General features: G+C 32.0%; 206 protein-coding genes and 1 pseudogene (2 of these 207 only partly in view). 79 read left to right on the forward strand and 128 right to left on the reverse strand.

Annotation, left to right across the window (positions count from 1 at the left end; genetic code table 11):
* The 4 genes from AW729_RS02120 to AW729_RS11130 form a co-directional block, all read left to right on the forward strand.
* Nucleotides 1-186, forward strand: partial view of a tocopherol cyclase family protein gene (locus AW729_RS02120; protein ID WP_112123538.1) — the 3' portion only. The gene continues 930 nt to the left of window position 1, outside the view; only the last 186 of its 1116 coding nucleotides appear in the window; the start codon falls outside the window, past its left edge; it ends in the stop codon at nt 184-186.
* A gap of 33 nt (nt 187-219) precedes the next feature.
* Nucleotides 220-1350, forward strand: a complete 1131-nt coding sequence (locus tag AW729_RS02125; protein WP_112123539.1) for an ABC transporter permease — start codon at nt 220-222, stop codon at nt 1348-1350.
* 11 nt (nt 1351-1361) lie between these two features.
* The gene (locus tag AW729_RS11705) at nt 1362-2396 is read left to right on the forward strand and encodes an ABC transporter ATP-binding protein (RefSeq protein ID WP_112123540.1); all 1035 of its coding nucleotides are present in this window, start codon (nt 1362-1364) and stop codon (nt 2394-2396) included.
* A gap of 107 nt (nt 2397-2503) precedes the next feature.
* The gene (locus tag AW729_RS11130) at nt 2504-2692 is read left to right on the forward strand and encodes a hypothetical protein (RefSeq protein WP_162685735.1); all 189 of its coding nucleotides are present in this window, start codon (nt 2504-2506) and stop codon (nt 2690-2692) included.
* A 114-nt stretch (nt 2693-2806) separates the two neighbouring features.
* Here the strand turns inward: AW729_RS11130 and AW729_RS02135 are convergent, their stop codons facing one another.
* Together AW729_RS02135 and AW729_RS02140 are read right to left on the reverse strand one after the other, a co-directional pair.
* A complete protein-coding gene (locus AW729_RS02135) occupies nt 2807-3436 on the reverse strand; it encodes a flavodoxin family protein (protein ID WP_112123541.1) in 630 nt (209 codons plus the stop codon).
* A 454-nt stretch (nt 3437-3890) separates the two neighbouring features.
* Complete coding sequence (locus AW729_RS02140; RefSeq protein ID WP_335645366.1) at nt 3891-4712, reverse strand: nitroreductase family protein; 822 nt, start codon at nt 4710-4712, stop codon at nt 3891-3893.
* A 178-nt stretch (nt 4713-4890) separates the two neighbouring features.
* Between AW729_RS02140 and AW729_RS02145 the strand changes: the two genes are divergently transcribed.
* The 3 genes from AW729_RS02145 to AW729_RS02155 all read left to right on the forward strand — a co-directional run bounded on the left by AW729_RS02145 (nt 4891) and on the right by AW729_RS02155 (nt 7310).
* On the forward strand, nt 4891-6072 hold the full coding sequence (locus AW729_RS02145) for an XRE family transcriptional regulator (protein WP_112123542.1): 1182 nt from the start codon (nt 4891-4893) through the stop codon (nt 6070-6072).
* Entirely contained in the window at nt 6069-6614 is a 546-nt protein-coding gene (locus tag AW729_RS02150) for a DUF4411 family protein (protein WP_112123543.1), read from the forward strand. The genes AW729_RS02145 and AW729_RS02150 overlap by 4 nt, the downstream gene beginning before the upstream one ends.
* Before the next feature lie 171 nt (nt 6615-6785).
* Nucleotides 6786-7310 (forward strand): GNAT family N-acetyltransferase, encoded by a 525-nt coding sequence (locus AW729_RS02155; RefSeq protein ID WP_112123544.1) that lies wholly within the window; start codon nt 6786-6788, stop codon nt 7308-7310.
* 135 nt (nt 7311-7445) lie between these two features.
* Here the strand turns inward: AW729_RS02155 and AW729_RS02160 are convergent, their stop codons facing one another.
* Genes AW729_RS02160 through AW729_RS02170 form a run of 3 tightly spaced genes read right to left on the reverse strand, consistent with a single transcriptional unit; the run spans nt 7446 to nt 9206 of the window.
* Nucleotides 7446-7895 carry a hypothetical protein gene (locus AW729_RS02160; protein ID WP_112123545.1) on the reverse strand — a complete coding sequence of 150 codons (450 nt, stop codon included), beginning with the start codon at nt 7893-7895 and terminating at the stop codon, nt 7446-7448.
* Between the two features lie 2 nt (nt 7896-7897).
* Nucleotides 7898-8842, reverse strand: coding sequence for an ARPP-1 family domain-containing protein (locus AW729_RS02165; protein WP_112123546.1), 945 nt, complete (start codon nt 8840-8842; stop codon nt 7898-7900).
* A gap of 10 nt (nt 8843-8852) precedes the next feature.
* Nucleotides 8853-9206, reverse strand: a complete 354-nt coding sequence (locus tag AW729_RS02170) for an HIRAN domain-containing protein (RefSeq protein WP_112123547.1) — start codon at nt 9204-9206, stop codon at nt 8853-8855.
* A gap of 892 nt (nt 9207-10098) precedes the next feature.
* On the opposite strand from AW729_RS02170, the gene AW729_RS02180 reads away from it, so the two are divergent.
* Nucleotides 10099-10944, forward strand: a complete 846-nt coding sequence (locus AW729_RS02180; RefSeq protein WP_112123549.1) for a pyridoxamine kinase — start codon at nt 10099-10101, stop codon at nt 10942-10944.
* A 270-nt stretch (nt 10945-11214) separates the two neighbouring features.
* Complete coding sequence (locus tag AW729_RS02185; RefSeq protein WP_162685736.1) at nt 11215-11484, forward strand: hypothetical protein; 270 nt, start codon at nt 11215-11217, stop codon at nt 11482-11484.
* Between the two features lie 36 nt (nt 11485-11520).
* Here the strand turns inward: AW729_RS02185 and AW729_RS02190 are convergent, their stop codons facing one another.
* A complete protein-coding gene (locus tag AW729_RS02190; protein ID WP_112123551.1) occupies nt 11521-12600 on the reverse strand; it encodes a helix-hairpin-helix domain-containing protein in 1080 nt (359 codons plus the stop codon).
* Nucleotides 12601-12657: 57 nt separating this feature from the next.
* Nucleotides 12658-14124: an Ig-like domain repeat protein gene (locus tag AW729_RS02195; RefSeq protein WP_112123552.1), complete on the reverse strand. Its 1467-nt coding sequence runs from the start codon at nt 14122-14124 to the stop codon at nt 12658-12660.
* A gap of 233 nt (nt 14125-14357) precedes the next feature.
* Between AW729_RS02195 and AW729_RS02200 the strand changes: the two genes are divergently transcribed.
* On the forward strand, nt 14358-14927 hold the full coding sequence (locus tag AW729_RS02200) for a DUF6434 domain-containing protein (protein ID WP_112123553.1): 570 nt from the start codon (nt 14358-14360) through the stop codon (nt 14925-14927).
* A 120-nt stretch (nt 14928-15047) separates the two neighbouring features.
* Here the strand turns inward: AW729_RS02200 and AW729_RS11630 are convergent, their stop codons facing one another.
* The gene (locus AW729_RS11630; protein WP_257791408.1) at nt 15048-15179 is read right to left on the reverse strand and encodes a hypothetical protein; all 132 of its coding nucleotides are present in this window, start codon (nt 15177-15179) and stop codon (nt 15048-15050) included.
* Nucleotides 15180-15330: 151 nt separating this feature from the next.
* On the opposite strand from AW729_RS11630, the gene AW729_RS02205 reads away from it, so the two are divergent.
* The 3 genes from AW729_RS02205 to AW729_RS02215 all read left to right on the forward strand — a co-directional run bounded on the left by AW729_RS02205 (nt 15331) and on the right by AW729_RS02215 (nt 17883).
* The gene (locus AW729_RS02205; RefSeq protein ID WP_112123554.1) at nt 15331-15558 is read left to right on the forward strand and encodes a tautomerase family protein; all 228 of its coding nucleotides are present in this window, start codon (nt 15331-15333) and stop codon (nt 15556-15558) included.
* 263 nt (nt 15559-15821) lie between these two features.
* Complete coding sequence (locus tag AW729_RS02210) at nt 15822-17150, forward strand: Mur ligase family protein (protein ID WP_112123555.1); 1329 nt, start codon at nt 15822-15824, stop codon at nt 17148-17150.
* 10 nt (nt 17151-17160) lie between these two features.
* A complete protein-coding gene (locus tag AW729_RS02215) occupies nt 17161-17883 on the forward strand; it encodes a type 1 glutamine amidotransferase (protein ID WP_112123556.1) in 723 nt (240 codons plus the stop codon).
* A gap of 25 nt (nt 17884-17908) precedes the next feature.
* Here the strand turns inward: AW729_RS02215 and AW729_RS02220 are convergent, their stop codons facing one another.
* Nucleotides 17909-18262, reverse strand: a complete 354-nt coding sequence (locus AW729_RS02220; RefSeq protein WP_112123557.1) for a hypothetical protein — start codon at nt 18260-18262, stop codon at nt 17909-17911.
* A gap of 357 nt (nt 18263-18619) precedes the next feature.
* Here AW729_RS02220 and AW729_RS02225 point away from each other — a divergent pair, with 357 nt between their 5' ends.
* On the forward strand, nt 18620-19444 hold the full coding sequence (locus AW729_RS02225) for a transporter substrate-binding domain-containing protein (protein ID WP_112123558.1): 825 nt from the start codon (nt 18620-18622) through the stop codon (nt 19442-19444).
* 143 nt (nt 19445-19587) lie between these two features.
* Nucleotides 19588-20313, forward strand: a complete 726-nt coding sequence (locus AW729_RS02230) for a nitroreductase family protein (RefSeq protein ID WP_112123559.1) — start codon at nt 19588-19590, stop codon at nt 20311-20313.
* A 62-nt stretch (nt 20314-20375) separates the two neighbouring features.
* Here the strand turns inward: AW729_RS02230 and AW729_RS02235 are convergent, their stop codons facing one another.
* Nucleotides 20376-20648 (reverse strand): hypothetical protein, encoded by a 273-nt coding sequence (locus tag AW729_RS02235; protein ID WP_162685737.1) that lies wholly within the window; start codon nt 20646-20648, stop codon nt 20376-20378.
* A gap of 195 nt (nt 20649-20843) precedes the next feature.
* Between AW729_RS02235 and AW729_RS02240 the strand changes: the two genes are divergently transcribed.
* From AW729_RS02240 to AW729_RS02270, 7 genes are all read left to right on the forward strand, one after another.
* Nucleotides 20844-21293, forward strand: coding sequence for a hypothetical protein (locus AW729_RS02240; RefSeq protein ID WP_112123561.1), 450 nt, complete (start codon nt 20844-20846; stop codon nt 21291-21293).
* A 98-nt stretch (nt 21294-21391) separates the two neighbouring features.
* Nucleotides 21392-22756, forward strand: coding sequence for an MATE family efflux transporter (locus AW729_RS02245; RefSeq protein WP_236951248.1), 1365 nt, complete (start codon nt 21392-21394; stop codon nt 22754-22756).
* A 336-nt stretch (nt 22757-23092) separates the two neighbouring features.
* Nucleotides 23093-23551, forward strand: coding sequence for a LytTR family DNA-binding domain-containing protein (locus tag AW729_RS02250; RefSeq protein ID WP_112123562.1), 459 nt, complete (start codon nt 23093-23095; stop codon nt 23549-23551).
* Between the two features lie 16 nt (nt 23552-23567).
* Entirely contained in the window at nt 23568-24005 is a 438-nt protein-coding gene (locus AW729_RS02255) for a DUF3021 domain-containing protein (RefSeq protein WP_112123563.1), read from the forward strand.
* A 653-nt stretch (nt 24006-24658) separates the two neighbouring features.
* Nucleotides 24659-24811, forward strand: coding sequence for a hypothetical protein (locus tag AW729_RS11135; RefSeq protein ID WP_162685738.1), 153 nt, complete (start codon nt 24659-24661; stop codon nt 24809-24811).
* A gap of 1397 nt (nt 24812-26208) precedes the next feature.
* Nucleotides 26209-26514, forward strand: a complete 306-nt coding sequence (locus AW729_RS02265) for a nucleotidyltransferase domain-containing protein (protein WP_162685739.1) — start codon at nt 26209-26211, stop codon at nt 26512-26514.
* Nucleotides 26507-26914, forward strand: coding sequence for a HEPN domain-containing protein (locus AW729_RS02270; protein ID WP_162685740.1), 408 nt, complete (start codon nt 26507-26509; stop codon nt 26912-26914). Before AW729_RS02265 ends, AW729_RS02270 begins: the two co-directional genes overlap by 8 nt.
* A gap of 399 nt (nt 26915-27313) precedes the next feature.
* On the opposite strand, the gene AW729_RS02275 is transcribed toward AW729_RS02270, so the two are convergent.
* Entirely contained in the window at nt 27314-28600 is a 1287-nt protein-coding gene (locus tag AW729_RS02275; protein WP_112123567.1) for an ATP-binding protein, read from the reverse strand.
* A 1020-nt stretch (nt 28601-29620) separates the two neighbouring features.
* Between AW729_RS02275 and AW729_RS02280 the strand changes: the two genes are divergently transcribed.
* The 5 genes from AW729_RS02280 to AW729_RS02300 all read left to right on the forward strand — a co-directional run bounded on the left by AW729_RS02280 (nt 29621) and on the right by AW729_RS02300 (nt 33086).
* A complete protein-coding gene (locus tag AW729_RS02280; RefSeq protein WP_112123568.1) occupies nt 29621-30862 on the forward strand; it encodes an ATP-binding protein in 1242 nt (413 codons plus the stop codon).
* A 407-nt stretch (nt 30863-31269) separates the two neighbouring features.
* Nucleotides 31270-31593, forward strand: coding sequence for a hypothetical protein (locus AW729_RS02285; protein ID WP_112123569.1), 324 nt, complete (start codon nt 31270-31272; stop codon nt 31591-31593).
* Nucleotides 31594-31809: 216 nt separating this feature from the next.
* Complete coding sequence (locus tag AW729_RS02290) at nt 31810-32091, forward strand: hypothetical protein (protein WP_112123570.1); 282 nt, start codon at nt 31810-31812, stop codon at nt 32089-32091.
* Between the two features lie 66 nt (nt 32092-32157).
* On the forward strand, nt 32158-32619 hold the full coding sequence (locus AW729_RS02295; protein WP_112123571.1) for a DUF3990 domain-containing protein: 462 nt from the start codon (nt 32158-32160) through the stop codon (nt 32617-32619).
* Nucleotides 32616-33086, forward strand: a complete 471-nt coding sequence (locus AW729_RS02300; protein WP_112123572.1) for a hypothetical protein — start codon at nt 32616-32618, stop codon at nt 33084-33086. The genes AW729_RS02295 and AW729_RS02300 overlap by 4 nt, the downstream gene beginning before the upstream one ends.
* 515 nt (nt 33087-33601) lie before the next feature.
* On the opposite strand, the gene AW729_RS02305 is transcribed toward AW729_RS02300, so the two are convergent.
* From AW729_RS02305 to AW729_RS02310, 3 genes are all read right to left on the reverse strand, one after another.
* Complete coding sequence (locus AW729_RS02305) at nt 33602-34765, reverse strand: ATP-binding protein (protein ID WP_112123573.1); 1164 nt, start codon at nt 34763-34765, stop codon at nt 33602-33604.
* Nucleotides 34766-35342: 577 nt separating this feature from the next.
* Complete coding sequence (locus tag AW729_RS11140; protein ID WP_162685741.1) at nt 35343-35483, reverse strand: hypothetical protein; 141 nt, start codon at nt 35481-35483, stop codon at nt 35343-35345.
* A gap of 177 nt (nt 35484-35660) precedes the next feature.
* Entirely contained in the window at nt 35661-35960 is a 300-nt protein-coding gene (locus tag AW729_RS02310) for a hypothetical protein (RefSeq protein WP_112123574.1), read from the reverse strand.
* A 336-nt stretch (nt 35961-36296) separates the two neighbouring features.
* Between AW729_RS02310 and AW729_RS02315 the strand changes: the two genes are divergently transcribed.
* Complete coding sequence (locus AW729_RS02315) at nt 36297-36548, forward strand: hypothetical protein (RefSeq protein WP_112123575.1); 252 nt, start codon at nt 36297-36299, stop codon at nt 36546-36548.
* A 450-nt stretch (nt 36549-36998) separates the two neighbouring features.
* Here AW729_RS02315 and AW729_RS02320 read toward each other — a convergent pair whose 3' ends face one another.
* From AW729_RS02320 to AW729_RS02355, 8 genes are all read right to left on the reverse strand, one after another.
* Nucleotides 36999-37415 (reverse strand): hypothetical protein, encoded by a 417-nt coding sequence (locus AW729_RS02320; protein ID WP_112123576.1) that lies wholly within the window; start codon nt 37413-37415, stop codon nt 36999-37001.
* 294 nt (nt 37416-37709) lie between these two features.
* Nucleotides 37710-41882 carry a hypothetical protein gene (locus tag AW729_RS02325; protein WP_112123577.1) on the reverse strand — a complete coding sequence of 1391 codons (4173 nt, stop codon included), beginning with the start codon at nt 41880-41882 and terminating at the stop codon, nt 37710-37712.
* Nucleotides 41883-42109: 227 nt separating this feature from the next.
* Nucleotides 42110-43798: an Ig-like domain-containing protein gene (locus tag AW729_RS02330; RefSeq protein WP_162685742.1), complete on the reverse strand. Its 1689-nt coding sequence runs from the start codon at nt 43796-43798 to the stop codon at nt 42110-42112.
* Nucleotides 43799-43856: 58 nt separating this feature from the next.
* Nucleotides 43857-45443: a hypothetical protein gene (locus tag AW729_RS02335; RefSeq protein WP_112123579.1), complete on the reverse strand. Its 1587-nt coding sequence runs from the start codon at nt 45441-45443 to the stop codon at nt 43857-43859.
* Between the two features lie 839 nt (nt 45444-46282).
* Nucleotides 46283-50944: a hypothetical protein gene (locus AW729_RS02340; RefSeq protein ID WP_162685743.1), complete on the reverse strand. Its 4662-nt coding sequence runs from the start codon at nt 50942-50944 to the stop codon at nt 46283-46285.
* 691 nt (nt 50945-51635) lie between these two features.
* Entirely contained in the window at nt 51636-54743 is a 3108-nt protein-coding gene (locus AW729_RS02345; protein ID WP_112123581.1) for a carboxypeptidase-like regulatory domain-containing protein, read from the reverse strand.
* A 330-nt stretch (nt 54744-55073) separates the two neighbouring features.
* Entirely contained in the window at nt 55074-55808 is a 735-nt protein-coding gene (locus AW729_RS02350) for a hypothetical protein (RefSeq protein ID WP_112123582.1), read from the reverse strand.
* Nucleotides 55809-56365: 557 nt separating this feature from the next.
* The gene (locus AW729_RS02355; protein WP_236951249.1) at nt 56366-57007 is read right to left on the reverse strand and encodes a hypothetical protein; all 642 of its coding nucleotides are present in this window, start codon (nt 57005-57007) and stop codon (nt 56366-56368) included.
* Between the two features lie 428 nt (nt 57008-57435).
* Here AW729_RS02355 and AW729_RS02360 point away from each other — a divergent pair, with 428 nt between their 5' ends.
* Genes AW729_RS02360 through AW729_RS02370 form a run of 3 tightly spaced genes read left to right on the forward strand, consistent with a single transcriptional unit; the run spans nt 57436 to nt 59049 of the window.
* Nucleotides 57436-57762 carry a helix-turn-helix domain-containing protein gene (locus AW729_RS02360; protein WP_112123583.1) on the forward strand — a complete coding sequence of 109 codons (327 nt, stop codon included), beginning with the start codon at nt 57436-57438 and terminating at the stop codon, nt 57760-57762.
* Nucleotides 57763-57764: 2 nt separating this feature from the next.
* Nucleotides 57765-58484, forward strand: a complete 720-nt coding sequence (locus AW729_RS02365) for an ImmA/IrrE family metallo-endopeptidase (RefSeq protein WP_112123584.1) — start codon at nt 57765-57767, stop codon at nt 58482-58484.
* Nucleotides 58471-59049 carry a hypothetical protein gene (locus AW729_RS02370; RefSeq protein WP_236951250.1) on the forward strand — a complete coding sequence of 193 codons (579 nt, stop codon included), beginning with the start codon at nt 58471-58473 and terminating at the stop codon, nt 59047-59049. The genes AW729_RS02365 and AW729_RS02370 overlap by 14 nt, the downstream gene beginning before the upstream one ends.
* An 87-nt stretch (nt 59050-59136) precedes the next feature.
* Here AW729_RS02370 and AW729_RS11145 read toward each other — a convergent pair whose 3' ends face one another.
* The 5 genes from AW729_RS11145 to AW729_RS11150 form a co-directional block, all read right to left on the reverse strand.
* The gene (locus AW729_RS11145) at nt 59137-59286 is read right to left on the reverse strand and encodes a hypothetical protein (protein ID WP_162685744.1); all 150 of its coding nucleotides are present in this window, start codon (nt 59284-59286) and stop codon (nt 59137-59139) included.
* 282 nt (nt 59287-59568) lie between these two features.
* On the reverse strand, nt 59569-66549 hold the full coding sequence (locus AW729_RS02375) for an Ig-like domain repeat protein (protein WP_112123585.1): 6981 nt from the start codon (nt 66547-66549) through the stop codon (nt 59569-59571).
* An 808-nt stretch (nt 66550-67357) separates the two neighbouring features.
* Nucleotides 67358-68860, reverse strand: a complete 1503-nt coding sequence (gene ltrA / locus AW729_RS02380; RefSeq protein ID WP_162685745.1) for a group II intron reverse transcriptase/maturase — start codon at nt 68858-68860, stop codon at nt 67358-67360.
* Between the two features lie 681 nt (nt 68861-69541).
* Complete coding sequence (locus tag AW729_RS02385; RefSeq protein ID WP_112123587.1) at nt 69542-72361, reverse strand: right-handed parallel beta-helix repeat-containing protein; 2820 nt, start codon at nt 72359-72361, stop codon at nt 69542-69544.
* A gap of 265 nt (nt 72362-72626) precedes the next feature.
* Nucleotides 72627-73235 carry a hypothetical protein gene (locus AW729_RS11150; RefSeq protein WP_162685746.1) on the reverse strand — a complete coding sequence of 203 codons (609 nt, stop codon included), beginning with the start codon at nt 73233-73235 and terminating at the stop codon, nt 72627-72629.
* A 156-nt stretch (nt 73236-73391) separates the two neighbouring features.
* Here AW729_RS11150 and AW729_RS02395 point away from each other — a divergent pair, with 156 nt between their 5' ends.
* On the forward strand, nt 73392-73715 hold the full coding sequence (locus AW729_RS02395) for a cupin domain-containing protein (RefSeq protein ID WP_112123589.1): 324 nt from the start codon (nt 73392-73394) through the stop codon (nt 73713-73715).
* Between the two features lie 66 nt (nt 73716-73781).
* Here AW729_RS02395 and AW729_RS02400 read toward each other — a convergent pair whose 3' ends face one another.
* From AW729_RS02400 to AW729_RS02410, 3 genes are all read right to left on the reverse strand, one after another.
* On the reverse strand, nt 73782-74051 hold the full coding sequence (locus AW729_RS02400; protein WP_162685747.1) for a hypothetical protein: 270 nt from the start codon (nt 74049-74051) through the stop codon (nt 73782-73784).
* The gene (locus AW729_RS02405; RefSeq protein WP_204355191.1) at nt 74029-74823 is read right to left on the reverse strand and encodes an ADP-ribosylglycohydrolase family protein; all 795 of its coding nucleotides are present in this window, start codon (nt 74821-74823) and stop codon (nt 74029-74031) included. Before AW729_RS02405 ends, AW729_RS02400 begins: the two co-directional genes overlap by 23 nt.
* A 224-nt stretch (nt 74824-75047) precedes the next feature.
* On the reverse strand, nt 75048-76583 hold the full coding sequence (locus AW729_RS02410) for a hypothetical protein (protein WP_112123591.1): 1536 nt from the start codon (nt 76581-76583) through the stop codon (nt 75048-75050).
* Between the two features lie 820 nt (nt 76584-77403).
* Between AW729_RS02410 and mtaA the strand changes: the two genes are divergently transcribed.
* Nucleotides 77404-78426, forward strand: coding sequence for a methylcobamide:CoM methyltransferase MtaA (mtaA, locus tag AW729_RS02415; protein WP_112125217.1), 1023 nt, complete (start codon nt 77404-77406; stop codon nt 78424-78426).
* Nucleotides 78427-78485: 59 nt separating this feature from the next.
* Here mtaA and AW729_RS02420 read toward each other — a convergent pair whose 3' ends face one another.
* Nucleotides 78486-79094, reverse strand: coding sequence for a hypothetical protein (locus tag AW729_RS02420; RefSeq protein ID WP_112123592.1), 609 nt, complete (start codon nt 79092-79094; stop codon nt 78486-78488).
* A 282-nt stretch (nt 79095-79376) separates the two neighbouring features.
* On the opposite strand from AW729_RS02420, the gene AW729_RS02425 reads away from it, so the two are divergent.
* Nucleotides 79377-80846: a sodium-dependent transporter gene (locus AW729_RS02425; protein ID WP_112123593.1), complete on the forward strand. Its 1470-nt coding sequence runs from the start codon at nt 79377-79379 to the stop codon at nt 80844-80846.
* Between the two features lie 133 nt (nt 80847-80979).
* On the opposite strand, the gene AW729_RS02430 is transcribed toward AW729_RS02425, so the two are convergent.
* The 3 genes from AW729_RS02430 to AW729_RS02440 form a co-directional block, all read right to left on the reverse strand.
* The gene (locus AW729_RS02430) at nt 80980-81381 is read right to left on the reverse strand and encodes a nuclear transport factor 2 family protein (protein ID WP_112123594.1); all 402 of its coding nucleotides are present in this window, start codon (nt 81379-81381) and stop codon (nt 80980-80982) included.
* Nucleotides 81382-81474: 93 nt separating this feature from the next.
* A complete protein-coding gene (locus AW729_RS02435; protein WP_112123595.1) occupies nt 81475-82413 on the reverse strand; it encodes a 3-hydroxyacyl-CoA dehydrogenase in 939 nt (312 codons plus the stop codon).
* Between the two features lie 303 nt (nt 82414-82716).
* Complete coding sequence (locus AW729_RS02440) at nt 82717-83223, reverse strand: GNAT family N-acetyltransferase (RefSeq protein WP_162685748.1); 507 nt, start codon at nt 83221-83223, stop codon at nt 82717-82719.
* Nucleotides 83224-83329: 106 nt separating this feature from the next.
* On the opposite strand from AW729_RS02440, the gene AW729_RS02445 reads away from it, so the two are divergent.
* Complete coding sequence (locus AW729_RS02445; RefSeq protein ID WP_112123597.1) at nt 83330-83854, forward strand: hypothetical protein; 525 nt, start codon at nt 83330-83332, stop codon at nt 83852-83854.
* Between the two features lie 21 nt (nt 83855-83875).
* On the opposite strand, the gene AW729_RS02450 is transcribed toward AW729_RS02445, so the two are convergent.
* From AW729_RS02450 to AW729_RS02460, 3 genes are all read right to left on the reverse strand, one after another.
* Nucleotides 83876-84103 carry a hypothetical protein gene (locus AW729_RS02450; RefSeq protein ID WP_112123598.1) on the reverse strand — a complete coding sequence of 76 codons (228 nt, stop codon included), beginning with the start codon at nt 84101-84103 and terminating at the stop codon, nt 83876-83878.
* Nucleotides 84104-84198: 95 nt separating this feature from the next.
* On the reverse strand, nt 84199-85047 hold the full coding sequence (locus AW729_RS02455; RefSeq protein ID WP_112123599.1) for a methanogenesis marker 8 protein: 849 nt from the start codon (nt 85045-85047) through the stop codon (nt 84199-84201).
* Between the two features lie 102 nt (nt 85048-85149).
* On the reverse strand, nt 85150-85755 hold the full coding sequence (locus AW729_RS02460; RefSeq protein WP_112123600.1) for a hypothetical protein: 606 nt from the start codon (nt 85753-85755) through the stop codon (nt 85150-85152).
* A gap of 259 nt (nt 85756-86014) precedes the next feature.
* On the opposite strand from AW729_RS02460, the gene AW729_RS02465 reads away from it, so the two are divergent.
* The 3 genes from AW729_RS02465 (at nt 86015) to AW729_RS02475 (ending at nt 88025) form a co-directional block, all read left to right on the forward strand.
* Nucleotides 86015-86755: a 3-oxoacyl-ACP reductase family protein gene (locus AW729_RS02465; protein WP_112123601.1), complete on the forward strand. Its 741-nt coding sequence runs from the start codon at nt 86015-86017 to the stop codon at nt 86753-86755.
* Between the two features lie 102 nt (nt 86756-86857).
* Nucleotides 86858-87469 (forward strand): HAD family hydrolase, encoded by a 612-nt coding sequence (locus tag AW729_RS02470; protein WP_112123602.1) that lies wholly within the window; start codon nt 86858-86860, stop codon nt 87467-87469.
* Between the two features lie 34 nt (nt 87470-87503).
* Nucleotides 87504-88025, forward strand: coding sequence for a nitroreductase family protein (locus AW729_RS02475; protein WP_112123603.1), 522 nt, complete (start codon nt 87504-87506; stop codon nt 88023-88025).
* 18 nt (nt 88026-88043) lie between these two features.
* Here the strand turns inward: AW729_RS02475 and AW729_RS02480 are convergent, their stop codons facing one another.
* The 6 genes from AW729_RS02480 to AW729_RS02505 form a co-directional block, all read right to left on the reverse strand.
* Entirely contained in the window at nt 88044-88595 is a 552-nt protein-coding gene (locus AW729_RS02480) for a DUF2284 domain-containing protein (protein ID WP_112123604.1), read from the reverse strand.
* 117 nt (nt 88596-88712) lie between these two features.
* Nucleotides 88713-89582, reverse strand: a complete 870-nt coding sequence (locus tag AW729_RS02485; RefSeq protein WP_112123605.1) for a radical SAM protein — start codon at nt 89580-89582, stop codon at nt 88713-88715.
* Between the two features lie 156 nt (nt 89583-89738).
* The gene (locus AW729_RS02490; RefSeq protein ID WP_335645367.1) at nt 89739-94577 is read right to left on the reverse strand and encodes an Ig-like domain repeat protein; all 4839 of its coding nucleotides are present in this window, start codon (nt 94575-94577) and stop codon (nt 89739-89741) included.
* Nucleotides 94578-94678: 101 nt separating this feature from the next.
* Nucleotides 94679-96241, reverse strand: a complete 1563-nt coding sequence (gene ltrA / locus AW729_RS02495) for a group II intron reverse transcriptase/maturase (protein ID WP_112123607.1) — start codon at nt 96239-96241, stop codon at nt 94679-94681.
* A 574-nt stretch (nt 96242-96815) separates the two neighbouring features.
* The gene (locus tag AW729_RS02500; RefSeq protein WP_112123608.1) at nt 96816-97016 is read right to left on the reverse strand and encodes a hypothetical protein; all 201 of its coding nucleotides are present in this window, start codon (nt 97014-97016) and stop codon (nt 96816-96818) included.
* 997 nt (nt 97017-98013) lie between these two features.
* Nucleotides 98014-98847 carry a potassium channel family protein gene (locus tag AW729_RS02505; RefSeq protein WP_112123609.1) on the reverse strand — a complete coding sequence of 278 codons (834 nt, stop codon included), beginning with the start codon at nt 98845-98847 and terminating at the stop codon, nt 98014-98016.
* Nucleotides 98848-99000: 153 nt separating this feature from the next.
* On the opposite strand from AW729_RS02505, the gene AW729_RS02510 reads away from it, so the two are divergent.
* Nucleotides 99001-99630 carry a DUF1847 domain-containing protein gene (locus tag AW729_RS02510; RefSeq protein WP_112123610.1) on the forward strand — a complete coding sequence of 210 codons (630 nt, stop codon included), beginning with the start codon at nt 99001-99003 and terminating at the stop codon, nt 99628-99630.
* Between the two features lie 215 nt (nt 99631-99845).
* Here AW729_RS02510 and AW729_RS02515 read toward each other — a convergent pair whose 3' ends face one another.
* Entirely contained in the window at nt 99846-101213 is a 1368-nt protein-coding gene (locus AW729_RS02515) for an MATE family efflux transporter (RefSeq protein WP_112123611.1), read from the reverse strand.
* A 331-nt stretch (nt 101214-101544) separates the two neighbouring features.
* On the opposite strand from AW729_RS02515, the gene AW729_RS02520 reads away from it, so the two are divergent.
* The 5 genes from AW729_RS02520 to AW729_RS02540 all read left to right on the forward strand — a co-directional run bounded on the left by AW729_RS02520 (nt 101545) and on the right by AW729_RS02540 (nt 105985).
* On the forward strand, nt 101545-102501 hold the full coding sequence (locus AW729_RS02520; RefSeq protein ID WP_112123612.1) for a tetratricopeptide repeat protein: 957 nt from the start codon (nt 101545-101547) through the stop codon (nt 102499-102501).
* Between the two features lie 16 nt (nt 102502-102517).
* Nucleotides 102518-103303 carry an FHA domain-containing protein gene (locus AW729_RS02525; RefSeq protein WP_112123613.1) on the forward strand — a complete coding sequence of 262 codons (786 nt, stop codon included), beginning with the start codon at nt 102518-102520 and terminating at the stop codon, nt 103301-103303.
* Nucleotides 103304-103490: 187 nt separating this feature from the next.
* The gene (locus AW729_RS02530; RefSeq protein WP_162685749.1) at nt 103491-103949 is read left to right on the forward strand and encodes a flavodoxin; all 459 of its coding nucleotides are present in this window, start codon (nt 103491-103493) and stop codon (nt 103947-103949) included.
* 31 nt (nt 103950-103980) lie between these two features.
* Nucleotides 103981-105201, forward strand: coding sequence for an aldo/keto reductase (locus AW729_RS02535; RefSeq protein ID WP_112123615.1), 1221 nt, complete (start codon nt 103981-103983; stop codon nt 105199-105201).
* Between the two features lie 22 nt (nt 105202-105223).
* Complete coding sequence (locus AW729_RS02540) at nt 105224-105985, forward strand: DNA polymerase beta superfamily protein (RefSeq protein WP_112123616.1); 762 nt, start codon at nt 105224-105226, stop codon at nt 105983-105985.
* Here AW729_RS02540 and AW729_RS11695 read toward each other — a convergent pair.
* The 6 genes from AW729_RS11695 to AW729_RS02570 form a co-directional block, all read right to left on the reverse strand.
* On the reverse strand, nt 105982-106554 hold the full coding sequence (locus AW729_RS11695; RefSeq protein WP_394339562.1) for a sugar O-acetyltransferase: 573 nt from the start codon (nt 106552-106554) through the stop codon (nt 105982-105984). The two genes, AW729_RS02540 and AW729_RS11695, sit on opposite strands and share 4 nt — an antisense overlap.
* 623 nt (nt 106555-107177) lie before the next feature.
* Nucleotides 107178-108149 carry a biotin synthase BioB gene (gene bioB, locus AW729_RS02550; protein WP_112123618.1) on the reverse strand — a complete coding sequence of 324 codons (972 nt, stop codon included), beginning with the start codon at nt 108147-108149 and terminating at the stop codon, nt 107178-107180.
* Between the two features lie 401 nt (nt 108150-108550).
* Entirely contained in the window at nt 108551-108937 is a 387-nt protein-coding gene (locus tag AW729_RS02555) for a VOC family protein (RefSeq protein WP_112125218.1), read from the reverse strand.
* Between the two features lie 109 nt (nt 108938-109046).
* Nucleotides 109047-110531 (reverse strand): TrkH family potassium uptake protein, encoded by a 1485-nt coding sequence (locus AW729_RS02560; RefSeq protein WP_112123619.1) that lies wholly within the window; start codon nt 110529-110531, stop codon nt 109047-109049.
* Between the two features lie 426 nt (nt 110532-110957).
* On the reverse strand, nt 110958-111746 hold the full coding sequence (locus tag AW729_RS02565) for an FHA domain-containing protein (RefSeq protein WP_112123620.1): 789 nt from the start codon (nt 111744-111746) through the stop codon (nt 110958-110960).
* 794 nt (nt 111747-112540) lie between these two features.
* Complete coding sequence (locus tag AW729_RS02570) at nt 112541-115957, reverse strand: C1 family peptidase (protein WP_112123621.1); 3417 nt, start codon at nt 115955-115957, stop codon at nt 112541-112543.
* A 553-nt stretch (nt 115958-116510) separates the two neighbouring features.
* Between AW729_RS02570 and AW729_RS02575 the strand changes: the two genes are divergently transcribed.
* Entirely contained in the window at nt 116511-117359 is an 849-nt protein-coding gene (locus AW729_RS02575; protein WP_112123622.1) for an alpha/beta hydrolase fold domain-containing protein, read from the forward strand.
* Nucleotides 117360-117596: 237 nt separating this feature from the next.
* On the opposite strand, the gene AW729_RS02580 is transcribed toward AW729_RS02575, so the two are convergent.
* The 4 genes from AW729_RS02580 to AW729_RS02595 form a co-directional block, all read right to left on the reverse strand.
* A complete protein-coding gene (locus AW729_RS02580) occupies nt 117597-118613 on the reverse strand; it encodes an SLC13 family permease (protein WP_112123623.1) in 1017 nt (338 codons plus the stop codon).
* Nucleotides 118614-118695: 82 nt separating this feature from the next.
* On the reverse strand, nt 118696-119952 hold the full coding sequence (locus AW729_RS02585) for an aldo/keto reductase (RefSeq protein WP_112123624.1): 1257 nt from the start codon (nt 119950-119952) through the stop codon (nt 118696-118698).
* 1711 nt (nt 119953-121663) lie between these two features.
* The gene (locus AW729_RS02590; protein ID WP_112123625.1) at nt 121664-121864 is read right to left on the reverse strand and encodes a histone family protein; all 201 of its coding nucleotides are present in this window, start codon (nt 121862-121864) and stop codon (nt 121664-121666) included.
* A 464-nt stretch (nt 121865-122328) separates the two neighbouring features.
* Nucleotides 122329-127173: an S-layer family protein gene (locus AW729_RS02595; RefSeq protein ID WP_112123626.1), complete on the reverse strand. Its 4845-nt coding sequence runs from the start codon at nt 127171-127173 to the stop codon at nt 122329-122331.
* A gap of 615 nt (nt 127174-127788) precedes the next feature.
* Here AW729_RS02595 and AW729_RS02600 point away from each other — a divergent pair.
* Nucleotides 127789-129273, forward strand: coding sequence for a transposase (locus AW729_RS02600; RefSeq protein ID WP_112123168.1), 1485 nt, complete (start codon nt 127789-127791; stop codon nt 129271-129273).
* 1852 nt (nt 129274-131125) lie between these two features.
* Here the strand turns inward: AW729_RS02600 and AW729_RS02605 are convergent.
* The 37 genes and pseudogenes from AW729_RS02605 to AW729_RS02785 all read right to left on the reverse strand — a co-directional run bounded on the left by AW729_RS02605 (nt 131126) and on the right by AW729_RS02785 (nt 154782).
* Nucleotides 131126-131461, reverse strand: coding sequence for a DUF2085 domain-containing protein (locus tag AW729_RS02605; RefSeq protein WP_112123627.1), 336 nt, complete (start codon nt 131459-131461; stop codon nt 131126-131128).
* Between the two features lie 62 nt (nt 131462-131523).
* On the reverse strand, nt 131524-132390 hold the full coding sequence (locus AW729_RS02610; RefSeq protein ID WP_112123628.1) for a zinc ribbon domain-containing protein: 867 nt from the start codon (nt 132388-132390) through the stop codon (nt 131524-131526).
* A gap of 503 nt (nt 132391-132893) precedes the next feature.
* Nucleotides 132894-133115, reverse strand: a complete 222-nt coding sequence (locus tag AW729_RS02615) for a 50S ribosomal protein L14e (protein ID WP_112123629.1) — start codon at nt 133113-133115, stop codon at nt 132894-132896.
* A gap of 9 nt (nt 133116-133124) precedes the next feature.
* Nucleotides 133125-133649, reverse strand: coding sequence for a (d)CMP kinase (gene cmk, locus AW729_RS02620; protein WP_112123630.1), 525 nt, complete (start codon nt 133647-133649; stop codon nt 133125-133127).
* Complete coding sequence (locus AW729_RS02625; RefSeq protein WP_112123631.1) at nt 133646-133915, reverse strand: 50S ribosomal protein L34e; 270 nt, start codon at nt 133913-133915, stop codon at nt 133646-133648. Before AW729_RS02625 ends, cmk begins: the two co-directional genes overlap by 4 nt.
* Before the next feature lie 111 nt (nt 133916-134026).
* The gene (locus AW729_RS02630) at nt 134027-134563 is read right to left on the reverse strand and encodes a DUF106 domain-containing protein (RefSeq protein ID WP_112123632.1); all 537 of its coding nucleotides are present in this window, start codon (nt 134561-134563) and stop codon (nt 134027-134029) included.
* A gap of 14 nt (nt 134564-134577) precedes the next feature.
* Nucleotides 134578-135135 (reverse strand): adenylate kinase, encoded by a 558-nt coding sequence (locus tag AW729_RS02635; protein WP_112123633.1) that lies wholly within the window; start codon nt 135133-135135, stop codon nt 134578-134580.
* A 56-nt stretch (nt 135136-135191) separates the two neighbouring features.
* Nucleotides 135192-136541 (reverse strand): preprotein translocase subunit SecY, encoded by a 1350-nt coding sequence (gene secY, locus AW729_RS02640; RefSeq protein ID WP_112123634.1) that lies wholly within the window; start codon nt 136539-136541, stop codon nt 135192-135194.
* Nucleotides 136542-136588: 47 nt separating this feature from the next.
* On the reverse strand, nt 136589-137026 hold the full coding sequence (locus AW729_RS02645; protein WP_112123635.1) for an uL15m family ribosomal protein: 438 nt from the start codon (nt 137024-137026) through the stop codon (nt 136589-136591).
* Between the two features lie 14 nt (nt 137027-137040).
* A complete protein-coding gene (gene rpmD / locus AW729_RS02650) occupies nt 137041-137499 on the reverse strand; it encodes a 50S ribosomal protein L30 (RefSeq protein ID WP_112123636.1) in 459 nt (152 codons plus the stop codon).
* 14 nt (nt 137500-137513) lie between these two features.
* The gene (locus AW729_RS02655) at nt 137514-138197 is read right to left on the reverse strand and encodes a 30S ribosomal protein S5 (RefSeq protein WP_112123637.1); all 684 of its coding nucleotides are present in this window, start codon (nt 138195-138197) and stop codon (nt 137514-137516) included.
* Nucleotides 138194-138775, reverse strand: coding sequence for a 50S ribosomal protein L18 (locus AW729_RS02660; protein ID WP_112123638.1), 582 nt, complete (start codon nt 138773-138775; stop codon nt 138194-138196). Before AW729_RS02660 ends, AW729_RS02655 begins: the two co-directional genes overlap by 4 nt.
* Nucleotides 138776-138778: 3 nt before the next feature.
* Nucleotides 138779-139237, reverse strand: coding sequence for a 50S ribosomal protein L19e (locus AW729_RS02665; protein ID WP_112123639.1), 459 nt, complete (start codon nt 139235-139237; stop codon nt 138779-138781).
* A gap of 96 nt (nt 139238-139333) precedes the next feature.
* Entirely contained in the window at nt 139334-139678 is a 345-nt protein-coding gene (locus tag AW729_RS02670; RefSeq protein ID WP_257791409.1) for a 50S ribosomal protein L32e, read from the reverse strand.
* Nucleotides 139679-139685: 7 nt separating this feature from the next.
* The gene (locus tag AW729_RS02675; RefSeq protein ID WP_112123641.1) at nt 139686-140237 is read right to left on the reverse strand and encodes a 50S ribosomal protein L6; all 552 of its coding nucleotides are present in this window, start codon (nt 140235-140237) and stop codon (nt 139686-139688) included.
* Between the two features lie 14 nt (nt 140238-140251).
* Nucleotides 140252-140644, reverse strand: coding sequence for a 30S ribosomal protein S8 (locus tag AW729_RS02680; RefSeq protein WP_112123642.1), 393 nt, complete (start codon nt 140642-140644; stop codon nt 140252-140254).
* 19 nt (nt 140645-140663) lie between these two features.
* Nucleotides 140664-140816 (reverse strand): 30S ribosomal protein S14, encoded by a 153-nt coding sequence (locus AW729_RS02685; RefSeq protein ID WP_204355192.1) that lies wholly within the window; start codon nt 140814-140816, stop codon nt 140664-140666.
* Nucleotides 140817-140819: 3 nt separating this feature from the next.
* Nucleotides 140820-141326 (reverse strand): 50S ribosomal protein L5, encoded by a 507-nt coding sequence (locus AW729_RS02690; protein WP_112123644.1) that lies wholly within the window; start codon nt 141324-141326, stop codon nt 140820-140822.
* A 1-nt stretch (nt 141327) separates the two neighbouring features.
* Entirely contained in the window at nt 141328-142053 is a 726-nt protein-coding gene (locus AW729_RS02695; protein ID WP_112123645.1) for a 30S ribosomal protein S4e, read from the reverse strand.
* A 2-nt stretch (nt 142054-142055) separates the two neighbouring features.
* Entirely contained in the window at nt 142056-142409 is a 354-nt protein-coding gene (gene rplX, locus AW729_RS02700; RefSeq protein ID WP_112123646.1) for a 50S ribosomal protein L24, read from the reverse strand.
* Between the two features lie 10 nt (nt 142410-142419).
* Entirely contained in the window at nt 142420-142818 is a 399-nt protein-coding gene (gene rpl14p / locus AW729_RS02705; RefSeq protein ID WP_112123647.1) for a 50S ribosomal protein L14, read from the reverse strand.
* Between the two features lie 5 nt (nt 142819-142823).
* On the reverse strand, nt 142824-143141 hold the full coding sequence (locus AW729_RS02710) for a 30S ribosomal protein S17 (protein ID WP_112123648.1): 318 nt from the start codon (nt 143139-143141) through the stop codon (nt 142824-142826).
* A gap of 4 nt (nt 143142-143145) precedes the next feature.
* Nucleotides 143146-143427: a ribonuclease P protein component 1 gene (gene rnp1 / locus AW729_RS02715; protein ID WP_112123649.1), complete on the reverse strand. Its 282-nt coding sequence runs from the start codon at nt 143425-143427 to the stop codon at nt 143146-143148.
* Nucleotides 143428-143505: 78 nt separating this feature from the next.
* A complete protein-coding gene (yciH, locus tag AW729_RS02720; protein ID WP_112123650.1) occupies nt 143506-143811 on the reverse strand; it encodes a stress response translation initiation inhibitor YciH in 306 nt (101 codons plus the stop codon).
* Between the two features lie 7 nt (nt 143812-143818).
* Nucleotides 143819-144025 carry a 50S ribosomal protein L29 gene (rpmC, locus tag AW729_RS02725; RefSeq protein WP_112123651.1) on the reverse strand — a complete coding sequence of 69 codons (207 nt, stop codon included), beginning with the start codon at nt 144023-144025 and terminating at the stop codon, nt 143819-143821.
* A gap of 257 nt (nt 144026-144282) precedes the next feature.
* A pseudogene (locus AW729_RS02730) lies at nt 144283-145017 on the reverse strand (30S ribosomal protein S3); the annotation flags it as partial.
* Between the two features lie 6 nt (nt 145018-145023).
* Nucleotides 145024-145488 carry a 50S ribosomal protein L22 gene (locus AW729_RS02735; protein ID WP_112123653.1) on the reverse strand — a complete coding sequence of 155 codons (465 nt, stop codon included), beginning with the start codon at nt 145486-145488 and terminating at the stop codon, nt 145024-145026.
* A gap of 17 nt (nt 145489-145505) precedes the next feature.
* Nucleotides 145506-145916 (reverse strand): 30S ribosomal protein S19, encoded by a 411-nt coding sequence (locus AW729_RS02740; protein WP_112123654.1) that lies wholly within the window; start codon nt 145914-145916, stop codon nt 145506-145508.
* Between the two features lie 12 nt (nt 145917-145928).
* Nucleotides 145929-146654, reverse strand: coding sequence for a 50S ribosomal protein L2 (locus AW729_RS02745; RefSeq protein WP_112123655.1), 726 nt, complete (start codon nt 146652-146654; stop codon nt 145929-145931).
* 24 nt (nt 146655-146678) lie between these two features.
* Complete coding sequence (locus AW729_RS02750; protein WP_112123656.1) at nt 146679-146939, reverse strand: 50S ribosomal protein L23; 261 nt, start codon at nt 146937-146939, stop codon at nt 146679-146681.
* A gap of 5 nt (nt 146940-146944) precedes the next feature.
* The gene (gene rpl4p / locus AW729_RS02755; protein ID WP_112123657.1) at nt 146945-147739 is read right to left on the reverse strand and encodes a 50S ribosomal protein L4; all 795 of its coding nucleotides are present in this window, start codon (nt 147737-147739) and stop codon (nt 146945-146947) included.
* Nucleotides 147740-147757: 18 nt separating this feature from the next.
* Entirely contained in the window at nt 147758-148771 is a 1014-nt protein-coding gene (rpl3p, locus tag AW729_RS02760) for a 50S ribosomal protein L3 (protein ID WP_112123658.1), read from the reverse strand.
* 64 nt (nt 148772-148835) lie between these two features.
* A complete protein-coding gene (locus AW729_RS02765) occupies nt 148836-149654 on the reverse strand; it encodes a putative RNA uridine N3 methyltransferase (RefSeq protein WP_112123659.1) in 819 nt (272 codons plus the stop codon).
* A 344-nt stretch (nt 149655-149998) separates the two neighbouring features.
* Entirely contained in the window at nt 149999-150397 is a 399-nt protein-coding gene (locus AW729_RS02770) for a hydrogenase iron-sulfur subunit (protein WP_112123660.1), read from the reverse strand.
* Between the two features lie 20 nt (nt 150398-150417).
* Nucleotides 150418-151572 (reverse strand): Coenzyme F420 hydrogenase/dehydrogenase, beta subunit C-terminal domain, encoded by a 1155-nt coding sequence (locus AW729_RS02775; protein ID WP_112123661.1) that lies wholly within the window; start codon nt 151570-151572, stop codon nt 150418-150420.
* A gap of 12 nt (nt 151573-151584) precedes the next feature.
* On the reverse strand, nt 151585-152613 hold the full coding sequence (locus tag AW729_RS02780; RefSeq protein ID WP_112123662.1) for a hypothetical protein: 1029 nt from the start codon (nt 152611-152613) through the stop codon (nt 151585-151587).
* Nucleotides 152614-153294: 681 nt separating this feature from the next.
* Complete coding sequence (locus tag AW729_RS02785) at nt 153295-154782, reverse strand: acetyl-CoA carboxylase biotin carboxylase subunit (protein WP_112123663.1); 1488 nt, start codon at nt 154780-154782, stop codon at nt 153295-153297.
* A 281-nt stretch (nt 154783-155063) separates the two neighbouring features.
* Here AW729_RS02785 and AW729_RS02790 point away from each other — a divergent pair, with 281 nt between their 5' ends.
* Nucleotides 155064-156029, forward strand: coding sequence for a biotin--[acetyl-CoA-carboxylase] ligase (locus AW729_RS02790; RefSeq protein ID WP_236951252.1), 966 nt, complete (start codon nt 155064-155066; stop codon nt 156027-156029).
* A gap of 109 nt (nt 156030-156138) precedes the next feature.
* Here the strand turns inward: AW729_RS02790 and AW729_RS02795 are convergent, their stop codons facing one another.
* Together AW729_RS02795 and AW729_RS02800 are read right to left on the reverse strand one after the other, a co-directional pair.
* Nucleotides 156139-157290 carry a TIGR03576 family pyridoxal phosphate-dependent enzyme gene (locus AW729_RS02795; RefSeq protein ID WP_112123664.1) on the reverse strand — a complete coding sequence of 384 codons (1152 nt, stop codon included), beginning with the start codon at nt 157288-157290 and terminating at the stop codon, nt 156139-156141.
* 93 nt (nt 157291-157383) lie between these two features.
* Complete coding sequence (locus AW729_RS02800) at nt 157384-157704, reverse strand: hypothetical protein (RefSeq protein WP_112123665.1); 321 nt, start codon at nt 157702-157704, stop codon at nt 157384-157386.
* Between the two features lie 616 nt (nt 157705-158320).
* Between AW729_RS02800 and AW729_RS02805 the strand changes: the two genes are divergently transcribed.
* Nucleotides 158321-159874: a flippase gene (locus AW729_RS02805; protein WP_112123666.1), complete on the forward strand. Its 1554-nt coding sequence runs from the start codon at nt 158321-158323 to the stop codon at nt 159872-159874.
* Between the two features lie 160 nt (nt 159875-160034).
* Here AW729_RS02805 and acs read toward each other — a convergent pair whose 3' ends face one another.
* The 3 genes from acs to AW729_RS02820 form a co-directional block, all read right to left on the reverse strand.
* On the reverse strand, nt 160035-162134 hold the full coding sequence (gene acs / locus AW729_RS02810; protein ID WP_112123667.1) for an acetate--CoA ligase alpha subunit: 2100 nt from the start codon (nt 162132-162134) through the stop codon (nt 160035-160037).
* A 233-nt stretch (nt 162135-162367) separates the two neighbouring features.
* Nucleotides 162368-164521 carry a Tex family protein gene (locus AW729_RS02815; protein ID WP_112123668.1) on the reverse strand — a complete coding sequence of 718 codons (2154 nt, stop codon included), beginning with the start codon at nt 164519-164521 and terminating at the stop codon, nt 162368-162370.
* A gap of 223 nt (nt 164522-164744) precedes the next feature.
* Nucleotides 164745-165890: a CapA family protein gene (locus tag AW729_RS02820; protein ID WP_112123669.1), complete on the reverse strand. Its 1146-nt coding sequence runs from the start codon at nt 165888-165890 to the stop codon at nt 164745-164747.
* 239 nt (nt 165891-166129) lie between these two features.
* Here AW729_RS02820 and AW729_RS02825 point away from each other — a divergent pair, with 239 nt between their 5' ends.
* The 6 genes from AW729_RS02825 (at nt 166130) to AW729_RS02850 (ending at nt 172562) form a co-directional block, all read left to right on the forward strand.
* Nucleotides 166130-167821, forward strand: a complete 1692-nt coding sequence (locus tag AW729_RS02825; RefSeq protein ID WP_112123670.1) for a glutamate--tRNA ligase — start codon at nt 166130-166132, stop codon at nt 167819-167821.
* Nucleotides 167822-167885: 64 nt separating this feature from the next.
* On the forward strand, nt 167886-169121 hold the full coding sequence (locus AW729_RS02830) for an LL-diaminopimelate aminotransferase (protein WP_112123671.1): 1236 nt from the start codon (nt 167886-167888) through the stop codon (nt 169119-169121).
* 576 nt (nt 169122-169697) lie between these two features.
* Nucleotides 169698-170417 carry a hypothetical protein gene (locus tag AW729_RS02835; protein WP_112123672.1) on the forward strand — a complete coding sequence of 240 codons (720 nt, stop codon included), beginning with the start codon at nt 169698-169700 and terminating at the stop codon, nt 170415-170417.
* Between the two features lie 3 nt (nt 170418-170420).
* A complete protein-coding gene (locus AW729_RS02840) occupies nt 170421-171053 on the forward strand; it encodes an IS200/IS605 family accessory protein TnpB-related protein (RefSeq protein ID WP_112123673.1) in 633 nt (210 codons plus the stop codon).
* 684 nt (nt 171054-171737) lie between these two features.
* On the forward strand, nt 171738-171944 hold the full coding sequence (locus AW729_RS02845; protein ID WP_112123674.1) for a histone family protein: 207 nt from the start codon (nt 171738-171740) through the stop codon (nt 171942-171944).
* A gap of 402 nt (nt 171945-172346) precedes the next feature.
* Nucleotides 172347-172562, forward strand: coding sequence for a hypothetical protein (locus tag AW729_RS02850; protein ID WP_112123675.1), 216 nt, complete (start codon nt 172347-172349; stop codon nt 172560-172562).
* Nucleotides 172563-172626: 64 nt separating this feature from the next.
* Here the strand turns inward: AW729_RS02850 and AW729_RS02855 are convergent, their stop codons facing one another.
* On the reverse strand, nt 172627-173274 hold the full coding sequence (locus tag AW729_RS02855; protein WP_112123676.1) for a queuosine precursor transporter: 648 nt from the start codon (nt 173272-173274) through the stop codon (nt 172627-172629).
* A gap of 193 nt (nt 173275-173467) precedes the next feature.
* On the opposite strand from AW729_RS02855, the gene AW729_RS02860 reads away from it, so the two are divergent.
* From AW729_RS02860 to AW729_RS02905, 10 genes are all read left to right on the forward strand, one after another.
* The gene (locus tag AW729_RS02860; RefSeq protein WP_162685750.1) at nt 173468-174208 is read left to right on the forward strand and encodes a S9 family peptidase; all 741 of its coding nucleotides are present in this window, start codon (nt 173468-173470) and stop codon (nt 174206-174208) included.
* Nucleotides 174209-174336: 128 nt separating this feature from the next.
* Nucleotides 174337-175140, forward strand: a complete 804-nt coding sequence (locus AW729_RS02865; protein WP_112123678.1) for a hypothetical protein — start codon at nt 174337-174339, stop codon at nt 175138-175140.
* Nucleotides 175141-175289: 149 nt separating this feature from the next.
* The gene (locus AW729_RS02870; RefSeq protein ID WP_112123679.1) at nt 175290-176099 is read left to right on the forward strand and encodes a protein-ADP-ribose hydrolase; all 810 of its coding nucleotides are present in this window, start codon (nt 175290-175292) and stop codon (nt 176097-176099) included.
* Entirely contained in the window at nt 176071-176979 is a 909-nt protein-coding gene (locus AW729_RS02875) for a Sir2 family NAD-dependent protein deacetylase (protein WP_112123680.1), read from the forward strand. Before AW729_RS02870 ends, AW729_RS02875 begins: the two co-directional genes overlap by 29 nt.
* Before the next feature lie 86 nt (nt 176980-177065).
* Entirely contained in the window at nt 177066-177605 is a 540-nt protein-coding gene (locus tag AW729_RS02880; protein WP_112123681.1) for a glutathione peroxidase, read from the forward strand.
* Between the two features lie 351 nt (nt 177606-177956).
* Nucleotides 177957-178502 (forward strand): glutathione peroxidase, encoded by a 546-nt coding sequence (locus tag AW729_RS02885; protein ID WP_112123682.1) that lies wholly within the window; start codon nt 177957-177959, stop codon nt 178500-178502.
* A complete protein-coding gene (locus AW729_RS02890) occupies nt 178471-178917 on the forward strand; it encodes a flavodoxin (RefSeq protein ID WP_204355193.1) in 447 nt (148 codons plus the stop codon). Before AW729_RS02885 ends, AW729_RS02890 begins: the two co-directional genes overlap by 32 nt.
* A gap of 4 nt (nt 178918-178921) precedes the next feature.
* On the forward strand, nt 178922-179761 hold the full coding sequence (locus AW729_RS02895; RefSeq protein WP_112123683.1) for a class II glutamine amidotransferase: 840 nt from the start codon (nt 178922-178924) through the stop codon (nt 179759-179761).
* A 72-nt stretch (nt 179762-179833) separates the two neighbouring features.
* On the forward strand, nt 179834-180652 hold the full coding sequence (locus AW729_RS02900) for a potassium channel family protein (RefSeq protein ID WP_112123684.1): 819 nt from the start codon (nt 179834-179836) through the stop codon (nt 180650-180652).
* A 2-nt stretch (nt 180653-180654) separates the two neighbouring features.
* Nucleotides 180655-181167 (forward strand): hypothetical protein, encoded by a 513-nt coding sequence (locus tag AW729_RS02905; protein ID WP_112123685.1) that lies wholly within the window; start codon nt 180655-180657, stop codon nt 181165-181167.
* Nucleotides 181168-181195: 28 nt separating this feature from the next.
* Here the strand turns inward: AW729_RS02905 and AW729_RS02910 are convergent, their stop codons facing one another.
* The 5 genes from AW729_RS02910 to AW729_RS02930 all read right to left on the reverse strand — a co-directional run bounded on the left by AW729_RS02910 (nt 181196) and on the right by AW729_RS02930 (nt 186681).
* Complete coding sequence (locus tag AW729_RS02910) at nt 181196-182698, reverse strand: TrkH family potassium uptake protein (RefSeq protein ID WP_162685751.1); 1503 nt, start codon at nt 182696-182698, stop codon at nt 181196-181198.
* A 232-nt stretch (nt 182699-182930) separates the two neighbouring features.
* A complete protein-coding gene (locus tag AW729_RS02915; protein ID WP_112123687.1) occupies nt 182931-183359 on the reverse strand; it encodes a DUF5518 domain-containing protein in 429 nt (142 codons plus the stop codon).
* Nucleotides 183360-183414: 55 nt separating this feature from the next.
* The gene (locus tag AW729_RS02920) at nt 183415-183858 is read right to left on the reverse strand and encodes a hypothetical protein (RefSeq protein WP_112123688.1); all 444 of its coding nucleotides are present in this window, start codon (nt 183856-183858) and stop codon (nt 183415-183417) included.
* 314 nt (nt 183859-184172) lie between these two features.
* Entirely contained in the window at nt 184173-186284 is a 2112-nt protein-coding gene (locus AW729_RS02925) for a heavy metal translocating P-type ATPase (protein ID WP_112123689.1), read from the reverse strand.
* A 55-nt stretch (nt 186285-186339) separates the two neighbouring features.
* Complete coding sequence (locus tag AW729_RS02930) at nt 186340-186681, reverse strand: hypothetical protein (protein WP_112123690.1); 342 nt, start codon at nt 186679-186681, stop codon at nt 186340-186342.
* Between the two features lie 350 nt (nt 186682-187031).
* Between AW729_RS02930 and AW729_RS02935 the strand changes: the two genes are divergently transcribed.
* Entirely contained in the window at nt 187032-187412 is a 381-nt protein-coding gene (locus AW729_RS02935; RefSeq protein WP_112123691.1) for a hypothetical protein, read from the forward strand.
* Here AW729_RS02935 and AW729_RS02940 read toward each other — a convergent pair.
* The 5 genes from AW729_RS02940 to AW729_RS02955 form a co-directional block, all read right to left on the reverse strand.
* Entirely contained in the window at nt 187405-187956 is a 552-nt protein-coding gene (locus AW729_RS02940; protein WP_112123692.1) for a hypothetical protein, read from the reverse strand. The two genes, AW729_RS02935 and AW729_RS02940, sit on opposite strands and share 8 nt — an antisense overlap.
* Nucleotides 187957-188155: 199 nt before the next feature.
* On the reverse strand, nt 188156-188287 hold the full coding sequence (locus AW729_RS11640; protein WP_257791410.1) for a hypothetical protein: 132 nt from the start codon (nt 188285-188287) through the stop codon (nt 188156-188158).
* 694 nt (nt 188288-188981) lie between these two features.
* On the reverse strand, nt 188982-190955 hold the full coding sequence (locus AW729_RS02945; protein ID WP_112123693.1) for a right-handed parallel beta-helix repeat-containing protein: 1974 nt from the start codon (nt 190953-190955) through the stop codon (nt 188982-188984).
* A complete protein-coding gene (locus tag AW729_RS02950; protein ID WP_112123694.1) occupies nt 190934-191662 on the reverse strand; it encodes a hypothetical protein in 729 nt (242 codons plus the stop codon). Before AW729_RS02950 ends, AW729_RS02945 begins: the two co-directional genes overlap by 22 nt.
* A gap of 108 nt (nt 191663-191770) precedes the next feature.
* A complete protein-coding gene (locus tag AW729_RS02955) occupies nt 191771-192511 on the reverse strand; it encodes a hypothetical protein (protein WP_112123695.1) in 741 nt (246 codons plus the stop codon).
* A gap of 116 nt (nt 192512-192627) precedes the next feature.
* Here AW729_RS02955 and AW729_RS02960 point away from each other — a divergent pair, with 116 nt between their 5' ends.
* Nucleotides 192628-192942 (forward strand): hypothetical protein, encoded by a 315-nt coding sequence (locus AW729_RS02960; RefSeq protein WP_112123696.1) that lies wholly within the window; start codon nt 192628-192630, stop codon nt 192940-192942.
* 3 nt (nt 192943-192945) lie between these two features.
* Here the strand turns inward: AW729_RS02960 and AW729_RS02965 are convergent, their stop codons facing one another.
* From AW729_RS02965 to AW729_RS02985, 5 genes are all read right to left on the reverse strand, one after another.
* A complete protein-coding gene (locus AW729_RS02965; RefSeq protein ID WP_112123697.1) occupies nt 192946-193554 on the reverse strand; it encodes a GNAT family N-acetyltransferase in 609 nt (202 codons plus the stop codon).
* A gap of 59 nt (nt 193555-193613) precedes the next feature.
* Nucleotides 193614-193865, reverse strand: coding sequence for a zinc ribbon domain-containing protein (locus AW729_RS02970; protein ID WP_204355204.1), 252 nt, complete (start codon nt 193863-193865; stop codon nt 193614-193616).
* 299 nt (nt 193866-194164) lie between these two features.
* Nucleotides 194165-194935: an EFR1 family ferrodoxin gene (locus AW729_RS02975; protein ID WP_112123698.1), complete on the reverse strand. Its 771-nt coding sequence runs from the start codon at nt 194933-194935 to the stop codon at nt 194165-194167.
* Nucleotides 194936-194980: 45 nt separating this feature from the next.
* Nucleotides 194981-195466 carry a hypothetical protein gene (locus tag AW729_RS02980; RefSeq protein ID WP_112123699.1) on the reverse strand — a complete coding sequence of 162 codons (486 nt, stop codon included), beginning with the start codon at nt 195464-195466 and terminating at the stop codon, nt 194981-194983.
* Between the two features lie 141 nt (nt 195467-195607).
* Nucleotides 195608-196150 (reverse strand): flavodoxin domain-containing protein, encoded by a 543-nt coding sequence (locus AW729_RS02985; RefSeq protein WP_112123700.1) that lies wholly within the window; start codon nt 196148-196150, stop codon nt 195608-195610.
* A 256-nt stretch (nt 196151-196406) separates the two neighbouring features.
* Between AW729_RS02985 and pyk the strand changes: the two genes are divergently transcribed.
* Nucleotides 196407-197810, forward strand: coding sequence for a pyruvate kinase (gene pyk / locus AW729_RS02990; protein WP_112123701.1), 1404 nt, complete (start codon nt 196407-196409; stop codon nt 197808-197810).
* A gap of 421 nt (nt 197811-198231) precedes the next feature.
* On the opposite strand, the gene AW729_RS02995 is transcribed toward pyk, so the two are convergent.
* Together AW729_RS02995 and AW729_RS03000 are read right to left on the reverse strand one after the other, a co-directional pair.
* Nucleotides 198232-203382 carry an S-layer family protein gene (locus AW729_RS02995; protein WP_112123702.1) on the reverse strand — a complete coding sequence of 1717 codons (5151 nt, stop codon included), beginning with the start codon at nt 203380-203382 and terminating at the stop codon, nt 198232-198234.
* A gap of 692 nt (nt 203383-204074) precedes the next feature.
* Complete coding sequence (locus tag AW729_RS03000; protein WP_112123703.1) at nt 204075-204893, reverse strand: hypothetical protein; 819 nt, start codon at nt 204891-204893, stop codon at nt 204075-204077.
* A 647-nt stretch (nt 204894-205540) separates the two neighbouring features.
* On the opposite strand from AW729_RS03000, the gene AW729_RS03005 reads away from it, so the two are divergent.
* Nucleotides 205541-206005, forward strand: coding sequence for a hypothetical protein (locus AW729_RS03005; protein WP_112123704.1), 465 nt, complete (start codon nt 205541-205543; stop codon nt 206003-206005).
* A gap of 106 nt (nt 206006-206111) precedes the next feature.
* On the opposite strand, the gene AW729_RS03010 is transcribed toward AW729_RS03005, so the two are convergent.
* The 9 genes from AW729_RS03010 to AW729_RS11175 all read right to left on the reverse strand — a co-directional run bounded on the left by AW729_RS03010 (nt 206112) and on the right by AW729_RS11175 (nt 210435).
* A complete protein-coding gene (locus AW729_RS03010) occupies nt 206112-207290 on the reverse strand; it encodes an ATP-binding protein (protein ID WP_112123705.1) in 1179 nt (392 codons plus the stop codon).
* A gap of 398 nt (nt 207291-207688) precedes the next feature.
* Complete coding sequence (locus tag AW729_RS11155) at nt 207689-207859, reverse strand: hypothetical protein (RefSeq protein WP_162685752.1); 171 nt, start codon at nt 207857-207859, stop codon at nt 207689-207691.
* Between the two features lie 43 nt (nt 207860-207902).
* On the reverse strand, nt 207903-208037 hold the full coding sequence (locus AW729_RS11645; protein ID WP_257791411.1) for a hypothetical protein: 135 nt from the start codon (nt 208035-208037) through the stop codon (nt 207903-207905).
* Nucleotides 208038-208334: 297 nt separating this feature from the next.
* Nucleotides 208335-208490: a hypothetical protein gene (locus AW729_RS11160; protein ID WP_162685753.1), complete on the reverse strand. Its 156-nt coding sequence runs from the start codon at nt 208488-208490 to the stop codon at nt 208335-208337.
* A 7-nt stretch (nt 208491-208497) separates the two neighbouring features.
* On the reverse strand, nt 208498-208668 hold the full coding sequence (locus AW729_RS11165) for a hypothetical protein (RefSeq protein ID WP_162685754.1): 171 nt from the start codon (nt 208666-208668) through the stop codon (nt 208498-208500).
* Nucleotides 208669-209062: 394 nt separating this feature from the next.
* Nucleotides 209063-209641: a CRISPR-associated endonuclease Cas1 gene (gene cas1 / locus AW729_RS11475; protein WP_112123707.1), complete on the reverse strand. Its 579-nt coding sequence runs from the start codon at nt 209639-209641 to the stop codon at nt 209063-209065.
* On the reverse strand, nt 209623-210066 hold the full coding sequence (locus AW729_RS11480; protein ID WP_112123708.1) for a CRISPR-associated endonuclease Cas1: 444 nt from the start codon (nt 210064-210066) through the stop codon (nt 209623-209625). The genes cas1 and AW729_RS11480 overlap by 19 nt, the downstream gene beginning before the upstream one ends.
* Before the next feature lie 4 nt (nt 210067-210070).
* A complete protein-coding gene (locus tag AW729_RS11650; protein ID WP_257791412.1) occupies nt 210071-210196 on the reverse strand; it encodes a hypothetical protein in 126 nt (41 codons plus the stop codon).
* An 8-nt stretch (nt 210197-210204) separates the two neighbouring features.
* Nucleotides 210205-210435 (reverse strand): hypothetical protein, encoded by a 231-nt coding sequence (locus AW729_RS11175; protein WP_162685755.1) that lies wholly within the window; start codon nt 210433-210435, stop codon nt 210205-210207.
* Between the two features lie 1088 nt (nt 210436-211523).
* On the opposite strand from AW729_RS11175, the gene AW729_RS03035 reads away from it, so the two are divergent.
* The 7 genes from AW729_RS03035 (at nt 211524) to AW729_RS03055 (ending at nt 223535) form a co-directional block, all read left to right on the forward strand.
* The gene (locus AW729_RS03035; RefSeq protein WP_112123710.1) at nt 211524-218633 is read left to right on the forward strand and encodes a C1 family peptidase; all 7110 of its coding nucleotides are present in this window, start codon (nt 211524-211526) and stop codon (nt 218631-218633) included.
* On the forward strand, nt 218630-219508 hold the full coding sequence (locus AW729_RS03040) for a hypothetical protein (RefSeq protein WP_112123711.1): 879 nt from the start codon (nt 218630-218632) through the stop codon (nt 219506-219508). Before AW729_RS03035 ends, AW729_RS03040 begins: the two co-directional genes overlap by 4 nt.
* 243 nt (nt 219509-219751) lie before the next feature.
* On the forward strand, nt 219752-220642 hold the full coding sequence (locus tag AW729_RS03045; RefSeq protein ID WP_112123712.1) for a hypothetical protein: 891 nt from the start codon (nt 219752-219754) through the stop codon (nt 220640-220642).
* Nucleotides 220643-220699: 57 nt separating this feature from the next.
* Nucleotides 220700-220825, forward strand: a complete 126-nt coding sequence (locus tag AW729_RS11655; RefSeq protein ID WP_257791413.1) for a hypothetical protein — start codon at nt 220700-220702, stop codon at nt 220823-220825.
* Between the two features lie 53 nt (nt 220826-220878).
* Nucleotides 220879-221052: a hypothetical protein gene (locus AW729_RS11180; RefSeq protein ID WP_162685756.1), complete on the forward strand. Its 174-nt coding sequence runs from the start codon at nt 220879-220881 to the stop codon at nt 221050-221052.
* Between the two features lie 1116 nt (nt 221053-222168).
* Complete coding sequence (locus tag AW729_RS03050; protein WP_112123713.1) at nt 222169-222792, forward strand: hypothetical protein; 624 nt, start codon at nt 222169-222171, stop codon at nt 222790-222792.
* 221 nt (nt 222793-223013) lie between these two features.
* A complete protein-coding gene (locus AW729_RS03055) occupies nt 223014-223535 on the forward strand; it encodes a hypothetical protein (RefSeq protein WP_112123714.1) in 522 nt (173 codons plus the stop codon).
* Nucleotides 223536-223585: 50 nt separating this feature from the next.
* Here the strand turns inward: AW729_RS03055 and cfbA are convergent, their stop codons facing one another.
* Nucleotides 223586-224479, reverse strand: a complete 894-nt coding sequence (gene cfbA, locus AW729_RS11485; RefSeq protein WP_236951254.1) for a sirohydrochlorin nickelochelatase — start codon at nt 224477-224479, stop codon at nt 223586-223588.
* A 561-nt stretch (nt 224480-225040) separates the two neighbouring features.
* Nucleotides 225041-227515, reverse strand: a complete 2475-nt coding sequence (locus AW729_RS03065; protein WP_162685757.1) for a DUF5814 domain-containing protein — start codon at nt 227513-227515, stop codon at nt 225041-225043.
* 226 nt (nt 227516-227741) lie between these two features.
* Between AW729_RS03065 and AW729_RS03070 the strand changes: the two genes are divergently transcribed.
* The gene (locus AW729_RS03070; protein WP_112123716.1) at nt 227742-228185 is read left to right on the forward strand and encodes a hypothetical protein; all 444 of its coding nucleotides are present in this window, start codon (nt 227742-227744) and stop codon (nt 228183-228185) included.
* 125 nt (nt 228186-228310) lie between these two features.
* Here AW729_RS03070 and AW729_RS03075 read toward each other — a convergent pair whose 3' ends face one another.
* Nucleotides 228311-228529: a hypothetical protein gene (locus AW729_RS03075; protein ID WP_112123717.1), complete on the reverse strand. Its 219-nt coding sequence runs from the start codon at nt 228527-228529 to the stop codon at nt 228311-228313.
* Between the two features lie 106 nt (nt 228530-228635).
* Nucleotides 228636-228971, reverse strand: coding sequence for a hypothetical protein (locus AW729_RS03080; protein WP_112123718.1), 336 nt, complete (start codon nt 228969-228971; stop codon nt 228636-228638).
* A 158-nt stretch (nt 228972-229129) separates the two neighbouring features.
* Between AW729_RS03080 and AW729_RS03085 the strand changes: the two genes are divergently transcribed.
* The 3 genes from AW729_RS03085 to AW729_RS03095 all read left to right on the forward strand — a co-directional run bounded on the left by AW729_RS03085 (nt 229130) and on the right by AW729_RS03095 (nt 230209).
* Nucleotides 229130-229444: a TIGR04076 family protein gene (locus AW729_RS03085; protein WP_112123719.1), complete on the forward strand. Its 315-nt coding sequence runs from the start codon at nt 229130-229132 to the stop codon at nt 229442-229444.
* Nucleotides 229445-229545: 101 nt separating this feature from the next.
* Nucleotides 229546-229743, forward strand: a complete 198-nt coding sequence (locus tag AW729_RS03090) for a hypothetical protein (protein WP_112123720.1) — start codon at nt 229546-229548, stop codon at nt 229741-229743.
* A 250-nt stretch (nt 229744-229993) separates the two neighbouring features.
* Nucleotides 229994-230209 (forward strand): ferredoxin, encoded by a 216-nt coding sequence (locus tag AW729_RS03095; protein WP_112123721.1) that lies wholly within the window; start codon nt 229994-229996, stop codon nt 230207-230209.
* 22 nt (nt 230210-230231) lie between these two features.
* Here the strand turns inward: AW729_RS03095 and AW729_RS03100 are convergent, their stop codons facing one another.
* Nucleotides 230232-230686 carry the 3' end of a GNAT family N-acetyltransferase gene (locus AW729_RS03100; RefSeq protein ID WP_112123722.1) on the reverse strand. The gene runs 646 nt beyond the window's last position, so only the last 455 of its 1101 coding nucleotides appear in the window; its start codon lies off the right edge, out of view; it ends in the stop codon at nt 230232-230234.

The raw sequence follows: 230686 nt of genomic DNA on the forward strand, positions 1-230686 counted from the left end.
CTACACTGTAAGCGTGAGGGGATGCTGCTTATTAACTATGAAGCACCGACTGGACTAAAATTACATAATCGCCTATGGAATGGTGGAACAGGATATGGTGAAATAAAATTATATAAAAAGAACGGAGATTTAATAGATCACGTTAAAATAGAAAATACCGGATGTGAATATGGAGAATATTGTTAAAAAAATAATAAACATGCTAAATAGAGGTGTAATATGAATTACTTTAAACTAATTCTTAAAAACCCATTTAGAAACAAGACCAGAAGTTTGCTAGCAATAATAGGCATAGCCATAGGGATTGCTACAATAGTAGCGTTAGGGCTTATAACAGCATCCCTTGAGGATTCAACAGAGACGACATTGAAGGATGGCTCAGCCGAAATTACAGCTACAAAGATTGGCAGTTCCCTGTCATCATCCTCAGGTAATCTTAATGAAAGCTATGTGGAAGAACTATCCAAAATTGACGGTGTTGAAAAAACAGCGGGAATGCTGGAAAGCAACGTTATCGACACATCAAAAAATAGTGATTCGAGCCGCTATGGTTTTAGTCTTTATGGGGCAAAAAAAGATGACTTATCCATTGTGGGCATAAGCAATGTAAACGGTAGCATATTTAATGAAGATGAAAACGAACTGATAGTTGGAAAAAACCTGGCCGATGAGGAAAACTATACAATCGGCGATAAGATAGATGTATACGGCAATGAATTTAAAATAACCGGTATCTATGAAACGGGTTCCATATTCTATGACTCAGCGATGTATACCAGCTTAAGTAAATTACAGAACTTAACAGATAATGAAGATAAAATATCAAGCATATCCATCAAAATTAAAAAGGACGCTAATCTAACCACAGTAAACGATAAAATAAAGAATGAATATAACGATACATTAAATACCATCACAACAGAGGAGATGGCTCAAACAATAGATGATACACTTGACATGATTAATTCGGCAACTACCGCGATAGAGGCACTTGCAATAATCATTGGAGGACTGGGTGTTATCAATACCATGATGATGACAGTATTTGAAAGAACACGTGAAATAGGTGTTCTAAAATCAGTGGGCTGGACTAAAAAAAGAATCCTTGCCATGATTATGGGCGAATCAATTGTACTAACCATAATATCTGGTATTATCGGGTCAATATTGGGTGTACTTGCTGTTTTCATATTATTTAAAGTCAATGGAGATAACATGACTTTGATATTTAACATTAACATATTCATCAAGGCATTTATTGTAGCTTTAAGCGTAGGTATTATAGGTGGTTTATATCCTGCAATCAAGGCTTCAAGGTTATCACCTACCGAGGCATTACGATATGAATAGGGGTGTTTTGAATGTCAAATATTGTAAGTATCAGAGACCTTAAGAAATTCTATGATAACGGTGAAACGAAGGCATTAAACGGAATCAACCTTGACATTAAGAAAGGTGAATTCGTATCCATAATCGGCCCGTCAGGTAGCGGTAAATCAACACTTCTTAATATGATCGGTGCACTTGACTATCCCGACAGCGGCAGCATAAAAGTTGATGGTATTGACTTGAACAGTTCAAAGGAGAATCTATCAAAGTTTAGAAGCCAAAAGATTGGATTCATATTCCAGTTGCATAATCTAATTCCAAATCTCAGTGTACTTGAAAACGTTGAAATACCATTAATCGGAAAACACTTAAGGGTTAATAAATCCAATGAAAATAAGGCCGTGGAATTACTTGAAAGTGTTGGTTTGGCGGATAAGATTCATCAAAATCCTACAAAAATGTCCGGTGGTCAAAGACAGCGTGTAGCAATAGCAAGGGCACTTGTAAATGAACCGTCAATTATCATAGCTGATGAACCAACCGGTGCATTGGATACTAAAACCAGCCAGAAAATAATGGATTTGCTTAAAAAATTACATAAAAAGCGTAACGTAACGCTGATAGTGGTTACTCATGATCCAGCTGTTGCCAATCAGGCCGATAGAATAATAACAGTACGTGACGGTCAAATAATTGAATCCGATGATGAACTTGTCAATACAACCATTAACAGTAATGATGAAATAGTCGATAATAATATGGATTTTGTTGACTATGTGACAAATGAAGATAATATAGGTTGCATGATTCCAAGAAAAATAGTTGTCAAAATGGATAATAAGAAAATGCAGCTATACATCAAGGCTTTAACCAGCAATCAGATTAAAAGGGCAAGGTTGGATGAGGAAGAAGGCAAGTCTACCTTCCAGGAATCCATTGTACATATGGGTTCATATAGCTTAAGTGGAAAACAGATACCAATAGCTGTGCTTCAGAGTAAAATACCTGCCGGCGTGATAGATCAGATTTCTGATAAAATAATCAAATATAGCTTATATGGACAATAATTTAATCTCCCTCATTTACTATTTTTTTAAAAAATCTCCCTTTCTATTGAAGGATTTTTTTAAATTAACATGGATAAATATTAAATCATTATACAAAAGGTATAGAAATGGCTGCGGAAATTCATATTGCAAATAATCTCTTTGCTTTTTATATTTCAGGTTTTGGCCTTGATAAGATAACAACCAATGTGGATATGCTCTCATATAGTATGGATATAATATGTGTAATAATAATTAGCATATTGCTGTTGTATCTGTCTAGTAAACAGGATTGTTTTAAAAATACGGATGGTTAAATATTCAAACAATTTTTTTCTCTTTTTTTAGGTAATGTAATTTATCGTAAAGGTCATAATTCATAGTCTAATCTTATAAAAAAAAATAAAATGTGGGGATTATAAAAAAAATTGCTATCTGCTTAGATTAGCACCCATTTTAAATACTTCTTCCATGTCAATTGGAAACTGGTTCTCATTAGATTTTATCTTATCTTCCTCATTGAACATTCCCATATTGTACTTGCTGTAATCATTAACCTGCAATGTATTGCATGAAGGATATATCTCAACTTCACCATTCAAGAAGTTAAACAATCCTTCAAAGCTGGCAAATTTATCCTTATAGTCACTTTCATAATATTCAAGTGGAGCGTTCATTGTATATATCAATCCGACATTAATTTTTCCTTCAAAGTAGTTTCCACCATCATAGGATAGTGCCACAAATATCAATCTTTCAATAAATGCCTTGTATTGACTTGCAGGTTCTCCCATATATATAGGAATACCTATAAGTAATGTATCGGCTTCATATACTTTATCTATAAGTGGTGAAAGATCATCCTTCCAGAAACATTTACAGCGTTCCATATTCTTCATCTTACATATAAGACAGCTTCTACAACCGGTGAAGTTCAAGTCATATAAGTCAACATATTCTGTTTCGGCTCCTACAGACTTGGCACCTTTTTGTGCTTCTTTCATTAGTTTTGCCGTGTTCCAGTCTTTACGTGGACTGGCATTTACCACTATCGTTTTCAAATCAATCACCTGTTATCCTATAAAAAAAGAAATATCAAATAAAATATTTTTTACTCCTTATGTTCAATTTAATTATTTATTGCTGAATATATTTAAGAGTTTCACTGTTTTGGTTTTAGTTTTCCATAGAAATATGATGCAGTTATCACCATCTATCAAGAAATCAAGGCCAAGAATGAATGAAACGTCCTCATTCAATAATAGCTGTGCCAGATTAGCAACTTCATCTGCCTTTTTAGGTCTTCATGATTGACACTTTTCATAAATATTCCTATAAAAATCTCCTCTTGGGCCTTTGAATTTTCTATGGTTAGTGGTGTTACAATTATTCCCGGTGATATCGAGTTTATCCATGAATTTCTTTCACATCACCTGCATGCTTCATATGTTATATACCTGCTCCTTTTTTAATGGTAATTTTATTGCATATTAATATATGATTTAAAAAAAATTCCTATTTAACTGTTAATTTTATATTTTTATGAGGTCTTGTACGTCTATACTTAACCCTTGGAATTCCTATGACAAAGGCGGCATACATATGTTTGTTTGAATCTATTTCAGGGAAGAATTCCATCAACTTATCATTATCAACCTCTTCAGCCATGCCTATAAACAAGGAATGAAATCCGCCCAAACCTAAAGTATATGCCATTAATTCAATACGTGTCATTGCTATAACGGCGTCGGTCTTATTTTCACTAAATGCCAATAATAACTGTTGACCTTCCCATAACAATGGATGTCTTTTGGGATTTCGATTTTCATCCCTTAAATAATCACCAACCTGTTTTATTCTAAAGAATTCATCTTCCTTGGCTCTTATGATATCATATACATGATCTATAAAATCGTCTAGATTCTCTTCAACCAATGCAAATTCCACATCCTGTATATTCTGTCTGTTGGGACTGTAATATGCAGCTTCCATCAATTTTTCAATTACATCAAGAGGTATTTTTTCATCCTTAAACCACCTGCATGTTCTTCTTTGCTTATAGAACTGAAGCAAGTCATCATAACTTACAGGAATGTCATCCGGATTATATTCCTCTACACGGTCTATTTGATTGGAGTAGGCCTTTATAGAAATGGCATTTGTAGGACATAACGTAGAGCATTGTCCACAGTCAAAACAATTGCTTTCAACATCAACCGCTTTTTTATCCATTATTTCAATATTGTCCCTGATACATACCTGCTTACATAATCCACATCCTATACACTTGTTTTCATCAATGATTAAATGTTTAATACGAAAACCCCCTATAATAATATATTATTATGTATATATCTATTTAAAAGTATATTAATAATTATTCTATTATGCATGAGGACATGTAGTTCTAAAGGACACATCCCAAAAAAAAATTAGAAATAAATTTTTTTAATGAAAACAGACATAAATATATATTAACATAAATTCAATCAATAATTCTATAAAGAGGTGTGTCATGACAGAAAGCATCAAGATAAATCCCGAATGGATCATATGGTCAAGAAAATCATTAAACTATACGCTTGAAAGTGCCAGCAAGAAGTTGAAAGTCCAGGAGTCAACACTATCCAAGTGGGAAGAAACGGGAATACTGACCTATAAAAACATGAACAAACTGGCAAAGGTATATGATGTTAGTCCACTATTGTTTTTAAACAATACACCTCCACCAAAAATAGAACAATACGTCAAGGACTATAGGACAATGAACGATAAAAGGATATTGTCAAGTCCTGAAATATTAAAGGAAATAAAACATGCAAAACGTAAAAGACTACTTCTATTGGAAATAGCAGACAAGCTGGACAAGGATTTGTCATTCAAATACTATCAAAACGAAAACAAAAGCAAAACAAAAATCGTTGAAATAATCAGAGAATCTTTGGATATCAATGCAGACAAATTAAACAATTACACAACCGACGATTGGATAAAGCAATTCGAAGCACTCAACATATTAATATTTAAATTCTACAATATAAAACCGGAGGACATAAATGGATATGCATTCAACAACCAATACCTACCGATAATAGGTATTAACAATAGAAACTCCGAGATTGAAAAGATATATTCATTATTTAATGAATATGCACACCTTCTTATCAGCAAGGATGGAATAAGCGGAGACTATAATACACAAAAGGATGAACGACTCTGTAATTCAATAGCATCCGAGATAATGCTACCCGAGAAGGAAATTAAAAAGATTAGAATAGCAAACATAAACAGTGTTATAAGAATAGTTTCAACACGTTATAATGTAAATATGGAAACCGTATTGTATAGGCTACGAAATCTCAATCTATTAACCGATGAGCAATTGGAAGAACAGTTAAATAAAAGAGTCTACAACAGCGATGAAGAAGCAATAGAACAAGAGGATACACAGTCAGAACTACTTGTGGATAATACAAAACTTGTCAAAAAATCAACCGATAAAAAGAAAAACAATCAAAAACGATTAAAAAACTTAGCATCCAGAAACATTAACCAAAATGGACGATTATATACACAGATATTACTGGAGGCATATGACAATAACCTTATAAATGACTTGGATTTATCCAATGAATTGGGAGTACCACATAGCGTAATACCATATCTAATAAATAAAATCAGTGGGGTGCGAAGATGAGCAAAGCCAAATATCTAATAGATACCAATATTTTCCTCAGATTCCAAAGCGGTGAGGAATATGATAGGGAATGTTTCCCCACTCATTATGATAACTTCCTTAAACTATTGGATGACGGTACTGCTATATCCATAGACAAGGTTAAAGATGAACTGGATGATGAATTCTTCTGCGTTGAATATGAGGACATATTCAAAGCCAGTATCACAAATGAAATAACTGAAACATACAATAACTTAAGATCCAGAATACCCGACTACTTTGATACGGTAAGCGTTGAAAATCCATTTGATGCGGACCAATACATCATAACCTATGCATATCACAACAATTTATGTATAGTTACACAGGATGAATACCTGTCCACATCAATCATCAATCCAGCGATAAAAAAGTACAATATACCAACAATATGTGATTATCTGGGTGCAATATGTGTAGATAACCGTGACAAAAAAGACAACATTGGCAAGTATAATGATGGTTTTGGATGCATCTGTTTAACGGAATTAATTAAAATAGAGCATTTAATGAAACAATAAACAATTACTCATATTTCATATTTTTAAGGCCGAAATTATAAAAAAATATTATGAAAAAGTTTATTATATACAAAATATAATATAAGAATAGAAATATACATAGTGTTCAACCATGACCAAACTATCAATATAACCATTAGAACAAGCATTCATCAATAAAGGAGGGTTACAATGTTAAAAATCAGAAAAGCAAACATAAACGATGCAGATACCGTGACAAAGCTCTACGAAGAATTAATTGATGCAATAAAAGATAATGAATACACACCGCAATGGGAATATGGTGTTTATCCCAAAGATGAAAACATTATAACTTCAATTGAAGATGAAGAATTATATGTGGGAGAAATCGACTCAGAAATTGTATCCTCCATAGTAATTAACCACAAGCCAAGCAAGGGCTATGATCAGGTCAGATGGAAAATAGATGATGAATATGATAATATTTATGTAGTTCATCTGGTAGCCGTAAAGCATGGCCATGGAAAGAAGGGAATAGCCAAGAAAATGATAAACTATGTCTTTGATCTGGCAAAGGAAAACTCAATAAAAAGCGTACGATTAAGCATAATGGAAAACAATCTTCCCGCCGAGAAGTTATATAAGAAATTGGAATTCGAGTATATCGATACAATAACCATAAAAGCAGACGAACGCGGATTAAAAACTTTCAACTTATATGAAAAACTCATATAAACACACAAACTTTTTTTTATTAAATTAATCAATCTTCACCACATAAATCAATAATATATTTTATTCTAAAAAAAGATAATGAATTGTAAATAATTATACAATTCACCAATAGATAATAATCTTCAACTGTCTATATTAATTGTTCAATAAGGAAACTTGCAGTAAACCCTGTTTACCGGTAACGTAGTCCTTCTGATCAAGATGTAATTCGTACAATAACTCCATGGAATTATCCATTTTACCCATGACATCCTTTGGGATACTGACAATCTTAGCCCATTGCTTATTCTCATTTTCTTTGCTGCTTTTTTGATTTGCATTCTTTCTGGTTTTTAACTTGACATACTTGTACGGATAATAATTGGGTGGTTGTTTAGTGGTGATATAATACTTATCCATACGTTCATAGAAATAAATACCATCAGGTTTGGAAAAAAATTCAACGAATGGGTAAGGAAAACTACAGGTAAAAGAATGATACTCCTTCAAGTTACCATTTTTGTCTTTTACCCTAGTTCTACTGATAATTAATTTATACCTATCCGTTAACTTCTTCTCATCAGCATTTAATTTAATGGAAATCATATTTAAATGTCAGCCTCTAGTGATTCATCACGTTTTTTAAAGAATGATGCGTTGATTAATGTTTCATCAAATACCACGGCACTGCCTGTGATATCCTCATCATCAACCCGGTAATCAACACCTAAACCTACAGAATCATAGGATTCCATTTTGGATTTTCTAATATCCTCAAGGAAGTCTTCACTGCTTTCATCAACAATTTTGACTTCTTCATCCTGCTTTCTCATGGCATCTATGATATAGCTTTCTACTAGCCTATCATGATATTCCTTGTATCTGTCACTGTTGTATATCATTTCCAAACCAACCAGTCTTCCATTGATATATACAATGAATCCATTCTGGTTTTCCTGTAACTTAAACGCATCCCTATATCTATCTATATCATATGTTTTTTCCCGATAAACATCATTCAATGAATTAGTTGGACTTTCATAAGAAAGGCTGTGTTCTGTAGCAGCAATGTTGTTCCAAACTTTTTGTTGATCTGATTTATAACCTCTACGGGATTTTAATGAATTGTAAACGCTGCTTGATTTGTCACGTCTTACAAGACTGGATGCCATGTGTCTGGAAGATGCAAAATGTTGTGAATTGTAATGCCATCTACCGGCTTCTGTACAGCTTACAGGTATAATCTTTTCGCTTTTTGCCTCTATGATTATAGTGGCATTTGCGATTCTATTTTGTTTTGCACCTATAATTTCTTCACCATCCAATATAAGCAATGGCGTTACGGCGTTGTTGATTACTCTTACTTCACCTACTGAACCGCCCTCGTCGACTTCGGATATTTCAACCAAACCTAGTTCCAATCCTTTTTTCAAACTCATCAAGTCAACATCCCTATTTTCGGGAATGTTCAATCCAATAACGGTCATGTTACCAAAATGCTGTGGAGCAAATGTGTTAATATCGTTTAATATTTCATCTAAAACCTCAGTCATCCAATACCTCCTAGATATAGTTAATATCACTATCGGGATTGCTTTTTTCCTGGTCTACTTCATCATTAGTAAGAACCTTGGCAATTATCGCATCCCCTATAATGAATTTAACTTTTGCATAGTCTACATCCAATATCTTATCATATAAACGTCCTGCACTATAAGATCCTTTGGCTACGGTTTTAACACTGTTAGCCACATAACCTGATGGGCCGGCATATCTTAGTTCAACACGTATTGCCTCATCATCATAGTTATTTTCAGGTTCTTTTACTAGCTTCATCAGAGAATTTATCTTAAATACTTTAATGCCATGAAAATGATTCACGCCATTGACTGTAAAATATATACCTTTTTCTTTCATAATTCCTTCCCCATCAATGATTTAATTATTTCATTGTGAATGACACACTTTTTTTCTATATTTTTTGTAATTATGTCTATGGAATTAATGGTATATAAATATTTCTATAAAGTATTCCGAATATATGAATATATATGAAATATTATGATAATTGCTTCATCATAAAATATGAAATTTTTATAATGAAATATCATAATACTATTTAATACTTAGTATAACCTATCTTATATATGCTTTAAAGTATTTTCTTTAATTGGATTTTTTTATAATTAATTTTTTAAATAATATGCCATTTTTTATTCTTTTTTCCAGAAACACTTAATCATTTAACATCATATCAATACTTTTAGGATTTGAATCCATGTTTTACTTATACCCATTAAAGTTTATTTTTTAAAATATGGAATTTTTTATATAACAATTATAACAAGCAGTATTACTAAACAATCTTAATAAGGTATAATCTTTTGAACAAAAATTATCTTCTTTTAATGAATTTAGATGGACATATGGATTTAACGTTAGTGGTATTGAAACACCGTCAATATTGAAATTCAATCAAGCAGGCCAAACTTTGATTAATGGTGGAGCATTTGGTCCTGAATCTAGCTTAATTGCAACCATTATAAGTATTATAGCAATTATCATAGCCCTTTATTTAAGAGCTGAGAATCTTATCATAATTGATACGATTATCCCATTTGTTTTTCCAGTTATACTTTTTTAATTTTTATTAACTTTTTTTACTCTTTGATGATATTTGTTCATCCAATCCTTATATTTTTTTAATACAAATATACAATTTAATAATATATCATTGTTATATTTGATAAATTATAAAAAATATAATTATTAATACTATAATTAACAAAATAATAATAAAGGTGAAAAGATGAGTGATACAATAAAAATTTTAACTATCCAGGATATTTCATGTTACGGTCAGTGTTCAATAACAGTTGCACTTCCAATCATATCTGCTTTTGGAATTGAAACGGCAGTTTTACCATCAGCAGTACTGTCAACACATACCTCCGGATTTACAGATTACACATTCAGGGATTTAACCGAGGATTTACCTGCAATTAAAGAACACTGGGAAAAAGAGGACATCTACTTCGATGCAATATATACAGGTTATATCGGTTCAATAAAACAGTTAGACTACATTAAGGATATTATAGATTCAAGACTAAAAGAGGATGGAGTGGTATTCGTTGATCCTGCCATGGCAGACTATGGAGAATTCTATTATGGATTTGACCAGGAATTTGCAGATAAAATGGGAGAATTATGTAAATTGGGAGACTACGTCCTTCCGAATACAACCGAGGCATGCTACCTGCTTCATAAAGAGTGGAAGCCAGATTTCACAAAGGAAGAAATGCTGGAAATGGCAGAAGAACTTTCACAGTTTACCAAAAAACATGTTATTCTTAAAGGAGACAATCATCGTGAAAACGAACTTGGAATGATTGTCTTTGACAATGAGGATAACAAATCAGAAATCGTTTACAACGATAAGATAGATCATTTATCACATGGAACAGGAGACGTATTCGCATCAGCATTCGTAGGTTCAACAATGAATGGTAAAACTCCAACACAATCAGCAAAAATAGCAGGTGAATTTACCAAAAAAGCCATTGAAAAAACCATTGGAGATTCAAATCATGCATATGGAGTCAAATTCGAACAGGTGATTCCTGAATTATATGATTTATTAAAATCAATATAACACCCAATGATACATCTACTATTGACTTTAATGCAGAAATATTAAAAAGCATTACCGACAATATATAAATAACATCCCTAGAAAAAAACGGCGATGGATGACTTTTTAAAAGTTAATCTATCCCATAATATTTTTATATTCATTACTGATTTTTAATCGTTTGACTGAGAGGGTGATAAAATCTTAACATTAAAAGACAAATACGTTTTTCATATACCATTATATACACATAACGATGAAGGATTAATAGAAATAGATATTGATGAGCTATTGGATGAATTAATCGATAATCTAAACGATAACGGATATCATAGCTTTTATATGATAAAGGCAAAGGGCTTTTATAAATCAAGATGCTTTGATGAACTGTTGATTACAATATTTGCATCAGAAGATGATAATAAACCAAAACCTCATATAATATTTAAGAAATGGTTTGCTGATAATAATAACATCCTAAATCAAGAATCCATGGCATATGAATATAACAACACATTGCATATAGAAAAATTAAAGATAAAAAAATTAAATGGGGATTAAGATACTTCTTCATCTACTTATTTTATGTTGATACATCTATAAATCAAGGCGTCTGCCGCTATTTGATGTATCAATTATATTTATTTTAACAAGAGGCCTTATTTGTTCCAATTCATAATCTTTCAGGTTCAGTTTTTCCTGCAAGTCATCAAATGATTTAATGTACACGCCGGCCTTTCTTAACTGAATAATCTTCTTTGCCTTTATAATATTGATTGAAGGCAATTCTTTCAGTTGTTGTTCAGTTGCTGTATTAATGTCAATTACGGTAAATTCTCTTGGAATATCTTTATTATTATCTTGCTGCGGATTTGTATCGTCATAGGGAACGTTTAATTTTTCCTCTATTCTTTTATCCAATTCATCCCTTTCCTTTTTCAACTCAGCACGTTCATTTCTTATTTCATCAAGTATCCGATTCAATGTCTCATCAGAATTATCACTGTTGTTTACAATTTCCGTATTATATATGACCCTTTCAGTTAAGTCATTTGCCTCCGTCTTAGCTAGGCTTGCTACAAATGCCAATTCATTTATTGATTCAATTTTCTTGTTACTTCTATACTCGATAATCCTCTTTGCACGATTATCACCTATATGAGGAAGATGACATAACTGATTATAATCTGCAGTGTTGATGTTGGTTTTCTTACCCTTATAAGGAAACTTTTTATGTAGATTAACATTATCCTTATAAGGATTGGTATGTGTCGGTTTAGGATTGCTTGGTAGCTTGATTTTCTCTTTGGGACTATATTCATCCACTATATGATCATAGTAATTGTTGTTGTATCGATTATTATTGTAATTGTTGTTATTATTAAATCTATATGTCCTGTTCGTATTATTGTTATAGTTTGTGTTTTGATTGTAATTGCTATTGTTATTAGTATTATCATCCTGATTTTCATCGTAGTTTTTTGCCAGATAAGCTGATATTAATGTAAATATTAGAAGCAATAGAAGTCTAACACCATTATTAAATATCAAATAAAGCAACATTGTAAAAATCAATATTGGAATTGCACAAATGTCATATTTATCCGGTAATCGACTCCCTATTATCATGATAGTTTCCAGAAAGATTATTATTGCACCTATTGCTTCTAAAATCATTATAATCACATCATATATCTATTACTGATAATTACATCAATATCTTTATTTTATTCATTATATTAGCTTATAGTATGCCAGGAAGGATTTCATCATCTTATATGATTTTTCAACACTGCCCTTTGCTATGGTACCATGAGCTGTCTTGACTTCACAGGTTACACTGGTTATGGAATTTAGATTACAGTAATCCTCCAATGATCCAGGATATTCAGTACCGGCCCTATTATAAATTATTGAACTGCTGCCGGTTTTACCTGCAATGTACTTTGACAGCGTGGCACTGCCGGCGGTTGGTTTATATGAACCAAATACCGCATCACGTCCGGGTTCACCACCGGGCATTGTACAATGGAAATCACCCAATGCAACAGCTTTCTTACTTTTTGCAAAGTTGTAGACGTTATTGCTAATTGTTCCCTTCTTATTTGCTACACTATTAAGATTTATACCATTTAATGTTCGTGTATTGTTTCCTGTATAGCTTGGAGCTACAAATGGTATGATATATACCGTTCCATGAATATTAACTGTGGACAAGTCATTTATCAGTTTAACACAAGCTGATTGTGATGAAAGTTCACTTCCATGTATACCGCTTACGATAAATACTGTATTTCCCTTGCCATTTCCTAAGCATACGTAAGGTGTTCCCTTTGATGCAGCATTTATCAGTTCGTTAGTAAGGGATGACTTGGTCAGGTTATTGTATAATATCTTATTTGCCTTAATGTTTCCTTTGCTATTCCAGTTAAGCACGTTAACCTTAAGTGAAACCAATAATTTACTATCCCTACTGCTATAAGTGTATCTTTTTGTACCGCTATATTTAGCTGTTATCGTATAGTTTTTAACAACATTCAATGGTGTGTACTTTAAGCTGGCTACACCATTAACTACCTTTACCTGAGATATGCTGACACCGTTTATCTTAAATACTACTGTACCTTCATTGACTTTTACACCATTTTTATCCTTAACCAGGGCACTTATTACACATGATGTGTTTGTTTTGGCATTGACATTACTTAATGTTACGACCGTTTGCATCTTGTTAACCTTAAGCGTTGCGTTAGAACGGTATCCATTGATTGATTTGGTACCGCCATATACAACACTGATGTTATAGTTTTTTGCAGTCAAGTTTTTAGTATTATAAAGTATGCTGGCTTTACCGTTTTTAATATCAGTGTATCCTATACTAACACCATTTATTTTAAAGAGTACCTTTCCTGTGGTGATATATTTATTTGAAGTTTTATCCACTATGGTTGCCTTAAGCAATGCCTTATTGGAATAGGTTACTGTTGTATCGGCAACTTTGATCTTTGAGCTATGCTTTGCAGTTGCCGTCTTTAAATCCTTAGAATCCTTAATAGAAGAATCCTGCAATGATTGTTGATTGTCATTTTCTTGGTTGATTGTATTATCAATTGTACTCTCAGCATTAACCATTGTTGTATCATTTGATGTGGCAGATACACTTGAAATGATGGTTAATGCAAATAGAATAAACAATACCATAATCGTTTTATTCTTTATGTTGAGACCTCCTTATTTAATAAATTTTTTTAACTTTCATATTATATATTATATTTAATAATTAACTGTTAAAAAGATTTAGGAATTTATTAACAAGACGCATATTATATCCTGATATTTAACATTAAATAATAAAATTGTCGTGGAAAAATAAATTAAATGATATAACCAAGTAATGATATAAATATCTATAATTAAGATAAGGGTATTTTAATATGAATTCCAAACTAAATAAGAACTTGTCCAGCGATGAATTTAGGGAGTATTATTTCTTAAAGGAGGACTTGGTTGATTTTTGCAGAAATGAAGGCCTTAAGGTCTCGGGCAATAAAAAGGATCTTGAAGAAAGAATCATATACTACTTGGATAATGATAAAAGCCTTGACAATACCGAAACTGCCTTAAAAAGAAATAAACACGTGGATATATCAATGGACACCGTTATAGGTGAAAACTTTGTTTGTTCACAGGAAGTAAGAACGTTTTTTCAAAACAAGATTGGTTCAAACTTCAAATTTAAGGTAGGATTTCAGAAGTGGTTAAAGTCTAACCCCGATAAGACATTTGCCGATGCCATCATGGCATATGAAGAAATAACCAATACTCTTAAAAATAGTGATACAACTATTGACAGTCAATTCCAATATAATACTTATATCCGGGATTTTTTTAATTCAAATAAAGATAAATCTTTTAAGGATGCAGTTAAATGTTGGAATTATAAGAAGAATCTTAAGGGATTGCATAAATATGAGGACAGTGATCTTATAGTCCTGGAAAAATAATGACTTTATTTAGATTATAAAAGTGAAAAGCTTTTATTAGCTTATTTTTCTTATACATTTTTTAAAACATTCTTTATATTGTTTTTTGTAAAAAAATTAATTATGAAAATGTATTATTTTTTATTCTATTTTATGGTTTAATGGTTTGTTTATGTCCTTTTTTGTAGTGTATATGATGTTTGGTTTGATGTATGTATATTTGCTGTTGCTTGAATCATTAATTTGTACTATTTTTTTGTGCATGTAAGTCACTTTTATTCACCTCAAAATATATTATACCTATACCCCTATGGGTATAATATTTATTATAAAACTAATAGTATATAAAGGTTATGATTAGAATACATTATATACGAATAAAACAATATATTAATATTATAAAATACCTCATTGGAGTGATAAAATGCCATATATTAGAATTAAAGCTTACCCAAAAGATGAAGACACTAAAAAGAAAGTTGTGGAAGAAATAAATGACATATTCCTTAAATACTGGGGATGTCCCCAGGAAGCACTATGCATATCCTTAGAAGAGGTTGAACCAGAAAAATGGAATGAATCGGTTAGAGAAGTTGAAATATTACCTAATAAAGAAAAAATGATGATATTTGACGGAAAAAAACAGTACTGATAAATAAATCAATACTCCAAACAATAATACTCATGCTAATAATCTTCTCCACTTTTTTATTTTACAATTAAACCCATTTTTTAATACTAAAAAAAATATTAAAACCTATGATAAACAAATGCTTAGAAAAATAGTTGATACGATTTTTTTTTATAAATAATAACAATATTTATTTTTATATGGATAATTTAGCCATAATTAATTAATTATAAATAATATTGACTACAAAACTTAATATAAATAGAATAATCTAGTGATTAATTATGAACGTAAAACATAACCTGGCATTAAGAATGGGTAAACTAACCTTAGCTATTCTCAAACTATTTAACAAAAATGGTACTGCACTACCGGGAAAGGTTGCTTTAACCATCGATAACTCATTTTTAGATGTCATAAACAAAAGTTGTGATAGAATCATATTAATCACTGGAACAAATGGTAAAACAACTACCAATAACATCATTAACCATATAATTAGTGATTATAATGTGTTGTCAAACCTTAGAGGTGCCAATATGCCTCAAGGTATAGCCAGTACATATGTAAGAAACACCCAGAAAAGCTATGATTATGGAGTTTTTGAGGTAGATGAAGGATCATTGGACTACATCAGCAGCTTTTTGAAGCCTGATTATATTATTCTAACCAACTTCTTTAGAGATCAGCTTGACCGTTACGGTGAAATTGAAGGGATAATCAATGAAGTACTTGAAGACATCAAGCTGCTACCGGAAGCCACGTTAATAATTAACTGTGATGATCCATATGTCAATCAGTTTAGAAATAAGTTGGATAATGAAGTAATCGGATTTGGAGTAGACATCAAATCAGAATCAGCAGAGAATTATCTGAATCTTAAGAAATGTCCATTATGTGGACGTAAACTGACCTATACCAATTATTATTATGGACATCTGGGCACATATGAATGTCAGGAATGCGGATTCAATAATAACAAAAAAGAATACAGTGTCATTTCTGCTGTTGAAAATGATTCTTCACAGACAATTACCATAAAACATGATAATAATGAATATGTCATCGAATATCCATATGTTGGATTGTACAATGCATATAACCTATGTGGTGCATTTGCATTATCGGATGAATTGAATTTTAATCTTGATAAAAGTATTGAAAAGATAGAATCATTCACCTTTAGCATAGGCAGGATGGAAGAGTTTAACTATAAAAATAAGATAGTGAAGGTTATCTTAACAAAAAATCCAGTTGGTTTAGGCCAGGTAACCGACATAATATCCAATGATGATAGAAAAAAGAGCATACTGCACATATTGAATGATAATCCTGCAGATGGTAGAGACATATCCTGGATATGGGATGCAACCACCAAAATTGATAATGATGACAGTGTAATAAATTATTATTGCAGCGGCATAAGGGCAGAGGATATAGCCCTTAAAAAGAAGTACGACGATGTAGATGTCGAAAAGATTCATATTGATGATAATATGTACAGTTGTATCGATACGGCCATAGAAGATGATGTGGAGATTGTATATGTACTTCCTACATATACGGCCGTATTTGATACAAGAGATTATATTAGTAAAATTGTAAACAGATGAGGTATAAAAAATGCAGCTAGATCTATTTCACCTATACCCGGACATGCTAAACCTTTATGGTGATACCGGCAATGTCCGATGTCTTACAAAAAGAGCTGAAACTCGCGGCATACATGTTAACATACATAACTTTAGTGATGATAATAAAGACGATTTGAATGATGGCGACTTGTTCTTTATAGGTGGAGGTTCAGATAAATCACAGCAATTAGTTTATAGGGATTTTCTCGACTATAAGGACACTTTCAAGGATTTGATTGATAATGATAAGGTAGTTCTTGCAGTATGTGGTGGTTATCAGTTACTTGGAGCCGAATATATTGACAAGGAAGGAAATTGTCTGCCTGGTCTTAATATCCTGGATTATAACACTGCTTCAAGTGATAAAAAAAGAATTATTGGCAACATCATTATTAAAAGTAGTTTGGATATTACTCCCAAGACCATCGTAGGTTTTGAAAATCATGGCGGTAGAACATACAGTAAATATGATGCACTGGGGGATGTTTTAGTTGGCTATGGCAATAATGAGGATGACAAAACAGAGGGTGTGGTTTATAAAAATTATATTGGAACATATCTTCATGGACCTATACTTCCAAAAAATCCACACTTGGCTGACTATCTTATACTAAAGGCCCTCCAAAACAAATATGATATCGATTCATTAGAACCGATTGATGACTCAATAGAAATGAAAGCTCATCAAAAAGTATTAAAATTATATGGCTAAAAATTAATTATATTAAATAGGCTAATTAATTATAGCCATAAGGACCGTTATATGTATATTGACTATGTTTTAATTTATAATCCATAGCACTTATTTCATTACCGCTTAAAAGTCCATCATGATTAAAGTCAGATTCATCAAAAAACTTCTTTATAGAATCCGGATTGGTATGTGGTGGACATATCTGCTCCAAAGTATAATTTTCACGAGGATACTCCTTCTTATTATAGGTCCAATTGTTATAGCTTAAGTTATCCATAGACCTATTTTCTACTATAGATTCACCATTATGACTTATGACAAATGAATATGTCATCATGACGAAAATAGCCAAAAAGGATAATGCTATAATTATATACATCAATCTTCTGTAATTCATAGATTCATCCCACGCATTAAATTTATGCTAGTGTCATTTAATAAATGGATTATAAATACCTCCAAAGAATCCCCAAATATATTCATCGAATTAAACATACTTTCAAAAATTCAATAGAATTCATATTCAAAAAAAAATCCATATTAATTTCTTATTCCATTTTAAAAGTATATCATTACAAGCTATTATACTTTCTTAATAATTATTAGTGAAATACCTGCAACACATACAATAAACTATTAGAAATAAAAAGCAATGAATCAGTACTGGTTAAATCACTTTCAATATACTATTAAATAATAAATATCATATTCAACATAAATATAAATAATTAAAAATTTTATAATGTGATTATATATGAATAGTAAATTATTACCAACAATTAGCATTTTTGTCCTAATATTATTATTGACAAGTAGTGTAAGTGCTGGTTTCTTTGGCGAAACAGATTCTAACACTAAAAATGATGATAAGACTTTCATCATAGGATTTGACCCTCAATTCCCGCCATTTGGATTTCAAGACAGTAATGGAGAATATACTGGATTTGACGTGGAATTAGCTAAAGAGGTGGCAAGAAGAAACAATTGGACATTTGTAGCCGAACCATTAATTGACTGGGAAACAAAGGATAATGAATTGGATTCCGGAATGATAGATTGTATCTGGAGTGAATTTACAATAGACACAAGAGAAGACAAATACACATGGTCTAAACCATACTTCAATAACAAACAAGTATTTGTAGTAAAAGATGATTCAAACATTTCCTCCATAAAAGACTTGAAGGGTAAAAGCATAGAACTTCAAAAAAGTACTTCCATTACAAACGCATTGGAAACTAATAATAAAACACTGGCAGATTCCTTTGCAAGAATGACCGACGTTGATAACTACAACACAGCATACATGGATCTTAAATCAGGTGCATGTGATGCATTGATAGTTGATATTGGTTCAGCTAACTATCATTTGAATAATAATGAAAATAACAAAACATTTAAAATCCTCGACGAGGAACTTGTATCCGAGAAATATGGAATAGCATTTAAAAAGGGTAATGATGCCCTAAGAAATCAGGTACAGGATACATTGGATGAAATGTATGCCGATGGAACGGTTGACAAGATTGCTCAAAAATACAGTGCCTACGGTATTCCTGAAGGAGTCATTAAACCCTAAACTCCCCTAATCTTTTTTTATTAATTATTTTTTATTGTAATATTTTACAATAATTAACTATATCTACTTTTAAATTCTAATAGAATTATAATACTCTAAACTATAGCCATAATAGATATAAGTTGAAAATAAGGAAATGTGATATGATGAATCTCACAAAAGTAATTTATAAAAGACAATCAATAAGAAAATACAACAATAAAATACTAAGCGAAGAATCACTTCATTCAATCAGAAACTTCATAGATAATTCCAAAGTTTTAAACAACAATATAAAATGGAGCTACGATATTGTCGATTCAAGTAAAATAAAGACAATCATGAACTGGAGGGCACAGTATTATATCCACATCTACAGCCAGAAAAAGGAAAACTATAATGAAAATATAGGATTCATATTCCAGCAATTGGATTTATATCTTCAAAGCAATGATATTGGCAGCTGCTGGATAGGTGTAGCCAAGCCCAAAAACAACTCCATTAATCATAATGACCATGAATATGTTATTTCATTGGCTTTTGGATATAGTGATGAGGACATACATAGGGACATTGACAAAATCAACCGGAAAAGTCTTGATGAAATCTCCGATAGAACTGATGATAAGTTGGATGTTGTACGGGTAGCACCATCGGCAATGAACAGCCAGCCATGGTACTTTACACATGAAGCCGACGATACATATAACATCTATAGAAAAAAGCAGAACATGATTAAAAGGAGATTGCTGGATAGATTAAATCAAATTGATATCGGCATAGCACTGGCACATATATACATATCAAACATTGATTCATTTAAATTTAATAAAAATGAGGCCCATGAAGAAATAAATGGATATTATTATGAAGGATCATTTAAAATATAAGTATATTATTCTACTAAAATTATTTTTTAAAAAAAAATTAATTAAAAAAAAATGGATGAATCTTATTGTAAATCTATTTGTGTTAAGAATAATGGTATAGCTTGATTGTTGTTTATAGCCCTGGTACATGCATATGTATCATATAATACATAAATAAACCAAAGTATTGCAATATAGAAGAATATACTTGAAACAAAGACATGTAATAAACTAATTACTACAGAAATTACTAGTTCAACAAGTCCACGAGTAATCAATCCATTATAAATATTTCCAAGACCGTTTATGAAAAAACTTAAGAGTAATGCAATAATATAATTTTTATGTCCCATCAAATTTTCCTCCTTTTTATTTACTATATACTCTATTTATATTAATATATAATGATTATCAATATCATTAGATGAATAACATAATAAAAATAATATGGAGGTTATCTAAAATTATTTACCATCATGTGTATAACATATATACAGAAGTTTATATATTAAATTTAAGAATAGATATGCAGAAGTTAAAGGATGATTTTAATGACTAAAAAAAACTATTTATTTATATTATTACTTATCTTAACAATGATTCCACTATCGGCAAGTACAATATACTCTGTAGAGGATAATGACATGAATATGAGTAAACTTAACGTATCGGCCGAACAATCATTTGATTTGGAAAGGATAACTGATGAAATTAAAACTCATAAATATTATGAAAATCACAGCAATGAAACATTGGCGTGGATGGAATCCCTACATGACAAGAAGGTATTTACCGGACGCCATTATATGGTGATTATGGACAGTGATGAGGCAGACAAACTGCCGACTGAACTGGCAACAGATATAATAGTTTATGATGAATTTGAAGCCAATATCCTTGAAAACAAATCATTAGGAAATGGATTAAAAGACGTGTTATATGTGAAAAATGTTGAATTTAAAAAACAGGGCATTATATCATTTGATGAATATAATCCATAGACTTATTAGCATACCCATTACAAAATGCACTAGTCAATTATATCAAATAGATTAATGAAATATATGTATAACATTAAATTAATGAAGGAGGGTCAGGTTTGGAAGAAAATGAAAATATTGAAATTCTAAGGGGAGATCCCAAGAAGGCTCTTATAAAAATCGCTATCCCTATGGTCTTTGCATTGCTGCTAATCAGTTTTAACAATATCATTGACAGGATATGGGTTGCGGGTCTGGGTACCGATGTGCTTGCGGCCATAGGATTTGTATCGCCATTATTCATGATAATCATAGGCATGGGCAATGGACTTGGAGCAGGTTCAAACTCTTCAATATCACGATTTATCGGTTCAAAACAAAAGGATGACGCGGGAAACAGTGCACTTCATTCATTGTTGATTGTTATGGTGGTATCAATATTGATTCCACTTTTTGTACTTCCATTTTTTGATGATATAGTGGTATATATGGGTGCCGGTAGCGTAATGAATTATGTCCGTGATTACGGCATACCTATTCTATTGGGTAGCTTTGCATTCCTATTCAATCTACTGTTTTCAAGTCAGTTAAGAGCAGAAGGTGATATGAAGAAGGCTACCTTTGTCATGGCGGCAGTTGAAGTACTTAACATGATTCTTGATCCTATATTTATCTATGTATTTGACCTTGGAATAAAGGGTGCTGCCCTTGCTACTGTAGTAGCATCGATAATACCTACACTTGTAGCTGTTTACTGGCTATTTATCAAGAAAAATACGTATATAAACTACAACGTTAGAAACTTCAAGTATCATTCAAGTTACATTAGGGACATATTGACCGTCGGTATACCGGCCAGTCTTGAAGAGTTCATAATATCAATGGTAAACATAATCCTTAATTCAATGCTAGTGATTGTGTCAGGTACCAGCATAATTGCGGCATTCAACATATCATTCATTATCCTGCAGCTGGGTATGATGCCATGTATTGCCATTGGTACATCAGCAATTACGGTTGCAGGTGTAGCTTATGGAGCAAAGGAATATGACAAGGTTAAGACTACATGTCATTACGGCATTAAGATTAGTCTGATGATAGCTACTATAATCACAGTGCTGATAGTATTATTTGCACCTCAACTAGCAATGCTATTTACATATAATCAGGCAAACAATGGACTATACAATTTGATAATTGATGTATTACGCATAGTATCAGTATTTCTGGTTGTAACACCTGTCGGTGGTATATGTGCAATGGTATTTCAAGGTATGGGAAAGGGTACAATATCCTTGCTTTTAACGGTTGTACGGGAGTTAGTATTTGTTGTACTATTATCCTACCTCTTTGGTATATTGTTAAACTTTGGCGTAAATGGTATATTAAATGGATTTGTAATGGGCCTTATTATAGGTTCTGCAATATCATTAATAGTATTTGAACTTTTCATCAAAAAAGTTAAAAATGCCAATACCACCTAAACTTCCCACATCTTTTTTTCAATTGCATTTCATCATTTGTTTTATGCAACTTAATCACATTAAAATGCATCTTAGAAAGACCCATAAACAGTCCTTTATATACTAAGGAATATAGTATTAGTAGCGATTAAAAAGCATTTGGTAATTTGGATTGTGGTTGCTGATATGAATATCGTTAGCCATTGATTCACATACTGCTATTTTAATTGCAGTCTCCATGATTGCATTTATCGTTTCATAAGGATAATATCTGGAGATATTAATATTTAAATTAAGATACATAAATAAATTATAGAATTAGAGTTAAACTTAGGAAAACTAAACTAACATAGAGGGATGAACGAATTGAAAGTTGAACTATTCCTATCAAAGGACATCGAAGAAGCCTACACTGAGATATATACCGATAAGCTCACCGATAATATTCAAAAGGCCATTGAAATACTGGAGGATGATGAATATAATGACAAGCCGTCATTACTGGCAGTCAATAATGGACAGGACATATCACTACTTGATTATAATGACATTTACATGATACGCATCGAAAACAAGCAGGTGGTAGTATATACCAAGAAGGATGAATATACATCAAAAAAGCCATTATATCAATTGGAGGATATTCTTGACTCATCCTTTGTACGAATATCCAAGACTACCATCATAAATATTCATAAGATTAATCGGGTAGCACCATCATTTAGAGGTATGATGTTTGTAGAGCTTAAAAATGACCTGAAGGATACCATTAGCAGAAAATATCTGCCAACATTTAAACAATCCTTAGACATATAATTGGAGCGTGAATTAGATGAAATTAATTGACATAGTTAAACAACTGGCATTAGGGGCATTCGTTGGATGCTTCATATTATGTATGGTAATAGTGCTTATTTCAACGTTAAGTTCACAGAGCGTTAGCTTTGATGGAATATACCTATCCAAGTCCATATTGGCATCAATAATTATAGGATGGGCATTTTCGCTTAGCGGATTCATATACAATAGGGAAGATTTGCCTTTGGCACTACAGGTATTGATTCAGATGATATGCGGATTGACGACACTGTTTTTAAGTGCCATGATACTCGGCTGGATTCCACTTGATAAGGGACTTGATCCATTCATATCATTTGCAGTAACGACAATAATCTTTACCGTTATATTCTGGATTGGCTTCTACCTGTATGATTATTATCAGGCAAAAGAGTTAAATCAGAAAATCAGAATTATCAATAAAGAGGAATAATCTTCTTCTTTTTAATTACTTTTTTTATTAAATCAATACAATATCATCATTACTTTTCAAAGGAAAAATAACGATAATGTGCAAATATTATTAGAATAATCACCTTTTACTGTTTCCATCTAATACTTTTTAAATCAATTAAATCATGGTTATGTCATATTTACTGTTCTAGAAATGTTCTTTACATAAATCTATAGTTCACACTTATAATATGCAATACTACTTAATTAGGAGTTTCAAAACCAGCCATGTAGATAAAAAGAGTATTCTCCTGATGGGTATCATTTACGACGACTATGAATAGAATTGATTATACCTAAAACTATAAGTCTAATCATTAAAGCATAGATGTTTGAGACTTGGCTAAATGTATTTTAAAAGAAAAAAAAGTATTATTCATATAAGTCAAGAAGGAAAAAAAACATTCCATAAACATATATAATATATAATACACATTTATTCATTTTAAAGTAAGTAAACAATAAACAGTACAACCTTTCTTTCTTATTAAAGATTTAAACCCAGAAATAATCATACTGCATGGAGTACTCTCTTTTGCATTTGTTCAAATTATATTAGTAATATAATAAGTATTAACAATACAATAATCAAAGATTTTGCACAATAAAATGTAGGTGAATTAAATAAAAAACATGAAAGCAAAAGAAGAAATTTCAGGATTAAAATTAAAAAATGACTTGAAAGATGAAGACGGCCAGGTACTTAAACAATTTGATAAACTAGACAACAGAACAAATACTTTCCTAAGTATAACATTAGCCATCTTCTCATACAAATTACAGTAATTGTAAACATTTTATTGAATACAATTGAATCATATACTATAGTAGAAAAATATTCTCTCATAACAATTGCATCAATATTATTCATAATAGATCTTTTATTTAATTTGAACAGTATCGTCAACTTCAGAAGATCAATAAAAATCTCAGAAAATGTATATTCTAATACTTATAAATTTAATAACTTTTTTAAGAACATAGAAACAAAATTTTCTACAAAACAAGATATAATTAAGTATCAGAGGAATATTTCAAAAAACAAAAAAAATATTGAATATAAAAAAAGATATATAAAAAAAGGTTTAAACAGTATAATAATAAGTATGCTTATAATTTCCTTACTGATAATATTGCTAATACGTGATAACATGGTGATAATATGACTCAAAAGCAGAAATCAACCTTAGACATGATTATTGACGGTGATTTGGAGGTATTCCATTAGATAGAGAAGATATTGAACACGGCTATACAGATTTTTCCGATGATCCGGGTTTTGATTTTTCACAAAAACTGGGAATAACCGACTATATTTATCTGGATATTGATTGGATCTTAGACGGCTCAAACGATTCAATCCCAAGAACCACGTCATTTTCTAAAAATTTAATCATCAATCTACCATAAATTTCAAAAGATATTTTATCTTTTTAACCTCTTTTTAACTATGTGTTACATCAATCATTCAAAAAGCACATCCCCCCAGAATATAACTATAACTTCCAGAATTTTATGTTGTTTTTTGTTGAATCTGTTTTATTTCCCTATTTCATGAGTTATCCTGTGGCATGTGTATCATAGTCATTTGACTCCTTGTATTCCTTATTTGCATCAAAATTGCGTATCAATTAGTACAATTTCATAGTCTGATAAAGATGAGTATAAGAAACACCGAAGTAACATTAATACTTAAATGGGGTAGAATCAAGAAAGGCTACTTGATGTGTTCACTTAATAAAGTAAAAAGAATTAGAACAGATTTTAAGCAGTAAAATTAAAAAATAAATTAGAGTACTTATTTATATGACTTTAACAAACTTGAAGTAAAATGGCTTGCAAAAACATTTATAGAGAAGTTCTGGTTTAATCAACTGTGAAAGATATGACAGAAAAAAATGAAGAATCTGGTGGTTCACAGTATGCAAAAACTCCTAAAAATTTAAATAATGCTTATTATAATATTTACTAAATAAGCATGATATAAAAATATTTTTAATTTCTTCTAATAAATAAATTTAGTTAAAATTAGAATATTATAATGAATATGATATTAATGTTGATGGAAAAATATATTTGCCCTAATAAAAAGTTGAAGAAAATAATATAACCACAAATCTTTAATTATAATTCAGGCAGAATTTGGTTAATAATAATAAATGTTTTATAACCTTGGAGATAATATGAATAATCGAAAAAAAATAGCTCAAAAATTTGCGGATGCAATTAAATCAGAGTATATTATTCAAATAATATTATATGGTTCTGTAGCACGTGGAGATGATACTCCTGAATCAGATATAGATATTCTTATCATTACTAATGATTATGAGAAAATTGAATCAAAAGTATATGATGAAACATATAATATCATCATTGAAGATGATGAAGTGATATCACCACAGTTTATCTCACAAGAACATTATGACGAAATAAGAAATTTTTCATATATATCAAACGTAATTAAGGATGGTGAAATCATTGGATGAAATTGATTATTATATTCAAAATGCTATGGAAAACTTGGAATCAAGCATTGCATTATATAAACTAAAGAAGTATAGAAATTCCTTATCATTATCCTATTATTCCATGTTCATGGTTGCAAAGGGATTACTGATTCTAAAGGGTTATACTACCAAATCACATGATGGTGTAAAAATAGGTTTTTCGAAAGAATATGTGAATACTGGTGACTTTGATAAAAAATATTATGATGAACTTTCTAAATCCGAAACATTAAGGATAAAAGCAGATTATGATGTTACAATAACTTTTGATGAAAAAACAGCAAAAGAACGTATTGATGTAGCAACTGATTTCTTAAATAAGACAAAAGATTATCTGGATAAACGAGAAATAATTACACACAAACAGCAAGACTCATAAGCAATGAATATGACCAACTAATATACGCCAAGACACCAACTGTTACTCTTTAAACTAGTCTCTTTTTTCATATTTTCTCCCTTTATGGGGGTATTTACTTACTTTTATTATTTCTTTATTATTATCTTATTATTTCCATTCATTATGCTAACAATAAGCAATGTGGACTGATGAATAAATGTTATATTAATGTAATTATAATTTTTTTACACTTAAGACAGTAACATGAATATAATTAATTAATTCTGTAATAATTATCATAATTTAATACACTACCCATTAAATAATTCATGCCATATCCTAAAATAACAGTAATGTTTACACATGATAATACTTCATGTAGAATAAGCAAAGCATGTGAAATATCTTCACATAAAATAAACATACAGCATCAATTATTTATCGTAAACATCCGATTGGAATAACTTTTACACCATCATCTCTAGTGTAAGCCATATTCTTTCCTGTGATGACCGCTAAAAAACTTGGCTCTTCTAAATCAATTTTTTTGTTTTCTACACTTTTTTTAATTAAATTTTTCAGCTTAAGTAAGTTTTTTGCACCTTTATCGATTTCTCGATCACCTAATTTAAATTCTATTAATGCATATCTTCCATCATTTAGATATATAATGCAATCTGCTTCAAGACCACTATCATCATTATAATATAGCACTTCCCCATTCACTGAACTGGAATAAACCAACAAATCACGTATGCATAGGTTTTCAAATATGAATCCAAATGTTTCAAAGTCTTTTAGTAACTTTTCTGGTGTTAAGTTAAGGCTTGCTACTGCTATTGATGGATCTATGAATTCTTTTTTATGGGATTTTCTAATAGTATTTGCAGATCTGATGTTTGGTGACCATGCAGGAATGTCTTGAATAACATATAACCTTTCAAGAGCATTGATGTATAAGTTATATGTTGGTGCAGTGATATCCATGTGTTCTGTTCTCACATCTTTCATGAGTGTCTTTTTTGTTGCCAGTGTTGATATATTTCTAGCATAAGATTTTAATATAGCTTTTACCATTTGAGGTCTGCGTTTAACTCCATCAACTTCTGAAACATCAGTACTACATATGATATCTATGTAATTAGATACAATTGCCAATTGCTGTTTTTTACTTTTTTTGTTTAATGATTCGGGCCAGCCACCTCTACAAGCGGCAAATATCAAATCAGGTATTGTTAAATTTGATGTTAAACCATCAATGTTTAAGTTTTCATGATTAAATAAGTCCATTAATGATATTGTCCCTGTGGATTCTCCACTTTCATATAGACTCATTGGACGCATTAGTATTCTTTTTATCCTACCTGCTCCAGAGTGCATTATTTTACTTTCATCCACGACTGTTGAACCAGTAAGAATATATAGACCATCTTCATCAGATTCATCCACCAAATATCTTACAGTATCCCATAGTTCTGGTGCCATTTGCCATTCATCAATTAGCATTGGTTTATCACCTTTCAATAATTCTAATGGGTTAGTGTCTGCAAGTTTTAAGTAAGATTTTCCATAAACAGGATGTTGTAGTTCTTTTAAACTATTACATTGCTGCTTAGCAGTTGTAGTCTTACCACACCATTTTGGACCGGTTATTAGTACAGCACCCATATATTCTAGAGATTCTCTCAATTCCTGATCGGTATATCTTGGCAAATATTTTTTCATCACAACCACTTTTTACATTTCATTAAATTTACTTTATACATTTCACTATATAAATTTTATGTTTTTCATCTAATTCACTTTATACTTTTCATCTAATTCACTTTACACTTTTCATCTACTCTATTTCTTTTATTTAGAGTAGTTTCCCATAGGGTACTTGAGTTAAGACCAATCAAATAATGTTATATAAGTATACTAGTATACACATGTAAACCAAATACCATAAGTATACAAAAGTATACCAATATACAAAAATCTTCCACAAGTTAAACCGTAAAAGCCTTGAAAGACACCGAGGACAAAAATATCAATGCTGAAAAAGTCAGCCAAAACAAGATCCAAGAACATAGCACCACAAGTATAAAGGGTGAAGACATGAATATAATCACAGTATAGACAGAAACTAATAAATATGATAAGGCCTCAGAAACAATTACCACAACCGAGCCAACACTCCTTACTGACATCACCTCAGTGCTGATGAGGAAATAACCCTAACAGCCACCATAACCGACTGTGACAATGTGATAAACAATGGTAAGGTAGTCTTCAAGATTAACGGCAAGCTGTCAAGGACACAAGAGACAAGGTAATCTATGCCAAAGTATCCGACAATCAAGTAAGCTTTACATACACGTTACCAGAGGATATGAAGGCTATGGAGTATAACAAAGTAACCGGATTCGTAAGCATGGCTTCTTAGTATGTTTAAGTAAATCATAAAAACAGTTCCAAGAATAGTAGGTAAAGAGATGATATCAACACGAAGCAATCCTCTATTAACCATTTAGAATTAAAAGAAGACAAATGAGTATTCTATAAAATAAATAATTAATCCAATAATGAATAAAATATTATATAAAAAAAGTATTGATGAAATTTTCAATAATTATATTTTATAAAATAATTAATTGAGATTATAAGATTAAAATTATTCTATAGAATAAACTTATATAGTCCTGAATACAAATACAGATACATAACATCATAACATAAAAAAAGATATATAAAGTGTTTCAAATGGTTCAAAGAGAATTATACATTAAAAAAATAGAAGAACTAATCGATACAGACCTGATAAAAGTAATAACAGGCATAAGAAGATCAGGCAAATCATACTTCCTAAAACTAATAATAGACAAGTTAATAAACGAAAGAAAAGTAGATAAAGAGGATATTCTACTGATAGATTTAGAGCTGCCACCATATAACTATATAACTAATCGCAAACAGCTAGACGATATAGTCCTAAAATTTCTTGAAAACAAAAACTCCAGAACATACCTCTTCTTTGATGAAATACAGATGGTCGATGAATGGGAAAAAAGCATTACCGCCTACTACAAGCTGCCCAACACAGACATATACATAACAGGATCAAATTCAAAACTATTATCAAAGGAATTATCAACACTCCTGACAGGACGATACACCAGCATAACCATTTATCCATTCTCATTCAATGAATTCAAAGACTATAAAAAAGAACTCAACGACAGATGCATATTTAACAAGGATACAAATACAGAAATAGAAAACTACTTTGACGAATACCTGGAATATGGTGGAATGCCGGGAGTAATCGCTACACGAAACAGGAAGATAACAACATTGAATGACCTGTTCTCCTCGATAGTATATAACGATATAATAACACGATTCAACATACGAAATTCAGGATTATTCAGACACATCCTAAAATTCATAATAGAAAATATAGGAAACCCACTATCCCCAAATGCAATATATAAACATTTAAAACACGATATAACAAAAGGATTAACTCCCAATACAATATATAACTATTTAGAATACCTTGAAGAAGGATACTTATTACTTGGAGCATCAAAGGAGAAAACATCCGGTTACGAAGAAGTTACCGGATTCCATAAATACTACCTAATCGACCAAGGATTCTACAAATCAGAATTAGAAGAAAAACAAATCAACATCGGAAGAAGAATAGAAAACATGATATACATACACCTGCTTAGAAATGACTATAAAGTAAGCATAGGCAACATCAAAGGGCGGGAGATTGACTTTATCGCCAAGAAAAACAATAAAAGAATTTACATCCAAGTATGCTACATGCTAACAAAACAGTCCACAATAAACAGAGAATTCGGATCACTTCTAGAAATAAAAGACAATTACCCAAAATACGTCCTCAGTATGGACAAATACGATTTCTCAAGAGAGGGAATAGAACATATAAACATAATAGACTTCCTACAGAACACCAACAAATACCTGAATTAAAGAATCAAATTCCAAATAGATGAAAAATACCCTCATAAAAACCCGGTAACAGGAAAATAATCAATCAAAGCCAACATCCAAAAAAAAATAATCCTAATCAAATATCGCTACCACCATAAAAACCATATAAAATTCAATAAAAAACGTTTTATAAGAATCAAATATACTGTAAAAAACTCTTATGGATTTCTTTTTGTGAAACATCCACTCACCCCCCCCCCTTTAACCTATATATAAGAATAATCCATTAAGCCCTCCACAAACGAAAAAATTCAAATAAATAAAATAAAAGTTACAAATGATTACCTGGTAAAACTAAAAGCTAAAAAACTATTTCCAAATAACCAATAAAAAGAGTATATTTATTAATTCGTAATTCTTAAAGATATTATTGATAATAAAATAGGATGAGATTATGTTACATCCTACAAACCACTAAGAAAAATATCACCACAACCGTAGCAAAATCAACGCCGACAATCACAACCAGTGACATAACAGCATCTGCTGGTGAGGATATTACCTTAACAGCCACCATAACCGACGGCGACAACACCATCAACACAGGAAAAGTTGTCTTCAAAATCAACGGAAAAACAGTCAAGAACTCAAACGACAAGGTTATCTATGCCAAAGTATCAAACAACCAAGCAGATATAACATACACAATACCAACATCATACAAAGCCAAAAACTACACATTAACAGCAACACTAATATCAAACGAATAGACAAACAGATGAAAAAACACTAACTATCCCAGCATAACCACCACTATAACATGGAAAAGCAAACTCCAAAATACTCTTCCCATACACATCTTCTTTTTAACATCATAAAAAATAATCATTCCATATTAGAATTTTCCACAGATTAAGATTTGTTTTTGAATATAACAATCATTAAAATGGGTTTGTTAGCTTTTTATAGGCGGTTATATTGATGTATTGATTGATGATTGGCAAATATTATTAATAAGAACCTGTTATATTATTGAAGTTTCAACCACATTTTCAACAACCCCGATAGTAAGACAACTAAGATTAGAAGATGCTACAATGAAATTAAATCGTTTAAAAGAAATTGATAAAAATAGGATTACAAAAACAAAAAAAATGCTTAAACGAAGAGAAAAAAACATCTACCAACTAACAACACACCTAAGACTAACAAACCTACCACGAACAAATAAAATTATTAATACTGTCAGCAACAGATATAATAAGTAGAGAAGGAAAGTATGAGATATTATTTAATCTGATTATTAAAATAACCCAAAAAAAGCAGTTGGTAATATGGATAATAATATAATATATCAGGGCAGTAATGTGGAAGTGCCTTTTCCACGTATTCTACAGAATGGTTTTTATAAGGATTTCGGTTATGGTTTTTACTGCACCACGTTTAAAAAGCAAGCAAAACGGTGGGCTATGACAAAAAAAGGAGAATCAATTGTAAATTCATATGAATATGTATCAAATTCTAATTTATGCATCCTGAAGTTTAACAAAATGAGTGAAGAATGGTTGAATTTCATTGTAAGTTGTCGAAATGGTATAGAACATAATTATGATATAGTTGAAGGACCTATGGCAGATGATCAAATTTGGAATTTCATTGAAGGATTCATTGAAGGCAACATTTCAAGAGAAGCATTTTGGGAATTAGTAAAATTCAATCATCCAACACATCAAATTTGCTTTAACACCGAAAAAGCACTTAAAACCTTAACATTTAAAGGAAGTGAAAGATTATGAAGAATAAATATTTTCCAGATGAAGATATTAAAATCAATGATTTATACTTTATTTGTTGCATGATAGAAAGAGTGGCAAGACATATTAAACAAAAAAATAAATATGTTGTAAATACAATTGGAAGAGATGGGCTATATCACCTGATTAGCTGTGCAGAAGCATTACATTGTGAAAATCCTCTGAAAGTAGAATCAGATTGGATTAATGATTATGAACTTGAAAACGGAAATTATGATATTACCTCTGTTGATAAGAAACTTGCTTCAATCATTCCAACACCCCTTGATATGGGTGCAGTATATCAGCGTTTAATTATAAATACCCTATCATCCAAAGAAGATTATGTTGATGGTATTATAAGAGTATATAATGATGACATATGCGATGTGATAGATAATTATAACTGTAGTGCTTTCTATGAACCTTCTTATGTGATAGCTCGAGCTTATCAAAATGGCGGTTTTTAAAGGCTTTGTAGAAAACCTCTTTTTTGAGTGAAGTACGAGTATACCCAAAACATAGTCCTAACTAAAGGAAATATTTTCACCTTATCCTTTTTTTCATCCAAAAAATCCTCTTACTCATATTAAAAGAAGATTATTCAATTGATGGCCTAATTGCCCGCCAACCTAAGCCATAGTAACAGTCAGGCAATCCCCGGAAAACCCTCGGTTCACAAGTGACAAATAGGCAAAAAGAGGTTTTTCAAAAGTAATCTGTGAATACTGGTGACTTTGATAAAAAATATTATGATGAACTTTCTAAATCCGAAACATTAACTTAAAAGCAGATTATGATGTACGATAACTTTTGATGAAAAAACAGCAAAAGAACGTATTGATGTAGCAACTGATTTCTTAAATAACACAAAAGATTATCTGGATAAACGAACAATAATTTCACACAAACAGCAAGATTCATAAGCAATGAATATGACCAACTAATATAGGCCAAGACACCAACTGTTACTTTTTAAACTAGTCTATTTTTTCATATTTTCGTGTTTTACCCATACATTTAACATGTCATCCAATATGTATTCATCTTCAATATGTTCTAGTAAACCTGCATTTAATAGATTGTTCAGGTATTTCGTGAATGTTTTTCTTGTGAATGTTGTCTTTTCAAATATTTTAGTCCAGGTGCTTGGACCTTCCTGTGCTAATATATTTATTATGTCCTGTTCGTATTCATTCAGGGAAGCATATATGATTGCTATTTTCCATAGTATTTGTTCCATGTTTAATTCAAATGTTTGTTGGATTTTTTCTTGGTCGTATACTTCTTGTGTTGATAATATGTTGTAGAAACTGTTTATGTATAGTGGTATTCCCCTTGTACATTTATAAAAGGTATTAAATCCTTCTTCTGTGAAGTTGATATCATCAAGGTTATCTTTGAAGTAGTTTCTTGTTTCTTCCTTGGTGAATGGATCTATTGATATTTGTATTAGTCTACCTCCAAATGCTCCTGACTCACCGTTTAATGATTTGATGAATTCTGAAGTTTTTGATAATGAACCTGTAAATACATAGCTAACATTATGTTGGTGTTGGTTGAAGCTTCGAATTAGCCAGAAGAATGAATCTGAATTATCTAATTTTCGTAGTAGTTGGAATTCATCTATGAATATGACAAATCCTGTTATTGATTGGCTTTCATCAACTATTTTTTGTGGTAGTTGCATTGTCATTTTACTTAGTTTTTTATAGTTTTCTTCACTTCGTGGTATTGGTATTTCAGCTATTTTTGTTGCTTGGTCTAGTGTATAATCTTTTGTATGGATTTTTTGTAGTTGCTTTTTAATATAATTTGTCATGTCATTTTTTCCTGATTTACTGGTATATTCACTGTTTATTTTATCTAACATTTCCATCAGTATACTTTCCGGAGTCATATTACCCTTTTCCATACCATATATTTGTGAAATATCCAAACATATACTTAAAAATGATTCGGGTAGTTGACTTCTTATCTTTTTAATTAAATAAGACTTTCCAACACCTCTATATCCAACTAATAGTAATTGTTGAGCTATGGAATCATCCAATGATCTCAAGAGATAATTTATATGTTTGATATCATCTTTTCGGTTATAGAAGTATTTATCTAAATTGTCGTGTAAAAATAATGGTATTGTTGACATATTTTATTTCACCTTGGTATATCTTATATTATCCATAGTATATATAAGTATACTAGTATACACATGTAAACTAAATACCGTAAGTATACAAAAATAAACTAGTATACACATGTAAACCAAATACCATAAGTATACAAAAGTATACCAATATAAAAATGTGATAATTAGACAATAGGATAGCTTTCTGCTAAGTGCCACACCAATACTAAAAAAAATAAGAGACAGTAAAACTAAAACTAGACATAAAACATCAACTGAATAATTACCAATAAGAAAAAAAACTACTGGAAGAGTAAAAAATGGACATCTAGCAATAACCGAAAAATACGCAAACCACGGATTAGAATCATTAATTCTAGAAGATATATTATTATTTATAAAAGATTTATCAAATGACAAAGTAGGTGTTAGAATTATAGTTGTTGAAGCATACCCAGAAGCATACAACATTCATGTGGAACATAACGCATTTACTAATCTAAAAAAAAAAGATGATGATAAAATAAAAAAATTAAATAAGATTATAGAAAAAGATTCCAAAAGAAGATTCTACCTATATTATGATATTAAAAAACAGTTATAAAGGCACTCTTCTTTGATTTAATATTCGTTCTTTTACTTTCTTTTCCTTTTCAGTTAATGGTTCAAACATTCGTTCTATAAACTCATTAGCCTCATCACCAACCAATTCCGGTGTATTTCCTATAGGTCTAACCATGTCCTTTTTTCCTCCTGAATATGTAATTTTTAATCCATATATAAATAGTTTTCATTAAAATAAAATATAACCTATTCTAAAATAAATCTACATATATCCAATAAAAATCCACATACAGTAAACAATCAACTAAATTATTAACTGCCATATTAATCACACATGACTACACACAATACTTCACCCCATAACAATAGCTTTTCCAACAAGGTTCCAACAAATTACAAAGAAACAATTATGGAATGTAAAGATACCTCCACAAGTTAAACCGTAAAAGCCTTGAAAGACACCGACGACAAAAATATCAATGCTGAAAAAGTCAGCCAAAACAAGATCCAAGAACACATCACCAACAGGTATAAACGGTGAAGAGATGAATATAATCACAGTATAGACAGGAACTAATAAATATGATAAAGCGTCAGAAACAATCACCACAACGGTAGCAAAGTCAACGCCGACAATCACAACCGGTGACATTACCACCAGTTTCAGTGAGGATATAAACCTAACAGCCACCATAACCGATGGTGACAATGTAATCAACTAGGATAAGGTTGTCTTCAAGATAAAAGATAAAACAGTCAAGGATTCAAACGCTAAGGTAATCTATGCCAAAATATCCGATTATATTAATATATCATATGGTAAAATTTAATTTGCCAAAATTAAAAATCAAATAGGTGTAATAATATGAGAACAAAGGAACTGATGATAATCTGCATAACAATAATCCGGGTAATAGCGATAATCTGCGGTACATTGATTTACATCAATTACTCAAACACATAAAAAATCAACAATACAACCCAGAATATGACAAATAACAATACCACGACAGAAAAAACAGCAACTGCCCAGACAAGCCAAACCAGTCAAAGTAAGGATACGGATGAAGACGGATACATAGACGGTAACCAGATAACATATATAAACAAGAATTTCCTAGGAGCAGATAGTGGATTGGAACAATTCATGACACACAAAGACGTGTATCTAAAGCAAAAGTCCACCAGAAAGATAGCTAAAAGACACTTGGATAGCGATGGGGGGATATCGTTACTATGATATAGAGACAGGCGAATGCCTATTGGGATAATGATTGATTGTTATTATCCCCTTGAAACTCTTTTTTTAAAAGCAAGATAAAAAATATTTTTAACAAAATAATATATTAACTAATACTTGATGTACATATCTTAATACAATTTTAATAGAAAATAATATCCGGTTATGAAAATCAAATTATGATTCAATATTATTACAAACTAGTCATGTAACGCCATAATAATGCACCACGAATACTATTATATTATAACATTTCAAGAAGCTGCAAATGAAAGAATACTAATGTTATTCAAAAACCAAATAGTAGCACCAATAATGCCACAAAGTCACAAAACATTGGATAAATAAATAACAAGTGAAAAAAAGGTAGAAAAGTGAAAAAGTAGGTGAATATAATGGATAAGAAAAAAATAATGAAATTATCTCTTATACCCATTATACAAGAACATATTATTGATTAGACGTCCACCCATCATATGGAGTTTTCTCACTATAAGCACCTGTTTTCTCATTGTAATGAGCTTCCCATTGTCCATCCTTACTTTTCATATGTGAACCGCTACCGTCTTCCCATTCTTTAATATATGTACCGTATTGTTCACTATAATGATATCCATCATCACTACCGCTTTTTGAAGATGATTTTTTAGATGATGATTGACTCTTAGTTGTAGTTTGTTTTTGTTCTTCTGTCGTGTTATTGGTATCATCACTCAGATTTAATGTGGTGTTGTTGGTTACATTAGTGGTGTTGTTTGTCGTGTTGTTCTCACTTACACTTCCCTGAGCAAAAAATACCGCCCCACAAATTACCGCTAGGCTTATTGCTAGAATTATGCATATCATTAAAACATTCTTTGTTCTCATCCATACTCCCCCATGATAATTATATATTTTTTAGTATGCTTATATATTAGTCCCTTTATAAAAAAAATAATAAAAAATAAAAAACAGCCTAAAAAATGACGGTGGAAGAATTCAAAAAGAAAATTTTCCCTGAATAAATTCAAATGATTGGAAAGCATTAATAATTCCATACTATAATAAGTATAAATTATAGAGTAAATAGATTCGAAAAAAAATCCATTCAAACTAAATTTTAAAAGAAGAAGTTAAAAGGGGAAAATGTTTAAAACATATCCCCCATAATTAAATATCTATTTACGCAGATGTAACAGTCAAAGTCCTCGTCGTTTCTACTCTTTCATAATCTGCTGAGGTGAATACCACAGTCAATGTGTAATTTTTAGCCTTCATAGACTCAGGTATAGTGTAGGTTATTGTTGCTGTTCCAAGGGTTACTGTTTCAAAGATAACCTTACCGTCAGCGTCTTTTACTGATTTACCGTTGATTTTAAGTATTACCTTACCGGTATCTACAGGGGTTTGGCCGATTGATACTTGGATGTTTACCTGTATCGAGTCACCCTGTGTTGCAGTAACATCATCAAATGTTACCGTTGGTGAGGCCTTTGCTATTGTAATTGTTTCTTTCTCGCTTTTTAGTGACTTGCATTCACTTGAGCCGGAGTACACTGCCTGTATCGTTGATTGATTGTTCCACGTATCTGGCACCATGTATGCTATTGTTGCCGTACCATTTACTACCTTGGCATAGATAACTTTGCCGTTTGAGTCTTTCAAGGTTTTTCCGTTGACCTTGAATGTTACCTTTCCCTTGGTGATGTTTGTTGCTATGTTGTCTCCATAGTATATCTTTGCAGTGATGGTGTTTTCCTGTAGTAATGTGAATGTCATGGTGTCTACTTTTAATGTGTATTCAAGGCCTTTGATGTTTATTGTGGTCGTGTTGGTTGATGGGTTGTAATCTTCTGGGTTGGTTGGCGTGTATGTTGCTGTTAACGTGTCATCCAGTGCTTCGGTGAAGGTATGGGTTGTACTTGCTATTCCCTCGGTTATGTTTACTGTTTCTGTGTAATCAGTTGTCGTGAAGGTTACTGTACCTGTACTTAGTGGTGTTCCCTCACTTGTTGTTACCGTTGCGGTTATGGTAACTTCCGTGTTTATTTTACCTGTTACTGCTTCCAGGTTTATATTTGTATCCTCTGGGTCTTTGGTTATTGTGATTGTGGTTGTATTGCTGCTTTCATAGTAGTTATCCGTGTTTGCCGGAGTGTATATTGCCTTGAGCGTGTCTGTTAGGGTTTGTGTGAATGTATGGGTTGTAGTTGCTGTTCCATCGGTTACTGTTACTGTCTCGTTGTAGTCGGTTGTGGTAAATGTTACTGTTCCCTCATTTACTGGTGTGTTGTCATCTGTTGTTATCGTGGCTGTTATCGTGGCTGGCTGTCCTACTTTTCCGTTTACTTCATCGAGTTGTAATTGTGTTATTGTTGGCGGATTTAGTGTTAGTATGACTTCTTCTGCTCTTAAGTTGAATGCAGCATTGTTAGTGAAGTTTGCCAGGATTACTGCTCCATTTGTAACATTTGCTAATGGGATTTCACAACTTGCATAGCCATCTTCTATTTTCGAAGCATTAATCCTTGTTGAACCATTCATAAATCTAACATAACCGTTTACTACTGGCGTTTCTCCAATATCTGTCAGGTATGCCATGATTTTCAGGTTGTCATCTTCCACTTTTTGTCTGATGTTAAATATCACTTCACCTTTTGCTGGCTTGATAACATTACTCTTGGCTTGAATGTATTTATCTGCTTCAGGGAATTTTGCCTGTACTCCATTTAGCCAGGTATCATTGGTTTTAGCTGTGAATATTGCTTTTCCATCATGTATTGTCGTGTTGTATTCTGTTTTGTTTACTATGAATGTTAGTATTCCATCGTCTATTGGGTTGTTGTATTCATCCAGTACTGTGACGTTTATGTTGATTGTCTCTCCTATTGTTATGTTTTCTGATTCTAGTGTGAGTGTTACATTTGATTTTCTTACTGTGATGTTTTTAGGGGTGATATTATTATTGTATGGAGTTTCACCATAATACCATACTTTTAATGTTTGAATTCCGATACTTGTTGGCGTGTAGTTTAATTCCAAGTAACCATTTGTAAGGTTTTCCTTTAATATTGGTGTACCGTTTACCATGTTTACTATGACATATCCCTTGTTTACTGTTTTATTGTTGCATGTGATGTTTATTTTTATTGTTGTTGGTAGTATGGGGATTGTATCTTCACAGTCTATTGTGATGTTCACATCATTTAATGGTGTGTTGTTTACTATGGTGTTTTCTTGTGGATTGTATATGCTAAGGTCTCCTTTTAGTATGTTTGCAGTTAATGTGTTATTTTGTATTGTATTTTGTGTTGATGTTTCATCTATGTTTATTGTGTAGTTGTTTTTTGAGTTAATATAATTATCTTCTATTATGTTACTATTGGAGTTTAATATTTGGATGTTGCCATAGATGTTGTTTTTCTGTATTTGATTATTATTGGAGTTATTTATTGTAAACACTTCACTTATCGTGTTTTCTTGAATATTTATGTTGTTTGTTTCTAGTAGTAGATTGTTTAGATATGAGGCGGTTAAATTAGATTCATTAGCTTCACGTGTAAATGTAATATTACTATACTTTGGTGTTATTCTAGGTATAGTTGGATAATCAAAATATTGGCGTCCGGATACAGTTACCCATCTTGCATTTTTATCTCTTATAATTACATCTGATGTCGGTATTTTTATTGAAGTAATATTTACTGGATGATTTATGATTATTGGTTCTGTTATTGTTTGTGTTAAGATTATTGTACCGTTTATTTCTTCTTTTAGGGTATTTTCTTCAAATAATTGATTGTATGTTGTTGTGTTTAAGATGTGTATTTCAGTATAGTTTGGTGTGTTGTTTTCTATTGTTTCATCTGTTCCAGTTATTTTGGTAATTGCATTGTCCCCTGATAGTATTTGATTATCATCATATGCAAGTAAATAATTGTTTTTTATTATGGTTTGATTGTTGCTTTCTGTTAAGTAGATAGCTGTTAATGTATTGTTTAATAATTGATTGTTATTTATTATAATATTATTAGTAATGATTGAATTTGGATTGTTTAATTCTATTGCTTTTAATGTTGAATTAGTTATAGTAGCTTTGTTTAATAGGTTTAATTTTGTATTTGGTGCATATAATCCATTTATTGTTATGTTATCATAGTTTAATGTTAATTCATTAATATTTAAATTTATTGCCATGATGTTTGCTTTATATGCTGAATATATATTACTTATATTTGTTGTATTGATTACAATATTTTGATTTTCAATATTACTATTTAATATATAAGAATGATCTTCCAATATATCACCATAAGAATTATAATTCTTATCTGTAATATATAATATGTCTTTTTGTACTAATGGGCAGTAATTATCTTCGAACGTAATATTTGCCGTATTTGTACCATAATCATTTACTTGTATCATGTATGCTATGGTTTTAAGTATCGTATTATTTATAATGGTATGATTTGCTCCTTCTACTACTAATCCTACACATATTCCACTATCTGTTGCATCACTTCCATCAATATAATTATTTCTTATGGTAATATTAGAATTACCATAGGTTTCACTTATCTCCCCACTTGCTTCACTACTACCATATGTAGTAATATAAACGAGGTTTCCGACAAATCCATGTCCTTTCACGGTGTTATTTTCAAAAACACAGTCATGGGCAAATGCAAATACTACATTACTATGACCACCGTTTGGAAATGTTTCAAAGTAACTGTTGGTTACATTTACATTTGTTGATCCGTCACGTATTGATAACATTCCTGTTCCTATTCCTACTGCTTGGTTACAACTGGCAGTAATGTTGGTTATTGTTATATTATGTGCATTGGATATTGGGATATAAGTATTATGTAGTGTTATGCCTGTGATGTTACTTCCTGATCCACCGTTTGATATTTGAAAGGAGTAATCATTACCATCAGGATAATAACCACGACTTTTTGTATCTGCATCTATATATGCATCATGTGTAGATGAGATAATATTCACGGGTTTGTCAATATTTAAGCTGAAGTGTCCTCCATCAAATATTCCCTGCATATCTACTGTGTCTCCAGGGTTAACTTTCTCATTAAATGACCGGTTTGTCACATAATCATCAAAGTTACTACTGTTTAAGATGATTGTCTGTGATTCTTTCTTCAAATTCTTATTATTCTTTGAATTTGAAGTTGTGATTTGACTATTCTCTTGAATTATACTATGAGAGTTTACTTCTTCTGTTATGCTCGGCTCTACATCTTCTTGTAGGTTATTTTCATCTACTGCATATGCGGTTGTTATTCCAATAAGTATAATTAAGAGAAATATTATTATTTTATTTATTTTCATATAAAATACTCCTATTATTTACTTAAATATCATGAAAACTATTTTTTTACTTTAGAAAATCAAATATTCATTATTACAATGAGTTAATGAAATAAATAAGTTTCTATTGAGATAATGTTTATATATAATAGGAAATAAAGTAAATGTTTTAAAAAAGTAGTTATTTAAAAAAGGTGTTTTAATAAAAAAGAATAAAAATAAAGGGGTTATTTTTATCCTTTATATTTTTATGCCGTGATAGTTAAAGTACTGTTGCTTTCTAGTTTTGTGTAGTTTGGTGCTGTGAATACTGCTGTTATCGTGTATGTTCCTGTCTTCAATGATTCCGGTAATGTGTAATCAGGGATTGTTGCTACTCCATTAGCATCTACCTTAGCATAGATTACCTTGCCGTTTGCGTCTTTAACTGTTTTACCATTTATTTTAAATACTACTTTTCCCGTAGTTATTGCTTTATCTCCATCTTTTACTGTTGCAGTAAGTGTTATTGTACTTGCCTTGGCTGCTGTGATGTCCTCGGTTGTCATTGTTGGCTCGTTTTTGATTATGGTTATGCTTGATGTTGTGTTTAATGCTTCACATTTGCTTGATCCAGAGTATACAGCGGTTATTATTGTATCATTTGTCCATGATGCTGGTACTGTGTAGTCCTCGATTATTGCCACACCATTTACTACCTTAGCATATATTACCTTACCTGCAGAGTTTTTAAGTGTTTTACCGTTTATTTTAAATACTACTTTTCCACCAGTTATATCACTTGCTACTTCTTTACCTAGGTAAATACTTGCCTGTATTGTAGCTGTTTGTCCAGCTGTGAATTCTGTTATATCGATTTTTAGCTCTGGTACTGGTAGAGGCATGTTTGATTTTACCGTGTTATCATCTGTTGTTTGTACACTCTCATCACCTGTTAATTCACTTGCAAATAATTCATTGTTTCTTACAATGTTTCCTACTGAATCCTCATCAAATGTGACAGTATATGTATTTTTAGTATTTACAGTATTATTTTCTATAATACAATCGGCTGAGTTGATTATTTCTATAATACTATCATTATCTAATAATTTATTATTGTTTACTTTTATACCATTTACTGTATTTAATGTGAGTTTATTTATTATTGAATCTTCTATTACTGAGGTATCTGATCCTTCAATGAAGTTTACAGTTGAATATCCTCCATATCCACGAAGTGCAGTTAAGGTAACTGGAGCATTTATTATCACAGGATTTGTAATATTTTCAACTGCAAATAAAACACTATTCTCATATTCACTTTTTAATGTATTATCTTCATTAAAGTAAGTATTATAATTACTGTTGTTTAACATTAATGGATTTTCATAAAATGGTCCGTTATTCTCATCAATAAAATTATTGAGATAATTTGCACCATTTGCTGTACTAAAGACAACACCGGAATTAAATCCACCTTTCATACAAACCATGTAATTATTTCTGAATGTAATATTAGTCGCATTTAATGTCAATGCTTTATTAGCTATCGATACAGTACTTTTACTTCCTTTAGCAATTATCGTATTATTCTCGAATGTTAAATTATGATAAGCATAATTACCTGAACCTATATTTGCTATCAGGAAAACTGAATTGTATACATTTACATTATCTTTATGCATACTTAATACTACATTAGGAGCATAGAAATTAGATATAGTTGTAGTTCCTATGTCTTCTTCAATATATAACTGATGTGAACCTGTATCATAAACATACCATGCAAGTAGATTAACATTACTTAAATTGTAAAATTCAACATTTACAATGTTTGTGAAATTTAGGATAATATTAGTTCCAGTAGCGAAATTTTGACCATATATATGTAAACTTACTTTAGTACTACTTCCATATGTAGTTATCCCATATTCAGCGTAATTGTCATTGTTCAAAATTAAAATATCATCAGTATTTGAATCTTTTTTCAAAGATTTTTTCAATACTGATGCGTTATAGAAAAAATTGATTTTCTATATTATCATTATTATTATTCATACATCCACAATTACATGCGTATGGAACAACACCTTCATTTGTTAATAATGAAATATTTGAACATAAATCATCAATACTGACCGCATCATTACCTTCAACTGGATAAAGTTCATTGTAAATGGCAGATAGTAGATTTCCAGTTACCGTTGCTGTTGTAGAGTTTTGTAAATTAATAGCAGTTACAGAATCATCATCTTCAGCAGTTATTTCAATATCATTACCTTGTATCCAATTACCATTAGATTGATTGGTAAATATTATTCCAGCATTTACTGGTGTTACTTCTTCATAAAAACTATGATATGGTTCTGTTGTTCCAGTAAGTCTCATAAAGTTGTTGATGATTTTACTGTTATTTGTATGTGCAAATGCTACTCCCATAGTTTTGTTTCCAGTTCCATAAATATTATTTGAACATACGGTTATATTGTTTCCTTTGTATACTTCTATTCCATATACAGTATTTGCTGTAGCAGTGATTGTGTTTTTACAGATTCTATTGTTTTGGTTGCCCATATCATATGTATCAGATATAATTCCATATGCTAATGATTCTTCACCAACAATAGGATCATATGATGTTTGACCATTACTTGTAGCAGTAATCTGATTTCCAGAAACAACACTATCAATTGCAGTTGATGCATCTATTCCAGCTACATAAAGTTTATCAATAACTGTTATGGTATTGTTTTTTAAAGCTGCATTGGTTACTCCATCATTCATCATAATACCATATACAAAATGTGCTCCAGTAGAATATATTGTGTTGAACGTTACATTGATATTTTCTGTACCATTTTTAATTGTAATTGCTGGCATTGTACTGTATGCGATTTTTTCAGTTGTATTAATAACGTGTATATTGTTTTGATTTATTGTAATGTTTTCTGCATTATTAACCAATATTCCAGAAACATCTAATACACTATACCAATAACCAGTATCATTCTTCCATGTTTGACCTTGTGATGGTGCATTCAAAGTTATTGCGGTACCAGTTATGCTTACATTAGCTGCATCAGTTAAATCAATAGCAATTGCTTGATTATTACCTGATGTTCCAAAATTTGATAATGTTAATGAAGAATCAGTTATTGTTAGGTTACTTGTACCCGTAGCATCAATTAATTTTGTATTATTATTGGTATTAATAGTAAGTTTATCTAATGTTACATAATTTCCTGCAACAGTAATCGCTACATTTGATAATGAAACACCAGTTGTTCCTGTTACGGTTACTCCTTCATTAACAGTCCAGTTTCTATTGCTAAAATTGCTTACATTTGATGAGTCTATAGTAACATCTTCTGAAATGACCAGTTCATTAGTTAGCTCATCTTCTAATATATCGTTATCTTCTATTTCATCTACAACTTGTGCATCAGTCTGCACATTTTCACCTATATCATTTGCCGTTTGTTCTACTTGTGGTGTTTCAACTGCTACTGCAGAGTCATCATCTGTGATGTCTGCGGCAGTTACTACCGTAAGACCCACGAGTAAAATCATGGCAAATAATAAGACCTTACGAATTTGCATTATTATCGCCTCTATTGTTTATTATTATTTCAAATCCATGATTTGTTATGGATTTGAATTTTTTTCTTTGCGTTATGTAATAAATTATCTTCAATACGTGTTCATTTGTTATGATAAAATAACCATTTGAATATTAATTAAAAAATAGATTGTATTTATAATACTATTTGTAATTAATATAAATTGAATGCAATAAAAATAAATATATTACATGAATATTATTCTATTCATTATTATTTATAAACATTTGTTTAGAATTTTTCTATTAAATTTTATTTTCTATTTCCTAAATAATTTACTCTGCTTAAGTTTTTTCATAGAAAATAATATAAACAGCATAATATGCCTATTTATTAATAAAAGCATTAAGCAGTGGGATGATTATTGCTTTAAAATTGAATCAGATAACAAGCTACAACAGATTACACGTCATTCACACCAAAAAACCGTGAAAGGGCTAAGATGAATGAATCCATCATGACAATTTTATACCCCGACACACTACACATAATAGTCCATTAAACGATAAAAATAAGATGAAGATAAAGCCCTCATCAAAAATAAAACAACACAACACTAAAAAATAATATATGCCTATAAAAGAACTAAGACTATCGGATACACTAGACTAGATTAACATATAATGACATGGTAGTAGGATATGGAATAGTTTATACAGTAAAGCAGTGCCACGATTCGTCTTTGAAAGAAGAAAATAAACAAAGGGAGAGATTATTCTCTCAAATAAAAAAAATAGGGATTGAATCGACAAAGAGAATTAACTAAGATATATCCCTCTTCCTCCTCATATAATACCATAATATCATATAGGATGGAATTTATATTTTTAGTATTGCTGTTGTCTTAGTGCTTTTGTATATACCGTTTTCTCCACTTATTATTAGTAATTCATAAAGGCCCGGTCTGAGTGTAGTGGTAAATGATAGGTTTATTACTCCATTTTCGCTTGTAGCATTATTTACTATTGTTATTCCATTGGCTTTGACTGCTAGTTTTGTGCTTGTTATTAGTGGTGATTCGTTTTCATCCGTGATTGTTGCTTTTATCGTGGTTTTATTGTTCTTGGTTGTTATGGAGTCAGTGTTTATGCTTACTGCTTTTTTCTTGACTGTTAATGTGGTGTTGTTTTGTGTTCTTTGGTAGTAGTTTCCTCCCAGTACTGCTGTAAGGGTGTATGTTTTTGCACCGTAGTTTGGTGGTAACGTGTACTGGAGTGTTGCTATTCCATCCTTTAGCTCTGCATATACCGTGTTTCCTTGTGAATCTTTTAGTGTTATTCCGTTTAGTTTGAATATTATTTTTTCATTATTTATTCTGTCTTTGTTGCTGTCTAGTATTTTTGCTCTTAGTGTTATTGTATCACCGGCTTTTGCCGTTATATTGTCTTCTAATATTATCGTGGCTTTTCCTTTGGTGATGTTTAGTATGTTATATGCCTTGGTTCTAGTTGAGCTGTAGTTATTGTTTCCGCTGTATACTGCTTCGATGTATGTCGTGTTTTTAATCCATACCTTTTCTACCTTGTAATTTAGGGTTGCTGTTCCATCTTTTACTTGGGCATATAATGTGTTGTTGTTTTCATCTTTTAACGTTATGCCATTTATTTTGAAGATTACCTTTCCACCGTTTACTTTTTGTTTGTTTTCATCGGTTATCTTTGCCGTGATTTTTGTTATTGATCCTATGTTTGATTTTATTGGATTTATTGTGATTGTCGTGTCTAGTGGTGGCTTGGTTAGTTCTTGTATTGTATTGTTTAGTGTTTTTATTGTTTGTTGTGCTTGTTCTAGTTGTCTTGTTAGATTATTCAGGGTTTGGTTTAGTTTGTTTAGTGTTGTTTTTAGGGTTTTTATTTCATTATTGGACTGGTTTAGTTGTATTGTGAGATTGTTTATTTCTTTGTTTAGTTTTTCGTTGCTGTTGTTGAGTTTGTTGATTTGTTCTTGTGCTTCTTGTAGTTGTGTTGTTAATTGTGTGATGTTGTTTTTTAGCGTTTCTATATTTTGTCGTGCTTCAGTTAATTGTTCATTTAATGTTCTGATACTATTGTTTGCTTCTTCAAGTTGTTCTGTTAGGTTATTGATTATTTCTTCAAGTTCCCCTATCTTTTTATCCTTATCAATTTCAACCGTGAATGTGATAGTTGTACTTGACGCGTTATAGTCTTCATTTTCTTCATATTCGACGTTTATCGTGTGCTCTCCTATCGTTAGCGTGTCATCAGTGATTATTCCATGTGTGGTCTTTTTTGTAATATCACCTGTTATGCTTATCGTTGCATCTGGTATTGGCGTGTTGTATATCTTATCCAGTACTGTTATGTTTATTTGTACATTGCCCTCTGTGTTGTTTATGATGTCATATGTTATGGTGGTGTTTCTTTGTTTTATAATGTTTAATGTGAATTCTGTTGAACTTGGAGCAATATATTCATTGTTACTCGTGTATGTTAGGTTGATGGTATAGGAGTCATCAAGGGAGGAGTACATGTTTTTAAGTGCTTGTATTATTGATTCTGTTGAGAATTCATATCCATCAGCTACATTATATATTGTTAACAGTTCATTGTAGTTGTCATCTTCTTTTATGGATGCTGTTACTGTTCCTTTTTCTCCGATAGGATCATTAATGTCTAATGTTACAGTTTCTTTTATTCCATCAACGTAGTCATATATGATCTTGTCTGTATTTATTTCTGAAAAACCAATCACTACTTTGAATGTTACGGGATTTGATTCAGTGTTACATGTAGTGAAATAAGTGGTGTATTTTCCGGGATTTAATTGTGATAAGGTATAATTTTCATATTTGGTCGTGATGTTTATTTTATTATTAATATAAAGTGTTATATCTTCAATTTTCTCTAAAATATCATTATCATAATAATCTGGATTTTCCAGTTCTATGCTAAAGTTTAATACTGCATCTTCACCTAGTCTGAAAGTTTCTTGATTATCTTTAACAGTTAAATTTATTGTTTTAAGTAAAATATCCGTATGATTATAAGTATTATTTTCTACAGTTTTTTCTCCTGGAAGATAAAGGGTTTCACCATTGTCTGCGGTATTTTCAGTAAATAAATTACCGGTTATATTACAAGTTCCCTCTGTATTAGTTATTGCTCCTCCAATCTTTGCATTATTGTTGTTTAATGTTGAATTATCAATACTTATGATTCCTTTATTTTTGAATATTGCTCCACCGTTTCCATTAACTGCCGTATTGTTGTTTAATGTGGAATTGAATATGTTTGAACTTCCATTAACGTATATTGCTCCACCATTTCCATTAATTGCAGTGTTATTGTTTAATGTGGAGTAATAAACACTTAAATTACGATAAAACGTATAACTACTAGGCGTCATATAATGATATATTGCTCCACCATTTCCATCTGCTATATTGTTGTTTAATGTGGAATTATCAATCATCAACATCTGATTAAACCCACTTAGTGAATAATATCTAATGTGGTATATTGCCCCTCCATCCATGTTTGCTTGGTTGTTATTAATTTCGGAATTATAAATATCTGCAGAACCAACCTTGTATATTGCTCCTCCACTTTGCTTTGCTTTGTTATTGTTTATTGTAGACTCTTTAATCCTTAAATGAGATAATTTATCATAGTATATTGCTCCACCACTTTCACTTATTGCCGTATTGTTGTTTATTGTAGAACAGTTAATTTCTAAATATCCTCCTGAATTGTGGTATATTGCCCCTCCACTAGTGTTTGCATTGTTGTTGTTTAATGTAGACTTATAAATATCCATATAAGCCCTTAACGTCTCTAGAAGTTCATCATCATAATACTCGCCATTGTATATTGCTCCTCCACTCCCACTTGTTGCGGTGTTATTTTTTAACGTGGAATAATTAAGATCTACTGTTCCATAACTATATATTGCTCCTCCATTGTTTGCATAGTTATTGTATAATGCTGAAAAAGAAAGATATAGACTCCAATAATTATATATTGCTCCTCCATTGTTTGCATAGTTGTCATATAATGATGAAAAAGAGATATATAGAACTGAATTGGCAAATATTGCTCCTCCATATTCTGTTGCATGGTTGTTGTATAATGATGAAAAAGAAATATTTAAAGTCCCACCAGCATATATTGCTCCTCCGTTGTTTGCATAGTTGTCATATAATGATGATAAAGAAATATTTAGAGATCCCATGTTGTATATTGCTCCTCCATTGTCTGCTGTGTTGTTGTATAATGTGGAATTATATAGCTGATAAGAATAATCAGAAATTGCCGTTCCATAATTGTATATTGCTCCTCCATGTTCTGTTGCATGGTTATCGTATAATGAGGAATTATATATATTAAAAAAAACGAAATATCCGTTGTTGAATGTTGCTCCACCATTGTTTGCCGTGTTGTTGTATAATGAGGAATTATAAATATTAGTGATTGCCATGGACTGGCTTATTGCTCCTCCCTCTTCTGTTGCGTGGTTGTCGTATAATGAACAATTATAAATATTTAATACAGCACTAACTAAATCCTCTGCTGAGTTATAACCCATGAAACTCTCCGCTGAGTTATGACCCATGGTGTTGAAAATTACTCCTCCATGTGTTGCATTGTTGTTGTTTAATGTGGAATTATAAATATTCATAGTACCATTTCGATTGTATATTGCCCCACCACATACTTGTGCGGTATTGTTGCTTAGTGTGGAATTATAAATACTCATAGTACCATCATTGTTGTATATTGCTCCACCAGCTAAATTAATTGCATAAGGACTATTCCAATAATAAGAATCCCTTTCAAATACTGCTTCACCTGTATCATTATTTACGGTATTGTTGCTTAGTGTGGAATTATAAATACTTGAAGTACTCTTTATGTCATTGTATATTGCTCCCCCACTATTTGCCGTGTTATTAATAAGGGTTGAATTGAATATGGTTAAAGTTCCATTATTGTATATTACACCACCGTTATAAGATTTAGCATTTCTTATTGTGATATTTTTCAAAACTAAAGAAGAACCACTGCCAATACTGAATACTTGTAGTTGGTTTCCATCGATTGTCTGACCGTTACCATCAATAGTAACTGTTATCTTTTTACTAAAAGGTATGGTTGATGTTGTTGTATATGTTCCTTCATCAAGGGTTATGATTGTATCACTTGTTGCACTGCTAACAGCACTTGCTAGTGTACTCCATGAATTTACTGTTGAATCCTTCTTTATGTTATTCATCATATCCTTTTGTATGGCTTTATGTGTATTTACTCCTTGATCCAGAGTCCTATCACTTTCAGATTTTTCAGTTATAATATCTTCAAGGTTATTATTATCTGCCTGTGAAACCTGTACTGTATCCGTTATGGCAGTTTCTGTTGCATCAGCCGTACATATTGTATCCGTGGACACCTCTTCTGCACTTGATGCTCCTACTAGAAGTAACAGTACTATAGCAAAAAACAGTACATATTTTAATTTTTTCATTTTAATCATTCATCCTCTGATTTTATAGTCTTTATTAATATATTGAGAGGGGAGGATATTAAATGTTATCATGGAGTATATCAAAAAAGAAACACAATAGAAGTAATTAAGTAATTAAGGAGGTTTTATTCATGAAAAAGATTAATAATTCACTGGGAAAATTAGAATGATTAAATTATAGGGGCTATTATGATAATTAACCAATACTCATGATTAATCATTACAATTAAAAGAACTAAACACACCATTCATAAAAACCCATCAACCGATAAAAAAAAAGATGAAGATAAAGCCCTCATCAATAATAAAACAACACAACACTAAAAAATAATATATACATATAAAAGAATACTAAAGACTATCTGATACACTAGACTAAAGATTAACATAAAGTGGTACAGAGCCACGATTCGTCTTTGAAAGAAAAAATAAATAGTGAATGGTTATCATTATATGAAATCGATTCTTTTTATTTTCTTTGCAAGCAGGGTATCATTATGGGTTATATGCTCTTGTTTGACCATACAATCCCAAAATAAAGAAAAAAAATCATAACTTTAAAAATAGAAGATAAAGATGTAAAAGTACAATACTCTCTTATTTTCATGTTAACCTATATCAAAGTCTAAAAAACATATTTCCTGCCGATAACCAATCAATAGAAGAAAAAATTAAAAAATAGAAAAGGGGTTTAGGTTATTGTAACGTTTTTTGTGTAAGTGTTTGTTTTGCCATCAGCGTCTGTGAACACTACCTTCAGTTCGTGTCCTCCGAGATATTTTTCCACGATTTCCAGGATGACTGTTGCAAGGTCATCACCGACTGTACCGTTAAAGACGAGCTGTCCGTCTATGTATAATAATAGGTGTCCGTTTGTGAATGTCTGGCCAAATATCTCGTTTAATTGGCCGAGTGTAATTGTATTTTCTATAGGTATCATATTGTCGTCAGTGACTACTTTATGGCTTGTAGGAGTGGTTGACTGAGCTGTTTTTGTGTATTTTGTCATTGTTTTATAACGTGGGGTGTCTTTTGTGTATCTTTGTTGGCTTCCAGTTTCTTCTACTTGAGTTTTATCTTCGTCACCGGCTCCTTCAGGTATATTGTCGATTATCGTCAAGGTCTTATTGTCTGTTGTCCATGTACTAGTAGATGCTATGTATACCGCTGTTAATGTATGATTTCCAAGTGATAATTCTATTGGAATCTGGTATGGCAGGTATGCCCAGTTATCCTTTACGGGAGCATATAGTACGAGTCCGTTTTCATCTACCAGTGGCTTGCCGTCTATTTCAAAGTATACTTTACCGTACTTGATTGTCCTGTTTTTATAGTCTACGTATGCTTCAAGCATCACTGATCTTTCCTTTACCATTTCAACATCAGAGGTCGTCAGGTTAATCGAGTTGGTTGGCTCGAAAACGTTGAATGTAACGTTATCTGATACCTCATCACCTGAGTTATCCGCATAGCTAACGTTTGCCGTGTATTGGCCTGTTTCGAAGTCGTCCAGTGCTATGAATACCTGGCCGTTTTCATCAGGGTAGTATCTGTTTCCTGTCAGGTTTGTTGTTATTGTTCCATCCGTTATCGGATTTGTGCTATCATCCTTTACTGTGATAATCAGGTGTGTCGGCGTTGTCTGGGTGGACAGGTTTATGTTGACTGTTTCGTTTTCACTATTATTAACTGTGAAGGTGACAGTGTTTGATTTCTGATTGGCGGCTGTAAAGTATAGCGTGTATCTGCCAGGGTTTAAGTTTGATAGTGTGTAGTTTTCATTTTCTGTTGTAACATTTTTTTCTCCATTGATATAAAGAGTTTTATCTATTTGATCTAAAACATCCTCATCATAATAATTAGGATGTTCCAATTCAATACTAAATTTTAAAAGCACATCTTCACCATATTCGAATGATTCCTTATCCTCTTTAACAGACAATACATTATTTAATGAAATATCCGTGTCTTCGTAACGATTACCATTAACTAATCCATTAGTCCATCCAAATAAATCAATAGTTTCTCTATTATCCGCGGTATTATTGGTAAATATGTTGCCTTTAAGATTAGCATACCCCTCTGTATGTATTGCACCACCAATTTGTGCATGGTTGTTTGTGATATTAGAACTACTTATATTAAAGTATTCCCTATTGACGTTATGTATTACTCCTCCCTTTCTTGCGGTGTTGTTTGCCAGTGTGGATTCGGTGATGTTAAGTTTTCCCCAGTCGTTGTATATTGCTCCTCCATCATATATTGAGGTGTTGTTTGCAAGTGTGGATTGTGTGATTGTCAGTCTTCCAGAGTTTCTTATTGCACCACCATAGTATGATTTTGCGTTTTGTATTGTGATGTTCTTCAGAATCATTGTGGAACCAACTGTAATGTTGAAAACCTGTAGCTGATTTCCGTCTATTGTTTGTCCATTACCATTAATTGTAAGTATCGTATCTGTATTATCCCAAACGATTGTGCCAGTATTTATGTATGTTCCCTCACCCAGTGTGATGGTTTTCGTTGCTCTTTGGCTTTCCACATCACCTACTGCATCACGTAGTTGTTGCCAGTTGGTTATGTTTCTTGCTATTACCTTGAATGTGACTGTGTTTGAAAAGTGGTTACACGTCCTGTAATAAACCTTGTATTCTCCGGGTTCTAGCTTTGATAAGGTGTAATTCTTGTAAGTGGTTGTATCATATTTTATATTATTGATGAAGATTTTTATGTCTTCAAGTCTTTCCACGAGATTCTTATCATAATAATGGGGACGTTTTAAAGCAATATCGAAGTACAGTACTATTTCTTCACCTTCATCGAATATGGTATAATTTCCCGTAACACTTAAATTTACGGTTTTCAATGCAACATCGGTTGAGTTATAAACGTTGGAACTTAACTTTCCATTATAAAGTCCGGCTAAATCAATTGTTTCATTGTTGGTAGCAATATTTTCAGTAAATGTATTGCCGGTAATATTGTTAGTTCCATAGGAGTATATTGCAGCACCCTTTGGTGCATAATTGCCCGTAAAGCTTGAATCGACAATGCGTAACTCTCCTGATTTGGAACTCATAAGTGCTCCACCATAATTGAATGCGAAATTATAATCAAATGTGGAGTTTATGACATATAACTTTCCAAAGCTTGCAATTGCCCCACCATACTCGGTTGCAACGTTATCCTCGAATGTGGAGTCTGTAATATTTATATTTCCAAAACTTGAAATTGCTCCACCATACTTGGATTTAGCGTTTTTTATCGTAATATTCTTAAGAATAATGTTAGTATCATCACCAATATCAAATACCAACATTTGATTTCCATCTATTGTCTGTCCATTACCATTAATTGTAAGCACATTCTTTGTATTGGTCCACTTGATTGTACCTGTATTTATATATGTACCACTATCTAATTCAATTGTAACGTTTTCTTTCCTGCTTGCAGCACTTTTAACTGCCGCCGTTAATCCTTTCCAATTATTTACACGATATAAAATATAGTGTATGGGTTCTTTTTTTAAAGTGCTATCTTTTGGAGTTTTGGCTATTGTTTTAGTTACGTTTTCGTTTAAGTTATCATCGGATGCTTTGACTGTTTGTATATTTTCATCCACATAATTTTCCTGTATACTCTTAGCAGTATCGGATACTTTATGTGTATCCTGTGTAACTGCCTCTTGTGTAATGCTACCTGTATCAGTTATGTCTTCTGATACTTCACCTGCACTGGCTACTCCCACAAGTAGGAGTAATATAGTAGCAAACAGCAGCATGATTTTTATATTTTTCATCTATTAACACACCTTTCTTCTTTTATACTTATCTATAGTGATTATAGGATTATAACCAATAATGATATATTATTATCCATTACTTATCCATGTGAAAAGATTTTATTGGATAATATAATGTATATTTTTATTTGTTTTATAATAAATAGTTATAAATAATACTTATCATGACATGATAATCCATGAAAAAAACAATAACTTTCAAGAAAAACAACGATACGATAAAAAAGGATTTATGATACAAAAACAGGAATATACCCGGATGATGTAAAACTATAATCAGAGAAAGAAGAATATGAAACATATACTCCATTAATTAAAAAAAATGCTTCATTTGATGGATTTTTCCCTTTTAAAGAAGTATACGAATGAAATAAGAGGAATAAGTATACCCGCGACCGCAATACTAGGATGAATTAAAAATCCCAAGACAATAAGACAGAGTCCACAGATACACAATTGTATTCTTCCATGAAAAACCGATCTTGAATCTTCATAATATTGCAATATAACAGATAATGAAATCTCAAAAGATAAGCATACGATTCCCACAATAAAGAACATCGCCATAAGAAAATCATCAGGGTCATAGTAAATCAGGGAGACAAGCGGCAATACTATGCCAAGAAAAGATAAGACATATCCAACCACAATACTCAAAGTATGCGATTTATTCTTCGTAGTATTAACAAAAGTATCCTTATTTACAACCTCAATGTCACCGTTTAATAATTCAGAAGAACCACTTACTGCTTGTTTATCCAACCGATTCAACAACTTTTCCAAAACAGTTTCTATTGCTTGAGTGCCTCCACCGGTAAGATCCAATATGGCATGCGGATAATCAACCATGAATTGAACAATCGTAGAATTCAGGTCATATTCCTTTAAACTTATCCTCATAATAAATGCGGGATTAAACGAATCAACAACAGTAAAATCACGTGTCATATGATTATATCTTTTTAATTCATAATATTTAACTGGAAATACTGAAATCAAGGCCCCATAAACAACATCTACCGGATATTCTATAATAACTTCTTTTTTCGTCTCTGCAAACATATGAAATCACGCTTATTAATAACAATTATATGAAAACAAATATTTATTTTTATTTAAAACCGAACAACATTGAAAAAAAAGCCTTCCTAATACAGAATCCTGAGTCATACACATAAATAATTATTCATTACTCATAACGCATCTTCGGCAACCTTAAATAAATCCCATTAATCCACCAACTCTCTTTTAAATCTTCCCCAATTATGGCAGTATACATTCTAAGGGGGGTAAGTTTTTGATTAGATTTTTTATTGAATAATGTATTGTTTATTTATGTTGAGTTATAAGGAGGGATTTATTCTATTAGGTAGGATATTAGTTTTAGTTCGTAATATCTGCAAATAAAAAAGTGGAAAATTTAAAAAAAAATATTCGACTTCTTTAAAAGACTAAGAAACATTCCAGTTACAAAAAAATAAGAGAGGTACGGAATAATAACTCATGAATAAAATTATTTAATTAATCTTCTCATGCTTATCCTGATTAACACTACCGTTAAAGCCGTAAAATAAAATAAATATAATAGAAACAATACTGAACATGTCCCCAATTATACTTTACTTTCCTAGAGAATATGGATCTGTTGCATTATTTTTACTGACTATCTTTTTTCCTGTTCTTTTTTCAATAGTTTTTCTAGTGTTTCCCGCAATTGTACCTCCTTCTATTGCTATTTCCTTACTTTCATCAAATCCCTCGGGGTTTTCAGTCTTGCTGATTTCGGTTGTGGTCGCTTCAGCTAGCATGTTAAGAACCAATTCCATATTTGTCATGTTATCTCTAAGGCTTTCCTTTTTAATTCCCTTATAATCCTTATATTCACTAACGGTTTTATCACTCCATGCCTTGGTTATTTCATTAGTGAGTATGGCATATTCTTTGCCCTGTTGTACTCCTGATCTTTTCCATTCATTAGTAAGGTCATTACGAATATGGATACTGTTTATTCTTTGCTTTATCCACTCTTCAGAATAACCCATTTGTCTATATGTTTCCACAGCTCTTTCCATCGCTATCTCAGGGTCTGCTATTTCATCAAGTCTTTCTGAGCCTACTTGTGCAAGCCATTGTTTAAATGGTTCTGCATTAGGGGATGGAACTGACTGTATGATACGTAACAATTGTTTAGTACTGGCAACATCTGTTAAACGCATTTTACCATCTTTTGCAGGCATTTTCAACCTGTGACAATTTGTCACACTTTCATCTTGTTCTTCTTTAAGTCTTTGTTTTAATTTTCTCCAGTAATTATTGGGATTTTTACGTCAGTTAATATCATTAATACATCTATTATTGAATAGAACTAATTTCCACTTTCAAAATCCCATTTTTTATGTATTTTCTTGAAATACAGATGATTCTTTTGTTCATGATGTGTTATCCATATAGAATTGAATATTCTAAAATATTCTTCTAATTTTAAATTTAATATTAATAAATAGTGTTTATGATATTTAGGATTATTTAGATACTATTTTATAAAAATAAACTATTATAATTTATTTTTTTTAGTAATGCCTATTTTTTTATAATGGTTTTTTCATGTAGTTATACTGTTGTCATAATAATAGTAGTTATATTTAAATAGTTTTTATTACAAAGTACTAAATATTTAGGGGGAGTGTAAATGTTTGATGTTGTGGCAAGAAATCTAAAAAAGTTAAGAATTGAAAATGGTTATACTCAGAAACAAGTTTCTGATTATTTGGGGATTGCTCAAAGTAATCTTTCTAAAATAGAAAATGGTGAAAGAAAATTTAATATAACTTTACTTGATAAATTATGCTTATTGTATAATTGTTCTCCGGAGTATTTGTTGGGTGAAACTGATGTTCGTGAAAAATCATGCATAGCATTTCGTAGTGATGAAAAAATGGATTTGAATGTCATTGCAAAAATGAATGAAATAACGGGATTTTTAAAACTACTAAGAAAATTGGATGAGGAGGATTAAGTATGAATAGTTCTGCATTAGCTGAAATGTTAAGACATGAGTGGGGTATTGAAAGTTTTGCTTCAGTAAACATTCGATCCTTAGTTTATAACAATATCAGAAATTTAACAGTACTTTGGTTTCCAATGAAAAATAATATTAGTGGGTGTTGTGCTAAAACAAAAGATGACAAAGTAATATTTATCAATAGTAATAATACTATAGGAAGACAAAATTTCACATTAGCTCATGAATTATATCATTTGCTTTATGAGGATGCCCCAGATTATATTGGTTGTGGAGTAAATAGCAATAACCAAAGTGAAAAAAATGCGGATGATTTTGCATCCACTTTCCTGATGCCAGATAGTGCACTCTTTTGGTTTAAAAATAAAAATCAAATTGAGGATTGGACTTTGGAAGATGTAATCAAATGCGAACAGTATTATCAGATTAGCCGTTTGACAATGATTATCCGTCTTAAAAACTTAAATTGGATTAGTCAAAATCAGTTTGATGAATTTAGTCACGATGTTATTCGTGAAGCTGATAGATTAGGTTATGATACCAGTCTTTATAGGTCATCGCCGGATAATCAGAAATATTCTTCTATTGGAGAATTAATACGTTTAACCCAAAAAGCCTATGATGACAAAAAGATAACTGGTGGCAAACGTAGAGAAATTTTATTAAATAGTTTCAGAAATGACGTTCTTTATGAGGGGGCAAATGACCTTGAATAAACCCATTTTCTATGATACTGATTGTTTAGAAAGTTTTTTGTTTGTAGATGCAGGTCATATATTAGAAGATCTATTTTCTAAAATCATTATTCCCGAACAAGTATATAACGAAATTATGGTTGAAAATACTCCCCCAATTGTAAAAACAAATTTTAAAAAGTTGAAAGAAGGATTTGTAGAAATCAAAGAAATAACATTCACATCCAAAGAATACCAAGCATATAAGTCTATTGAAAAGGGATTCTGGAGTAAAACTGGCCAAATCTGTGGGTCAGGTGAAGCAGCGGCAATAGCATTAGCTCATTTGAACAAGGGGATTGTGGCAAGCAACAATTTACGGGATGTATATGAATATGTGGAAAGTTTGGATATTGAAATGATTACCAGTTCCATGATTTTAACTCAAGCAGTTAAGAAAGATATCATCTCAAAAAATACCGCAAATTCATTATATGTCTCTATGATAGATAAAGGTATGAGTTTACCTTATGATTCTTATTATGACTATTATGATAATCTTTATGAAAATGATTGTAAGATGTTTCTAAAAGATGATTTTTTATAAACTTTATTGGTGGTATGGAAGTTTAAGATTTTATTTTTTAAAATGCATTCAAGGTAAGAATTTTTTTGAATAATTTCTTTTAAATTGTTATTTTTTTTTATTTGAATCTTCTTTTGTGTAGTTTGTATTTGTATTTTCTAGAGTTTTTGTTTCTGGAGTAGGATACTTTTTTGTTGGTGTTGATTCTGGAGTTGGTTTTTTTTTAGTTATATGTTGTGTTATTTTTTTTTGTTTCATAATATCACCAAATAAAGAAGTGGAAAAAATAAAAAAATTACATTCAGCATATACATGCATAACGAGGGAAAAAAATTAAATAAGCTATAAAATCAAAAAAAGTAATTATTCTAATGTACTTCTGAAAAATCAGTATATCTCTTGAAAATTCATTTATATATACAAGACCAAATAATAAACATACACAACTTCGGAAATGGCTATGATGACATAGGATTGGTACTAGAAAAAAGGAGGTTAAGGGGAGTTTTATCGATTATTTTATCTGTGAGGGATAATCATCTATTTCTTTACAAGTACGCTTGTTATCCTATCTGACTTGTATGCTCCGGTTTCACCGGCTATGAGTTCTATTGTATGTGCTCCTGTGGTGATGTTTGTTGGGATTGTCACGTTAATGATACCGTTAGTGGCTGTTGTGGTGGTTATCATCTTGCCATCTAGTTTTATACCAACGGTTACTGTTCCGGAGATGTTGTTTTTGTTTTTATCCACGATATTGGCAGTTATTCTCGTGGTTGTTGTCTTTGTTGTTATTGGCGTGTATCTTATGAATGCTTCTCCTTTTGTCACGTTTAGTTTGCCTGTTGCCTCGATACGGTTGTATCCGGTGTATGAGTATACTGCCGTTAGGTTGTATTCTCTTGCACTTAGGGTGATGTTGTAGTCTATTATTGCCACTCCATTTACTACGTTTGCCTGTAGGGCTTTACCGTTGGAGTCTTTTAGTGTTACACCGTTTGCTTTTATGATTACGGTTCCACCGGTTATGCTTTGTCCTTTTTCATCTGTTGCTGTTATGACAAATTGTATCTTGTCACCGTTTTCATGTGTTGGTAGTTGTGCTATTTTTATCTTAACGTTTCCAGGTGTTATGTTGTTTTTGGTATTGTTTGCCCTACTTGAGGCGTATTTATCGTTGCCGGCGTATACGGCTTCTACTGTGGTATTGTCCTTGTACCAGCTTCTTGGTACGGTGTAGTTTAGTGTTGCTGTTCCATTGTTTACTAAGGCGTATAGTGTGTTTCCGTCTTCATCTTTTAGTGTTACACCATTTACCTTGAAGGTTACTCTTCCACTGGTTACTGCTTTTGTATTGTTGTCCTTGATTGTTGCTTTTAGTTGTATGGTTGATCCTACTCTTCCGTTTATTTTTGATACTGTTGTTGTGGTTGGTGTTGGTGTGCTTGTCTTGTTTAGTTGTTTGATGATTTCCTGTAATTCTTTTATTGTATTGTTTTGTTTAATGATAGTGTTTTGTAGTTGTTTGTTGGTGTTGTTTAGGTTTTGTATTGTTTTGTTTAGGTTTTGATTTTCTTTTGTGAGTGTTTTTATCGTGTTATTTTGTTGTTTTATGGTATCGTTTAGTGTTTTAATGGTGTTTTCTTGTTGTTTTATTGTGTTGTTTAGGTTTTGATTTTCTTTTGTGAGTGTTTTTATTGTGTTATTTTGTTGTTTTATGGTATCATTTAGTGTTTTAATGGTGTTTTCTTGTTGTTTTATTGTGTTGTTTAGGTTTTTTATTGTGTTGTTTAGGTTTTGATTTTCTTTTGTGAGTGTTTTTATTGTGTTATTTTGTTGTTTTATGGTATCATTTAGTGTTTTAATGGTGTTTTGTAGTTGAGTAATGTTTGCTTGTAGTTGTGTGTTTTGTTTGGTTAGGTTCTGGTTTTGTGTTGTTAATGTTTTTATTGTATTGTTTAATGTATTGATCGTGTTATCTTGTTGTTTAATTGTATTGTTTAATGTATTTATCGTGTTTTCTTGTTGTTTAATTGTATTGTTTAATGTATTTATCGTGTTTTCTTGTTGTTTTATTGTGTTGTTTAGTTGATTTACGGTATTGATTAGTTGTGTTATATATTCTTCAAGTTCCCTTATTTTAGCGTCCTTGTCTATTTCTACTGTAAAGTCTATAGTTGTGGCAGATGACTTGTACTCGTCTGTTTCTGCAAATTCTACGTTGATGGTGTAATCTCCAGGTGTTAGTGTGGTGTCTGTGATTACTCCGGCAGTGGCGGTCCTGTTGATGGCTCCCGTTATATTGATTAGAGCATCGGTTATTGGTGTTTTGTAAACGTCATCCTGTACTGTTATGTTTATTTGTACGTTGCCTTCTGTGTTGTTTATGATATTGTAGGTGATTATGGTGCTTTTTCTAACCTTTACTGTTACGATGGTTGAGTTTTCAGTGTAAACAGTATTGTCACCAACTTTAACTGTAATGGTGGCAGTGCCTTCTTTTAATGCAGTGACAACGCCATTATCATCAACACTAACAACGCCGGAATCATCAGGAACATAAGTTACGTCCATACCTTCCGGTGTAGTTGTGGCAACTAATGGGAATGTGTCATCAATTATTAAATCCAAAGTATTATTATTAACACTAACACTTGCATGGTTTAAATTAACCGTGACTGGGATAATTTTACTTGCAGCGGCAGCATAATAATCATTGCCCTCGAATGAAACTGTTATTGTCGCGGTTCCTTGGCTAAGACCAATGATTTCACCAGTCTCATCAACAGTAGCAACAGCAGTATTACTTGAAGTATAAGTTAAATTACCTGCTTCTAGAGGATTTAAAACTGCATTAACAGTATCAGATTTAGTAACATTTATTGTTATTTCTGGTTTATTATTAATAATCTCTGTAGCTTGTTTGGCTAAAACAATGGTGTATATGGCAGTTTTAAATTTACCAGTTACAATTGCAGGCCCTTCTTCTTCATATTTATATGATATTGTTTCATTAATTAAAGCAGTTGTTTTATCTAAGCTACCATGTGTTTGTGATAATTCTAATTGCATATTCATTTTTGATGCATCATATTCATTAATTTCTTCTGAAGTACTATTATATGCATATAATTTAAAAGTAATTTCAGATGTTTCATTTATTGTAAGTTCACCTGTAGTATTGGTTGTTGCATTTAAGAATAGCCAATTGGCCATAGTTACATTTTCACTAACTTTTGGTTTTATATTGTAATTGGAGGCATTATTTCCAAACCAGTTATTAATGGATAAAACAGAGCCTGAGATAACCTCAATAATCAATTTATCATCCATTGTATTGTTTATGAAAATGGAGTCATGAATATTGGAATTTTCATCACAATATACAATATAAATCACACTGCCATTGGAAATATTGTTATTTATATAATTTCCGGACATACTAAGGTTATTTGCTTCTCCTATTATATTAATACCTTTTTTCGCATAGTTATTGGTGTAGTTTCCAGTTATGTTGGAATTATTTATGGTTCCTTCTGTTAAAAATACAACACAATAATTTGCAGAGTTATTATAATAATTCCCAGTTATGAGGGAATTATTTATGCTTGTAAATTCACTCACGTAGTATACTGCACAGTATTCTGCAGCATTATTACTGTAATCTCCAGATATTATAACGTTAGTCAAATTATTATTAAATAAGAATACTCCTGCAGTATCATTTGCCCGGTTATTATTATAATATCCACTTATATTTACATCAGTTAATTCTCCATTAAAGAAGATTGCTCCGCCACCCTCTTTTGCTGTGTTGTTTGTGTAATTTCCTGTTATATTTACATTGTTTAAATCTCCATAAAATAGGATTGCTCCACCATAATCGTCTGCTGTGTTGTTTGTGTAATTTCCTGTTATATTTACATTGTTTAATTCTCCATTAAAGAAAATTGCTCCACCGTAACCATTATTTACACTGTTATTTATTAAAATGGCATTTATATTGGTGTTAGTAACATCTGCATAAAATCCAATTGCACCTGCAAGACCATCAACTACACTATTGTCTATAAAAATGGCATTTATATCTGAGTTATTAAGTGTTTGATTAAAGAAGATTGCACCGCAGGCAGATTCTTCTTTTCCATTTTTAAATGTTAAGCCTGTGATATTTATTCTTTCTGCGTTAACAGTCCAGATCCTACTTACTCCTTGTGCATCAAAGATTACTTCACCAGCATCATAATTAACGAATGTTAAATTCTTATTAATGGTTAAATTTGTATTGTTTTCTCCAGTGTATGTTCCTGATGCAATATAAATTGTACTATCATCTGGTGCTTTGTTTAATGCTTCTTTTAATGTTTTAAATGCAGTATCTGCTGTTGTTCCATTACCGCTGGATTCTTTATTTCCGTTTACATACCAAACAATAATTGCCGGATTTACCGTGATGTCAACTGTGGTTGTTGCATTGTTGTATCTATAATCACCAGCATAGAAAACAGTAGCAGTAGCATCGAGTGTTAATCCTGTAACAATAATAGTAGCATTACCATTATTAATTTCACCATACCATTTATCACCATCAATATTGACAGTGACATTTCCTGTAGCATTTTCTAAACCGGTAACAACAACAATAGCATCATCACCAACCATAATAGGATCGACACTAGCACTAATACTTAAATCCTCTTTAGGCACGGAATTAACAATAATATCGACTGTAGTGATAGCACTAGTATAATTAGCATCACCACTATAGATAACGTTTGCCGTAGTATTTTCGTCTAATCCCTCAATAATAATGACGGCAGTTGCGTTGTTGATTTTGCCCGTCCAGTTATTATTATCAATAGTAACATTAACATTGCCTGTAGCACATTCTAAGCCAGTTACAATAACCGTTGCATTTTCACCTTGATGTATTGGTTCTGCACTTGCATTAATGTTTAAGCTTTTAGGATTAACTGTAATAATTACATTTTCCTCTTTAGGGTTATATAATCCGTCACCTGAATAACTGACATTTAAATCATGACTACCCACTGATAAATTTGAAATAATGACAGTAGCAGCACCATCTACAATATCAGAAGAAATATTTCCAATTTCAATATCAGAAGAATTAATTCCAACCGTACCAGTAGCATTATCTGGTGTGAAAATAATAGTTACAGTAGCATTATCACCAAAACTAATTTCCGGCACGTTAATATTCATCGTAACATCTTCTTTATAAAAGGAATATGATAATGTTAAAACTTGATAATTAACAGTAGCATTTACATTTGTAATGCCGTCCTCAAATTCAATATCTGAGGTAACAACATTATTTCCTATTTTATGATTACTAAGTGTTGCTCCATTATCTGCACTGAATTGTGCATCATAATTAAATAATTCTCCATCTGATATGAATCCGACAATTAATGTTGGTTGACCGGTTTCATTTAAAGATAATTCAACTGTAACAGGTGCATCATCTGTATGGCTTTCACTTCCTGTAAAATGATATTCTACAAGCTCATTGGAAAAATCAAAAACGTTTTTTCCATACCAGTTATTATGAATTCTATTATACTTCCCTTTATTATATATAATGTTTCCTTTGGTATCTGCCCAATTGTCAATAAAAATATTATATTCTAAATACAAAGTAGAAGAAGTGGAATCCAAATAGATTGCTCCGCCTTCATCACCACAGCGATTATTTTCAAAATAACACTGGGAAAACAAAACATTATTTTCCTTGTTTATATAGATTGCTCCACCATCATCATCGGATTTAACTTCATTATTAATGAAAACACCATATTTTACATCAGTGGCGAATTTATTTGTATATATTGCTCCACCATCATGTACCTTAACGTAATTGTCTTTGAAATATGAAGGTGAATCCACCCAGGTAATAGTGTCTGCATAAATTGCACCACCATAATCACGGGCATAATTACCACTGAAGGTACAATTATCAACTTTAACATCACCTTTACTTAGTATAGCACCACCACTTTCACTCTGTCCATCATCTGAGCCATCATCAGCTTTATTATTTCTAAAAGTGGTATTTTTTGCATTGACATTATTTTTGCTGAATATTGCTCCGCCATCAACGTAAGCATGATTATCTGCAAATTCACTATTTTCAATAAATACTGATTTTTTACAATAAATTGCTCCACCATCCGTGTATGCATTGTTGGATGTGAAGTTAGTATTATTAATATGTACATCTCCATCGGATTCAATTGCCCCACCACGGAAACGAGCCTGATTATTATAAAATGTAGAGCCATTAATTGTAACATCACCTTCAGCTCGTATAGCACCGCCATAATCCTCAACAGCAACTTTATGACTTTCTACTTTATTAGATCTGAAAGTGGTATTTTTTACATTGACATTATTTTTACTGAATATTGCACCGCCATCAACACACCCCTGATTATTGTAGAAGGAGGAATCCCTAACATCAATAGTACTCTCAACATAAACTGCTCCACCATCATTATCATCTACCTTATTTTCACTAAAAGTAGATGAATATATGGAAGCAGTATTTGCATAAATTGCACCACCATAATCATAAGCCTTATTCGAAGTAAAAGTAGAATTATTAACTTCTACATTAGCTTCACTTCGTATGGCACCACCATAACATTGAGAAGATGCACCATTTGCTTCATTTTCGATGAAACGGGTATTTTTTGATACATTGACATTATTTTTGCTGTATATTGCACCGCCATCAACATTAGCATGATTTTTTTCAAATAGACAATTTTCAAGAGTTACAGATTTTTCACAATAAATTGCTCCACCATCATCATCCTCAACATTATTAGATTTAAAAGTAGAATTAATAATAGTTAAATCTCCTGCGGAGTATATTGCTCCGCCATAGTCCTCTGCCCAATTATTGTTGAAAGTACAGTTTATAATTGTGTATTGAGCAGAACCTTCTATATGAATGGCACCACCTTTATTATTATAATCGTTATGTCCATTAATTATTATGAGATTTTTCAGGGTTATAGTTCCACTATTTGAATAAAATGCACTGCAACCGCCTTCACCTAAACAATCAAGGGTATGTCCCTGACCATCTATAGTTAAATCTTTATCAAGTTGGATTCTAGAACCATAAGCTCCGTTATAATCTCTTGTTAGATTTAAAACAGAACTTTCAGTTGCATTATCTATCTCAGTTTGAAGGTCATTAAAACTTCCAACATCATTAGCTTTTTTCACACTTGCACTAATATCACGTTTAGTAAGATTATTATTTTTAGATATTACTTTTTTAGAATTGTCCTTCTTTAAAACATTATTAGTATCTTTAACTTCACTATTTTCATCATTACTTATATCCACATTATCATTATTACTATCAGGTGATATAGAATTTGTTAGCTTAGAACTTGAAACAACACTACTATCACTTGATGCACTGACTGCTCCAATCATAAAAATTGAAAGTAATAATATACTCAATATTATCTTTTTCTTCATTTTAACCACTACTTTTTTTGGAAATTTATTACATGAACTATGTTTATGTTGTTAAGTCTTAATAAATTATTCTATTTGTTGCAAATCAATAAAATCTTCCGTTTTGAATTTATAGCCTATTACCATAAGTTTACGTCAAAATATTCATTGAACCAATTTAGATAATAGGTAGTATCATCCACGATTTCGGCACTGTCCAAAATACAGTCTGACTTCCCATAAATTTAATATTTTTTCAGTAAGTTGTATTACAAGGACTGGCATGATAAAATCTTTTTTTCCTAAACATACCCTATAATTACATCTGGATCTATTTGTCCTCATTTTTCTATTAACACCCTTATCTGTTATATAATGTTTTTTTTTTAATTTATTACCACATGTAACATTGAAAAAATAATTATATACGCTTCGAGTGTTGATTCATTGTTATTTTCTTTATTTTAGTAATAGTTTATATACACTTGTTTTTAGACTTTTATTCATTCTTCGGGTTTAATGATTTTAGGCTGTTTATACATTTTTCATATAATTTATTATAAGCAGGCTAATCTTATAGTGTGATATAGTCGAGGTTTACACTATAGATGAGATATGATATTTACTTCATTATACCTGCATATAGCGAAGTCTAAAAAATTAAAAAAATAGTATCTACTAAAATAGTAAGAGATAACTTGTTGCAGTCGGATAAGTTAGAGAGGTTGCTCTCTCTTCCTCTCCTCAGAACCGTACGTGTCACTTTCATAACATACGGCTCAAGCATATTAGTTATCTGAAGAAACTAAGTCAAATTAAAAAAATTATTTTATATTCCATATAAGCATTGGTAATTATTTTTAAATTTAAATCTTTCAAAGTACTCATTGAATTCACTTTTATACGGGGTTGCTTTATATTTAATGCACCACGCATACTTAATATGAATCCAACTCATACGTTTAAGTTGATTACCTGTTTCAGGATTAGTAAACAAATACTTATCTTTTATCGTTTTATCCCTACATGGTTTAAAGTGTTTACCTTTAATCCACTTATGAGACTTCTTAGGATATAATCTCTTAAGAAGACGAATAATACGATATATAATAAACCAATCCATCTTTTCAAAGGTTCTTTCTGCAGCTGTCATTCTCCAATAATAAGCAGTACCAATTATAAGATTATTTAAGGAGTCAATAAAACTTTCTATGTCTCCCCCATAAGCTTTTATAAAGATACGCCGTGCTTTATCTTTGAATGAAACAATACTACTCTTTGACGGTTTTGTAAGAACCACTTTTCTATTTCTACTGAAATATGATTTAATATTGATTCCTAGAAAATCAAAACCATTATCAATATGAGTAATTCTAGTTTTATCCTCAGCTAAAGTTAAACCCCTCTTTTCCAAGTAAGAATTTAACAGTTTCGGCACTTTACATGCATCCTCTTTTGTTCTACAAAGTATTACAAAATCATCAGCATAACGCACCATAACATACTTAGACACATTACTGTAAGTATACGAGCCATCTTTTCTGCGGATACGAGTGTATTTAATATCTAATGCTTCCTCCATTCCATGCAATGCAATGTTAGCAAGAAGCGGAGATATAATACCCCCTTGAGGTGTACCACTATCAGACTTATAAAATACATTATCGTCTAAGTATCCTGCTTTTAACCAGCGACTAATGGTTTTAGAGGCTGGAAAATACCGTACTTGTTCCATGATATAATCATGGTCAAGAGTATCAAAACAAGATTTAAAATCACCTTCAAATATCCAAGGACGATTAAATCCACGTACATGACTGTGAATCTTTGCTATAGCATCACTAGCACCTCTACAAGGCCTGAAACCATAACTATTGGCTTCAAAATGATGCTCCCAAATAGGTTCCAAGGCAATTTTACATACCATTTGGAACACACGATCACGTATGGTTGGAATACCCAAAGGTCTTAATATTCCATTCTTTTTAGGAATATAAATCCTACGAACAGGCCGAGGCCTATGTAGATTAATTTTACAATCCTTAAGCTGGTAAAATAGTTTCATACGCTCAGCATTTGTCATGACAATTTCAGAGTCAACTCCTGCCGTACGTTTACCACCATTTATTTGAGTAACTACTCTTATAGCCCACAATAGTGTTCTATTATCATTTAAAAGTAGTCTACAATGACTTCGAACTCTTCGATAGTCACCAGATTCTTCAGCACGAATTATCCGCTGTTGTATCTTATATATGCTTCGACTTACATAGTTCCATTTAATATTGGACCATTCACTGTCGAGTTTGTCCAATTCCGTGGACTGACACAAATTAATATTTGCACAGTTTTCTTCATCTGAAATTTGACTCATAAATTAATCACATCTAGGATACAAATTCGTTTTAATTCATGTTATACACCTGTTAAAGTCAGCATATCCACAAGAGTTAATTATTTGTTAAATTCCCCTTTATCTTAACGATAATGTGGCATTAGCTTCCTTAACATCCTTTACCCAATAAGGTCTTAGAATTCCCTCACAGAAACCCCTACCAGTAATGTATTACTGGACTTTACTGGGCTTACCAAGTTTATCTTTTGTTAGACTACGACACAACTTAAGCCCTCCCACTACACCGACAGACATATGGGTTGTAATCTATAGACGTCCTTTTTCACTTCGTCTGACCTGCCTGCAACTACAACACATCCTTTAATCATCCTAACGTGCTGTTTAACTTAACGATGCTTATAAGAGTTCATTTATCATTAGCCAATATTGGTCTTTCTCTCGCCCTCCACTTCATGGATGCTAGAAGTAAGATTAGGCTTTACCTATCATGCAACCCACCCCACTGTTACCAATGACGCAGTTTCAAGGGAGAATAACCCATACAACAGGATTAAAAGTATCCGTTAATAGATACTATACTAACACACACATACAAAACAATGTTTCGAGTGAGAACAAATTAAAGACAATCGCTTGTCGCACAAAAAATAAGGGAGTTTAAGAATTTAATGAAATGTTTTCAGTATAACTATTTGTATTTCCATCTTTATCAGTAAATTCTACTCGTATTTCATGGTTACCCGACACTAGTTTTAACAAATCATAAATTATTTGTGTTAAGTCATCAGTTGTTGTTGCATTGAATACCAGTTTTCCATCAATGTATACTAAAAGATGTCCATTTCTGAAGTCCATGTTGAATATTTCATTTAATGATTCAAGTGTTATGTGGTTGTCTATTATTTTTATTTTCTTGTTGTTGCTTGTAAGTATAATTTCACTTACTTTTGTCATGCTTGGACTAATACTTCTTGTAACTGTTCTTACTTGTTTCCTGTTTCTTATGCTTGGGTATACTATTTTATTTTCTGAAGCATCTCCACCATAGTCAAGGTATGTATTGTTTTCATAGGTGTTATTGTCCCATCCACTGAATAAATAGTAGTTTGGTCCTTCGACACATACGCTTCTACCGTTTTTTGCTTGATTGTTTGTGAATATGTTATTTGAGTATTTGAAATACTTACCTGATGAGTATAATGCTGCTCCTTGATCTGCAGCATAATTTCTGTCAAATTTGCTGTTGTTTATAAATGCATCTTCACCATGAGAGTATATTGCTCCACCGTCAGTTTCTGCAAAGTTAAATAGGAATGTTGAGTTATCTACTATTGCTCCGTCATTATTAAATGTTATTGCAGCACCATTGTATGCTTTACCGTTTTTAATTATAATGTTCTTAAATTGAACATCATCAGCAGTAACATAGAATCCTCGGACTTTATTATCACAATCAATTGTAAAACCGTTACCATCAATGGTTACAGTTTTATTTACGATAATTCCTTCTTTAAGATTTTTATCTACATCTGGGTTATATACATAATTTTCATGTAATTCGACAGTATCATTTTCTCCTGCATTATTAATAATCTCTTGTAATCTGGATAAGGGGTATCCTTCTCTAAAAGTGAAAGGAATCTCAATACCAAATATATCGTTTTCAATTCTTAAGTAGGATAATCCATTATTTGTTAATATATTAAATTCTAAACTGTCTCCGGTAAATTTTTTTACAGTTTTGTCGTTATAAATAAAACCATCAAATATACCAAGTTTATCTCCTGTTAAATTATATTCATTATCCAAGTTCGGATAATTAAAGTCACCTTTTCCAGAACTTAATTTAAACATGATTTTACCTTCAAAAGGTTTACCTACCATGTCGATTTTCTTTGGAATTGTGTTATTTAACTTGTCTACAACATCAAGATAGTACCAATTATTAACAATAACTTTCTTGTTGTTTGTTGATGGACTGAGAACCTTCTTTTTCATATATGCATCCAGAGGATGACAAACATCAGTATTTACATTTCCCCACCAATTTTTATCAGCATTAAGACGTTCTCTGGAATATATGTCATTACGTTGATTTATAATATCTTTATTCTTCATAAGGTAATTGTGGAGGAACATATTATTACTTATCTGATTATTTTTTGCATCTAGATATATACCTCCACCTAATTCAAATGCCCTGTTATCATAGATTATACATGAATTAATATGGTTGTTCTCTTTTTTGATGCATAATGCTCCACCGCTATTTTTTGCAGAGTTTTTAGATATTGAACAATCATGGATTTTATTATTAATATCATTGATGTATATTGCTCCACCATTAATATTTGCAGAGTTATTGAATATTAAGCAATCATAGATTTCATTATCATTATCATTGATGTATATTGCTCCACCATTAATATTTGCAGAGTTATTGAATATTAAGCAATCATAGATTTCATTATCATTATCATTGATGTATATTGCTCCTCCCTCTTCTTTAGCAGTATTGTTTTCAATGGTACATCCAATAATTTCATTGTTTTTTTGATTGATGTATATTGCTCCACCATCTCTGTAAACATAATTGTTTCGGAATATACTGTTTTTTATAAGATTTTTTTCACCATTAACATATATTGTACCGTATACTGTACTTTGATTTAAAAAGACACAGTTATTTATAAAGTTATTATCTCCATTGATAAATATTCCGGAACCTGCTGAATGTTTAAAGTAAAGTTGGTGTTCAAAGTCATCATTATAACCATTATTTCTATTAAATGTACAGTTTATAATATTATTATTATTTGAGTTTAGATAAAATCCTGCACCTCTAAATGCTGCATTGTTTTCAAAATAACAATTTCTTGCAGTGAAAGAATCTCCTTTTACATATACTGTTCCCTCAATAGCTCCCTCTGAACGAGGTATACAATCTTTAAAGGTACAATCTTCCAAAACACCATTCTTTCCCAGCCAATCAATAGCTACTCCTCCAGAATCTAACAGTGAAAATGCATTGATAAAACTGATATTTCGTAATACTACATTATCAGCGGTTATTTTCAAGATTCGCATATGATGAATACCATTTAATGTATGTCCTTGACCATCTATCGTTAATGTTTTATTAATGGTGACTGGTACTCTATCACCTAAAGGTGGTTCGTAATAATAATCTTTATCCAGATAAATCGTAGATCCAGTACTTGCATCATTTAATAATTGTTTTAATTCATATTGTGTACCGTTATTTGAACTTGTTTTTAATAGTTCGGTATTCTTATTTTTCTGTATATTTTTAGTTGTAATGCTTTCTGCCGTTTTGGTGTATGTACCTGTTGAACTTGAAGCAAGTGTATTGTCATAGTCTGGTTCATTTGGGCCATTGGATTCTGTTGTGGTTGTATCATTGTATTCGTTAGCGTTAATTGCAGTTAATGAACAAAGAAATATTACTAATACCAAAAATATTAAAATATATTTAACTCGTTTAATAAGCTCACCTCCGTTTTATGAGAATATCTTTTTATTTATAATTTTAATATTTTTCTAAAAAAAATATTGGCAGACAAATATTATTTTTAATATTTTATTGGTTTTAATGGTTTATGTTAATAATGATAGTTCTTAAAGTTTTTTTAGAGTTAATAAGTAGGATGATTATATTCCAAGGATTACATTGCATAGATTATATTCCATGTTTAATTAAAAAAAATGGATAAAAAAGAGTTTAAAATATATATGTTAATAAGATAATCAATGTAAACAGTATTACTACAGGTATTAAAGACAATACAACTATGATTGTAGCAAATTGCCTGTAATCAAAGGAATGTTTCCTTAATATGAAATAATTCTGTAACTTATCCGGATATAAACTAATTACAAGAACTATTAACTCAACAAATACAGCAAGCATAACCAATATAATCAATATCGTATTGTTGAACACCGTTAGATTTATCAACAATGATATGATTATAATGGGAACAATTCCCATATTCACAAAGTCCAGATAATACGTGTCATTACCATCTTCACATGAGTATTTTAAGTTCAAGACATCATTTCTGAATATCAAGAAGACAGCAAATAACAACATACAAACAACCGGTATCAAAGTATTGTATAGGTTAACACCCTTTAAATTGTTATACTCCAATAATAAGATTATTACTGAAAAGAATATTATCAAATAACCAAGATACTTGGCTTTTAACCTATTGAATGTACTGTTAATATATATTTTCTTTGAAAAGCCTAGTTTATTGGATAAGACAGGCCCTACAAACCACGCTAAACAATATATAATCAGTATCAGTATAAATGTATACTCCATAATTTAACCTTTAATGCTTATTATATTAAACTTTTTTAAAAATGAATATATAAATGTTATTCAATGATAATAATCCTTTTGTCACTAGAATAGTGAAAAAAATTTAAGGTAAACATTGAATATAATAAGTATTATATATTTATTGAAGGTGATACGTTGAGTTTAAACACGGCAGAAATAATAAACATTGAATCACTCATTGATTATCAGGAAAAATCAGTAGTGAGTACCGAGATAATTAAGAAAGAAACAGGTAACGTTACACTGTTTGCTTTTGATGAGAATGAGGGATTAAGCGAACATAGTGCACCATTTGATGCATTGGTACAGGTTGTTGATGGTAGTTTAACAATAACAATTGATAAGGCTGAATATTCACTCAATAAAGGTGAAATAATTATAATGCCTGCCAATATACCGCATGCATTACATGCAAACACAAAAGTAAAAATGATTTTAACAATGATAAAATCACAGTGATTTTAGAAAAATCAGATAAAAAACCGTTCCATATTATAAAATAAATAAAAAAAGTTAGATTAAAGATTAGAATGTTAGAGAAAAGATAAAAATGATAAAAATTATTAGACAACACCAAATTATCTTATTATCTAATATACCATCCTCTTTTTTATCAGCATAATCGTTTCTGTAATTAATGTTATTTGGATTGTTAATATACTCCTCATTAATTATATCAGCAACGGCATCTGGGTCTTCACACTCTTCGATATCAAGTACCCCATCCATAACCTCATATGCCTGGTCTTCATTAAATGATTCTGATGGCACACTAATCACCCAGCGTCTTTTCATTAAATTCCCTGAATATCTGATGTAATCTAGGATCTAACTTGGATATACAGAACTGACATATCGTACTAGGAACACTGTAATAAGCTGCTGCAACTGAACCTGCAATGGCTGCCTGAGTATCAGCGTCACCACCCAAAGATACTGCATTTCTTATTGTGTCCTCATAACTGTCAGCCTCCAAAAAGCATCTTAATGCCTGGGGAACTGATTTTTGACAGGATACTTCAAATGAATAATTAGGACGAATATCCTCCAGTGCTGTTGATAGATCATAGCCGTAATTATTTTCAATGTAATCTTTAATCTCATCCTTGGAATAATCATTTCTTGCCATGAATATGGCTGATGCTGTAGATACTGCTCCTTTAATACCTTCGGGATGATTATGTGTAACTTCGGCAGATAACTTGGCCAATTGTATACAGTCATCCAAGGTACTTGCATACCATGCTACTGGACTAACACGCATGGCAGATCCATTTCCCCAACTGTTGTATGCTTCAGGTTTTTCATCCGTCAGCCAAGTTGAAAATCGTCCCCCATAGCCGGCCCGTGGATACTCTGAACCAAGTATCTGCATTTGACTTATTAGAACATTTTTAGTGAGGTTTAAATCTAGTAGTAACCAATTTGCAACAGCTAATGTCATAACGGTATCATCAGTGAATCTGGAATTACTAGGAAATAAATCAAAGTCCTTAGTTTTTACTGGATGAAACTCATATGATGAACCGATTATATCACCGCATATAGCACCTATTATTCCTTTCATATTAGCATCTTCCATAATATATTTTTTATTCATTATTATATAGGATAATTAAGTATTTAAATGTTTTAATTTTTTATATTGATTATCGTATTTATTTAATATTATTAAATACTATAATAAAATAGATTAATCTAATAAATAATATATATTTCAACATAATTAAAATAAGATATTGGAAATAGAGGGGGTAAATATGTTTTAAAAAAGTTAAATGGTGATGGATTCTACATTTGGTAGACTCCATCAATGTCTTTACCATAATCACCTTCCGGTGTGTATACACAGATGTAATATAATCTCTGATTTACATCCTGCTGTTTTAGAAATTCCAGTGCGTCATTTTTGTTGTCTGCATCATAACATTCATATGTGAACTGATCTTTGGTTATCTTTTCCCTGAACTTTACGCTGCTTTCTTTATTTTGAGTGTTGTTATCTGATGGTTGTTGTTGTATATTTTCACTTGTCTTTTCTGGTTCGAGGTTGTTTTTACGTTTACCGCCGTATTTTTCAAAAGCTTTTTCTGCCTGCGTGAACTGTTCATAAGTCAAGTCCTTTCCACATATTATCGCTTCGTAATTTGCATCGGCTACCTTGTAATAACCGTAGATGAATACTTCATCACAAATCAGTTTTCCTGTATCTATTGCCTTGTGTATATAAGGCAACTCAAGAAGTGCTTTTTCTGCATCCTCTGCATTGTCAAATATGTACATTGTAAATGGTGGCTTGTATTCTGACTGGAATCTTTCACCTAGCCAGTATGCGGTTGCCTTCTCGACAGTATCATGATTTGTACCGAGATTATCCATATTATAATATGCTTCTGTAGGGTTATCATCCATGCTATCGGCAATGTTTTCATCAGCGTTTGGATTATCAGTTATACTTTCTTGTGGAATATCTTCAGAAGGATTTTGTTCAATATTTAAATCATCATTGGATTTTTCTTGGATAATTGTATCTTCCATATCATTTATATTTTGGATTTCTTCTTGGTTATTTTCGGTTGGTGGATTATAATAATGCTGGGTATTGTCAACATTGGATAGTGTGTTTGTTGCTTCTTGAGTGTTTACTCTTTGGAAGTCATCGTTTGGTACTTGATTATTAGGTGTATTTGGAACTGGTTGGTTATTTGGTGGAATATAATCCAGATTAGATATTTGTTGTTCAGGCATCTGCGGGTTATATTGATTATTTGGCATCTGCGGATTGTATTGCATATTAGGCATTTGTGGATTATACTGATTGTTAGATATCTGCTGATTGTATTGCATATTAGGCATTTGTGGATTATACTGATTATTTGGCATCTGAGGATTGTATTGCATATTAGGAGCATTATTATCTTCCATTAGTTTTCCAATGATGAATCCTATGACGAATACTGGAATTGTAACTATCAATGCCAATATTAAAGCTCCGAAAAAATCCCATCCTTCTAGGTATCCATATGTATCATATGTTGCCCATAGTCCAAATAGTAACATGAAGAAAAATAATGCTATGGATATTGTTTTTGTTTTTGCTATTCTATACATATTTTGTTTTCTGTCAAACTTATAAAATAATCCTGTGATGATTGAATTTTCATCCATATTATTTTGAGGATTATAATTATTTTGTGGATTATAATTATTTTGTGGATTATAATTATTTTGTGGATTATAATTCCCGTTATTATTCATTTGTTGATTTGGATTGTTGCCATTATTATTTTGAGGAGTATCCCCCTTATTATTATTTGGATCATTCATTGAATTCACCCCTTTAATAAAATTATGACTGGATATTCACCATATTAAATAGTAATTGAATATCTATAATTATGTTTCTATAATTATAGTTATTTAAATCAATTAAATATAAAGATTTACATATGATTTCTTTTTTTAAGTCTTTCATACAAAGAATAATAATAATCAATATATATTTTCTCATTATAATTCAATTATAATTATCCAATTCATCATATTATGCAATTAATTAAATAAAAATGAGTTTAGCTTTAAATATCCATTATAATTAAGATACAATTGTACCTAGGATTATTAAATATTTAAATAGTGTTTTATAGAATAAATGAAATTTAATTAACAGATATAACAAGTGATTGGCGATTAGCTTAAGTGAATAATTAATTTAGTTATATTTAAAAAAATATTAATTCAGTTTAAATTTATTTAAAAACGACCAAATCATTAATTATTCATCTCATACTTAAAGTTATATGACTTCCATTATATATAGTTAATTCTATGATTGTTTCTAATAACATAGTTATATTATTTTTTTCAAAAATAGTTACAATTTTATTAAATGAATTTAACAACTAAATAATTAATGTATTAGTTCCCGATTAAAATATAATTATTGATAAATCATTTTTTTAATCAATGACTAATTCTACTCATTTTTATAAAAAATATTATAATTAAACACAGAAAAATCAAAAAAGCGTTTAAACTGATATAACCCTAAAACAATTTGTAATAATAATTTATAATTTATATAGTATTAGAATTATACTCTAATTTGTAAAATAAAAAAGAATTATAGGAGTGAGTCAAAATGACAATTAATTATAAAAAAAATCTAGAGGATGTGTTAAATGGTAAAGAAGTAGACATTACCCCCGTGATAACAGTTACCCAATCAGGTATACTAGATGCAATGGAACTGACAAATACCTCCTGGCCGGAGGCACATAAAAATCCGGAACAAATGGCAACACTTGGTGCTTCATTATATGAATTGGCCGGACTGGAAGATGCAAAAATACCATTCTGTCTAGCCGTTGAAGCAGAATCAATGGGATGTGAAGTCGACTTAGGTCAAGGGGCTAGAACCCCTGAAGTAGTAAAATCCCCATTTGATAATCCACGAGAAATAGAAATACCCGATGACTTTGAAGAAAGAGGAAGAATACCAGTAATATGTGAAGCCGTAGAAATATTACATGAAAGATATGACAACCTTCCGGTATGTGTAGGTATAACCGGACCATTTACGGTAGCAGGACATATGATAGGAGTAGAGGAAATATTGAAGATGATCAATACCGATTACTATGGGGTTGAAGCCGCAATAGATGTAGCAGCAGAGGCCGTGATGGCATATATCAAAGTATTAAATGAAGTTAAACCAGACATAATATGTGTAGCAGATCCAACATCTTCAGGGGATTTATTAAGTCCTCTTGATTTCCAGCAATTATCACGTCCCGCACTTGAAGATATAGAAGAGAAAATGAAGTCACAAAATGTACTTCACATATGTGGACACGTAAAGAACATGCTAAAAGACATGCTGTCATGTGGATACAATGGTATAAGCATTGAAGAAGCAGTGGATATGAGAGATGCACAGGCAGTAAAACATAGTCTTGGAGACATATCACAGGTATGCGGTAATATATCTACCAGTAAGACATTATATAGGGGAACACCTGAAGAGGTAAGACAAGAAGTTCTACAGGCACTGGAAAAAGGTGTGGATGTAGTAGCACCAAGCTGTGGTATTGCAGCTGCAAGTCCACTAGCCAATATCCAAGCCATGGTCAATGCCAGAAACGAATATTTTGGAATTGAAGAACACTAAACCACCCCACCTTTTCTATTTTTTCTAAAAAAAAGAGTTAAAATTAGAATAAATCTATTTTAAATCATCATAGGTACCAAAATTGCATTTAATACCGAATAAATAATGACAAATAACAACATTATAACAATAGATAATATTAAATCCTTAAGTGGCGCTTTAAGTCTATCTAGTGGATTTTTCTTTGAATTTGACACGTATGCTATGAATCTGACTTCCATCTTAGTAACCAGAAATGCTCCACACATGGCAAATACACTGCCAATCAAAGTAAATATTGACTGCGGAAGCAGAAGATTTATGTTATTCATATTCTGATTGAATAAAAATCCTATTGATACAGCATTTGCTACAAATGACAGCATGGCCATTACAGAAAATGTAAGTCCCATAACAATCATTGACAGATAATATATTAGTGTATTAATAAAGGATGTAAGGAAGTTAGCACTGAATGTGCTTACATGCATGTTTGATAATATCATATTAGTCATTGAATATTTACTGAATGCTGCATATGAATGTGTGTCTGTAAAACCGGAGTATACAGATAATATCAATACGATTACTGATACCAATAGAAATACCTTGTTTCTCTTGAAGTAATCCTTAAAATTGCCCTTGTTGAATATGTCCTTGACAAATTTTTTTATACTAAACACCTCCATAATTATACTTTGTATGAATCAATTAATAATATTTTCAAAGATTAAGAAAAAGATATCCCTTCACTCATTTGAAAAAAAAATTTATACATCCCATAGCTAAGCATCTTAAACTTAACAACTGTTAAAATCAGAAAATGATATGAAAATCTTATTTATTTAAGCGGTTATTGATTGATATAGCATCAATTAATTATCGTAGAAGATGTCCATTATTCATATACCTCAAAGTCAATTTTTATTAAATGTTAATTACATATATAGTATTAATAGTGAGGTATACAGATGTCGAATTTATCAGATAACAATAATGAATACCAATGGAAAAGCAGATTTTCCTTTTTAATGGCTATGATTGGAGCCGCTGTTGGTCTTGGAAATATATGGCGATTCAGTTATGTTCTTTACTCCAATGGTGGAGGAGCATTTCTGATACCGTACTTTGTGGCAATATTTATAATGGGTATTCCATTTTTGATTCTTGAATATGGTTTGGGTGCCAAGTTCAAGAATTCATTGTCAAATATTCTAAAGAAGATAAGACCACAACTGGAAATACTTGGATGGATTACGGCTTTTCTTGTATTTCTGGTGCTGACTTACTATGTTGTTATAATGGCATGGGATTTGATCTATCTGCTTATAAGCTTTACAAAAGGTTGGACAACAAATCCGGACATGTTTTTCAACACACATATTATAGTTGGAGCAAATAACCTGAATAACGTATTCACACCGGTTATAATTACATTGGCTGCCACGATATTCGTATGGCTACTGATATGGTACATATCCCATAAGGCCTTGGATAAGGGTATTAGTAAGGTAGTAAACATATTAATTCCACTACTGTTTATTATGATGGCAATTATAGTGTTCTATTCATTTACACTGCCCGGCATGGATATTGGTATAAAGGCACTTTTGAATCCTAATTGGAGTTTGCTGTTGGATATTAACATATGGCTTGCAGCATTTGGTCAGATAATTTTTTCACTGTCAATGGGTCAGGCTATAGCTGTAACCTATGCAGGTTATCTTCCGGAGAATTCCAGATTGGTTGATAATGTATTGGTGGTTGTAGCTGCAAATTCCGGCTTCGAGCTATTTACTTCCCTTGGTGTATTTAGCATACTTGGATTCATGTCATTTACAAGTGGTTTACCTATTGAACAGATAGCTACCAGCGGTACGGGATTATTATTTGTGGTATTTCCGGAGATATTTAATGTAATGGGAGATATGGCTTATGTCATTGCACCAATATTCTTCCTGTGCGTATTCTTTGCGGGCGTTACATCAGCACTGGCATTTCTTGAGCCGATGTGTCTAGCAGTTTCAAGAAAGTTTAGAATAAGTCGTGCAAGAAGTGTGACACTGCTTTGTATCTTTGGATTTATATTATCCCTGGTATTTACCACTGCTTCAGGTAATTATGTCCTGACAATTGCCGACAGCTTTATAAATCAGTTTGGTATACTACTGGCAGTTATATTACAGGCCGTGATATTTGGATGGATTTATGGTGTAGATAAGCTAATTCCCGTTCTCAATGAACATTCCACTGTTAAGATTGGAAGAACATGGGTTACAGTAATCAAATATATCATGCCGGTATTTCTATCAATCATGTGGATTATTGGAATCTTTGACTTGTTAAACAGTCAGAATAGTGTTGAGATTATCATCCAACTGTTGATAGCAGTTATTATCGTGGCCGTACCGTTTACGTTAACAAAACTAAAAGCCAGATAAAACCCTAACCTTTTTTTTTAATTTTTTTTGCTGTGAAATTTGCAAGTCATAGCAAATTACAATAATATTATTAATTGATTTATTTAAAAATAGTTTTTTGGATTGTGAAGAAGAATTAAATGGGATGAGTTGTTTATGTTGTGTCCCACTCTCTAAATAACCATCCTTCTTCTTCTTTTTTCTTAAGAATGAAGTGACTCTTTAGGTCCCATATAACCTGAGCACCCGAAAGTCTTGTCTTGATGTATATTTTCACGTCTATAGTAGCGTGATCTCCGTCTACATTTATCTTTGGATTCTTTATGGTCGCTTCAACATAATGTAATACATCTTTTCTTATATCTCTCAGGAATTCTTGCTTTAATTCTTTTCTTCCTGAACCTCTTACAAGGATGAACTTATGATGCAGTAATTTGGACATGTTTTTTATGTCTTTTTTACAAATTGATCTTGTTAAGCATATTAGTTTATTCAGTACTTCTTTTTCTTCGCCTTCAAAGTTATCGTCAAATTTTAATTTAATAGTATCTCCCATTATAATTCCTCTTATATATTTTATTTGGAAATAGTGGAAAACAGGTAAAAGAGAGGGGGGTTTAAGGAAAATAAAAAAGGTTTAATTTTTTATTTAATCGTATTTGTAGAAACCCTCTCCTGCATTTACTCCTGTTTTTCCAGCATCAATTTTTTCTTTTAGTTTAGCTGCAATTTTTGCATGAACTGATTCCGGATTGTTTACTTCAGGATTCATCATCACTATATTATATGCTGTAGTTAAACCTACTACATCCAGTATGGCAAATGGTCCTGCAGGTGCACCGGTAGCTAATTTCCATGTTAAGTCTATTGTTTCCGGATCTGCTACATCGGTTGCATATAATGCTTCTGCTGCACTTAAAAATGGTACTAGCATTGAATTTAATATGTAACCTGGCTGTTCTTTCTTAAGCCTTAGTGGCACCATGTTTATGTCTTGTGCAAACTGAGCTACTTCTTCGTAGTATTTTTCATCAGTTTGTGAATGTCCCATTACCTCTGCAGTGTTGTTTTTCCATATTTCATTTGCAAAGTGTAGTGCCAGGTATTTTTCTGGTCTTCCGGTGTACTTGGCAAATGTACTTGGCAGTAATGTAGAGGAGTTTGTGACCAATATTGTTTTTTCAGGCATGTATTTTGCCAATTGTTCATAGAATGGTATCTTTTGTTGCGGATCTTCCGCTATTGCTTCAATTATTAAGTCAGCATCTTCTGCAGCTTCCTTGTAGCTTGTTGTCATGTCTATGTTTTCATATGCCTTGCATACGTTGGCTTTTAATTGGTCTATTTCTTCGTCAGATAATTTCTTTTTATCTGTGAATCCCCTACAATATGCCAATGGATTTGTTTTCATTGCTTCTAAGGTTTGTAGGTATATGTCATTTAGTCTATCGATTTTTGGCTGTGCTCTTTCTATTGAAGATTCACTTCTTAACCAAATTTTCACGTTAAAACCGCAGAAAGCACTTTGGAATGCTATTTGACTTCCAAGCACTCCTCCGCCCGCTACGGTTACATTTTGTATTGACATGTTTAATACCTCACATTATATTATATTTTGTATACTATAGTATATATCTTTTAGTATAAATAATTTATCACGATTGTTAATGATTAATAATGGAATTATTAAAAATTAATAGAATAATAATAAACACTCAAAATGATAACACATATAATAAAACAATGTATATGAATATAAGAATATCATAACCAAAATCATAAAATGACGATATTTATTGAAATTTAACAAAACTAACTCATAGCCATAAAAAAACATTAAAAAAATGCAAAGGTTTATATAATGAAAAAATATTTTGATGAAAAAATAGCATCATAACTTAATGATATATGAAACGGCTTTCCGGCCATCAAAATCAAATGTATAACTATAAACCCCACCATTATTGACAATAGTCTTGATTGAAGCAACATTATCCATTTCAGCCGATAACTTAACCTTTTTCATCCCAAGATTTCTTGCCTCTATGAGTATCATGGAAAGCATCACTGTAGCATAACCTTTTTTCCTATCATGGGGACGAACGCTGAATGCAATATGACCAAAATCTTTTAAAAAATCATTCAAACAATGCCTTAAACAGATGACTCCCACAATTCTTTCATCAACAATTGCCAGATAAGTGTCCGTTAAAACCCAATCAGCCGATACAGTGTCACAGGAGCTATTATTTGATACATATTCAATCCATTTATCTATGGAATCCATACTATCCAATAGTTCACCACCATTGATTACATCTTCACCGGCAGATAAAAAATCATCCCTAAACTCCTTAATATCATGAGCATATTCAAGTGCTGGCCTTAATAATTTCATATTTGTCCTAGAATTCATGACATTATTTAAGTACAAAAAGATATTAATAAATATCTATAGAAATAAGAAAACATAAGTTTACCCAGAAAAAATAGGATGTGTTATAATGAATGACTATGACAATTCACTAAAGCAGATAACCCAAACATTAAAAAACATAAACGCCTCATTAAATGATATTGACTTAAACATGAATGATGAAAACTTCTTTGACAAATCAATAAACATCTATGGCCTGATAAATTATACGAGAAATCAGTTTCTGCCAAAGACATCCTCCTTCATAACCGACAACCATGCATTCAATGACATATTCTTCAACTATACCTCGGTTGAATCCATGATACTTGACCTATTTTTGATAATAGAATCAGATCTTATTAAAGCATTGGATAAAAACACAGGCCAACTTTTGGATTCTGAGAAGATAAATTCAATAATTGCATTTTCCCATAATCTGTTTGAACTTTTAAGCAGTATAATATACACCAGAATAAATCTAAACAATAAAATTATAAGTGATGATGAATATGCAATTCTCAACAAAAAGTACAATCATGAGATATTCAACATGCAGAATAACTTCTATAAACTTGTATATGATGAAAAAATAGATTTCAGGGTAAAATAAAAAAAAGAAATATGGTTTTGTTTAAAAACCTGGCTTGAATCCAAAGACTTTCTGAGCCAATTTGAATGAAATCCTATTAACAAATAACGTTACGATGAAATATGCTACAACCCACCTAACAGGCCACCATAATAGACATACCTCAAATGGCATTCCATTAGGTATAGCAAATATCAGGGGCATTATAAGACTCATCAACAGGCTAATGAAAAATGCTATTGGATTCCAAAATATCCTCTTATAATCCACGTTTATCCTCCCATAAATATTACATTACTACTTAATTGAAGGATAGTATTTAAAACTTATGATTAAATCATTATCATCCTTATTGTTTACATGGATTATATTAATTTACGGGCGAAGTTATCCTCATCCAATGGATATTCATTGACACTGGGTTTTTTTCCAACATCTTTTAGACGTGCATCAAGAAACTTCCTGCCGTCGTTACTGACGGCAAGTATCGGTACAGCTGTTCCATAATAGCATGGCTTTTTAATTTGGGCCAGATTAATTATCTCACGTGAAGCACATGCCGTTACTATATCAGCACATTCAAAGACCATATTTGCTAATTCTTCTGTAATTGCCGTAGTATGTGCTACAAAGATATATACATTAACATCATCGGGTAGAGGATATTCTCTTATTTGCTTTATCATTTCACATGGAATAATGGTGATGGCAATATTTTTATAACCCTTATCGATAGCCATTTTTAATCCTTTTAACTGATTTAACTCAGCCGTTTCAGGATCTAATACATTATCCTCTCCTACCTGTTCTATTATCTCGGGTATTGGTGTTGTACTTAGCAGTCCTGATACTCTGCCACCTACTCCCTGGACAAGATCGGCTTCGTTCATTATCAGCGTACCTGTACCTTCACATGCACCGACTACACAGTCGATATTTCCAAGTTTGAGATTGCTTCTTAGTATCTCGGATATACCTACAGAGAGCATGTCACCCATTCTTAACTTTCTATCCTTGGTACACATTCCAAAGTCCTTTATACGATATTCAATGTTTTTTCTAATGTCATCCTTTGTTATATGTTCTATATTGTGATATTTTCCAAATATCGGACAGTAGTCAATCATTGGCTCATCAATGCTGACTACTTCACCATCCTTTATTACAATTCGGGCCTTGCCCAATGCCTCTATTACATGTTTATCTTCACTCATCAAATCACCATATTAATTATATATTATATGTCTGATATGATTTATATTTAAATGGATGATATTTAAGTTCTTAAAATGTGTAAAAAATAGAAAAAGTGGGATTTATCGTGAGTATATTATACCCCTACCATTTGTTCCGTAATAATAGCCATAATGGCCTTTATTACTTTCTTTACTACTGCTTGCCCTTCTAGTATTGTCTTCTATGTCTTCTAGCGCATATTGATTCTGCTCCTGGTAATACTCATCACGGGCCGCTTCATAATCATCAAAGTATGATCTTTGGTCTTTGGTTAGACTCTTAGACTTAACGTCCAGTTTTGGTATCTCGGAGCCGTCCTTCTTAAACATTCCAAGTAGTATGCAATCATATGCACGACCATCTACAATTAAGCTATGTTTTACGTCTATATGATCATCAAGAGCAAATGAGTTTTGAGTAAACCATGCAAAAGTTCGTACATATTCCACGGGGACATAATATGTCATATTATCTACTGTATTGTTTACATATGCTCCTCTTAATCCAGTATCTCCTTCATAGCTTGTTGAATTGTATCCATTGTATTCGAATATGAAGTCTGACGGATAAAAGTCGTACTTGGAGTCAAGTATCTTCTGTTCTTCGGCGGTAAATGCTGATACTGATGATAATGTTAATATAAATACAAATATCATCATGAACGTTATGATTATTTTCCTATCCATTGATTGTTCCACCATTAATTTTTTTTGAGTTTATAATATTTAGTATATCATTCAATTATATAATCTTATTGATTATCTTTTTATTTGCGTTGATGGATGCATACTTTTGGAAATGCTAAACTTGGTTATTTGCTAATTAGCCATAATCATATCATTATAAAATATGATAAAATATGGAAATATTTAATAAGAAATAATTATAAACTATTGATTAATATAATAAAAATTATTATAGATTAATTTTATGGAGAGATAAAATATGGCAAAAAATGCAATAATAACAGGCGGATCAAGAGGAATAGGAAAAGCAATGGCACTTAAACTAGGAGAACTAGGATATAACGTTGCAATCAACTACAGAAGTGACTCCTCAAAACAATTAACAGAAGATTTAATAGAAGAAATCAAAGCGGAATATGGCGTGGATGCAATAGCAGTACAGGCTGACGTAAGTAAATTTGAAGACTGTCAAAAACTGGTGGAAGCTACAGTCGAGAAATTCGGCGACCAAATCGATGCACTCGTAAACAACGCAGGAATAACAAACAACTGTAACTTCATAGACCTACAGCCGGAAGACTATGAAAGAGTTATCAACACAAACCTAGTAAGTATGATGCACATGAGCCACTTATGTCTTCCATACATGGTAGACCGTGAAACATCAATCGTATGTACCGCATCAGTAGGTGGATTGACCGGTGTAATAAACCAGGCAGACTACTGTGCAGCAAAAACTGGAGTAATCGGATTAGTACGTGCATTGGCACTTGAATTTGCATCCAGAAAAGTACGTGTAAATGCCATCGCACCGGGTATGATTATGACCGACATGCTACGTGGAGTAAACCAGGATGAATTAAATGCACTTGCTGCAACAATACCTATCGGCAGAATCGGTGATGTATCAGACATAGCAGGAGCATTAGGATATATCCTAGAAGCACCATACCTAACAGGTCAGGTAATATCACCTAACGGTGGATTTGTACTGCAATAAGTATATACAATATTCCCCTCCATCCTTTTTTATAAACTACAAACTTTTTATCCACATACTTTTCTCGCATATTATTTAAGTCATTGAAACATATATAAGCATATGAAGAAATTATACATTTTTGACTTTGATGGAACACTGGTAAATACGTTTTATGACTCCGTATTAGCATATAATCAGGCATTAGCTAAGCATAATAGGGACATTTATGAATTTGAACGCCTGGAGGATATCGACTTTGAGGACTTCATCAATTCAATGACCCATGATGAAGAGGTATTGAAGACATACGCGATAGAATATGAAAACAGTCCGCTTAAAAATACTTTGGCATATCCGGGCATTAAAGAAACATTGGAAAAATTGCAGGATGATGGCTGTACTCTGGCCATATGCTCTAACAGGCTGCAGTCACAACTTGAAGAGCTAACCAGGAATATATTTCCAAACATTGACTTCAAGTATGTCGTCGGATACGAAATGGGTTCCAAGGCCAAACCTGATCCAGAGATGATTAACAGAATACTGGATAATGAATCATATGATAATGATGAGATTGTATATATCGGTGACAGATGTACCGATATTCAAACAGCAGTTAACGTTGATATAGATGTGGTCATTGTAAAATGGGGTCAAGGTAACGAGGATGCATTTACTAACACATACCCCCTTGCAATAATAGATTATGCAGAGAAACTGCTTGAATTATAACACGTGAAAACGATATAAACAACTGGTGATAATTATGGAATTATTGGACATAATGTTAAAAAGAAGAAGCATACGCAAATACACTCATGAGAACATCCCAAGTGAAAAATTGAATAAGATACTGCAGGCAGGACTGCTGGCCCCAACAAGCAGAAACAGAAAGCCATGTGAATTTATAGTGGTAAAAGACAAAAAGGTACTCAAGAAATTATCCCAATCCAAAAGTGCAGGTTCAGCCATGATAGAAGATGCCGACTGTGCCATAGTTACAATAGCAGATTCCGATAAAGCCGACACTTGGATAGAGGATTCATCCATAGCAATGGCATACATGGATTTGATGGCAACAAGTGAAAACGTGGCAAGCTGCTGGGTACAAAGCCACCTTAGAAGCACATCCGATAATACAGACAGTGAAGAATACATAAAAGAATTACTAGACCTTGATAAGAAGTATAGGATAGTGGGAATACTATCCCTTGGAATAAATGACACTAGACCGCCGGCACATACACTGGATGAAATTGACTACGGCAAAATTCAACGTATAGAATAATATTCAATCAACTCATCATTAGTATAATATGGCATTTAGAAAGATATGGTAATCCGGCCGTGAATCTTGGCTTATCCATTGGGCCTCGACGTTGAAGTAGTCACGGACACACTCCACAACATTAACACCCACAGATTCAACGGCATAACGCATAAGTTCCGGATGCCTGCATGGATTTGAATTTACCTTTTCACATGGAATGCATAATGCGCATGGTCCACAGGTTAAATATAATCCATTTAATCTTTTTTCCTCATCCAACATTTTATTTAATATTTTTCTTTTTTCCCTTTGAAATAACATTCTGGAATTTTCCCTGAACTTTTCATATGAAAGGTTTTTATTCTTAAATTCATCAGTAAACGTTATCTTCATGAAATATAACCTTATATTGTCATATCCGGTCCATATGTCATCAACGTCAAAGTCAAATGATGGACAGCTCCACTTGTATTCATAGCTGGAACACTGGCTGCACTTATAATCGGTATAGTCAAAGTCAACATATTTAGGATAAAATTCATCCATACTCACAGTACGTTCAAATCTTTCTATGGTATAATCATTCATAATACACGCCTACCATTTCTTAAATTACTGATTATAATGTATATTTACACAGACATAAATAAGAGAGGCTAACTATACTTTAAATTGGGACAAGTTTAATTAAAAAAGAGGGGAAGATTAGAATAATTTTGTCTGTACACTTTTATTGGCTTTCGGAAACTCATGCAAGTACTCAAATATTTCCTTGGGATTATTCATAATTCCGGCATTTCTTGTTTTTTTGTTGAATATCCTCATAAGATTTTTATTATTGGGACTTACTATTCCATAACTATTAGCAAATTCCTTTATGTAACGACTTTTAAGACCGGGAAAATGTTCATCAAGTCTTTTATAGTAGTATTCACGATTTCCATCACGTAGAGTCATGCCCATACCGAAGCATATGATACCCTTAACCTCCAAGTCGATGCATGCATCCAAGAGCCCATCAATATTCTCATATGTATCCGTTATATATGGAAGTATCGGCGTCATCCATACAACGATAGGTATGTTATTTTCCTGAAACTTTCTTAATACTTCTATCCGTCTAGTTGTCGGACATACATTCGGCTCTATTTTCTTACTGATATCATCATCAATACACGTTAGAGTCATCTGCACTACAAACTTTGATTTTTCATTGATTTTTTTAATCAAATCCATGTCACGCAATATCAAGTCGGACTTTGTTATGCATGTAAATCCATGAGAGTATATATATGCCAACTTCATGGCTTCTCTAGTGTAGTTGAGCTTTTCTTCCAATGGTATATACGGATCAGTCATGGAGCCCAAGCCAATCATAACCCTTTCCTTCTTGTTTTTCAATGCTTTTTTGAGCAATTCAAGTGAATTCTTTTTAACCTCTATATCATTAAAGCTATGATTCATGTTATAGACATCACTTCTTGAATCACAATAAATACAGTCATGACTACAGCCACGATAAAGATTCATACCATTGTTTTTTGACAATATAGACTTAACACTTACATAATGCATATCAACCACTCAAAACATAATCAATAAGATAAAATTGATTCAATTCAAACAAGATATATTTCTAATAAATCACTTTATTCATAATTTAAATAATATGATAATCCAATATAAATAATTAATTGCCAAACAAAAAAAAAATAAGAAAATAGGGAATGATTAATTTATTACTTTAATAACTTTAGTCGTGTTTCTCTGTGAGTTGTATGCAAGTCTATCCTGTGTAATAACCTCTATACTAGTGTAGTTTTTAGATTGAGGTACCGGTATGTTTTTAAGGTCTAAAACTCCATCAGTAGTGTAATAGTACTGTACATTGGTACCGTTTTTAAGTGTTACACAATTTACTTTTATAATACACTTGTTAGGACCGGCCACTACATTGCCGAGATAGTCTTTGATCGTGATTTTCATGGATAATGTGTGTGTCTTGTTGTTTATTGTAGCGTTGGCTAGGTTTATTGTTATGTTTGATCTTTCCACCTGGAAGGTTGGTGTTTTTGTCATGATGTTCTGGTAGTTTTTGTTGTAGAGTCCAACTTGTATGGTGTGATTTTTTGGTGTTAGTGTCTGCATATCCGTTACGCAGGATATTCCTAGAGGTATGGTGTAGTTTACCGTTGCCGTGCCGTTTACTATCTTGACTTTAAGCATTTCCCCATTTGTGTCTTTTAGTGTTATGCCGTTTACTTTGAAGTATACGTATTCGTCCTGGTATTTGGTAATGTTACTTGTTTTTTTGCCATTGGTGGTGTCATAGATTTTAGCGGTTATCCTGAGTACTTGTCCCTGTTTGATTATCTTCTTGTTTGTAGTTACTTCTATTGTAGCGTTACGTTTGGATATGTTAATACTTGCCGGGCTACTGGTTGATGCATTGTATATTGTTGTACCCACATAGTATGCAGTTATGTTTTTAGCATTGGTCATATTGATATCCGGTATGATGGTGGCTGTTGCTACTCCGTTTACTATTTTTATTTTGAGTGGGTTATTTGAACCGGTTAGTTTTCCGTTGTCTTTTATTGTTACTCCGTTTACTTTGAATATGAGGTTTCCTTCGTTTACATTACCTCCGTTTGTATCGGTTACTGTTGCTTTGATGGTGAGTTTTTCTCCTATAACACCAGTAGCGGAGTTAACTGTGGTTTGTGTTTTTATCTTGTTTTTGACTGTTATTTTGATGGTTTTTGTGCTGTTGTTGTATCTGCTGTCTCCTTTATAGGTTGCGGTTATGTTTTGTGTTTCAACTTTAGTAGGTGTATATGTTTGTGTTACTATTCCATTATTGTTTGTTTTAGCCGTTACTGATTTTCCATTGATGTTAAGTGTTACTTGTTGATTTGCAAGTTTATTGTTATCTGCATCTGTTAGTGTTACGGTTATGTTGATTGGTGTGTTGTTTACTGGTGTGGTGTTGGATATTTTTAGATCCAGTTTTGTGTTTATCTTTTTGACTGTGATGTTGGTTGTTGCTGTACTGTTGTTGTATTTGCTGTCTCCTTTATAGGTTGCTGTGATTGTTTGTTTTTCTACTTTGGTTGGCGTGTATGTTTGGGTTGCTATACCATTGCTATTGGTTATAAGGTTGAATGTTTTACCTGCAACATTTAGTGTAACGTTCTGGTTTGCTAGTTTGTTATTATCGGCATCTGTGAGTGTTACGGTTATAGTGATTGACGTGCTATTTACTGGTGTAGTGTTGGATACTTTAACAGTCAGTTTAGTGTTAATCTTCTTAACGGTTATGGTGGTTGTTGCCGTGCTATTTACATATTGGCTGTCACCTTTGTATGTTGTGGTGATTGTTTGTTTTTCTACTTTGGTTGGTGTGTAGGTTTGGGTTGCTATACCGTTATTGTTAGTTTTAACTGTGAATGTTTTATCACTTACTTTTATTGTAATGTTTTGATTTGCTAGTTTGTTACCAGTGGTATCTGTTAATGTTGCTGTTATATTAATTTGTGTGTTGTTTACTGGTGTGTCGTTGGATACTGTTAGTGTTAGTTTTGTGTCTGTCTTGGTTGCCGTGACTTTGGCCGTGTTGTTGGTTGACTGATTGTATACATCAGTTCCAGGATATATTACGGTTATCTGGTATTCTCCCATCTGGTCTAGTGTGAATGTTGTGTTGAATTGTCCCATTGTGTTTGTGGTGGCTGTTTTTGTTGAACCATTAACGCTTATGTTTACTGTTTCTATCGATAATGGTTGGTTATCTTTGTCGAGTAGTGTTCCGGTTATTGTAAAGTTTTGTCCTACTTTAGTATCTGCATCATCGACTATGAGTTTTGTTTCTATTTTAGGTGCTGTTACTAGTAGGGTTGTCGTGTTTGTATTGTAGTTATTGTTTCCTGGATATGTTGCATTAATTAGTGTTTCATTGCTTTTTATAGTGTGTTCTATACTTGTGGTTCCGGTTATATCTGTTGTCTTGTTGGTTGTATAATCTTTTATTGTGATAGTAATATTTTCATCAATTATTGGCCTGTCTAACAGATCTTTTAAGGTGAATGTAATGTTTATAACATCATTTATTTCAGGATTGGTGTTATTTGTAGATATGTTGATTGTTGTATTGAGTTTATCATAGAACTTATTATCTTCTATTGTAACTGTGTAGGTTGAGTTTGTGTATATTGTTCCATTGTAAGTGGAAGTTTCAGCACCTTCATTGTTTTCTATTGTTGCTGTTCCATCATTTATTATAGCAGTTTCAGTCATTTGTGAAGGATTAGCTATGAAGTAATTGGATTCTATAAATGCCTCACCATTATTGTTGTATATTGCTCCTCCCCGTGTTGCGTTGTTGTATTCAAGTATTGAATTGTCAATTTTAAGAGTACCACTGTTGTATATTGCACCACCCTCCTCTGCTGTGTAGTTTGTTATTGTGAGGTTCGTGAGTGTTAAGTTATGTTCTTGTGCTATTTTGATGAATTGGTATGTTTTTTGTCCGTTGAGTGTTTGTCCGTTACCGTTTATGATGATTTTCCGGGTTGCTGAGTTTTCCCAGTTTATGCTTTGTGTTGCATTATAGTCTCCTGGTTGTAGGTTAATTTTATAACTGGTGTATGGATTATTGGTGGCATTTTCTATTGCTTGTACTAACAGGGTATAATTTGTTACATTACATTCTGTATCTGGATAATATACTGTAAATGTTACCTTGTTTGATTGCCTGTTACATGTGGTATAGTATATTTCATATGTTCCTGGTTGTAAATCTGTCAGTGTAGTGTTTTCATATTTTGTTGTCTTGTTTTTTTCATTGTTGATGTAGAGTGTTATGTCATTGATTCCTGTTTCAAAGTCCCAATAGTTCATAGGAGTTGTTAGTTGTATACTATAGTTTAGAACTACTTCGTCACCTTGTTGGAATATAGTTTGATCATCTTTGATGTTTAGTTTTATTTCCTTAAGTGCAATATCTGTGGATTCATAATTATTGCCTTCATGTATTCCATTCCAATATCCGTTTAAATCTATTGTTTCCTTATTGTTTGTTGCGGTATTTTCTTTAAATGTGTTGCTTGTAAAACTTACATTTCCATCGGCATATATTGCAGCACCATATGGTGCTGTGTTGTTTATGAAATTAGAAGATGTTATACTAGTTAAAATGCTCCATGATGCATCATATATTGCACCTCCACGTCCATCATATGTTTGTCCTGTTGCGGTGTTTTGTGTGAGGTTGGAGTGTGTTATGTTAAGAGTACCACCGTTGTATATTGCACCTCCATATCCATCATATGTTTGTCCTGTTGCGGTGTTTTGTGTGAGGTTGGAGTGTGTTATGTTAAGAGTACCATTGTTGTATATTGCACCTCCAATTCCATATCCATCTTGTCCTTGTCCTGTTGCTGTGTTTTGTGTGAGGTTGGAGTGTGTTATGTTAAGAGTACCATTGTTGTATATTGCACCTCCCCATCCATAGCCTTGTCCTGTTGCTGTGTTTTGTGTGAGGTTGGATTGTGTTATGGTAAGAGTTCCCACGTAGTTGTATATTGCACCTCCAACTCCATCTTCAGTTTGTCCTGTTGCGTTGTTTTGTGTGAGGTTGGATTGTGTTATGTTAAGATTACCCCTGTTGTATATTGCACCTCCACGTCCAGTATTTTGTCCTGTTGCTGTGTTTTGTGTGAGGTTGGTGTTGTTTATGTGAAGAGTACCCTCCCAGTTGTATATTGCACCTCCAACTCCATCTTCAGTTTGTCCTGTTGCTGTGTTTTGTGTGAGGTTGGATTGTGTTATGTTAAGAGTACCACGATTGTTGTGTATTGCACCTCCATATCCATTTTGTCCTTGTCCTGTTGCGTTGTTTTGTGTGAGGTTGGATTGTGTTATGTTAAGATTACCAGTGTTGTATATTGCACCTCCAACTCCTTCTATTTGTCCTGTTGCTGTGTTTTGTGTGAGGTTGGATTCGGTTATGGTAAGATTACCCCCATAGTCGTTGAATATTGCACCTCCAACTCCATATTGTCCTGTTACGTTGTTTTGTGTGAGGTTGGAGTCTGTTATGGTAAGAGTACCACCATTGTTGTATATTGCACCTCCATATCCATTGTTTTGTCCTGTTGCTGTGTTTTGTGTGAGGTTGGAGTTGTTTATGGTAAGGTTACCACGTTCGTTGTATATTGCACCTCCAAGATCTTGTGCATGACAGTTGGTGATTGTGATGTTGTTAATGTTTACCATTTGATTACTTGTTATGTTTAAAAATCGGTATTTGTTATTTCCGTTTATTGTGTAACTGTTTCCGTTTATTGTAAGAGTCTTTATATTAGTATTTAGTGTTGGACTGGCTGGGAGTGTTATGTTGGAGTTAATGTTTATAGTTACGTCTTCATCTGTACTATTTAATGCATTTTTTAGTTCAGCGTAATTGCTTACGTCATGGGTTTGGCTTGCGGTTTTTAAGTTTTCTTCTTTTTTGTTTATTTTCTTTTCATTTATTATATTTTCTTTTATAGTCGGATAAGTCGGAAAGATTACTCTCGCCTTCTCTCCTCAGAACCGTACGTGTCACTTTCATGACATACGGCTCAAGCATATTTTAACCCAAATTGATTATTTTATATCTCCGAGATGGATTAATATTCTCTTTTCTTGTATAGGCATTCAAATGGTGTTTTCTTGTATGCTTTCTTTATGTATCCTGTATATTCAGGGTCATAAGGGTTGCAGTTATATTTAATTGTTTGTGCATAATGTATGTTGGTCCAACTCATTTTGACAAGTTGTTCTGATGGTTCTTTGGGGTTAGTAAGTATATAATTATCCTCACTTTTATGAGTATAATCTTCTTTGAAGTACTTATTTCTAATCCAAGTCCACGACTTATTAGGATGTTGTCTGAGTAGATATCTCCTAGTAAGTGTCCATACATATGCATCAATATCATTGAAAGTTGATTTGGATGCACTTTGTTTCCAATAGTTGGCAGTGCCTATTATTATGTTGTTGGCATCGTATATTAACTTTCCAATATTGTCACTCCTATATTTTAGGAATGTTGCTTTGAGTTTTGCCTTGAGCCTTTTAACTCTGTCTTTTGAGGGTCTGGTGATTACTTTAAGTCCTTGGTTTGTCTGATAACTTCTTATATTGAATCCGAGAAAATCGAATCCATTATTAAGTGGTGTTATCATTGTTTTATCGGGTGCTAGTGTTAGTCCACGCTCTGATAAGTAAGGTTCTAACAATGGGTAAATATTTTCTGCATCTTCTTTTGTTTTACAGAGTATTACAAAATCATCTGCATAACGTACCATTGCATATCGAGATAAGTTAACATAATTAGTTGAATACTGATTATGTCGTCTTTTCGTGTATTCTATACCGAGTGCTTCATCCAGTCCAGTTAGGGCAACATTAGCCAATATAGGTGAAACTATTCCACCTTGTGGTGTGCCTTCATCAGTTAGATTAAGCATATTGTTGTATAGATATCCTGCCTTAAGCCACTTTTGTATTAATTTCTTGGCTGGAAAGTTTCCCAGTTGTTTTAATATCCAATCGTGGTTTAATGTATCAAAGCATGATTTGAAGTCACCTTCAAATATCCAAGGTCTGTTTCCTCTCCTTGCGTATCTGTGTATCTTTGCTAGTGCATTTCCTGCACTTCGCATTGGTCTAAAACCATAACTACATGGTTCAAAACCCACTTCTACACGAGGTTCAAGAGCAAGACTAGCAACCATTTGATATACTCGATCAGTAATGGTCGGTATACCAAGTGGTCGCTTTTTACCATTTGTTTTATCAATATAAACCCTACGAACAGGTAGAGGTTCATACTGATTAATGCCATGAGATTTGAGATTATAGAATAATGCCATGCGTTCAGGGTGTGATTTAAGAATCATCCCATCAATGCCAGGAGTTTTATAACCCCTGTTTAGCATAGTAACTCTTCTTATACTGTAAAGAAGTGTAGAATCCTTAGATAATAGGATTCTTTGTAAGTTACGGGCTTTTCTATAGTCTCCGTCAATTTCGGCACGAGCTATATCACATTGTAATTTGTAGATGCTCCGTTCAAGTTTTTTCCATGGTATTGAAGTCCATTGGTCAGTGTAAACGGACTTATTGTGCTTAGCATCCTCCAAAATAATTCTATTTTGGCTCTTATCTGCATAAACATTCTTCGACATTTTAATTACGACACCTCTTAAATTATAATAATGATTATAAGTTCGTGTTATACACCTGTTAAAGTTAGCATATACCTCATAGTTATATCCTTAATTTCCTATTGTCTTAACGACTTGAGGTCGTTTGCTTTCTTAACATCCTTTACCCTACTAGGTTTAAGAACACCAGTTCACACCGTAGTCCCCCCACAAGAAATACTTGTAGGTCAAAGTAGGGTTTACCAAGTTTCTCTTCTATCAGATACGACTAACTTAGGCTCTCCCATTACACCGACCAACATATGGGTTATGTTCGATACACATAAATAAAGTGTGCATCACCTGTTGGCAACACGACAGGTAATCTAATATCCTTTCCTTATCGCCCAATATAACGACGCTTATAAGAGTTCATTTATCATTAGCCAATATTATTAGTCTTTCTCTAGCCCTCATACTCCATGGATATTAGGAATATGATTAGACATTATCCCTCATGCAACCCACATCATCCGTTACCAGTTGATGCAGTTTCAGGCGAGAATGACCCACATAACAAGGTCAATAATACAACATTTGTTGTATTATACTGATTTTATAAAGGAGAAGAGAATTGCTTGTCGCACTTATCTGTTATTGTGTTGGTATGTTGTACTGTTTCTTTTGTATTTATATCAGTACTTTGTGTTGTGATTGTATCACTAGTGGATTCATTTTGTATATCTGCTGCAGTTGCAACTCCCACTAAGAGTACTAATACTATGACAAATAACAGTACTTCTTTAATTTTTTTCATACTCGACCATCCTCCATTAGTTATAGTTTATTATGATACTCTATATGTGAAGTGGTGGTATTTAATATTTTTTAGAGTTTTTTATAAAAAAAGAAGTTAAATTAAATACTAATATACTTATTAAAGAGTATATATTCTGAAATTACTGATTTTTCTTAGGGCTGTTATGATTGTATCCGATGTATCTTTTTTCTATGATTATTTAATGGATAGGCATGATTAATCATGATAATTAGGGGGTATATTATCTTTTTTTTATACACTGAGTGATGGCATATAATTTTTTTTGTGTTTTTGTTCATTTTGTAGGTCTAATCAGTATATTTTTTATTATTTTTAAATATTGTCAATTTAAGATTTTTACTTATTATTATAGCTTAGTTTACATATTATATTTAATATTTACTTTGATTTTAGTTAATTCCTTATTTTATAGTAGTGTTCAGAATCTTACATATATCTTGACAAAATTCCAGTAAGATTTTTAGTTTTCAGATTTTGATTTTAATTTTCATCAAAAAAAAAAGTATTGTTATTAGTAGTGAATTATGCATTAAATTAAATTATTTATTAAGTTAGTTTATTATTTTTTAATAGGATGTTCTGAAGTTTTATTTCTTTTCTGTTAGAAATGGTTGTTATTTCCTTTTTTAGTATGATAGAAGATTATCTACAACAGATATAATCTTAATATAACCTTTCTTCTTAAAATAAATAACACTTTGAAACATTGATAATAATAGCAATATTATTTAGTACACGAAAACAAAAAACGATGTATTGATTGTTAAAAAAAGTAATGAAGGTCAATTTCAACTGTAAATAAATCAGTATAGTTATGAATATATAAATAATACAAAATGTATTATTAGTAAGATTCTTAACACGGCCGTTATAATAATTTATGAGTATATGGTGAGGATTTGGATTCTCTTAGAAAGATAATTAGCTATGTAAATTAAATTTTTTATAAAAAAAAATATGAATTAAATGACGGTTATTTCTTCTCTTTTATATATTCTTGCTCTAGTAACTTCTTAAGTTCCCGGTTTTCCTCTTCGAGTGCCGTCATCCTATCATTTATCAGGTATAATTGTTCTCGTAGCAATTGATTGTTTTCCTCGATAAGTATGGCATTTTCCTGTACCGTTTTTCTTGTAAGGGCCTCTGTTTTTTCATTGTATATTGCTGAAAGGTATGCTGTAAATATTGCCACGAAGAGTATTCCTATCACCATTGTCAATACTGTCAGGTATTTTCCTGTTATCGATGTTGGTGTCAGATCACCGTAACCTACAGTTGTTGTGGTTACGATTACAAACCATAATGCATCACCCAATGATGTAAATCCACTATCCAGGTAATATAGGAGTACTGTTGATACCGCCATGTATATCATCAAGACAACAAAAAGCAGTTTAAAGAGATGATTCTGTATAAAATAAAACAGTGAATCAATATCCTTTACCACATTATATACCCTTATGACCTTGAATACCTTTAAAAAACGGAACAATCTGAATACCGCAAAGTATCTGAAGAGTATATCGAATGGAAATAGTGATAATAGCGAGAGTATGTTTTTGTCATCAATGAAAAACTCCTTCAATGATCTGTCCGAGGTATAGTAATCATAGGATAAGTCAATAAACAGTAATAGACATACCATAAAATCATAATCTGCAAAGAAATTATCAATTCTTAAATCAAATGAATATGCAACCGATAGAAAGATGAATATCAAATCTATAACTGTTAGTATAAGCAGTATGACATTCTTTAATTCACCCATCAGGTGTATGTTTTCATCATTCACGTATTTTTTTGGCATGCTATCATAAACTTCCTAACGTATATATTAATTTTTTTGTCAATTCTATTATTTAGTTATATAGGAATATTGATTAACTCCCATGAATATACATCTTATTAGAATAGATTATAAAATCTAATAAAAAAAAAGATTTTAATGGAGTTTTAATTGATGAAAGAATTATTTACATGCTGTGACTGTCATGTTTTAAACTGCAATAGTCAAGCTGCCGACTACCCCGAGTTCTGTCCAACAAAAGACTTGAGGGATTATGATATTGAGATTGTAGAAAAACTGTATAAGGAGGATAACAATAAGGAAATATCCAGGATATCAGCGGAGATTGAAGCCGATTTCTACTGTAAATATACACGAGTAGAGGAGATTATCGAGTTTGCCAATCGGTTGAATTTTAAAAAGATTGGCATTGCCACCTGTATTGGCTTGATTGAGGAAAGCAGAATCTTTGCCGAGATACTCAAGAACAACGGATTCGAGGTTTACTCGGCAGCGTGTAAAATAGGTGCCATGAAAAAGACCACAGTGACGGGTATTGATGAGGACAAGACCAAAGTTACCGGTAATATCATGTGCAATCCCATCCTGCAGGCACAAATACTTAACAATGAAGAAACAGATCTTAACGTTGTTGTTGGATTATGTGTTGGCCATGACAGTCTTTTTTACAAGTACTCGAATGCTTTGGTTACTACTTTGATTACCAAAGACAGGGTATTGGCACATAACCCCGCCGGTGCATTGTATCAGACAGGCACATATTATAGAAGATTACTTGAATAAGCATATAATCCTAATATATAATGTTAATTTGTATTTCATGAGAGAGAGGTAATTCTGGAATTACCATATCTTTATTAATTTCTCTTTTTAAATATTAAATTAGTATTCAAGGATGGATTTAAATTCAAATAATCCTTCTTCATTTTATTAAAGTATTCACTCAAACTTATTTTATAAAATAAGATTCTTTTTGAAAAAGATTATTGAAAAGGTAATTAACCTTTTGTTAATGTTTTCTTAAGTTTTCCAATGGTGTATCTGGCATATATGAAGTTTAGTATACTTGCCATTACACGTCCAACGGCAAGTCCTATCCATATTCCTATCAGTCCCATGTTTAAGTATATTCCCAATAGATACGTGCATCCTACTGTAAATATTACCTCTCTTATTATTGTCCATGCCAGACTTATAGTGCCCTTTCCTATTCCCTGATAGAAAAATGATGATGACATTCCCATTGCCGTTAGTGGAAGACATAGGCTTGCAATTTGAAGAAATCTTGTTATTTCAGGTATTAAAGCACTGGTTTCAGCTGTGTATGCAAATAGCGTGGCCAGCTGTGGTGCGAATATTACCAGTATGAGTGTTACTACTGTTCCGAATGCTATTCCAAATTTTACTCCATATAGATGTGCCCTTGATAGATAATCACCGTTTCTTGCACCATATGCACTGCCCGATACGGCTGCAACTGCACTTCCTATTGCGGTTAATGGCATTATGGCAAAGAGGTATAGTCTTTGACCTGAGCTGAATGCTGCTATTGCATATTCTCCACCTATGTTTGATATGAATACAAGATATAGGCTCATAGCTATTGACATGACAAACATGTCCATTGATGCCGGTATTCCAACCTTAAGTATGTCTTTAACTATATGAGAGTCGTATTTGAATTTCTTTAAATCAACTTCCACGTATGTATCCTTCTTGATTACTATCCAGTACATTATTACCGTTGCCGAAGCTATTGAGCTTAGTATTGTTGCTATGGAAGCACCTGCTGAACCCATGTTTAGCATGTATATAAATACCGGATCGAGTATTGCATTGAATATCACCGACACTATTACTGCATACATTGCCCTTTTCATATCACCTTCTCCACGAAGTATGCCGCTTGCACCGTTTGCAAACATGAATCCGATTAATCCCATAAACAGTGGTGTTGAGTATTTTAATGCCTCTTTTAATGATTGACCAGTAGCTCCGTAGCTAATGAGTAATGGTTCTTGGATGATAAGGAAAATGATTGTCAGTATTGCTGATGCTACCAGAAATATGAGCAGTGCATGTTCTGCAGATTGTGATGCACCCTCATGGTTTTTTGCACCTACAAATCGACTTATGCTGCTTGTTGCTCCACTTCCCAATCCGACACTTACACCGTTTAGTATCATGAATATTGGCGTTACAAATCCTATACCTGCTATGGCTGCCTGTCCCAGTCCTGCCACCCATATTCCATCTATGATGTTATATGATGCTGTCAGCAGCATGGATATCATTATTGGTATGGCCAGTTTCTTAACGGCCGTCTCGGGTTTTCCCCGCATTATTTCTACGTTCTTGTTTGTCATGTTATTTCCTATTAGCTGTTTATGATTAGTAATCTATTATTTTTACAAAATTTTACTTTTTGTTGTTTTTTATCTATATTTTTTCAGATTATTATATTTTTTATTCTTGTATAAAGTATTTACTTTACAATAAAATGCTTTAAAAGAAATTTATTTATAAGATTTAATAATAATCTATAATATAAGTATATGTAATTAATAATGATTAATAACGATAAATGTAGTTAAAAAAAATATACAATAGAGGATAATTTCAAAAGAAAATGCTGAAAACTTTTTAAAAAATATTATAACTTAATTTATCAAGTAATCATTACGTTATGGGATATATATGACAGATACAAACAATAAACTCAAAGAAGCATTTGACTTAATTCACGTTAATCCGGAAGAATCATTACCCCTATTTGATGAAATACTTGAAAGTCAACCCAAAAATACGGAAGCAATAAACGGAAAAGCATCTGCTTATATGAAGTTAAATAAAATAGATCGGGCAGAAGAGTTATTTGACAATTCAATAAGCATAAATGCAACCACTACTGCACTGATAAATAAGGGAATTATAGCAAAGAAAAGACAAGACTATGAAAATGCATTGAAATACTACAACCAGACAAATAATATTAATCCAAGAATGAAAAACATTACATGCATTCTGAAAAATGATGTATTCGACTTACTTGACTTGGATGATGACTATGAATTGGAAATGTTTTCCAAAGAGGCAAACCTACTTTTAAAGAAAGGATTGAATTATAAAAAAGAAAACAGGTACTGGGATAGCTTGGAATGCTATGAACTTGCAATACAAAATGATGAAAGATGTAGCGAATACCTTGACAGTCTAATACATGAAGTAAACATACAAATAGAAAATCAGTTCCTGTTCAAACGTCCAACATACTCCGATACACAGGAGTCACAGTTATGCATAACGGGACTTCAAAAACTGTTACTTGAATCAAAGGCCAATGAGGCAATGACCTATTTTAACAAGGTATTGAAGATTAACCCGAAGAATGTTGACACGTTAAATTATAAGGCAATCATATTATTTAACCAAGCCCAATATGATCAATCAATCAGATACTTTGACAAATGCCTTAAGATAGATGAAAATTATTATTATGCCTTATTCAACAAGTCACTGGTACTTATAAGAACAAAAAAACTGGAAGAAGCGTTCATATGCTTTGAAAAATTATTGAATAATCCCGATTCGAGCCCAATAACAAAAAGATACAACACTGAGGACATAAAAAAATTCAATCAAATCAACAACTGAAAGTGGATGGTATAATATGGAAGAAATAACAAAAAATCATGAACAACTATTGACATTATTTGATGATAAAAGCAAAGAATTAAAGCTGTCTGCAATAGACAACAGGGTACGTTTTGCAATACTTGAAATACTAAGAGACTCTCAAAACAAGAATGAAAAACAACAAGCATTATATTCAAGGGAACTGAACACCGCATTATTGGAGGATTATCAAATCAACATAACCCCACAGATGCTGGGCCAGCATTTGAAACAGCTGGTTGATGCAAACTTGATAGATGAAAAAATCATTAAAAAGGAAGTTCCCAATAAGATTGGTAAAAGAAGCGTTAAGGGATACAGCCTAAAAACAGATGCATTTGAAGAACTCCTTTTGGAAGTAAACTTCATAACTGATGAGCTGATAAGATTAAATCAACTATTCAAGTTAAATGAAGAGCATACAGATGGAAAACACTGCGTATTAACCATATTTAACGGAAAAGATAAGGGAAAAATATATAAAATACACGAGGATGAAAAAATCCTCATAGGAAGAAAAACAAACTACAATCAAAATGAACTGCTAACATTTACCTTGATGTTGGATAATAGCTATACAAAGGTTTCATCAATAGACAAGCCTCATTTAAAATTATACCACCAGGACGACGAATGGTACATTATAGACCAGAACAGTATCAGCGGAACATACATTGATGATAAGAAAATACCACAAGCAACAGCAACCAAAATAAAAAACAATTCATTCATAAGACTATCAAAGGGAATGGGATCAGCCATCATATACTGTTCATACTAACTTCCAACCAATCCCTTTGTTCTTTTTGACAATGACTATTAAAACCCTTTTATCCATTTCATTTTTTACAATTTTTAAATGATAATCAATTATTTTTGTAAAAGTAATCCATTTTTATCCACAACTAATAATACTATAAAATCACATAATTATATAATACTAAAAAATTTTATGGGAAGAGATTATATTGAAAACACTCATCGCTTATTATTCAAGAACAAACATTACAAAAAAAGTGGCTGAAAGTATCGCAGAAAAATTAAACTGTGATATAGAAGAGATTAAGCCTAATATAAACTACAACACGAAGATAGGATATGCACGCGGAATCAAGGATGCACTGGCTGCTAAAATAGTAGACCTAAAACAGCTGGAATATGACCCGGCCGACTATGATGAAGTAATACTTGGAGTACCTGTATGGGCATCAAAGGCTGCAAATCCACTCATATCATACATCGATAAAAACAACGGCAAATTCAAGAGCATCAAGATATTTGTCACGGCAGGAAGCTCAGGATTTGAGTCAACAATAAAACAGATAGAAGAATGCACAGGATTAAATGCATCAAAAACTTTAGCACTACGGACTATTGATGTGAAAAATGATGCATATGAATCGAAATTGATTGAATTTATAGAATAGAATCATATATTTTTCATAAGAGTGAATAAAAATGGAGTACAGAACAGCCCCAAAACATGGTGAAAAAATATCCCTGCTCGGCTTTGGAGCAATGAGATTAAAGACAAAGGGAACAAGCGTTGATTTAGACTTAGCTCGAGAACAATTAAAAACCGCCATTGACAATGGAATAAACTACATAGACACCGCATACCTTTATGGTAACGGTTCCGGTTCAAATGAAAGGGCACTTGGCCAGATACTCAATGAACTTGGATATCGAGACAAGGTATACTTATCCACAAAGATGAACCGTATGGCAATACACTCCAGAAGCGACATGGACGTCATGCTTGAAAAACAGTTGGAAAACCTGCAGACAGACCATATAGATTTCTACTTCATACATAACGTCATTAGCTATGATGACATATCAGTACTGGACGATATGGGATTATATGAGTTTATAGAAGAAAACACCAAATCAGGTAAGATAAGAAATATTGGATTTTCATTCCACGGTTCATACAATGACTTTGTAAATATAGTGGATGACTACGACTGGGACGTTACACTACTGCAACACAATTATATCGATAACAATATGCAGGCGGGAATCAAGGGAATAAAGCTGGCATATGAAAACGACATGGCAGTGATTATAATGGAGCCCCTAAAGGGTGGACTGCTAGCAGGTACAATGCCGAGGGAAGTTGAAAAGCTAATAACAAACTCCAATACCACCAGATCAAATGTGGACTTGGCTCTAAGTTGGATATTTGATACACCGGAAATTACATGTGTACTAAGTGGGATGAACTCCATTGATATGATAGAAGAAAACATTGAAATAGTAAACAATCACCCGTCAAATCCACTTAATAAAGAGGAGATGGAATTAATCGGAAACATGAAGGATAAGATTCTTGAATTAAACAAGATTAGCTGTACCGGCTGTAACTATTGTATGCCATGTCCAAAGGATATCAACATACCGGACATATTCAAGTACTACAATGACAAGAACCTCTTTCCGGAGGATAAATCATATGGGGTGCATCATACATTCATATTGTACAATGCAAACATAAACGGAATTATAGGAAAGGCTCATGATGCTTCATTATGTGTGGAATGTGGTTTATGTACAAGTAAATGTCCACAGCAGCTTGACATACCTAATCTTATAAGACAGGTTGATAAAAGCTATCATGGAAAAACAATAAGAAGATTCAAGCCACTTATTAAAAAAATTAAGGACATTATAATGTAAATAAATTAGGAGGTATAAACTAATGGATGTGATAATAGATAAGTTAAGACAAATAGAAGTTGATGAAGACATTACAATACTATATGCAGCCGAAGCGGGAAGTCGTGCATATGGTCATTATAATGAAAAATCAGATTATGACATTAGATTTATCTATAAACACAACAATTTAAGCGATTACCTCACAATTGATAAAAAACGTGACGTTTACGAGTTTGATGATGGAGAATATGATATTGTAGGATGGGATATTAAGAAAGCATTGAATCTTCATTATAAAAGCAATCCCAATCTACGTGAATGGTTAATATCACCAGTTAAGTATGTTCCAATGGAGAAAGATATCTTTAAAGACCTGCCAGATTTTGATAAAATAGTGCTTAAACGCTATTATTACGAGCTTGCCAGGCGTCACTTCAATAAATATATCAATCAAAATGATGAAAGAAGCCCTACGTTCTATAAGAAACTAGTCCACACGTGTCGATATATACTGGCATGGATGTTACTTGATGAAGATGAGTATCCATCAATGCGTATTGAAAAACTGATAGAGGACAATAATCTTGACAAAAGTCTGCTTGATAAACTAGTTAAGCTTAAGAAGTGCATAATTACCCAAAATACTAGTTTCATAGGTGATAATGAGGCATATTTTCTCATAGAATGGGTTTCATTCTATGTGGAGTATATGAAAGAGGACTCATATGATAAAAAGATTATAAAGGATATTGAAGTGTATAATGAAAGGTTCAGGGATATAATACTGTGCAATGACTTCTAGTCATCCACATCATTTTCCAACTTGCGTATTACCCTTGCAGGTACACCTACCGCCAGGCTATTTGAAGGTATATCCTTGTTGACTACGGCACCAGCAGCTACTACCACATTGTCACCGATTGTAACGCCGGGCAGTATAGTAACGTTGGCACCTATCCAGACATCACTTCCTATATGTACCTCATCCGTTATGCTGATATGATTACGGCGGCCCTGTGGATTTAATGGATGACCAACGCTTGTAATGACAGTACCGGGGCCAATCATCACATCATCCCCTATATAGATCTTGTTTATGTCAAGTATGGTTAGGTTATGATTTCCTGTGAAATTGTCTCCGATAAATATGTTCTTTCCATTGTCACAGTGAAAGTAGCGTGCTATCCATACATTTTCACCTACACTGCCCAGCATATTCTTTAACTGTTCATACTGTTTTTCATAATCTGTCGGATCTATTGAATTGAATTTATCACATTGTATTAGTGCATTTGTCTTTAAGGCTATGATTTCCTCATCGGCATAGCAGTGATCCATTCCTTTCATATATTTTTCCAGTTCACTCATCAATATAAATAACCCCCTGGTAAAGCTTTAATCATATTGTATTATACTATGTCATCACTGATATATATTGATAGGCAATTGTTCCATTGAAAACCATATTATTATACAACGTTCCATTAATCAACAGAAACTTCAAATAATTCCATTAGATTAATGTATATATAAAATGAAAAAAATAAAAAAACCAAAAACGTATATACACACAAACCAAAAACAACCGTACATACAAAAACAAAAAAAATAAAAAAACCAAAAACGTATATACACACAAACCAAAAACAACCGTACATACAAAAACAAAAAAAAATAAAAAAACCAAAAACGTATATACACACAAACCAAAAACAACCGTACATACAAAAACAAAAAAAATAAAAAAACCAAAAACGTATATACACACAAACCAAAAACAACCGTACATACAAAAACAAAAAAAAATAAAAAAACCAAAAACGTATATACAAAACCCAAAAAACTAAAAAACCCTTAACTTATAAAAAATTATATAATCCAAAAAAAATCATGTACATACAAAAAGCATAAATAACATTAATCAAAAATGTATGTACATTAATTTAAATAAAATATTTTAAGGGAGTATGACTCGGATTCAATTAAATAAATCATTATATATTATTTTCACTTATTTTATATCCCAGCTCTTTAATCATCTTTATGTCACTTTCATAGCTTGGACCGCTCGTTGTCAGCATGTTACCAAGAATTGCTGCATTTGATCCAGACCGGAATGCCTTTCGACCGTTATCCTCTAGTAGCAATCGTCCACCGGCTAATCTGATATATGCTTGGGGATTTATGAATCGGTATATGGCTATGATTCTACATGTCTCTTCATTGGACAGAACTGTATTATTTTCTAGGGGCGTGTTTTTGATGGGATTTAATATGTTTATTGGTATTGACTGTACGTTAAGTCTTCTTAGCTGTAGTGCCAAGTCTATTCTATCCTTCCATGATTCGCCTATGCCAAATATTCCACCGCTGCATATTTTCATGTGCGAGTTGTCTATGTGTTTAATGGTATCGAGCTTATCCTGATATGTGTGGGTTGAACATACACTTGCAAAGTATGTCTTGGATGTTTCAAGATTATTGTGGATTCTGTCAACTCCCGCATCCTTGAGTTTCTGTACCTGCAACTTATTTAACTTTCCAAGTGATACGCATAAATAAATGTCTGAGTGCTTATTTTTAATGCCAGTTATCACTTCAGCTATACGTTTAAATTCATCATCATTTAATCTTGGCCCACTTGATACATAAGAAATTCTTTTTAAACCCTGACCATATACATCCAGTGTTTGTTTTTTTAATTTTTCATTCGAAAGTAAGGGATATTGTGTAATATGCGTATCATAATATGCTGATTGGGCACAGAATTTACAATCCTCACTGCAGTTGCCGCTCTTTACGTTGATTATCGTACATACATCAAAGTTATCCTGGCAGAAATGCCGACGTAATCTATCCGCATGACAAGACAGCCTGTTAATCGGCACATCCAAAAGTTCAAGCATGTCATTTTTTGATGGTGTATATCCATCCATAACTTTTTTGCTAAGTTCTTCAACAATCATACAATCCATCCATTATAATAAATATTTGTAGGATATAATATTAAGTATTTTAGAAAAAAATGATAAATGTATCAAAGTATTTACGATAATTTTAGACATACATTTCAAGTGTATTACATTACCTTAAAAATGGGTCCCTTCAGTAATAACTCATTTGCATAGGACAGGGAATTGATGAAATCATATTAGGACATGATAAATTTAACCTTCTCATCAATAAATAACCCATTGGCATATCAGTTGAGTCTTTTAGCTATTGATTAAATCATTAATATTGATTTATCCGTATATCAATCATTTTTTTATATATTTGATTAATAAAAATGTGTATTTATGAAAAAATGGTGGTTAAATTTATTCAACTATCTGACGTTAAAAAAAAAGTGTTGGATAGGGTTATCCTATTTTCTTTGCATAACCTCTATTTGATATCCATCAGGGTCTGTTAAGAAGTAATATTCTTTTACTCCTTCTGTTAAACCTTTGAAAGGTCCTACCGTATAACCGGCTTCTTTATGTTCCTTACGGGCAAGTTCCAAATCATCAACATATACTGCAATATGACCATAACCAGTACCGATATCATAAGGTTTGTCCGGATCATAGTTATATGTTAATTCCAATTCAAAATCCGATTCACCATCCTTTAAATAGACCAATGTGAATTTACCTTCCGGTTTATCAATCCGTCTTGATTCTTTCATCCCCAATGCATCATCATAGAATTTAAGTGAACGTTCCAAATCATAAACTCGTATCATTTCATGCACCATTTTACATTGTACCATATTATCACCTTTTAATTTGATTATATTATATTTTTTTAATAATAAAGTAATAAATGTTTGGATAAATACCAACATTATTTTAATTTTTTTTATTAAATTTAACAGTATATCATCCATCACCAAATCTATTGATCAAATAAATAAATGGCAGCAATACAGGCCAAATTCCAATTCTTCCCGCCAGAAAATCAAATATCAAAACAACTTTAACCACAACAGGAATTGAAGTAGAGATATAACTTGGACCTAGTCCCGTATTTCCTATGGAAGCCGCGACAATTGAATAAGCAGTTTGAAAATCATTGCAGAATACCATTATTATCACTGTACTAAGTACAAAAAGTAGCAGATAAACCATGAAAAAGGTGAATACCTGCTTGAGCAAATAATTGCTTAGATGCATTTGTCTATTGTTATGAAAGACGTTCCTTTTAATAATCACGTCTTTCGGCAATAACATCGAATGGATTTCCCACCATACTGCCTTAATCATAACGGCAACATTAAATATCTTAATTCCACTGGCTGTAGAAGTTGCACAGCCACCTATAAACATTAATATTATCAGAATATGATAACTGAGAGCGGGCCAGGCATTAATATCCGTTGATGAAAACCCAGTTGAAGTCAAAACGGATATTACCTGAAATAGTGCATGTCTGAATGTGAGCAATATGTCCTGATTATAGAAATTATGCTGCAGAAGGCTAAATGTTACAATAATTGTTGCTAAAGCAATGAAAATGAACATGTACCTTATTTCAATATCCTTGTGAACAAGTTTCAATTTTCCCCTCAATAAGTTATAATGCAGGATGAAATTCATGGCACCCAAAATCATTACAATCATGGTGACAATTTCAACGAGTGGATTGGCAAAATAATTCAAATAGCTGGGATCCGATGAGAATCCACCAGTACCCAATCCGGCAAAGGAATAGCAAACAGAATTGAACAAATCCACTCCAACCAATATGTACAACAGGATAGCCAAAATGGTTAATAATGTATATATCCTAATAAACATCATTGAATTATGTTTGATGTTTGGAGTTATTTCCTCAGTATTTCCTTCAGCCACATATAACCTTTTTAAGCTAACGGATGATGGAAGTAGAACGGATAATAATATTATCACACCTAATCCACCAATCCATTGAAGCAGGCTTCTCCAAATTCTAATACAAAATGCCACGGGAACATCGGAATACATTGTAAATCCTGTTGAGGTAATTCCAGACATGGATTCAAAGTACGAATCAACAAAGGACAAATCACGTGAAAATATCATCGGCAATGCACATACAAGTGCCGAAAGTATCCAAATAGACAATACGAAGATGAATGAACCCTTAAATGATAAATCGCTGAGATTTTTCGAGTTACATGAATAATATAATAATAGTCCTATGGCTAATGAGATAATCATTGAATAAGTAAAAGAGTTAAAATAGGTCATGCCATCATTGTATATCAGACAGATAATTATCGGAATCATCATGAATGATGCTATTGATATTAAAACAAATCCAGTGTAATGGGCTATTGTCTTTATTTCATCTCCACCTATTTTTTCCAAATAATTTAAATTCATGTAAATCACTAACAATAATTAATATAGCTAAAAGAAATCTTATAATATGTGTATCTGATTTATTTTTAAATCCAACATGTTATAATTGGAATTACAAGTATTTTACGTTTACTTAAGGCTATTATATTATATATATATTTATTTATTATTTGGAAAAATATTTATAAATTTTGATGATAATGAAAAATTTTATAGGAAATCAGCTTTGAGTTATAAAAAACATGCAAAATGGTGTTGGATTAGTTGTATTTGAAATTATGTAGATTAAATTTGGATAGGCATATACCATACGCATTGTATGCAGGATAAAATTATTCAGGAAAAAATACATTCGGTTAACAAATAAAGATAAGGAATGTTGTCAACATCAGTCATTACCGAAATTCGTGAATATCTGTAAAAAAATAAGAAAAGGAATTAATGGTATTAATTGTAACTTACAAATAAAACCACGGAATTTGATCCATGTGATAACTGAATGAATGAATCATTAGGGACTTTTACTGCTTTACCCGTTTCGATTTTTTTATTGGCGATAAAGGTCCCGTTTTCAGAGTTATCAACCATTAACCATTCACCATCATCATTATATATTTTCAGGTGTGGTTTGTGCCTTTCGGTAACTGTTTCATAGGCAGAGGACAGTATTAATGATTCTGAACCATATTTACCAGGAGGATAACAATAATCTCTTCCTATGTAACCTGTTTCATCTTCATTGATGGTTAATACTTCACTTTTATCAATACCAGTGAAAACAGTAATAACACAATCATATTCATTTTTAAGTTCTAGGTTTTCCTTATATAACTGCATATAACTTTGAATTTCTTCTACGAATATTTGATTTTCAAAGAGTATGCAGTCAAATGCCATCATATTGAAGTAATATGAATAAACTGCCTGTGGGAGCGGTTCACCATTTCGATTTCTACGACTTCTTATTCTGCCAATTAAACCCGCATCCATTAACTTTTTCAAATGGTTTCTTAAGCCTTGTTCTTTAAGAAATATCTTCTTTTTTTCCAGTTTTTCGTTGATTTCCTCTACGTTAAGTGTATACTTAACGATTGAATGATATTTCTTTGCATTGTCACGTAGTGTCTTTTCAAGCATTTCAAGTATGAGTATTCTCACCATATTGTCAAATGCTGATACCACACCCAATAATGAATCCAATTCTTCTTTTGTATATCTAACACGACCGTTGTACATATTTATATCCTCCTAAAGTGGTTGTAAAATTTTTTATTTAAAGATGTTATTATTTTATATCCTATTTATGAATTGTTTATTTCAATCCAATTACAGGGCAGCAATCCACCCTATTTTACAGCATAATGCTGATATAATGACTTATTTTATTTGAAAATATTATATACTGGTTTAATTCCCCCTTTACAGTATTATATATTTTTAATTCATTTTGCCATTATCCTGTTGAATTCGTTGATGTTATGTTCTATTTTTTGATTGTAATTTTGATATCCAACTCATTGTCTTTAAATGTATGCTTAACAGGATTTACATTCTTTTTGATCTTTAGAGATATTCAGATGTAATTTATTGTTTCAATATTAATATTGAGGAAGGTATTGGTGAAAGTGATGTGTTATGAGAAATATTGACATATTCGCCTCTTAGGTTATGTTGATTATTGTAGTCAATATGTATAGTATTACTGGGGTATGTTTTTTTTATTTGTTGTCATATTTTTCCTCTAATATAATATATTATCTGCAATATTTTTCTAGGTTTAAGGTAATTCTCCGTAAGACCTTTAAATACTATCAGTTAACATAATAATCAAAATATTTTATAAAATTAAAAAGATTATTAATGATATTTTAATGTAATATATTATATATTAACAAAAATGCTATAAAAATCTAAAATTATTGTTATTTTTTAATACAGTAACTGAGCAAAAATATAGGGGATTATCCACATCAAAAAATATTGCTATATTAATTAAAAAAATAAAAAGTGGGGAGTTTAGTAAAATCGTATTATTTAACGATTATCTTGTTGATAGTTGTATAACCTGCATATGTAGCAGATATATTCTTATCTTCGAGTGTATTGTTAACTGTTATGGATGCATAACCCTCTTGGTCGGTTTGCACCTCATATGGCATGTCGTTTACCTTGAATATTACAACTTCACCGGCACCTACCGGTTTGGCATCCTCATCCAATGCCCTAACCTTGAATGTTGTACTGCCATTGTATTGACAGTTCACATCATGGTTTTCCACTATGCGTGCACCTACGGTTATAGTATATGTTATGTTTTCACCCGTAACTGGGTTAATGACTGTAACCTGATGAGTACCCGGAGTCAATTCCTCATCCAGTAAGGCTACACCGTTTTTGTCCGTGACTTTTCTATATTCCTTACCATCAATAATGAAGATTACTTCCGTATTTTTAAGATCAACACCCCTGTTATCGTAGAATGCTGCAGTATACTTATCTATGCTGCGTATTGACTTAACATGGGCATTACTTTCTACTTTGGAATTGATGTATGCCTTGGATTTGATTCTTGAAGATAGCCTTTTTTGATAGCTGTTATAGTTTTTAGACGTAGAATCATATGACCTGTGATGTGTATCTGACGGAATACATTCTTCATCATCATCAAAGTCCAAGAAGTCAACCCACTCCTCGCCGGTTTCAGGATTATATAATGTAATGTTATATTCTTCATCATCAAATATGGTGTTAACAATTGCCACTCCAAGTCCATTTGTTGTGGTATCGTATTTTTTACCGTTGATGTCTATGGTTACTTTGGAGTTTTTAAGTACTTGACCATATCCATCATAAAATGTGGCCTTGTAACCATTTTTCTGACTTTTCTTGTTATCTGCTGAAACACTTATGGATGACTTGTCAACAGTGTATATTTTAAGACATGCCGTTGCATTCCTGTAGATCAAGTCAAACCAGTTTTTACCGTCAACCGAAAATATTGACACGTCAGTCATGTAATGCTGCCTGCTGTTTAATTGAATAGGTGCAGCATTTGATATTACCTCAATAATTACATTATCATTTCTCTTGACGGGAACATACTTATTTAATTTGATTGTGGAATATCCATAGAAATTGCTGGTACCCGTCTGGACATGCTTGAAGTAATCATTTACAATTACCCTAATTTCATAATTCACGCCTTTTTGATTAAAGTAAGTACCAACAGCTGCAATATAATCATCATCTGTCATATTGAATTTATTAACATAATGGATTACTTCACCACTATCCGGATATAGGAAATCATCATTGGAACCGGATATGTCCGTCTGATAGACCTTATTATAAGCTACTGTATTATTAAATATAAAACAAAACGCTTGTCTGTTCAATAATACACTATCATAATAGGAAAGATAATAATAACCCTTATCTGCCCAATCAGGGCCATAACTATTTTTAATTATCCATGCACCATCACCAGGAGGCATGGTTGGAAAGTTATTCCTGCTAATTGTATCATCCCATCCGACGATACATACCACATGGTTATTACCGATATCGGTAGGTGCATAAAAACAGCCCGTTCTCGGATTATATAATGTATTGTTATCATACTGTCCGTTGATGTTAATTACTATACCACCATATTTGTAGAGAGCTTCTTTATATATATCGTTATTCCTGACATTCATCAATGGATTCATAAATAAAACATCCTGTGCATGGACATTTGAATCAGTACTTGAATATTCTGAAATCTTGGATAATTCATCAAATTCATCATACTCTGACGGATAGGTTCCAAGCCAACTAATGAAACTACCAATAGGAAGTAATAGTGCAGCTAACTCACCGGTACTGTTTTCACCATACTTTGAAAATTTAAGCATACTATTGAAGATTATATTCTCTGACAAATCCAATTTTTGATTAGTAGCCTTTAGAATTGATGATTCAAGTGCGGCAATTGAACCGAAAGCCCAACATGAACTTTTTGATTTCTGATTTTTTACATTGGTGACGTAGCCCAATTTACGATAATCATAAACTTCAGGATATCTGCTTATATCTTCAACGGAATTTACGATTTTTAATGGAGTGACAACCTCATCAACATATGTTGCATAATCAACATTATCTAATGACAACTTATCCTTATTTAATTTATTATTCTTAATGTTACCACTGCTGAATACCGCATAGACTGCTATCTTATTGGACTTGAATGTATTGTTAACTATGTTATACTCTACATCATAAAGGTATATGGCCTCATCAGCTCCTGAATTGGAATTGAAAGTTGAGCCCTTAATAACTAACGGACCCCTATCAACATATAATGCACTTGCATCATAATCAGACAATAATACCTTATTGTTTTTGAATATGCTTTTTTGAATAGTGACATAAGCATTAGATGTGTAGATAGCTCCACCACTATATACAGCCCTATTGTCAATGAAATTACAGTTATCCACTATTAACTCACCCGTTACTTGAAGAATTGCTCCTCCAAAGTTACTGCGACACTTTGTAAAGTTGGATGATGTAATTCGTGCGGTTGTAAAGTTCTCAACGATACCTAGAATATCAATGAATATCGCTCCACCATTATTGGTTGAAGTGACATTATTGAAGATACATTTGTTGATGTTAAACTTTTTGGTAACATCCTTTGCAGAGATGGCCCCTGCCGTCAAATCACTATGAAGATTGATGAACTTTGAGTTTCCAACAGTCAGATGGCTGTCGGCCCATATTGCAGTTGAATATTTGGATTTGGTATTTTCAAATGTTGAACCTGCAACGTCAATAGTGGAATTATCCACACTTGCGACAAATCCCTTTTGCAATTTATATTTACTTCTCATATAATCGTTTTTAATTACAATCTTGGAATTTGAAGAGGTTATGATACCGTTTTCTTGGGATCTGCAGTCAAGGAACTTATCGTTTATACTGGTATAATTTGCATATTCAACATATACTGTACCTGAGTTCTTATTTTGACAACCCCTAAAAGTTACATTAATCGTTTTGACACTAGCTTTCGGATTAACGTATATTGCAGAACCTGATCCGGAATCTGCATTCGCCAATATCATATTCGTGATTGTTACATTTCGTCCATATATATCAAAAATCCTCGATGAAGCCTTGGCATCAACGGTATGGCCGCATCCGTCAATGAGGATATTGCTCTTGTTGATGATTATTCCATGAGGACTGTCTGAATCAACCTTTTGATAATTGGAATTTAAGTTAAGCTTTTTACTGGACTTATTGATGTCATTTTGCAAGCCTTTAAAACTTGTATCCTTTGCAGCCTTAAGTGACAAGCCGGATAATTGAGTATTATTTTTACTCTGTAATGTAACATTATCTCCCGTGTCATTAGATTGTGCATGAACACCGGAGATGCCTAAGATAAGAATAACCAAACATATTATAAATAACAGTGTTTTTGTATTCTTTGCATTTATTTTTCTTAAGATATAATTAACCCCCCTTTTTTTTGATATCTAAATATATGTTTTAAATGATATATAACATTATAATTAAAGATAGATAAACAATATTTGCAAATAAATATTGGATTTAGAAAAAATAAATTATAAACATGAGAATAAATAAAAACACCTACATGACAATAAGATTTTTTTTAAATATAACTTGATTATCATACGACCATATCAAATATCAGTAATATATAGTGGGTATGCATATTTTTTAATAAAAATAGGGTTTTTAATGTTTTATTCAAACAATTGATTAGGATTTGCTTATTATTTTTTTTGATTGTTTAGATTAATGTCATATCAATTATTACTTTATCCAATTAATAGAATTGATGAAATTATTCTGACTAAAAAATAATGTTAAATAAAATAAAATATAAATAATTAAGTAGTATAAAAAAATTATTAACAAAATAACCAAAGAAATAAAATAAAAATTAAAATGTTTAATTAATATTGGGAGATGTAATTTAAAATGTCTAAATCATTACTTGCAAAGGCACTGGAAGCCGTTTTAAGGGCAACCAAACTGAAATATATGGATTCAAAAGAAGAAGTTGATAAGTTTATAGAAAATCCACCGGAAACCAAAGTTCCCAAACGTCCATTCAAAAGTAAAGATTTGGACGGATGTGAAGTTTTTACCTTTGGGGATGAAAACGCTGAAAACACCATATTATATGTTCATGGTGGAGCATACGTACTTGAAATAAACTTTTTCCAACTCTTACACTGCAGAAAACTTGCTAAAAAACTTAATGCATATGTAGTTGCACCTGTTTATCCTCTTGCCCCATCAAATCAAGCACATCAAACATATGATCTTCTAACCCCATTGTATGAAAAGTTGAGTTCAAGAAATAATTTGATATTAATGGGTGACTCAGCAGGTGGAGGCTTTGTTTACTCATTTTGTCAATATATAAAAGACAAGGATTTACCTCAGCCATATAGAATTATAACCTATTCACCATGGGTTGATATTTCAATGTCTAATATTCCATACAACAGTGAAGAAGATGCCACATTGGGTGATGTCGGGCTTCGTGAAATAGGTAAAACATGGGCAGGTGATTGGAATACTCAAGATTATAGGGTAAGTCCAATATTTGGGGACAATACTGGTTTACCCGATACACTTATATTTGTTGGCGGAGAAGAACTGTTTTATGATGACATTCATAAATATGCCAAAAAACTAAGAGATAATGGCGTTGATGCTAAAATAAGTGTCGGTGAAGGAATGTTCCACATTTATCCGGTATTTCCGATTTCAGAATCAAATAAGGTTGTAAAAGAGATACAGGAATACTTAAATAAATAAACACCTCCTTGTAGTTATATGAAAATCCCTATGACAAATACTGTTTATTAAAATAATAATTAATCTTAAACCCCAATTTTTTTTTAAATATTCTTCTTATTTTGACAGTAGCGTTTTTGAAAATTAATTAAATTTTAAACGTATTGACGCATTTATCCCCTAGTTTAAAATTATTAGTTTTATAATATAATACGATTTTTCACAGAAATTACAATAATCATACCATTTACTAGCCAATTAATTAATCATAACATTAAGCGTTAACAATATAATCAATAATAATATGTTAAATGCCGTGAAAATTATTAAATATCTCCCCTTATATTCACCACATTCACGAAGGAGAATATTATATGAAATTAGATTGGCCATGGATGCTATTAGAGTTCCAAAACCTCCAATGTTAATCCCGATGATAATATCCTTCACATTACTGCTAAAGCCGGATAGCAACATTGCAGTAGGAACATTAGAGATTCCCTGGGATATTATAACACCACAAAGCACTTCATTTCCAACAATCCACTGTCTGAAAAGCAGGTTGAAAAAGGAAATATTCTGCAGATTACCAATCAATACGAATAATGCAATGAATGTCAAGAGCAGATAATAGTCAACTCCACTAATAACCCTTCTTAAGAAGTGATGTCTGCTGAATGGAATCTTATCAATAGTAGGTAAAAGAATATCATCCTTTCTGATAAACAACAATACAGCAATCATAAATATCCATGAAACAATAATATACGGCAATAACACCAGGAAAAAATCCCCAAATGATATGTTTGATGTAGTGTATACGACAATATTGTGTGGAGCACCTATCGGCAGAACCATACATCCCACATTAGCGGCGATAGTCTGTAGACAAACAGTGATGATTATCAAATCAGCACGACGTACCTTCTTTAGTGCCATTATTGAAAATGGTACAAACAATATTAAAGAAACATCATTCGTGATGAAAATTGAACTAAAGAAAGTGATAAATACCAATATCAAAACAAGGTTACGTGTATTTGCAGTTCTTGTCAATAATCTTCTAACAAGCAGTTCGAATACTGACAGATTTTTTAAAACCTCAACGATAATCATTATTACAAAGAGCAATAGGATAGTATCCCAATTAATATAATTTAAATAATCAAAATTTGGTTTTACAAAAAAACAAGAAAATAAAGCCAAAAGTAATGATACGGAAAAAACCGTTTCATCCTTAAAAAAATTAATTGATTTATCCAGGAATTTAGCCATATTATTACATTTATATAAAGAGGTATAATAGGTTTATCCCGGATAAGCATATGGGGGCAAGGTGATTATTAATGTATTTTTATTAGAAAATCGGTTCTAAAGATTCAAGAATATCTGTCATTTCTTTGCTTTTAAATATTTCAGTAAGTATAGGGGATAACTCCTTAATCTGTTTACCATAGAATGAATCATCAATCTGCTTTAAGAGTTTGGGAATGTCCAACTGCTGTGGACATTTACGTTTACAAATCCCACATTCAATGCATAATGACCCGTCAAATGGTGAATCAAAAATGCCCAACACAATAGCCGCATAGATTATATATGATGGATGTACTCCAAGACACATTTTATCGGGAAAGATATATTTATCATTATACAATTGGAAGATTGCGGAAATTTCAACTCCCTGAGGACATGGAGCACAATAGTCACAAGTTGTACAAGGAATTTTTATAATCTCATCAAATACCCCTTTAACTTCTTCAATAACCTCCAGCTCAGCATCAGTTAATGGATTATTCCCATAGTTTTCCACTATTTGAATGTTTTGTTTAACCATGTCCAATTCTTTCATTCCACTAAGTACGCAAGTAATTCCCGGTGTATTGAATATCCAAGATAATGCCAAATCAACATTATCTCTTTGAATGCCTGACTGAGTTATAATATCACGTGCTTGTTTAGGCATCAAATCAGCGAGTATTCCACCCTTTAATGGCTCCATGATAAATACTCCCATATCCCTGGATGATGCTAATTCAATAGCCCTAATGCCTGCCTGTGCATTGACATCCAAATAGTTATACTGCAACAAAGTCATGTCCCAATCATATTCATCGATGACCTTTTCAAAATCCTTATATGGGCCATGAAATGAAAATCCCACATTGTTTATTTGACCCTTCATCCTCTTTTCATCAAGAAACTCAAATAATCCCATATCCTTTAAATCCAGAATATTCTGATATGAGATAACATTATGTATATAATAATAGTCTATATGATCAGTTTTAAAGTTATTTAATTCCTCGATGAACATCTTCTCCATGTCATCCCTGGAAGCAACGGATTCCCTGTACAATTTCGTTGAAAGATATACACTGTCACGACAGCCTATCTTATCGATAATTTCTCCCAATGCCTTTTCACTTGAACCTGAACCATCACCGTAGCCATATGCAGTATCAAAATAGTTTATTCCATGCTCAACTGCATATTCCACCAAGTCCTTAGCAAATTCCACGTCAATCATGTCATTCTTATCTTCAAGACGCATCAGACCAAATCCGAGCATTGACACTTCAGCACCATTATTAGGCATCTTCCTATATTCCATTAAATGTACCCTCAACTATCTTTTGATAAAAATATATTTATAACTACATTATATAAAATAATTTTCAAAAAAACGTCGTATATAAAAAAAAGTGAAAAAGCAATAACTCCAAAAAAAACTCCACAATATTGTTTATTATAGTATATGAAATGGAGAAAAATACTTAAAAATCGGGAAGATAATACAGAAATATATCCTAAAATGATGAATGCATATAAATAATTGTTCCTGAACGGGTGTGAATAAATACAACAAGAAAAAAACATGCAAATAATGTTATGAGATTACAAGAGGCCAAAAACAAGAATGATAAAAAGCATTTGTAAAAAAACATACGTACAAAAGATATCCGATGGTGATGTTTCTTAAAAATCAATGGGCATTAAAGAAGTATAATGGTTCTTAAATGTTATATTATGCCTTATTTTAGCATGTTTTATATTTCATATTATATTTTTACCAAGAACCCAGCAGTAAATAAGAAGCTGTTGTCCACCATTTAGAAAAAATTAAAATGAACAAGTAAAATAAGTAATTAGTTTGTTATGAGAAGTGTTCAAAAAATGTAAAAGAGGAAAAAATACAAATTCCTCTTTAATTTCCCTTAAATCCTATTTTACATGAACTAATTAAAAAGGAAATACAATGAAAAATAATAAGTTAAAAGAAACAAATATTAAATCACTTTTTCATAAATAAGTTTTATTAATCCAATTTTTCAATAAGTGACATTCATTTGAGGTCTTAATTGCATGTCTCTGTATTTTATACTTATTGAATGGTTAAAATAATAAACTTTTAATATCTTTTATTAGATTCAATAAAATTTAAAATATTTTTTGAATAGTGTTAAATATAAACATATAGTTTGATGTATTATCATAATTTTAAATGATAATACAATTGATATTTATTTATTGTTATAGTATATTTACTTATTATTTCTGACTTTTTGAATAATCATTAATTAATTTTCGTTAAGACTGAAGTATTGTGAATGAGTTTCTATTGAAAATCCAGAAATATCATAAGTATTTCATACATCAAGTGGATAATTTTGAACAATGAAAATTCTACCGAAACGAATTGCAGTTATTCACGCATACAAACGTTGTTGTTATCAACATCATTAACTAATTAAAATTGTAACCACAAATAAGTTTGTTCACACATTTCATTGTATTATATCAGATTAAAACTTCAAGAAAGATCCAGACTATGAACACTAAGATAAGTGTTGATTTTGTAGCCACAGATTATATTGTAGCCCCGAATATCCAACTACATGCATAAAATTCAATAGGTACACAAATCCAAAATGTTCCCACAAATAAATAGTAAACACATAAATAATAGAGGACAATATATAATAATCCATTTAAAAACATTGAATTATAAACTGACCTTAATTTAATTATCTTTTGCCATTAAAATTTGTTGTTTAATCTAAATATCCCTAAATAATTATTGATGGAAAATTTAATATAATGCATATAAGAATACAAGCATTTAATATCGGATTTCCGAGAATATGTTACCCATTCAACAACAATTGTACAAACACGAATAATAAAATAAAATCATTAGACTGTCAGCAATCCCAGATATAAAGTTTCCTGTGATAAAAAAGAGAATTTCCTAAAAAAGATTAAAATAATATAAAAAGAATAAGGGTTATACGTTAAAATTATTAACATATACCCATGCATAATTATTGTATTGCCAATTTAATATCTGCAGCGGTAACTGTTTTACGTCCGGCATGGTTTGCATATTTTGTTGCAACTTCTGCTACTTCTTCTCCGTATTCTTCCATTACGTTTGCAAGTTCAACTACTGCTTCATCGCTGATTCTTTTTCCACCTGCTTTTTGAATTATTCTTTTTACAGGTGCGAGTGGTAATTCTGTCATAATATTATCTCCTATTGTTTTATAATTATATGTATGGATAATTAATTATATATACTTTAGATAACAATGCATTCCATTTTTTACCCCGATAAAAAAATGATTTATGAAGTCAATGTTAGATAAGTCACAGCTCCACAGAACTGTCCATCTGATTATCATACTTTTTGAAAAATCCTCTTGTTTTAATCTCAAATGTTATTAACATAAATCTAATTCTTTCAAAATTAATAATATCATGGTAACTGAAGTAAAAGAATAAATGATAAATATAACCGTTGGTTATTAGGTTATATACGTAATTATTTTTATTAATTTTATGACATGCAATGTTTGTATGAATTATTTTTAAACCTTATGATAAAACATACTATAAGGAAATAAAAACACAAATTTAAACGTTTTCTGAACATTAATTTATGGAACTGGTTTAATGCTGTTGTAAAAAAATGAGAAAATAGGGGAGTTTAGTTTGTGATTTTTATCACTTTTGTCGTGTTTCTCTGTGAGTTGTATGCCAGTCTATCCTGTGTTATGACTTCTATGCTGGTGTAGTTTTTAGATTGAGGTACCGGTATGTTTTTAAGGTTTAACACTCCATCGGTTGTGTAGTAGTACTGTACATTTGTACCGTTTTTGAGAGTTACACCATTTATTTTTATTACAAGTTTGTTTGGTCCTGCTACTGTGTTTTTTAGGTAGTCTTTGATTGTTATTTTCATGGATAATGTGTGTGTCTTGTTGTTTATTGTAGCGTTGGCTAGGTTGATTGTGATGTTTGATCTTTCCACTTGGAAGGTTGGTGTTTTTGTCATGATGTTCTGGTAGTTTTTGTTGTAGAGTCCCACTTGTATGGTGTGATTTTTTGGTGTTAGTGTCTGCATATCTGTTACGCAGGATATTCCTAGTGGTATTGTGTAGTTTACTGTTGCCGTGCCATTTATTATCTTGACTTTAAGCATTTCTCCGTTGGCGTCCTTGAGTGTTATGCCGTTTATTTTGAAGTATACGTATTCGTCCTGGTATCGTGTTATGTTGCTTGTTTTTTTGCCGTTGGTGGTGTCATATATTTTAGCGGTTATCGTTAGTACTTGTCCCTGTTTGATTATCTTCTTGTTTGTAGTTACTTCTATTGTAGCGTTACGTTTGGATATATTTATACTTGCCGGGCTACTGGTTGATGCGTTGTATATTGTTGTACCAACGTAGTATGCTGTGATGTTTTTAGCATTGGTCATATTGATGTCTGGTATGATGGTGGCTGTTGCTACTCCATTTACTACTTTAACTTTAAGTGGGTTATTTGAACCGGTTAGTTTTCCGTTGTCTTTTATTGTTACGCCGTTTACTTTGAATATGAGGTTTCCTTCGTTTACATTGTTGCCGTTTGTATCGGTTACTGTTGCTTTGATGGTGAGTTTTTCTCCTATAACTCCAGTAGCTGGGTTAACTGTGGTTTGTGTTTTTATCTTGTTTTTCACGGTTATTCGGATGGTTTTTGTGCTGTTGTTGTATCTGCTGTCTCCAGCGTATGTTGCGGTTATGTTTTGTGTTTCAACTTTAGTAGGTGTGTAGGTTTGTGTTATTATTCCAGTATTGTTTGTTTTTGCCGTTACTGTTTTTCCGTTGATGTTTAGTGTTACTTGTTGATTTGCTAGTTTATTGTTATCTGCATCTGTTAGTGTCACGGTAATGGTTACTTGTGTGTTGTTTATTGGTGTGGTATTGGATACTTTTAGATCCAGTTTAGTGTTTATCTTTTTGACTGTTATAGTGGTTGTTGCTGTACTGTTAATGTATTTGCTATCTCCTTTATAGTTTGCGGTTATTGTCTGTTTTCCTAGTGTTGTTGGTGTGTATGTTTGTGTTGCTACACCGTTGCTATTGGTTTTAACATTGAATGTTTTACCTGCAACATTTAATGTAATGTTTTGATTTGCAATTGCTTTATTATCAGTATCTGTTAGTGTTGCTGTTATTGTAATGTTTGTATTGTTTACTGGTGTACTGTTGGATACTTTTACTAATAGTTTGGTGTTAATATTCTTAACGGTTATGGTGGTTGTTGCTGTACTGTTAATGTATTGGCTAGTTCCATTGTATGTTACGGTTATTGTTTGTTTTTCTACTTTGGTTGGCGTGTATGTTTGTGTTGCTACACCATTGCTATTGGTTTTTACATTTAATGTTTTATCACTTACTTTTATTGTAATGTTTTGGTTTGCTAGTTTGTTACCATTGGTATCTGTTAGTGTTACGGTTATGTTGATTGGTGTGTTGTTTATTGGTGTGGTGTTGGATACTTTTACAGATAGTTTGGTGTCTATTTTTATGATGTTTATTGTTGTTGTTTGTTCTGGACTGTTGTTGTGTTGACTGTCTCCATTATATGTAGCAGTTATTGTTTGTTTTCCTAGTGTTGTTGGTGTATAGTTTTGGGTTGCTACACCGTTGCTATTGGTTTTTATGTTGAATGTTTTATCGGCAACAGTTACTGTGATGTTTTGGTTTGCAAGTTTGTTACCAGTTGCATCTGTTAGTGTTGCTGTAATTGTAATGCTTGTACTGTTTACTGGTGTACTGTTGGATACTGTTAGTGTTAGTTTTGTGTCTATTTTATATACGTTTATTTGTGTTGTTGTTGTGTTCGTGTTGTACATATCGTTTCCAGGGTATGTGGCGGTGATTGTTTGTGTTTCAACTTTTTTAGGAGTGTAAGTTTGTGTTACTGTTCCTTTTTCGTTTGTGTTGAGGGTGAATGTTTCCTCGCCTATTGTGATTGTTATTGGCGTGTTGTTTAGTGTTTTATTGTTTTTGTCTTTTAGTGTTGCTGTTATGTTGATTGGTGTGCTATTTATTGGTGTATTATTGGATACTGTTAGTGTTAGTTGTGTGTCTATTTTGTTTGCGGTGATTTGTATTGTTGTGCTGTTTTCTTGGTATGGCTTGTTTGCCTTGTATGTTGCGGTTATTGTTGTTGTTTGGTTGTTTGTTGGCGTGTATTCTATACTTGCAATACCGTCCGTGTTTGTTGTTATCGTATTTGTCTGGTCTTTTATTGTTACGAGTATTTTTTGTCCTGGTAGTGTGTATCCTAGTTGGTCTTTTAGGGTGTAGGTTATGTTTATTGTATCATTTACGTATGGCTGTGTATTGTTTATGGTGGCTTCTATTGTCGTGTTTAACTGTTCATATTCTACATCAAATTCAAGAGTAGCACTAGCATCCTTATATACTGTGGATTCATTTGCATATTTTGCTTCAACTGTTATCGTGTCATTGCTATTTACAGTTACAGGATATATTAACTTACCGTTTTCACCTGTTAGATTATTATATGTTAGTAGAGTATCTGTTGTGTTTTTTATTGTTAGTGTTATGTTGGCATCTTTTACTCCATTTTTATCCACATCAAGTAATTCTACAGTTATGTTAAATGTTTTATTAACATATACCATCTCATCACTTTTACTTATATTAAGTGTCGTGTTTATTTTTTCAACAGGTATTAATATACTCTGGGTTGAGTAATTATAACTTGTTGTTTCAGGATGTGACGCATTTACTGTGATTGTTTGATTGTTTACTGGTATGTATTCCAGGTAGGCGATTCCATATTGGTTTGTTTGAAGTGTCTGTTCCTGATTGTTAATTTTTATGATTATTTGCTGATGTGATAGGTTTTTATTATTCATGTCTGTTAAGTGGAATGTTAAATTAATAACATCATATACATATGGATTAGTGTTATTAGATGATATTGTAAGTGTAGTGTTAACCTTCTCATCATAGAACACATTACCCACAACACGAGCACTACCCTGACCGGATGTAACTATGTATATTGTATTATTGTATACAGTTCTATCATCACCTATATTATCCTCTATTTTAACGTTTTGACTACCAGCTACTACTTTAATTGGCTCACCGTTTTGGGGTGCGTTGTTGGCTATGAAATAATTATCCTCAACAACCACAACACCCCACTCGTTGTATATTGCACCCCCATCTTGGTTTGCAGTGTTGTTTGTCAATGTAGAGTTAGAAATATTAAATGACCCATCATAGTTATCTATTGCACCTCCAAGACCAGTTCCATCATTAGGATTTCCTGCTTTGTTGTTTTCCAGTATGGAGTGTATGATTGTTAGCAAACCATTGTTTTCTATTGCACCCCCATCACTGCTTGCGGTGTTATTGTTGAGGTTGGATTGTGTTATGGTAAGATTACCCCCATAGTAGTTGTATATTGCACCTCCCTGTCCATCTTTTTGTCCTGTTGCTGTGTTATTGTTGAGGTTGGTGTTGTTTATGTTAAAAGTACCACTGCCTGTGTTGTATATTGCACCTCCAACTCCATATTGTCCTGTTGCGTTGTTTTGTGTGAGGTTGGATTGTGTTATGTTAATAGTACCACCGTTGTTGTATATTGCACCTCCAACTCCATATCCATCTCCATTTTGTCCTTGTCCTGTTGCTGTGTTTTGTGTGAGGTTGGATTGTGTTATGTTAATAGTACCAGTGTTGTATATTGCACCTCCATACTCATATCTTTGTCCTGTTGCCTTGTTTTGTGTGAGGTTGGATTGTGTTATGGTAAGATTACCACCTTCGTTGTTGTATATTGCACCTCCACGTCCATTTGTTTGTCCTGTTGCGGTGTTGTTGTTGAGGTTGGAGTCTATTATTGTTATGTTACCGTTGTTGTTGTTTATTGCTCCTCCATATTGTGCTGTGTTGTTTTTGAGTGTGCTGTTTATTATGGTTAAGTTTCCACCGTTGTCTATTGCTCCACCATATCCACCAGTGTTTTTGGCATTTATTATTGTGATGTTTTTAAGAATTACTGAAGAGCCACTATTAATATAAAATACTTGTGTTTGGTTTCCGTCTATGGTTTGTCCGTTACCGTCAATAGTAATTGTTATCGCCTGATTAAAAGTAATTGTACCGTTAGCTGTATATGTTTCTCCTGTTAGTGTTATAGTTGTATCTTCTGTTGCATCAGTTATTGTACTGTTAAGTGTAGTCCATGAATCTACTGTTGTATCTTTTTTTAGGTTATTTGTGTTTTTTTGTATGTTTTTTGTGGTTTTTGTCTGATTTGTATTCGTTTTTTGTTTTATATTTTCTACTGTATTTGTATCACTTGGTGATACTGTTGATTTTTCTTGTACTGCTTTTTCAAGTATTAGGGGTGTATCGCTAGTGGGTGTGTCTGCTTCGGTGGATACTTCATTTGCCGTTGCAACTCCCACTAAGAGTACTAATACTATGACAAATAACAGTACTTCTTTTATTTTTTTCATATTGAACTATCCTCCATTAGTTATAGTTTATTATGATACTCTATATGTGAAGTGGTGGTATTTAATATTTTTTAGAGTTTTTTATAAAAAAAGAAGTTAAATTAAATAGTAATATACTTATTAAAGAGTTTATATTCTGAAATTACTGATTTTTCTTAGAGCTGTTATGATTGTATCCGATGTATCTTTTTTCTATGATTATTTAATGGATAGACATGATTAATCATGATAATTAGGGGGTGAATATTATCTTTTTTTTTTATACAATGAGTATTGGACAAAACTCTTAAATTACTTATTTTATCTTAATTTTCCATATTTATTCTTATTTTAGTTTTTTAATGGTGTATTGTTCTTTTTTTATTTTAGTTTTATTATTTTTTTAATTATTTTTATTTTTTTATTAATTTTTTTCTGCGTGTATTTTGCTTGTTTTTGATAGTTACAGTTAGTTTTATATATTATTTTTATATAAATAATTATAATTATTTAATATTTAATATAAGTAGTTAGTTAGTCTTTAAACTAAGTATTAATGTTTATTTAATTGTATTTTTATATTTTGATTATATTTTGTTAGATTTATTAAATATTATATGGTTGGGTGTTTATGTTATGTATTCTGAAGTTTTTGATGAAAAGAAACGTTTGTTACGTGAGCGTGGTTTGATTAGTTTTGTTTTGGATGATGATTTGTTGTTTTTTATCAAGTTTTTTGTTGAGAATTATTGTCAGGAAATTTGTGGTTATTTTGAGCAAAAAGGAACTGGACGTCCTCGTTATCCAATTGAAAACATGCTTGGATTGCTTTTATATGCTTATTGTAATAAAGTATTTTCTCCGAAGGACATAGAGAGCAATTCACGTACTAATATTCCTTATATGGTGTTGATGGATGGGTTAACACCATCTAGTCGTAGTATTAGTCGTTATCGTTTTGTTTTAGGTTGTTATTATAAGTCTATTCTTTCTAGAACATTGCAGTTGGCTGTTGATTTGGGTTTAACAGATTTTGATCATGTAGCAATTGATGGTACAATTATTAAAGCATATAACAGTAGTTTTAATGTTATTCGTAAAGTAGATGTTAATCGTTTAATTAAAATACTAGAAAATGATAATCATGATGAAGAGATTATAAATAAGTTAAGAAAACCTGCTTATAATTTGTTAAATAGTGATATGAAGTTAAAAGAAAAACTTGACTTTTTATATCATTTGAAAGAAGAATTAAAAAGTAGTGGGCAAAAAACTGTGGCATTGTATGATAGTGAAGCTCGTTGGATGTTAAACAAAAAAGGAAAAAAAGAAATATCATACAATCTTCAAACAGCAGTAGACTACACAAGCAAACTAATATTAGCTATTCATGTTTCCAATCACCCTACTGACCATTATCAACTACCACCAACACTAACCAAAGCCATACAAAATAGTCCAGTACCATTAAATAAAATAAGTGCCGATACAGGATACCATAACGAAGTAAGCAGCAGCATACTACAAAAATACGAACTAGATGGATATATAGTTAACAGAAAACAAACCAAAGACCACAAAAAACAATACAATTCCAACCCATTCCATAAAGATAATATGATAGAAATTGAAGGAACTAATGCATTTTTATGCTTTAATAATGAACTACTAACATTCAAATACCAATACGTAGTTAATAACAAAAATAAAAAGAAACAAGAAGACCCATATGAAATAAAAAGAATATTCAACAATCCCGAAGCATGTTACATCTGCCCATACAAAAAATTATGCTTCACTGACTCACATACACACAGACAAGTAACAGAATATGGATCAGAATACACACAACAGATGAAATACAAACTCGAAACCATCGAAGGAAAAGAAGAATACAAAAAAAGATCCAAAACAGTAGAAGCACCATTCGGAACATTCAAACAACAATACCACATCAACAAACTACCATTTATCAAAACACAAAACATAGAAAACAACATAAACCTATACAGCATAACATACAATATAAAACGAATAATAAACATGATAGAACTAGAATTAGATGTAAATAAAGAATATCAAACATTTAAAAAAGAAAAAATAAAAGAATATCAATTATAAAAAAAATAGAACATTTACTAACCTCCTCAAAAAACACACCCTCTTTTTTTACAAACACCTAATAAAACAAATAAAAATATAACAATGTTAATTATTTTAATAAAAAATCTAAATAAACACAAAAAATAAGGAAAAAATGATGAAAAAACTCCAATAAAATATCAACATTGATAAAATAATAATATTCAAAAATAGGTTAAAACAAGAAAACAAGAAAATATAAAACGATTAAGCAGAAAATAAAAGAATAAAAAGTTTTGTCATATACTCACAATTTTCCTGGCGTATAATTATTTGTGTTTTTGTTCATTTTGTAAGTCCAATCAGCATATTTTATATTTTTTATTATTTTTCTTGTTTTAGTAATATTTTGTTTAGTTTATGTTATTTTTTGTATGTATCTGTTTATTTTGTTCTTCTTCTTTTCTTGTGTTTTGTCGCATATTATATTAATATACGATCAAATCCAAGATATGAATGATTAATACTAAAAGTAAACAAGTCGGTGAAAGGAATGAGGTTATTATTAATATATTAATTTTTTAAACTAAAAACTATATAATTTCTACTTTAAAATAACAATAAGTATTTATTATGAATTTGGTAAAAGAAGGCAAAGTTATGAATGGAAAAAAAATGTAAAAAACCAAAATAACTCGTTCGGAACCATTTATACAAGAAAATTTAAGAGTTATATGTGCCCCATGAATTTGTGGGAGTTATGGCCGATAACAAGAAGTCATTGAATGATAACAGCAAGATATGGATGAAGCATAGCAAGGATAGGATATGATCTTATCATTTACAATGTGGAAATTTAACTAGATTTATCATGATTCCATGATTAATGTCGTCAGGTTAAGATTTCGTTCTTTATGTAAAATATTTCAATTTAATTTTAACTTATTTTTATGAAACTGATGAAAAAGAAACATTAATAACAAATTTACCACAAGAAACTATGGGTAAAGAACAATTAAAAGAAATATATTTATGAAAACTAATGGTTACATGCTTTTTGCTTATTTTATTTTTTGTATGGTTATTGTATAACTAATATATTATTCGGAGAAAAATGATACAATATATTTCTAGTTGGGAGTTGGAATAATATTAAAATTACGGGCTATAATTAATATGGATATTTAAATAAGATATCAAATTATCATGGTTAAATATAATTAAATTAAATAGTAGTTTCTAATTTAATATTTTTTGGATAGATTATCAGCATGTTCTCTATCATTTTTGGTGTTTACATTTTTTTGTGGGAACGTTTTGGTTTTGTGGGTTCAAAAGAGCATATATGCTTTGTTTTTGTGGGAACAATACTGATTTGTATGTACACCATATTTCAAATGTGTTCTACTAACCATTATATGGTTGTATATGTGTTAAATATTCATTCAGATACTCCTGATTTTACTGTTTACAATACAAAATCACCCAATATATACTAACTTAACGACACTACAAAATATATTAAAAATATCTATCATGGAAACTAAAAGAACAAGCAAATATGGGACTATTAATTATTTTAAAATTGAAAAATAGAACAACTGATTAGATAGGACGTAGCATCGAATGACAAGATATGATAATTTCATAATTCTTGCACACTCCATTATAATAAAATAAAAAATAAATACGTAAAAATAATAAAAAAGATTAGTCTTCAATGAGAGTTGTCGCACATCCTCAATAAAATACAAAAAAATGCTAAGACAATCCCATAACACAAAAACTACATCAATATTAAAAACAAAAGGATTATTAAAAGAAAATTACAAAACTAAAAAAAATAATATTGTCCACAATCGGTTAATAGAAAAAGAATATAATAAGAAGTCTATAGAACATAGGTCAAAATTATTAATTTTAAGAATTTAATGATTATCATCAGTCCAATACCACCTAAAAGTCCAGTCGATAATCTTAAATAGTTATTGCTGTGTCGGAAATCAAACAACTGAGTCGTTCCATCCAAGACAGTAGGAATACATAATAAGATACCGAATAATACGTATTCGGGTGTGTAGACTATTGGAACATGATATGCATAGACTGTATATAGTATCATGGTTGTATAGAAGCCTGTGCATCTGGCACAAAGTGGAAACTGATGTCCTCTAATAAAGAATGAACGTTCAGGTTTTCTGTGACATATTAAATTTAAAAAATTCATTATAATCCCATTAATATAATCTCTGTTAAAAAAAAAATAATTGAAAGGGAAATTTTAAAAATTTATTCAAGAATGGATCCATATACTGAAGGAACAGTATTACTACCACCTATTTTGGTTGTATATGAATAACTGCCACCACAAACACCATAAACAGTTACCCAATCGTCTTCAACGAAGTTTGTATCATTATAATATTCAACATAAGCCAGTTGATCATATTGGTCATTTACATACATCAATAGGTAATTACCACCACTATTTCCTTCGGATATTTGCATAATTCTACCCCGAAGTTTTATATTATCTCCATAATATTTGTCCGGATTCTTATTTAATTCCTTATAATTAATTTCCTTACAGTCTGCCTTGTTGAATGAACTTAAAATGTTTCCGGTGGTGTTATATCCAGAATCACTACTGGTAGATAATGAACCTTTATCGGAAATACCACCCATAAGGCTACCAACTATCAATATACCAATACAACATAATAGGATTACTCCTATAATCTTTATAGGTAGTGATAAATTTGATATTTTATCCAACATTGAACCGCCCGATTTACCGGTATTTTGATTAGTACTTTGTTGTTGACTGTTTACCTGAGGTTGATTATTTACCTGCTGGTTATTATTGATTGGCGGCAATCTGTTTGTTCTTGGCTGATTGAAAGTATGTTTTTCTTCATCAATACGTCGTGGATCATTTTGTCCCCGTGGTTGGTCAATACCCTGGGAGGTATTGACTTTTGGCTGATTGAAAGTATGTTCCTGTTCATCGATACGTCGTGGATCATTTTGTCCTCGCTGATTATAATTTTGCTGCTGGAAATCACCTATACCGGAAGTGGTTAACTGTTGTCCACATTCGGAACAAAATTTATCATCATCCTCATTCAGTGATCCACAGTTTAAACATTTAATCATATTATCACCAAAACCCTCTTGTAGGCTAAATTTAATTAATAAATTAAAGTTATATTATCATAAAATTAACCTCCAACTTAATATCTTTACAAATATTAAATTAAATCGTTAATCTTATATTCTTGATTATATTTTTTATATTATAAATATTGTTTTATGATATTTGTGTTGGGTCTTGAGATTTCCAAAAACAAATACTTCAAATTCTTTCCATGATAATTATTGAAAATGGCTACAATAAAATAATGGATGAACTATTGAGTATTGAAATAATAATGGATAAGATAAAGCAATGTATTTTTCACATCATTTCGAATAATTCTGCTAGCGATTAACCCAGAATATGTAGATGAGGTAAAATTATAATTTCATTAAAAATTCGTGAAAAGAAAGGTTATTTTCAAGTAAAATATAAGTGAATATATAAGAATTAATGATTAAGAAAAAAAGTAAAAAAAAAGTAAAGGTTTAAAAAATAAGTAAGTGATAAAAAAGCTTTATACTTATAAGTTAGCTAAAGCTTCTTTAACTGCTTCAATATCATCTGATACTTCAACAGTTGCATCCACTGGTTCTAAGTGTTTGATGTTACATCTTTTGTTTTTAACTTCATTTCCAACGATTTCAACGAAGTTTTCATCAATAACGTCTACGATAACACATTTTTTCCCAGATTCTCTTCCTGCGATTTTAACACATACTCTTCCTTTTTCTATTGCTGGCATATTTCTCACCTATTTATTTTTTTCTTTAATACAATTTATAATAATGTTAACAGTAGCTTCAGAATCAAAGGTATCCGTGTTGATGACTATATCATATAATGACAAGTCATCAATGTTAATACCATGAATTTCCTTGTATCTTTTTCTTTCACTATCTGTTCTTTCTTTAATCTCACGATTAACCGTATCTATGCTTTTAGCTTCTCTGTAACTGATACGTTCTGCACGAATGTTATCCGGAGCCATGAGCCATATACGATAATCGGCATCAACAAAGTGTGCCGATATACGTCCTTCAACAATTAAATCGTCAGCTTCGGCGGCCATCTCGGCCTGCCTTTTATCAAGGGCTTTGTCAATATCATCATTACCTTCAGCAAACTCGCTGAATTCAAGTAAGTCCATATTATATTCAACCGCCATTTTCCTAAAAACATCCCCTGCAGAAATGTAAGGAATGTCTAATTTTTCAGATAGATTAATAGCCGCTGTAGACGTTCCTGTTCCTGCAAGTCCACCTATAGTAATAATCATAATTTTCTTGCCTCTTCTTTGAATAACTGTTTAGTACAGTTGGTACATAAATTTCCACCATATGGTCTGTTAGGTCTTCTTTGGTTTTTGGATAATTTCCTAATTTCATATGGTCTTCCACGTGGTACTGCATCTAAAACTTTACCACATTTTGCACATACATGTTTTGAAGGTTTCTTCTTATTGTAATGTACTACTCTTCTTCCTCCAGGAACTCTTTTAGCTCGTTTTTTGAATGTTCCTGTTCTATATCTTGGTGCAGTCATATTAGTCCTCCTATTTAATCAATCTTATTAAGTTTAGTAATTTTGCCCCTTTAACTTAATATTAATATCTAATGTAGTATATATCCTAAGATACTATTAAATATTATTAAACTATACGGTTTTTAAACCGAGTAGTCTTCTGAATACAAATGAAAAAGCAAATGAGCATAAGATGTACCATCCAAAGAAATTGATGGTCAACGGATTTGCTTGAGTCCAGAAGATATTCCAGATAGGCATTAGCAATAGGTAATATTGTGACTGTGATATGTTTATTACCATATGGCTAATTGTATGATTACCCACCATACCATAGAATACAAGTAATATAGGTATCATGGTAATTAGTGTAGGCTTAAACTGCATAGTCATTAAATCCTTTTGTTTAGGCATGAAGTCCATCTGTTTTTTCTGAACCTTAGCCAATGCCTTTGGATCACCTGACTTTTGAGCCTGTCGTAATTCATTCTGCAACTCTTTCATTTCACCTTGTATTTCTTCCATTTTATCATAATCTATAAGTAATTTCTGAAGAATTACTATAAAAAATGCAATTAATGCCGCAATTATTAATACCGTTATCAATGGATTTGATGGATTAGGATCAATTGCTATAATTGGATTTAATATTGAATCGAGATAAGACATGTCTATACTCCACATTATGATAAAATATCAACAATTTCAGATACTGCATCATCCAAACCGTTGTCGTGGTTTTGTACTATAGCCACTGTTGCACCGGTTAGCACCGCATAACTCATAGCCGTTGATTTTGCCACTGATTGATGTAAGTCTATTTCATCTGTATACTCCATGTCACGTACACGGGTATCATCAGTCATTCTTCTGTACATGATTTCACTGGCGTCTGCTTCAACCAATATGAATTGTGTCGGTTGTAGTTGTTCTAAAACCCATATTGGTAATCCAGGTAGGAAACCTTTTGGTGTTTTAATTGAACAATGGGTATCGATGATAACATTATCGTTTTCTGCCATTTTATGGATTCTTTCAGCTGCTTGTTTTTGCACGTCTTTTTGTATTTCAGGATTTAGTTTACGCATGTCGTCACGTGTTTCCACTAAACCTTTTTCACTTGCAATATCAAACATTACATTTCCATAATTGATGTTAACATAATCTACTTTTTTTAATACTTCATTTAATACAGTTGTACTACCTGTACCAGGTATACCTGCAAGTACTACTATGTTCATCATTATCACTTCAATAATTTCTCTATATTTTATTAAAGGAGTGAATGGTTTTAAACCTATTCATCTCCTAAGAATCTTCTTAACATTGGATTTACATCCATCAGCTGTTCCTTAGCTATTTCCTCATATAACTTGTAAACAACACCTACAGTAAGAAGTACACCAGTACCTCCACCTAATGCACCGGTCAGGTCTGCTGCAAATGCAAGTAAACCTACGAATGCACCACCTAATACAGTGATGGTTGGGATGTATTTGTTAAGTATTCTTTTGAATTGCACTTTACTACTTCTGAAACCAGGTACCTGAACACCCATGTTTGACAATTGATTTGCCACTTTATCCGGTCCGATACCACTTATTTCTACCCATAGCAATGCAAATAGTATTGAAAGTCCTATAAATACAATTCCGTATATTAACACTTTCAATGGATCAGTTACTAGTATGGAAATATTTGAAGGTGTTGTTAAGTAATAAGCTATACCGCTTATTGCCTGACCCTGTGATACTTCCCCTAATATTGGAAATCCTGCTGATTGGAATAATCCTGCAAATAATTGTACATTTAATAGTAATGCACTTGTTAATATAACAGGCATGTTACTTGCATATACAAATTTTAAAGGATATTTGGATCTTGCTCCTTTTACTCCACCATAGGATAATGGAATTTCAACTCTCATACATTCAGCATATACTACAACCAGGAATACTACGATTGTAGCTATTACAGGTATCAGTAAGTTAAACTGTGGTTGTCCTGTCATGAGTGAATAAATGAAGTTTGGTATTCTACCTGCCGGTACTGATGAACCGGTTGCTGGTAGGAAGTTTAATGCTCCAACTAATATTTGCTGGCTTACTCCTGCAGCAATGAATAATCCGATACCACTACCGAATCCCCATTTACTTACTACTTCATCCAAGTAGATGATGATAATTCCACCTAATACCATCTGAATTATGAGTATTAAAGTATAGTCTCCACTGATTGGAGGGAGTGAACCTGTTAGTACAAGTACCGCTCCTTCAAACAATGTGAAGATAATTGCTAATAATTTTTGTGTTCCTTGGAATGCAGCTTTATCTTCCTGAGTAGATAAATCTAAATCAATCAGCTTACCACCGACTAATAACTGCATTACAATTGATGCTGTAACTATTGGACCAATACCTAAGGTAAGTATTGAACCGAAGCTACCTGCCATTACTGATCTTAACTGTGCGAATTGATCTATAGCCGTAGGGCTAAGACCGTATAGTGATACTTCAGTAAGTATGAAGTATAACACTAATATGATTCCTGTCCATTTTAATTTATCTTTGAATCCAAGTTTTCTTTCAGGATTTGTAACTTGGGGTAGGATAGAATAAAATGGTTTTATACTGTCTAGTGCTGACATAATTTCCCCTATGGATTAGATATTATCTAACTGTTACAGAAATTTGCTTATATAATTTCTGCTACACCACCGGCTTCTTCAATTTTAGCTATTGCACTTTTTGAAAACATAGGTGATTTAATTACCATTGAAGTAGATAAATTACCTTTACCTAATACTTTATTGTATCCTAATTCAGTAACATCTAAAACAATTTGTCCATCTTCTTCTACAGCTATATCTTCTGCTAGGAATTTTTGGATTTCATTGTCAATGAATGATAGGTTGATAGCCTTGAATTTTTGGATAGTTTTTTGAGGACGTTTAAATCCATATTTACCAAAGTGGTTAGGATCGTTTATGACCATCCAAGTCCAGTGATGTTTGTTTCCACCTGCTTGTCCACGACCTCCACGGTGTCCTGCACCTCTTCTTTTCTTAGTACATCCTCCACCGACAGATCTTGAACCTCGTAGTTTTCTGATTTTTCTTGTTTTCCTAATCATTTTAACACCTGCAATTAGATCATTTTTAAGAGTAATTCATTAATATTTTCTGACCTGTAACCAAGGGAGCCACCTTCATTGAAGGATTTTTTAGTGCCTTCATATCCTTTTCTAGGTGGGTTTAAACGGAATAATGGTTTTAAACCACATTCTTTGAGTGTTGTTTCTTCATTGAATATAGCTACAGCCATTTCTTCAACTGTAGAATAGTCAGTGTTTTCTTGAACATACTCATCAGTAACTCTTTTGTTACCAGGAAGTCTTCCTCTTTCTGATACTAATTTTATTAGAGTTTCTTCAGAAATTTCTCCCCATGTTATGTAATCTTTACCTTTTTGTAACATTCCTTTGTAACTAGGTGTTTCCGGAATGAGTACACAATGGCTGATTCTTGTAAGGTTTAACATGTCAAGATTGTCAGCTATTTTTCTTTTGATTCCTGTTCTTCCACGAATTCTTGTAACTGCATACATATTTACACCTCAATCTAATCTAATACTCCAAGAGCCTTTAGATCCTGTTCGCTTGATTTTACACTTGACAATTTTTTAAGTGCATCAAATATTGCACGTGCAAAGTTGATTGTGGTTTGAGTTTGACCTCTGGTCATTGACCATACATCTGCTATACCTGCAAGTGATAGGATGGTTTTACCCACGTTACCTACTGCAAGTCCTACACCTCCAGGTGCTGGAATAAGGGTAACGTTTACACTGCTCATTTTACCTTCAATCTTGAAAGGTACTGTGTGTTTTCTTCCACAAACACAACCCCAATCTCCACAACCTCTTCTTACTTTGATGATGTTGTGTTTTGCATTGTCAACAGCTTTTCTGATAGCCGGACCTACTTCCTGAGATTTACCTTCTCCTAATCCGACATATCCTTTTCTGTTTCCTACAGCTACAATTACTCTAAAGTTAACTTTTCTACCAGATTTGTGCATTCTTTGAACAAGGTTAACATCCATAACTTCTTCTTCAAGATCTGGTAATAGTGCGTCAACAATTTCAATTTCCATTATTGGAAGGCCTTTTTCTAATATTTGATCAATATCAGTTATTTCGCCATCTTTAACTTTCTGTCCAAGTTCGGTTTTTGGAATCCAATTTTCCACATTGAACTTAGCCGGAGAGTTTTTATTGTTTGATCTATTTGATCTTTTGCTCATTGTGTTGCCTCATCTATTTTATTTTTAACGCTATCAAAATGATCTGGTATTTCTACTGGAGATAATCCACATCTAATGTAATTTGCGAATTTTGCGTTTCTTTCTTCATCATCCATACTTTCAGCGTATTGGGCTATGTGTTCTCCTCTGATTCTTGAATCATCTGGTAAAATTGATTCATTGTGAGGTATCCATAAACCAGCATCAAGTGCTCCTTTTAAAACTGCGTATATTTTAGTACCTTTGATGGATGGTTGTAATCCAATGTCTAAAATGGTTTCATCGTAGTCTTCTAAGAGAGCTTTTTTACCGAATAAGTATCCGGTAAGATAAGCAGCAGACGTGTTTTTACCGTTACCTAACCATCCGTAGTCTTTTAATTGTTTTGATGTAGCTGATACTAATGTTTCATCCCCATTAGCTCCTACTTTAATTAATTGGACAATAGTGTGGTTTGATGTAACTCTAACAACCATTCTTGTTTTGTCAAGATCCACTAATTTATATCTTCTGTTATAATTAGTTTTACCTTCTCTTCTTCTTTTGAATTGAACTTTATATGTTGCTCCTCGTGCCACTTTCTATTCCCCCGTTTGTTTTAACATTCCGTGGTCTTTTGCGTAAGTTTTCATGTATGATTTACTTCTGAATGATCCACCTTTTGCCATGTTATATAATTTACGGTATGTAGTTCTATCAATTTCATCATTAGCACGCATATCTTTGAGAACAACTCTTAAAGAACGAATGGTACTCATCCATGCTTCTTTTTTAGGAGTTCTTGCATGTTTTGCCCCTTTGATACTTCCATGGCCTCTTCTTCTTCCTTTACGTTTTTGTTCAGCATTCTTTTTGCTTCTGTAACTGCTTATTCCAGTAGCAGGTCTTGCTTTGATGACTCCATCATTAATCAAAGCTCTAACACTATTTCTTGTAATTGCTCTGGATACTTCTTCCATGTGTTCAGGGTCTATCCAAACTCTGTTAACCCCTACTTTAAGAATCTTTGCAGCTAATTTTTTCTGTGTAGTAAGATTCATAAAAATCCTCCTCAATAATATAAATAAATAAATTAATTAAGTATCATTAAATGTATCCACAGTCCATAAGACCATAAGACTCCATTTTTAATAAACTTAATTTAATACTTTAACCCCTATTTCTTGAGCTTTTGCTACAATTAACTGTCTTTTTCTTTTTCCTACTGTTGCACCAATTCTTGCTGCATCAGTTTCAGGATTTAAAGCTTTGATTTGGTCGACGTTTTCAACTAATATATCTTTATAACCTGATGGATGTAATCCTCTGTTAGCTTTAGGACATCTGAATCCTACTCTAGCCATTGCAGGTTTTCTTGCTTGGTATCGTCGTCTTTTACTTAGTTTACCTCTAGGTCTACGGTAACTATCACCAAGTTTTTTATATCTCCAATATTCTTGTCTTTTGAAGGTTGGTTTTTTAGTCATTGTACTTCCTCTCAAAATATATCTATTCTATTTCTTCCTGAGTTTTATCCACTAGGTATATTCCGTCTTGGAATACACGAGGATCCCGTCTTTTAATTTTTGTTGCCTGTTCAATGTTAGCCATTGTCTGACCGACATGTTCCTTGTTTATACCTGTTAAAGTTACGTCTTCACCTTTGACTTGCACTTTAACATCACCGATTATTTTTGCTAGACGTGGACTTCTTTCACCGAGGAAGTTGTCAATTGTTATGGTATTTCCTTTAACTTTTACAGTCATTGGAAAGTGAGCATAGACGATTTTCATTTTATAAGTAAAACCATGTTTTACACCATAAATCATATTAGATATGTGTGATCTAATTGTTCCTACCATAGCCTTATCTTTTTTGTTAGGAAATGCTACGCTTACGATAACATTTTCTTCATCTTGGCTTATGGCTATTTTATTATGGTTGAAGTTTCTTGTTAATTCTCCTCCGTTTCCTTTAACTGTTACATCGTTACCATCTATGGTTACGGTAACATCTTCAGGGACGGGGATTGTCTCTGTTATATTTGATAATTTAACCATGTTTTCACCTAAATTTAATATACATATACTAATAATCTTCCACCAACGCCTGCTTCTTTAGCTTCGTGGTGAGTCATTACACCTTGTGGTGTTGTTACTATTAATATTCCAAAGTTTTTAGCTGGTAAATATCTTTTTTCGAAGTCTTCGAACTCATCGTTTTTAACTGCGTGACGAGGTTTTATAACACCACATTTGTTGATGTTACCTTCTAATTCTACATTAAAGTAGCCAGCTTTTCCATCATCTACTAATTCAAAATTTCCTATATAATTTTCCTTCTGCATTGTGCTTAATACATATCCTATGAGTTTTGATGCAGGTTTGATAACGCATGTATCATTACCTTGTAACTCATTGTTTCTGATATTTGTTAAAGCATCTGCAAGAGGATCCATAAGAGTCATTCTATAAACACTCCTTTATTTAGTTATATTTTTTAAATCCGATTTTTGGAGCTATTTCTCTAAAGCATTGACGACAAAGATTTAATCCGTATCTTCTTACAATTGCTGAATGATCTCCACATCGAGTACATTTTCTTGCTGCTTTCCCATATTTTCTTGGCAAAATATTCACCTTCTATTCAATAGTAACTTGGAATTTTTCTTTCATTAATTCCATTGCTTCTTCTGGAGTAACTCTTTGATGTTTTGGTATTTTTTTAGGTCTTAATCTTCTGTCTTTGATTCTGTGACCAGGTTTTTCAAAGGTTACTGAAACGTCCATACCAAAAATTCCTATATCAGGGTCGTATCTTACGCCTGGAATATCAATGTGTTCTCTAATACCAAAGGATACATTACCTTCTTTATCAAATTGAGAAGCTTTTATTCTATTTTCTAAACCGTTTAAAACCATTGATATAATTTTTTCAGCTTTTTCTCCTCTTAAAGTTACTTTACATGCTATTGGTTGTTTTTTCCTGATACCAAATTCAGGGTTTGTAACTTTTGAGTATGTTCTAACTGGTTGTTGATCTACAAGGCTGGTTAATAAACTTTCAGCTCTTGTTAATCTTTCTCCACCTTCACCTACACCAATGTTAACGGTTGCCTTTTGTATTCTAGGTTTTTCCATAATATTCATATTAGTCATCTCCTAATAATGATATTACAGGTTTATCCTGACCTATAACAAATACGTATCTTGCTAAGGTTAAGAATGAACCTTCATCAGTTTCCATTAATACAGTGTTTGATTTTGATGATTTTGTGATGGTAATTTCTTTGATTGTACCTAATTCACCTATGTGGTTACCACCAGTAATTAAAGCTAATGCTCCTTCTTCAAATTTGATTGAATCATTGATGTTCTGTTCAGGGATGCTTAATAATAAAACGTCACTTGTTTTATATTCATCTTCTGTAACAACATTTCTACCGTCATGTAAGTTTAATTGAGTTTTTCCACCTTTGATTGTGGTTTTGTTTTCAATACTTACTAATTTGAAGTCAGCATCTTTTTCATCAATTTCATGAAGTACTAATCTACCTTTATAGTCAGGTAAGATTCTGTAGTATTTGTTGATTTTAGGAATTGAAATAACATCCATAAATCCTACTGGGAATCTGTGGTCTTTTCTTGCTGTACCATCTACTAATACTTCACCATTGTTTAAGATTATTTTTGCTTCACGAGCATTGTTTGCTACACCTAAGATATCTCTTAAAACCATTACTAATGGTATAGATTTATCAAGTGCGTGTGGACCTGCACTAGGTTTAGTTGTCCATGTTTCTTCTTTTACATGAATAGGCCACATTTTAGGTGCTTTAAATCTTTTTAAGTGTTTTCTTGATCCCATATTTGCCATATTTATGCCTTCCTATTTAATGCATTATTCCTTCTTTCATCATCTAAGTAAAGTTCAGTAATTACTAAATTTGATGGGTGAATTGGTTGGTATAATTTTGTTCCATCTTGTTTCTGGCTTGATGCACCATCTACCATTACACGGTAGTTTTTGAGATCTACTTTTTCTACTTTACCTTCTGTTCCTTTGAAGTCACCACGTACAATTAAAACTTCATCTCCTTTTCTTACAGGGAATGATCTTTTATTGAACTGGTCTCTTAGACTTTCGGAAAGATGTACACTCATCAAGTCATGACGTTTGTGTAATGGTGCTGTATATAAAGCTTTACGTTGTTTTCTTGGTTGTTTTGACATAATTCCACCTTTATACAATTATACTTGCAGCACTACCAATTGCAGGCCAGATATCAGCAGCTTCTTTAGCTATAGGTCCTCTGATTTCTGAACCTTTTAATACTCCATCTTCGGTAATGATTACAGCAGCATTATCTTCAAATTTAACTCTCAGACCGTTTGCTCTTCTGTATTCTTTTTTCTGGCGTACAACAACAGCGGTTGTTACTTCTCTTCTCATGTCAGCAGTTCCTTTTTTAACGGAAATTACTACCATGTCACCTACACCAGCTGTAGCAAGTCTTCTTCTTACTCCTTTAAATCCTTTTACTGAAATAATTTCAACTTCTCGTGCTCCGGTGTTATCAATACATTTTAATCTAGCACCGATTGGAAGGGACTTGGAGACTTTTGATGTAATTGCTTTCATTTTATTTATTCTCCTTTAACTTCTACTAGCACAAAATGTTTAGTTTTACTTAGTTGTCTGCATTCTGCAATTTTAACAGAATCTCCAACTTTCACATCAAGACAATCTGGTTTATGTGCTTGTATTTTAGAATTTCTTTTTTCATATCTTTCAAATTTCTTAATAAATTTATAGAAACTTCTTTCTACAGTAATAGTCCTATCTGCCTTATCACTTGTAACTATGCCTTCTATAACTTGGCCTCTTACAGGGAGTTCCCCATGAAATGGACAGTTAGGATCATGACATTCATTTTCTGGTTCTTTAACATTAATGCCTACCATATTTTCACCTAATTTTTTTAAATTTCTTCTTTATCCGGTCTTCAGGTCGGGCTACAATAACTTTCCCATCTATCGATACTTGTGAACCGTCAGGTAATGTAAACAAGAATATGACATTATCCTTAGGTATCATCTTTTCAGTATCATTTGTTTCTACTGTAATGGTGTTACGAGTTTCATCAATTACAGTTCCTTTCATTCCCACAAATGGCTTATGACTACTGTCAGTTATTTCAACAGTAAGTCCTATAAGTTCATGTCGGAATACATTTTGTGGAGTTATCATAAAACTTCACATCTGAATTTGTTTCCCTTTCAATAATTAATATTATTGATTATCTTCAAATCTTCCCAAAGGTTGAACCTATTTTATCTCTATAGTATCTGAGGAAAAACCCATACCAGCAAGTACTTCTTTTACTTTACGTTTGTGGTCACCTTGCAGTTCAATTTGACCTTTTTTGGAAGTACCTCCGCATGCACATTTTGACTTTAAGGTTTTGGTTAATTCACGTACATCTATATCATGTTCATCGATACCTTCAACGATAGTCATTAACTTACCGAATCTACGACGTACAGTGTAAACTTTTACCTTTTGTACTTCACGTGCAATTTCCTCGCATACACATAGATCTTCTGGAAGACCGCATATTTCACAGATTTTCATCTCTATTTTATTCTCCCTGTTGTTTGTTTTCATTAATTATAGTAAGAACACGGGCAATAGTTCTTCTAGTTTCTCTGATTTTACCAGGATTATCTACACCTGATACAGATCCTTTACTAATTAATGTGTTATATTCAGCATGTAACTCATTTAATTTAGCTTCTAAATCTGTAGGGCTTAAGTTCCTTAGTTCTTTGCTTCTTAAAATAACCATAAGTAATACCTCATTATTCATTTAAGGTTTCAATGCCCTTATTATTATTCCTCAGATTTGTGTAATCTAAGATGAATTTTTTCCACTGTATCTTTTAATTTGGAAAAGCTTTCTGAATCCATGAAAGAAACTTCGTCTTTTTCTAGAATCATATTGTAAACTTTTTCTTCCTCTTCGGATAAATGGTCAATACCATCTTTGATTTTAGGAACAACATCTTCTTCAAATTTTTTAACTGCTTCTTTTATAAAACTTGAATCTTCATCTTGTTCTGTAATTTCTTCTGCTTCAGTTTCTTCAGAAATTTCATCCAAAATATCTTCACCGGTAACCTCTTCAACAATTTCAGTTTCCTGTGCTTGTTCGGTAGTTGTTTCTGCTTTAACAGCGTCACTTTCGGTTGGTTCGGATATTTCAATGTAATCAGGTAATACTACTTCAGGAGGCATGATTCTTACGTATACCCCAAGTACTCCAGGTTTTAATTGAGCTGTAGAAAATCCTTCTTTTACGTGTTTGGTTGATGGTTCTCCACATTTTTTAATGTAACCTTCATTAAATTTAGCACATGCGGAACGTGAACCTCTTATTTTACCACTGATTGTTACTTCTACACCTTGAGCACCAGCACCCATGATTCTTCTGATTATGGAGTATGCTACTCTTCTGAAGTGCATTCCTCTTTCTAACATTGAAGAAATTTTATTTGCCATTATTCTAGGGTTTAATTCAGCAACTTCCACTTCTTTAACTTCAACTTGTGGGTTTTCTAAGTCGAAATCATTTTTGAGTGTTTTTGTTATAGATCTGACGGTTTTTCCACCTCTACCTATAACCATTCCTGGTTTTTCAGCGTAAACAAGAATAATTGTACCTGCTGGTGTTACTTGAATATCCATTCCACCGTAACCTGCTCTTTCGAGTTTGGTTTCAAGATATTCATCGATTCTTGTTCTTTTTAATCCTTCTTTTACGAAATCTTTTTCAATCATGTGTACTTAAGCCTCCCCCAATACGACTTGTATATGTGTTGTAGGTGTATTTGATGGGCTTGCTCTTCCAAATGCTCTTGGAGTCCAACCTCTTATAATAAACCCTCTGTTAGCAGATACATGAATTAATTTAAGGTTTTCTACATCTAATTCTTGATTTTCTGCATTTGCTTCTGCGTTTTCTATAACTTTTAAAATTGCAGCTGCTGCTTTAACAGGGTATCTACCAGAAGGCCATCCTTTTAAATCACTTCTGTGACCAACTTTTTTGTTGTGTCTTTTGAAAGGTACCACTGCTTTTTTAGCAATAACATCTTCTAAGTATGCTTTTGCATCTTCTAAATACATATTACGAATAGTTCTACATATTTCCACTGAATGTTTAGGAGAAATTTTAAGACCATGACTTGATGCTTTAGCAATTTTTTCATCTTCTTTTGCTTGGTATGAATAAGTATTTTTCTTTGCCATACAAATCTTCTCCTTATTTATTTAAGTGGAACAAACATTGATGATCTTGTAGCACCCATACCTGGGTCTCCGTGTTGTACTCTTGATCTGGTTTGTGCGAATTCACCGAAGTAGCATCCAATCATTTCCGGTTGTATTGTTACTTCTACGAAATCTTGACCATTATAAATTCCAAATGTTAAACCTACCATATTAGGAAGTACAATCATATCACGACAATGTGTTTTGATAACTATTGGTTTTCCACTTTTATTTTCGATATTCTTAACTTTTTCGATTCTGTTTAGAACTTTTTCTTGTTCAGGTAAGAATCCTCTCTTGAGAGATCTTCTTTGTCTTGATGGTAATAATTCAATTACTTCATCAAGGGACATTTCTTGAAGCTCTTCAAGTGTATATCCTCTAAATTTAAATATTTTACGAGCCAATTAAGTGCCTCCTTATCGTCTTCTACCAGTACGTTTAGCTGCTATAGAACCAACTTTTCTTCCTGCAGGTGCATGTCTTGAAATTGTTGTTGGTCTTCCTGGGTGTTGTCTGTTACCTCCACCGTGTGGGTGGTCTACTGCGTTCATCGCTACACCTCTAACAGTCATCATCTTCTTACCTTTTGCTTTGAGTGCGTGATATCTGTTACCAGCTTTAAGGAATGGTTTATCTTTTCTTCCTCCACCAGCAACTACACCGACTGTTGCTCTACTGTTAGGGTTGAATGCTTTTAATTCACCAGATGGTAATTCAATCATTGCTTTACCTACATCGTGGGTAATTAATGAAGCATATGTACCTGATGATCTAACGAATTTTCCTCCGTCTCCAGGGTTATTTTCTATGTTATAAACTGGAGTTCCTTCAGGAATTTCACTTAATGGTAATGTGTTTCCTGGTTGAACTGGTGCGGATACACCGTATTCTATTTCATCATCTATTGCTATACTTTCTGGTGCTAGAACTAATTTTTCTTCACCATTTTCGAATTTTACTACTGCAACAGGTGCTGATCTTCCAGGATCATGGATAATATCAGTTACTAATCCTTTGATACTACCGTCTTTTTCATAAGCATCATATGATCTGTATGATACTTTCCCTCGGAATCTGTGAGATGAACTACGGTATGTTGGAGTTCCTCGACCTCTTCTTTGTATAATCAATCTTTTTCCCATAATAATCCTCCTAGTCAATTATAATTAGAATACTCCCATTCTAACTGCAATATCCTCAGCGGCATCTGAATCTTTTAATTGAATTGATGCAACTTTTTCTCCTCTAGGAGTAATATGAGTATTTATTTTAAGAACTTCTACTTCGTATAGTTCTTGAAAAGCTTGTTTTATAACTCTTTTATTAGCAGATCGGTGAACCACAAATGCTATTCTATTATTGTCATATATGTCATTCATGGTTTTTTCTGATAATTGTGGTTTTATTATTACTGAATATGGATCCATAATAACTAACTCCTATTTTGTTGGAATAAATCTCCAAGTTTTTCAATTGCAGATTTGGTATAAATAGTTAATCTTCCTGCGTGTGTTCCTGGTGCAAGTAACTCAGCGTTAACATTGTTTACTTCTACAACATCGACTCCTGCATGATTTCTTGCTCCTAAGCTTATTCCACGGTCATTACCTACAACTACTAAAGGACCACTAGGTGTTCTGTATTTTCTTCCTCTAAGTTTTCCTTTACCAGATTTGATTTTTCTTCCTTTTTTAGCTCTTAGGATATCATCCATAATACCTAAGTCTTTGAAGATTTCTCTGGTTTCTTTAGTTGTTTTAACAGTTTCTAATTCATCATCAATAACGAATGGTATTTGTTCTAAATTAGAAATTTGATGTCCTCTTTTTTCAACTAATTCTTTATTAGCTGTAGCAGCTATTGCAGATCTAATTGCTAAGATTCTTTCTTTTCTGTTTATTTTTTCATGGTAAATTGTATTTACTCGTGGTGGGTGAGCTTTTCTACCTCCAATTGCTTGAGGTACGAATGCTGCTTTTGATCCTGCTGGATGTTTTGAACCTTTTACACGAGGTACCATTGCTGCTCCTCTACCTGAACCAAATGATTCTGCAGTAGTTCTTTTACCGGCCATTGGGTCTGAACCCCATGGTTGAATTCTAGCAGTCTGCATAGAGATTACTGCTCTTTTAATTACATCTGGCCTGTATACTTCTTCAAATATTTGTGGGAGCTCAATTTCGCCAGTTACTTCGCCTTTAATTGAATAAACGTTAACTTTTGCCATATATATCACTCTTTAAATCTAGACTCCCTGTTTTGAAGCTGTGCTTATGTAAGATATTTCCGGAGCTGTAGGGTCTTTACTTGCGTTTCTAACTCCTTTTCTTAAAACAACTAATCTTTTTGATGGTCCTGGTAATGAACCTTTAACCATTATGTAATTGTTTTTTATGAAACCATATTTTACAAATCCACCATCTGGGTTTACTAAGTCAACCTCAGATGCATCTCCTAATTTTAGGAGTTTTTTATTATATTCTGTTCTTTTATGGTAACCCATTTGACCAGCCATTGCGACTGTCCACATAGTTCGGTTAGGTGTCCATGGTCCGATTGAACCGACGTGTCTTTCTATACCACTACGTGCTGCTTTACCATATTGAATTCTAACACCGAATCTTTTAACAGGTCCTTGAACTCCTTTACCTTTGGTGGTTGCTATTGCATCAGTGAATTCTCCTTCTTCAAATACATCTTTAGGTGTAATTTCTTGACCGAGAACACTTATTGCATATTCGAGTTTATCTTCTACAGATTTTCCACCTACTCCGAATTCAAGTACTTCTGGTTTTTTCTTAGGCACACTGGTAAGTTTTGGTTTAGTGTGAACTAGAACTCGAATTTCATCAATTTCATCAATTCTGTTTCTTAAATTTTCTAATTTAGGTTCTATGTCCTCAAATTTAGGAATTGATATTTTTCTTGATAATTCATCATCTAAATTATCATTTGCAAGTACATCGGTTAATGTTTTTAATCCATATGTTGTTTTTGTGTAAGCTCTAATTCCCAACACTACTAAAGGTGGTGCCTCTAATATTGTAACTGGAACTGCAAGTTCCATGTTTTCTGTTGGAGAACCTTTTCTAGAATCCAGAGCCGTCACGTGGGTCATACCCACCTTGTATCCTGCGAATCCGAGTATTCCAGTTTCCTCTACTTCAGGCCAGGTACTAACACGAGGTGTTTCTCTAGCCACTCTTTTACGAGGACTGAATGCAACCGATCCTTTTCTTGGTTGGTGATGTCTAGTCATGTTATTTTCTCCTTTTGTTTACAAAAAATTTTTTATGTTGTTATTTACGTCACTTTATAAAGTACTACATGTTTCTTAAAGCATTTATAATTGATAAAGTACTAGCTACTGCCTCTTCAGTCCTTACAGTTTCAGTACCCTGACTACAAATAGTATTAAGCACAAAATCTAACTTACGTTCATTTATCATGGTGTTAATTCCAGAATATGGGCCACCAAATAAAATAGCAACATGTTGAGCTTGATTGATACTGGATTGAACCTCTGGTAAAATAGAGTTAATAGTAGGAGCATATTTTGATGTTCCAATAACCAAGTCAGGTTTTTGTTTCATCATGGTTATGCTTTCAGAGAGGTTACTGTCACTAGTTATTGTCTCATATCCCCAATAAACATTTTCCGGTTTATCAGGTTCAATTAATATTTCTTTACCAAATTTCTCTATACGAAAACTCAGTACTTTATTCACGCTTAGCTTTTCTTTACATAATGCAAGACGGCCGACACCAATATCGACCATAGTGCCCTTACGAACACGTTTTGTTGTCAATCCCTGTCTGTAGTCGCCAATCTTGACATCCTCAGACGATGGATGATGTGGTGTCCTAAGCGGTGGAAGTATTCCTACATTCTTCAGCTGGTTTGAAATCGGGAACACCTGCTTTCGCAAGTATTGCGGCGTATTCATATACTCAAGAATGGTCTTCATATACAAAGCATCCTCTCTTGAGCCACCATCTGAATTATCATTGTAAATAACAATATTGTCTGCTCTAAATAAAGCAGCATATCTTCCGATTAATCCAACTTTATACGTTCTAACTTTTGAATCTTTTGATTCTGCCAAAAAACTGTTTGGCACAAATATTGATAATTTCTCCATATTTAAAAGTTTGTACTTAAACCTATAAAAGTTTTAGGAAGAAGTTATGAATTGGAATACTATATTATATATTACTTTACAACAATATATATACTTACCTATTATTAGGCATTAAAACTAGTTATTTTTATCATGGATTATCAAAAAATTTCCGATATGAAAAATATCATAAACATTAAAATTTTAAGATAACTTTATATATTTGTATGTATAAAATAAGTAAAATAATTTTCCCATACTAAAAATTATAATAAATCTCTACTGTAATCATGTTAATATGATAAAATACAGTTGATTAAAAGTTAAATAAAATTAAAAAAGAAAATGGTGAAATTAGGATGGATTCATTCCAACTCGGATAGTTCTTCATAAAATTCATTCATTAATCTCTGGAACTTTGAACCTTCCGAAGCTGAAACCCATTCATATTTAAATCTTCTTTGATCAATATTCATTTCATCAAGAATAAACCTTATCATACGTGCACGTCTACGCCATTTATAATTACCCGCATCATAATGACAATCACCGATATGACATCCGCCTACAAAGACTCCATCGGCACCATCATGAAATGCCTTGAAAATCATGTCGGAATTTATCCTACCTGAACACATTACCCTGATGATTCTTATATTTGGAGGATAACTCATACGTCCTGTACCTGCATTATCCGCTCCACCATAACAACACCAATTGCAGCAAAAGCCTATAATTTTAATTTCCTTGTTTGATTCATCCATAAAACATAACCCCTGACTAATTATTCAATTATTTCCTCTTTCAATTTACTGTACATAGGTGCCTTATCCGGACTGACTCCAGCAATATAGCCCGTATCCTCTTTATACTTTAACTGAACCTTCTGGTATAGCTTGGCTAATGGTATCTCCATAGGACATACATCTTCACATTGACCACAGTTAATGCAGCTAAATGCCATATGTCCCATTCTTAATCCATGCATCAATAACGGATCAGGCTTATCAGTCGGTTTTTCTTCAAAGAAGTCTCTTTCTAAGGAACATACCCTGCAGTTACATACAGGACATACGTCACGACATCTGTAACATTTAATACATCGGGTAAGAATTTTGTTAAACTCCTCGGGAGTAGGATATTCTGTTTCAAGTTGTTTTTTCTGTGCCTTTTTAGCCATCTTCTTCATTACGTTTTCCACTTTGCCACGTATTGTTATCTGTTTTTCGGATGGCTCCTTAACTTCAATATATCCCTTGTCTATTGCATTTTGTATAAGTTCTTCACCCCGTGGAGTGTTGATTTCAACGAATGTATATCCCTTGCTTGAACCCCAGTTTCCACAGGCAACATCCGCTTTTCGTGGTATTTTAAGTTCACACCTTTGACAATTTTTTCGTCTTCCGTATCCTTCAAGTTCAAGGTCGTCTATTTTCACACTTTTTTCTTCACCGTTTGCCAATTCTATGATAAACATACCCTTATTGATTTCCTCTGAAACGACATCATCCGGATTAACATCATAGAACAGTTCAACCATCTTCTCAGCTACCAGTGGACTTACGGTTCCTCCACAGTTTAATCCTATCATGTAGAGGTTATCCCTGTTGAGTCCATGTCTTTTAAGTATTTCATCTATTGCCATTGCATCACATGGTTTTGTTGTGACCGCAATTGTCTGATCTTTGAGAAACTTGGCAATGATATCCGCAGTCATTATCGGTGCACAGTGAAGTGAACCTGATGTTTCCAGCAGTTCATCCTTGGTGGTGATGTAACTTGGCATTCCGTCATAGACGCTATCATTTTTCTTGACATTTAATATTCCATCCACCATATCCTCTTCCAGTAGACTTAGCAGTAGTGAAGTTACTGCTCCACCATTTTCACAGTTTTCTAAAATATCCTCATTTGTTGATTTGATTTGTAAATATTTCATTATTCCCACCACTTATATTAATTCAAGTATTTGCGTTACAGTCTTCAAGTTATTATCATCATCCTGTATTGCATCAGGATATGTTTGGGTTGTACCCATTGAATTGGTAAATGACATTTCATCCTGACACCATAAGCGTATAGGTACTGACAAACCAAGTGAAGTGTCATCCTCGGTAAATGAAATCACGTCCTTATTTTCAAGTACTTTTTCATCCAGGTATTCACATGGATTTTCATTGATGAATATGATTAATTCTGAGTTGCTGATTGTTGTGTTTATTTCATCAACTGAAGAAGGATTGATTTTTTGCAGTGACGAATAACTGTTTGGATGTTTGAGCAATGGCAGTAGCTTAATATTGTTATCATTAACTAAGCCGATTACTTTTTCATAGTTTTCGTTTGTATCAATTTGATTTATTATGATTATTGAGTTATCCTTTAGTCCAATTGATTTGATTACTTCATCAATCGTATCATAGGAATCTATCTTAATGAATTCATCACTGTTGTATCCTGTCAGGTTATTTTCTGTGTGGATATTAATTGTCTGTGCGTTGTTTTGTTGTGCGTGTATGATTCTTCTGGCTATTAAGGAATTATTTCTGTATATGTCGCCTATTGTTATGATTTGTTCTGCCTTTTCTATTTCATCATATGTTGATAGAATTTCAGAATCTATTTTTGAAAAGTTATATTCATATGTCAGGAGGTTATATTTGTTTTGCTTTGTAAAATCAATTATACTATCTAATGTTTTATCATCACAATTTCCGGAGGTTATTATAGTTATCTTATCATTATCTATAGTGTTTATCTTTTCTTTGATGTCTTCAATAGTTTTTGTATAGTCAAATGCCTTGATTGTATTTTCGGATAGTTTGTTAATATAATCAATGCAGTTCTTACAGTTTTTGCCTTCATTTATCTCATGATTTTTGAATGGATTTATCCCTACTATAAATCCATCGTTACTTATTAGATTTATACCACAACCAATGCTGCATTTAGGGCATATTGTGTGATTAATTTTTAGCATTCGAATTCACCTATTATATGTATTTAAAATTCTTTTTTGATTATAAAAAGATTTTAAAAAATTTAAATAATTTTTATACATTTTATAATTATTTTTTTTAATCTCTTTCTTGATTAAAATCGATATTGATAAAAAAATGAATTTTTATTAATATTTAATAATAATTAATCATTAATTATATATAAATGTTATTATTAATCATTATATTTAATAATTTTTAAAAATATTTTATTAATATAAAAAATTCAAGTATGATACAACAATAAAAGAAAAGCTCACAAAAAAAGAATATATGGATACAATACTGTCCGGTTAAGATAGTTTTTGTGTAAAATTCACTAAACGACAAAAAATTCAATTTTCCAACAATAACTATTAATGAATAAATAATATCAGATAGCCATTTATAAAAATATAAAAAATAGACACCGTTTAGCAATTTTTTTTATTTATTCCTAAATTTGGCAAAACAAAGCTCTAAAAAAAGATATATGCAGTGGTTTATAATGAATGTATAGGAATGATAAAAAGACAATTATATTTAAAATAGAGAAAACTAAAAAAATAAGGATTTTATTAAAGCCATTGCAGGAATTAGATCATCTGGTAAAACAACATCACTTTTAAATTTTATTGAAGATTTAAAAAAAGAAATAATGAAAAAAAACAATAAAAAAAGGATTACTGTTCTTGATCTTCCCTTATTCTATTCATATATTCATTTACACTGGTGGCTATGGCAGCAACTTTTTTAGGTGGTAGGAATGCTCCCTGCATGATTTTTTCATGCTCCTTATCCTCTTCAATAACCTTCTCAATTTCCATTAATAAATCCTGTTTATTCTCTTCAATAAATCCGGTGTGTAATTTAGCATCCCTGAAATTCTTATTCTTCATAAGTGCCTTATGGAATGGGATTGTCGTTGGAATACCTACAATGATAAACTCATATAAAGCCCTTTGCATTCTGGCAATGGCCTCATCCCTATCAGCACCCCATGTAATCAGCTTTGAAATCATTGAATCATAAATTGACGGAATGGTATAACCAGTGTATACCCCACTATCCATCCTTACACCAATACCACCTGGAGAACGATAACCTACAATCTTACCAGGTGTTGGTACAAATTCATTCAACGGATCTTCTGCATTTATACGGCATTCAATGGCATGACCTGTAACACCTATATCTTCCTGCTTAATGGATAACTCTTCACCAGCAGCTATCTTAATCTGTTCTTTAACTAAATCTATACCTGTAATTACCTCGGTAATCGGATGTTCCACCTGAATCCTTGTGTTCATCTCAAGGAAGTAGTATTCACCGTTGGAATACATGAATTCAACAGTACCTGCACTGTTATAGTTTACTGCTTTTGCGGCCTTAATGGCTGATGCACCCATTTTTTCCCTTAATTCATCGGTCATGATAGGTGATGGTGCCTCTTCGATTAACTTCTGATGTCTTCTCTGAATGGAACATTCCCTATCACACACGTGTATGGTATTACCATAGTTATCTGCCAATACTTGGAATTCTATGTGTCTTGGTCTTTCAATGTACTTTTCAATATATACGGTTCCATCACCGAAGGTTGACTGTGCAATGTTTTGGGTTGATTCTATAGCACGAGGAAGTTCTTCCTCATCATAAACCGTCCTCATACCAATTCCTCCACCACCGGCGGATGATTTGATTATGACTGGATAACCTATGTCACGTGCTTTTTGTTTAGCCAATTCTATATCTTCTATAGGTTCTTTGTCTCCGGGAACTGTTGGAACTCCATTTTCTATCATGAGCTGTTTGGATGTGATCTTATCCCCCATAGCTTCTATCGCTTCTTTACGTGGACCAATTAATGTTATACCATTTTTAGCACATTCTTCACCGAGTTTGCAGTTTTCGGATAAGAATCCATATCCTGGGTGTATTGCATCTACGCCCAATTCATTTGCTATTGCAATAATCTTATCGATATTCAAATAACTGTCAGCCAGAATTGATGAACCTAAAGGTACCGCTTCATCAGCATACATTGTAAATAATGCTTTTTCATCAGTATCCGAATATATTGCTACGGTTTCAATATCTAGTTCTTTACATGCTCGCATAATACGTATGGCTATTTCACCACGGTTTGCTACCAATACTTTTTTAAACATTATTGTACTCCATTAATTTATTAAAGTAAAAAAATTTCATTTATTATCTTAGTCTTTCTATATTATATTTTTTATTTATTGATAAATATAATTTATCTTAAATTAATTTATTGAAAAATTTTAACAAGACCCATGCTTCCCGGTTAACTATAATTGGATGAGAATTTTTTCAAGAGAAAAAAGATATCTTTAATAAAAATGTGATATAATATAATATCAATAGATTGAGTGATTATTCATCTTATTAAATTCATCACCAAAAATATTTTATAGGGTTTAAAATGATTAGAAAACATATTTTAAAAAGTATAGAAGAAGAATATGTAACAGAAAGTGAATTAATAGAAAAATTAAATATTACCCATGAACATCTTAAGGATAATTTGATGAAATTGAAAGATGCGGGCTATGATATTATACATGAAAATGAAAAAGGTTACAAATTAATCAATACACCTGATATAATTGAACCGTTTGAAATTGAAAGAAACTTATCAACAAAGTATATTGCACATAACATCCATTTCTATCAGGAGGTAACATCCACCAATGATATTGCCAAGAAATTTGTGGATAATGATGCACCAGAAGGTACTGTTATTATAGCAGAACAACAGACAGCCGGTAGAAGCAGATCCAAGAATGATTGGGCTTCACCTGAAGGTGGAATATGGATGACATTAATACTTAAACCGGAAGTGACTCTTCTTGAGGCATCAAAGTTAACTATTGTTACCGGTGTTGCAATTGCCAAAACATTGCATGACAAATTCAATTTGGATGCGGGAATCAAATGGCCAAATGACATCATGATTGGAAACAAAAAGATATGTGGTATACTGACCGAAGCGGTAACCGACTATGATGACTTGAAGGCAGTTCTCATAGGAGTTGGTATAGATGTCAACATCAATCAGAGCGATTTACCTGATAACCTTCAAGATATTACAACAACCATTAGTGAAGAAACTAGTGAAGAGATTAAACGTGCCGAAATAATGAAGGTATTTTTCAGTATATTTGAAGAATTATATGAAGAGTTTAAGAATGGTCAATTCAAGCACATCATTGGTGAATGGAGAAGACTATCAAGCACTACAGGTAATCGTGTAAAAGTATATAAAGACGGCAAAGCAATGCTTGCAGATGCCGTAGGCATTGACAATCAAGGGGCATTAATTGTAGAATTAGATGACGGCTCACTGGAAAAAATAATTTCAGGTGAATGTATAATAATAGATGAATAGACATTCATCTACAAAATCACCCTTTTTTTCAATTGAATAATCCCCATAAAAATTTAAAAAAAAAAATAACTCATTTTAAACAAGATATTTATCCATTTAAAACAGATCACTATCCATATAACACATCATCTATTTGATTATTTTCAATGACATCCTTACATTCGGCAAATGTATTATAAATAGCATCAACCAGTTCATCCATGGATAATTTGGATGAATCCTTGGCAGACCAGTCCAACCTGATGGTCTTGGATGCACCAGGCATACCTACAGCCGGAATGGTTATAACGTTATAGTTTTCAAGGAGTATCATAGAATAGACCGTAGCTATAATATCACTAGGGACGTCACAAACCAAACCCATCTTTTCAAGCTGAAGCTTAATCTCATCCTCCTTAAACATGAATCCGGTCGGGGTCTTAAGCGGATTCAAATTCTTAGCAACAAGCTTATCATACAATTCATCCTTCTGAATGAACGCATCCCTGATATCATCGGGTGAATATTTCTCGAGAGCCTTAACCATAGCAGCTACAAGCGGTGCCTGAGCCTCCCATCCATACTCATTAACTGTTAACTTTATCCTGTTTATAAGTTCGGCACTTCCGGCCATTAATCCTCCACGAGGCCCTTCCATCATTTTATCAGTACTTGTTACACTTAAATCGGCACCCAGATCAATTGCCGTAGGCTGATTATACACTGCCCTTCTTACCCTTGCACCTGAAGCATCATCAACGAATACAAGCAAGTCATTATCCTTTGCTATCTGAATGACCTTTTTAAATTCATCGACATCAATTACTTCATGATCCATTGTCGTACCGGTAATAAATACCAGTGAAGTGTTATCGTCAACCATGAACTCATCAAGTGAGGAGTATTCCACATAATTGGCATTTACCAGTTTGGCAGTACGGGGTATTGATGGATGACCCGGTTTTTTTGGAAGGTAATGAACTATTGTGGTGTGCGGCTTAACCAAGGTTATGATTGTTGCTGCTATACCACTGGTGGTACGATTTAATGGTAAAACCTTAGATCCGCCAAGATGTTCGATTCCTAATTTCTGAATCCTTTCATCAAAAACGGCCGGTCCGGCATATGTTTCAAGCAGTGATATGTCCCCAGGGGTTACATCAAATCCACCTGCAAGACCTGTTAAATCAATTAGGGAGTCAATACCTGTTGACTGTATTTTTTTATTGATTATGGATAAACCTTTTTCTCTTTTTTTAATTTCATCTAAAGTAACTGTCATTTAAACACCTGTAAAATAAGTTATTGTTAATAAAAAGAATTATAAAATAAATATAGTGAAAAAAATAGTAGATAAATTGGTTGATATAATGTATTATTCTACATTAACCGTAAATACATCAGCGAATAATTCTACGATTAACTCCAATTGTTCATCGTTAAGGCTGATGATTGTTATATCATCATTTTCTTTGATGAAGTATTCTGCATTGACTATTGCACCTTTATCATCACTGTAAATATATAATCCATCGGCTTCGTTTTCTTTGTCTTCATGGAAGTAGATTATGAATTTGATTAACATGTCAACGGCTTTAACTTCATCAAAATCATAGTCAGGATTATCATTCTTTTTTTCTAATGCTTCTTTTAATATACTTACTCTTTCATCTAATTTATCTACATATTCACTCATTGCTATTTTCCCCTTATATAAATTACAAATTTTTTTTTAGTTAAATATAATAATATATTGTATCTTAAGATATTTATTATTTATGAAGATTACTTATCAAAATAGCTATTTGAAAAATGGGCAGATAATAGTAATCACTGCTATCTAATCAACCAAAAAAAATAAGTATGGACATTCATTTTCATAATCTATTTTTATATTAGTGCAAATTATTTTTTTTCAAAGTTGAATCGTTTCATTTATTTGATGGCTTTTTTTCATCATGTGCTTTTTTAATTAAAAGGGGATTTTTTTTTAAATTATCAGATTATTGCTTAAAAGATACTATGTCTTATTTATTAAAAACGTCTTTCTTAATAAGATGATGGCCAAATAAAGTTTTTCCATACAATCTGCAGCATCAATTACAAAAAATCATTTGACAATCGGGTATGGATAATGATTTGGATTATGTGAAATACAAATAATCAATTCTAAATAATGATACATCAAATCAGTAGTTAATAAAAAGACAAAAGACTTATAAAATAAATTATAAAGAAATATACATAACTTGCTTTAATGTTAAATTTTGATTATTTAATATTAATATTTTAAGCAGATAGGAGGTAGGTATTTGTCTGATAAAAAATCTAAACTAGCAGCCGGAAGTATAATAACAATGCTTGGTTCGGTTATTCTTAGATTAGGCGGATTTATTTATCGTTTTATATTGAGTAGATTACTTACAACTGCAGAATATGGAATTGTAGGATTAACATTACCTTTCCAGAATACCTTTATCATAGCGGCTTCAGGTGGTATACCACCGGCAATAGCAAAATACGTATCTCAGTACAAGGCCGTTGACGATAAGGAAATGGTACATCAGATATCCGTTACAGGTATGAAGCTGATGGTATTTTTAGCCATAATAGCGGCAGTGATAATGCTGATTATATCAGAGCCTGTAGCCATAAATATGTGGCACAAGCCGGAGGCAATATTGCCTTTGAGACTGGTATCATTGATTATACCGTTTAGTGTAATTGTCGGAGCCCTGAGGGGTATATTCCAGGGTTTCTATAATATGCAAGATTTGTTTTACAGTAAGTTTATTGAACAGATAGCTACTTTGATTCTTGCATCAAGTCTGGTATTCATCGGTTGGTATGCTGCGGGAGCAGTTTTAGGTACGGCATTAGGGTTTATGGTATCATTGTTCGGATCATATTATCTTTATAAAAGGGACATCAAGGATGTCTACTTGAATGATGAATATGAAAAGATTTCATTTAAGGAAGAAACAAAGATAATGATTCAAATTTTTAAGTTTTCAATTCCGGTGGTAATATCCGGTATAGCGGAGATTATACTTTATGACTCAGGAACATTCTTTATAGGCATGTTCTTACCGGCACTCTTTGCAGGTCTGTATACCAATGCAACGGCCATCAGCCGTATACCATTGATAATAGCCAATTCCATCTCGGTATCAGTATTGCCTGCTACAAGTGAAGCAGACAGCTTATCCGATAGTAAGTTGCTTAAGATGTATATACACCAGGCATACAGATATACGTCATTAACATCACTACCTGTTACTGCATTTATAATATCATATTCAATGCCACTTCTGTGTTTATTATTCGGTGATAACTTTGCAGCTGGTGCTGGAGCATTAAGTATCTCAGCCAGTGGGATGTTTTTCTTCTCAATGTACCTGATAGCCAGCAGTATGTGTCAAGGATTGGGCAAACCTTCATTTCCAATGTATTCACTGATTGTCGGAGCTATAATCAGTGTGGTTAGTTGTGTAGTTCTAATACCGCTTTATGATATTAGAGGAGCATCCGTATCCACTGCATTTGCAACATTTATATTGATGGTCATGACGATTTATGAAGTCACTAGGTTAACGAAGATACATCCACCATACAAGGATTTGGCTAAGATTCTTGTTGTCACGTTTATCATGATGACAATAATGGATTTTGCACCTCAAACATTAATTGGGATGATTGTTGGTGGAGCGATTGCCAGTGTTATCTATGTTGTCCTAATCGTATATCTTAGGGCTATTAAAAGTGAGGATATGGTATTTATAGAACATATCGTTAATAAAACCGGGCCGCTCAAAAAATACTTGAACAAAATAGTTGTTAAAATAAATAATTATATTGAAAGTTAAAAATAATACTTTTAATATATTACTCTTTTTTTATTAAATCTTTTTGAAAATCTTATTTGATTAATAGTCAATAGGATTACATTTAAAATATTTTTAAATGAATAATCAATTATAAGTTAAATGGTAAAAAATAGCTTTTAAAAAGAAAGATGAAGGAAGGTTATAATTTGATTTTTATATCCAGTGCACTGGATCCTTCTTCATAACAGAATACTGGATTGATATCCAATTCTTTGATTTCAGGGAAGTCTAATGTTAATCTGGTTACACGTTTTAATGTATCTTTAACTGCTTCAATATCACATGGAGCATCTCCACGGTAACCTTCTAAGAGTTTACTTACTTTTGTACTGTTGATTTGTTCATCAATAGCATCTTCAGTAATTCCATAACCTAATTTGAAGTTTACATCATTAATGAGGTTTACATAGATTCCACCCATACCAAATCCTATGATTGGACCAAACTGTGCATCACGAAGCATACCTATTAGAACTTCCTGTCCTTTAGGCATCATTTTTTGAACTTCCACACCGTCAGGTACGACATCTGGATGTGCTTCTTTTGCTCTTTGGATGATTTCTTCAAAGGTTTGTTCAACTTCCTCTTTGGAGTTGATGTTTACTTGTACTCCACCAATATCTGTTTTGTGTAATATCTTATCGGATGCGATTTTCAGTACTACAGGATATTGCATTTCTTCAGCTGCCTGACCTGCTTCCTCTTTGGTAGTTGCAAGTACTATAGGAGCTGCTGAGATACCGTATGCTTTTGCTACTTGATATGCTTCGGAACCGATTAATGCATCTTTTCCACTGGCTTTTACGGATTCAATAATTTTTGCTGCTTCATCCTTGTTGATATCTGATAGACCATCCAATGCTGATTCATGTGATTTTTGTTTTATTTCAGTGAATGCTGCCATTCCTTTAAGAGCGGTTACTGCTGTTTCCGGGAATACGAATGTTGGAATGTTATGTTCACGTAATACAAGGTTTTCCTCTACGAATGTAGGTCCACCCATGTTTACTACCATGATTGGTTTGTCGAATCTGTTTTTAGCGTCAACTATTGCTTCTCCCACTTCCTTAGGTTTGTAGGATGCTGTTGGACATGCCATGATAATGGCACTGTCAATGTAGTCTTCTGCAAGTACGATTTCAAGTGTTTTTTCATATGCTTCTGGTGATGCATCTCCCAGTACATCTATAGGATTGTGAACACTACCCTCTTCCGGAATAACTTCCCTTAGTTTTGCCATGGTTTCGTCTGTTAGTTCTGCTAATTGAAGTCCTTCCTCTTCTATTTTATCGGCGGTCAGTACTCCTCCACCACCGGCGTTTGTTATTACTGCAATGTTTTTACCTTTTGGTAAATCAGTTTTTGAAAATGCTGTTCCAAGGTCAAATAGTTCCTGCATTGATCTTGCTCTCATTACACCACAGTTTTCAAATGCTGCATCGAATGCAAAGTCATTACCTGCCAATGCACCTGTGTGTGATGATACCGCTTTTGCTCCTGCCTGTGAAGAACCTGATTTAATGAGTATTACAGGTTTTTTCTGTGTGACCTTTTTCATTACTTCTATGAATCTTTCTCCTTCACTGATTCCTTCGAGATATCCTAGGATAACATCTGTTTTATCATCATCTGCCAGTTGTTCTATTACATCTATTTCTGATACGTCTGCCTTGTTTCCCAGACTTACTACCTTACTGAATCCTATTCCTTCAGATACACTCCAATCTATAATTGCAACAGTCATTGCTCCACTTTGTGATACGAATGCAATGTTTCCAGGTTCTGGCATTATCTGTGCAAATGATGCGTTTAGTGGTGTGTGTATATCTAAACTTCCAAGACAGTTAGGTCCCTGGATGTTCATGTCATATTTTTTAGCTATTGCGGATAATTCCTCTTCGAGTTTTACACCGTCTCCACCTACTTCTTTGAATCCTGCAGTTAGAACTATGACATTTTTAATTCCTCTTTGTTCACATTCTTCTAAGGAAGCGTTAGTAAACTTTGAAGGTATTGCTACAACTGCTAAATCACATTCTCCTTCTATATCTAAAACTGATTTATATGCTTTTAATCCTAATATTTCACCATCTGCTTTGATGTTTATAGGATATATTTCTCCCTGATAACCACAGGTTTTTAAATTATCTGTAACTATGTAACCTAGTTTTCCTTTTTGACTTGATGCGCCTATTACAGCTACACCTCTTGGATTGAATAATCCTGTGAGATCTTTCATAAACATTTCTCCAAATTAATTATTTTCTTTCATATAACATAAAACAAACTCAAAAAGTATTTTGTTTTTTCTTTATGTATGAAAGTTCCATGATTAATCATTATAATATGATTATCATGTATTAGATGGTTATATTTTTATCACTATAGATATATATACTTATTTCAAATATTATACCTATGATAATTGCTATGTTAAAAAAAGTTTAAAAAAAGAATTGAAAAATATAAAATTTAAAACTTCATAGTCAGGCTAATCCTATTTTTTTCATAATCCACTGATAAAACCTTTACAGTTACTATGTCTCCAACGCTGACAACATCCAGCGGATGTTTTATAAAGCGAGTACTGGACAACTCCGAGATGTGTATTAATGCATCCTGATGTACTCCTATATCCACAAATGCACCAAAGTCAACCACGTTACGTACAACACCCTCAAGTATCATGTCCTCCTTGACATCTTCAATGTCCAGAATATCAGACTTCAACTGTGGAGTATTGAGCTCCTGTCTAGGATCACGTCCCGGCTTTTTAAGTTCGTCAAGAATGTCCCTTAACGTCCACTCTCCAACATCCAACTCGTTTGCAAGTGCTTCGATATCGTCAACCTTAATGTCAACTCCACCATTTTTAACATCCCTGAGGTCATATCCGTATATTGTCAGCAGTGCCAATGCTATATCATATGACTCCGGATGTACACATGTACTGTCGAGTATATTCTTTGGAGTGTATATTCTCATGAATCCGGCACACTGCTCGAATGTTTTTGCTCCCAGACCCGGAACCTTCAAAAGCTGATTTCTATCGACAAATGAACCGTTTTCCTCCCTGTATTTAACTATGTTCTTTGCTATTCTAGGTGATATACCGGCGATATGTTCCATCAATGCACTGCTGGCTGTATTTAAATCTATTCCAACACTATTTACGCTTCTTTCAACAACACCATCCAAGGATTCGGAAAGCTTCTTGGGATTCATGTCATGCTGATACTGTCCCACACCTATTGATTTTGGATCGATTTTTACAAGTTCAGCCAATGGATCCTGAAGTCTTCTGGCAATGGATATTGCCCCACGCTGCGTTACGTCATACTCCGGAAACTCCTGACTAGCATAATCACTGGCCGAATAAACGGATGCACCTGCTTCATTTACTATTGCATATTCAACACCGGTTCCCTTAATTATTTTTGATATGACCTCTTCGGATTCACGTGAAGCGGTACCATTACCAAGTGCTATCAGGTCTATATCATATTTGTCAATCAAATCCCGTACTATTTCAATCGTTTCATGTACCTTTTTCTGTGGCTCAGTCGGATATACAACAGCAGTATCCAATACCTTACCGTACTCGTCGATTACTGCCAATTTACATCCTGTCCTGAAGGCGGGATCCCATCCAAGTACTCTTTTGTTTACGATTGGTGCCTGCATAAGCAACTGTTCCAGGTTCTTTTTAAATACCTTTATTGACTTGTCCTCTGCAACGTTGGTAAGAATATTTCTTATTTCACGTTCAATTGCAGGTGCTATCAATCGTTTATATGAATCCTTTATGGCTTCCCTTATAAATTCAGTGGTGTACTTATTTGTCTCCAGTTTATTAGGATTATCAGAGTAGTTGATTAATACCTCATCCTCAAGGAAAAACTGAATATTCTTTAGCGGTGCCTCGATTTTTACCTTGAGTATTCCTTCCTTTTCGCCACGATTTATTGCCAGAATTCTATGCTGAACTATGTCTGATATGTTTTCATTGTAGTTATAGTACATGTCATATACTGATGATGACTCCTTATCCTTTGCTTCAACTGAAAACATACCACGCTTTATGGTAATGTCCCTTATGAATCGTCTGAAGTATGCCTTGTCGGATATCATATCTGCGATGATGTCATTGGCTCCCTGTTTTGCCTCTTCTATCGTTGTCACCTCATCGTTGAGGTATTGACGTGCTTCCTCGTCAATTGAATGGGTTAACTGCTGGTCATATATGGTTAATGCCAATGGCTCCAGGCCCTTATCCCTGGCCTTTGTTGCTCTTGTCTGTTTTTTCTGTTTATATGGCCTGTATAAATCCTCCAATTCCACCAGGGTTAAGGCATCATTTATCTCTTTTTCCAGTTGAGCCGTGAGTTTTCCCTGTTTTTCAATGTTGTTTAGTATTTGACGTTTTCTTTCTTCCAGTTTAACCAGGTAATTTAAACGTTCGGATAATTGTCTTAATGTATCATCATCCAAACCGCCGGTTGCCTCTTTTCTGTATCTGGCAATGAAGGGAATTGTGTTGTCTTCATTTATTAATGTAATTGCCGCTTGGGCTTGCCATGACTTGATATCCAGTTCATTGGCTATTGTTCGTTCTATGCTTAACATTCATATCACTTTTAGTGTAAATATTATTTAATAATAATTATAGTTATATTTATCATAAAATTATTGTCTATCATTATTATGTTATATAGTTACTATTTTAAAAATTATTTGGATGTGGAGAAAAATGGGTTAATTACCATTATACAAAAAAAATATTTAAATATAAGTTAGTTAAAAAGGGGAGGATAGGAGTTAATTAATCTAGATAAACTAGATTAATGATTTATTTAGAATTAAATAATGAGAACTTTGAAGTGGTTTCATTATCCAGGCTGTAATGTATTACACCCCGTCCGTCATCAGTTCTTTCCATACTATCACATTGAGGATTCAATTCATCAAGTAAAGCATTGGCACCGGATGAATCCATAAACTGAGGTAAAAATCCGCTGACATAAATCGGGTATAATGTAGCGGTTACATTTGTCTTGTCAAGGTCAAATCCTACAATATATCCTACATGTGTATCCGACCTGCTTTGATCGAATATGGTATTACCCAAGTTATAATAGATTGGCTTGTTCTTGTATAACTCGACACCCTGGGTTACGTGTGCATGTGCACCTACAACCGCATCAGCTCCGGCATCAATCGCCTTATGGGATATGTTTATCTGCATATCATTTGGACTTCTGGAGTATTCATTACCATAATGCATATATACCAATACAAAGTCAGAGCCATTCTCCTTGGCCTCTTTTATTTGTTGAGGTGAAGTTTCATCATCCCATGCGGAGTAGCCGGGACTATCATCCTTGGCTATAGGCATTACTTCCTGCGAATATTCCTGGAAGTTATCGCTATCCATATAGTTGAATATTGTAATTTTATACCCATTTTTTTCAATTACTGCAGGTTTTGATGCTTCCTGTTTGTTTTCACCAACACCGATATGGGTGATTCCATTTGCGTCCAAGTTTTTCATGGAATCCCTCATACCCTCAACACCATAGTCAAACAGGTGATTGTTAGCATTAGCGGATATAACCGTACCATTTGTACCGTTAATCAAAGGTATATATTCAGGACTTGCCTTCAATGGAACATCACCCTTAACGGCATTTGAGGATGTGGTAAATGGATTTTCAGTATTTACAAGCAGAATATCACTACCCGATGTTACATTGGATATATATCTAAATGGGCTTTCATCAAGTGATAATACGGCGGGCGTATTTCTACCGAACATTAAATCTCCCGTTACAACTATTGACAGATTACTTCTGTTATCATTAACTATTGTCATGGATTCCAAGTCACTCGTATCACCCATCAATGCATGCAAATATGGACTATCCAGGGCTACAAGCAGTATTCCCAGTAATATGATCAATAGAATCAATAATATTAACTTATTTTTAAATTTCAAATTATCACGACATATTTAAATACTATAAATATATCTATGATTATTTAGATAAAAATACTTTCTCTATTAATTATTAATTTTAACAAAATATTTTTCTCTTAGGTAGTTTATTCCAATATCATATCTAAATTTTTTTATAGCTTTTAAAACATATATTATATTATAATAAAAAAATATTTTAATTATAAAATTTATTTTTACATTATTATCTTAAATTACATATTAACAGGAGGCTATCAATGGATATTGAAGAAACTATTTATAAATATGCTTTAACCAATGCAGTTGAACATGGAAACAGTTGTCAAACGGGTTCCGTTATTGGAATGGTCATGAGCAGACATCCGGATATGAGAAAAGATCCTAAAACTGTAAGTCAACTGGCAGGAAAACTGGTTGCAAAGGTTAATGCAATGAGTCCCGAAAATCAGCAAGAGGAACTTGACAAGTTGGGTGGATTGGAAGAACGTAAGAAACAGGAAGAAAAGCCTAAGGGACTGCCTGAACTTGAAAACGCTGAAGGTAAAAATATAACCCTCAGATTTGCACCAAATCCGTCAGGTCCACTGCATATCGGTCATGCAAGAGCAGCAATATTAAACATGCTATACAAACAGAAGTATGACGCTAAGCTTATTCTAAGAATTGAGGATACCGATCCAAAACGTGTTGAAGTTGATGCATATGATTTCATACCTGAAGACATCAAGTGGCTGGGTATCGAGGCCGATGAAATATACACACAAAGTGACAGGCTGGACATCTACTACGAATATGCAAGAAAGGCCATCGAGATAGGTGCGGCTTATATGTGTACATGTGACGGTGGAGACTTTAAAAAGCTCAAGGATAACTGTGAAGCATGTCCGTGCAGAAGTCATAGCGTTGAAGAGAATCTTGAATTATGGGACAACTTTGATTCCATGAAGGAAGGTGAAGCCGTTCTACGTGTCAAGACCGACATAAATCATAAGAATCCGGCAATTCGTGACTGGGTTGCAATGAGAATTGTTGACTATGAACATCCTAGACTGGGAAATAAATACAGAATTTATCCTATGATGAACTTCTCCGTAACCGTTGATGATCATCTCATGGGAATGACACACGTTTTAAGGGGAAAAGACCATCTTGCAAATAGTGAAAAGCAACGCTACTTATATGAACACTTCGGATGGGAAGTACCTGAATTCATCCACTACGGCCGTCTTAAAATGGATGATGTTCTCTTGAGTACCTCAAAGGCAAGAGAAGGTATAGCTGACGGCACCTATAGCGGATGGGATGACCCTAGACTGGGAACCATAAGGGCCATAGCAAGACGTGGAATCAAAAAGGAAGTACTGTATGAATTGATTGAAGAGATTGGTCCAAAACAGGCAGACGCTACAATAAGCTGGAAAAAAATCTATGGATTAAACCGTAACATCATAGAGGAAGAAACCAACAGATACTTCTTCATCCCGGAAGCAGTCAAAGTGGACATAGAAGACCTTCCTGATGACATGAAGCAGCTATCAGTCAAACGTGAACTGCACTACAACCAACCGGAAAAAGGATTCAGAACATTAAACTTCAAGGGCACAGCATACATACCAAAGGATGACTATGACATAGCAGTCAATAAGAACAAGCCACTAAGACTGATGGATCTGGTCAACATCAAAATAGATGAGAACACCTGCAGATATGAAAGTGCTTCACTGGAAGATGCACAGGAAAAACATGCAAGGATAATCCAATGGACACCAACACAAGACAGCATCAAGGCATGTGTAGTAATGCAGGACAATACAAAAGTAAACGGATACATCGAGTCAGACGCCAAAGAATTAAAAGTGGATGATAGGGTACAGCTTGAAAGATTCGGATTTGCAAGAGTAGATAGCGTATCCGATGATGAAATAACATTCTATTACACACATAACTAAAAAAAATGATGTTTGTAATAAGGATACTTAATAAGAAAATATATAAAAATATGGATGTGAAAACATGGCAGTAAATGTAAATGAATATTACAGCAACATACAAAACAATTACTTATTTGTAGAAATAGCAAGAAGAGTAGAAAAATATCAGGAAGAAAATCCTGATGCCGATTTAATAAAAATGGGTATAGGGGACGTGACAAGACCACTGACAAAGACAGTCATCAAGGCATTCCATGATGCAGTAGATGAAATGGGCCAAGCCGATACCTTCAGAGGTTACGGTCCTGAACAGGGATATGACTTTTTAATTGAAGACGTTATAAAAAATGACTTTAACCCACTGGGAGTTGAACTTAAAAACAGTGAAGTATTCATAAGCGACGGAGCAAAATGTGATACAGGTAACTTCCAGGAATTATTCTCACAGGACAACATAATAGCAGTAACAGATCCGGTATATCCTGTATACGTTGACAGTAACGTAATGGCAGGCCGCAGCGGAAAAATAGGCGATGACGGATTCTATGAAAATATAGTATATCTTCCATGTACCTCAGAAAACAACTTCGTACCGGCCTTACCTGAGGAAGACGTAGATATCATCTACTTATGCTTCCCAAATAACCCTACAGGTACAACATTAACCAAAGACCAGTTAAAGGTATGGGTGGACTATGCAAAAGAAAACGATGCACTCATACTATTTGATGCGGCTTACGAAGCATTCATTTCAACAGATAATGTTCCACATTCAATCTATGAGATTGAAGGAGCCAAAGAAGTGGCAATAGAATTCAGAAGTTATTCCAAAGTAGCCGGTTTTACAGGTACACGCTGTGGTTACTGTGTTGTACCTGAAGAAGTTTACGTGAAAAATGAAGCGGGTGAAGACGTGCAGCTAAATCCATTATGGAACAGAAGACAATCCACAAAATTCAACGGTGTATCATACCCAGTTCAAAGGGCGGCACAGGCAATATACACCCCAGAAGGTAGAAAGGAAATCCAGGAAAACCTTGACTACTACATGAAAAATGCAGCGGTAATCAGAGAAAGCCTCGAATCAATAGGCCTTGAAGTATACGGTGGAATCGATTCACCTTACATCTGGTTTAAAACACCTGAAAACATTGACTCATGGACATTCTTTGACATACTGCTGGATGAAGCCAATGTAGTAAGTACACCAGGTGCAGGTTTCGGTCCTAGCGGTGAAGGATACATCCGATTAACAGCATTCAACACCTATGAAAAAACCGTTGAAGCAATGGACCGTATATCAAAATTAGAATTTTAATTCTAAATACTAACCTACCTTTATTATTTTTTTAGTAAAGTAATGAACAATCATTACTTAATTCTATTTTTAAATTGATTTACACAATTACCTTCACAAAATATAGTTGCAATAGCTTTAAACATATATTATAGAGAATGGGACAATAATTCTGTTTAGATGTTTTTTTAGCTAGGATTTTCTTATTATTATGTTCATAATTATCAAATATAACTTGATATTATGTTTAATATATAATAGAAAATTATTTTTATTCTCATGAGTGTTGGCATAAATTATGTTTTTTCACTCTTGAGTAATACTTTTATACACTTACTAATTTATTAGTATCTGTTTTAGTTAAAATTTAAAATAATTATATTATTAATACTTATCATGACTCCCCTTTGAATACTTATCATATGCTCTCATTTTATTTATATAGTATCTATGAATAATATAATAATATAATCATGTAATATGTTATGTCTTTATAATGGGGGACTGTTATGAATGTTTATTGGGGAACATTTTGTTAGATATTATGTGATTATGTTTATTCAGTGATTATAAAGGAGGTGAACTAAGATAAGTATTATGTCTGATGATTGTGTTTTATTAACTCAAAGTGTTCTTATTCGTGGTCTTACTAAGAAACAATATAATGTTTTGGTGGATATTTCCTTGAAACTTAACTCTTTGAGAAATTGTGCGGTGGAAAAGACGCCATTTGTTAAATCTACTGACAGAAAGCATTTTAAGAAAATAAATTTTAAATCAATAATTAGCAAGGTCAAAGAGGAATTTAAGATGGAATATTCTTTTGTTCAGGCTCATTTAGCTAATGCTGCTATAAAAAAGCATGTTGAATCATTCAATGAATATATTGAGTTGAAAAATAAAAAAATTGATGGTAAATACAATCGAAAGGTTAATCCGCCTAAAAAACATGAGAATTATCGACTACATAACATTATAATTCCGAAAGAATCTATTACTTCTTCTAAAAAGAAGCTAAGAGAGGGTTTTATAGAATTACCCTTAAGTAGGGAGTATAAGAAAGTGTTGGAATCAAAGAATTGTAGACCTAGAATAAAAATTCCTGAGAATATACGAGATAAAAAGATTATTCAAGTGGAAATCATTCCTATAAATAATGGAAAGATGTTTAAGGCAAATTTCACTTATGAAGCTGAAAAAGAGCCATTGGATTTGGATAAGGATAAAATTATGGGTATTAATCCTGGTGTAAATAATTTTGCAACAATTATTACAACCGAAGGGCCTCACGTGCAATTGTGGACGGGAGAAAATTAAAAAATCAAATATACTTCAAAATGTAAGAAAACAGCACACTACCAATCAATACTTAATAAACAAGGACGTAAAACATCCAATAGAATCCAAAAAATAAACCAAAAATTCAAAAACATACAAGACAACTTCCTCAACCAAACAGTAAACTTCATCATAAAAAAATGCAAACAACAAGATATAGGTACAATTGTGCTTGGATACAACAATAATTTCCAGCACAAGACCAATATAGGAAAAAAACAAAACCAAATATTTTCACACATAGCATTCAAACAATTCAAACAAAAACTAGAAACACGATGCCAAATACACGAAATAGACCTGATAATACAGGAAGAATCATACACAAGCCAAAGCAGCTTCCTAGATGAAGACATACTCCCAAAATACCAAGAAAAAAAAGACGCTGAAAACAAGGGGGATAAAAAAAAGAAGGATAAAAAGAAGGAAGATAAAGTTAAATATGAATTTAAGGGCAATAGAGTCCAACGTGGATTATACGAAACACAAAATGGAAAAATTATTAACGCAGATGTAAACGCTGCAGCCAATATTATACGAAAATGTAAGCATAGGTTCAATTTTGAGCTATTGTGTAAGTGGGTCCAGACTACTCCGTATAAAATCAAATTATAACCAAGACATCCAGATATATAATAGGTGCGGTATAAAAAAAATGTTTATCCCTTATTGTCCATTATTGTTATTATCATATGTTTGTCGTTATTTGATTTGAACAAAGGCAAAAGAGAGTATTCCATGCAGTATGATTATTTCTGGGTTTTAAATCTTTTATAATAAAAGAAAGAAAGGTTGTACTGTTTATTGTTTACTTGCTTTAAAATGAAAAAATGGGTGTATTATAAAATATATGTTTATGGAAGTTTTTTTTTCTTCTTGACTTATATGAGTAATACTTTTTTTTGTTTTAAAATACTTTTGGCCAAGTCTCTCTCATAGTAAAATAATTGTCGTACACCCTTGTTGTCGGGTTTTTTTTATCTTGTTTTTGAACTTATTTTTTTGCCTGGTTTGTGTTATTTTTTTTGTTATTTTTATTAAAAATATACAAAAAGTATATATATTTAAATATTAATATATACATTATATATTATTATTTAATATTTTTTAAAAATAATAATATGAATTGTTAATATTAACAGAACATTATATAAAAAATTTTAAAATTTTTAAAAATAATTACACATCTTTATATTAAAAAAATAAGAATTTTAATAGATTTTTTTAAAAATTCCATTAAAATAAAGCGAATCTTTATATAATAGAAGTTTAATATTAATATTAAGGAGTTGATAAAAAATGACAGAAATACCAAAAGCACCAATTACAAGAATTGTAAAAAATGCAGGTGCAGAAAGAATTAGTAAAGATGCAGAAGAAAAATTTGTTGAAGCAGTAGAAGCTTACACAGCCAAATTAGCTGAAGCAGCAATCGATTTAGCAAAACACGCAGATCGTAAAACTATTCAACCAGATGATGTAGAATTAGCATTAAAACATTTCTAAACACATCTTTTATCTAGATTTAAATAATTATATTTAATTTCTAGATTAACCCTTTTATTAACTAATTTTTTAAAAATTATATTTCTTGATTACCTATTGTGAATCAGTCATCATATCCCACTATAAAATAATTCGCTTATTATCGTAATTTATCAGAATATATTACATTTATTTTTAAGCTCATTAAATATATATTTTATGCTGACGATTCAATTTCACATTGTTTATTGATTGAAGACTTTGTTTATAAAAATACTGATTTTAAAAGCTTTGATAGAAAAAGTATTAAGATACGACCTTATTTTAAGAAAAAGTAATAAATACTTATAAATACTTATTAAATAATAATATTATATAAAGTAGTATTAACTTTAAAAAATCATTAAGCACATGGGTGATTGTATGATTAATGAAGAAATAATATATAATTATGTAAAAAACTATAAAAACATCAAAGAAGAGGACATCATAAATATAATATACTTCGATAGTCCAGTATCAATAACAAAACAACAAATAAAAAACATATTAACTCACTTGGTAAGCCAAAAACGATTGACCATCAAAGAAAACAATGGAAAGATAAACTATTGTGTAAACACCACACAAATAACATAACCTCCCCATTTTCATTTTAAAAATAAAAAAAATGGATAAAAGAAAAAAAGTTTTACCAAGTTAATTATGCAGTTATATGACTTGGTGCATCCTTGCTTGTCCAGTCAACCAGCATGGCTATAAACGGTTGAGCAACACTTATCCATATCACGCTTATAATAAATGTACTGAATATGATAATTATCATGTCAAACCATGGGACAAGTCCGAAATAACATCCGACAACCATTATCGTATCATCTACAAGTTCACTGAATGCTACAACCAACCAATTTTTCACCCTAAGATATGATTTGCCCCTGTTGACTATTGTCGTTAATCTTGCATTGGTCAGATTACCGATAAGATAACTGATATAAGCAAAGATCAATATTCTAGGGGTTTGTGTAAATACAAATGCCAAGCTGGAGTCACCCGTATAATATGATGGTGACGGCAGGAATATCTGTAAAACTGTCATTGCAACAAATAATATATCAGCTGCAAGTCCTAACATAATTGTTTTTTGTGCTATTTTTTCACCATATACTTCTGCAATGACGTTGGTTAAAACATATACCAGTGGATATATAAGTACTCCTGCAGGAGCCTCCATATGTACGTAGGGTATTTCCATGATTTTAACCGTTGTCAAATTAGCTATAATAAAAGCTACACAGAAGAATACTGTTAGTATTACTCTTTTTTCTGTATAATCAAATTCGAAATTCATAATATCTACCGATTAGATTTTTTTTACAAATAAAAATATGTTTTACGAGTATATAAATATAAGAAGCCATTTTTAAAGCATTATTTAAGAATAGTCAAGAAATTAAATGGAATTTGATTTGCACATTTGAAGAAAAGATTATTTAACAACATCGGTATAAACCTATATGTAATAACAAATGAAGGATAAGCAAATGATTGAGCAAGTAAGAATAGGTAACAATGAAGATTTGATATATGGATTATTATACCTGCCTGATAACATGAAAGACAATAAGTATCCTCTGGTAATATTATCCCATGGATTGTCATTGAATCATACGTTCATGAAGCCATATGCAGAAAAACTGCAAAAAGAGGATATCATAGCATTCATATATGATTTTCGTGGTGGCGGCTACGGTTCAAAAAGCGGTGGCAAAATAAGTGACATGACAATTGACGGTGAAAAGGAAGACCTGATAAAGGTACTTGATTACGTAAAAAGATTAGAATGCATAGACAACAATAGAATATACCTGGCAGGCCACAGTCAGGGAGCACTGGTATCAAGTCTTGTGGCAGTTGACGTTGAAGGCCAAATCGGTGGATTATTCCTGTTTGCACCTGCATATGTCATACCCGATGATATGAATGAGGTTGTAAGACGAGAGAAAAATGTTCTTAACCTTATGCCTGAACACTTGGGAAGCAAGTACATGGAAAGTGCCAGAAAAATAAACCTATACGATGACATCAAGGACTTTAATAAAGACGTTTACATATTCCATGGAAAGAAGGATGAACGCGTACCCGTAAGATATGCAATGGAGGCCGACCGGGCCTATCCAAATTCCCGACTGATAATATATCCCAAGGAGGAACATAGATTTAGTGATGATACAAAGAATGATGTTGTACGAATAATCAAAGAGAAAATCAGTCAAACAAATTGAACGATTAATCCCCGCCACTTTTTGACTACTTATAAGGCCAAATAAAATAAATAACTTAAATAATAAATATATTAGTAGAACATTAGATAGCTATTTGAAAGAGGTAAATTTTTTTAGGAGAAATATTTATGGTTAATCCAAATAAAAGAATTAAAAGGCCTGACGGTTTAGGCGAATTGTTTAAATACCACATGGATGAGGATGAGAATATCCATACCATACCGATAAAAAAGTCGATCAAGGACAACTACGTATACATTTACCGGGCCATCAATGATGAGGACTATTACATATCTGATGATGAGACATGCTTCTTCTTTAAGGAAATAGTATATGACAATGAGGTGGTGGGATTTTCAGCATATCGTTCAAGCAGTATCGACGAGCAATCGCTGGTCATGCAGCACATCTACATCCTGCCGGAGTTCAGGGGAAACAGCTTACTTGAGGAGGAACTTGATGAGGCAACGATGCTTTTTGACAGCAATATCATCATACAGTCACCCAACAGGTATGTAATCGAATCACTTATAAATCATAAACTGGCAAGGGTATTTGACGACAGGATAGTCATATCACGAATGGCATTCATGATTCCGATGCTGTCACAGGATGAGGTTGATAAGGGATGTTACCTTGAGGATTATGATATTGAAAAGACCAATGGACTAAGCAAGGTATCATTGATATATGACTTGGATTTATGTGCGGTTGTTGGATTGGCCCAGCAAACGGATGATGACTCCGATGGGGATGATGAAAGTAACTTCGACAACATGAGCCTGGCACGTAAGGTGGATGATAAGGACTTTGACTGTCTGGAGAAAAGAAAGAATGATGAATGGTTAAATAGTGGAGAGTACTTTGATAAAGTCCGAAGCGTAGTGGATAAAAACGATGAAGTCATACAAAACTGGTTAACCTTACTATAAACTCCCACACACTCTTTTTACATTTATATTTTTTTAGTTACTAATCGGTTACTTAAAATGTTAATTAGTATGTTTAAAATAAATATACATATCCGAAAGTTGTAAAAATTAGGATAGTTAATTATATTGCTGATTATGGGGAAATTAACATGGAAAAACTGGATTACCTGATAAAATACCTGGCGGATGAGAATACGCGAATTAATGTGGAATCCCATCCGTCAACGACACTTGAAAAACAAAGACTATACCATGCACTTGTAAACGTAAGACCTGCAAACAAGATAAGCGACAAGTATCTTGAAAGTGAAGATGAATACCTGCAGTATCTGCTTTCAACAAAAGGCGTTACAAAAATGGATGACATACAAACGTTGGATGAAACCTATCCAGATACGAAGATTAGAAATTCGGATAAAATGGCCCTATGGAGGGGAGACATTACTACACTGGAAATTGATGCTATAGTTAATGCCGCCAATTCACAGGGATTGGGATGTTTCATGCCACTGCATAAATGCATAGACAATCAAATTAACACATATGCGGGTATAAGATTAAGACTAGAATGTAATGAATATATGAAAACAATCAACTATCATTTGGATACGGGTAAGGCATTTATCACCGGGGCTTATAACCTGCCATCAGATTATGTGATACATACGGTTGGCCCGATTATCTCGACTAATGTTACCGATGATGATGAAAAACTGTTATGCGACTGCTATGTTAACTCACTGGAGTTATCTAGAAAGCATGACATAAAAAACTTGGCATTCTGCTCTATCTCAACGGGTGAGTTTGGATATCCTAAAACGGATGCATGTAGAAGTGTCCTGAAATGTGTTGATGATTACCTTGATAAACATTATGATGACTTTGACAGGATAGTATTTGACGTATTTGACCAGGAGGACGTGATGATATATGAAAGATACATCAGAGAATATAGGTAGATTGAAGGAGGTATTTGACAATACAGATAATATCCTAATAGGTGCAGGTGCAGGTCTTTCAACTGCAAGCGGCATAGAATATAGTGGGAGGAGATTTGAGGATAACTTCAGGGACTTTATTAAAAAGTATGACTTTACCGACATGTACACCTCAGGCTTTTATCCCTTTGAGACCGAGGAGGAAAAATGGGCATACTGGTCAAAGCACATATACCTGAATAATGTTGGCATGTCTGCAACCCCTCTTTATGAAAAGATTCATGAATTGGTAAAGGACAAGAACTACTTTGTTATTACCACCAATGTCGATGATCAGTTTTACAAGGCATCCTTCGATAGTGCCCGTATTTTCAGGATGCAAGGAAGCTACAGGTATATTCAATGTCAGAAGGCATGTCATGATAAGCTTTATGACAACACTCAACTTGTCAAAGAGATGATTGACAGCATTGATGATGATTTGAGGATAGCATCAGAGCTGGTTCCTAAGTGTCCCGTATGCGGTGGTCCTATGGATACCAATCTTCGCAAGGATAACTATTTTGTAGAGGATGAATATTGGCATGCACAAAAGGATGCATATGTGAATTATCTTAATAGCGTTAAAAATGAGAATACATTGCTATTGGAGTTTGGCGTTGGATTTAACACTCCGTCAATCATAAGATTTCCGTTTGAGGAAATGGCTTTCAATAACGATAAATGGACATTGGCCCGTATCAACAAGGACCACCTGGAGCTGATGGTTAAGCTCAAGTATAACTATAAGTTGTTGACGGTTGAAGATTTGGATGAAATGGGATTGAAGAGCATTTTTCTTGACAGGTACATTCCATTGAATGATGATGTTGAACTTGTTATAGATGAATTGTTAAAGTAGTTATTGTTTAATTATTCAAGTCATAAGTATAAAAAAAGTATATTTATATGATAATATAATAGTATAAAATTATTGAAGTGATAATTATGACAATTTATGATTTTGAAGTTAAGGATGCAGATGGCAACACTGTATCATTAAGTGAATATAAGGATAAGGTACTGTTAATAGTAAACTCAGCAACCAAATGTGGATTTACCCCACAATATAACCAACTGACAGATATTTACAATGAATTCAAGGATGACGGATTTGTAATACTTGACTTTCCATGTAACCAATTTGGAAAGCAGGCACCCGGTACGTCAACTGAAATCAAGGAGACCTGCAGGTTAAAGTTCATGGTGGAATATCCTATCTTTGATAAGATAGACGTTAACGGTGAAAACGAAGATCCGTTATATACATATCTGAAACAGCAACAACCGTTTACTGAAATTACAGGTAAGGGTGCTGGTAAGCTTAAGTTGGTTGTCAAGGCAACTGACTGGAATTACAAGAACAACAATGACATCAAATGGAATTTCACCAAGTTTTTGGTTGACCGTGACGGAAATGTCGTTAGACGCTTTGAACCAACTGAAGACTTGGATGAGGTTAAGGCTGCTGTCAAAGAGTTATTATAGCCTGATACTCTTTGCATATGTAAAAAATCATGTGGATGACATGAACAAAAATGGTTAAAATACTTAAAAAATATTTACCACATGTATATCATTAGATAGGAATAATTAACTTTGACATGTAAGTTTATTTTAATGATATAAATCAACAATTAAAAGTTATAGTTATTCATTAACATAAATAATAATAAAGGATAAATTCATTTATTATTGTGGATAAGTCCACGGCATTAATTGTTCGGATTATACTCACCTCCCCCCATTTTCACATATTTCTTTTTTCCAGAGAATTAAATGATAATGCTTTAATATTTTAAAAATCAATTTAAATATATAGAATATCGAGGTTAAGAAATGAGCATTTATGATTTTGAAGTTAAGGATGCAGATGGCAACACTGTATCATTAAGCGAATATAAAGATAAAGTACTGTTAATAGTAAACTCAGCAACCGAATGTGGATTTACCCCACAATATAACCAACTGACCGAAATTTACAATGAATTCAAGGATGACGGATTTGTAATACTTGACTTTCCATGCAACCAATTTGGAAAGCAGGCACCCGGTACAGCTACCGAAATCAAGGAAGCCTGCAGGATAAACTTCCTCGTGGAATATCCAATCTTCGACAAGATAGACGTAAACGGTGAAAATGAAAATCCGCTATACACATACCTAAAACGTGAGAAGACATTTGAAGGATTCGATGAAGATCATGAACTCACCGAAATAATAAAGGATGTTGTTGCCAAGATAGATGCCGACTATGAAAACAACGGCGACATCAAGTGGAACTTCACGAAATTCCTTGTTGACAGGGATGGAGAAGTTGTTGAAAGATTTGAGCCAACAAAGGATTTGAACATTGTCAGAGAAAAAATTAAAGAGTTATTATAATGAAATATGCTATACGATACTATACAAAGACTGGCAATACAAAAATTCTGCAGATGCAATATCCGAAGTGCTGAATGTCGAGTCAAATGATTTATCAGTACCTTTAGATGAGAATGTTGATGTCCTGTTTCTGGGTACCAGCATCTACGGTTCAAGTATTGATCCTGCCGTCATTAAATTCTTTGACAACTTGAATGTAGATGTTAAGAAAATCATATCATTCGGAACGTCCGGTACCATGCAGTCATCATATGGACAAATATCCAATTTATGTCATGTGCATGATATCAAACTTGATGAAAAAGAGTTTCACGCTCCGGGTGCATTTGTAGGAATGAATGCTGACAGACCAAATAAAGATGACGTCAAAGCCATTAAGGAATTTGTTAAAAAAGTAACTGATAGAGGAAATTGATGCTATGTGTGAATTGTTTGCATTGAATGCTAGTTGTGATGTTGATATAACCGATTATTTGAAAGTCTTTTATAGCCACTGCGATAAACATCCAAACGGTTGGGGTTTATCATATCTTAAAAAGGACAATACGGTTTTTCATAAAGAGGCCGTGAAGGCAAGTGAAAGTACATTATTAAATGACATTTTATCCAATAGGATAATCACCAATAATCTATTGGCACATATCAGACTTGCAACTATAGGTGATATGACTGTATGTAACTGTCATCCGTTCAAGTTGACCGATAACAACAATAGACGATGGACTCTTATTCATAATGGAACAATATTCAACTATCCAGCACTGGATAAGTATGAGGATATTCAAATGGGAAATACCGACTCCGAAAGAATACTCCATCACATGGTAGACTGTGTAAATGAGAACGAAAAATATGAAAAACTGGACGATGACGCCTTATGTGAATTGATAAATGACGTCATCTGTCGATTGTCCCGGGACAACAAGCTTAATCTGATATTATCCAATGGCCAAATGACATTCCTTCACAGCAACTGTGAAAAGTCTCTGTATTATCTTGAAAAGGATGATTACATCATCGTATCCACATTGGCCTTAAGCAGTGAATATTGGATTGAAGTAGACCTTAACACGGTCTATGCCATTAGGGATGCACAGATAATCTACAAGGGACAGGCCCATGAGAACAAATATGTCATCAGTGAGGATGACATCGAGTTTATACTGGATAATCTGAGTGATGATGCCATGTGCAAGCTCCTGGATTCATATGGAAGTGTTGAAAATATCAAAAGACAGCTATCAAACAAGGACAAATAAGTTATCCGGACAAAATGTGTTATAACTATCGGCAATAAAGAGTAAGATATGAACAGATAGGGGATGTATTAAATGTTGGACAGACTATCAGAAAACGATAAATTAGTAATAATAGAATTCAAGAATTTCATTTTATTATTAATGGTAATAATTGATTTTCTATTTATTGGTATTGTACTGTTTAATCCGGCAAATAGTTATAACACGTCTTTTTTCATAAATTATGACATAGTTGTCTGTTTTTTATTATTCATGAATTTAATTTATGAATATTTTACATCCAAAGAGCAGTTACTTCCATTTATCTATCAACATAAGATGGATATACTGGCATTAATACCATTTAATTACATATATCTCAGATTCTTTTCAGCATATGGAACATTCAAATTAGTTCAAATTCTCAACATATTTAAAATTGGCAGTGTGAGAGAAAATTATACCGGTTCATTTAAATATTTTGTACATCATAGATTGCTTAAGGTTATATCATTATTATTGATATGCTATTTGTTAATGACATCAATAATATTATATCAAGTTGATCCATCAGTTACAACATTATTCAACAGTTTCTGGTATAATATTGCAACAATATCCAGTGTTGGCTATGGAGATATAACACCCATTAGCATAACCGGAAAAATCATTGGCATATTTACAATTATTATGGGAATAATGTTTGTTAGTGTATTTACCGCTGCCATGTCTTCAATTTATATGGAAAAGAATGAAGATGAAACTTTTAGAAAAATTAAAGAAGAGGTTGACGGAATAGAAAGTCAAATGGATGACTTATCAGTTAAGGTTAATAAATTGGAAGATGACATTAGCCTATTGAATGATAAGATGGATATCTTAATAGATAAAATGGATGATAAAGAGGAATGATTATGAAACCCGAAGAAGTTATTAGAATGGAACAGGAAGATGATGATGAGGAATTTGTGGGATTGAATGTTGACAGTGAACTCTTGGAGTTGGTTCCCAAATTATTCAAGACCGAACCGGAAGTTGAAGTGTTTTATGATGGATTTCTGGAAAGAATTCAAACGGACAAGAAGTTAAGAAAACATCAGGATAATCGTAAACGTATGAACAAGGCATTTCTGGATGAATTGCTTAAATATTTTGATTTGGATACGATTAATGACGTTTTAAACAACAAGTCAAAAAATGATGATGTGGAACTGGCAAGCGGTGCCGATGAGAAGGAAGTTGACAGAATTCTTAGAAAAACCTTCAAAAACAAGATGGAATTCAGGATGTTTATAACATACATCAGCCAGTTTATGATGGAAAATAATGATACGCCAGTCGAGGCAGCAGCCAAGAGTATGCGTAGACTTGGCAAAAGTGATAATGATACGCTGGCCATTACCAGCATTATCGATAAGATTTTTTAAAAAAAAAAAGAAGTTTAATGAATAGTTATTATTCATTTTTACTTTCCACTTTACTTTGTAGCATGTAAAACATGTATACGATTGAAAGTAACAATGGCCATACGCCAATCCTGCCCGCCCAGAAATCTATAATCAGTACTATTTTTACCACCAACGGAAGTGATGGTGATATGAATGACGGTCCTACACCGGTATTTCCAATTGATGCGGCCACTATAGTAAATGATATCTCCAAATTCTTACAGAACATCAAGACTATCAGCGTACTTACTATAAATAATAGTACATATGCTATTATGTATACAAGTATTGTTCTTATGGTATCCTTTGATATTTCACGTTTTTTCTGGTCATGATATATTTTTCTTTTTATAACCGTATTTGTCGGTAGAAACATCTGCTGTGTTTCCCACCATATCGCCTTGAACATGACCACTACATTATATATCTTTATTCCACCTGCAGTGGAACATACGGCTCCTCCACATAGCATCAACAGTACAAGTATGTAATAGCTAAATGGTGTCCATATATTTATGTCGGTTGACAGAAATCCGGTGGACGTCAGAATTGACACTACCTGGAATAGTGAGTGTCTGAATATCAGTATGGCATCCTGACCATATAAACCGTTGATGTATAGACTTATGAATATGAGTGCCGTTGCTATTATGATAATGGCAAACATTGCCCTTATTTCAACATCCTTGTGTAGCTTTCTCCAGTTTCCCTTCATAATTCTATAGTGTACTATGAAGTTTGTAGCACCCATTATCATTACCACGATCGTGATTAGTTGGATTACTGGATTTGTGAAGTTGTTTATGTGTTCGGGATGAATCGAATAACCGCCGGTAGCTATACCTACAAATGAGTAGCATATGGAATCGAAGATATCCAATCCTCCAAGTATGTACATGCTTATTGCAAGTGCGGTTAATATTAGATATACCTTGATAAATATTGTGGATGTATGTTTGATGTTTGGCGTCATCTGTTCTGTTTTACCCTCTGCAAAGTACAGTCGTTTAAGGCTTACGGATGATGGCACTATAACCAAGAGCAGGAATATGATTCCCAAACCGCCAAACCATTGTATTAGACATCTCCATATAGATATTGAATATGGGAAGGTGTATACGTCATACATCGAAAAGCCTGTAGTTGTAATACCGCTCATGCCTTCAAAAAATGCGTCAATAAATGATAAGTCGCCTGATATGAAATATGGCAGTGATGCAAACAGGGAGGTAAAACCCCAAATGCTCATAACAAATATTAATGATCCCTTGAGTGATAGATTTGTAATGCTTTTTGTATTGAAAAAGACATATAAAACTAGACCTACCGCTATATTAATGATGGCAGATAATATGAATGAATGGAAATATATGTCCGGATCATTATATATGTAGGCACATATAATAGGAATTATCATCAATAAACCCAGCACTATTGAAACATAACCGGTATAATGACCGATAGTTTTTAGTTCGGCCGGTTTTATCTTATTTATTGTAAAAGTATTCATGTGCAAAAATCCCATTATTATACACTAATATTCTATATTAACTTATATATATATAAATTTTAATATTTTTTCCATTTAATATTTAAGGAATGTATGAATAATATTAGCACGGTTTTGTGAAAATTCGTTAAAGTTATGAAAAAACAGGATATTAATTGTATTTTTTATTGAATCTGGAGGATAGGTTATGATTATTTTAAAAATAAAAAATATAAAAAAATAGGTGGTTGGATTATTTATCTGTGTTTTCCTTTTTTATTACAGAGAATATGTCCCTAAATGTAGATCCTATACTTCCACCAATGCTTCCAAGTATCAAACCGCCGAATAGTATTATTGTAACCATCAATAGTATTGATAGGCTGGTTGCCATGTCTCCGGTAGTTAGGATTGAATTGAACTTTGGAATGTAATAGAATAAGAACATTACGCCAAAGAATATTGTAAACAGTATGCTTGCTGCTATGGCACGTAATGTCTTATGATTAACAGAACGTTTTTTTGATGGATTGTATATGAATGCTGCTATCATTGAGGAGAATAATACTGCTATTATCGTACCTGTTATTGGATAGCCTATGAATCTACATACTAATAGGATTAGACTAGCTACAAATAATCCAATCGATATAGATGTTAAATAGTCAAATTCTAAATTCATATAAATCTATAAATAGATATATTCATTTAAATATAAATAATTTTTTTTAAAAAGTCTAAATGCTATCTTGGGTAATTTTTGTGTATATCCCATTATCCATGATTTTTAATGATTCATTTTCCGTTGTGATGTATACTTCATTTTTCAATTGATCTTCTACATAGTATATCTTGTTAAATATTTTTAGAATTATGGTATGTTTTGAAATCATTTGTTCCAGGATATCGGTAGGTAGTTTGATTTTATCGTCTATTATCATTAAATCAACTTCGGGGATAAATGATAGAAGAGTTTTTTCATCCGTGTTACTGTTATTGTCCATCATTACTAACTCGTTCTCGGTATTTCTGGTTATTAGAAAACTGTCATCAAATACTTTATCCAGGTTTATAAGATTATCTTTAATATCATCCATGTAAATATATTCTATAGATTCTTTATTGTCCATTTTATCTATTTGTTTGAATATTGGGTCCATATTTTTATCACTTTTTTCCATATTTTCATCTCCTAAAATATTTTAATAAAAAAATGCAGGTAAAATATTTTTTTAATTAATTAACCTACAATTAAATATATTATTAATACTTCTATATAAATTTTTATTTTCAATTAAATTTGATAAATGATACATAAAAATATATTTAAAGCTATTAAAACAAAATTTTTATATATGGATGATTATGCAAATAATAATAATTAATATAAATGTATTACTTATGAGTGGTTTTATTAAACTATAAAACAGAAAATAGAAAAGGTCAAATGAAAATAGAACAATTAAATATCAAAAAAATAAAGAAAAAAAGGAAATTAGGATGAATCCACTTTAGGAATATCAATGTAGTTCTTACTGGATGAACTATCATAACTAAGCAACATCGTACTACCGTTATGCAATACGGATGTTAAGGATGGAGGAATAATACCTATTATACCTAACGCCATGAATAGAGTGTTAAGAACAACAATATACCGATAGTTTCTGTTTATTAAATCCAACATTCTCTGACTTAATAACCTGATAGTTACCAAATCTTCCAAAGTAGGTCTAAGTAATGTGATATCGGCAACCTCTCTTGCCAAGTCGGATGAATCCTTCATGGCAACCGATACGTCAGCGGCAGATAATGCAGGTGAATCATTGATTCCATCTCCAACCATGATAACCTTCTTACCTGATGCCTTGATTTCCTCTACCACACTGGCCTTATCTTCAGGAAGAACCTGTGACCTGTAGTGATCAATACCCAATTCATTTGCAATGGTCTTGGCCGCATTTTCGGAATCTCCTGTAAGCATGATGATATCTTTGATACCTAATGATTTAAGTTCTTTGAGAACATCCTTAGCTTCCTCTCTTGGAGGGTCATCAATACATATGATACCTTCAAGGTTACCGTCTATTGCAAAGTAGATTACGGAGTATTTATCCATACTTTCCTGGATTAACTGTTTGTGCTCATCAGATATGGTAACTCCTTCATCTTCAATTACAAAGTGTCTGCTACCTAGAACAGTACGTTTACCGAATAATGTTGTTGCAATACCATGAGCTACAATATATTCTACTTCTGAGTGTAACTCTTCAGTGTGTGTAAGGTTTAATTCTTTAGCCTTATTCACAATAGCAGTAGCTACACTGTGAGGGAAGTGTTCTTCAAGACATGCTGCCTGACGTAATACCTCATCATCAGATAATTGGCCTAATGATACGTATTTGGCCACATGAGGTGAAGACTTGGTCAAGGTACCTGTCTTATCGAAGATTATCGTGTCAGCAGTTGCAAATGCTTCAAGATATCTTCCACCTTTAACTACAATTTCCCGTTCAGATGCTTCACGCATAGTTGATATTACCGTAACCGGCGTAGCCAACTTAATGGCACATGAATAATCCACAGTCAATGCAGCGGTTGCCTTAATAGGATCCCTTGTTAAAAGATAAGTAAGTGCCGTTACTCCGAAGTTCCATGGTACAATTGAGTCAGCCAATGATTCGGCCTTACTTTGTACACCTGCCTTTACCTCTTCGGATGATTCAATTAAATCTATGATTTGATTGATTCTGGTATCTTCATTTAATGCATCGACATTGATTGTTATATTACCGTCTTCAACAATCGTACCTGCAAATACTGCATTTCCTTCTTTTTTATTAACTGCTAAAGATTCACCGGTCATTGTAGCTTCATTTATTTCAGCCATTCCCTTGATTATGGTTCCATCAGCTGGAATGATAGTACCGGTACGTACAATTACATGATCGTTTTCTTTTAAATCTGTAAATGGTATTTGTATTTCTTCACCAGTTTCTGTTTCAACCCATACCTTGTTAATGTTTAGCATTAAACTTTTTTCAAGTGAATGTTTTGTCTTTTCTATTGTGTATTCTTCTAATATTTCGGATAATCCTAAGAGGAATACAATAGAACCTGCCGGTCCATACATACCCTGCGTTAATGTAACAAATATTGATGATGCATCCAATAAATCAACATCTAATCTTAAATGTCTTAAGCTATCCAATCCACTAGCCAAATAAGGGGCTGCTTCATATAAAATTCTTACTACACGAATTGGTAACGGCATGAAGAATTTGAAGAAGTACCTGGTAGCTATTTTTCTAAGAATCTTATTGATGTATCTGTTGTTTGTTTCATTAACCAGTTCATCATTTGTAGGTTCTGCTTCTTTAATATCTCTACGAGTTATATCAGCTAATGTTTTAAGTATGCATTTTTTATTACCAGTATATTTAATGTATATACTACCATTTATAGATGAAACTTTAACAGTTTGGATATTATCCTTTTTTGATAAAAATTGGCTTAAACCATAGCTTTGTTCCTTGGAAATGACATTTTTTCCTAGACGAACACGCAATGTATCCAAGTTATTATCATAAACTATTTTAAATTTCATTTTTTTAATTCCATCTTTTTTTTTAAAAAAAAATATAAAGAAATATATTATAAAATTAATCTTTTACGAATTCTACATCATATTCTTCGTCTAATTCATCTTCATCTATTAAGTCTTCAGGACCGAATACTTCAATTTGCTGTTTTTCCTGAGCTTCAGCATGGATATCTTCAGCATCTTCTTTGATGTTTTCAATTGATTCCTCAATTGTATCTTTAAGATCTATCAATCCTGCTGTAGCGTTAACTGCAAAGTCATGTGCAGCATCCGTTTCTGAGATTTTTTTGATAGCGTAAGCAGCTACCATTCCACCAATGAAGTATTTTACTTCTGTTCTTCCTAAGAAACCTGTTATTCTACCTGTTATGTTACTTTCTGAGTCGTTATTAAATACCATATTTATCACCATATTAATGTTAATTTGATTCAATTATTTTTTATTAGAATATTTATTTCATTCTATAATATCAAATAAGTTTATTATACTATATAAATATGTTTCTTTTTAGGTATATGTAATAAATTTTTATGTAAACTTAAAAATAATTTAGGTTAAAATAAAAATAATCCCATATTCAACTATTTGTCCTTAATTTTTAAATTAAAGCCAGATAATTGAATATTTTTTTGAGATTTTTCCATACCTAATTAATAATATGTCATTGCTGGTTAATAAATTTAGGCATGACTAATTTCTTAAATTATTAAAATTATAAAATACAGAGTATAATCATAGAGGTATTAAAAATGAGCAAATGGAATTATGAAAGACTGGAAGAAATGACAAATACCGATAATGAATACATAAACATCAAATTGAACTATACATATATAGCAGATAATTATGAGGATATGCTGATAAAAACCTACACAGACGGTAACCTGACACCAACATTGTTTGATGATGTTGAATTGGCATATGACGGAAAAATATTAAAGGACATTCAATTGCCACAGATAAATGATGATGTAAAAAAGACAATAGATGAAAAGAAAAAAGCACGAAAAGTAGTGGAATTGAAACATTTTTCAAGAGATATGACGCACCAAGACTGGTTTAAACACCTTGAAGATGAAGTATGTGAGTTTCTGGAAAAATACCCCGAATTTGGTGACGTGATTATTTAAGATTGATAAAGCCCAGGAAAAATGGGATTTCCCGATTGGTATTGATTGCCTTAATGCACCTGTAGGTATCATATATTACATATATCTCCCATATCAATGCCATGTAGAGGATGTATGAGTTAAAGTCCACCAGGAAATCAGGAGTAATGGGTATAAACGAATTTATGACTAATGAAAGGATAAATTCCACTATCCCCCTTTTGGTCAAACCTGCATAGACATTGCCAATTCCAGTAATAAAGAAGGATAATAAGCATCCCAACAGAACACTCTTTTTTGATTGATTATTCAAGTTATCCTCTTCAAAGACACTTTGTACATTATCCAACAGATAATATCCCTCATCATAGGCATATGTGTTTTTTGGGATATCTTCTCTTTTTTCAACCGGATTATCATATCCGATATACATGCTATCATCATTATCTGGAGTATTTATATAATCGGCATCATTTTCATGAGATTGCCTTATCATATAATGACATCTTTTGCAGATACATGCATCCTCATCATTCTCAAATCCACAATTGTCACACTTTGACATTCAAACCACATTCTTTATAGATATTTATATTATGTTTAAAGTTTTTAATATCTTTTTAAAATTGAATATATTTGGTATTGGAAATTGATATGGATATCTGCATTTTTGAATTTGATTAAAAAGAGTGTGTATTCAAACATGCCAAAGTTGATTCGGATAAAAAAAAGAGTTAAGATAGAAAAAGTGTGTTGTATTGGGTTTAGTATATGTTATAGTATTCTTTTATAGAATTTTTATCGTTAACTCTGAATAAGGATACATTGTTTTCTTTTGTCTTATTCTTGATATTTTCTTTTATGCTGATTTTAATTATTCTGTTAGTGAACTCCATCTTTATCACCTAGTTTAAATTGATTATTTCATCATGAATATTTCCCTTGATATCAGCGTATGGTCGGTATTGAAACCAAGGCAAATACCGTTAATGGATTTTAATCTGATAGTGTTTCGTTATTGTTTATTAGTTTTTTTTATGTTCTAAACGTGGTACCTTCTTTTAATATTTTATGTTAAACATTTAATCACCTTATTAACATAGTCGATATATTAAGTCATGTTTCCTACTACTTCTTATGTATCCTTTTTAATATAAAGGGATTTGAAGGGCTCGTGAGAAGTATTGGGGGATATTGATAAGTAATCCAGGGGGTAATGATAAGTAATCCATGGGGTATTGATAAGTATTGTGTGGGGGGTCATGATAAGTACTCATTTTTTTAAATATAATTAATAATAACACCGCTGAGACATAATAATTTATGATGTTTTTGAAAATAAATCACAACATTTTCACTGGGAAAACAAGGGGGTTATGATAAGTAATATGTAGGGGGTCATGATAACTACCCCCATTTTTAATAAAAATAAGTGTAATTAGTAATAAAAGTGATTTTTAGAAAAAAATGAGAAAAAAATAGCAAAAAATAAATAATTTTTAAAATACGTAAAATACGAAACAAGAAGCCCTATAGCCATAAAAATAGCTAAATAATTTTTAAAAAATTTTAAAAAATAAAAGAGGGGATTTAATAATTTTTTACATTCACGGTTAAACGACTGTCAGTATAAGCATTACGTTGTCCGGTTACAAATTCCAGTTTATACTCGTTCTTTTTAAGAGTAAACAGTAACGTATAGTCAATATCTATAACTCCATTAGAAACTACAAATACTTGTGGCTTGTTGTTTTCGTTTTTAAGGGTGAGCGAATTGATTTTTATAACAATCGTATTGACACCGGATACATAATGACCGTAACTATCCACCAACTTACCTTTAACACGTAAGCTATTTGTTGTTAACTTAACGCTTGAAATGTTAAATTTAGGTGTTGTCTTTGTAATGTTGAAATATGTATCGTTTTCCAGTCTGTCAAAGTTCTTATTGGAATATACTGCTGTTACCTTAACCGGCTTAGCACTCCAACCATCAGGGATTGTAAATGTTACTGTAGCAGTATTGTCAGTGACATTAACGACAATTGCCTTATTGTTCTTGTCCTTTAGAGTTACACCATTGACCTTAAAGATCATGACTCCCTCATTGATTTTGTAATCTGAATTTATTCGTGCGGTAAACTTGACCTTTTCATCCATTTTAGCAGTTTTTTTATCACATGAAACTGTCAGGACAGATGATGTTTTGACTATGGTAAACTTCGTGGAGTTTCTACTTACGTTATAGTTATTCGGATTACCGCTATAGATAACTTCCAATGTATAGTCTTTTATGTTGAAATTCTTCGGCAACTGATAGTCCAATGTTACCGTTTTATTTCTTATATTGGATTTTATCAATCCGTTAGCATCAGTTAATGTTATTCCATTGATTTTATATATCACATAACCCTTATCAACAATTTTCTTATCCAAATCAGTTACATTGACATTGATCTTCAATATATCCCTATACTTAACTGTTTTATCCGTCTTGATTGATATCATCGTATTCTTGTATACAGATACGTTGCATGTTTTTACTTGTGAATTGAAACTTTTATCATTATCATTATATGATATTTTTATCTTGTTTTCATTAAGCAGCTGGGCTGAGTTCAGTTGTATGTTTGAAGCATTGTTTTTTATGGAAAACTTATAATCTTTACCGTTAACGTTCAATAATACATTACCTGTGTTTACTGTTGTATTGTATCTGTCACTTGCTTTGACATTTAATATAGTGTTAACTTCATCGACATAAGATAAGTTTTCCAGACTGCTGATGTTTAAGTCCAGGTAATTGCCATTGTATGTGTTATTGGATATTTTTGTTGTGGCATTGTTGAATATCAGCATGTCACGTTTATAGTCAGTATTGTTTATGAACTTGTTGTTTCTTATTTCCATCTTATGTTCAGCGTCATCATTTATCAAATCCTCATCTGATTTGATTACATATGCATCATTAGCCGTTACCCTATTTGATGTTACGTTATTGTTGTTGAATATGCATTCACCGGAGTTGTATATGACCGCACCGTCATCTGCGGTGTTGTTGTCGAAGTTGTTATTCATGACTTCAATTGTACATTCAGCACTGTTATATATACATCCACCTATACCTGCATTATTTTCTGTGAAGTTGTTGTCTTTTAAATTAATTTGTGCCCAATTAAATATTACTCCACCATAGTCGGCGGTATTATTATGGAAGTTGTTTTCAGTTATGTTAACATCAGCTAGTGATACAACCACCGCTCCCCATTGTGCCCTGCTGTTGGATATGTTATTTCGGGATATATTACAAATTGATGCTCCGTGATTTAACAGTACCCCTCCATATATTCGAGCCGTAGAGCATGTGATATTATTATTAACTACCGACAGATTACCTGTTCCATAGTTAAATATGCTGCCTGCAAAATTTGCACTGCTGCCGGTTATGGTGTTGTTTTCTATGGTGGTATTCGTATTACCATACAGATATAATGAACCTCCGTTAGTGGCTGTGCTGTTTTTTAACCGTGAATTTGTTATCCTTAATGTCCTGTGACTGGATATAACCCCCCACGACTTCCACCATTATTGTTTTCAAACGTACAATTGTCAATAGTTAAACTCTTATAATTATATATTACCCCACCTTCAGTCGCCGTATTGTTGATAAATGATGAGTTTACAATGGTTAAAAAGGCCCTGTTATATATTACAGCACCTAAACTGTCATTACAATTGATAACTTGAATATTGGATATGTTTATCCTGGAGAATTCATTCTGTGTTTTAATGAATGAATATTTATGAACGCCGTCAATTATCCTGTTATTTGCATTTATATTTAAAGTTCGTATATTATAATCAATATCTATTCTCTCGGTTATGGTGTATTTTTTATCTCCCTGTAATTCTATTGTTAAGTTGGAATAGCTATCATCCGTTAAAGCCGCGTGTAACTCACCATAATTATTTACTTTAATCGTCTTAGATTCTGTTTTAATATTCTTATCTTTCTTTGTTATATTGCTTGAAATATCCTTATCAATTATTTTATTAGCATCCGTATCAATACCATTGTCAGTATTACTATTATAATTAACACCCTTTTGAACATCAGAAATGTCACTGATTGAATTACCAGATTGCAAAATATCGGACATTGCTAAGTCATTAGCATTAAATTCAGTATCATTGCTAGCTGAAATAGCATTTAAGCTAATTAGAATCAATATTAATATTACAAGAAATATATTAATCTTCTTCTGATTCATCTTAATTCAACTTGAATATTTTATTATATATTATAATATATTGATTATTCAATTTATAAGTTATAATAAAAAAAATATTATAAAAAAAGAGTGTTTTGGGGTTAATTTTTAATCCTTAAATAGTTTCATGAATTCCTCGGCTGTTTTTTCACCCGTGTAATCGGCACTTTCATTGTGATTTCCCATATCGCTACTGGTACATATACCGACAATGTCATTGTCAATCATGTATTGGCCAGGATTATCAAGGCCGGGACCTGTTTCACTGCCAGGTACATATTCATATGCACTGCCTTCAGCACTAACCGGATCTGCCGAGTCATAAAACCATGCCAGTACCACATCATTACCGTTACTGCGTACAATTTTGCCCATATTATCATCACCATCGGATGCCAGTTCCCTTATTGTGGATGGATCCACACCATTGAATAGGTGAAATACAACTGCATTTGTTATATTATTCTCATATAGCTCATGGGTGTTCTGGCTCATTTCATTAGGTCCAATTTCAGCTTTAACCACGTTGAATCCATTTTTTCTTAGTTTGTTTACAATGGTATCTCTTATCTTTTCATCATCGGCATTGGCATGATCCATTGCAAAGTATATTGGCCTTGATTTATCCCATAGCTGACTGTCATTTGTGTCATTTCGATTGTTTTTCAATAGCTCTTCGATTGTTGTATTGTTGAAGTTTGTAGCCATGGTAATGTTGTTTTCATATAATGCCGTCATATTGGTAAATTCCTTATCATCATATGTGTATCCATCAGTATCCGTAGCCATTACAGTAGTTGAGGACACTATCATTATCACCAATAGCAATAACGTATTTTTCTTATTCATAACATAACCTCTATTATTAATAATCTTTATTGACAAAGATTAAAATAATTTATGATTATGATAGGTATTTTAGTTAAGATTGATAGATATAAATATAATACTTGGGGATTACAGCCATGGGATATAATGATATTATTAAAAATGAGAAGTTTTTGTTTCTTAAAAAATTATGGTTTATAATACTATTAATACTATTTTTTATCGTATTGTATGTTAATGACATAAACAGCATGTATCACGTTAACTTGAGTATTTTAACTGTTATACTTCCATATTTGACAGTACTGTCAATAGCATATTTGATATTGGAGATAGTATTAATATATTATAGTAAATCAAAAAGCGATGAGATAGTTAGTTTGAATCTTGATAATGAAAAATTTATAATTGAATGTTTCTTTATTTTAACATACTACCTGTTTTTCATGTAATTTTTAGATTTTTAAATGATTATCCCTTACTTCTTTTGTTTTTGGCGGGAAGTTCTCATCGAAATTGTCCAACTTTTCTTCATCCACCTTAAATATTGGATTATCAATGTACTTTGCATTTTCAAAGTTTATGGATTTATCATCAAATACGTTAATCATGAAAAATGGCGTGTCTTCTTCAATATCATTGAATTTGATATTGTATTTTGATGCATCTTCAAATCCAAATCTTTGATAATAGTTTTCATCACCAATTACAAATAGATATTTGATGCCCAACTCCTTGGCCTTATCAAGGGTGTAGCGTATTATCTTACTGCCATAGCCTTTTTTCTGGTAATCCGGATCAATGGCGACCGGTCCAAGTGTTACAACTTCAATGCTATTGTCATCATCCGCAATCAACTCATTTTTAGAATATGCTATGTGACCTATTATTTTATCATCCACTTCCAGCACATAATCAAGTTGTCTGACAAAGGATGAGTCAAATCTAAGATTATGTACTATGTAGTGTTCATGGCAGCCCGGACGGTATACATTCCAGAAAGCCTCCCTTATTAGATATTCAACTTCTTTAAAATCCGTTCTTTCTTCTGGCCTGATATTCATCTTTATTCCCCCGATAATCAAATAGTTTCAATAAAAAAAGGATTTAGAGGTGGGGAGTGTTATTCTTTTTTCCAGCGTTTAAGTTCTGGAATAACCTTATTTAACATTATCGTGACACTTTGTTCATCCATATCAGAGTGTTCAACTGTTAATGGTATGCACATTTCAATCATTTCTTCCATTGTACAATCGGATGTAAATTCACCATCCTGATAGCAGTATTTGCAGTATTCATCATTTAGGCTTCCGTCTTTATTTGTACCGTATAGCTCCTCTGTAATTGGCATTGCACATGATTGACAAAACTTCATATTTTCCATATTTTCCATATTTTCCATAATTATCACCTTAATATAGTATATATCATAATTATATAATAATATTAACTATGCATTAAATTGATACCGGATACTGCTTTTTGTCAGGTAGCAATTGTTACACAGCCAAAACTTTATATTCATTTTGTTATTTTTTATTTATCCATTCCAGTAGTAGATTATGCTTAGCAATAAAATGAGCAAATCATTGATAATCAATCCAAATAATCATCATTAAATAATTGATTAACCTATTACTTTATAATCACGAAAACTACTAATATATCATAGTACTAGTCAAACTCGGTTATGTTTGGATTAGTATATTGTCCATTGACCTTTGTCTTGTTTTTATATTCGATTGAAAATGTTGGACATCTATGTAAACATCTAAAGCATAGCAGACATTTATCTTTAACCCATACAACCTTTTTATCCTTGATTTCTATAGCATCAACGGGACAATCCTTTGAGCACAAACCGCACAATGTACATGAGTCATCCACGGTAAAATAGGATGTTTTTCTATCCAGATTATATGCAAACTGTGCAAATTTACTAAATAGTTTAGGTTTGGTTTTCTCGGTTAAATCCTCATTTTTAGCACTTGAAATGCTATCAATAATCATGTTTAACTTATTATCGGTATCCCGGGTAAATTCGGCTATGTTCTCCTCTTTTGTTAAATCAAACATCACCGTCCATGTATCCACCATCATTAATGTATACTTGGAGCTTAATCTAAATCCTTTATCTTTCAATAGATCATCGATTATGGCAATGGATGCTCCGGGACTTGTTCCATAAGTACTTACCGCATAGATAAAGAGATTATCATTGTCCGTTTTTATGTTCATGTTTGAAAGGTATTGCCTGACAAGTACCGGTAGTCCCCAGAAGTATGTTGGAGTTATAATACCCAATGATTCATCCTTTTTAAGTTCCAATGTATACTCCTTGTTCTTGTTTAAAGCTATCAGTGAGTGGATATTATCACCAGTTTCTTCGGATATTCTTTTTGCCACATATTTACAGTTACCCGTTGCAGAAAAGTATATAATCATTTATATCACACCATTGTTTATTTCATTAACGTTATTTAATGTTAATTATGCATCTTCAACTACAAGCATTTGATTGATTAATTCTTCATTGGGAGCAGTTATGGATACTGCCTTATTATCATATGCATAGGCAAACTGAGCAAAATCTTCTCCCCTGTTAATATATCCAGAGTAGCCCATCAACGTTTTCTCATCGGCACCCTCACATATCTTATGAAGCATCTTTGCATCCACGTCAAAATCATCATAATCAACTACGGATATTACTATTTCTTCACCAATTACATTCACATAGGTTTGCTGATTTAAAACATATCCCTTATCTCCCGTATTGTTTGATTGGTTTATAATTGTTTTAGAGTCATTTTTCATGTATCCATCGGGAATATTGAATTCTATCGATTCAATGGAAATACCCCTTTCAGGATCAGCACCACCCGTATAACCAATGTTTGATGCACTTACCAATCCAAGCAGGATAACCGTTAAAACAGTAAATATTGAAATAATTGATATTTTTTTAGAATCCATTTATCATCACTCCTTTAGTGAGAGCATTACTTTTTCTAGAATTTTAGATGTGCACATGTAACTGCACATTAAAGAATACTATTAGTATATTATTATTTCTTATATAAACTTTTATAATTTAAACATAGAAATTAATATAAATTAATCATAGGAACATCCTTTGATTTCATCAATTATAGGATTTAAAGAATTAAAATCTATGAAACTAACCTTTTTACCATAAGTTTCAATCATGGCTTTTACTTCTGCAGTTTTTTGATTCTCATTTAATCTTTTTGCCTTTCGGTATAATAATGCCATCATCGTCTTGTGTTTTAGTCCAAGACGGGAATAGTCTATTGCCCCCCTTAAAAAATATATATGAGCCTGATTATACACATCATCAGACAACTGTCCTTTTATATTCTTTCTTATTGTATGGGTATTGTTTTTATCACTCACATCTGCCAAGCCTACCGTTGCAATGATTATCCTTTTAGCAGAAACATCACTTATTTTACTGAATGTCTTTTTCATACCAAGTATGCCACCGGCATATAAGCCACCAAGATATATTATAGTATTATATGAATTTATATCATCTAATTTTTGATAGTCAACTGCCCTGATACCTGTTTTTTCAGATAATTCCATTGCATATTGCTTTGTTGAACCGTATTCTGATGCGTAAATTATTATCTTCATGAACATTTACTCCAAATGATTCATATATCACATTAAAAAACATGTTTTCACACGTGATAACGCTTCCAATAACTTTTTTAAAAATTATTACTGTTTTTTTATAGTAATAATTCTTTAATTCACAAATTATATAACTTTCCCATTCCATAACTATTAATTAATAAAGAATAATAATACATGTATGAATAATAGTAGATTCTGATTATTTAACACTTTTTTAATTTACAATCAACTATGAAGTTATGGATGGGATAATGTGAAAAAGACAAAAATCATTTGTAGTATCGGACCGGCATCCGATTGCGTTGAGGTTATGAGCAAAATGGTAAACAACGGGATGGACTGTGCACGTATAAATCTTAGTCATGCCACACAAGAGAATATGCTTAAAACAATCGAAGTAATAAGACAGGTACGTGAAGAATGCAATGTACCCATAGCCATCATGTATGATACCAAGGGTCCCGAGTTTAGAACCTTGAAATTCAAGGACGGATGTGTCAACCTTAAAAAAGGTGACACAATTAAAATGAGCAAAAGTTGCATAATTGGAGATGAATATGAATTTGGAGTCAATCACTCAGAAGCAATCGACTTTATAGAAGTAGGTGACAAGGTACTTATAGACAATGCACTCTTTGAACTGGAAGTCATCAACAAAAAAGAGGATTATATAGTACTGGAAGCCTTGGCTGATGGAAAAATACAAAACAACAAGACAATCAACGTACCCGGAGTTGATTTGAAGCTTGAATTTATGAGCATAAAAGATAAAGAAGACATTACCTTTGCTGCTAAACATGCATGTGACTACCTGGCATTATCCTTTGTAAATACAAAAGAGGATGTAATTGAGGCTCGTGAAATCATTAAAGAGGCAGGAGGAGATGCCCTGATAATTTCAAAGATTGAAAGTAAAAAGGGTATTGAAAATATTGATGAAATCATCAATGAATCCGATGGAGTTATGGTGGCAAGGGGAGACTTGGGAGTAAATGTTCCAATGGAAGAACTACCGATACTTCAAAAGAGCATTATTAGAAAATGTCGGCAAAAAGGTAAATTTGCCATTGTAGCCACTGAAATGCTGGCATCAATGTATGAAAATCAACGACCGACACGGGCAGAAGTATCGGATGTGGCAAATGCCATTTTAGATGGAACAGATTGTGTGATGCTCTCCGGTGAGACTACTGTTGGATTATATCCTGTTGAATCTGTTTCAATTATGAGTGATATATGTAAATATGTGGAGTCAACCATCGACTATACAAAACACATATCATACATAGGCTCAATAGGCACTAGCGATACGATTGCCAGATTGGTTGTGGATGCCGTTGAATACACAAATATCAAAGCGATAGTGACAACTACCATGACAGGTTTTACTGCCCGTAAAATCAGTAATCTAAGACCAAACACTACAATCCTTGCTTGTTGTCCATCCAATCATATAGCTGAGAAGGTTCTGTTGAACTTTGGCGTTAAGCCCGTTGTGACCAAGATATATGAAAGTACTGATAAAATGGTTGCAAACTGTAAGAAAGTAGCACAAAAGGAATTTAATCTGAAAAAAGGTGATTTGATAATAATTACCGGAGGTTTTCCAATAGGCAAGTCAAGAAAAACCAACTATTTGAGAATCATGGAGATATAAAAATATTATCACATAATTAACTATAATAGAGGCAAAGACATCAAAAAGATTTTAAACCCATAATATAACTATTCATCACTGTTATATGTGATTAATCAAGCATAGTTTTATTAGTAATATAATAAAAATTCCACTTGGATATAATCAACCTTCTCTTTATAATCATTTTTTTTAGAGTATTAATTTTAATAATTCCTGATTATCCATTATTTTTTTTATAATTAATTTACCAAAATCTAATTTATCGTTAAAATGGGATTATTATTTAATTCCATTGTAATTTGATAGTTTAACAAATAGAATCAATGGGAAATTATGAAATTTTCTAAAAGATAATGGTACCTGTTACCAATAAATTATAGACTTTCGAAAAACAATAAATAAAAGGTTAAAAAAAATAAAGGAGGTTAAGGGTAATCTTTTAGTTCAATACATTAATTGTTGTTGTCATGTTTCTCTGACTCTTATATGCTAGTCTGTCCTGTGTTACTATTTCAATTGTCTTGTAGTTATTGTATGCTGGAATTGTAATATCCTTCAGTTCAAGTATTCCATTGTTGGAATAGAAGTATAATGGCTGGTTTCCATTTTTCAGGCTTAAACCGTTTACCTTTATCACACACTTATTAGGACCAGATACTACGTTACCAAGATAGTCCCTGATGGTTGCTTGCAGTGATAATTTATGTGTCTTGTTGTTAACAGTAGCGTTAGCTATGTTTATGGTGATGTTGGATCTTTCCACCTGGAATGTTGGCGTCTTAGTCATGATATTCTGGTAATTCTTATTGTACAATCCTACCTGTATGGTATGATTCTTCACGGTCATGGTCTGTGTATCTGTTACACAGGAGATACCTAATGGTATTGTATAGTTTACCGTTGCTGTGCCGTTAACTATCTTGACTTTAAGCATGTTACCATCTGCATCCTTGAGTGTTATACCGTTTATCTTGAAGTAGACGTATTCATCCTGATACTTTGTAATATTATTAGTTTTTTTGCCGTTTGTTGTGTCATAGATCTTAGCGGTTATAGTGAGTACCCGTCCCTGTTTGATTATCTTCTTGTTAATGCTTACTTCTATAGTAGCATTACGTTTGGATATGTTAATATTTGAAGGACTGCTTATGGATGCATTGTATATTGTTGTGCCGATGTAGGAGGCGGTGATGTTCTTAGCATTGGTCATATTGATGTCAGGTATGATAGTAGCCGTAGCGACACCGTTTACCACTTTTACTTTTAATGGCTTGTCACTACCTGTTAGCTTACCGTTATCCTTTATTGTCACACCGTTTACTTTGAAGATGAGATTTCCTTCGTTTACATTATTGCCGTTTGTATCGGTTACTGTTGCCTTGATTGTTAACTTTTCTCCTATGACTCCACTTACAGGGGTGACTGTGGTCTTGGTATTTATCTTGTTTTTCACGGCTATCTTCATGCTTTTTGTCGAATTGTTGTACATGCTGTTTCCATTATATGTGGCCGTGATTGTCTGGGATTCTACCACCGTAGGAGTGTAAGCCTTAGTAACGCTACCGTTACTATCTGTTTTTACCGTGTATTTTTTGCCGTTGATGTTTAGGATTATGTTCTGTCCTGCTAGTTTGTTACCACTTGCATCTGTGAGTGTAGCTGTTATGTTTATTGGGGTGTTGTTTATTGGTGTCGTGTTGGATGCTTGTAGGGTTATCTTGGTATTGATCTTCTTGACGGTAAGGTCTGTTGTTGCCGTGCTGTTGATATATTTACTATCACCTTTATATGATGCGGTTATTGTCTGTTTTCCTAGGGTTGTTGGCGTGTATGCTTTTGTTGCTACCCCATTAGCGTCTGTTTTTACCGTGTATGTTTTACCGGCTACTGTTATTGTTATGTTCGCTCCAGCTAATTTGTCCCCATTTGTATCAGTTAGTGTTGCTGTTATGTTTACTTGTGTATTGTTAATAGATGTCGTATTGGATACTTTAACTACCAATTTTGTATTGATTTTCTTGATGGTTATGTTGGCTGTTGCAGTACTGTTTACATATTTGCTATCACCATTATAGGTAGCTGTGATTGTTTGGGTTTCTACCCGGGTTGGCGTGTAGTTTTGTGTTGCTATTCCATTATTATCAGTTTTAACATTGTATGTTTTACCGTTAACATTTATTGTAATCGTTTCACCGGATAATTTGTTACCGTTAGCGTCGGTTAATGTAGCAGTGATATTTATTGGAGTACTGTTAATAGGGGACTTGTCGGATGCTTGTAGTGTTAGTTTTGTGTCTATTTTTATAACATTTATTTCTACTGATTTAGTCGTGCTATTATAATATTGGCTGTCTCCATTGTACTGGGCGGTTATTGTTTGTTTTCCCAGTGTTGTCGGCGTGTATTCTTTTATTGCTACTCCGTTAGCATTTGTTTTTATTGTGTGGTTTTCACCGTTAATATTTAGTGTTATATCCTGGTTTGCTAGTGTATTAGTATCACCGGTTAGTGTCATGGTTATGTTTATTGGAGTACTATTAACTGGTGTATTGCTGGATACCATTAGTGTTAGTTTCGTGTCTATTTTATACACGGTTATATCCGTTGTGGAGGTATTAGCGTTGTACATGTTGTTTCCATTGTACTTGGCCGTGATTGTCTGTGTTCCTAGTTGTTTTGTCGTGTAGTTTCTTGTTGCTACTCCACCGCTTGTTTGGACTATAAATGTTTCATCACCGATTGTAATTGTGATGTCTTCTCCATCTAGTGGGTTGTCGTCTATGTCTGTAAGGTTTACTGTTATTGTTATTTCTGTACTGTTTACTATTGTCGTGTTGGACACGTTAAGGGTTAGTTTTGTGTCGGTCTTGGTTGCGGTGATTTTTGCAGTGTTGTTGGTTGATGATTTGTATGCACTTGTTTCAGGGAATAGTGCTGTTATATTGTATTCTCCACTCTCATATAATGTGAAGTTTGTGTTGAACTGTCCAAGGTCATTGGTGATTGCAGGTTTTGTTGAGCCATTAACGGTTATCTTTACGGTTGCACCTGGTACGGGGTTACCATCCTCCAGTAGCTTCCCTGTTATGTTGAATGCTTTTCCTACCTTTGTATCCACGTCATCTAAGAGGACTTGTGTGTCTAGCTTCTGGGCTGTAATGTTTAATGTCGTGGTGTTTGTACTATATTTGTTGTTACCGGGGTATGTTGCAGTAACTAGTGTGTCATTGCTTTTTACTGTGTATTCCATCGTTGCTATTCCCTCAGTGTTTGTTGTTATGTTGTTTGTCTGGTCTATGGTGATGGTGATGTTTTCTTGGGCTATTAGTTCATCAAACATGTCCTTTAATGTGAATGTTAATTTTATCGTATCACCAACGGTGGGATTTGTGTTATTTGTGGTTATATTGATGTTGGTATTGTATTTATCATAGAACTTATTGTTTTTTATTGTCACAGTAAGATCTGATTTTGTGTATATTGTCCCATTATACTGGGTGGTCGTATCACCTTCATTGTTTTCTATTGTAGCGGTTCCCTCATTTATTATAGCGTTTCCAGTCATAGGTGCAGTATTTGCTATGAAGTAATTTTCTTGGATAAAAGAGTAGCTATTATTGTTGTAGATTGCTCCACCACTTGTTGCATTATTGTATTCAAGTATTGAATTATTGATTGTTAAATTACTTGTATTGTTATTACATATTGCACCACCAATGGTTGCGTTGTTGTCCGTGAATTGTGTCTCGGTCACGGTTAAATTACTATACAAGTAATTGTAGATTGCACCACCACTGGTTGCGTTGTTGCCAGTGAATTGTGTCTCGGTCACGGTTAAATTACTATACCAGCCATTGTAGATTGCACCACCACCGGTTGCGTTGTTTCCCGTGAATTGTGTACCAGTCACGGTTAAAGTACTGTGACCGTAATTGTAGATTGCTCCACCCCAACTTGCGTGGTTGCTCGTGAATTGTGTCTGGGTCACAGTTAAAGTACCATAGTTTCTTATTGCCCCACCACGTGTTGCCGTGTAGTTTGTTATTGTAATGTTTTCTAGTTTTAAGTTGTGTCCCGCTGCTATAGTGATAAATTGGCAGGTGTCTAGTCCCTTGAGTGTTACCCCGTTACCGTTTATGGTGATATTACGTGTAGCTGAGTTACTCCAGTCTATACTGGCGGTTGCATCGTAGTTTCCTTCTGGCTGTAGGTTTATTATAACGTTGACGTACTGGATTTTTTTAGCGGCTTCTATTGCATCTATTAACTTCTGATAACCTGTCACGTTTATTGTATCTGATATTATGTATTCATTGTTGATTGTATTTGTACCGTTTATAATTATTTTAACAAGATGCCCCTCCGGAATTGTATAAGTATTTAACTGTTCTGGTTCTGCATTAGTTAATACTTCTTCACCATCTACTATTAGGGTGACTTTACTCAAGGTGATGTAGTTATCGTCATTTAGTAGTTGTATGTTTCCTGTCGTTTGGTTTATTATGAAGTTTGCTGGGGTATTATTGTAGAATATCGTGTTATTTATTTTTTTAATGGTACTGTCATAGTTGTAAATTGCTCCACCACTAGAACCTGCATGGTTGCCCGTGAATTGTGTGTTGTTCACGGTTAAAGTACCATCATTGTAATTGTAGATTGCTCCACCATAATATTCTGCACTGTTATCTGTAAATTGTGTGCCAGTCACAGTTAAATTACTATTCTTATTATTGTTGATTGCTCCCCCAGTAGAAGCGTTGTTGTTAATGAATTGGGTGTTGGTCACATTTAAATTACTATAGTTGTAATTGATGATTGCTCCACCAGTATAGATTGCAGTGTTATTTGTGAATGTACTGTTTTTTATGGTTAAATTAGCATGTTCATTGTAGATTGCACCAGCACTTGCTGCGGTATTGTATGTAAATTGTGTGTCATTCACGGTTAAATAACCGTAATTAGTGATTGCTCCTCCACTACCATACCATCCTTTAGCCTGGTTTTCTGTGAGTGTAGAATGCTTTATTGTTAGGTTACCCTTATTAGTGATTGCTCCTCCATTATAATCACCGACAGTGTTTTGATTGATTGTACAGTTGGTAATGGTGAGGTTGTTGATGGTAACCTTCTGGCCAGTACCAATATCTAAGAAGTGGTATTGGTCATCCCCGTTTATCTTCTTTGCTTCTCCATTGATGGTAACATTGACTATATTTGAATCAATGGACAAGTTACCCTCAAGTTTTATGTTATCTTTGATATTTATTGTTATATTATTATTTGTTCCATCCCATGTTAATGAATTATTTAATTCTTCATAATTATTAACATTATATTCATGGGAGGCTGTTTTGAGAGTTTTTTCTTCTCTTGTTATTTTATCTTTTTTATTTACTACATTTACCTGTACATCCATTGTGGGTGTACTTTTTTCTTGTACTGTTACTTCTTCCACTGCTGGTGTATCCATACATGCACTTTCAGGTGAATCTGCACCTATTGTAACATCTGAAACATCAGATGCACTTGCTATGCCTACCAGCAGTACCAATAGTGTGATTAATAGCAATATGCTTTTAATTCTCTTCATTTTTCATTCATCTCTCTTATTAACTAGTTTTAATAAGTAATAATTATAACTAGTTTCATGTTTTTCAGGGATACTAATCATAATAATTATTATTACTAATAATTATTGTTCTTATTTATATTAAAATATGCGTTATTTTTGCTTACTTTCACGTATATTATCTGGTATATTATAATTTTTTTATATACCTCTATTCCATATTTCTTGCTGTTTTGTTTAAGGCATTATTGTTAATTGCTTTTTCTTTTTGCTTTATTATTCTATTGTTTTCATATGTTGTTGTATAATATTATGAATAGGAGTTACTCTTTTGTTTACACGCGTATCATCTATTTTCCATATTTTATCGTATATTGTACTTTTTATGCAATAAAAAATATTATATCTGAAAACAAATAATTAAAACCATTACTTGGATGGAATCCATCATCATGAAAACCACAAAAAAACAGTAAAACAAATACTCTGAAGGAATAAGCAACCAAATAGAAGAAAAACATCCGGTTATCCTTATACAAGTTCCTAAGCTACACAGAAACAAGTGGAGATCACTAATGTAAACATGGAAAACATTAACATTGTAATCCACGACACGAAGCATAGCTGAAAGAAAACTACAATACAACAACCCAGTTATATACCTATCTAAAAGAAGATGAAATGGTGGTGAGGTTTAAAAGTGTCCAGGTAATCTAATTGTTTTCAAAAAGCTTGCATTGCTCGTTATAAAATTTTTCCTTTTGAGAATTACCAATTCTTCTATATTCCACGCCAAGATTACTTGCTTTATCCGCTAATTCTTGTTTATTCTCTTCATCTTCCTTATTCAAGATAATGTACTCGTTTCTTTTGTCCTGATAATCCTTTTCCTTTAGGAGTATATCCTTTAGTGATATGATTCTTTCATCATTACTTCCTATCCTTCCTAATGCTTCTCGGCGGACATCCAAGTACTTGGCGTTCAAGGCTATATCAATGAGTGTTTCATCATCATCTATCTGATTGATTGCCCATAATCGTTTAACCTTACTGTCATCATCACATGCATTTTTGAGTTTGGTCTTATCAAGATCCTCGAATTTTTCATTCAATCTTTCCACTGCTAAGTTTACTACTTCATCATCATAGTCAGCATTGGAGATATTAATTAGAATCTCATCATCATTTACCTGTCGAAGTGCTGCCATTACAACATTCAGGTCATATTTTGTCTTAGATGAGTCGTCATAGTAATTGTTTATTACTTCAACTAGTGTTTGGTTATCTGTTATCTGGTTTACTGCAACTTCACGTATGTCAAAGACAGTCTTGTTGTACGTGGTATCTGACGTGTCAAATATGATTTCCTTTAACAAGCCACTATCTGTTATCTGTTTTGCTGCAAGTTCTCTGACTGCAAAGAGGTTTTCATCATTTTTTACTATTTCCAATAGTTTTTCTTCATCATTTAATGTTTTAACTGTTTCTTCGATTAATTCATCTTTTATATGTTTTGCTAGTAATAATCCCATATTATCACCCACGGGTTATAGATTCTCTTTAATATATAATTATAGTCTAATTTTTTTTATATATCTTTTGATTCATTAACTTAAAGTATTGATTTATTCATACTTTCACCATAATATTAATATTAGTCTTGGATAAATCCACATGATATTATCATAATCCTAGAAAAATAAATATAAGCAGGTTAAAACAGTTAATTCTTAAAATTCAGTAGGATATCCCTACTCCATTGACACAAATATTGTTAAAGATCTCCTATTATTCCATCATACACCCACATCTACCTTAATAATCGATAGAATTGAAATGAAGTCATGTTGTTCAATCCAACATTTGATATTGAAAACGCTATTGAAAGCACGATGAATATCAGTATCAATTACATAACTCCACTTTTGTAAATTTAAAGAGGATAATACAGGATTAACCATAATTATGAAAATTTCACATATAAATGGAGTATGAAGCTATTAGACATCTTTATTATTGCGAAGAAAAAATAACTCGAAAAACATGATTATTTTATATTAGAATATAATTAATCTAATCAGATTTCGTTAAATAACAGGATAATCCCCCATAATTTTACCTATAAGTGAAAGCATATTTAAATATAGGATAAAATAAAATAATAATTAAGTGGTATCATATGAACACAAAACTAGCAAAAATAATACTGGTAATACTATTAATTATTCTTTGTACAATCATATACACCACCTATCCGGACATAGCACCCAACAATAATTGTTCAACTGTCGCTGTCGGATCTTCTACTGTAGATATCCCGGAGGGTTATGATATTCAAAAAATAAGTTATAATGGAGTTCTTTTTTCCAGTCTAAGAACGAATATAGGAATTTATGAAGTTCAAAAAGGAGGTTCCTTTGACAAGAAAGTCAATCAAATGAAAAGCAAATATGGAAACAATTCCGTCTCAACTTATTCATATACCCTAAATGATACCGAACTAAAGATTGCAATAGCTGAAAATCCAAAAGTAAAAATTAAGGAAACCTACTTTGAAAAAAATGGATTCAAATACCATATCTATGAAAAGGGTTCTGAAGACGAGACCGCATTCAAAACATTATTTGATACAATAAGCAGATGACATTCATTAAAAATATATGCAATACTTCAATAATTTTTTTAAATCATTTCAGGCTTTTATTTGGAATATTCTAGTATATTGCTAAAAGTTTATCTTAAATTATATTTTATAATGGATATTGACCTTCTGTTTCCTTTTTATGTTTTAACCATGTTACTAACATCATATCATTAATCATATACATATTATCATTGGAATACCCGAGTATTGCCTTATTATTTAACGAATCAATATATTTTGTTAATGTAGATTTTGAATATCCTGTTTTTTCTAGAAGAGTATTCCATGTTAACTGCTTTTCATCAACCAATATTTTTATTATGGTTTTTTCGTAATCGTTAAGGTTTCCCCAGATATATAACCACATGATTACTATCTGATCCATTTTCATCATGAAACTTTCTTTAATCATTTCTTCATCATATATTTTACCTGAATCTAAAACATTACAAAACGTATTAATGTATGCAGGTATTCCTCTGGTACATTTATAAAATCTATCAAATCCATCATCCGTAAATTTTATATCTCCTGCTTTTTCATTAAGATACTTGTATGTTTCCTCTTTAGTAAATGCTTCTATATCTATTTGAATCATACGACCGGCAAATGCTCCTCTTTGACCATTAATATCCTCTATTATATCGGCACTTTTACTTACTGAACCAGTGAAAATATAGCATACATTTGATTGATCTTGAATATAACTTCTAAAAAGCCAGAAAAATGCTTCGGGATTTTCAACATGTTTTATAAATTGGAATTCATCAAATACTAGTATAAATGCATCTATTTCATCTGACGTGTCAATTATTTTCTGTGGAAGTTCCATTACAAATTTACTTAAAGCCTTGTAATTCTCTTTAATTTTTGGAATAGGAATATCAAATATACTTGCAGCATCAGTAAATTCATAATCATGTAATTTAATATTCATAATGATATTTTTCAGGTTGTCCTCGAAGTTCTTAAAAACAGATTGTTTTTGTCTTAATGATTCATATATACTCGATAACATCTCTTTTAATATCTCTTCTTCTGTAACTTTTTTGTTTGTTGAATATATCTTTGATATATCAATATATGCTGTTAATGTTTTCTTATCCGTATCATGTAGGATTTTCTTTAAAAGGAATGTTTTTCCCACACCCCTATTTCCAGTTATCAACAATTGATTTGGTAAATCTTCATATATACTGCTTATTTGCAGGTTTATCTTCTTAATATCTTTTGTTCTATTGAAAAAGTATTTATCAATGTTTTTTGGCACAGTAGTAGGCATCATATTTAATAACTCCTTATAATATTAGTTATGTTTAATATATTATTTATATATACCAGTTCGCATAAAAAAACTAGTGCAACATAATTTATAAAATAAAAATAGAAAAAATAAAAAAACTAGTTTGTATAAAAAAACTAGTTCGCCATAATTAAAAAAGATGAACTTTAAAAATAAGACAAACTAGTTCAAATAAAAAAAACCAGTTTGATTATAAATACCGTATTGGATATTAAAAATCAAAAAATGGATAAAAACACTATCAAAAGCCGTTAAATATGAAGAAACATCATTCAATTAGTTAATCTTTTTTATTGTAATTCTGATTACTGGCTTAAAATCTATGGACATGAGTTAACCTTTCTTTGTAATTTTATAGTTTAATGAACATAAATTCATATTCAACCCATACTTATATATAATTGTCCCAAATCAATAATCTGTTGTAGCGTTAGACTACAACGACACTCATCTACATTTCCTTCCATTAAATCGACAAATTCATCCCATGCTGTACCCATATCCACGAGGATAGCTAATTTTTCAACAAAGTGAGTGCTTAATTCAATCATTCTATCTATTTCATGTCGGTACTTCCTGTACCAATCTAATCTTTCAATAGGATAACCGCCAAACTTTGCATAGTTTATAATTTACAAGAGTATATTTACAACCATCTGCTTTCAGGGAGGAAGATAGTTTGTCATGTAATTGTTTGTATTCAGTTATTTCTTCAAGGAGTGTTCTCATAATTATCACCTCGTCTAACCTTTCTTCGTAATTTTATAGTTTAACGAACAAAACTTTGAAAAAAAAAGAGGGGGGAGAATAAATCAACCATCACGCTTCTCTAATGCCTTACGACACACACGAATACGACGACGAATCATCCGAAGATACAACCAATCCCAATCATCAGGACGCTGAGGATTATCAGCCTTAAACCGTTCAATCAACTCACCACAAATAACAAAAGTCAACTCCTCCGCCTCCTCATAACACTTAAGGGTTTCCTCATAATGTCCATCATCTTCCAGTAGTTTTCCTTCACCTACCAATTCTATGATTATTTTTTTCTTGTGGTCTTGGCATGCCATCAACGTGTAGTTGGAATATTTTGGCTCCAACTTCTAAGGGTGTTGGCTTAGCCTCTGGGGTTGGTTTTGGTTTTTTGTCTTGTTTCTTTTTTAGGAATCCGAACATATTGTATTCACTCCTCATCTGTGTCTTCTTTTTGTATGGTGACTTTTCCTTCATCTGTTAGTTTCCAGATAAGGGGTGTCCCTTTTTTTATATCCATTATTTCAGATATCGTCTGGGGTATGCTCGTTGTGAGTACCCCTTTGCCTTTTTGTACTTTAGTATTTCTTTCAATTTTCATAAATTCTCACCTTTACTATATTGCACTACTCTATAATATGTCTTTATAGTATAAGTGTCTTTCGGTAACAAAAACCCAAAAAAAGAGGTGGGGGTTAATAATACATTTTTTTCGGTGATGCATTTATCATTTTTTCTCTATCGTAAAAAAACAAACAACTTCCCATTATAACATCCATTCTGTATATTATAGCATGGCACACTTACCATTCGTCCTTCATTACCAAACCGGAATCCGTATCCTTCAGTCTAACCTTTCTTCGTAATTTTATAGTTTAACGAACTCTTTATATTTTTATTTATTTTAAGTATTTAAATAGTTTTTTATCCTTTTTTTAAAAGTATTATTAGGAAGGATATTTATTATTACTTTTTTTGCTGTGCTTTCCTAATTTTTACCATTGTAAGTAAAATCCCCTATATTCTCTTTCATTCATTATGCTATCTTTTAATTTTCTGCTTTGTTCCTGCATTATTTCCTGATATGTCATTAAGTTATCATTATATGTTATTTGACTATTTATTTTATCCAATATTTTTTGTGCTAATACTTTTCTTGCTTCTATTTTTAATCTATTGGATCTTTTATCGATATCATCAATTTTTATCTGTCTATTGTTTATCAAGGATAATACGCTTTTATCTGTTATTTGTTGTCTGAATTCTTCTATTAAGTCATATGTTAAGCTTGTTCTACCTTTCAAATCAGAATGTAATAATCCACAGTATGGATCTAATTTTTCTTGTAGTATTATTCTTGTTATTTCTGAGGCAAGTATTGAATAACCATAGTTTAGCATAGCATTTAACAAGTCATTTCTGGGTTTTTGATTTCTGTTTTGAAAGTTTATTTCTTTTGGTGTTAATTCTTTTATGCAAGCCCAGTATATTTTTGATGTTTCTCCTTCAATGCCTCTGATTATGTTTTTCATGTAATTAATATTTTTGTTTTCTCTTATTTCAAGTTTATCCATTTTTTTATGTTTTCTTTTATTTGTTTTTGTTTTTCTTGTACGTTACTGTATTTTTTAGTCTTGTTTAGAGTTTTAATTGTTGAATATTGGTTTTTTATTTTTGATTTTATTATTTCTTTTGATATTTTAACTCCGTTGTAGTTTTCACTTGTTTTGTATTGTTGTTTTCTTAGCATTATGTCATCAAAGTGTGGATTAGTGAGTATGTATTCTATTTGTCCATATTTGTTTATTGAGATTAGCGGAATGTTATGCTTTGATATTAATGTTAATGCATCGAATGTTACATATCCTTTTGCAAGTAATGTTATGTCAGTTACTTTTCTTGGAGTTATTTTGTATATTTCATCTTCTTTTTCTTTTATTTGTAGCAATTCACTTTTTTTATGTATAGATTTATTGTATCCTTCGATTATTATTTTCATGGTATCATATTATTTTGTATTTTTCTTCTTCTAGTTTTATTTTTTGTCCTATTTGTGTTATGTTTTTGTAGGTATTAGGTTTTAATGGTATTATTATTATCGTGTCTTGTAGATTGTTTTGTTTTGTCATCTTTTCTTCTAGTATTTTTGTTCTTCTTTTTTGATTTCACCGATAAATGTGTTTTCTGTAATTTCTCGAAATGCAAATATTTGTAATTTGTTTTTAATTTTTTCTTTATCTTTTTTGTATTTGATTTTTGTTATTATTATCATTTTCATATTTTTATTTTTATATTTTTTGTCTTTTATACTCCTATTTTTTCCAAGACACTTAAGATTGATAGAAGTAGTAAATATAATTAAGTACATGTATACGCTGTATATAAAAAATAGTATTTTTTAGGAGTTGAATTTTTCCACATTAAAATTGTGTATCATTTTGAAGATACTCTAATATTTTTTTATTATCCATATTTTTTTCAATGATGAAATTATTTCCCATAGATTTTTTTTAAGATTAATTTTCATGAGCAAGTGTATTACTTTTTTAAAATATTCATCATACTTCTTAGCCACATATTTTTTCAAAGACTTTTTCGTTTCATTTTTTTAGGGAAAATTTTACTTCGTTATACAGCGGTATAGCGAAGTAAAAAAATAGGCCAATTTTAAAGTGGTTTAAAAATACAAAAATAAGTCATTTGATATACATGTAATGATACTATTTTTACATTTTCGAGAAGTTGGATTTTTTGCCAAAAAATAGCATTATACATATGCAATTGTTATATTTCAAGTGTATATTGATTTTAAAAATTACGATGCGAAAAAAATTATAAAAAAGTAGAAAGAATTAAATATATCATGATTTTTATTATACATTTTATCATCAAGTAACTCGTTACTACATGAATGCAAAAATTTCTGGAGGAATATAAATAATATCTCCTTTTTGAACTATTTCAGAGGTAGTATTTGATATAATGATTCCATGTGATGATTTATAACGAGACATAGCATCATTTATCTGACTTTTATCCGTTTTAACATTAACTAAGGCAATTTTATTGACTACAAAGTTTAACAATAAATGAGAAATGAAAGAATTTACATCCCCTTTTTTAAAGTTTACTTATGCTAAATCTCTAATTTATGATTTAAGTTAGCCTGATAATAGAAAATTATTTATTAATAATTAAATATATATTATTATTATATTATTATAATTAAATATATAATATACATGAAGTAGAAGGAGGAGGATTTGTTGTTGACATGAAATCTTAAAATATAATAAAATGAGTTTTAATCTTATATTAAAATTAAAACTATTATTATTAATCGAATAAATTAATATAACTTGAAGTGAACACTTTTAAATGATTAACTGAGAATACATAGTAAAAAATACTCTTTGATTTGAAAATAAAAAGAATAAACCTATTTCAGGTGATTTAATGAATAATAAATTTTTAATAGTGAGTATAATAGTGTTTTTATTATCTTTATCGGTTGTATGTGCTTCAGATGTCAATGAATCTCAATCTGAAAAAACACAAACACTTGAAGTGGATAATGATGATATTAACTCAAATGTAAATGATTATAATATTGTTTCTGAAAATATTGGAAAAAAAAATGAAAGTGATTCGGAGAAGATAAACAGGGAATATAAAAATAAAACAGTAAAAAGGGATGATGAATCATCAGATATCTCATTAATTGTTTCAGCTACTGATATCAAATATGGTGATACTGCCAGTATATTTGGAACACTTAATAATAATACTGTTCCCTTAATGCAGGAAGAAATAACATTGCTGTTAAATGATGAGGAGTACACGACAACAACTGATGTGAATGGAGAATACAATTTCAGCATAACTGATTATGATATAGGCTTAAATGAGGTGGTGGTATTTTATGATGGTGAAACAGACTTCGTATACAATATCACTTCATTTACTGTACGGAAATTAAATACAACGACGATAATAACTAATGCTATTGGAGTAGTATATCATAATGTAATTGAATGTGCTATCGTTACAGATGAATGTAATTATGTTGTGAATGAAGGTTTTGTAACATTTATTCTAAGAAATCAAGTTATTGGGACAGCGGATGTTATAAATGGGCTGGCAATTCTGAATTTCGTGTATAATATCAGTGTAAATGATACTATACAGGCGATATATAGTGGTAGTGACATTTATAATCCGTCCAATAGCAGTCAGGTTATTGTAATTCGCAAGCAATATGCAAATATAATAATATCTCCGGTATTCTGTTATGTGAAGGATACTGTGACATTTACTGCTTGGATACTCGATGAGGATCATAATAATGTTTCATCAGGAAAGTGTGTGATGAAAATTAATGGTAAAACGGTCAAGGATGAAAATGGCAAGGTAATCTATGCTAAGGTAAACAATGGAATATCCTCATTTAATGTTACATTGCCGGCTACACTTGAGGGTATACATAATTATACTATAGTATATTCTGGAAGTAGTGCGTATAATGGTAGTCGTACAACAAATACGTTGGTTGTATATAAGCGAAATTATACGGTTAACTTAAATGTAACGCCGAATCCGACAAAAAGGGGAGGTACTGTTAACTTAACAACGACCATAAACAGTTCCAATCTTAATATAAATGGTGGAGAAGTAATCTTTAAGTTAAATGGAAAGACCCTTAAATATGATAATGGAACGGTAATCCAAGTAGGTGTACTGAATAATGAAGCAGAACTATCATATATAATACCTGAGTCACTTAGCATAGGTGATAAGACAATGAAAGCTGTTTATATAGATGAATTGTATGATAGGTACGAAACAGAATCCACATTCACCATCGCAAAACAGGATATTTATATCGTGTTAGAAGAAATCGATTATTATGCCAATAAACTTGTAATCAAAGCAGATGTTTTCAATGAATTTAACCAAACAATCAACAGAAATATCACATATGCAGTAAAACTAAACGGAGTAACCCAATTAATATCTAATACGAATGGCAGTACAATTAATGCTCAAATGTACAACAGATACAATCCAAACAATTATACATTATCTATTGTAATTGGTGAAAGTACTGGATATACTTCCTATATATATACAAATAATATCACATTACATAATCCAAAGATAAGCATTGAAAATGATGAGATATATCGCTGTAGTTACAATGTATTTACAATTTTCATACCATCTGAATACATCAGTCAAAACAATACTTTACTGTTATACTTGGATGAATTATTGTTATTAAATACAACAATTATCACAGATAATTTCACAGTAGATTATTACACGCCAATATTTTATGAAGGAAACTATACCTTACATGCAATAATAATGAATGAAAATAATCAAAACTTAAAACAAGAAGACAAAAATATCACCATTTTATCAGATTATATCTATGTCAACTCAAATGGGGACATAAACAGTAATGGAGATACGATAAACAATCCCACCACATTAGAAACAGCAGTTAATATAGCAAATGATAATCAGATAATACTATTATCCACATTAACAGATACGGACACTTATCTTATGACAAATTTAACTATAAACTCTACTTCACACAACATTAAAATCATGGCTCAAGCAAATAAAACAATAATATTTGATGGAAACAATACCAATAATTGCATGAATATTTCAAATGATTATGATGTTACATTCAGTAATATACGATTTATCAACGGATATAACAATGATTGTGGGGGATTATTTGTAAATACTGGAAATTTGACAATAATTAACTACACAATAGAAAATAATCATGCATTTTCAATGGCGGGTGCGATATTTAATAGGGGCAATATCACACTTCTAAACAACAATATCTCTGATAATTCCGTGATAAACAACTCTTACTCCCTAAATAATGATACATTGAACCATAAGGGTGGAATAATCAAGAGTCTTGAAGGCAACATATTTTTAATAAACAACAGTATACATAATAACTCTGCTACTTTTGGTGGCGTAATTTCAACTAATAATAGTAGTGTATACTTATTAAATAATACCTTTTCAAATAATGCCGGAAATATAGGTGGTGTGTTAGATTTATCGGACACATTATCAATACAATACAACAATATATTCACAGGTAACTATGCAAAAAAGGCGTCAGTACAAAGATCCATATCTTCATTAGACTTTATCAACAATAACATTTATATAAACAATAACGCAACAGAAAAAGGACTATTATTAATTGATGATTCCACTACCACAGTCGATAATTGTACATTTAACTATAATCATGCTAGATATGCATCTTCCATTTACTCTACAACAAGCAACTTGAATATCAACAATTCAGTATTCAATTATAACAATGCTTCAGTTCAGGGCGGAAGCATAATCAGTAAATATTCCATTGTCGTGATAAATAACACATTATTTAATGAAAATAATGTTCTTAATGGTGTAGGTGGAGGGATATATTCTGAAAATAGTAATTTATACATTGACAATTCAACATTCACCAACAATACCGCTAAATACGGTGGAGCCATCTGCGTAATTGGAGAAAATGAAAACATTATAGAAAACAGTCATTTCCTATCAAATAATGTATCAATCGATGGTGGTGCAATATACTCATCCAAAAGCCTGTTATACCTCAACAATAATACATACACCTCAAACAATGCACAGAACAATGGTGGTGCAATCTCAGCAACAATGTTAAACACCCTAGAAGTAACAAACTCCACCTTCCAAGACAACAATGCAAACAATTACACAAACATACACACAATAGAAACAGTAACTCTTATCAATAATAACTCATTCGACTTAAATACGATGAAAACATCCGTTATCACAAATGAACTAACAGGAAATATAAATGACAATTACTGGGGAACCAATACACCGGATTTTATGACAATAACAAACAACAACTCTCCGCAAACATGGAAAATAATAGAAAACAATGAATACATGACAATAAACAACACCAACACCACAGAAATACAAACAGGACTCAAAACATTATCCATAACAAACAATCATAACAACCAAGTAAACACATTAATACCTAAAAAAGATATAAACCTAATAACAGATGACATATTAACCACAACAGATACCAACATCACAATAAACATAACATTTGATGAAAAAATAACTGCAACCATTCAAATAATTTTCCCTGATGAAACAATCATACAACAATATTTAAGTAACACCAACCAAACAAGCATAACATATAAAACAGGCATTCATGATGGTTTAGAACAGATACATATAAATTTAATCGAATCGGGTAGTTATGTTGCTAAAAGCAAGTTATTAAATATATTTGTACAAGATGATTTATCATCATTTAATTTAAATGATTACAACATGGTTACATCAGTTAAAAATCAAGGCTCATCTAATGCGTGTTGGGCATTTGCAAGTCTTGGCACACTAGAATCAGCTATACTCAAATCATTTAATCAGACAACAGATTTCTCTGAAAATCATCTGAAAAACATTATCAACAAATACAACATCAACGGAACAGATGCAGATGCTAATACAGGTAGTTCACTACTTAGACCAATTAATTACCTGTTAAGCTGGACAGACCCAGTAAATGATTTGGATGATATATTCTTTGAAGAAAGCATATTGTCTGATGATATTCCATCAACATTCCATATTCAGGACGTGGTATTTCTTGAAAATTACAACAGTTTAAATCCACAGGATATAAAAAATGCAATATTAAAATATGGTGCATTATTTACAGATTTAAGTGTTAACGGAAGTTGTGATCATACAAATAAGACAATAGAAGATAATCTAATAATATCCACTACAGTAAATTATTATAATCCTACAATAACAAGTCCTAATCACGCAGTATCCATTATAGGATGGGACGATACATATAGCAGATATAACTTCAATAACAATGGAAGTATTCCTGTGGGTGATGGTGCTTTTATAATCAAAAATAGTTGGGGAACCGATAATGGAATCAGTGGATTCAACTATGTATCATATTATGATAAAAGCCTCGGAACAGACGGATTCATAGCATTCCTATTAGATAATAGATGTAATTATTCCAATATTTATCAATATGAAACATGTAGTGTATACACATTTGACAGTAACAGTACTGAATTTACTATTGCAAACAATTACCATTCACGAAGTGCAGAACAAATACAAGCCGTAGGAACATTCTTTGATAAAGAATCCAACTATACGCTTGTAATCTATAAAAATGGTGTAGAGCAGTATACTCAAGATGGTAATATCAACCATGCAGGTTATCAGACAATAAAATTAAAACAATACATACCATTAAATACTGGAGATGATTTCACGGCAATGTTAACAATTAAAAATAGTCACGTGAAGATATTTGTTCAAAACATCTTAACTGTAACTACTGAAAATATCACGGATGAATCATTCATATTTAATAGCACAACATTGTATAATTTAAGAAAATACCATTTAACAGCATGTTTAAAAGTATATACCGGATATGACAATCAAACAACACAAAACACCAACATCACAACCGGACAAATAAACATATACATACCACATAATGAACCTTCACAAATACCAGATATAATAAATAACCAGACAAATATCAGTTCAAATAATTCACTATACACAATAAAAATACCAATAATATGGTATAGCCCAACAGGTACGGAAATATCATATGATAAATCCTTTGATATTGTCATTGCTAACGAAAGTCATTATTTCGAATCTGAACAATTAGTCAGGACTTATCTATCATTAAATGGAACTGCCATAATGAATTATGAAAATAAAGAGGGACAAGGATTATACATCAGTAAAGAGGATGATGGTTCATTTATTAATATAGAATTAGTATATGATTTTACCGAAAATACCAACTTTTTAAGTATAATATTCAATAATACCGATGGTTCTTTGGATAATAAGGCCAGTATCATAATAAATAATAATGTACTTTGCAATATAACTATTTATCCAGGATACAATTCTACTCTTGACTGGTATAGTATACAAGAGGATTTCATTACAATATTCTCTTATAACAACCAACAGATTCAACGAGTTGAACCTATATACTACTACAATAAATATAATATCAATGTTACTCAAACATACTTCATTACAAAGACAAAAATAAACACGACAGACTTCTTAAACACTAGCAATACTATTGTTAACCATTTAATTTATACTGCCGGTAAAGTGTTCTATTCAAATGATCTGCTTGCTGATACAATTGCAGAAGCATTAAATGTATCAAATCATAGAGAAAATTATACCGTAATCTTATGCGGATATAATGGCAGAGTGTATATTAGTGCATTGGATCCCAATATGGGCATGATGATAAATGGGGCTAATGATAACAAGATAATGTTCAGATTCATCACATCCTACATGTTATCAATCTTAGAAGAAAAAGCGTTGGATTCATCCCATCCAGTTAATTCAGCCTTAAATAATATATTGGATGCTTTTGATACAAATTCATATAATGTCTTTGAGGATGAAAATTATCTTTACTTGGTTTTAAATGATAACATGAATACGACGTTGACTATGGATAAAAATACTGGTTTGATTGTTGATTACATCCAGTATGGAGATAATGTAATCCATGGAGTTCAAAGTGATGATGATTATACATTTACCGGATTTGAGATTGGCTCTCCAGAAGCTGAATTACAAAGAACCGTTGGATCAATATTAATGTCAGCTGCACCATACTGTGTGGGAATACCAGCTGTTGGTCCATTTTTAGTTCCAGTTGTTTATGTTGCTGGAGCACTCATATGTGCTGATGCTTGTGGTCTTTTAAACTTAAATCAATTAGATAATACAACTAGATTGATTAATTTTGGTTGGGATGTTGCAACATCATTTCCAGTTGATCACATGATAGGATTCATAGCAGATAGTAAAAAGATAGCCAGTATCTTTAAAAACAGTGAAATGATTGAACAATCAGCTAAAAGTGTGGAAAATACATTAAAATCCACCATTAAAAGTAGTAGTAATTACATTAAAGTAAAATGCATGGAAATATTACAGGATACATACTTCACTTTAGATGAAATAACACGTCTATCAAAGGTTACCGAGAATATAGTTAAAGGATTTTTAAAAGTATTAAACCTGCCAGTACCCAAGACAGTTTATGATGAATTCTCCAAGGATTTGAATTTACTGTTTAAATTGGATACAGAACCACTAGCAGAACATTCCATATTAAACAAGGCAACTTATGAAATCTTTTGTTCCAGATTAGGTCAGGAAAAAAGCAATATAATGGGAATATGTTATTTCTATTATGGATTCTCTAAAGAAGCTGTTGAAAACTTTTATCATGACTATAGTGAAAAGGTAATTATGAACATAACTTTAAGCATGGAAAACGAAATATTAGAACTATTCCATGAACAATATAAAATTATTTCACTACTTAATTTAAATAAATCCCTGATTATTAATGATTATGAACACTATTATGTAGCAGAAGATTATTATGATACAATGAGCGTGGTATTATGAAGTATTGTGAGAATTGTAATGCAGAAAACCTTAACGAGCAGATATTCTGCCGTAAATGCAACCATCAATTTGAGGATTTTGACTGGAATACAGTTGAAAGAGAAAATGTCTACGCGGATTCTTTGAATGACCAGTTCAGACAGACCGAACAGGATCTTCATGAAAAACACTTCAACGTTTCATTAAAAAAGGATGGGATAAAATTCATCATATGGACAGTAATATGTATTTACGGAATGTATTATGGAATACAGCATTCATGGCTATGCTATTATATTTCACTTCTTACTTATGGGTTACTTTTTATCTTCAAGTATTATAAGTTGTTTTTTAAACTCTTTAATGTTAGACTTCAGGAGAAAATCGGAAACAAAACATTCAATAATTACCGCTTAGAAAGCAAAGGTTTAATTGTAGGTGGAATAAATACATGGATGTTCTTTTATCCTTTAATTCCTATTATGGGTAATGAGTCTGGATTTATTGCATATTCAATGGCATTTCCTATCGGATTACTCTATGTTATTTTTGGTTTGGTTTTTTTCATAAGATCAGATGTATTCAATCAGTATAACGATAATTATTATGTTATAACCATTTATTTAATGTTTATGATGCCAGCTACTGCCTTATTCGGATTAGCAAGTGTGGCTTTATATTATTTATTAGATAATATATTTTTGAATATTTCATTAATAATATTATATTATCTGATATTGTTTCCGGTATTGTTTTTGGATAAAGTAAATCAGCATACAAAACATGATATAAGAGGACCATTACATTGGTTTTTATTTTATGCAATTGGAGCACCATTTATTCCAGCTATATTATGTTTTATATTCATGTTTTCATCAGGTTTAATGGTTAGTTGAACATACTTTATTTCTTTATTTTTTTGGATATTGATTCTTTAAAATAGGAATAATTAATCATGCTAATATTTGTTCTAGATTTTATTATAGAATGTAAGTCTCATTTTTTTTAAATTAGTACATCATTTAGTAGTTTTGAGGAGGATTGTATATAATTAATAGTAATTTATTTATTAATAATTTGATATACAGTATTAATATATATGTCTCAACAAATGTAATAAATGTGATAGGAGGGATATTATGAAGTATTGTGAGAATTGTAATGCAGAAAACCTTAACGAACAGATATTCTGCCGTAAATGCAACCATCAATTCGAGGACTTTGACTGGAATACAGTTGAAAGAGAAAACGTCTACGCGGATTCATTAAATGACCAGTTCAGACAGACCGAACAGGATCTTCATGAAAAACACTTCAACGTTTCATTGAAAAAAGATGGGATAAAATTCATCATATGGACAGTAATATGTATTTACGGAATGTATTATGGAATACAGCATTCATGGCTATGCTATTATATTTCCATTTTCATTTATGGGTTACTTTTTATCTTCAAGTATTATAAGTTGTTTTTTAAACTGTTTAATGTTAGACTTCAGGAGAAAATCGGAAATAAAACATTCAATAATTACCGTTTAGAAAGTAAGGGTGTAATTAGTGGAGGAATATTCCTATGGATGTTTTTTTATCCTTTAATTTATTTTTTTGATGATTATGCTAGATTAGTTCTCTTTTCAGGTGTAATTCTTGGTGGATTAGTATATATCCTTTTTGGTTTGGATTTGTTCATTAGACCACATGTATTCAATCAGTATAATGATAATTATTATGTTATAACAGTTTATTTAATGTTTATAATGCCAGCAGGAGTTTTTTTGGGATTTTTATTAGGTGCAACGTATTATTCTACCCATAATGATTTAATGGCAGTTTTTTTATTGGGTTTATATATAATAACTATAATTCCGGTTTTATTCTTGGATAAAGTTAATAAACATACAAAACATGATATAAGAGTACCAGGATCATGGTTTCTCTTTTATTCAATTGGAGCACCCCTTATTCCAAGTGTTTTATTGTTTATATATGTAGTATTAGGTTTATATAAATACATCCCCATCTTTTTATAGATGAGTATCTAAATTAAGATATATTAAATTTCATAAAGGGTTAAAAACCATATATGAATGGTGATCAAAATAGGATTCATAGCAGATAGTAAAAAGATAGCCGGCATCTTTAAAAATAGTGAAGTGATTGAACAATCAGCTAAAACAGTAGAAAACACCTTGAAATCCACCCATAAAAAGTAGCGATAATTACATAAAAACAAAATGCATGGAAATAATACAGGATACAATATATTTTGCTGGATGAAATAACACATCTATCTAACCAAAAAACGGAAGTGATTAAGTTTTCAGTTGACAGTCATGATGAAGATGAAGCCTGGGATGTATATAATGGAATACTGGATATTGAGGATTGTGATGATCCGGTTGCGGTACAAAATATATTGGAAAGTGAAATAGATCCCTGATATGATTCGAGTTATTTTCATTATACTGATTATAATCCAAATAAGAATAGAGAAAATAAAAAAGATATTTGTAATACATGGACATGCTGTCTGCTGCTTATTATCCTATTTATCCTCTATCTAACAATTATTTAAAGATTTAAGAGGGTTATTACTCCTTCCCCCATTTTTAACTATATCAACTTATTCTTTTTAATGACAATCATTCACAGAATATCTAAATCCCAATATGTATTTACATAGAAAGAGTTGGTGAGTATTTAAGATTTGATTAAGGCAGAATCAGATTAATCTTCAAGTTTTCATCAGCATTACTATAATCCAAATTATAATCCAAATTAATGAAGGATGAAAAAAAGGGTAGTATTAAGAAGAGAATGCTGATGCTACTTTTTATAATATACATCATTTATTTAACTATGCCTACATTAATCTGATGAATTATTATTTTTTTATCCGGAGCTTCCTTCTGTAATTTAACAAGAAAGTACACCCTTACTTATTATATTTAAAAAGGAAAGAGATAAACCATTGGATTAATAAGAAAAACAAAATTTTAAAAAAAAATAAATAATATCCTTCAAGAAAGATAAATATTAGATGTCACAAAAAAATAAAATAGAGAGGAAAGTTAATATTCCTTTTCCCTATTAAGGAAAATTAATTATTCCTTTTCCTTATTAATATTAAAGCAAGTACAATCGCAGTTACAAATACTACCGCAAATAGTATTGTAACATTGATGGTAATGCTAAAAATAATTAATATTAACTATAATATTAATATTATAACCTCCAATAAATATATGGAAGGAGATCCCAATCTCTTTCCAACATTTCTTGAAGCCCTTAAACAATTTTTACCCTATAACCCATATTATTTATTAATTTTTCATGATTAAATCAGGTTAATTACTTAATAGATTTCCGGAGTTTCCTCATGAAGTTCTGTTGGCATATTATTCTCATAACCGTCGTTTAACCATCTCATTTTTAGATATCTGCAACGTCAATTCATCAACGCAAGTAAAAATCAATTAATAAAAAAACCGGGCATTAAAAAAATATTTAAATCATGAAGATTAAATATAATACTATAAATTTAGGATAAACTAAAATGATGATAAAATTTACCAAAGATGAAATAAGAAACATACTCATATCCATAATAGTAATAAGCATACTCTTTACAATCAATACGACACAGAAAATCGGATGGACAAACAAAGAGATAATAAACATACTTATCATAACACTAATACTCTTTAGCATCTCACTTATAGCAAAGATCTACTCACAGAAATACCTGGCAAGAAAATATCACTATCACATCGAATATAAGATATGGGGATATGGAATAATATTTGCAGTAGTAACTATGCTTTTAAACATATTCATAATTACACCCGGATACTTCAAATACGGATTATACGACAGAATAGCAACAGATGAGGAAAAAGCAAAAATCGCCGTGACAGGATCTGCAATAAATATAATTCTAGCAGTAATATTTTTGATGGCATTGATTATCCTAAAATACAGCATTATGACAGCGAGCATAATCAAATTAGCAATGCTTATCGGATTCTACATAAATACATACATGGCAGTATTTAACTTAATACCATTCATGACATTGGATGGAATGAAAATAGTTGAATATGACATGAAAATGTGGATAGCACCAATGACCATATCTGCAATTCTTTTAGTAATAACATTTACAAGTTATATAATATAAACTAATTTCCCCTACTTTTTTTTCAAAAAATTCATCCATTATTCAATTTTACATACATTAAATCAAATGGATCAATACCACTTCACGATTAGATAGTAAAATGCAGCGTGAAATGAGAATATCCAAGAATTCACATCAATTTATTTAAGTGTTTTTGAACAACATATAAATATTTGAATTGTCAAACTAAGAATAGAACAAATGTTATTGTTGTGAAAATGATGAGATTAAAAAAAGGTTTTAAAAATACTATTGGCATACTGAAATTAGCATCATTATATCTGATGGCAAGTGACGACGACGATAATAATGCATATGATGAAATGATGGAAAGATGGCGTGAGATAGACCAGGATCCACGTTATGATATTTATCGGGACAATCCAAGATATAATGACGTTTTTACTCCACCAAATTACTGGGAAGCATATCCGGATGACCCTCGAAATCCATATAGGGATGACAATACCTACTATGACCAGGAATATGATGAAAATAACACCATAACTGTAAACAATGAAAATACCGAAAAGACGGAAAACAACAATACTCCTGCCACAACAACGGATGAAAATTCAAAAGAAAAAGTATACACCGGCAGTACAACCTCATCAAGTGATGATAATAGTGGTTCATTATTAATATTCTGTATAGGTATCGTTTTAATAATCGGTATACTAATGGTCGCTCCTTGGCTGCTTATAATAGTTATACCATTAATAATATGTGCATTAATGAAGTAAAAAAAGTATTTAATAGTAAATCATTACTATTATTTAATCATATGGGAAAATTATAGATGCTGTTTTATTCTTTCATCTATTATTTCCAATATTTTATCGTCAGCCCCTAACGGTTCTGTAAATATTATATTGCCATCGTATTCCACGATGTCCTCTGTTGATACATTTGGTTTCGGATAGTTTTCAACAGGATCCGGATTTAATCCAAGTGCTGTAGGTATGTCAAGCATGGTGTGTATTCCATGAGCCAGGAATACAGGTACTGCTATTACAGTTTCCATATGTTTAATCTTATCAAATGCTTCCGGTATGGATGGATGGGATATGTTCATAAATCCTAACTCTACGATATAATCTGATTTTTCATTGAATTTTGCTGCAATTTCTTCCAATACCTGATTGTTGTACGGCAGTGAACTTCCATGACCTACAAGCAGTATTCCCGTATTTTCTGTATTGGCATCTGGTAATTTATCTAATTCATCATTGATTCTTTTTTCCACTATTTCCACTATCTTATCATCTGCTCCTAACGGTTCTAGGTATATTATTTCACCATCAAATTCTACCGGCTCTGATTTTGCTTCCCTGTGATGATGATGGTGGTGGTGTCCATGTTCATGTGAATGACTGTGTGAATGACTGTGTGAGTGTGTGTGTTCTACTTCCATAGGTTCAAGTGTTAATATGGTTGGTATATCCACTTTGGTATGCATTCCATGGGCTAAAAATACAGGATTTACGATGATTCTTTCCACGCCTGTTTTTTTAAGTGTGTTGAATGCCGTTGGAATGTTTGGTTCTACCAGTTCCATGAATCCTGCTTCTATGTTATAATCCGGCATTAATGCCTGATATTTATCCTTTAATGTGGTTACTACTTCCTTGTTATATGGTTGTCTACTTCCATGACCTACCAATAATATTCCTGTTTTATTACTCATATTTAAACCTCATAATAATAAGTATTACTTTTTATGTCTTCATTTATTAATGTTATATAAACCATATTATTTAAAGCTATTTAATACTTTTTTAAGGTTTTCAGGGGTTTTTGTAATACTTTTTTAATGAAAATAAACAATAACAAACATCATTTTGAATACTGTTGTTTTTAAAGCATTTACTAAAATAAACTTTAAATGATGAATAATAAATTTATTAGGTGATGGCAATTGTCAAAAAAAGTGTACTTAACAAGACTACAATAATCAAAAAAAATAAATAATGATACCAATTATTGAGATTGCTAAAAGATAGTACATCTTTAAGAGGATTATTAACAAACACAATACATAAAATACTATTGATAGATCTTTTCAGAAAAGACAATTTGATATCCACTATCAAATTAACTTTAATTTTAGCTTATTTTATTAAGTAAAGCTTAACCATAATTACATTTTTGATTAGATTTCTTATTAAGTACATATTAAAGTATATACCTTAAATTATATAATATTTTCTAAAATAAAATAAAAATAGAAAAAATAATATCTAAAACATTAACCTTCTATTAACCGGATTAATTTTTTACATTTATGCATAACGTTACCCATTCCAAAGACATTGGCAATTCTTTCTATAGCCTCAAGGTAGCGGATTACCTGATCAAGATAATTATAAATATCCCCACTGTATATGAGGATTGAATATTTTTGTCTGAATTCCATGCTGATTTCAGATGGAGTTAAAGAGTCAATACGCCTCCGGATAATATACTTTGAGATATTTTTTTCAAGACAGTCACAGTACACGTCATCACAATCTCCTTTAAAATCCATCATTAATTTAACCAACATCTTTTTTTCTTTCTCGGGAAGACCATGTATAATATATGGAGTATTAATTAACTCCTTGGTACTGTCAGCAAACAATCTGGCACTTACATAATAAATATTCTCCCTGAATACCTTAATATATGAATCGGTTAAGTATACATTTGATAAGTATTCCAAATTGGTTACTATATCCAATAGATCGGATGTAATGTTTTTTCTGATTAATTCTGCCTCATGTAAATTTAAGAATGACTTGCTTACTGCCCGGCCATAAGGTGTAATGGAATAAATTTTATTTGAAGAATCATAGCATGCCATATTCAAATGAAGCAGCTTATCAACCACATCGCCGAATAACAGTTCACTATCCATTTTATAGTATCTTTTCTTCAAAACATTCTTTTTCACATCACCATATGAGGAAATATCGGCAAGTAATTGTTCATAGATATCATTTGTGCTATATTTAACCTTGATGTCACTGACACTGGATTCAAGTAGCTTGTATGCCATTTCTTCTTCTGAGGTATGTCTGTAATAGTTTTCATCATTGAAAAATATGTATGCCTTTCCCTTATCCTGATAAGTTGGTCGTCCAGCCCTGCCTGTCATCTGATGAAACTCATTTGCAGTTAACCAATCTCGTCCCATACGTAATGAATCAAATATGACCATACTAGCTGGAAAATCAACGCCGGCAGCTAGTGCCGCTGTAGTTACAACTGTAGATATCTCCTGATTAGCATATTGCAATTCAATATCAACCTTTTTCTGATATGTTAATCCTGCATGATAACTATGGGCATTTACATTCTTTTTTCTTAATTGATTTGCTATTTGACTTGTTTTTCTACGTGAATCGGTAAAGATTATGCTTTGGCCCCTATAACCCAATGGTGATATATTATTAAATTCATTTTCACATAATTTTACAATCATATCCATTTTTTGCCTGTTGTCTTCTGTTCCAATCACATGTCTTTCTAGTAAAACAGGCCTTTTATCATATTCAACCAGTTTCATGTTGAAGTTTTGTGTCAATTCGTGGGGATTGTTTATTGTAGCGGATAATCCTATTAACTGTGATTGTGGATATAAACTCATCAATCGATTTATCAGCCCGTTTAATCTGCTTCCCCGTTCTGAATCATCAAGCATATGTATTTCATCGATTACAACAACGCCCAAATCATTTAATGAATCGTATTTGCCGCTTCGGAGTATGAAGTCCAGTCCTTCGTATGTTGCAACGATTATATCGGCATCATGAACGGGTTTTTCTATTATTTTCAATTCATCCGGTGCGTTTATCTTGTTTTTTCCTACTTTTATTACTACATTTAATCCCAATGATGAGTAGGAATCCTTGAAGTACCTGTATTTCTGATTGGCTAGTGCCACAAGTGGGGATAGATATATGAATTTCTTGTTTTGTAATGCTTTGGTTATACCCGCTAGTTCTGCTATTAATGTTTTGCCGGATGCCGTCTGTGATACTACCAGCATGTTTTTGTTATCGAGTAATCCCTCATTTAATGCCAGTACCTGTACAGGTAATAGATATTCTATTCTACGTTTTAGTATGGTCTTGAATATGTTTGGTATATCTACTTCATCTATTGATACTTTTGCAAATTCCGTTTCATTGGAGCAAATAGTGTCATAGAGGGTGATTTTCTTGTCTAATGGATCTATACCATTATATTTTAAGTCATATACCTTGGATAAGTCCTTCGTATTATGAAGAACATCCATAAATCGTTTGCAAGCAGAATAACTGTGATGATATTCACATACATTATATTTCACTTCATCTTCAGCACAATAAGAGCATATCAGGTTATTGCCAAGTTTATATGATGATTCGTCTGTTATTGGCCTTATCCTGCCCATTTTCAGGCATCTTTTACATATCTTTATGAATGAGTATTTTATATCATGTTGTTTTAGGAAGTTTTCGAAATATTCGTCTTTGTTTGTCAGGTATAGCTCCTCTTTTTTAAGTATTTTTATGAATTCCTCCAGGCTTATTTGATGAAATTTTTTTGATATTCGCTGTTTGATATTGGTTATTTGAATTTGGTTATTGTTATTGTATATTGAGAATGTAATTTCCACTCGTAGGTTGGATAGAATATTATCCATTAGTGGTGAGTATATTTTTGATTTTCTATTTTTGTTTATTCTGATAATTAGCATCTTATTAATCATCCCGATATCCATTTATTCAGTACTTATTAATTGTTTATTATTTTTAAGTTATTCATAAATATTATTAATATATTTGTTATTATTAATAAATATTGTTTATTCCCATTATAAAAATATATACATATATAAAACTCATCATAGTGATTTTCATTATCAAGTAAAATATTTAATATTAAACTATTATAATTTATATTATTTAATTAGTTGTTAATATATGTTAAAAAGATATTTTAGAATAGAAAAACAATATAATAATAGAGTTATTGAGGGTGATATCATTACATATAAAAATATGAAAGTTAGTGAAATATTAGCTGACGAAGAGTATCCACATCAAAAATCATTGCAGAATCTATTAAAAAGAATAAGGTCCCTTAACCAATACATCGTTGAGGAAGTAACTGATGATAAAATACTGTTTAAAACACGGGACATGGTATTCATATATGTCGAACCGTTGGATGATTGTGTGAAGGTAAGTACTGATTTTTATGCCGATAGAATTATTGATCTTGCCAACAAATATGAAGTAATACCTAAGACGACAATGGACGGTACGGATACAATCTCATACAGTATAAAAAATCCAATGTTTGTACAATACGGCGTTAGTCTTGCCCAACAGGCATTTACAAGATTTAAAAGATTAAAAATATAAAATCCAATTCTTTTTTTATCCCTTTTTAATGTGATATTCACATTGCACTATTTTTAAGTAATAAACAAAATTAGATTAAGTTAGATGTGAAAAAAAGCTTAAAAAAGGTTTATGAAGGGGGTTATTTATTCAATAGCGTTAATCTGTTGAACTTTTCTGTCAGCATCAATTAATGCGTATAACCAAAGTACAAATGAACCAATTGATGCAATTGGATTATGGAATAAGCCTAAAAAGACACATACCAAGAATATTCCTATTGCAAAAAGATAGTTTTTACTGAATAAATATCCTAGACCTGGTAAAATAAATCCTACTATAAATGTTGCTAATCTACTTGCCATACTATTTTCCTCCCATTCGATATTAATATATTTATACTTTATACTTTATATTATTTCTATTAAACAAATTAAAAAAATCCACATATACAACGAGTAACTACTCATCTTATTTCCATTTTTTCATGTTTCTTGTTGATTTTCTTGTTAGATAGTAGTATAATGTTATATGTTTACCATTTACTTTAATGTATAACTCGGTTATAAAAACATAATCGTAAGTTAAACCTTTTGATGTATCCTCAAGAATAGGTGATACATCAGCATTTTCATCCTCAATACCCGTTACAAATCTGTTATATATATCCAGGAAGGCATACTTATCCACTTTACATATCTCATCCAAAATCTGTAAAGGTAACTCTTCCTGTTGTTCTGTAAATTTTAAATTAGGAAACTTTCTACTGATAGCTTTAAGTAATTGTTTTGATGGTCTTTCATCCATAATTTCACCTGTTAATATATGTAAATTTTTTACACTTAATTAATTATATGTTTTTAATTATTTAAAATAGTTTAGTATAAAATTTAATATCAAAAAATAAAATATTTATAACATTAAGAATATATTTAAATAAGAAACAGTTACTGGGAAGATTTTAGATGAAAAAGGTTAGAATTACCGTGATGAAGAAAGCAAGATACGATGATTTGATTGAAAAATATGAAAATCCATTGGAACATGAATGTGACGTGGAATTAAACCAGGTATTTATAGCCAATGGATGGGAAAGACCTGAAAATCTCTGTGTAAGTGCATGGGAGACTATGAGTCCATTCGTATTAGCATTAAGCTCAGGTGGAGAGGACTTCTATGATGGGTGGATGAAGAATAAAAAATCGGCCATGATATCCTGCAATGACGGTTTTAGACCTGTGAGTTTTCTATTGGAAACACTTGATGATGATGCTGATTGATAAAATAATATAAAAATATAAATTACCTGGAAACATATTATTAATTATAAAAAAACCATAAACATATTTTATATTAAATTAATATGATTGGAGGAATATTCATGATGGATCCAAATGCACTGCTTGGGATGCTTGGTGATAAGGGAAGACTGTCATCAAAACAAATATCTGATATGGTATCACAAAAAAGTCCCATACCAGTTCCATCAGCCGTAATTGATGGATTGCTTAATACCCTGGTTCAACAGGGAAAAATAAAGAAAACTGAAGAAAATGGTGAAGTATTTTATCACTTATGATATTCACCATTCTACCTTTTTTTAAAATATAAACTTACCCCTTTTTGAACTTAAATATACATTATTTTATTAGCCTATTGTCTGAATAATATATTCCAAATAAGCTATGAAGATAATTAATGAGGATTGTTTATTTTTTGATGATTTAATAATTGTTAAATAATTATTCATTTAACTTTCATAGTTACAAAGGTATATATAATTACTTAAATAATATAATAATATATTAATAAATAATAGGTGATTTAATATGGCACAAATAATATTAGAAAGAGACGAATGTACAATGTGTGGACATTGTGTTGAACTGGACGAATCATTATTCACATTTGATGATGATGACAGAGCTACATTAGTAGGATCAGAAAGAGACGACAATGTAGATGAATTAGAAGTAGAAGATACTGCAATATATGAAGAAGCAGAAGAAAACTGTACAGGTGAATGTATAGAAGTTTATGATTAAAAACTTCCATAACCTCTTTTTTTTAGAATATATTTATATTATAACCGCAATTTTCACAGGTTACATTATATTCCGCATTTTCATGATGACACTCAGGACATATGATTACCTTTAGATTATCCACCTCGTAATAGCTGATATCATCCTTTTGTTTAAGTTCCACATCACTTGGCAATTCAAATTCATTGTTATCGGCTTTGAACGTTCTTACCCGGTAATTGAAGTAGTCAGGTATGGTGAAGTTTGATATTTTATCATCATCCAATTTATCAATCACATCATCAAGTATTAGATTAGCATCCGATTGACTGATGTTGTACTCATTCAACAGGTATTGGGCTGATTTGGTGAAATTGTCATGAACTCCTATGACGTTTTCAACAGAGTAAACTTCCTCCAATTCTTTTTGTGTAGTGTTTATGAAGTCCTGAATTCTATCATTGGATTCAACCAGTTTAAGTGCGTTTTTGTCCATGC

Source organism: Methanosphaera sp. BMS (genome assembly GCF_003268005.1).
Lineage (GTDB): Archaea > Methanobacteriota > Methanobacteria > Methanobacteriales > Methanobacteriaceae > Methanosphaera.

Coding starts and splice junctions, on each gene's coding strand:
- AW729_RS02125 (WP_112123539.1), top strand. CDS start 220: ATGAATTACTTTAAACTAATTCTTAAAAACCCATTTAGAAACAAGACC.
- AW729_RS11705 (WP_112123540.1), top strand. CDS start 1,362: ATGTCAAATATTGTAAGTATCAGAGACCTTAAGAAATTCTATGATAAC.
- AW729_RS11130 (WP_162685735.1), top strand. CDS start 2,504: ATGGCTGCGGAAATTCATATTGCAAATAATCTCTTTGCTTTTTATATT.
- AW729_RS02145 (WP_112123542.1), top strand. CDS start 4,891: ATGACAGAAAGCATCAAGATAAATCCCGAATGGATCATATGGTCAAGA.
- AW729_RS02150 (WP_112123543.1), top strand. CDS start 6,069: ATGAGCAAAGCCAAATATCTAATAGATACCAATATTTTCCTCAGATTC.
- AW729_RS02155 (WP_112123544.1), top strand. CDS start 6,786: ATGTTAAAAATCAGAAAAGCAAACATAAACGATGCAGATACCGTGACA.
- AW729_RS02160 (WP_112123545.1), bottom strand. CDS start 7,895: ATGATTTCCATTAAATTAAATGCTGATGAGAAGAAGTTAACGGATAGG.
- AW729_RS02165 (WP_112123546.1), bottom strand. CDS start 8,842: ATGACTGAGGTTTTAGATGAAATATTAAACGATATTAACACATTTGCT.
- AW729_RS02170 (WP_112123547.1), bottom strand. CDS start 9,206: ATGAAAGAAAAAGGTATATATTTTACAGTCAATGGCGTGAATCATTTT.
- AW729_RS02180 (WP_112123549.1), top strand. CDS start 10,099: ATGAGTGATACAATAAAAATTTTAACTATCCAGGATATTTCATGTTAC.
- AW729_RS02190 (WP_112123551.1), bottom strand. CDS start 12,600: ATGATTTTAGAAGCAATAGGTGCAATAATAATCTTTCTGGAAACTATC.
- AW729_RS02195 (WP_112123552.1), bottom strand. CDS start 14,124: ATGGTATTGTTTATTCTATTTGCATTAACCATCATTTCAAGTGTATCT.
- AW729_RS02200 (WP_112123553.1), top strand. CDS start 14,358: ATGAATTCCAAACTAAATAAGAACTTGTCCAGCGATGAATTTAGGGAG.
- AW729_RS02205 (WP_112123554.1), top strand. CDS start 15,331: ATGCCATATATTAGAATTAAAGCTTACCCAAAAGATGAAGACACTAAA.
- AW729_RS02210 (WP_112123555.1), top strand. CDS start 15,822: ATGAACGTAAAACATAACCTGGCATTAAGAATGGGTAAACTAACCTTA.
- AW729_RS02215 (WP_112123556.1), top strand. CDS start 17,161: ATGCAGCTAGATCTATTTCACCTATACCCGGACATGCTAAACCTTTAT.
- AW729_RS02220 (WP_112123557.1), bottom strand. CDS start 18,262: ATGAATTACAGAAGATTGATGTATATAATTATAGCATTATCCTTTTTG.
- AW729_RS02225 (WP_112123558.1), top strand. CDS start 18,620: ATGAATAGTAAATTATTACCAACAATTAGCATTTTTGTCCTAATATTA.
- AW729_RS02230 (WP_112123559.1), top strand. CDS start 19,588: ATGATGAATCTCACAAAAGTAATTTATAAAAGACAATCAATAAGAAAA.
- AW729_RS02240 (WP_112123561.1), top strand. CDS start 20,844: ATGACTAAAAAAAACTATTTATTTATATTATTACTTATCTTAACAATG.
- AW729_RS02250 (WP_112123562.1), top strand. CDS start 23,093: ATGAACGAATTGAAAGTTGAACTATTCCTATCAAAGGACATCGAAGAA.
- AW729_RS02255 (WP_112123563.1), top strand. CDS start 23,568: ATGAAATTAATTGACATAGTTAAACAACTGGCATTAGGGGCATTCGTT.
- AW729_RS11135 (WP_162685738.1), top strand. CDS start 24,659: ATGAAAGCAAAAGAAGAAATTTCAGGATTAAAATTAAAAAATGACTTG.
- AW729_RS02265 (WP_162685739.1), top strand. CDS start 26,209: ATGAATAATCGAAAAAAAATAGCTCAAAAATTTGCGGATGCAATTAAA.
- AW729_RS02275 (WP_112123567.1), bottom strand. CDS start 28,600: ATGAAAAAATATTTGCCAAGATATACCGATCAGGAATTGAGAGAATCT.
- AW729_RS02280 (WP_112123568.1), top strand. CDS start 29,621: ATGGTTCAAAGAGAATTATACATTAAAAAAATAGAAGAACTAATCGAT.
- AW729_RS02285 (WP_112123569.1), top strand. CDS start 31,270: ATGAGATTATGTTACATCCTACAAACCACTAAGAAAAATATCACCACA.
- AW729_RS02295 (WP_112123571.1), top strand. CDS start 32,158: ATGGATAATAATATAATATATCAGGGCAGTAATGTGGAAGTGCCTTTT.
- AW729_RS02300 (WP_112123572.1), top strand. CDS start 32,616: ATGAAGAATAAATATTTTCCAGATGAAGATATTAAAATCAATGATTTA.
- AW729_RS02305 (WP_112123573.1), bottom strand. CDS start 34,765: ATGTCAACAATACCATTATTTTTACACGACAATTTAGATAAATACTTC.
- AW729_RS11140 (WP_162685741.1), bottom strand. CDS start 35,483: ATGGTTAGACCTATAGGAAATACACCGGAATTGGTTGGTGATGAGGCT.
- AW729_RS02310 (WP_112123574.1), bottom strand. CDS start 35,960: ATGTCACCGGTTGTGATTGTCGGCGTTGACTTTGCTACCGTTGTGGTG.
- AW729_RS02315 (WP_112123575.1), top strand. CDS start 36,297: ATGACAAATAACAATACCACGACAGAAAAAACAGCAACTGCCCAGACA.
- AW729_RS02320 (WP_112123576.1), bottom strand. CDS start 37,415: ATGAGAACAAAGAATGTTTTAATGATATGCATAATTCTAGCAATAAGC.
- AW729_RS02325 (WP_112123577.1), bottom strand. CDS start 41,882: ATGAAAATAAATAAAATAATAATATTTCTCTTAATTATACTTATTGGA.
- AW729_RS02335 (WP_112123579.1), bottom strand. CDS start 45,443: ATGCAAATTCGTAAGGTCTTATTATTTGCCATGATTTTACTCGTGGGT.
- AW729_RS02340 (WP_162685743.1), bottom strand. CDS start 50,944: ATGAAAAAATTAAAATATGTACTGTTTTTTGCTATAGTACTGTTACTT.
- AW729_RS02345 (WP_112123581.1), bottom strand. CDS start 54,743: ATGAAAAATATAAAAATCATGCTGCTGTTTGCTACTATATTACTCCTA.
- AW729_RS02350 (WP_112123582.1), bottom strand. CDS start 55,808: ATGTTTGCAGAGACGAAAAAAGAAGTTATTATAGAATATCCGGTAGAT.
- AW729_RS02360 (WP_112123583.1), top strand. CDS start 57,436: ATGTTTGATGTTGTGGCAAGAAATCTAAAAAAGTTAAGAATTGAAAAT.
- AW729_RS02365 (WP_112123584.1), top strand. CDS start 57,765: ATGAATAGTTCTGCATTAGCTGAAATGTTAAGACATGAGTGGGGTATT.
- AW729_RS02370 (WP_236951250.1), top strand. CDS start 58,471: ATGACCTTGAATAAACCCATTTTCTATGATACTGATTGTTTAGAAAGT.
- AW729_RS11145 (WP_162685744.1), bottom strand. CDS start 59,286: ATGAAACAAAAAAAAATAACACAACATATAACTAAAAAAAAACCAACT.
- AW729_RS02375 (WP_112123585.1), bottom strand. CDS start 66,549: ATGAAGAAAAAGATAATATTGAGTATATTATTACTTTCAATTTTTATG.
- AW729_RS11150 (WP_162685746.1), bottom strand. CDS start 73,235: ATGGAGTATACATTTATACTGATACTGATTATATATTGTTTAGCGTGG.
- AW729_RS02400 (WP_162685747.1), bottom strand. CDS start 74,051: ATGAAAAGACGCTGGGTGATTAGTGTGCCATCAGAATCATTTAATGAA.
- AW729_RS02405 (WP_204355191.1), bottom strand. CDS start 74,823: ATGAAAGGAATAATAGGTGCTATATGCGGTGATATAATCGGTTCATCA.
- AW729_RS02410 (WP_112123591.1), bottom strand. CDS start 76,583: ATGAATGATCCAAATAATAATAAGGGGGATACTCCTCAAAATAATAAT.
- AW729_RS02420 (WP_112123592.1), bottom strand. CDS start 79,094: ATGGAGGTGTTTAGTATAAAAAAATTTGTCAAGGACATATTCAACAAG.
- AW729_RS02425 (WP_112123593.1), top strand. CDS start 79,377: ATGTCGAATTTATCAGATAACAATAATGAATACCAATGGAAAAGCAGA.
- AW729_RS02430 (WP_112123594.1), bottom strand. CDS start 81,381: ATGGGAGATACTATTAAATTAAAATTTGACGATAACTTTGAAGGCGAA.
- AW729_RS02435 (WP_112123595.1), bottom strand. CDS start 82,413: ATGTCAATACAAAATGTAACCGTAGCGGGCGGAGGAGTGCTTGGAAGT.
- AW729_RS02440 (WP_162685748.1), bottom strand. CDS start 83,223: ATGAAATTATTAAGGCCAGCACTTGAATATGCTCATGATATTAAGGAG.
- AW729_RS02445 (WP_112123597.1), top strand. CDS start 83,330: ATGAATGACTATGACAATTCACTAAAGCAGATAACCCAAACATTAAAA.
- AW729_RS02455 (WP_112123599.1), bottom strand. CDS start 85,047: ATGAGTGAAGATAAACATGTAATAGAGGCATTGGGCAAGGCCCGAATT.
- AW729_RS02460 (WP_112123600.1), bottom strand. CDS start 85,755: ATGGATAGGAAAATAATCATAACGTTCATGATGATATTTGTATTTATA.
- AW729_RS02465 (WP_112123601.1), top strand. CDS start 86,015: ATGGCAAAAAATGCAATAATAACAGGCGGATCAAGAGGAATAGGAAAA.
- AW729_RS02470 (WP_112123602.1), top strand. CDS start 86,858: ATGAAGAAATTATACATTTTTGACTTTGATGGAACACTGGTAAATACG.
- AW729_RS02475 (WP_112123603.1), top strand. CDS start 87,504: ATGGAATTATTGGACATAATGTTAAAAAGAAGAAGCATACGCAAATAC.
- AW729_RS02480 (WP_112123604.1), bottom strand. CDS start 88,595: ATGAATGATTATACCATAGAAAGATTTGAACGTACTGTGAGTATGGAT.
- AW729_RS02485 (WP_112123605.1), bottom strand. CDS start 89,582: ATGCATTATGTAAGTGTTAAGTCTATATTGTCAAAAAACAATGGTATG.
- ltrA (WP_112123607.1), bottom strand. CDS start 96,241: ATGTCGAAGAATGTTTATGCAGATAAGAGCCAAAATAGAATTATTTTG.
- AW729_RS02500 (WP_112123608.1), bottom strand. CDS start 97,016: ATGAAAAAAATTAAAGAAGTACTGTTATTTGTCATAGTATTAGTACTC.
- AW729_RS02505 (WP_112123609.1), bottom strand. CDS start 98,847: ATGCCAAAAAAATACGTGAATGATGAAAACATACACCTGATGGGTGAA.
- AW729_RS02510 (WP_112123610.1), top strand. CDS start 99,001: ATGAAAGAATTATTTACATGCTGTGACTGTCATGTTTTAAACTGCAAT.
- AW729_RS02515 (WP_112123611.1), bottom strand. CDS start 101,213: ATGACAAACAAGAACGTAGAAATAATGCGGGGAAAACCCGAGACGGCC.
- AW729_RS02520 (WP_112123612.1), top strand. CDS start 101,545: ATGACAGATACAAACAATAAACTCAAAGAAGCATTTGACTTAATTCAC.
- AW729_RS02525 (WP_112123613.1), top strand. CDS start 102,518: ATGGAAGAAATAACAAAAAATCATGAACAACTATTGACATTATTTGAT.
- AW729_RS02535 (WP_112123615.1), top strand. CDS start 103,981: ATGGAGTACAGAACAGCCCCAAAACATGGTGAAAAAATATCCCTGCTC.
- AW729_RS02540 (WP_112123616.1), top strand. CDS start 105,224: ATGGATGTGATAATAGATAAGTTAAGACAAATAGAAGTTGATGAAGAC.
- bioB (WP_112123618.1), bottom strand. CDS start 108,149: ATGATTGTTGAAGAACTTAGCAAAAAAGTTATGGATGGATATACACCA.
- AW729_RS02555 (WP_112125218.1), bottom strand. CDS start 108,937: ATGGTACAATGTAAAATGGTGCATGAAATGATACGAGTTTATGATTTG.
- AW729_RS02560 (WP_112123619.1), bottom strand. CDS start 110,531: ATGAATTTAAATTATTTGGAAAAAATAGGTGGAGATGAAATAAAGACA.
- AW729_RS02565 (WP_112123620.1), bottom strand. CDS start 111,746: ATGTACAACGGTCGTGTTAGATATACAAAAGAAGAATTGGATTCATTA.
- AW729_RS02575 (WP_112123622.1), top strand. CDS start 116,511: ATGTCTAAATCATTACTTGCAAAGGCACTGGAAGCCGTTTTAAGGGCA.
- AW729_RS02580 (WP_112123623.1), bottom strand. CDS start 118,613: ATGGCTAAATTCCTGGATAAATCAATTAATTTTTTTAAGGATGAAACG.
- AW729_RS02585 (WP_112123624.1), bottom strand. CDS start 119,952: ATGGAATATAGGAAGATGCCTAATAATGGTGCTGAAGTGTCAATGCTC.
- AW729_RS02590 (WP_112123625.1), bottom strand. CDS start 121,864: ATGACAGAATTACCACTCGCACCTGTAAAAAGAATAATTCAAAAAGCA.
- AW729_RS02595 (WP_112123626.1), bottom strand. CDS start 127,173: ATGAAAAAAATAAAAGAAGTACTGTTATTTGTCATAGTATTAGTACTC.
- AW729_RS02600 (WP_112123168.1), top strand. CDS start 127,789: ATGTATTCTGAAGTTTTTGATGAAAAGAAACGTTTGTTACGTGAGCGT.
- AW729_RS02605 (WP_112123627.1), bottom strand. CDS start 131,461: ATGAATTTTTTAAATTTAATATGTCACAGAAAACCTGAACGTTCATTC.
- AW729_RS02610 (WP_112123628.1), bottom strand. CDS start 132,390: ATGATTAAATGTTTAAACTGTGGATCACTGAATGAGGATGATGATAAA.
- AW729_RS02615 (WP_112123629.1), bottom strand. CDS start 133,115: ATGCCAGCAATAGAAAAAGGAAGAGTATGTGTTAAAATCGCAGGAAGA.
- cmk (WP_112123630.1), bottom strand. CDS start 133,649: ATGATTATTACTATAGGTGGACTTGCAGGAACAGGAACGTCTACAGCG.
- AW729_RS02625 (WP_112123631.1), bottom strand. CDS start 133,915: ATGACTGCACCAAGATATAGAACAGGAACATTCAAAAAACGAGCTAAA.
- AW729_RS02630 (WP_112123632.1), bottom strand. CDS start 134,563: ATGTCTTATCTCGATTCAATATTAAATCCAATTATAGCAATTGATCCT.
- AW729_RS02635 (WP_112123633.1), bottom strand. CDS start 135,135: ATGAACATAGTAGTACTTGCAGGTATACCTGGTACAGGTAGTACAACT.
- secY (WP_112123634.1), bottom strand. CDS start 136,541: ATGTCAGCACTAGACAGTATAAAACCATTTTATTCTATCCTACCCCAA.
- AW729_RS02645 (WP_112123635.1), bottom strand. CDS start 137,026: ATGATTAGGAAAACAAGAAAAATCAGAAAACTACGAGGTTCAAGATCT.
- rpmD (WP_112123636.1), bottom strand. CDS start 137,499: ATGTATGCAGTTACAAGAATTCGTGGAAGAACAGGAATCAAAAGAAAA.
- AW729_RS02655 (WP_112123637.1), bottom strand. CDS start 138,197: ATGAGCAAAAGATCAAATAGATCAAACAATAAAAACTCTCCGGCTAAG.
- AW729_RS02665 (WP_112123639.1), bottom strand. CDS start 139,237: ATGAATCTTACTACACAGAAAAAATTAGCTGCAAAGATTCTTAAAGTA.
- AW729_RS02675 (WP_112123641.1), bottom strand. CDS start 140,237: ATGGTTAAATTATCAAATATAACAGAGACAATCCCCGTCCCTGAAGAT.
- AW729_RS02680 (WP_112123642.1), bottom strand. CDS start 140,644: ATGACTCTTATGGATCCTCTTGCAGATGCTTTAACAAATATCAGAAAC.
- AW729_RS02690 (WP_112123644.1), bottom strand. CDS start 141,326: ATGAATATTATGGAAAAACCTAGAATACAAAAGGCAACCGTTAACATT.
- AW729_RS02695 (WP_112123645.1), bottom strand. CDS start 142,053: ATGGCAAATATGGGATCAAGAAAACACTTAAAAAGATTTAAAGCACCT.
- rplX (WP_112123646.1), bottom strand. CDS start 142,409: ATGTCAAAACAACCAAGAAAACAACGTAAAGCTTTATATACAGCACCA.
- rpl14p (WP_112123647.1), bottom strand. CDS start 142,818: ATGAAAGCAATTACATCAAAAGTCTCCAAGTCCCTTCCAATCGGTGCT.
- AW729_RS02710 (WP_112123648.1), bottom strand. CDS start 143,141: ATGGTAGGCATTAATGTTAAAGAACCAGAAAATGAATGTCATGATCCT.
- rnp1 (WP_112123649.1), bottom strand. CDS start 143,427: ATGATAACTCCACAAAATGTATTCCGACATGAACTTATAGGACTTACT.
- yciH (WP_112123650.1), bottom strand. CDS start 143,811: ATGAAAATCTGTGAAATATGCGGTCTTCCAGAAGATCTATGTGTATGC.
- rpmC (WP_112123651.1), bottom strand. CDS start 144,025: ATGGTTATTTTAAGAAGCAAAGAACTAAGGAACTTAAGCCCTACAGAT.
- AW729_RS02735 (WP_112123653.1), bottom strand. CDS start 145,488: ATGGCAAAGAAAAATACTTATTCATACCAAGCAAAAGAAGATGAAAAA.
- AW729_RS02745 (WP_112123655.1), bottom strand. CDS start 146,654: ATGGGAAAAAGATTGATTATACAAAGAAGAGGTCGAGGAACTCCAACA.
- AW729_RS02750 (WP_112123656.1), bottom strand. CDS start 146,939: ATGGATCCATATTCAGTAATAATAAAACCACAATTATCAGAAAAAACC.
- rpl4p (WP_112123657.1), bottom strand. CDS start 147,739: ATGGCAAAAGTTAACGTTTATTCAATTAAAGGCGAAGTAACTGGCGAA.
- rpl3p (WP_112123658.1), bottom strand. CDS start 148,771: ATGACTAGACATCACCAACCAAGAAAAGGATCGGTTGCATTCAGTCCT.
- AW729_RS02765 (WP_112123659.1), bottom strand. CDS start 149,654: ATGGAGAAATTATCAATATTTGTGCCAAACAGTTTTTTGGCAGAATCA.
- AW729_RS02770 (WP_112123660.1), bottom strand. CDS start 150,397: ATGGATGAATCAAACAAGGAAATTAAAATTATAGGCTTTTGCTGCAAT.
- AW729_RS02775 (WP_112123661.1), bottom strand. CDS start 151,572: ATGAAATATTTACAAATCAAATCAACAAATGAGGATATTTTAGAAAAC.
- AW729_RS02780 (WP_112123662.1), bottom strand. CDS start 152,613: ATGCTAAAAATTAATCACACAATATGCCCTAAATGCAGCATTGGTTGT.
- AW729_RS02785 (WP_112123663.1), bottom strand. CDS start 154,782: ATGTTTAAAAAAGTATTGGTAGCAAACCGTGGTGAAATAGCCATACGT.
- AW729_RS02790 (WP_236951252.1), top strand. CDS start 155,064: ATGATTAGAAAACATATTTTAAAAAGTATAGAAGAAGAATATGTAACA.
- AW729_RS02795 (WP_112123664.1), bottom strand. CDS start 157,290: ATGACAGTTACTTTAGATGAAATTAAAAAAAGAGAAAAAGGTTTATCC.
- AW729_RS02800 (WP_112123665.1), bottom strand. CDS start 157,704: ATGAGTGAATATGTAGATAAATTAGATGAAAGAGTAAGTATATTAAAA.
- acs (WP_112123667.1), bottom strand. CDS start 162,134: ATGAAAGATCTCACAGGATTATTCAATCCAAGAGGTGTAGCTGTAATA.
- AW729_RS02815 (WP_112123668.1), bottom strand. CDS start 164,521: ATGTTAAGCATAGAACGAACAATAGCCAATGAACTGGATATCAAGTCA.
- AW729_RS02825 (WP_112123670.1), top strand. CDS start 166,130: ATGGATATTGAAGAAACTATTTATAAATATGCTTTAACCAATGCAGTT.
- AW729_RS02830 (WP_112123671.1), top strand. CDS start 167,886: ATGGCAGTAAATGTAAATGAATATTACAGCAACATACAAAACAATTAC.
- AW729_RS02835 (WP_112123672.1), top strand. CDS start 169,698: ATGTCTGATGATTGTGTTTTATTAACTCAAAGTGTTCTTATTCGTGGT.
- AW729_RS02845 (WP_112123674.1), top strand. CDS start 171,738: ATGACAGAAATACCAAAAGCACCAATTACAAGAATTGTAAAAAATGCA.
- AW729_RS02850 (WP_112123675.1), top strand. CDS start 172,347: ATGATTAATGAAGAAATAATATATAATTATGTAAAAAACTATAAAAAC.
- AW729_RS02855 (WP_112123676.1), bottom strand. CDS start 173,274: ATGAATTTCGAATTTGATTATACAGAAAAAAGAGTAATACTAACAGTA.
- AW729_RS02860 (WP_162685750.1), top strand. CDS start 173,468: ATGATTGAGCAAGTAAGAATAGGTAACAATGAAGATTTGATATATGGA.
- AW729_RS02865 (WP_112123678.1), top strand. CDS start 174,337: ATGGTTAATCCAAATAAAAGAATTAAAAGGCCTGACGGTTTAGGCGAA.
- AW729_RS02870 (WP_112123679.1), top strand. CDS start 175,290: ATGGAAAAACTGGATTACCTGATAAAATACCTGGCGGATGAGAATACG.
- AW729_RS02875 (WP_112123680.1), top strand. CDS start 176,071: ATGAAAGATACATCAGAGAATATAGGTAGATTGAAGGAGGTATTTGAC.
- AW729_RS02880 (WP_112123681.1), top strand. CDS start 177,066: ATGACAATTTATGATTTTGAAGTTAAGGATGCAGATGGCAACACTGTA.
- AW729_RS02885 (WP_112123682.1), top strand. CDS start 177,957: ATGAGCATTTATGATTTTGAAGTTAAGGATGCAGATGGCAACACTGTA.
- AW729_RS02895 (WP_112123683.1), top strand. CDS start 178,922: ATGTGTGAATTGTTTGCATTGAATGCTAGTTGTGATGTTGATATAACC.
- AW729_RS02900 (WP_112123684.1), top strand. CDS start 179,834: ATGTTGGACAGACTATCAGAAAACGATAAATTAGTAATAATAGAATTC.
- AW729_RS02905 (WP_112123685.1), top strand. CDS start 180,655: ATGAAACCCGAAGAAGTTATTAGAATGGAACAGGAAGATGATGATGAG.
- AW729_RS02910 (WP_162685751.1), bottom strand. CDS start 182,698: ATGAATACTTTTACAATAAATAAGATAAAACCGGCCGAACTAAAAACT.
- AW729_RS02915 (WP_112123687.1), bottom strand. CDS start 183,359: ATGAATTTAGAATTTGACTATTTAACATCTATATCGATTGGATTATTT.
- AW729_RS02920 (WP_112123688.1), bottom strand. CDS start 183,858: ATGGAAAAAAGTGATAAAAATATGGACCCAATATTCAAACAAATAGAT.
- AW729_RS02925 (WP_112123689.1), bottom strand. CDS start 186,284: ATGAAATTTAAAATAGTTTATGATAATAACTTGGATACATTGCGTGTT.
- AW729_RS02930 (WP_112123690.1), bottom strand. CDS start 186,681: ATGGTATTTAATAACGACTCAGAAAGTAACATAACAGGTAGAATAACA.
- AW729_RS02935 (WP_112123691.1), top strand. CDS start 187,032: ATGAGCAAATGGAATTATGAAAGACTGGAAGAAATGACAAATACCGAT.
- AW729_RS02940 (WP_112123692.1), bottom strand. CDS start 187,956: ATGTCAAAGTGTGACAATTGTGGATTTGAGAATGATGAGGATGCATGT.
- AW729_RS11640 (WP_257791410.1), bottom strand. CDS start 188,287: ATGGAGTTCACTAACAGAATAATTAAAATCAGCATAAAAGAAAATATC.
- AW729_RS02950 (WP_112123694.1), bottom strand. CDS start 191,662: ATGAATCAGAAGAAGATTAATATATTTCTTGTAATATTAATATTGATT.
- AW729_RS02955 (WP_112123695.1), bottom strand. CDS start 192,511: ATGAATAAGAAAAATACGTTATTGCTATTGGTGATAATGATAGTGTCC.
- AW729_RS02960 (WP_112123696.1), top strand. CDS start 192,628: ATGGGATATAATGATATTATTAAAAATGAGAAGTTTTTGTTTCTTAAA.
- AW729_RS02965 (WP_112123697.1), bottom strand. CDS start 193,554: ATGAATATCAGGCCAGAAGAAAGAACGGATTTTAAAGAAGTTGAATAT.
- AW729_RS02970 (WP_204355204.1), bottom strand. CDS start 193,865: ATGAAGTTTTGTCAATCATGTGCAATGCCAATTACAGAGGAGCTATAC.
- AW729_RS02975 (WP_112123698.1), bottom strand. CDS start 194,935: ATGATTATATACTTTTCTGCAACGGGTAACTGTAAATATGTGGCAAAA.
- AW729_RS02980 (WP_112123699.1), bottom strand. CDS start 195,466: ATGGATTCTAAAAAAATATCAATTATTTCAATATTTACTGTTTTAACG.
- AW729_RS02985 (WP_112123700.1), bottom strand. CDS start 196,150: ATGAAGATAATAATTTACGCATCAGAATACGGTTCAACAAAGCAATAT.
- AW729_RS02995 (WP_112123702.1), bottom strand. CDS start 203,382: ATGAAGAGAATTAAAAGCATATTGCTATTAATCACACTATTGGTACTG.
- AW729_RS03000 (WP_112123703.1), bottom strand. CDS start 204,893: ATGGGATTATTACTAGCAAAACATATAAAAGATGAATTAATCGAAGAA.
- AW729_RS03005 (WP_112123704.1), top strand. CDS start 205,541: ATGAACACAAAACTAGCAAAAATAATACTGGTAATACTATTAATTATT.
- AW729_RS03010 (WP_112123705.1), bottom strand. CDS start 207,290: ATGATGCCTACTACTGTGCCAAAAAACATTGATAAATACTTTTTCAAT.
- AW729_RS11155 (WP_162685752.1), bottom strand. CDS start 207,859: ATGATTGAATTAAGCACTCACTTTGTTGAAAAATTAGCTATCCTCGTG.
- AW729_RS11645 (WP_257791411.1), bottom strand. CDS start 208,037: ATGAGAACACTCCTTGAAGAAATAACTGAATACAAACAATTACATGAC.
- AW729_RS11160 (WP_162685753.1), bottom strand. CDS start 208,490: ATGTTCGGATTCCTAAAAAAGAAACAAGACAAAAAACCAAAACCAACC.
- AW729_RS11165 (WP_162685754.1), bottom strand. CDS start 208,668: ATGAAAATTGAAAGAAATACTAAAGTACAAAAAGGCAAAGGGGTACTC.
- cas1 (WP_112123707.1), bottom strand. CDS start 209,641: ATGGATAAACTTGAAATAAGAGAAAACAAAAATATTAATTACATGAAA.
- AW729_RS11480 (WP_112123708.1), bottom strand. CDS start 210,066: ATGAAAATAATAATCGAAGGATACAATAAATCTATACATAAAAAAAGT.
- AW729_RS11650 (WP_257791412.1), bottom strand. CDS start 210,196: ATGACAAAACAAAACAATCTACAAGACACGATAATAATAATACCATTA.
- AW729_RS11175 (WP_162685755.1), bottom strand. CDS start 210,435: ATGTACTTAATTATATTTACTACTTCTATCAATCTTAAGTGTCTTGGA.
- AW729_RS03035 (WP_112123710.1), top strand. CDS start 211,524: ATGAATAATAAATTTTTAATAGTGAGTATAATAGTGTTTTTATTATCT.
- AW729_RS03040 (WP_112123711.1), top strand. CDS start 218,630: ATGAAGTATTGTGAGAATTGTAATGCAGAAAACCTTAACGAGCAGATA.
- AW729_RS03045 (WP_112123712.1), top strand. CDS start 219,752: ATGAAGTATTGTGAGAATTGTAATGCAGAAAACCTTAACGAACAGATA.
- AW729_RS11655 (WP_257791413.1), top strand. CDS start 220,700: ATGGTGATCAAAATAGGATTCATAGCAGATAGTAAAAAGATAGCCGGC.
- AW729_RS03050 (WP_112123713.1), top strand. CDS start 222,169: ATGATGATAAAATTTACCAAAGATGAAATAAGAAACATACTCATATCC.
- AW729_RS03055 (WP_112123714.1), top strand. CDS start 223,014: ATGAGATTAAAAAAAGGTTTTAAAAATACTATTGGCATACTGAAATTA.
- cfbA (WP_236951254.1), bottom strand. CDS start 224,479: ATGAGTAATAAAACAGGAATATTATTGGTAGGTCATGGAAGTAGACAA.
- AW729_RS03065 (WP_162685757.1), bottom strand. CDS start 227,515: ATGCTAATTATCAGAATAAACAAAAATAGAAAATCAAAAATATACTCA.
- AW729_RS03070 (WP_112123716.1), top strand. CDS start 227,742: ATGTTAAAAAGATATTTTAGAATAGAAAAACAATATAATAATAGAGTT.
- AW729_RS03075 (WP_112123717.1), bottom strand. CDS start 228,529: ATGGCAAGTAGATTAGCAACATTTATAGTAGGATTTATTTTACCAGGT.
- AW729_RS03080 (WP_112123718.1), bottom strand. CDS start 228,971: ATGGATGAAAGACCATCAAAACAATTACTTAAAGCTATCAGTAGAAAG.
- AW729_RS03085 (WP_112123719.1), top strand. CDS start 229,130: ATGAAAAAGGTTAGAATTACCGTGATGAAGAAAGCAAGATACGATGAT.
- AW729_RS03090 (WP_112123720.1), top strand. CDS start 229,546: ATGATGGATCCAAATGCACTGCTTGGGATGCTTGGTGATAAGGGAAGA.
- AW729_RS03095 (WP_112123721.1), top strand. CDS start 229,994: ATGGCACAAATAATATTAGAAAGAGACGAATGTACAATGTGTGGACAT.